The following is a 217,329-nucleotide window of genomic DNA, read 5'->3' as shown; positions in this document are numbered from 1 at the left end:
GTGGTGTGATAAATATCAACCTGACAATCACTCGCAAAGTTTGAAATTAGATTGGCAGTATAAGTATTCTTTGACGTTGCAGGGGTCGCTAACAAACCGATGTGTTTTCTTACGCTCGAAATAGCTGCGGGCTTGATTGCTGGTACTACTCCAACAATTGGCGTCGTCGTATATTGTCGCGCAGTATCCAAAGCGTATGTAGAAGCGGTATTACAAGCAATCACAATCACATCAACAGACTGGTTTGTATTATCAAGCCAAGCTAATAGTGATATTAATCTAGATTTTATGGTTTCTTGAGATTGCAGGCCATAAGGTAGCAATGCATTATCCATCACGTAACTATAGCGGGCGTACGGTATCCTTTTTTTAAGATGTGATAGAACACTTGTCCCACCAATCCCTGAATCAAAAACTAAAATATGTGGCAAACTTCAATCCCCCGCGTTCAAGACTCGAAGTTTGCCATGCTATAGAGCGAAAATAAACAACACTAAAGCGACTTAGCTATTTTGTGCATCATCTTTGCTATTCAAAGCACTAAAGTAACTTTGCGCGTAGTCTAAGAATTGATTAAGCCTTTGCTGACCTTCATTCATCCACGCCATGATATCAGGTAACTGTGCTTGTAGGCCCAGAGACTCCGCGTCACTATTCAACCCTTCCAGTCGCTTGTCTAATGGTGCAAATGCTTGTTCTAATTCCTTCATCGGGTTGCTTTGTTGATATTGTGCAATCGCTGCGGACGTTTTACTTTGCCTTAAGTCCATCGTAAAGTTAGTAATTTGCTCACTATCTAGACTCAGGCCTTTCGCCAGTTCAAAGGCATCATCGTATTCACCAGCAAAAAATGAGTCACTCACATCACGAATATCTTCCATCATTGCATTTATGGCTTCTTGTTCCTCCCCATTAAGTTCACCATTCACACTGATAGAAAAACTCACTTCTTGAGAAGAACTCTCGCCATAAGCAAAACCGACACTATCACCATTACGCTCGTAACTGGCACCACGTGACTGACTGTATGCATCACTGAACGAAATAACGACTTCGTCACCTTCCGCTGTCGTAAAAGCATACTCAGCTTTATTCGATAGACTGGCAAATTGCGCTGCACTGACAGACAAATGCTGAGGAGTTGGGTTAAACAGCTCCTTTTCAAACTCATCTAAGCCATTAAAGATCCCTTCTTTGGACTTTTCTATCCCCTCAGAGATTTCATCATCAAATAACCCCGAATCTTTTAGCTCACCTGTTGCTTCATCAATACCCGTTTGCACCCCTTTACGGGCTTGTTCTAACATGCTCTTTAAGGTGTCGTCATCCTGACCATCCGCTTTTGCTTTGTTGATAGCTCCCTGCACAAAGCCAAGCACATTCTTAACAATCTCTTCGTAATCGAAAAAAGGCTTGTCGGCCTCTTCTTTTTTTTCAATGCCCAGTGCCTGAGCCAACTTATCATCGAGCACTTTCGCAGCAACCTGAGACTTATTCCCCTGATAAACATCAGAATTTATTGAGATATTAGGAATGTTTGGCTTTGCTTTTGCTGCATTATGCTGCATTGCTGGGTTTAACAGCTGATTCAACTGTCCGATCTTCATGATTGCTCTCCGCTATACCCTATCAGTTAATTATCGGCCATATGTGACAAAGCTAAAGGTGATTTGTACAATAAAACTGCAATTTTAGCCCTAAGCACTGGACAAATGTTCCTCGCCCCCTAAAATAGCGCCTCCTTGCAATATACAAAGGTAGCCTCAGCATGGCCGTGATCAAAATCGATGCTTCGCAATACGAACAGCAGCTTGCAGAAAAACAACAGCGTATTAGTGCGCAATTTGCCCGCTTTAATGCCCCTGAATTAGAAGTTTATGACTCTGAAACCAGTCATTACAGACAACGCTGTGAATTTCGCGTATGGCACGATGGCGAAGATTTGTATCACATTATGTTTGACCAACAAAGTAAAGAAAAAATACGTGTCGACCATTTTGACCCTGGCGCACCTTTAGTCAATGAGCTGATGCAGGTGATGATGGAAAAGCTTCGTCACAATGAAATTTTAAGACGAAAGTTATTTCAAATTGACTACCTATCAACGCTAAGCGGTGAAATTTTAGTAAGTTTGCTTTATCACAAGCAGCTTGATGATAGCTGGCAAGAAGCGATGACTGCACTAAGATCAGAGCTCCAGAAAACTTATAAAATTGACTTTATCGGTAGAGCAAGAAAACAAAAAGTTGTCTTTGGTGATGATTTCGTCACAGAAAAACTGACTGTGGACGATACCGAATATACTTACCAGCAAGTCGAAAACAGCTTTACTCAACCTAATGCAAAAGTGAATGAAAAAATGCTGTCATGGGCTAAGTCTATAGCACGCCCGCTCTCGAATGACTTACTTGAGCTCTATTGTGGTAATGGTAACTTCTCTATCGCACTAGCAGAGCACTTTGACCGTGTTCTAGCTACTGAGATTTCAAAGTCGTCTGTACATTCCGCGCAATATAATATTGCAGCCAATAAGGTCTCCAATTTAGATATTATCCGTATGTCGAGTGAAGAGTTTACGGACGCAATGAAAGGAAAACGCAGCTTCTCTCGTCTCAATGGCATTGATCTACAGTCTTACAATTGCCAAACAATACTAGTTGACCCACCTCGTGCAGGTATGGATGAGCTGACCTGCCGATTAGTCAGTAACTATGACAATATTATATATATTTCTTGCAACCCAGACACATTAGAACGTGACCTTGATATTTTGAGTGAAACTCACAAAATCGAGCGCATTGCGATATTTGATCAGTTTCCATATACACATCATGTTGAATCCGGTGTATTTTTAACGCGTAAATAATACCGCTATCCCGAAATAAAAAACCCCGCAATTGCGGGGTTTTTTATTTATCTTGCGAGCTTACTTGCTAGCTAAATAGTTAATCAATTTCGCAATATCATCAGGGCTGGTGATGCCTGAATCTCTGCCAAGTACTAACTTATATTTACCGCTGACAATAAATGTCGGTACACTTGATAAAGCGCCTTTCTCTTGCAGCTGTTTTTGCTGTCTTGCCATTTTCGAAGCTTTAGTACGCACAGAGAAACTCTTGTACATTTTGTCAAACTTGGCACCATCAACGCCTTGTGCAACAAATACGTCTTTGATATCCGCAAGCTCGTTAAAGTTACCGCGCTTTGTGTGAATATGGTTGAACATCGCAGACACAATTTGCTTCTTCTGCGGTAAAACCTCAGCGGTTGCCAGAGCTGTAGCAATCATTTTTTGATGTTCAGGGTCGCGACTACCAATAAAATCAACATGGCTCTTTTTAAATTTAACACCGTCGTCTAATTTTGGTTTAAACTCTTCAATTAACCCTTCAAAGTTATTACACGCTGGGCAATAAAATGAAAAGTACTCTGTCACTTCAGGCTTTTTTGTTCCGCGCTCTGCAATCACTTCATAGTGTTTACCTTCTTCGAATGTGGCAGCATTTGCAGCCAAAGGTAACATCAACGCTAACAACGCAGCTTTTATCGATTTCAACATATTATTCTCCAACCATTATTTTTCTAATAAGTGTTTAACTAATTCGTTGAATTCAGCTTGGCTTCTCAAAGAATTTGTAATTACACGGTATTTATCGTTGACGATAAATGTAGGTACACCTTTAAGTGCACCAGCTTCACTAAATCGTTTTTGATCGTCCTGCATTGCCTTTTCAGCTGCAATAACAGGCATACTCGCCAATGTAGATTCAAACTTTTCAGCTGATACACCGTGCGCTTCTAGTAACTTCTGCACGTCTTTCATGCTAGCAAAACGGCCGTTTTGTTCATGGATGGTCTTGAAAATTTGATCAACCACTTGCGAATCAACACCAAATTGCTTGGCCACGATGTAACCATAACTTAGGTATTGCTGTGCTTCTGGAGGTATCCCCCCCATAAAATTAACGTGGATCTTTTCAAAAGGAACAGTTATTGGCAGGCTGGCATGCAACGCTCTTGCGGGGCCTTCAAACTTATAGCAATGAGGGCAATAAAATGAAAAGAATTCCACAACTCGTGGCGTTTTACTTTTCTGTAATGATAGTGTTTCGTAATGCACACTTTCTTTAAACTCAGCAGCCATTGCAGCAATTGGCATACATAGCGCCAGCAAAGCCACTTTAATCGATTTCAACATGTACTTTCTCTCTTAAATTTTATGGATAAATTGTTAGAGCTGGCTCATCAAGCGCAGCCAATTGTTCTTTTAATGCCAAGATCTGCTGTTCCCAATATTTGTCTGTCGAAAACCAAGAAAAGTTCCTTGGAAATGCAGGATCTTGCCAACGTTTTGCCAACCACCCCATATAGTGGATCATACGCATTGCCCGCAGCGGTTCAATTAGTTGTAATTGAGTCATGTCTAAGTCACTAAACTCCTCATAACCACCGAGTAAAGTGTCTAATTGCAATGCTTGGTTTTGACGGTCGCCATTTAACATCATCCATAGATCTTGGATAGCAGGTCCCTGGCGACAATCATCTAAGTCTACAATCATTAATTGTTCTTGAGACCACAGAATATTGCCAGCATGGCAATCTCCATGCAATCTGATCGTATCATTAACTGTGAATTTTTCTTCCGTTTTTTTAACAACTTGCTCTAAAACAGTAGAAAAAGCCAAATGTAGGGTTTGGGGTAAACACTCCCAAGCCAAAATATCTTGGCTTGCTTGTCTTAAAAAACTGTCAGTATCGACGCTGGGACGATGTTTAAAATCATACTTTTTAGACACACTGTGAAGCCGGCCTATATAACGCCCCAAGACTTCAAGTTGATCTAGATTATCCATCTCAAACTGCCTTCCGCCCACACTTGGGAATAACGCAAAGCGGTACCCATGATGTTCAAATAAACTGGTATTATCTTGTTTGATAGGACACACAACGGGTACTTCAGACTCAGCAAGTTCAAATGAGAATGCATGCTCTTCCTTAATCTGTTCATCACTCCAACGGTGAGGACGATAAAACTTTACAACATAGCGCTTGGCATCATCACTGCGAAACTGATATACGCGGTTTTCATAGCTGTTAAGAGGAAGAAGCCCAGATTCTGGGTAAACCCCAATACTTTCGATTGCATCGAGAATCAGATCTGGTGTGAGGTTTTGATAGCTAAAGTCGCTCATTGCTGCTGTCCATTAATCGTGTGAAAAGTGTTGGTATTGGCACATAAAGCCTTTAGACCACAGCACAATAGGATAAAGCCAAGTATGTTTTGAAGCAAAAATATATTATCGCTTGGGGAACATACTTAATGTATATCCCCCAAAATAAGCGCTCAACGTCCTTTGAAGAAGTTTGTTGGCTGGGAAATTTGAGACTCAGGTGCTGAGTCACTCGATAGTACAAAATGAAACTCAGTCACGGGTTTTGTTAGGTCATATGGATCCATCACCACAGAAACGGGGATATCTAATGTAGAACCAGCTGAAACTGTCGCAGATTGCTTACCCAAAAGTTCAAAATGCTCGAGGCCACTCACCGCAATATTAAAAGTTTGCATTGTCTGCGCTTTGTTTATCAATTTGAGGGTATAGGTATTCTCAACCATGCCATCATAATTAACTCGATATAATTGGTTTCTATCGCGGATAATATCCAACTCAAATGTTTTTCGCATCGCGATATTAACAAGCAAAGCGCCGCTTAAAATCAATAAAATAAGTACGTAGCCAATCAACTTAGGGCGCACTGGTTGAGTTACTCGTTTTGCATGTTCTAAATTACGCTCAGTAGTATATGAAATTAAACCTCGCGCATAGTGCATTTTATCCATCACACCATCACATGCATCAATGCAAGCCCCACAGTTTATGCACTCATATTGTAACCCATTGCGTATATCTATCCCTGTTGGGCAAACTTGGACACATAATTTGCAGTCAATACAATCGCCTAAGCCTAGTTCTTTCGGGTCTTGTTTACGGCCTCGCGGTCCCCTGCCTTCACCGCGTTTGTTATCATAGCTTACGGTAAAAGTGTCTTTATCAAACATGGCAGATTGGAACCGCGAATAAGGGCAAATATGCAAGCACATGATTTCCCGCATCCAACCCGCATTACCATATGTACACACCGCAAATACCACAACACTGACAGTGGCATAGCCGCTTGCTGAAAACATCATCAGATCAGGTAACAGTGTTCTTATTGGTGTGAAGTAACCAACAAACGTGACCGCCGTATAAAACGAAAAGGCGAGCCAACTAGCATGCTTTGCGCCTTTTCGAAGAAACTTATCTAAGTCCATAGGGCGTTGGTCGAGCTTTTTTCGCTGATTTGCAGAGCCCTCACATTTTTCTTCGAACCAGATAAAAATAAATGTCCAGACGGTTTGTGGACATGTATAGCCACACCAAACACGACCATAAAATGTAGTTACTAAAAAAAGGGCAAACGCCGCAATCATTAAAATAAATGCCAGAATCGTCAAATCTTGTGGCCACAAAGTCAGGCCAAAAATATTGAACTTCTGTTCAAACAAATCAAACAGCACTGCTTGTTGGCCATTAAAATTGAGCCAGGGCAAAAGCATAAAGGCAAGCATACCCAAAAAACCGATCCGCTGACGCAGCAATTGGTGCATACCTTTCACCGCGCGTACATAAATACGATTACGCGGGTTAAATCTATCCGGCTGAAGGTTCTCCGGTTTTTGAATCTCGACAGGGATATTCTTGGTTTTAATTTTATTGTCCATACAAGCTCCTTAAGTGCTTTGGACAGGTTACTCGCTACAGTGACCTTACTTTTACTAAGGATATTATATGCAACAGCTCGCTATTAGCGTAGCCATAAATCGCACGACGGTGGCAAAAACTACGAATATTTCCTGAGCAATTCGCTTGCTTTTGATTCTTGCATTTTATTACACTGTGACTTTGATTGAGTCGAATAGATCAAATTTGCGAGCTTTATGAAAAAATACCTGTTACTTGTACTCATTATACTGGCGTTGTTCACTATTGATCACCCTTTGATCAAGGAGCCTAGAGATAAACTGCTACAACAAGGTGTCGATACCCTTGGTGAAACCAGCAAAACTCAGTATAGCCTTGCTGCAAAACAAGCACGGCATGAAATTGCTAAAGAGATAGACCTCACAGCATCGGAAAAAGAATATCTGCAAGATGCACTTGCTACTGATGAAAAAGTAAAAGTTTTTCACGTACGCTTCTGCCAAGAACATGAACTCAATTTGTACTTCTTCGGACCAAAATTACAAACTATTTGTGATGTGACGACAAAAGCGATAAGAAAGGCAGAGCTTTAATGATAGACATAACGCAATTTAACAAACTTCGAGCGCGCTCATTTAACGACCAAAAAGCGTTACTCAAAAAATTGGCGAAGGGACAAACCGTCCTTTGCCAGACATGCGGTCAAGCAATCTCGTTAAATGTTGCGGTTAAAGAAGGAGAGAAGGCAACGGCACAATGCGCAAAAGGCTGCACTCATATCGAACTAGATGTAGCTTGAGTTGAATAACTCAAACTACATCTCAAAATTACTCGCTGTATAAGCCACTACTTAGAGCAACTTGCTCTATTAATTCAGCGTAGGCTGGTGCTACTTCTAAGGCCAGCTGGTATTGTTGTTCAATGAATGTCTCAATACCGACTTCAATTGATTTACAATATACCTCCACCTGATCGAACTGTAAGCTGAAAAAGCCCAGCAATTCTGTACTGGTTACAAGTGCCTGCTTGAGTTCATCTGAAAGACTGTCACTGTGATTCAGTTTATTCAAATAACTTTGGCAACCATGCAAAAATCCAGTGCTCCATAACTGCTTATCACTCCAGGGGGAAGACAAATCAAAAGGGAGTGCAAAACCGCTTGAAAAAACTTGCTCACTGATATGATGGTGTAGCGCTAAAAATGCAAAGACAACATCCTCAGACACCTGTTCGTCTGCACCGGTTACATGACTTAACCAAGCTTCTGGCTCAATGCCATCAGGGCTGCATATGGTTGCAAACAAAAAACCTTCTAACGATTTAAGCTCTAGTACGTCAGGGTATGTCTGAGCGCGCTGGCTCAGATAATTCACAAGTAAAGCCTCATGTGCAGGCTGATAACTAAAATCCATCATTACTACATACTCACTGGATATCGACCTTGAGAGTCAGGACGTCCCAAGAATTTAACGGCATCATGAACCTCTTTAGGCAATGACGCATCAGGTTTAATATTGCCAGCAACCTTAAATTGCATATTTTCCGCCAACGTTGCATCAGCACGCAAACCCAGTAAATTTTCAGGCTCTACCACAACGGCAATATCACCTGATTTACAGCTTAGTAGCCCACTTAAATCACCAATGCTGAACCAACCGGACATGCCTTTCACTTGGATTTCGGGGCTACTGATATCACCTTTTAAGCTCTCACAATAAGGCTGTCCACTATTATATTCGTCAAGCTCTAGAATAACTCTGCCTTTTGCATCGACTGGTAGCGGCAAGTTTACTTGGCGCATCGCTTGTTCAACGCTAAAACGTAGTGTTGTTCTGCCTAATTCAACACTGTTATCAAATAATGAAAAAGCAAAGTCACTTCGACCAGATAATTCATCTGAGCGACGCGCATTACCAAAATTCAGCTTGCCTTGAACCTGGCCGGTGAATAAGGCCCATCCATTTAACTGCCACTTAACATCATTAAAGCGCAGGTTCTGATATTGAACGCCACTAATTTGACCTTCCCAAAAAGAGCCGGTTACAGCACCCAAACGAACGTCTTTAGGAATATGAGACTTCACCAATTGCAAAGCGACTGGTGCTGGAATACTAACAATCGTAAAAACGATAAACGCAAATAAGAAAGCCAATACTACACTAACTGCATTTTTCATATTTAATTCTCTAACACCAAACGACTAACGCGCACATATCCTTGTTGTGGCTCTTCACCTAAATCAAGATTGGCAACTTTTACACCATGCTGATTGGTCAACACATCTAACCAACTAACCAGTTTATTAAACTCTACATTGTCAATATTAATGCGTAATGTATTGTCTCTTGGCTGCATCTTACTGATCTGGATCCCATGTCTGCCACGAGTACGGTTTACTAACTGAGTTAAATTTTGATTACGAGCAGTCGCTTGACCTGCACCGCTGGCCTTAAGCTCGGCCACACTTTTGGATACCCAAGCGTGCAAATTTTGCTGCTTTTGTAGATCCGCACGGGCTTTCTCTACCCCCGCATTAAGCGGTTTAATTACGCCCATAATCAGTACAAAAATCACGAATACAAAGCCAGCAACGATCAATAGCTTTTGCTCTTGCTCTTTTAGCGATTGCCAATAGTTAATCACTTGCTGCTTCATGCTGCACCTCTAATTCTGATCTCACCAATAACGTAATCGCCATCATTATTAAGTGCCCCTTGCTGAACTTCAATACCACGCTGTTCAAGGATAGACTTAACTTGACTAAATACTTGGAACCCTTTGGCCTTCGCCCTAATTCTCAGTTCATTGCGTTTACGGTCATATCTGAATGTCTCAGGACTGAAATCATTCACTTGTGAGTAGATAGATACAAAATGATCTGTCAGCTCTAAAAACCCACCTTGTTCGCCACCACTGAGCGCATCTAATTCATTTTGAATTTGCTTACGTAATAAGTGAGGACGAACTACTTTGTTTGGAAACGCTTGTTTATACACACTCATCGCCTGCGCTTTATACGCATCGGCTTCTTGTTGCAGCATGAATAACTGAGCAGATTTGACCGACACGAACGCTAATAATGCCACACCAGCAGCAATAACACCCGCCTTCCAATCACGCCACCATTGCGGCTGCTTTTTCTTCGCTGCAAATGGCCCTTGACGTAAATTAATAGGGGCCGTGTTCAAGCTCTGCGCAAAGATAGCCAAAGGCAAATCGTATTCAGCTTCTTTGGCGCTTAACACTTTGCTCGTTGAGAGTGTATCTGCAGGGCTGTAATGGACAATTTCTGACTCAGGTGACAGCATTAAATAATCGCTCACCCAATCTAACTCTACCGCACCGATATGCCAGCTATTGCCTTTAAATAACCACTGCTGCTGCAGCTGGATAGCACTGAGCGTATTCTCTTGTGCATCAGGCAACAGCAATGCGTCGGGAACAATAATATTTGGCTCAATATCAAAGTCGCTAAACACAGCAATCCACTCTTGTAACCAAGCCAGATCGCATATCGCAATGTTGATAAAATGCTTTTCTTCAATGGTTACGGGCTCACCAATCGCGATAAAGATGTCATCGATGTCACTGGCAACGTGCTCTTCCAACATAAACGGCAGCGCACGTTCTAATTTACGATTCCACTTTGTTGGCAGTGCAACTTGCTTAAGCTGTACACTTGATGCTGGCAACAGCAACGCAACACTGCGCCCTGATGCTTTTTCTGTTAACTCTCCAAGTAACCCACTGTGCTCTAACTCACCGCTGGCAATGATCTGTGAATCCGAATCAGACCACACTAACCAACTGACAGGTTCCTGCTGTGACTGGCCTACACGGACCAATAATTTTTCTGTCACTGAACGCCTCCAAACTTACGTGCCAAAACAGTTGCTCGACCCTCTTTTATTTCGAGTATTGAGGTCATTTTAAACAACCGCTCATCAAACGATGCCTTAGCACGCAACTTAAAATAATTGCTTGTTATTGTGAAAATTTTCTCAGCTTTTTTAGTATCCTGAGCACCTTGATTTTTTGCTTCCGTAAAGAAATCTTGTAAGTTATCAAACCCTTCTTCTGGGCGCGCTGCAATAACGGCTTCTGCCCCAGATAAGCTTAACCCCTCGAGCAATGCACTTAATAAAAGTGCTTGTTCAGGCAAAACGGTGTTTACATTAATGGCCAAATCAGTGCTACCTGGTATCACGCATACGTAGGGCAATAACTTTTCCATAACGAGCGGATTAAACCCTTTAATTACCCTTAGCTCACTTTCAGATGCCATTAAGTTATTTGCTGTCATATAAGGCATCTGTCTAGACATATACTCGTCTTCTTCTGCACCTGAGCGAAATGTAATGCTATCTTCATCGAGCCAGTCATAAACACTGTCAGCCATCGCTTCTTCGCTTTCTTGCGCAGGTAAATCCTCAATATTTTTCAATAACTCCAAAAGCGCTCTATGTGCTGGGTTGGTCGCGTTTGTGCTCCCACTCTGATCTTTAGGTGCCCGTAAGGCATTCAAATTTAAACATGCTTGTAGATCAGTAACTTTGCCACTTAAAGTGCCGTCATCTACTGGGTAAGGCACCTCATCAATCGCCCATGGCTGACCTAAATGGACCTTATCAGGGTCGTCTTTACGACTATCAAGCAATACTTTTTTAACTAACTCTTCAGTGCCGTAGCTATACCACTTGGCTTGTTGATGTGTTTGAGTGTTCGCGACTTTTTGCACTTGAACCATCAAGGATGATGACATTTCCGCCGCAAGGCTCGCTGCCAATGCAACAATAAAGAGCACGATTATCAACGCTGCACCTTGTTGTTTCTTCATGGCTTACCTCCCCTTTGGTTGGTATTCCCGCCGGAATTGTTATTACCACCTGCATTGTTGCCGTTGCGATTGAGCCCATCATCTAGCCCATTGTTGACACCATTACCATTGCTTTGCGCTGCTTTGGCTTGCTGCACTTTACCATCACCTGGGGTTAAAAAAATACGTCTTAGGGGCTCAGAGTCTTGTCGTTGAATGGTCACGGCAACTGCAAGTGGCAGTGCTTTTATTTGCCAATTATCTTGCCACTTTTGCTTATCGTCTAAAAACTCAAACTTGAGCTCTTCTACATCTTCTAGCAGTACTTGCACACGAGGTTCAGTACCATCGAGCTCATCAATATAAACGCGATAAATGCGCTCTAACTTATCCTCTTTAACGCGATAGCCAACACCTTGGAGCTCAGAGCGAGGTAATAAGCTGACAGGGTTTGTCCAACCATCACGAATAAATGCAATACCATCGTATTGACTTTCTAAAGAGTAGCGCCCATGAATAATGTAAGTTGGGCTAAAATCTCCCGCTTCATTACGCACTTCTCGCTTAGTCATTTGATTAAAATCTTGATCCATCAATCGGAAAGTTGTTTGCAGCCCTTCAAGCTCTGCTATGGTCTCATCTGAAGCCTCTTTGGCCATAATAGATGTGTCTAAAATCTGATGTGACGCAGTGACAATAAAGGCTAAAATGACCAGGGCAACCATAACCTCAATAAGAGTAAAACCGGCTTGTTTGCGCTTTGTATAAGCCATTACTTTTTGCCCTTATACATAAAAGTCGTCAAATCATAAACCGAGTTTTCTCTGTTTTCATCTTCAAATACTTCAATCGTCAATTTCACAAATTCAGCATCTGCGGTCTTTTCTACCTTTTGACTCCAATACCACTTGTGACCAGCAAGCTCTGCATCACCACTATCAGAGTTTTTGCCGTTCCATTTACCGCCACTGGCTTTGGTACGCGCCATCACCATCTGGTTTTCAGCAACCCAAGATGCGTAAGTTTGTTGCTCAATGATGCTCATATTATTGATATGGGCGCCTGTCGCTTGCAAAGCTGCGATCCCCGCAACCGCACAGATCCCCATTGCGACCATCACCTCAAGTAGGGTAAAGCCTTTTTGTTTAGTCATATGAAGGCTCCCTGCGTAACTTTACAGGTGCCATAAACTCACCTTCGACGTAATAAACAGGCTCTGGCTCTTTGCTCAATTCTAAAGAAAGTTGAAAAGCACTGACTTCTCCTGATGATAAAACAAGCACTTGAGGGATCTTTTTCTTCTTAAGCTCAAGCAGATTATCATTATCACCCGAGCCCATTATTTCCTGCCAATTCGACTGCTCAAGTAAATTATCTTGAGACCAAGACAAGTCTTCTAAAATCAACTCTATTTTATACTCTTCGCCGTACTCTATTGGCTTGTAAAGCTCTTCGGCTTCGAAAGTAGTCCACTGCTCACCGTCGAAGACCAAGAACTCTAAGGTACTTTTATCCAAGTGAAAACCCAACTCAACCTGATTCAACACTGCAAACTCTGATGCCATATTCACAATGCCATGTAATTTCAATGCTTCTTTTTCCAACAAGTCTTCAGCACTTTCACCAACGGTAAATGTGACGATTTTGATTGAAAAGCCAATGATCAGGATAACCACTAAGATCTCTAAAAGGCTAAAGCCTTGAGATTTTTTGGGTAATTGAGTTGAGTAATTCACAGGGTACGACATTAGCGATCTTCTTCATCTCTCCAGTTACCGATATCATCCTCGGTACCGACTTCACCATCTGGACCCATAGAGAAAATATCAATCTTACCAATTTCACCAGGGCTAACTAACTGATAAGGGTTATCCCATGGATCTAGAGGTAGCTCGTTAATGAAGCCGCCATCAGGGAAGCGCTTTGGCACTGGGTCAATCGTTGTTTTTTCAACTAACGCTTCCAAGCCTTGCTCAGTTGTTGGATAGCGTTTGTTTTGAAGCTTGTATATTTTCATCGCGCTTTCAATTTGCGTGATGTCTAAGCTCGCTTTATCAATAGCTGCTTGCTCTTGGTTACCCATAATATTGGGTGCGACAATTGACAAGATCATACCGATAATTACCAGTACTACCATTACCTCTAGTAATGAAAAACCAGACTGTTTCTTCACAATTTATACCTCTATGCTGTTGCATTGGCTACACGTGCGTGTAGTCCAGTGTGTTTATCTTTAAATATGTTGACTACAAACCAATTGCTTTGTTCATTGCCATAATAGGTTGGAGTATCGCCATAACGATGAAGAGTACAATTAATGCCATACTGGCAATCATCGCCGGCTCAAGTAATTTAAGTGAGACACTTACCATACTTTCAAACTCCCTGTCTTGGTTGTTGGCTGCACGCTCTAACATTTGCTCCAACTCTCCAGACTTTTCACCACTGGCAATCATATGTAGCATCATTGGCGGAAATAGTTTTGTTTGATGTAAAGCTGCTTTGAGGCTCGCCCCTTCACTAACATGGGTTGCAGCTTCTGCTACAGCGGCTTTAATCTTCTCGTTTTCTAGTACCTGACCAGAAATTTTCATCCCTTCTAATAACGGCACCGCACTTGAGGATAAAATACTCAGCGTTCTTGCAAATCGGGCAGTGTTAATACCACGAGTTATTTTACCAATGCCCGGTAACTGCAATAATTTGGTGTCGTACCAAAAGCGTGCTTTAGGACGCTTTAACGTTTGCTGAACACCGACAATTGCCCCACCCAAAGCAACCGTTGATTGCATCCAGTAATCTTGTACAAAGTTACTTGCTGCCAATACCCATTCGGTTGTCCAAGGTAAAACTTGATTCGACTTTTCAAATGTTTTTAAGATTTCAGGCACAACTGTGCCTAACAATACAGTCACAATCGCGATGGCAAAAACGACCAAAATTATTGGGTAAACCATGGCTTGTGTGATTTGGCTACGCATATGCTGGCGTTGCTCAGTATAATCCGCTAAGCGGTTCAATACTTCGTCAAGGTGACCTGACTTTTCACCAGCAGCAACCATAGAGCGGTATAAATTATCAAAAACATGTGGGAAGTCTGACATGCCATCTGCCAGCGTGTAACCTTCTACTACTTTTGAACGCACAGCCATTAGCATGCGCTTCAATCTTGGTTTTTCACACTGCTCAGCAACGGCCATGACTGCCGCTTCCACAGGTAATGACGACTGTATCAAAGTTGCAAGCTGGCGTGTTATCAGTGCAATATCACTGACAGAAGGCTTATACCCTCTCGATAAACTGAACCCGCCAGTAGATTGAGACTTTTCCTTTTCAGCTGCTGGCTCAACTTCAAGTGGCATCATTGCCTTTTCGCGCAGCATCTGCCTAACTTGTTTGGCAGTATCGGCCTCTAAAATGCCTTTCTTTTCCTTGCCTTTTGCATCCAAGGCACGATATTCAAACGCCGCCATTATCCTTCCTCACGTGTTACTCGCATCACTTCTTCCAGCGTTGTTTTCCCCGCTAGAACACGTGAACACCCATCTTGGCGAATACTAGGACTAAATTGGCGGATGTACTTCTCAACCGCCTGTTCACCCTTACCATTATGAATAAGCTCACGAATATGCTCATCAACAACAAGTAACTCATGAATACCGGTACGGCCTTTGTAGCCGTTAAAATTACATTCTTCACAGCCAACAGCACGATAAATCGTGGTTTGTGAGCCTTTTTCAACACCCAATAATTCACATTCTCTGTCATCTGCAAGATGCGGCTCTTTACAGCTAGGACATAAAGTACGGACGAGACGCTGAGATAACACGCCTAGTAGTGACGATGACAATAAGAATGGCTCGACACCCATATCTTCCATACGCGTAATAGCACCCGACGCTGTATTCGTGTGCAGTGTTGACATTACTAAGTGACCCGTCAATGAAGCTTGAACTGCAATTTGCCCAGTCTCTAAGTCTCGGATCTCACCGACCATAACAACATCCGGGTCTTGACGTAGAATTGCACGTAGTCCACGTGCAAATGTCATGTCCACTTTCGGGTTTACTTGAGTTTGACCAATGCCTGGGATTTCATATTCAATCGGATCTTCAACCGTAAGAATGTTACGGTCTTTCGAATTAATCTGTGTCATACCCGCATATAGGGTGGTACTTTTACCAGAACCGGTTGGGCCAGTAACTAAGATAATGCCATGCGGTTTAGCGATGATTTCAGAGAACAGCTCACGGTTACGCTCTGTCATCCCCAAGTCTTCTAGGTTTAGTCTCGCATTGTTCTTATCCAGTAGACGCAGTACAACACGCTCACCAAAGCTTGATGGCATAGTAGATACACGCACATCAACCGCACGGCCGGCAATTCTCAAGCTAATACGACCATCTTGTGGAACTCGCTTTTCAGCAATATCCAGTTTGGCCATAACTTTAATACGAGAAACCAGTAGCGAAGATAACTTTCTATTTGGTTTAAGTACTTCTTTGAGGACACCATCAACACGGAATCGAATAACTAAATCAGCTTCGAATGTTTCAATATGAATATCCGATGCACCTTCTTTGATTGCTTCACTGAGCATCGCATTAATCAACTTAATGATTGGTGCATCATCATCTGCAGCTAATAGGTCCTCGGTCTGAGGCATCTCCTCAGCAAGTGAGAACAAATCGACCTCATTTCCGATGTCTTCCATCATCTGTTGAGTTTCAGAGCTATCTCGCTGATAAGCGGCTTCTAACAATAATTCAAATTTATCTTCATCGATGATTTCTATATTGAAACCACCACCGGCGATACGACGTACTTCAAGCAACGCGTCTAACGACACATCCCCTTTATGAAAGACCTTAAGGCCTTTCGGGTCGTCACTTAGCAATACACCCTCTCGGCGCGCAAAAGAAAACGGCAAACGCAACTGAGCTTGCTGTTCTTCTAGCACCTCATCAGTCGCAGCCGAGGCCGCTTCTGTATCGATTGGCGCTTCAACAACACTCATACTTGCTTCAGTCATCTTTCTTCTCATTTTGCTGATCTAAGTACTGCTCATACGTTGGCGGCAAAATCATGGCATCATTCCATTCAGGTAACACCGGTGAGTCTTCAAATGGCATTAGTTCAATGCCGTCTTCCTGCTCTTTGATTTGCTCATTACGGATGAACTTATACTTGGCGTGACTAAGCTCATTCATACTGCGGCTATCACGTACAATCGTCGGACGAATAAATACCAAAAGATTGCGTTTACGTTTGGTGGTATTTGTTGACTTGAATAAGTGACCAAGAATTGGAATATCGCCAAGTAGTGGTACCTTAGAAACACTCTCCTGTACATCTTCGTCAATCAGACCGCCCAAAATAACCATGCCGCCATCATCCGCAATTACCGTTGTATTAATAGCACGCTTATTAACTGCAATGTCAACAGAAGTCGCGCCACTCACACTTGACACTTCTTGCTCAATTGTCAACTGTACGGCAGTACCGTCATTGATCTGAGGGGTAACTTTGAGCTTAATACCCACTTCTTGACGGTCAACTGTTTGGAAAGGGTTAGAGTTATTATCACCGGCCGCAGAGCCTGTAATAATCGGTACTTCTTGACCCACAATCATAGAAGCTTCTTCATTATCCATGGTTGTGACAGATGGCGTTGCTAGAATGTTTGAGTTAGTGTCGGTGGACACCGCCTGAATAATTGCGCCCCAGTCATTTTTAACTACACCTGCAGCAAGACCATTTACACCACCAAGTAACTTACCAAGTGCATTTAAATCACCTTCAACTGTTTCTTCGAAATCTCGAAGCTCTGCAGTTTGGTCTGCTTGAACAGTACGTTTGATTGTTTTATCACGCGCCTGCTCCGCAGCAACCGCTAATGAACCAACAGGTACCGTCGTACCATTATTGAACTGCAACATACCGCCTTGCTCTGTGATCCATTGCAGACCGAAATTGATGCCATCCCCTTCAAGAACTTCGACGACAATCGCTTCTACTAGTACTTGAGCTCTACGTACGTCTAGCTTCTCAATAACGTTTGCTAACGAGCGCATCGTGTCTGGTTGTGCAGTAATGACTAACGAGTTTGAATCATCATGCGCTTCAATACTCGTTTCGTTGCGATTTGAACTACGTGAACGCGTTGTTTTTCCAGCGCCTTGTGCTTCTTCTTGTAGCGTTTTGCTCACGCCCTGAAGTACTTTTACTAGTTCTTCTGCTTTTGCGTAATTGAGATAGAATACCTGAGTATTACCTTGGTTTTCTAATTCATCATCAAGGCGTTTAATTAGCTCAATTGCTTTGTTTCTTGCCTGACTTTCACCACTGACAACCACACTATTCGTTCTGCCATCAGCAACAATTTTAGGGATTAAAAACTCAGGAACACGACCTTTACCTGTGTCTTTATAAATTTTCTCAACGACTTGAACAACATCATCGGCAGTAGCATGTTTTAACCTTACAATATCAACACGCTGATCACCTGCTTGGTCAACTGATTGAATGATATTAACCAAACGGTTTACCGAAGCAGCGTGGCCAGTCAACATCATCACGTTAGCTGAGTTAAAGTTAGTAACATGACCGCCATCTTTTTGGTCACTAAATTGACGAATCAGAGGGCCTAATTCCTGTACCGATACATTTTTTACTTCAACGACACGGGTGATCATCACATCACCGTCGCCTTCACTATTATCGTTTACAAGTGGTACATTTGCCTTTTTGGCATCAGAACTACGCACTACTTTCATAATGCCATTAGGCATTTCAACGACTGAATAGCCGTATACTTCTAAGACACTTAAAAAGAACTGATAATATAGCTCTTCGTCCATTAACTCGAAGCTACGTACATTAATGTTGCCGCGTACATTCGGATCTATGATGATTGTTTTGTTGAGTGTCTTACCCACAATGAGAATAAACTCATTGATATCAGTTCCCTTAAAGTTGGCCGCATACTCAACCGCAGACACTGACAATGACAATCCAGCCGCAAACAACAGAGCTGCATACTTAGCTAACCCTTTTCTGATTCTTGTGAGGTGTAGCTTTCTACCCATTATTCTTAAACTCCAAAATTAGTGTCTTTTACAGGCTGAATTGCACGTCTAAAGTGCGGCCATCGCGTTCGATGGTTATGTTGGCATCGGTGCTCTCTCTGAGCTCGTTCATAGCCGTCATAGCCTGTTTCATATCCGTGAGTTGGTAGCCATTTATCGCAATGGCCAGGTCGTTATTTTTGAGACCCATCTTTTTGAAAAGTTCAGGATCTTTTCCAGGACGCAAACGATAGCCAACAAGTTGACCATTGCGACGCTCTGGTGAAATTCTAATATAGTCGAATAACTTGCCGGGTTCATTCAAAAGCTCTTGACGACGCTGTGCAAGTTCTGAGCGCGTTTGTTCACTTATGCGACTTTCTTTGGGCGCTGCGTTTTTCTTTGGCGCGGTAGGCATGGCAACTTGCTGTGTGAAGTCGAGTCCATCAAGCATTAAGGTCTCAAATCGGCCACTAACATCCAAAATCACGCGGTCTGGCAGTACTTGTGCAAGCTTTGCACGTGTACCTTTAATCACATCTTGCACTAAATACGTTTCTTGCCTGCCTTGCGAGTCAATAATCGCAAGGCCTGCGCTGTCGTTTTTACTGACCGCAACGATGCCTGTTAACTTCACATTTAAGCGCGTTTCAGGCGCATTAGAAATAACCGGCTTAGGCTTATCTGCGTCTTTAGGCTTTTCATTTGCTTTACCAAAAATGTGTTGGGCTAAAATAGATGCACTACTCACTGCCTGAGTGCTATTTTGAGTCTGGTTGGGTGCGAGATTAATCGATGCTGCTTCAGGTTTTGGAAAAAGTAGCCAAAAGAGCTGAGACAGTAGGAAGGCAATATATACAACAGCTAAGAACACCACTGCGCGACTAAGCTTAGCGTGGGGCAACCCTTGTAATATTTTCTGTAACTGTTGTATCTGTAATTCCATATAAAAATTCTTTAATGAGACTTTTTCTTATTCTATTGAACGCCTCAGTGTACCGTTTCGATCCCGATTCAACAAGCGTGCAAATGTGAAACTTAAAATTAAATCGGTACAAGATATGGCATGAACAAGCTGAACACAGTATTAACCATTTGTTCAAATCTTCATAATATGCCATTCCTTGACCTATCAAGCGCTATGCTTTTTTTGACGGTTAAAATATGATAAATTTCCCCGTAGAGCAAGACGCTAATGTAGTTAAAGAATTGTGACAAAACTCAATCCAGAAAACAACCAAGATGATGCAAAAGTCAGATTGGACAAATGGCTTTGGGCTGCGCGCTTTTATAAAACGCGCACAATTGCCCGGGAAATGATTCAAGGTGGTAAAGTCAGATATAACGGCCAAAGGTGCAAACCGAGCCGTCATGTCGATATTGGCGCGTCCATCGAAGTAGCCCAGGGTCATGATGAAAAACACATCACTGTTTTAAAGTTAATGGACAAACGTCAAGCCGCTCCAATTGCTCAAACGCTCTATGAAGAGTCAGCAGAAAGCATTGAAAAGCGGGCGCAAAATGCCATTGCTAGAAAAAACAATAGTTTCTTTGCACCACGCCCAGAGCACAAGCCAGATAAAAAGCAGCGCCGCGAGCTGCTTAAGTTAAAATCAAATTAGGGTCTTTATAGATGAAACAAGATTTACTTCATCGCTATCTTTTCGACGACCTCGATGTACGAGGCGAATTAGTACAGGTCGAGCATACGCTAAAAGACATTGTTGCAGGTCACAACTACCCAATAGAAGTACAAGCTTTATTAGGTGAACTACTCGTCGCATCCAGTCTACTCACGGCAACACTTAAGTTTGAAGGTGATATTGCCGTACAGCTTCAAGGCGACGGCCCTGTAAAATATGCCGTAATAAATGGTAATCACCAGCAAAACATGCGTGGTATCGCAAGAGTCGAAGGCCGGATCTCAGGTTCAAGCATCAGTGACTTAATTGGTAAAGGTCATATGATTATCACCATTTCTCCTGATAAAGGAGAGAGATACCAAGGCGTCGTGCCGTTGACATCTGACTCATTAGCAAAATGTTTGGAAGACTACTTCGAGCAGTCAGAGCAGCTGAGAACCAGATTGTGGTTCGCCACTAAAATTGATAAAGAGGCTGTCCAAGCTGCGGGTCTATTCTTACAAGTGCTGCCGGTCAACAAAGAGAAGTCGCAAAGTGACTTTGAACACTTAGAAGCACTCAGTGACACGATAAAAGAAGAAGAGCTACTAGAATTAGACGCTCAGACAGTGCTGACTCGTTTATATCACGAAGACAACCCTCAGCTGTTTGAACCACAAGCAGTGAACTTTGTGTGTGGGTGTAGCCGCGAAAAAACCATCAGTGCGCTAGTCAATGTTGGTCAACAAGCATTGTTAGAGGATATAGAGCAGCACGGTGAAGTAAAACTAAGCTGCCATTACTGTCTCACTGATTACCGTTTTAATGAGCAAGATATAAAGTCTATTTTTAATTAAATAAGGTACATCTAGTTCATCTAAACTCAAGCCGCCATTTTGGCGGCTTTTTGTTTGTAAAAAAATGATACCGGTGTCATAGAAACAGCAACTTTCATGACACCGGTATCATTGAAATTATTCACTTTTTTTGTCAAAAAATTGCAATTTCTGCACCCTTTAGGGCTCGAATATCTCAAATGCATCTGTTAGTATAAATTCAAGCTTTAGGTACTTAATAACCAGAGCTATCCCGTTCAATTCTCACATTTAGGTATAAACATGACTTCAAGCGCTACTCGTTTTGTCGATTTAACTGCAGCTGAACTTGTCGAACACGCTATCTCGCGTGGTGAAGGGACTTTAGCAGCGAATGGAGCTTTTGTAGCAAAAACAGGCCGCCGCACAGGTCGCTCTCCTAACGACCGTTTTATTGTTAAAGAGCCAAGTACAGAAAATGACATCCAATGGGGTAACGTCAACCGTCCATTCGATGCGGAAAAATTTGATGCTCTTTGGGCTCGTGTAGAAGCACACGTGCACAGCAATGACCACTTTGTCTCTCACTTAGAAGTCGGTTCAGATCCTGAGCACTATTTACCAGTAGTCGTAACTACTGAAACGGCTTGGCACCATATCTTTGCTAAAAACATGTTTATCGAACCTAGCAAATACAATGCAGCTGATTTACCCCAATGGCAGGTAATGAACGTTCCATCTTTTGTATGTGACCCTGAGCGTGATGGCACAAACAGCGATGGTACCGTTATTATCAACTTTGCAGAACGCAAAGTGCTAATCGCAGGTATGCATTACGCCGGTGAAATGAAAAAGTCGATGTTCTCTGTACAGAACTTCTTGCTACCAGCAAAAGGTGTTCTACCTATGCACTGTAGTGCAAACGTTGGTGAAGAAGGCGACACGACTTTATTCTTTGGTCTGTCTGGTACTGGTAAAACGACGCTTTCTGCGGATCCTAAGCGTTTCCTTATCGGTGATGATGAGCATGGTTGGGCCCCTGGTAGTGTATTTAATATTGAAGGCGGTTGTTACGCTAAATGTATCGACCTATCTCAAAAAAATGAACCAGTTATTTGGAATGCGATTAAATTCGGTACCATTCTAGAAAATGTTGTACTTGATGAAAACCGTGTACCAGATTTTGCAGATACTAGCTTAACGCAAAATACACGCGCAGCTTACCCGCTTGAGCATGTTGAAAAACGTAAAGTAGAAAACCGTGCAGGTGAACCTCGTGCAGTTGTATTCCTAACATGTGACGTAAGTGGTGTATTACCTCCAGTATCTATTTTATCTGAAGAAGCTGCTGCGTATCACTTCTTAAGTGGTTACACTGCAAAAGTTGGTTCAACTGAAATTGGTTCAACATCTGATATCGAATCTACATTCTCAACATGTTTTGGTGCACCATTCTTCCCACGTCCAGCGGGTGTTTATGCTGAATTACTAATGAAACGTGTACGTGAGTTTGGTGCAAAAGTATACCTAGTAAACACAGGCTGGACTGGTGGTCCTTACGGTGTAGGTAAGCGCTTCGACATTCCAACAACACGTGCCGTTATCGATGCTATCGTGAATGACACGCTAGAAGGCGTTGAAACTCAACATATTGAAGCATTAAACTTAGATATCCCAGTTGCAGTTGATGGCGTAGATGAAAAGCTACTTAACCCTGTCAACACTTGGGAAGATAAAGACAAGTATGCAGAGTATGCAGCTAAACTAGCGGCAGACTTTAAAGCAAACTTCGAGAAATACGACGTATCTGACGCAATCAAGTCAGCAGGTCCTCGCGGTTAAGCAATACCCTTTCCTTTATCAAAAGCGCCCCTCGTTGGGCGTTTTTTTATGTCTGAAAATCAAGAATTACTCATCTTGAACAATCTTCAATTGAACGATATTTACACAGACAGAGTTCCTATTTAAAGTAATTTAGTCAAATAAATTGACATAATATGATATTGATAAAGGAAATACAGATGAAATTACAACTTAAAAAGAAACACATCAAAGATCTCAACGCCAAAAACCTAGACGCACAGCAAACTAAGCAAATCGGTGCTGGCCGTGGTGCAACCTTCAACTCTAGAATTGATTGCAACAGTTACTACGTATGCGACACTCACCCGGCTATTTGCCAATCTATAGGCTTATGTCCTTCTATTGATATGTGCGTCTAGTTAAATACAGGTAAAGCTTAGTTTGACCAAGCTTTACTATTAAGCCAATTGAGTTATACAAATTTAAAGACCCTGACCGTAAATAACATATCGTTCAAAAGTGGATTGCGCTCATAAAGAAAGCTCCTCCTAATTTTGAGTATCTACAGTTTGACAATGTGAACAGGTTGAATATTGCTCAACTAAGAACGATTTACACTACCTACAGTTCTCGTTAAGTTAAGAGCTGAGGTGATGGTGATCTCGAGAATTAATACGTAATTAGAAAAGGATTAAACTATGAAACTAAATCTAAAGAAAAAAGCACTTAAAAGCTTACATAATAATCAAGTTGACTCAGCGCTAACCCATGAAGTCGCGGGTGCTCGTAAGACACGTGTTGCACCTCAACACAATAGCTGGCAGATCTGCCCAACTCACCCAGCAGTTTGCACATCAACTTGCACAACTTAGTCAGTAATAAAATAATAGCAGCTTGAATCGCCAAGCTGCTATTTGAACGGTTATTTATAGATTGGTAGCTGTACCTCTGCGCATAATCCACCTTGTGCCCTGTTTCTTAAAGATACTTTGCCACCGTGTGTTGCCACAATGCGCTTAATAATTGCCAAGCCTAGCCCACTTCCATCGGAGCCTCTCGCTTGGTCGCCCTGCTTAAATGGCTCAAATACGGACTCTAACTCAGATTCAGGGATCCCAGGTCCCCTGTCTTTCACTTGGACCACCACCGCGTTATTTTTAGGTTCTAGATGCGTTGATACATCTATTTCCCCCTCGGAGTACTTGATGGCATTTTCAATCATATTGGTCAAAACGCGTTTCAAAGCAACATGATTAGCCTGTACCCAAGGCGCTTTTTCAGTAAGGCTCACATTGATTGTTCGTTTATGCTGCTGCTCTGCATGCACCACTTCCTCTACGAGCGTATTTACATTCTCTTGATGCATTTCACCGCTACTGTGGTGACGAAGGTATTCAATGAACTGATCGATAATTGCGTTCATATCCTCAATGTCGTCAATGATCCCTTCTTTTAGATAGGCTTCTTCATCAGACATCATCTCGGTCGCCAAACGTATTCGTGTCAAAGGCGTTCTTAAATCATGAGAAACACCTGCCATCAACAGTCGGCGGTCACTTTCAAGTTCCGCTATGCCTTTGGACATTTGATTAAATGCCTTCGTCACTTCAATGACTTCCGTTGAGCCCTGCTCGACCAAGCGCGTCGAAAAGTCCCCGACACCGACTCGGCTTGCTGCGGTCTGTAATGCTTTTAATGGCCGATTCAAATGTCTTGCAAATAACCACCCGCCCAATACACTCAAAAAACCAATGCTCGACAAGTAAAAAACCAAAAACTCCAACTTAGTTTCTGAAAACCCAGTTAAAGGGACTCTTACCCAATACCCTGGAGCTTGCGGCGCTTCAACCCAATAGACTACAGGATCTCCTTGGCTGATCCTGACTCGCGCGGAACCATTGAGCTGCTCTGACATACTCCGAGAGAGCAAACTATATTCGCGGGCTTGACCCAAACCATTGATGTAAGCCTCCTTTTGCGTCATCACATCAATTCCCGTTATCTCAAAGAACTTACTTGATAACGCGGAGTCCACTTCAACTCCCTCTTCCCAGTCGATGAATACTGTTTTCACTTGTTTCGCGAGCATTAAATTTACTTGCTCAAATGTCGGTTTAAACACATATAAAGTGACTGTAATATACGAAACGATTTGGTTTATGAGCAGCAAAGCGGCAACAAAGAATACCGTCTGACCAAACGCACTACGAGGAAAGATCCCCATTATTTTTCGCCATCAGGCACAAACACATAACCTAATCCCCATACGGTTTGTATATATCTTGGGTTAGATGCATCTTCTTCTATCATTCTTCTCAAGCGAGAAACCTGTACATCAATGCTTCGCTCCAAAGCACTGTAATCGCGCCCTCGTGCTAAATTCATGAGCTTATCACGGCTCAAAGGCTCTCGTGGATGACTAACCAAGGCTTTAAGAACGGCGAACTCACCACTGGTCAGCGCGATAGTTTGATCGCCTTTTTGCATTTCGCGTGTCGCTAAATTAAGCTTAAATATGCCAAATTCCACTTCATTTTCTTCTGCAGCAGGGGCACCTGGCACTTCTTTGGTTTTTCTTCTCAAGACAGCTTTGATACGGGCAAGTAACTCTCTGGGATTAAATGGTTTAGGTAAATAATCATCAGCCCCAAGCTCCAGCCCAATAATGCGATCAACTTCATCGCCTTTGGCCGTTAACATCACGATTGGGATCTCATTTTCTTTCTGCCTTAAACGACGGCAAATTGATAAACCATCTTCTCCCGGCAACATCAGATCTAATACCATTAAATGGAAGTTTTCTCGCTCTAATAACCTATCCATTTGTTCCGCATTCGCGGCACTGCGCACAATAAAGCCTTGCTCAACGAGATAGCGCTCTAACAAGCTGCGTAATCTCATGTCATCATCTACGACCAATACTTTTGTTGTTTCATTTCCCATTGGATTCTTCTTGTTATCATTAAACTATTGGTTAAATATAATTGAAAATAAGCGCCTTAGACACCATAACTTACTGATAAGATTGTTACTGAACGTTACAGTATACTTAGCAAGCACGCCTTGAGCAGGTTTTTTAATATAGTACATTATGAAAACGAATTTAATTACACCCGAAGGATATCGCAAGTTACAGCAAGAGCACGATCATCTTTGGTTTGAAAAACGTCCAGAAATTACAAAAATTGTCAATTGGGCTGCAAGCCTTGGCGATCGCTCTGAAAACGCAGATTACACTTTTAACAAGCGTTTATTGCGACAAATAGACCGCCGAGTCAGATATTTACGAAAACGTCTACCTGATTTAAAAGTCATTGAGTATAACCCGCAGCAAGCTGGCAAAGTCTACTTTGGCGCTTGGGTCGAAATAGAAAATGACGATGGCGAAACAAAGTACTTCAGAATCGTCGGTCCAGATGAAATTTATGAACGTAATGACTATATTTCTATTGATTCTCCAATGGCTAGAGCATTGCTCGGTAAATCTGTTGATGATGATTTTATGGTAAAGACACCACAAGGTGACGCTCAGTGGTATATCAATAGAATTGAATATCAAGCCTGATAAAATGCTCACTAATATGGTATGATTCACTCCCACGCTTAATTGATTTGTTAGCGTAGCTAATTGAACTTTATAAGGATTTTGCATGAGCAACATCTCAGCTCGTTTAGCCCATGAGCTAAATGCCTCAGAACAGCAAGTGCTGGCAGCCACCACATTGTTAGATGAGGGCGCAACAGTTCCCTTTATCGCACGTTACCGTAAAGAAGTCACCGGTGGCCTAGATGACTCACAATTACGTTTATTGGAACAACGCCTTTCATATTTGAGAGAATTAGAAGAAAGACGTGCATTTATAATCAAAACAATTGAAGAGCAAGGTAAGCTGTCCTCTCAGCTGGCAAATGATATTGCTCAAGCGAGTAGCAAGACTGAGCTTGAAGATCTCTACTTGCCTTACAAGCCCAAACGACGTACTAAAGGTCAGATAGCGATCGAAGCCGGTATTGAACCTTTAGCAGATAAGCTATTTAAAGATCCTAACCTGTCCCCTGAATTGGTTGCTGAAGACTTTATTAATACAGATGCAGGCTTTGCTGATGTAAAAAGCGTACTCGATGGCGCCAAATTCATTTTGATGGAACGGTTTGCTGAGGATGCCAAGCTGCTCGCAAAGTTTAGAGCACACATCAGTGAGAGTGCTCAGCTACAAAGTCGTGTTATCAAGGGCCAAGAAGATAACGGTAGCAAATATAGAGACTATTTTGAGCACAATGAGTTACTTTCTAAAGTGCCCTCGCATCGTGCACTTGCTATGCTCAGAGCAAGAAACGAAGGTATTCTGCAACTCGCCATTAATCCAGAACCCCAAGCGGAAGATCACCAACAGTTTTGTGCACAAATGATTGCCGATCATTATGGCCTAGCTGTGCAAGGTGCGCCTGCCAGCGAGTGGCTTATGGTCGTTGTCCAATGGGCTTGGAAAGTTAAGGTTTCTTTACATCTAGAAAACGAATTCTTAGGCACGTTAAGAGAGAAAGCAGAAAACGGTGCCATCGATGTTTTTGCCAAAAACTTAAAAGATTTACTCATGGCGGCGCCCGCGGGGCCAAAAGTAACCATGGGCATTGACCCAGGTCTAAGAACAGGCTGTAAAATTGCCATCGTCGATGCCACAGGCAAACTACTTGCGACCACAACGATTTACCCTCATGCACCGCAAAATCATTGGGATAAGTCAATACGCACTATTGAGCAATTATCAAGACAACACAAAGTACAGCTGATTGCTATCGGTAATGGAACTGCATCTCGTGAAACAGACAAACTGGCTTCTGAAGTACAAAAAGCAGCATCCGATCTCAATTTAACTAAAATCATGGTCAGTGAAGCTGGCGCATCTGTCTATTCAGCATCAGAATTTGCCGCCAATGAATTTCCAGATTTAGATGTATCATTACGTGGCGCGGTATCCATTGCAAGACGTTTACAAGACCCACTTGCAGAGTTAGTTAAGATTGAGCCGAAATCGATTGGTGTAGGCCAATACCAGCATGATGTATCGCAAAGCCAATTAGGCCAAGCTTTAACAGCAGTCGTTGAAGACTGCGTAAACTCAGTGGGTGTTGACGTAAATACTGCTTCTGTTCCTTTGCTTACACGCGTTTCAGGATTAAATAAAACGCTGGCAAATAATATTGTCAAATATCGTGATAGCAATGGCTCATTCGCCAACCGAAAGCAGCTCAAAAAAGTCGAGCGCTTAGGCCCTAAAGCATTTGAGCAAGCTGCTGGATTTTTACGCATCAATGATGGCGACGATCCACTTGATGCTTCTGCGGTTCACCCTGAAGCTTACCCAGTTGTAAAGCAGATCTCAAAATCAAATGCACTTGATCTACAAAACTTAATCGGCAATAGCGATGTACTGAAAAAGCTCACTCCTAGTGATTATGTAGACGAAAAATTCGGTTTACCTACCGTAACAGATATCATTTCCGAGCTCGATAAACCAGGGCGAGATCCTCGTCCTGAGTTTAAAACAGCGCAATTTAAAGCGGGTGTTGAAAAAATATCTGATTTAAAAGTCGGTATGGTTTTAGAAGGTGTGGTATCAAATGTTGCCAACTTTGGCGCATTTGTTGATGTAGGCGTTCATCAAGATGGACTTGTACATATTTCAGCCATCACAGATAAATTTATCTCTGATCCAAGGGAGATTGTCAAAGCGGGCGACATCGTTAAAGTTAAGGTCATTGAGGTCGATGCAGACAGAAAACGCATTAGTTTTACAATGCGCTTAAATGATGCAATTCCTTCCAATACTGATACGCATAAAAATAAACCTCAGCAAAAATCAGGACAGAATCACGGCCGTAAACCTGAGCGCAGAGATAACCAAAAAGGTAATCGTCGCGACCAAGGAAATGCAGCTATGGGTAATGCTTTTGCGGAGGCTTTTGCTAAGTTGAAAAAATAATTTAGCCGCAAACTAAAAAAGGAAGGTTTCCCTTCCTTTTTTGATATCTATTGTTTTCATACTGATACTGATAACTGCGCGTCTTTTTCAGGTTTAGCAATCTGGCCATAAAACCCTTCGATTCTCAGCGCTCTGGATTCTATTTCTGGGTCTCGCTCAATGGGCAGTGCCACTGCAAATGGATCAGCTTCTTGTTTTAACCGAGCACGCTCCAGTACAGGCTGTTCAGATTGCGCAATACCTTCTTCAGTTAGCCGGCGGTTTTGAAATGTCTGAACCCCACTTGATGGACGATCATTTTCCGACCCACTAATAGACTGTTTTGCCAACTCTGCTTGCGCAGTTGCTATTTTCGAGGTGGCATCCGCAGCGATAGCTCGGTCAGCGCCCGATGGCTCAGCAGGTGCAAGTGCCGCTGCTCTTACCGTTTGCATTTTCTCTATGGTTTGTTGCGGATCCCCTTCAACAGGTGCCACATCAATCATCACCTGTCCACCTATCGCATAATTATTACCGTCTGGACCACGCTGATAATCGTAGCTTGGAGAGCCTGCATACTGACCCCCTACCCGAGCGTGCGCCTGCTCATGAAGCCTCACTTCTCTATCTCGGTCTTTGAGCTCTTTTAGCTGCTGCTCATCCTGCTCTTGCTGCGCCTGCTCACGTTCTGATGGTTCATCATCAGTTCCTGATTTACTTTGCTGCTCTTCTCCTTTTTCTTCACCGCGCTCTTGTATTGTCTTGCTGTCTTTGAGCTGCCCGCTTGCATCATAAGTCTTTTGAGACTCACCATCGTTTAAACGGGATTTATCGTTGTCTTGCAGCGATTTATTTTCGGTTGCTGGAGGGGGGACAGCTGCAGGCTTGGGGATCACTTCGCGCAGCTGGTTATCTCGTCTAGCTGTTTCTGTATAGACGTTTGCAGTGTTAAGAGTTACCGCCGGTTGTGGCGTGACGATGTTCATGTTTACACTTTAATATCAACCAAAGTTCCCAACACTTCGTCAGCAGTTTGTATTGTTTGTGTGTTCGCTTTTGCGTTAAACTCTTCTACCTTTAACGCAACCAGTGATTCATCAATCCTAGGTGGTTGAGAAACTGGTGCTGTCACCGCTTCTTCAGGGCGCGCGGCTTCTAACTGCCTTTGTTGCGCCAACTGCTCGTCACTTTGCTCGTCAAGTGTTGCACGATTGATATCAGCAGAAGCACGTTCTATATTCTGTTGAGCACGATTAAAACCTTCAACGCCTGCGTTTAGCACGTCACCAATAGGCATAATAGACTCCAAGTTACTTTTTCACTTACCTAATTATTGCTCATATTATGTTCAAAATAAAGAGTGGGCGGCAATTTTTTGCCGCCTATTAGCCTGTTCTATTTTAAAGGACTGATTTTAGGTAAGTAATAAATTCATCACGATGAGAAATAAATGGCGCGTGAGATGCTTTAGGCAAGATCTCGTAGCTAAAATTAGAGTTCAATTGTGCTAAAGCCTCTGCAACTTCTTTTGGCACTAACGCGTCCAAACGACCAAATATGCCATTTACAGGACATTTGAGCTGAGTGAATTCAGCAGCTAAATTTGTATTTTGTAAAATATCTAGCCCCGCACTCAAGGCAATATCTTGAGGTTCAGGCGCTTGCAGCAGTAAGGTTTTGATCTGCTTAATATCGGCTTTAGCATGCTCACTGCCCATGGCTTGAATCGCTAGAAAGCGCTCAATAGTTTTACGGCTGTCTTTCGCCAATTGTGTTTTAAACTGCTCTAACACTTGAGTTTTAATGCCTGGCCATACATCGTTTTCACAAAATTGAATGTTAGATGCCACCAAAATTAAATGGGCTACTTTTTCTGGGTAGCTTGCTGCCAGCTTAGTGGCTACCAAACCACCTAACGACCAGCCCACAATAATGCTGTTCGGTTGAACCTTCGCTGCGACAGACTCTGCAAGCGCTTCAAGATTATAATGCGCCATTTCCATGGGTTCGCCACCAAATCCTGCTAAGTTTAGTGCTGTCACAGGCATATTAAGGGCATCACTGAGCTGTGCCTCTATAAGCTGCCAGATTTCTTTATTCATTCCCCAACCATGTAACAGCACAATTTCTCTTTGCATATATTCACGCCTCAAGCCAAAATTAGCGCTATGATAGCGTTTCAAGGAATGAAAGCAATGTCACTTATTCACTCACTCAGAAAAAGCTTATTGCCTACCACATGTCCAACTTGCCAAGTCTATATCGAGCATACAGGTATTTGCCCTACGTGCTACAGCACACTGCCCCTGTTTAAGGAGGGCGATCAAAACTTGCTACTTCGCCCCGATATCAACAGAATGTTTAATCTGCCTGATTGTGACGGGCTCAGTGCTTGTGGTTGGTATCAAGGACATCTCGCGACTTGGTTAAAACAGATAAAATATCACCATAATCGTCATGCCATGATGACAATAAGACACATCATAAATAGACAATGGACACACCTGAATCTGAAGGAGCACATCAATGCAGACGCCTGCGTCATCGTGCCATTGGCTTCAACACGATTATTAAATAGAGGGTATAACCAAGTTTATCAAACTTGGGCGCATCAACTTTGCCACCAGCAACTACCAATACTCAACATCATTGCAAAAAAAGCGCGTCATTCACACGTACTCCTATCAAAAAGTGCCAGACAACATAATGCAAAAAATGCTTTCTATCTTACCGGGAATATTAAACACAAACGAATTTTACTCATTGATGATGTCATTACCAGTGGCGCAACGATGAACGCTGTAGCGGCACTGTGTAAATCAGCAGGGGCACAATCCGTCTGGGCTTGTGCCACCTGCCTGACTGAGCTTTAAAAACTACCACCAAAAAACAGTGCGTTACTTAGCAAACGGCTAGAGCCATACCAATAGCCGCGAAACACTGGGTTATCTGCCATGGCAATGACAGCTCCTTGCCCATAACGCTGCGCAATCAATGCGCTGCTCCCCGCTATTTGCGCGCGATTTCTTTCATCTGTGTATCCAGACAATAAGGGGGTGGGTGTGTATTTTGCCACATTCGTAAATGGCTTATTGTGCTGCTTCATCACCCAGGTACTATTTTTAAATACAGGTAAGCGATTGTCTTCAAAGCCAAACGCCAATGGGTGTGACAAATCAATCTGCGTATCATAAATCGCACCGGCAATGCGCTGCTTTGCAGCCAATGCTTCACGCTCCGAATACGGCAACCCATCCGATTTAAATAGTGATTTCATTTCTTTTGTCGATACGGTTTCCGTATGAAGTAATTGCTGTGCAACCAGCCATTTTGCACCGCGTTTGTGACCCCATATCACGCCGCCTTTCTTAACCCATGCGTGTATGGCACTTTTAGCTTGCTTATCAAGGATATCATAACGGCCATCAGTCAAAATCAGATGGGTATAACGAGAAAGATCAAGTTGCCCGACTCGACCTTGATCAACAATGGTTGGGGCAATACTCAGATGCCTGTCTAAGTGATACCACACTTCTCCAACTTCATATTGACTCGTTCCTTGCCCACCCACTAATAAAACCTTAGGTTGCTTGAGTGGGGTCATGAACCTTGAGCCTAAATCAATCCCTTGCGCAGTTAGTCCAGTACGTATAGAAAACAGCTGAATACCTAAACTATCTGCTAACGTATACAGTGTATTGCGCCAGTTTTGTACAGTTTGCAAGCCCGCGGGGATCACCACACTGCCAGCAGAAAAAGCATGCTCTCCTTGAGATGTTTGTGCAGAAAAAGGCTTAAGCGCGCCTCTGACTACAACGCCTTCTTTCAGTAATAGATTCACTAGCTTCGGTGCTAAATAATGGTGCCATTCAATACCATATGCATATGCGCCTTCAGAGCGCGGAGAATTTGTAAGATTAGGTGACAAAGACCAAGGCGTGTCGGTATATTTTAACCCCCAACTGCTTGTCACGGGCGTAAAGTCTAAATCAAAAGCATAGGGTAACGTCCAGCCTGAGACATCGTAAAATGTATTGTCTTCAAAATTGGTTTGCGTCGAGAATGCGGCTTGTATAAATCGTAGCTGTGGCTGTTTAAGTGGAATATATAAATCCCCTATTTGATAATTTAACTCCCCCACCTTCAGCGCTTTAATGAGCGGATATGCGTCTACTTGGTGACGTTTTAAAAGTTCGGAAAACTGCTCGAAACGGTAGCTATCTTGACCCTTAGCAACCACAAACCCTTTATATTTTTCCTTACTCGCAAGCTCAGGAATACTGTCAAAGAAGGTTCTCTGGTAGTGCATCAATTCAGTTCTATGGGCATTAACGCCTTGAAATGTTGATAGCGTGGTCAGCAATTGATTTTTGATCGTACGATGAAAGTACAGATCACCATTCATTGATTCTTGTACATGACCCCGACTACTGGCTTGTTCAAATAAAATGCCCACTGTGCCATTTACATCTGGATAAGTAGATCCTTTTCCAATATAAAAATCATCAAAGCTTTCTTGAGTAAAATATAGCTGTTTGTCGTTATCCAATATCTTTGCATGATAGGTCGCTAACTTATGTGTAAGCAGCTGATTTTGCTTAGGTGTAATTGGGTGCGTACGTGATGGGATCCCTGGTTGGAAGAAATAGCTACTATTGGTACCCATTTCATGAAAATCGGTTAATACCGTTGGTTTCCAGCGGTGAAATTGCTCAACGCGAGCGCGCGACTCTGGGTGTTGTAACAACAACCAATCTCGATTTAAATCAAACCAATAGTGATTTGTCCTCGCAGAAGGCCATGCTTCAACATGCTCCCGATGTGCAGGATCTGCTGATAATACTTGTCCACGGTGGCTATTCGCCCATTGTGCAAAACGGGCTAACCCGTCGGGATTCATCGCCGGATCAATCAGAATAATATTATTCTCTAATAGCGTTTCAATTTCCTCACCTTGCGCCGCAGCCAAGTAATAAGCGACTAACAACGCCGCATTGCTTCCCGATGACTCATTGCCATGTACGCTATACCCCATCCAGATCACATTAGGGCCATCATGTGAGCTGATATCGCCTTTTAGGTAGGCAAGGCGCGCCTGCCTAATCGACTCTAAAGACTTTTGTTGCTCAGTACTGGTTGCGCTTAAAAGCAATAAAGGTCTTTTTTCATGGCTGTAACCTATCGTTGTTATGCTCAATCTCGGGCTTTGCTCAGCTACTCGGTGCATGTAATTAACGAGCTGATCATGACGTACATGCCACTCTCCTACTTCATAGCCCAAAACTTCGCTCGGTTTACTGATGCGCTGATCAAACTCTATCTCAGGTGAGAAATAATAACTGATCGGCTTAGCCTGACTTTGAAATACTAAAAAAGTCAGTAATAACACAAATACTCTCATATCAATTCCATCTTTATAACGCAGGCGTATACGCTACCAAGTTGCATTAATTCACAGCAAATTTTTACGCCCAACACTAGCTACAACCGGATGAGGGGAGTATCATAGGAAGTAACCGAGTAAATTAGTCAAGTATAGCCAGATTATGATCACAATTTCTGAATCAGCCCAAACCCATTTTGCTAAGCTACTTAGCGATCAAGCCGATGGCACGAGTATCCGTGTATTTGTTGTAAATCCAGGCACAGCACAAGCTGAGTGTGGTGTATCTTACTGTCCTGCAGATGCTGTAGAAGAAAGCGATATGCGCTTCAACTTCAATGGTTTTGACGCCATTGTTGATGCAGAGAGTGCCCCTTTCTTAGAAGAAGCAGAAATCGATTTTGTCACTGACAAAATGGGCAGCCAACTCACCCTAAAAGCGCCTAACGCGAAAGCGAAAAAGCTTAAAGATGATGCATCACTGGCAGAGCGTGTTGAACATATGCTTGTCACTGACGTTAATCCGCAATTAGCAAACCATGGCGGTCAAGTGAGCTTAGTTGAGATCACAGAAGAAGGCATTGCTGTCCTGCAGTTTGGAGGCGGATGTAATGGCTGCTCGATGATCGATGTCACCTTAAAAGAAGGCATTGAAAAAGAAATGATTGCCAAGTTTGACGAAATCACAGGTGTGCGCGATATCACTGAGCACGCACGTGGTGATCACTCTTACTACTAATCACTAGCATGTTTACGCAGTATATTTACCGCTTGGGCTCCAACCCCAAGCGCAGTTTAAAATTCTTTTTTACGGGGATTGGTATTTTTGTGCTCGCGATGGGTCTGTTCGCATTGAGTTATTACCATGATCCAAGTTGGCGCATTGCGGGTCTTGCAGTGCTTTTCCCAGCGTTAGGTATCGCAGGTTATGGATACCTAGGGATCTTTGCAAATCGCTTCTCGCAAGTTATTTCAGCAAGGAATTCTGCGCGTCGAGCTTTCGATAACGGTAAATCAAAGTAATACCGCGCAGTGCCATAAAACAGGTCATGGCCAACCAAAGTGCATGGTTGCCATGATCTAGCAATAAAAACACCGGTAAGAAAAACCCAAATAGCGCTGAAAATATCATGCTATTGCGCATTTCACGTGCCCTAGTTAACCCGACAAAAACACCATCAAATAAGAAACAACTCATCGCTATCAATGGCAATATAATCAGCCAAGGTAAATAAACTAAGGCTGTGTCGACCACACTTGGGATTGTGGTAAGCATGCCAATAATGCTTGGTCCAAATAGCGCAAATACAAAACAATACAACAAAGCAAAAAGTCCGCCCCATAGCGTACTTACAGCGACCCAAGCTTTGAGCTTTTCAACATCTTTTGCTCCTTTGGCTTGGCCAACTTTCGCCTCTACCGCATACGCAATTCCATCCATTGCAAAGCTAACCAACATTAAAAAGTTGAGTAAGACAGCATTGGCGGCCAGTGTATTCTCTCCTAATCGCGCACCATAAAAAGTCATAAAGCTAAAACACAGCTGCAATACTAAAGAGCGAATGAAAATATCTTTGTTGAGTGTAAGTAAATGGAGCAAATGCGCCCGATTGGGCATGAGCCAAGCAAACGTCCACCCCTTTCTTTTGAGTAATGCAGCGGTCAAATAAAGCGCCAACATTAAAGCACTGTAATCTGCAATCACCGACGCCCAAGCAGCACCGGCGACACCCCATTCAAACCCAATGACAAACAGTAAATCTAAAATGATATTCACCAAGTTCGTGAATAACACAATATAAAAAGGCCCTTTGCCATATTGCAGCCCAAGCATAAAGCCCAACAAGACCAAATTCATCATGGCCGCTGGTGCACTGTATATACGAATTGAAAAGTATAATGATGCTTGCTCCATCACCTCCACACTCGGTTTTGCCAAATGCTCTATCATGTCGAGTAAAAATGGAGAGGATGCGACTAAGGTCAAAGCAAATAGCATTGCAATCGCCAAACTGGCCAATAAGGATTGATATGAACGCGCTTGATTTTGCTCACCAAAAGCCTGTGCGATTTCACCTGTGGTACTCATACGCAAAAAACTGGCTAACCAAAATAGTAAGGCAATGCTGCCCGAGCCCAACGCGATACCCGCTAAGTAATGAGCATGACTTAAATGCCCGATGACAGCCGTATCAACTAATCCTAACAGGGGCACCGAAATATTTGATAAGATCATCGGCGCTGCGAGAGTAAGTAGTGGAATATGATAAGGTGTACGCAGGTAATGAAAAAGCTTCATAATTTAATTCTATTTGTTGGTTTAGTCAGTGCTCAAGCACACAGTGCGACTATATTACAATATCATCATGTCAGTGAGAAACTGCCACCAGTGACGAGTGTCAGTGAGGACACATTCAAAACCCACTTAGAGTTTTTGAAAAAGGGCAATTACAACGTCATTGCTCTTGATAAGTTCATTGAGCATGTGCAACAAGGTAAGTCTCTGCCTGTGAATACGGTTGCAATCACTTTTGATGACGGCTATGACAACAATATCGAAGCCGCTGCACCATTATTAGAAGCCTACAACTTCCCCTATACTATCTTTGTCAATCCACAGTTAATTGACGAAGGGCAAAGCTATGTCATGACATGGGATGAATTAAGAACTCTATCAAAACGCGGCGCCATCATCGCGAATCACAGCGCCAAGCATGACTATCTGCATTTACGCAAAGACGGTGAAACTGAGCAGCAATGGGAAAAGCGTATAAGGCATGACCTTACTTGGTCTCAACAACGGATCAATGAAGAAATTGGACACAATTACCCATATATTGCTTATCCCTATGGTGAATTTGATAGTACATTGCAAACGCTTGTTCAAGAGTTAGGCCTCATTGGCATAGGTCAGCATTCCGGAGCTGTCGGCCCGACAACAGATTTTACCCGAGTACCTAGATTCCCCTCTTCTGGTATTTATAGCAATTTAAAAACCCTTAAAGTAAAAATTAACTCGATCCCATTCGACATTGACAAGCTGACTTACACCAACTCAGTCACAACAGAGCGAAAACCATCATTTACAATGTCGTTTAAGAGTATGGATTTTAGTCAAGGTCAATTAGCATGCTTTGTATCTGGCATTGGCAGAGCAACAGTAACCTGGACTGCAAAACACCAAGTCACTGTGACCACACCTGAACCTTTACCAAACGGGCGTTCTCGATATAACTGTACCGCTCCATCAAAAACGCACAAAGGGCGTTTTCATTGGTTTTCACAACCTTGGGTAGTGCAAGAGAAATAATATGCTAGCGGCTAGCAGAGTGGAGTAACGCTTTTGCCATGGCATCCAGTGATACCACTTTGCTCGCAGCATCTAATTCAACTGCCGCACGGGGCATACCCCATACTACACATGACGCCTCATCCTGTGCAAAAGTACTTGCTCCGGCATCTTTTAACCGTAAAAGACCCTGTGCACCATCAGATCCCATACCAGTTAATAGTGCAGCATGGACGTTTTTCGCAATCGGGATGAGCGAATCAAACAAGACATCAACGGCCGGTTTGTGACGATTTACTTTCTCGCCATCATTAAGCTGGCAAACTAACTTAGTACCCTTTTGAACGATCAATAAATGCTTATCACCTGGCGCAATAAATACTTTGCCTATACCTAGTTCATCACCATCTTGTGCTTCTTTCACGCTCACTTCACAACACTTATCCATGCGCATTGCAAAAGACGTGCTAAATACAGGTGGAATATGTTGGGTGATCACCACTGGCGGGCTGTTACTTGGTAACTTCGTTAAAACCTCTCGTAGCGCCTCAGTCCCCCCCGTTGAAGCACCAATAGCCATCACACTGCGTGCTTGATACTTTGCATCTGAGGCGATAACAGGCTTCGCCCCCAGTTGCTTATCTGCTTTAAATGGACGCACTCTAGCGCGACTGGCTGTGCGTATTTTTTGATAAAGTACATCCGCATAAGCTTCTAGCTGCTCAGCGACATTCGACATAGGTTTAGCGATAAAATCAACCGCACCAACTTCTAGAGCTTCAAGTGTCTCTGGGGAGCCTTTTTGGGTAAGCGTAGACAACATCACGACGGGCATTGGTCGCAACCGCATGAGATTTTTCAAAAAGCTCAAACCATTCATTTTCGGCATTTCTATATCCAGTGTCAGTACATCAGGTTGCAATGCCTTTATCATATCCCTCGCTTCATACGGATCTTTGGCAGCCCCTACAACCTCAATGTCTCCGGCTTGCTCTAGTACAGCCTTAAGGACAGCTCTGAGTAAAGGGGAGTCGTCTACTATCAAAACCTTTATCATGGCGTATTACTCTAAAATAACTCGATATCGGTTTTAGCATCTTGTGCCTCGATATCATGTAGGTATTTAACCTCACGTTTCTCAATCGTATCGTTGTGCACCTGTCTGAGTTTCTTGACCTTTGCGGTGCCTAATTGGGGATGAAAAACAACCTTTCTTGGCCACGGCCCGCCGACATCATGAGAGACTAACTCGAGGTTTTCTTCTTCTACATACGTCTGAGCAAAACGAATGTTACCTACACCTATGTCTGTCATGGCGCTGATAATTTTACCACCACCAAATAACTTCACCTTTAGGTTTGCGCGACTTGCACCATTTTTAAGTACTTCGTTAATTAAGAACTCCATGGCCCAATTGCCATAGCGACAGTTGAAATCATCTGAATGTACATTGGTTACGTCTTTCATCTTTTGAGCACCAGGCAGCATAAAGTGATTCATACCACCTATCCCCAGCTTTTCATCATATACACAGGCAGCTATGCAAGAGCCCAACACTGTGGAAATCAATTCATCATTTTTTGAGACATAAAACTCACCCGGCAAGACCTTGGCCACAACGGTATTGCGCCCAGCATCCCAAAAGCGCTTTACGTGCTCAAAACCGCTTATGACTGGCCTAAAGTGGTTCATGATGCATCTATCCTCTTATACATGGTTTTGCCTAAATTCTTAAAGTCGCTACGCTCCTTACTCATGGTTTCTGAATGACCAATAAATAAGTGACCGTGCGATGACTCTAGCATTCGATGGTAGCCGTCAAATAACGTATCTTTTGTCTCTTTATCAAAATAAATCAGTACATTTCTGCAAAATATCAAATCAAATGGGCCTCGCATTGGCCAGGGCTCAAGTAAATTTAGCCGCTTAAAATAGATAAAGCTTTTAAGCTGCTCTTTTACTCGAAACTGACTGCCGTCACTGCTTTTTAAAAACCACTTTCTCAGATGATTATCATCAAGTCCCGTAACAGACTGGCTGCTGTAAACCCCTTGCGCTGCTTTTTGTAGTACATTTGAATCAAGGTCAGTGGCTAACACCTTAACATCCCAATCAGATGGAAACTCACCAGCAACCGTCATCGCGATACTGTAAGGCTCCTCACCCGTTGAGCAACCTGCCGACCAAAAGCGCACCCTCTTCGTTAACCTATTGTCTTCTTTGATACGCGGGATCAGGCTATTTTTCAAATAGTCAAAATGATGTGACTCGCGAAAAAAAGAAGTGAGATTCGTTGTGATCGCATTAATGAAGTGACTAAACTCCTGCTCGCTGCTGTTATCTAAAAATGCCAAATAGTCTTCAAACGAGCTCAGACCATTTGCCCTTATCCGTCTCGCTAAGCGTGAGTAAACCATTTCTCTCTTATGTGGGCCTAATACAATGCCACATGCGCTATACACTTTTTCAGAGACCTTTTGAAAATCCGTATCAGTAAATGGGAACTCTTTCATATGCTCATTAAGCTTAAATAATGTGATTAACAACAGCCGAATAAATATCGCCGATTTTTGACTGCCTCGCAAAGCTTAGAGGCAGCTCTAATATACCTGCTGAGATTAAAACTCTTCCCACTCTTCTGAGTCATCAGCAAAACGGTTTGCAGGTTCAGGTGTTCTTTGGGAAATATCAGCCGTGACATTGGCAGTTGTATTATTCAACTGTCGACTTTGACCATTTTGCACCGTAGGCCTTGGCGATGTTGTCAGCCTTTCTGGCTGCACATTACTAAGCGGTGCTGGCGTGCTTGACGATGAAGAATCACCTACATTGAAAAAGTTCAATAACCTTCTCATATCGTTCGCTTGCTCAGCCATGGACTCTCCGGCTGCCGAAGCCTGTTCGACCAATGCTGCATTTTGCTGAGTCATTTCATCCATTTGCGATACAGCTTTATTAACTTGCTCAATGCCTGAACTCTGCTCTTCTGAGGCCTCTGCAATATCGGAAATCATTTCTGTAACCCGCTTCACCGCGGCAACAATCTCTTTCAAAGTCGCACCCGACTCATTCACCAGTAGTGTACCGTCTTCGACCTTGCCCACACTGTCTCTAATTAAATCTTTAATTTCTTTTGCAGCCCCTGCTGAACGCTGAGCTAAGTTTCTCACTTCACCAGCCACGACTGCGAAGCCACGCCCTTGCTCGCCAGCCCGAGCAGCTTCCACTGCGGCATTTAAAGCAAGTAAATTTGTTTGAAATGCAATTTCATCGATGACACTAATAATATCGGCAATCTTCTTACTCGACTCGTTAATTTCAGACATGCTCGCAACAGCGCGATTCACAACTTCACCACCAGTCGCGGCTTTTTCGCTAGTCTCCGCAGCCAGTTCGTTGGCCACTTTGGCGTTGTCTGCATTTTGTCTAACCGTGCTGGTCATCTCTTCCATACTTGAAGCGGTTTCTTCAAGCGATGAAGCTTGCTCTTCCGTTCTTTGACTTAAGTCCGCATTACCTTGAGAGATCTCTTCTGCGCCACTGGCAACCATAGCTGCAGATGAACTAATTCTATTGAGTACTTCAGTGAGCTTATCCGCCGTTGTATTCGCATCCTGCTTGAGCTTGTCGAATGCGCCGTTGTAATCCGCATTAATTCTTTGTGTTAAATCCCCATTTGCGAGCGCATCGAGCATATTCACTGTATCAGACACGGCATCATCCACTAGTGAAACTAAGCCATTCAGCCCTTGTGCTAACCTTAGATAAAACCCTTTTTTATTGTTTTCATTCAGTCGCACTGCCAAGTTACCTTCGCGAGCGGACTCTACAAGCTCATTCACTTCAGATTCGATGGCGACTTCGTCCGTTCTATCTTCCCACTCAACCACAGTGCCAATACGATCACCACCGTCGCCAATAATTGGGTTTGCCACCAAACCGAAGGTACGGCCACCCACTTTAATTTCAGTCTTATAAGTCTCCGTGAGGTTCGTCACCATACCGCGCTGATGAGCCGGGTTTTTATGGAATACATCAATGTTTGCGCCCATCAATTTTGCGCAATCAAAATTAGGTAAGTCCTGACGTATATCACGCTCTGCATTTTTCATCATTGAGGTCACAGCATCATTCATATAAACAATATTAAAATGACCATCAGCTATCATGGTGTTGGTTGCCACGTTATCCAATGCACGACGCACACGGAGGTTTTCATTGGCTGCCTGCCGATCCTCTCGCTCTCTCACTAAACGCTCAGTTTTATCTTCCCACTCAACTACCGTGCCAAGGCGCTTACCACTACTGTCTTGCACAGGTGTTGCTATCAAGCCAAAAGTAAAGCCTGCAACTTCAATGTCTGTCTCATAGGTCTCAGTCATATTACTCAGTAAATTTCTTTGATGACTGGGATTTACATGGAAGATGTCTATATTTTGACCTATCAATGTATCGACATTAAATCTAGGAAGCGCCTCTTGTAGCTGTGTCTGATTTTTTCTCAACATGCGGATCACAGAGTCGTTAGCGTATACAATGTTGCAATCATCATCAGCCAGCATCACATTAGCCTGACATACATCTAAGGCACTGGAGATACGCGCATTGTTAGCTGCTTCTCTTTGCTGTTTTTGCTCCAAAGCCAATTGCTCTGTTAAGTCTTTCCATTCCACTAAGGTCGCAATGCGCTCATTATTATTATTAAAAACAGGCGTTGCTATTAGATCAAAGGTAAGACCTGAGACGGTTATTTGCGTTTTATACACCTCACGTAAGTTGGCCAACAGATTCCGCTGATGACTTGGATTAGCGTGAAACATATCTATATTAGTGCCAATCGTCGTGGCGACATTAAAGTTAGGTAGATCTTTGCGAAGCTGATGCTCATTTTGTCTCAACATGGCAGTAACCGAATCATTCATATAAACGATGTTTAAATCGCCATCGGCCACCATGATATTCGCTTGGCAACCTTTCAAGGCACACAGCAAACTTTCAGTATGGTCGTCTTCATGTTCATCTTCGTGACTTTCAACTTTAGATAACAGTCTATAAAGCTGGGGGAAATCTGATAAATCAAGCTGCTCAAACTGTTCTCGGTTACTTACCGTCATGAAAGGAAGTGCAGAATAAACCACGGCAAACTTTCCAACCACTGACGACAGACCTAATTTTAAAAATATCAAAGCTGCCGCACTGCCCAGCAATGGAATAGTAAATGCTACCATCCTAATTTGCTCTGATTCAGCTTGTCCTAGCTGAGCACCAACAATGACACTAATAACCAGAATTACACCAGCTACCAAAATCTTGTTATTAATACTGCTTTGGATACTCTGTTCGCTCATTTCGACCCCCAATTAGCCTTTGAGTCCACTTTTATCACTCAAATCTAAAACCTTTTCTAGATTTAAAAGCACAACCATTTTTTGCCCTACATTGACTAAACCGTGCACAAAATAAGCATTATCTGAGTCCTGAAAATCAGGCACATCTTTGGCTTTTTCTTCTGCAATGCTGTACACATCAGATACAGCGTCCACGACTAGCCCCATAATTTTTTGTTGGTCTTTAATTTGCACAGAGACCACGATAACAACGGTAAGCGGCCCATACTCAATGGCGCTGATCCCAAAACGCATCCTTAAATCAATAATTGGTACAATCGTGCCGCGTAAATTCATCGCCCCTCTTACAAAGTTCGGTGAATTTGGAATTGTGGTAACAGGCTCCCAACCACGGATTTCCTGAACAGCTAAAATATCCATGCCGTATTCTTCATCGTGCATCATAAAGGTCAAAAACTGCTTTTCATCTGACTCACCATCAAACATGAGTTGCTGATTTACCTCAACTTGATCGATCATACTGGCTCTGCCTCCTCACCTTTCAAATCAACCAACAATTCCGTTGAGCCAGGTCGACGTAGCCCACTAAGCTTAATGAGCCCGCTAATATCAATAATTAGCGATACTGTGCCATCGCCTAAAATGGTCGCGCCTGAAATACCATCGACCTTTTGATAATTTGCTTCCAAACTCTTAATCACTACTTGCTGTTGAGCCAGTAAATCATCAACCAGAAGGCCAATTTTGTAGTTATCGCTTTCAACCACAACCAACAAAGTTTTATCTAACTCTTCACGGGCGCCTTGGTGACTAAAAATATCGTACAATCGTAAAATCGGAATATATTCATCACGCAGCCTCAACACCTCTAAGCCTTTACCTACTTTACTCACTTTAGAGATATCAATTTGCAATGACTCAACAATAGAAATAAGCGGAATGATGTAGGTATGGGTTGCAACTTGAACCAGTTGGCCATCTAAAATTGCCAAAGTCAGCGGCAATCTAATCGTAAATGTTGATCCCACTCCTTGCTTTGACGTGACCTCCACAGAGCCGTTCAACGCCTGAATATTTCTCCTCACCACATCCATACCGACGCCACGACCTGAAATATCGCTTACGCTATCGGCAGTGGAAAACCCTGGCATAAATATCAGCTCATTTACCTCTTCCACACTAAGCTCATCCGCCTCGCTGATCAGACCATTCGCAATGGCCTTACTGCGTATTTTTTCCGTATCCAAGCCTTTGCCATCATCCATGATTTCAATCACAATATTGCCGCCTTGATGAAACGCATTCAAAGTTACTGTCCCAACGGGATCTTTACCATTGGCAATACGCTCTTCTGGCGTCTCTAATCCATGATCTAATGAGTTTCGCACCAAGTGCACCATGGGATCTGACAGCTTCTCCATCACCGTTTTGTCTAGTTCTGTTTGCTCACCGACTAGCTTTAATTCGACTTGTTTATTGAGCTTTTGCGAGGTGTCTCGAACCAAACGAGGAAAACGGCTAAACACAAAACTGATAGGCAACATGCGAATACGCATGACGTTTTCTTGTAAATCGCGCGTATTATGCGCCAGCTGTGTTAACCCTTCTTGAAGCGCTGCAATGCTAGATTCAGTAATTTCTTGGTCGCCTATCTGACTTAGCATTGCTTGGGTTATAACCAGCTCCCCAACCATATTAATCAAAGAATCGACCTTATCGATACCAACACGAATAGAAGTCGCGGTAGAGTCCGCTGACTTTTTGGTGTTTTTTGCTGACTCAACCTTTTTCTGTACTGCCGCAATATTCTCGTCTGCTTTAGGCGCCGGTTCAGCCTTTATTTCAGGCGTAGATACTTCAGCGGCAGTACTTGGATCAGGCAAATCAGCAGCCTCAGGTGTATTTATTTCCGCTACCGTATTTGTATCATCTTCAAATAAGCCGCCGCATGCTTCAATTTTTATATCTGCATCATCTTCAACCCATTCAAAAATTTCTGAAATGGCTTGTTCAGGCTTACTGGTTGTTAAAAAGAACCGCCAGTGTAAAAAGCAGTCTTCAGGATCGAACTCCAAAAAGTCAGGGATCCCATCATGGAACGCTGTCACTTCCAGCTGGCCCAACTCAGCCAACTCAGAAAACATGTAAAGTGGCTCATTACCCGTTTTAAATAAATGTGGCTCTGGTTTAAAATCTATTTGGTAGGTCGTGCTTTGTAGCGCTTGTGTGGTATCTTCTTGTGGCTCTCCCTCGGCTTCCTCTGCCGATTCCCCACCGAGTATTGCTTCAAATCGTGCTTTTAGCTCATTTGACTCGCTTAAATCTGGTTCTTCTTCAGCTTGCAATGCGCCTAATAATCCACGAACACAGTCAACCGACTTTAAAAGTAAATTAACATGCTCTGCGGTCAGCGTCCTTTGCCCATCTCTGATTTGATCAAGTAACGTTTCGAGTACATGTGTGAAATCTGACACTGACACAAACCCAAATGTACCACTGCCACCTTTAATCGAATGCGCCGCCCTGAAGATGGTATTAATGGTCTCAGAATCTTCTTTTCCCGGTTCAAGATTGAGAAGCTCAGCTTCCATCGCATCAAGACCTTCGAAGCTCTCCTCAAAGAACACATCAAAAAACTGGCTTAAATCTATACTCATGCCTATACCTCGTTGGTACTAGCGAATGACTTTCTTCAATACAGCTAATAATTGATCCGGATTAAAAGGCTTCACAATCCAGCCAGTTGCACCAGCAGCTTTACCTTCACTTTTTTTATCAAGTCCTGATTCTGTCGTTAACATCAGTAGCGGAGTAAATTTATAGTTTGGTAAGCTGCGTAATTCCCGTATTAACGTGATCCCATCCATCACTGGCATGTTTACATCCGATATCACAGCATCAAAACCTTGCTGCTTTGCCAAATTTAATGCCTCGCTACCATCCTTTGCTTCTGTGACGTCAAACCCTGCTTTTTTAAGAGTAAAGCCAACCATTTGTCGCATTGAAGCAGAATCATCCACAGCTAAAATCTTTTTCATATTGACCTCTTAAATCTTACTGCTAAAGGATAAAATTTCGGTTAAACCAAGTTGTTCTACAGACTCAAACAAGATAGGACTATCACCGTGCCAAGTAATTTTTTGATCAAAGTTCATGAGCCTTTTTTGCAACGCACACAACATTTGGACCGAAGCTGTATCAACCTTAGAAACATCGTTAATATCAATGCATATGGGTTGCCCAGACTCTAATTCTTGAACGAACGACTGATAGAGTTCTTCGACTTTATTGATGGCTAACTCAGAAGGAAGTTTAATCATGTGCTTGGCACATTCCCTGTAAAAGTTATAGATAAGATTAGATTAGACGTTGATGATAAAATTGCCAAAATTTAGGCAAAAGAAATAAAAATATTATTAACTTAGAAACAAGTACACACCTCTATCGACGTGCTTTACTGGCATTGGAAATAATTTCAAAGTCTGCAATAATATACTCTGTATTCACTGTCGGCACATGACCTTTTTTGAATTCAGGTTTAAAAATTGCGGTCAATTCACCACGAGGGTTTATCAAGGCAATAGATGCACTGTGATCCACATAATATTCCGCCTCTTGTGCCTCATTGATGGCGTAAATTAAACCGATATCTCTGACAAAAGGAAATAAGTGCTGATGGTCATGTGTGACCGCTAAGAAGCTTTCATCAAAATATCCAATGTAGTCTTTGCGCTGTGTCGGTGTATCTCGATGTGGGTCAACGGACACAAACCACACCTGCGTATTTTCAAACTCCCTGATTTTTTTATTAATATGCGCCAGTTTTGCCAACGTCATAGGACAGATATCTGGGCAGCTGGTGTAACCCAAAAATAGTAAATTCCATTGTCCTTTTAGGTGCTCATTTGTCACAACCTGATTATTTTGATCTTTCAACTCAAAAGGCTTTAGTAATTTGGGGCTCGGATATACCACCGTCAATTCGGAAACCTGCTTGGGTTGCGAGCATGATAATAACGTACATGATAAAAAGACCAATAAAAGTAAACGCATCAGAACAGTAACTTATCAATAAACAATGCACAGAAGAGTAGCAATAAATAACTTATTGAAAAACGAAAAACTTGCATCGCCGACTCCGACTTTGATTCAAAATACAAAAGTGTCACTTTTTGCAAAAAACGGGCATTTAAAAAGCACGAAATTGTAAGATAAAATACTCCCGACATATTAATTAAATACGGCAATACACACACCAAGGTTAATAAAACGGTATAAACAAGCATGCATAGCTTTGTGAATAAAACACCGTGTGTTACTGGCAGCATGGGCACATTAGCCCGTTCGTAATCTTGCTTTCTGGCAATAGCAAGCGCCCAAAAATGGGGCGGTGTCCAAGTAAAAATGATCATCACCAATAGCCAAGGCTCAGCGCTCATCGCGCTTGTTTCACTCACCCAGCCAAGCAGCGGCGGCATGGCCCCCGCTAAACCGCCAATCACGATATTTTGGGGGGTGGAGCGTTTTAGAAAAACCGTATACACAACTGCGTAGCCAAACAACGCCAATACAGTTAAAAAAGTACATAACAAATTACTGTATTCCAATAGCAGCACACAGCCTACTATGCCAATGGCAAAAGCGAATATATACGCTTGCGGCACACTCAGCTGCTCCAGCACTAGAGGTCGATGCCGAGTACGTACCATATGTTTATCTCTTGCTCGATCTAAAATATGATTGATGGCCGCCGCAGAGGCAGACACCAAGCCGATCCCCACTAAAGCACCTAGCTGTAGCCATATACTGCGGCCAGACTCAGGGGCTAACATGATGCCAACCCACGCAGTAAGCACCAGCATTAAAACAACTTTAGGCTTACAGATATTCAGGTAGGGTTGAATATATTTTGATATGCCTTCGAATGCATGTGTATATTTTGCTAACTCTACATTCATACCCATATCTGCCTCGCTCGTGAGAGTAAAAAACAGGCTCTGACAAGTGCCAACAACAGTAGGGCAGCCATTAAATTATGAAATAACGTCAATAAAATTGGGAATTTGAAGTACACAATTATCCCCCCAACCGCAACCTGAAAAAGCACCAATATGGCAACTTGATTAGCCGCTTTGCGAATGATCGGCTGAGATATTTTAAAATGAACAAAGACCGCCATAGCAACCAAGGCTAACAACGTCACACTGGCCCATATACGATGCATCAAATGAATTGATAAACGCGTTTCAAATGGTAATACACCATATTCATAGGTGCTTGACGGCTTTGGCAACTCTAGTAAGCTTGACCACGAAAAGAGCTCGCTATTCGAGCAAAGCGGTAACCCTGTGCAATGGGGGGCGGCATAATTCGCAGCCAACCAACCACCTAACGCAATTTGTAATACCAAAATACCGGTACACACAATCCCCGCCTTTAAACAAGTATGCGCCTGAGCTTCATATTCAACGGATGGGGGGGCTGCTCGCAAATACAGCAAGGTCAACAGAGACAATACAGTGAAGCCCCCCAGCAAATGCCCCATCACAACAAATGGCTGTAAATTCATTGTGACTGTCCACATGCCTAGTAGGGCCTGCACACCAATCATTAGTACTAAAGCGCTTGCCAACACCTTTGGGGCATGTTGTGCCTTAGAACGTATAATGACTACAAACAGCAATAAAACCACTAAAGCTAAACTACCTGCGAAGTATCGATGGATCATTTCAATCCAAGCTTTGCGCGGTTCAATCTGACTACTTGGAAACTTTAGCTGCGCAGCAGTAATTTCATGTACTTCATTGGGCACGGTCAAAAAACCATAACAACCAGGCCAATCTGGACAACCTAGCCCTGCATTGCTCAAGCGCGTATAAGCACCGAGTACCACCACACAAATGGCAAGCATACACGCAAACGTGATAGTTCGTTGAAGTACAGTAGACATAGTGCCTCCTTACTGAGAACGAGCATAATTTAAGAGTTTCTTCATGTCCTTCAATAACCCTTTGAGAACCAATCTATTTGCTTCAGGATCAGGTTCATAGGGGTATTCCAAAATGACTAGGCCATGTTTATCCACCAAATAAAATGCGGCGGGCACCAGTTTTTCTTGTATGGTTTGAGCAACTGACTGCTCACCTTCACCAACAAGTAGGATAGCCACTTTGCTACGGTGCTTACCCAGTGCAACATCTAAGTTTTTCACATTGCCCTTTTGCACATCGCACGCAGTCGAACACCCTTTGGGCACATTTAAAACGATACTCCATACCTTGCCTTCGGGTATCACAGGCAGCCAAATTTCTTGCTTTAAAAAGCTGCCATTGTTCGTCGTTGAACTTGGCTTAAAATCTAATTTAAGTACGGTTATTGCCATGATCACAGGCAAAATAAAGCAGCCGATAAACATCCCAAGTGTTTTATTCATACGCTTAAATCCTTAGATTTTTTTCTGGTGGCAAAGTAAGCAATCACACCTGCAGATAAACCAATTAATAACCACTGCAATGCGTAGGCGCGATGTTTATCAGGGCTCATTACCACTGCTTTATAGTGCGGTGTTACACCTTGAATAACACCTTGCGTGGCTATCAATAACTGCGATGAAATCGACAACTTTGATTCCCGTTCAAAATACTGCCGCTCCAAATACTGCAAAACGTTATGATGATAGGCACTTTGATCAGGGGAATTTGCTAAAGTAAACCCCGACCAAGCGCCTATTTTGAACTGCACATTGACTTCAATTTCATTGAGCGGCAACGCAGTGACAGGTAACTGGCTTCGACTGTCTCCGGCTGGCACAAAGCCAAGATTAATAACAAACAGCGTGTCGGTATTTTCAGCCTCGAACAAAGCAATCAAATCATAACCCACTTGACCGTGCAGAATTTGATTGTCCAATAACCACCACAGGTCTGGCACCAGCTTTCCCTTTAAAAATATCTTTGCTCCCTGCCAGTTGTCAGAGCTTTCAAATTCTCCAAGCGCCTGATTATTAAAGCGCTCAGACAACATGGAGAGCTGTACTTGCTTGTCGCCTGCCCGCTGCCATTGCCAATAAGATAATCTGAAGCAAACAGACATCACGATAGTGACTGCAAAAATGACCATAACTGTACTAGTCTTTTTATTAAACACGTAAAGGCAGACTCCCTTATGCTTATAAAATGGATTATCACAGCTCTTCTTTTAGTTATTCTTTACCACCTTTTTTATGCCCTATTCTTGATGCTCCAAGGTGCTGACAAATCGAAAAACATGTCTCAAATACTGGGAAAACGAGTGATATTTTCACTTTTAGTTATGCTCTGTATTACGCTTTCTAGTCAGATGGGACTGTTTAACTTCAATCCCCAGCCGAGTGCTAAATCACATACACAAACACAAACAAGCATAACCAAACAACATCAACAAAATGCCAATACCAAGCAGCAGCCTGAAACGCAAAATGTTGATTAGAATCTAAATGCCCCTTTAAAACTCGCAGCCATACCACCAGTAACATCAACGCACCAAGCGTTACATGCATACCGTGAAAACCAGTCAGCATAAAAAACGTGTTGCCATAAATACCTGAATCGAGTTTCAATCCCAGTTCAGTGTATGCATGTATGTACTCTTCAACTTGTAAGCCTAAGAAAACAAACCCTAATATAATGGTCGCGCCCAAGAACACTTTTAATTTCAATCGTTCATTTTGTTCAATGGCTGTATGGGCAAAGTGTAAGGTGACGGAAGAGGTCAGCAGAATGATGGTGTTTATTAAAGGCAATCCTTGCCAGGGCATCGCTTGCGTAGCAGTGCCATCAGGCGTTGTTAAAAGCGGCCACAAAGCTTCAAATTGAGGCCATAGTACTTCATTGGTCATCGCATTGTTACTGCTACCACCTAACCAGGGTACTGCAAACATCCGAACGTAAAACAGAGCACCAAAAAATGCAGCAAAGAACATCACTTCGGAAAATATAAACCACCCCATGCCTTGGCGAAAAGACCTGTCCATTTGTGCGGAATAAAGACCACTCATAGATTCATCAATAACGTGACGGAACCAGCCAACTACCATGCCAATTAAAATGACAATACCCGCAAACAATGTCCAAGCACCTGAGCTGGCATCTTTGCCCAATTGCATCACAGTTAACCCAGCTCCGACAGCAATAAAAAACATCGCAACAGCCCCTACAATTGGCCAAGGACTTTGCTCCGGTACGTAATAGGGTTGGTAACTCTTATCCATTTTGAGGTCCTCTTACTGGGGTTGATTGTATTAAGTAATACTGCGAAACAAACTGGCTTTGTGTCTGCTCGTCACTGTATGCCGTTTCACTCTCAGTAATGTCGTATAAAGTATAAGAAAGGGTTAATTCCTGCACATCCTTAGGTAATTCAGTATCCACGTAAAACCGCAATATAAATTCCATTGACTGATTTGCGGCTAATGGCTGTTGTTCAAAGCAAAAGCAGGCTAACTTATGCAAATATTTAGCAGCTTGTCCCGGAGACACCGAAGGAATGGCTTGCATTACCCGGGCAGTATCACTCAAGTTTTGCGCAACAAAACGGACTTCTGATAGCTTGCCTGGTTGAACGCTTACAGAGTACTGCTGGGCTTTCACTTGAAACGGAGCACTACTTTTAGCATGCGTTGTAAAACTTACCTCTACTTGTCTTGTGTCATCGACACTTGTACTTTGCTCAGCTACAACGAGGTCGACTTTCCCATTTAGTCCAGTTATGTCACAAAAAACGTCGTACAACGGTACTAACGCAAATGCAAAAGCAAACATGCCCAGCACCGTCAGAACCAATTTTTGTATCAGTGCCGTATGCATTAGTCCACCTTTGGTGGTGTTGAGAAAGTGTGGTATGGTGCAGGTGATGCCACTTGCCATTCCAGCCCTTCAGCACCATCCCATACTTTGTCTTCGGCAGGCTTTCCGCCAGCGACACACTTAAACACAACAGCTACAAAGAGTAATTGGGATAATCCGAACGCAAATCCTCCCACACTAATAATCGCGTTAAAATCAGCAAACTGCAGGGCATAGTCTGGAATACGCCTCGGCATCCCCGCTAAACCAACAAAATGCATTGGAAAGAACAATACATTCACACTGACCAGTGACAACCAAAAATGCCATTGTGCTAAAGTTTCGTTGTACATATTTCCCGTCCATTTCGGCAACCAATAATAAGCGGCTGCCATGATGGAAAACACTGCCCCTGTGACTAATACATAATGGAAATGTGCGACCACAAAATAGGTATCATGATACTGGAAGTCTGCAGGCGTTATCGCCAACATCAACCCAGAGAACCCGCCCAAGGTGAACAGGACAATAAAGGCAATGGCAAACATCATGGGAATTTCAAAACTTATTGAGCCTCGCCACATCGTTGCAACCCAATTAAAGACTTTGACCCCCGTTGGGACAGAAATGAGCATGGTCGCATACATGAAAAACAGTTCGCCCGCTAATGGCATGCCCGTGGTAAACATATGATGCGCCCAAACGACAAACGACAATAGCGCAATCGACGAGGTGGCGTAGACCATAGAAGCGTAACCAAACAGCTTCTTGCGTGAAAATGTCGGCACTATGGTGGAGATAATGCCAAACGCAGGCAGTATCATAATGTATACTTCAGGATGTCCAAAGAACCAAAAAATATGTTGAAACATAACGGGATCTCCACCGCCCGCAGCATCAAAAAAGCTGGTGCCAAAATATTTATCGGTCAACACCATGGTCACTGCCCCTGCCAAAACGGGCATCACTGCGATAAGTAAAAAAGCAGTGATTAGCCAAGTCCAGACAAATAACGGGAGTTTCATCCACGTCATGCCAGGCGCTCTCATATTTACTATGGTTACAATCACGTTGATTGCACCCATAATAGAGCTGACCCCCATAATATGAACGGCAAAAACAAATAGCGCCGTATTGTCATTGCTATATGTGGTCGACAAAGGCGCATAAAATGTCCAACCAAACGCAGGACCGCCTCCTTCCATGAACAGAGATGCCAGCAAGATCGCAAATGCAAAAGGTAAGATCCAAAAACTCCAGTTATTCATTCTAGGCAGTGCCATATCCGGTGCCCCAATCATCATAGGGATCATCCAGTTAGCAAGGCCGGTAAAGGCGGGCATGACAGCACCAAACACCATGACTAATCCATGGACGGTTGTCATTTGATTGAAAAAATGTGGGTCGACAAGTTGCATACCCGGCTGAAATAGCTCAGCGCGGATCACCATTGCCATCGCGCCACCGGTTAGAAACATCAGCAGAGAAAACAGTAAATATAAAGACCCAATATCTTTGTGGTTAGTAGTAAAAAACCATCGCTTTAAACCCGTGGGTGCCCCATGATGATCATGAGATACAGCTTGCTCTTGCGCGGTAGTCGACATTACTCTTTCTCCTTAGTCTCATCAATGAAGGCCTGTATTTGCCCAGGCTGAACTACCTCTTGGGTATCATTCCCCCAGCTATTTCGCTTGTATGTGATCACGCCAGCTATTTCCGTCAGGGTTAATTGCTTTCCAAATGCTTGCATTGCTGTGCCGGGCCGACCATTAACCAATATATCAATGTGCGCTTTGAGCTCGCCATTGACAACAGGGCTGCCCTTCATGGCAGGAAAGACACCAGGTAAACCAAGCCCTGTTGGCTGATGACATGCAGCACAATATGCCATGTACACTTTTTCTCCCGTTGTCATCAGCTCATCTTTAGAGAGCGTAGCGCCAACTGATGCGGCTTCAGCCTGTTCGGCTTTGGCTTTAGCCTGCTTTGCATCGGCAAGCCACAAATCGAAATCATCGGGTGCGCGCGCGTCTACCACGACGGGCATAAAGCCATGATCTTTACCGCATAGCTCAGCGCATTGGCCTCGGTATATTCCAGTTTCATTTACTCGGGTCCAAGCTTCATTGATAAAGCCAGGGTTAGCGTCTTTTTTCACTGCAAAGTCAGGAACCCACCAAGAGTGGATCACATCATCTGATGTCAGTAAAAAACGCACTTTTCGATCGGTTGGGATAACCAGAGGTTTGTCGACTTCGAGTAAGTAGTGCTCTTCTTTTTCTTGCAAGTTAGCAATCTGATCTTTAGGCGTAGATAGCACAGAGAAAAAGTCCACATCGTGGCCCATATACTCGTAATGCCACTTCCACTGAGAGCCTGTAACCTTAATTGTTAAATCTGATTTGCTGGTGTCTTCCATGGCTATCAGCGTCTTTGTGGCGGGGATTGCCATCACAACCAAAATCACAAACGGAATAGCAGTCCAGATAATCTCAACTTTGGTACTCTCATGAAACTGAGCTGGCTTGGCACCTTTGGACTTACGGTGATGTATGAGCGCCCAAAACATCACTGAAAATACAATGACGCCGATCACACAACAAATGAGAAAGATCGTCATGTGTAGTTGATAAACTTCATTACTTACATCCGTTACCCCTTGGCGCATGTTGTAATCACTGGCAACGGTGTGAACGCTTACCAACATGAGTATTAAAAAATAGAACAACTGTGATTTAGCAAGATTCATGTGACGTCTCCGTTCCCTTATATTTTTGGACTCAAAGGGTTTTTATTATTGGATGACTGTCAATAGGCATTTGTTGCCCAAACTGCATGACTTCTTTAACGATTAGTAAAAAAACAATCAGCTTGCAAGTTTTGTCCGCGGAATTGTCATATCAGGTTTGAGTATTTACTTTATGACTGAAAGCAACTTTAAGACATTGAACAAAGTGAGAGATAAAGCATATAAAGAGTGGATATAACTAGCATAAACAGTGGGGTAAATAAGAGGCTATGACCTTGCTTGAAGAGCAACATAGACCATATGTTGCTCGGTCAAACTGCTAAACAATTAAATTAGCAAGTTTGGCTGCCTGTTTGATGATCCGTGCCTGTGATAACACATCTGTCTACTGTACGTCTGGCAGTATTACAGCCAAACGTATCGTAATCGTAAAAACCACCGCCAGCAACTTTTGGCGTTACATCTTGTGCAATTGATTGACTATTTTTAGTCAACGATTTTAGTTTTGATTTTTTAAGCGTAATATTCATTTTTATTCCTTTTAAAATTATGCAATTAATTGAAAACACAAACTAACAAAGCAGAAAAATGACATCAACAAAAAACCAGCAAAAAATGTAACAAAAAAATACCGTTTAAAATAAAATTATAAAGCCTTTATAATTATTAAAAAACTGATTTAATAAAATGACAGCAACAAAAATTAGCAGAGCAAGTTCTAAGAAATAAAAACGCTAAGATTAAAAAACGAAGAATAACTCAAGTAAAAAATCTAATGCGAAAACGCTATAGATGGCAGCAGCAAATACAACGCTACTGCCAACAAAATTGAAATCAAAATAGTAACATCTTGTGTTTTATATCTACAAGCGTAATCGCGTATTGTGTCTGTAGTTTAAGCAGTTCCTGTAATCACACAAAATTGTCCATTTTCAGGAAAAGTGTGACAGTCCGTTGAATCGTTATTGCATGCAGCTGTATCAGGCAAACATCTATAAGTTACATAGCTACTACCGCCAGCAATATTTGGCGTCATATTATCCGCAATTGAGTTACTGTTTTTGGTAAGTGATTTTAATTTGGTTTTTTTTATCTTCATATTCATAGTGTTATTCCTTCTTCTCAGTAAAAATTTATATAGTCGCTTCACTGTCATCGTAAATTTCGAAAGTGTAGTAAAGCCTGCGCTTGTCATGTCACAAAATTGATATTGGTTAGGTGCCATATTGCAGCTGTATCAGGCAAACACCTGTATATAACATAGCTTCAACCGCCAGCAATCATTGGCGTCACTTTTTACTCTATTGAACGACTATTTTTATTTAACGACTTCAATTTTGTTATTTCTGACTTATATATTCCGTTCCTTTTTATAGAACCAAAATTAACGTACCCAGAAAAAAACCAAAAATCAACAGCTCAAAAACAACAAATAAAATGGGAAAAAAATTAACATTAAGCACATGTGCTTATGAATAAAAAATAGAAAAATAAATTTCAAATTTGAAAAGGGAATCAACATTAAAAAAAGAAACATTAAATCAAAAAAGAACTTTACACTTACTAGAAATCACCAAAGAAAAGTTCAACCTAAGAAAATACTAGTTAAATAGAAAAATGATAGCAAAAGTAGAAGAATGGCTTAATGATGAGGATTTTAAAATAAACACTTAACAAGAATATTCAATATAAAACAGCAATAGAAGCACAAAAATTATAGCCCAGATAGTACCGAGCTATAAAAGATATAACCAGTGAGCAAACAAGTTGCTCACAACTTGGTTTATTAATAACGCATAGTACCTGTAATATTACATGCCATACCTGGCTCTGGAGCCGTGTGGCATAAATCAATTTCACAATTTGTAGGCTGCGTTGGCTCATAAGTACCACCGCCACCTGGACGACTGCTACCGCCAGCTATATGCGGGGTCATACCTTTACTGATTGAGTTATGGTTTTTAGTTAACGACTTAAGCTTTGTTGTTTTTAGTTTAATATTCATTTTCTTATTCCTCTTTTTTATAATATCCAATTTCAAAGTACCCATTAAAAAAACAAACCTCAACTAAATAAGCCTTATAAAAAACACAAACTTTCCTAAATAAAAAATAACCTTTCACAATAAGAAATTAGAAGAAACCATTTAGAAATTAGCTCTTAATAAAATTAATAAAAACAATGCATTTCTTCTAAATATTTCCTGATTGAAATACAGCTAAAAGGTGCATAGCAATCATTTTCATAGTTTGCTCTTCCTCTTCATGGCCAGTTGTCACTATCATTAAATCTAATTCATCTATCAAAACAACATATTGACCTCCTCCCCCCTGTGCAGAGCGAGTCAGATAGCGCTTATCATCAATCAGCATTTCGGCTTGCCACCAGTAATAGCCATAACTTGGCAGCTTAACTTTATCCCCTGTAAAGAAGATATCGCTTTCATTAAGTGCCACTATTTTGTTGGTTGCTTTAGCCAAATACTGTTTGGGGATCAATTGCTCCCCCAGCCACTGTCCGCCAGACTTAACTAACAAACCTAGCTTAACCATGTCCCTTGATGTCAACGCTGAACCATATGCACCAATAGGCAAACCGCCGTCTCCTTCATGCCATTGGTAATTGACAACCCCTAATTTGCTAAAAAGCGCCTTTTCGATAAAGGCTTTCGCCCCATTGGGCACCACCTTATTGAGCACAAGCATTACAAGTGCTGGATCTTCACTTTGGTAATTAAAAGTTTGCTTTAAGGGTTCAATTGGTGATGACGATGACAGCAACGCTTGCAACTGAGTATGAGTGCTTTTCCCGCCGATCTTTGTGCTTAACGCCGTATATAATTCGCGTTTAATACGTAACCCTGATTGCATCGTTAAAGCTTGATGCAAAGTAATGCGCTTAACCCCTGGTGAGAACTGTTCCAAATTCAAGTCATTGAAAAACGAGACAATGGGTTTGTCCAAATCCGCCATTGTTAAATGACCAAGGGCAATAGCCCGGCCCAGAGCTAAGCTCAGTATTGCTTTAGTAACAGACGCTTGGCGGTGAAGTTTATCAATTCGTCCCTGTAAGTAATAAGACTCAAAAATCAGTTTATCTCCCTGAACGACCAGCAAACTATCGTACTTACCAAACTTTTGCGTGTTTATGTCCTTCACAAATTCATTGAGCTTGGCTTTATTAGCATTGGTGCTATCAAATTTAGCAACTTGAATACCATCATTTAACTTCTCTGGTGCATAACTAATATAAGGTACCTCAGGCTGAGATAACTCTGAACGTGGCAGCACCTGAGCTTTTGCCTCGACCCTCGGTGTTTCTGACGTACTAGCCGAAGCCGACGCATTTGTCACAGCCAAAACAAAAATACCACTCAATATGATCAACCATTTATTAGTCAGTTTATTAACAAGTAATGTCATCGGACTCTCCCTCATACTCAAATTATTTCAATACACAAGCAAGTTTTTATAGATTTGATAGCCATGAAATACCTCTCGCTACCGTCATGGGCACCGCTTGTGTGTGATCTCCTTCCATCACTTCATGTGTTAGAGATAAATGACTTTGCTTGTGTGCATTTAATTTAGAAAGCAGAGCATCGACATGCGTTTTAAGCCGGGCTTCTTGATCGCCATATGAGATAAATACATTTGCTTTAAGCTGTTTCTGCTTACTTAGCAGTTCGCTTAAGTATCCCACGCTACCACCTAAAGCTGGGCTCCCTAATATATAGTGATTAAAAGTATCCGGTTGTGCCGCTAAAGCGTACACCCCAAATTGACCACCCAGTGAATAACCAAAGTAGGTGCGCTGTTGTGGTAATGTGCGATATAATTTCTCAACCTTTGGGATCACCTCATCGCGAATAAAGGCAAGGTGCAGCTTTGCCTGACCAAATTGATATTTGCTTTGACGCACTTTATCTTTAGAAGAAACCGCAGTGTAATCACGGAAACGGCTAGCATATTCACCAGATTCGGCCTTACTTGCTTTATCTATGTCTTTTTGCCACGAAATACCCACTAAGATCGCGTCTTCCATCAAAAACCGCGTAGCAGATGTTAATAAATCTATATGCCACACAGCATCAGTATAATAAATCACTGGGAAACGGCGTTTTGGATCTTTGTGATACTCATCTGGCAGTTTAATTAATAACTCATATTGCCCATGTTGATGATGATTTTTAATGGGCACCACCTGTGTATTTGGCATGGTGTATGGCTCAAATTCAGTGGCCTGTATGCTAAAAAAAGGGATAAACGCAAGCAGTAATATTAAATAGTTTTTCATCATTCTCTTCCTCAATTGCGCAAACTGCGCTGGTTCATATTCAGAATTTAAGCCTCAGCATAGCGAGCAGAAAATGATTTACATGGGGTATTGCTGACGTCTCGCTGACGTCTTATAGATATCCTAATGGAAAATTAATTAGTATTTTTTTCATGGTGTTATGTTTGAACTTCAAAAGACAAATCGGTATGTTTATTTGATTAACTGTGTATTCAAGCATTTTCCCTTTGATAAACCTGAGTAGGATAAATCATGCAGCAACAGTATTGGGTTGACGACTTTTATATTGATGTATCTCGAAATCAGATCACCTATCAAGATCACACCCAAACGCTGGCACCTAAGGCGCTGGCTGTCCTTACTGTATTGGCAAGGCATCAAGGTGAGGTATTAAGCCAAGACACTTTACTTGACGCTGTTTGGCCGGACGTAATCGTATCTCCCAATACCCTACAACGCAGCATTGCACAGCTTAGAAAAGCATTTGGGGACGATGGTAAAGCACAAGGATTCATCAAGACCCATGCTAAGCAAGGCTACAGCTTAGAAGCAAACGTGAAGTGGGATAGCAACAAATCCAAAGCAGCGTCCTTCACTAACACGGTATTATCAAGTGATGCACAGCTAGAACACGCTTTACCACCGCAGCAAAACACCCCACAGAATGATAAAAACAGTGCCTCTACATTAAAATTCGCATATGCTGCCGTTGGAGGTTTGCTTGCTATAGGTGCTCTAGCACTACTATACAAACCACAGCCACAGACTCTAAATATCACCAAACTCACGGCACTCACCGCAACTGATAATAGAGAAAATGCGGGGATCTACTCACCTGATGGCGACTATGTGGTGTTTCATCGCTATGAAGACCGCCTCTGTATCAACAATATGTGGGCCAAAAACACGCAAACTCAAGCCGAATTTCAGCTCACACAACAGCTCAAGTCAAACGGTACACATACCTTCTCTGCAGATGGCAAAACCCTATACTTTGTACAAGAGCAAGATTGTCGACAGCCCATCACACAAAAACAATGTTACCAGCTAATGAGCTTAGACTTTGCCAAATCTCTGATATCGCCCCAACAACCCACAACCCTCATGGAGTGTAAAAACTCTCGGCTGCGTGCACCTAACTGGATGAACGGCGGCAGCCTGGCGTTATTGCAGCAACATAATACAAGGTGGGAGTTGATCCGTTATGCAATAGATAGCAAAGAAAGTCAGATAATATATGGCTCAGAGGATGATAACGTCATTTCATATGCGTATTCTAAAAATGAAAACCTGATCGCTCTGACAACAGTTAATACCAATAACGAGTACCATCTCGTACTTGTTTCACCCCAAGGAAAAGTGCGCTCTAAAACGGCCATTCATTACCCGCCAGAAATCGCACAATACCGTTTTATTTATCCCAGCTTCTCACCGCTTGATGAAAAACTGGTATTCAGCACTGGACGGCAGTTATTCACGCTCTCCTATGATGGGCAGATTGAAAACGTCAGCTTGCCTTTAGACGAACCAATGGGGTCACCAAATTTTCATCCTGACGGCGACCGCATACTAGTGATTAAAGGCTTTTATGATCGAGATATCGCCTCTTTCTCATTCGCCCAACCAACCACGGTTACGGCACAGACAGACAATACTTATCCTCAAGCAAAATTCGATATAATTGAGCGCTCAATTTCATCAGAAGGGAGCGCAGTATTTCAACCAAATGGTGACAAGCTGGCTTTTCGCTCACAGCGCTCTGGCATTGATCAGGTATGGATAAGTGATGGGCAAAGCAGTCAACAGCTCTCAAATTTTGCTATGGACAGTTATATTGAGGGATTAGTTTGGTCCCAAGATGGCCAAAGCCTTATGGCTAATTCAGCGAAGGCGTTGCACCAACTTACATTAGATCGCAGCACTCAGCGCTTTGCTTTCCCCGTGCCCATTGAGCAACTTTTCGATTGGGATAGCGAACAACAAACCGCACTGGCGAATGTCCGTGTGGCGGGGCTGCTTCAATTTGCAAAACTCGATTTACGAGCATTAACCTATACGATACTCCAAGAAGCACCGGTTAATTGGGCACAGTACAGTGACAATAAACAGGTCATTTATACCGATCAGCTCGACAGGTTTTGGCAAACAGGCACCATAGAAGATACTTTAATCGACTCCCTCATCGCCCAAGGCAGTGATAAACGCTTTGTGGTTGAAAATAACACTCTATATGGAGTCAATGAGCAATTTCAATTTTGGCGCTATCACCTGACTAGCCAGAAACTCGAAGTACTCTCACACCTGCCGAAAACCCTCGACTACCTTACCGATATACGAGGCACAACGGCGTTAATATCATTGCGTATAAACGCTAAAAAAGAGCTCGCAGAATTGGCGCTTGAACACTAATTTAGTCACTTTTAAAAGCAAAAAACCCAAGCAATTGCTTGGGTTTTTCGTATTAGCTTATGAGCTAGGGGATGATGTCGGGTAAGGAGCAGCCATTACTGGCTACCCCTCCCCTAAGAACCGTACGTGCGAGTTTCCCCGCATACGGCTCAAGCCTTTATAAGTCAGTACCGAGTACAGACCAGCGACTGCTTTAACCACAAGTAACTTGAACGTTAGCACTAGCAAGTTTTATCTCGCTGTAAAGTTCAAACTCCTCGTCTTCCTTGTTATGTTTTTTGCATAACGGTACGATGTACCACTTTTTATCAACGGAGTTGACCTTGATTACATGAGCACCTACTTCAGGATCATTCATACAGGATTTTTCACCACAGTAACTTGGCAGTGACTTTTCTCCAGTATAAGTTTTCCAGTGTTCAAGCCAACTATCGCATTTACAAGTATTATTACTCGTTCCTTTCAAGTTCTTTAGTTTCATTTAGAACCTCTTTTTACAACAATCAAACTATAAGTTTCCCTGTATTTGCTGTAATGCTCGTACCAGCTTATCAGGTTGATATTATATGTGGGTACCAATCATTAAAAATCAACCTTTAGGCTTAGAAAAGAACATGCAATTGCCTATGACAATTAGGGTGCAACAACACCAAGTTATCCAACTCATCCGAACCGCCTTTTACCCTTTCCACAATATGATGGATATTCCATCCGGTTTCTTTGGTAATATTCTGGCGGCACAGTGGGCAGCGATGCTGCTGTCTGAGCCATAGCGTCAGCACTTTGCGCTGACCTTGCATTGAATCACGCCAAGCTCGCTCTAGGCGCTGCTCGAAGTATGTTTCAAATGCTAAGTTATACGGATTAGCGTCCGCTCTGATCTTAGTGTGTCGCTTTATCACGGTGTCATTGGTGTATACCAATCGCTTATCAAAACCGTCGATTGTTATATGTTATACCGGAAAATGTCCAATGGCGTTTATTAGTAATAAGTAATATTCATCCCCGATAATTAAATACAACCTTTCACCCAGACTTTTATCGTTTTAGAGTATATTAATTAATATTATTTAGCTGATTATTTATATGTTGCCAGCCTTTATACATTGCAATAAATTTACAAAAACAATACAGTAATACAACAGTGTAAACTAGGTAAATTTTAATTAAAAACAGGAATAAGGAACCGTGACTGTGAGGGACAGGCCACATATGATAACTGGAGACGATTTAAAAAATATGCGTCTTCTTGCAGGCAAAACACAAAAGCAAATGGCCGATTTAGTTGGTATTTCCAGAGACACTTATCTCAACTACGAAAAAGAAGTCAGTAAAATACCATTGGAATACTTTGTCGTCTGGAGTAAGGTATGTAAAATTGACTTTACGTCTATTTTTAAACAACTAACAGATTGTAAATTCAGCGTACAATCAAAGGGCATTTTAATCGCGAAGAGACGCATAAAGGGAACTGAGAATGAATAGTAAGCCTAATCTAAAAAAACGTAGCCTTAAGAAATTAACTCAGAAACAATCAATGTTTATTTCAGGTGGTACTGGAACCGCTAAGCCCACGGAACCACAGCGTGTTAACATTATCCTTTCTCACTCAATTGCCACTATAAAGTGTGATCTAGGGTGATGAAGTGAATGCATTCAACTTATTAGTTATTTCCGTGGCAGCAATCACATTCACTGCAATACAGTATGCCGATGCTGACGCTTATGTGTTGTCAATACTTGGCTTAACAGCTGCTGTTATGTTTATAAAAAGAAACAACATTAATGTTATTCATATTTGTGGCATAGTGTTTATAACAGCATTATTAGAATATTGCATCATATTGCTTACCTTTCATCAAAGGAATATTCCTACTATATATTGGGGCTCTTTAATATTCGGTATACAAATATTCATTTGCTATGTGACTATAAAGGCTTTAATTCTACGAACATATCTATCACGAAAGCTACTGGCTTTTACCAATAGTGACAAATTTAATGATGTCAATATGACTCATGCAGAAGGTATTCTAGCTGGATTGTATCGTATTATTACCCTAGTACTTTGGCTCGCACTCATAGAAAACTTACTGAGGCACTTAGAACAACTGGGCATTAGTAAAAATATTGCAAGTGTTTTTCAAGGTTTGACTTTAGTTTATGATAACTATGAAATTTTGATATACCCATTAAGAGCTATAATTTGTGGCGTTGTCCTATCGTTGCTCATAGTATCCAAAATTGACACTGATCGACTCGAAAGACAGCAAGCTATTTAATTAGTCTTCCTAGCCTTTAAAAACATAAGCGACTTAGGCTGTGTAATTATTTATAAGACCGGCCTAAGAATGAAAGATAAAAACACTCCAAAAATAAAAACACGGATAATAACCTCAAATAACTAACCAAAACTTACATATTGACATGCCCAGCAGGTTTGTCACCCAGCCACGCCGCTAAATCAGTAAAATAAAAAAACCCAAGCTATTGCTTGGGTTTTTCGTATTAGCTTATGAGCTAGGGGATGATGTCGGGTAAGGAGCAGCCATTGCTGGCTACCCCTCCCCTAAGAACCGTACGTGCGAGTTTCCCCGCATACGGCTCAAGCCTTTATAAGTCAGCACCTGAGTACAGACCGGCGAAAATAAGGTCGATGTATTTCAATAGAAGAAATACATCGAGAATGCTCTAAACCTTAGCTACATATGAGAACATTGATAATGTCATCATCATAGCTGTAGTTGGATCAACACCAAAGAACAACAAAAGTCCTAGTATCATTCCCGTAGCGATAAGACGCTGCGCTAGAGCATCTGAACCCACATTATTTGAATAGGCCATAGGCTTCCTCACAAATGTGCTGCTATGCGGCTCTTGAAGAGTCGGGACATAGCTGGCTCAGACCTTACTTCCAATTCAAGTTTATACAGTCGCTTGGTGGAAGTAACCCGACTGGTTACTTCATAATAGCTTGTATGCATAAACTTGCTACTAAAAACCAATCACATGCAATTGCCTATGACAATTGGGATGCAACAGCACTAAGTTACTTAGCTCATCCGAACCGCCTTTTACCCTTTCCACAATATGATGGATATTCCATCCTGTTTCTTTGGTAATTGTCTGGCGGCACAGTGGGCAGCGATGCTGCTGTCTGAGCCATAGCGTTAGCACTTTACGCTGACCTTGCATTGAATCACGCCAAGCTCGCTCTAAGCGCTGCTCGAAATATGTTTCAAATGCTAAGTCATACGGATTAGCGTCCGCTTTGATCTTAGTGTGTCGCTTTATCACAGTGTCATTGGTGTATATCAATCGCTTCTCAAAACCGTCGATTGTTATACCGGAAAATGTCCAATTGCGTTTGCCCACAGATTTAAAGTACTTAGACTTAATCCAGCGCTTGCGCCTGTTAGCATGACGCCTTCGACACCATTGCCACAACATTTTCCAAACCCGATAATCCACATAGTTAAAGGTTTCTTTCGCAACCACATGTCGATGATAGTTAGCCCAGCCCCGTAATACCGGATTGAGTTGTGCTATCAACATACTGGCAGTCACTGTTTTGTTACCCGTCACTATGCTTTTCACTTTATGAAGCAAATTACGCAAGTTCTTTCGGCTTGGCTTAATTAAAAGCTTACCTTGGTACTTTCGTAAGTTTTGCCCCAAAAAGTCAAACCCGTCTTCTATATGCGTGATCACCGTTTTTTCTGGCGATAACTGTAACCCTCGCTCGGCCATAAAGGCTGTTACGAGAGGTTTAACTTCATCTTCTAAAAGCTCTTTCGAGATCCCAGTAATGATGAAGTCATCAGCGTATCGCACGTAGTTGACCTTGGCCTTGTAGCTGGCTTTGGTATTTTTCTTCCCAAAATGAGATTCAAGTACCGCTTCCAGCCCATCAAGTGCCAAATTAGCCAACACAGGAGAGATAATCCCACCTTGTGGCGTGCCCGCTTCCGTCGGATTTAATTTACCGGATTCCATAAACCCCGCTTTTAGCCATTTTCTGAGCACTTGTTTATCCAATGGGACATTGGCAAGTAACCAGTCATGACTGATGTTATCGAAACACCCTTTAATATCACCCTCTAACACCCATTTAGCAGAATGCTTGCGACTGAGATTCACAAAACATTGTTCAATCGCATCTGCTGTAGAGCGCATCGGGCGAAAGCCATAGCTATTCCTATCTGCGGTGGTTTCCGATACAGGCTCTAGTGCCAGCAGGTATAACGCCTGCATGGCTCTGTCGAGCATGGTCGGTATCCCAAGCGGTCGACGCTTGCCGTTCGCTTTTGGAATATAAACCCGCCTCAACGGTTTGGGCTTATAACCTTTACGCGTTAATCGAAATAGCGCCAGCCATTTACTTTCAGGTGTACTCCATAACTCCCCATCGACACCGGCAGTCCGTTTGCCTCGATTTTCAGTTACCCGTTTAACTGCCAAAGCCTTGGCAGCAAACGAGCGCACCAACATGCGTTGCAGGGCTTTCACCTTGCGCCACTGTTGTTGCTTTGTCGCCTTTGCGATCCGTACTTGTAGCCCTCTCACCTTTTGCTCAATTGAATACCAATCAATGGTATGCCAGCTGTGCGCCTGGTGGGAGAACGCAGGTACATGGAACATACATTCCGCACTCATCTTGCTTTTCTCCTTTAACTAAAAAGTGTCAGGAAATCAGCAATTCACTTTCCTTTCGGGAAGCAAAATGCTTCCCGACAAGTTCAGTGATTGACGGCTTTACACGTCTTCACACAATTAAAGACCTGTTGAAAGTCTGCACTGTTTCCAGTTAGGGCAAAGTTTGAACCCCTATCCAACCCATTACAGATTGGCATTCGCTTTTTTCAACCTCCTGTATCCACTTAATCATCAGCTCACCTTGCGGTTCACCTGCCCGAGCCTAAAGCTATGTAGGGCGATTAATTGGACTTACCGAGTTCCATTGTAATTACAAGAACAACTTAGGCTCTGTCTGTCCACCGGTGACTCAACGACGACGTATTTCCAGATGTAAAAGAAATAGCCAGTCACATACCTTTTGGTTTGAGCGTATCAGCAATATTTCGCTCATTGCGGTTGACGGTGTTTATCAACAGTTCACATACGTTAGCCCTATTGCCCAGCCTAGCCTTCAGCCCGTGCATTGCTCACAGACTATGCCATCCTCACGAATTAAGGCATTGTTTTCACAGAAGTACATTGTCAGAAAGCTTCATACACATCCGTTACCAGATATGCATTATTCCTAGGCTACTGTTAGTCGCATAACAGGTCTCACTACCAAATAATATTGGTGAGACAATAATTACAACAGCTTACGTCTATAGAACGCTCGCAGTCAGAACTAAAATCAAAATTGTGAAACCATCGCCAGAGCGATGACCAACGTGACAATACGGTTATCAATAACACAATATACAAACACGCCTAAAAAGGACTTACTAAGATATTGAGAGACTGATAACGCTATGAGTCTGAAACAAACTCAACGTATTGCTTAATCATTAGTGTGGCTTTCACCCACTAAGGAAAGAATGGAATTAGCAACAAGGTTGCTAAATAAAGCCAATCCAGATATAAATTGACTGAAAAGTTTCCAATCGTTGAACGATTGCGCAGTGCATTCACTTAGTGAATGTTCTGGCATCGTTACACATTTCGATGCCAGAATACTGACTACTATTTTTGCAGGAAGGTGGAAGCGAGTAAGTTAATACTCGCTTACGGTGTAGCCTACTAGGTTAGCGACCTATACGACTCTCGTCGCACTACATCATGCCGCCCATGCCGCCCATACCGCCCATGCCGCCCATATCTGGTGCAGCTGCTGCTTCATCCTTTGGAATTTCAGCAACCATGGCTTCAGTTGTGATCATCAGACCCGCTACTGATGCTGCGAACTGTAGTGCAGAGCGCGTTACTTTAGTTGGGTCAAGGATCCCCATTTCGATCATGTCGTCGTACTGGCCATTTGCCGCGTTGTAACCGTAGTTACCTTCGCCTGCTTTTACAGCGTTAACAACAACTGACGCTTCGTCACCTGCGTTTGAAACGATTTGACGAAGTGGCGCTTCCATCGCACGTAGTGCAACGTTAACACCGTGGTTCTGATCTTCGTTGTCGCCTTCAAGGCCAGCGATCTTGCTAGCAACACGAACTAGTGCAACACCACCACCTGGTACCACACCTTCTTCAACCGCTGCGCGAGTTGCGTGTAATGCATCTTCAACGCGGTCTTTCTTCTCTTTCATTTCAACTTCAGTTGCTGCGCCAACTTTGATTACAGCAACACCGCCAGCAAGTTTTGCCATGCGCTCTTGAAGTTTTTCTTTGTCGTAGTCAGACGTCGCTTCTTCGATTTGTGCTTTGATTTGTGAAACGCGGCCGTCGATAGCAGCTTGCTCACCAACACCATCGATAATCGTTGTGTCGTCTTTAGTGATAACAACGCGCTTAGCTGTACCTAGGTCTTCTAGTGTTGCTTTCTCAAGCTCTAGACCGATTTCTTCCGAAATCACAGTACCGCCCGTTAGGATAGCGATGTCTTGCAGCATTGCCTTACGACGGTCACCGAAACCAGGCGCTTTAACCGCAGCTACTTTTACGATGCCACGCATGTTGTTCACAACTAGCGTTGCCAGAGCTTCACCTTCAAGGTCTTCAGCAATGATAAGTAGTGGCTTGCTTGTCTTAGCAACACCTTCTAGTGTAGGAAGTAGTTCACGGATGTTAGATACTTTTTTGTCTACAAGTAGAATGTGTGGGTTGTCTAGCTCAACTTGGCCTTTTTCAGCGTTGTTGATGAAATACGGAGATAGGTAACCGCGGTCAAACTGCATACCTTCTACAACGTCAAGTTCATTCTCAAGAGATTGACCTTCTTCAACCGTGATAACACCTGATTCACGGCCTACTTTTTCCATTGCTTCAGCAATGATATCACCAATTTCTTTATCAGAGTTTGCAGAGATAGTACCTACCTGTGCAATTGCTTTTGTATCAGCACATGGTGCAGAAAGTGCTTTTAGCTCTTCAACTGCTGCAACAACAGCTTTGTCGATACCGCGCTTAAGGTCCATTGGGTTCATACCCGCTGCAACAGACTTAAGGCCTTCGTTTACGATTGCTTGCGCAAGAACCGTTGCAGTCGTTGTACCGTCACCAGCTGCATCATTTGCTTTTGACGCAACTTCTTTAACCATCTGTGCGCCCATGTTCTCAAACTTGTCTTCAAGTTCAATTTCTTTCGCTACAGATACACCATCTTTAGTGATAGTTGGTGCGCCGAATGACTTATCAAGTACGACGTTACGACCTTTAGGACCCAGTGTTACCTTTACTGCGTCAGCTAATACGTTAACGCCCTGAAGCATTTTAGTGCGAGCGTCACCTGCAAAACGAACTTCTTTTGCTGCCATGTTTTTATTCCTCTAAATTCTTTTCGTTAAAAGCTACTGTGTTTTTCTTACAAGCTACTGCTTAGCCAACAATACCTAGGATATTGTCTTCACGCATGATCAGGTACTCTTGACCTTCGATCTTTTCAGTCTTTTCAACATATGAGCCGAAAAGTACTGTGTCACCTGCTTTAACTTCTAGTGCTCTTACTTCACCACTGTCCAAAACGCGGCCATTACCTACAGCAACAACTTCACCACGAGTTGATTTTTCAGCTGCTGAGCCAGTCAATACGATACCGCCAGCAGATTTAGTTTCTTCTTCTAGACGCTTAACAATAACGCGATCATGTAAAGGACGAATGTTCATTGATTTTGTTCTCCTAACTTTTCTGAACAAGGACAGAATAGACTGTTTACTCAGAGTGAGTCGCGGCCCGACTAACGGCGCTAACACGACTCTCTGGATTAATTTGTAACTTGCAATTCTAGATGGGGGTGGATATTTAAAACCCAAGAGAGAAAACTAAAAAATTTTAATCTTTTCTCTGATATTCACCTTCAATGGTGGTAGACGATTGCGATTCTGACTTTGGCGCTTTGCGCTCAAATGGGTCAAATTTCTGCTCTTCGAAAGGAGAGTATGCATCTTGATGCGCTTGAGACTGGCCAAAACCTTGCCCAAACATACTGCTCTGTGCAGAACTTTGCATTTTCACACTGGCTTGTTCAATCAGTGTTTTGGCTATTTTTTCGCGAATAACTGGCGTTAATAGCATAAAACCTATGGCATCTGTCATGATCCCCGGCGTCATCAAAAATACACCAGCGATTATCACGCACAGCCCTGTAAATAAATCTTGCCCAGGTAACTTACCTGACGCCATTTGTTGTTGCACGTTAGAGTACGCGCCTAAGCCCTGCTGCTTGACCAACTTTGCACCTAAAATTGCTGTGGCAATCACCAGCGCGATGGTCGCAAACCCACCAATTACATCACTGACTTGAATAAGCAGCGCAATTTCAACAATGGGTACGACAATAAATAACAAAAAAAGAACTTTAAACATAGATTCTCCAAATAAACTGAAATAGATGTATGGCTTGTCAGGTCTAATTTCAAGCTTACAGTCAGCATCTATTTGTACTCTGGTGATGACTTACTACGTCGGTTTAGCAGCAAAAGTCTTTGTTAGAACACAACCGAGTTTGAAAGTTCAGAGTATATAAATGCAACTCAACGAGCACACCTTGGGATCCGGGTTGTCATTCGTTACTATAAGGGCACCACTAACTTAGTCGGCAAAAACACGATGAGTACCCCGTATAGAATGGTCATGACGACTTGTGATAGTCAAGACAATGCCCGCCACATTGCGGCGCATTTAGTTTTAAATAAATTAGCCGCTTGTGTGAACATCTTGCCCAAAATAGAGTCAATCTACGTGTGGCAGGGAAAAGTCACCCAAGATGAAGAAGTTAAACTACTAGTCAAAACAACATCCGCACTGGTTAGTAACGTCATTGATGCGATCCAAGCTGAGCACAGCTACGACGTACCTGAAGTACAAGTGATTGAAATCACTGATGGCTCGCAGCAATATTTTAACTGGATGGAAGAGGTACTAAATTAATGCGACTGACGACGCTCCTATTTTCTTTTATAACGCTGCTATTTATAGGCAGCTTTCAAGCTGTGGCCAATAACTCGGTCTTAGACAGCTTATTAGAACCAAAACAGCAAACATTTTTACCCGTTGATCAAGCCTTTGAGTTTGATTTTGACCAGCAAGGTTCTGTGTTATTCACTGGCTGGGATATTGCGCCAGGTTACTATATCTACAAACATAAACTGGAGTTTGTTGCCAAGGGCGCTGACATCAAAGTACCTGAACTAAGCACAGGTAGAATGATTGAAGATGAGTTTTTTGGCCGCACCGAAGTATACTTTGACGAACTTTCCGTGGTCTCGAAGCTGAGCAATATTGGCCAAGATGCGGTAGTCAAAATTCGCTATCAAGGCTGCGCAGAAGCTGGACTGTGCTACCCACCAGAGATCATTGAGATCCCACTGACTGCACTGGCTGGTGCAACAAATACAGTCGCCAAACAAGCAGAAAGTGAAGCAAACACGCAGCAAACGGCGGCTAAACCGGCACCACAACCAAAAACAGTGAGCAGCAATGATGACGGCGAACTGTCTTTCAGTGATAAATTGGCGCAGCAAAGCTTTGTTACCAACTTAGGCGCGTTTTTCTTAGTGGGTGTTTTATTGGCATTCACGCCTTGTGTATTCCCAATGTTCCCTATCCTATCTAGCCTCATTGCTGGTCAGCAGAACCTGTCTACCAAAAAAGCATTTTCACTGTCATTTGTGTATGTACAAGGTATGGCGGTCACATATGCAGCTCTAGGTCTCGTTGTGGCTTATTTTGGTGGTCATATCCAAGGCTATATTCAACACCCTGCTGTACTGATTAGCTTCAGTATTTTGTTTGTCATTTTAGCCTTTGCCATGTTTGGTTGGTTTGAGCTAAAGCTGCCAAGCGGCATGATGAGCAAATTAACAGAGATCAGTAACCAGCAAAAAGGCGGCAATTATACCGGCGTCTTTATGATGGGTGTGCTATCTGGCTTAATCGCCAGTCCTTGTACGACCGCGCCGCTGTCTGCTGCACTATTATATGTTGCGCAAAGTGGTGACTACCTTGTTGGCGGCTTGACTTTATATGCGCTGAGCTTAGGTATGGGTCTACCGCTACTATTACTGGGCACCTCCGGCGGCAAGTTACTCCCCAAAGCAGGCGGCTGGATGGAGCAGGTGAAAACGCTGTTCGGTTTCTTAATGTTGTTTGTGCCACTGATTTTACTTGAGCGCATCTTAGACTTTGACATTATTGTAATGCTGGCTTCAGTATTGGCCATTGCCACCGCGCTATATCTACATTATTGGCAAAGTGCGCAATCACAAGGCAAAGGCAAAACCTTCTTATGGGCGCTGTCGATGACCTTATTTGTCAGTGCCTTCTTTATGGCAAAGTCTGTGCTTTTCCCAGCACCTCAACCACAAGTTAGTGTTGCTGCCGGTGTGATGGAAGAGAAAAAATTCCGTCTTATCGAGGGACTAGAAGGACTGCACAGCGAAGTCGCCAAAGCCAATCAACAAGGCAAGATTGCCGTCGTCGACTTATACGCTGATTGGTGTGTGGCCTGTAAAGAGTTTGAGAAGTACACCTTCCCAGAGGCGCAAGTACAGGCTGAGTTCCAACACTTTGAGTTATTAAAGCTCGACTTAACTGAAAGTAATGACACCACGTTTGAAATCATGGAGTTCTTCACCGTATTCGGCTTACCAAGCATGCTGTTCTTCGACGAACAAGGCAACGAAATCCCCGAACTGCGCGTAACTGGCTTTATGAATGCAGAAGACTTTGCAGATCACCTACGTAAAGTACGCAATTACCAGTAAATCCTTCCCTCTTCCAACAGCCTATTTAAGCAACAGACTTAAATAGGCTGTGCTTTATCTCTGATTAGACCAGTATTTTGCTGCTATTTACCTCGAACACTCTATAATAGTTCACGAACGTGAGAAATATTTGCTATTTATCGCGCAAGCGCTTAAGTTAGACACAGCAAGAGACAAAAAGTCTCGTTATTTCCCATTTAAAGGAATTTCACGCATTATGTCAGCAAATTTTAAGGTTTTAGTACTTAATGGTCCAAATTTGAACATGTTGGGCCGTCGCGAGCCAGACAAATATGGCACACAGACCTTAGCTGAGATAATGCAGTCACTGACAAAGTGCGCAGAACAACACAATGTGGTGCTGACTCATTTTCAGAGCAACAGTGAAGCAGAGCTTATCGATACCATCCATGACCATTATGGCAAAGTGGATTGTATTATTATCAATCCAGCGGCTTTCACACACACCAGTATCGCCATACGCGATGCGTTGCTCAGTATCAGCGTCCCATTTTATGAAGTGCATATTTCAAATGTGCACGCACGTGAGCCGTTTCGACATACCTCCTACTTCTCGGATGTAGCGAAAGGCGTCATATGTGGATTAGGTACAATTGGCTATCAAGCTGCATTAACGGCAGCGATTGACCAGTTGTGCAAACAAGATAACTCAAATTAACTAACAGGCGGGCCAAGTTATGGATATTCGCAAGATTAAAAAACTAATCGAACTAGTAGAAGAATCAGGTATTGCAGAGCTAGAGATCACCGAAGGTGAAGAATCAGTACGTATTAACCGTCACAGCAGTGCACCGGTTATGGCTCAGCCTCAGCAATTCGCAGTACCTGCACCTGCAGCGGCACCAGTAGCAGCCCCTGCGGCGGCGCCAGCAGCTGACGCCCCAGCAGAAGCAGCAACACCTGCGGGTCATCAAGTTAAGTCTCCAATGGTTGGTACTTTCTACTCTGCGTCTTCTCCAACCGCTGCGGCATACGTTGAAGTTGGTACAAAAGTAAACGTTGGCGACACGCTATGCATCGTTGAAGCGATGAAGATGATGAACCAGATCGAATCTGACAAGGCAGGTACTGTTAAAGCTATCTTAGTTGAAAACGGCGAGCCAGTAGAATTTGATCAGCCACTATTCATCATCGAATAACTCCCAAGAAGGCAAACACTATGTTAGATAAAGTAGTCATTGCGAACCGAGGTGAAATTGCACTTCGCGTATTGCGTGCCTGCAAGGAGCTTGGGATTAAAACGGTTGCAGTACACTCAACTGCCGACCGTGACCTTAAACACGTTCTACTTGCAGACGAAACAATTTGTATCGGTAAACCAGCTGCGTCTGAGAGTTACCTAGATATTCCTCGCATTATCGCTGCGGCAGAAGTAACAGACGCTGTTGCTATCCACCCAGGATACGGTTTCTTATCAGAAAATGCTGACTTTGCTGACCAAGTTGAGCAAAGTGGCTTTATCTTTATCGGTCCAAAGGGCGACACAATTCGTCTAATGGGTGATAAAGTTTCTGCAATCGAAGCAATGCGTAAAGCTGGCGTACCGTGTGTACCTGGTTCAGACGGCCCACTGACAGAAGATAACGAGCGCAACGTGCAAATCGCTAAGCGCATCGGTTACCCTGTTATCATCAAAGCTGCAGGCGGCGGCGGTGGTCGTGGTATGCGTGTTGTTCGCTCAGAAGAAGAGTTACTAGACTCAATCGCACTGACGCAAACTGAAGCACAGCAGTTCTTCGGCAACGGCATGGTTTACATGGAAAAATTCCTAGAAAACCCACGTCACATCGAAGTACAGGTACTAGCTGACGGTCAAGGCAATGCAATTCACCTAGGTGAGCGTGACTGTTCAATGCAGCGTCGTCACCAAAAAGTAGTTGAAGAAGCGCCAGCACCGGGTATCACAGCAGAAATGCGTAAGTTCATCGGTGACCGTTGTACACGTGCATGTATCGAAATCGGTTATCGCGGTGCAGGTACATTCGAATTCCTATACGAGAATGGCGAATTCTACTTCATCGAAATGAATACACGTATTCAGGTAGAGCACCCAGTAACTGAAATGGTTACAGGCGTTGACCTAATCAAAGAGCAGCTAAAAATTGCTGCTGGTCAGCCTCTATCAATCACACAAGATGACGTTGTGATCAAAGGTCACGCTATCGAGTGTCGTATTAACGCTGAAGATCCAGAGTCGTTCATTCCGTCTCCAGGTAAAATCACGCGTTTCCACCCTGCAGGTGGCTTAGGTATTCGTTGGGACAGCCACATTTACGCTGACTACACAGTACCGCCGCACTACGATTCAATGATCGGTAAATTAATCACTTATGGTGAAAACCGTGACGTTGCAATCGCCCGTGCTCGCAATGCATTAAACGAACTTGTGATTGACGGTATCAAAACAAATACACCGTTACACAAGAAGATCTTAGCAGACGAAAACTTCCAAAATGGTGGTACAAACATCCACTACCTAGAGAAGAAACTCGGTTTGTAATAGATGTTTTCGTAAAAAAAGCCGGTTTATACCGGCTTTTTTGTTTTTCACAACCACACTTTTCTGCTTTTTTATTAATCAATTGAACAAGATAAGTTATATTTTTCCACTTTAGCTAGTGACAAGCGGCGCAAAAATTCATATACTGCCAGCGCTTCAAAAGATTGTTTTCATACAATCGCTGAAAATGGCCCTATAGCTCAGTTGGTTAGAGCACCCGACTCATAATCGGTAGGTCCCTGGTTCGAGTCCAGGTGGGGCCACCATTTTCACCAAAGTACTCCATTAAAATCAAACCCTTATAGTACAAAAACTAACCATTTCATATTTAATTTACAGAGTGTCAAAGTCGTGACAAACGCCCTTAAAGTGTCACATTAGTGTCTAAACGAACACAAAAAAGCCCATATTTGACTCTTTCAATAATGTTTTTATAAGAGCTCTCTATTCCAACAATGAGACTGATCCAACGAAAAAAACGCCCCTGTTTTACCAGAGGCGCTTTAGTCTCTACTTTAAATATTCCATGGGTTCGCCGGTTTGCAATGATCTATCCGTTAGGGTTTTATCGGGTTGACGAAGATCCGGTTTTAACTTGTGGCCATACTTATCGACGCTATTTAAATAGTCGTCTTTATCGCGTATTTCCCCTGAGGCCTCGAGCTCTGCTTTTAGCTCGCCTGGCTTATGCGTCTCTTTAAAGCTGCTGTTTTTTGGCGTCAGGCTACTCTCTGTATTTAAAATCAGTGGTAGGCCATCTTTACCACTGCCAATCACCACCACTTTGGCATTGTTTGATTTTGCCAGCTCAATGGTGGCTTCAATACCACGCCACTTTAAATAGGCCTCAGAAATACCGTCACTGACCATTTCTTGGAAAAGCGCAATCCCTTTGGCTTCTTCCTCTTTACGTAGCGCTTCTTTTTTCGCGACTTCAACACGCATTTTGTACTCTTCCAAAATGTAGTTTTGATTCACTTTGGAAATGATCGCACTGTGTACTTTGTCAGGTAAATCAACGCGCTTGATCAGCACATCATCCAAGTTCACTAAGTGGTGGCCCGCCATTTTTTGCGCTTCTTGGCGCAACATCGACTTTTCTTTTAGTTCCAGCTCATTGAGCACTTGTCCAAGCAACTCTTCTTGCACTTCTTTGCGCTGATTGCCGTACACCTGCTCAGCATCATATTGCGATACAATCATACGCACCCCGGAGCTCACCTCTGGGAGAATGATTTCATCGACATAATCTGGCCCGACTAACTTGTGCAAATAGGGAATAAAGTCCACTTCAGGGCGATAACGAACCGTGATATCTAAGGTGATCCGCAAGCCTTCATTGGTGATGGCATACACATTGGTATGTGCTGTTTGATAGCGGCTAGAGTAAATGGTGAGCGTATCCCATGGAAACACCAATACTGTGCCTTCATGTAGTGGCGCATCCAAATAGGTACCGCCACCGAACCGCTTCCAAAGTACCCCCACTTCACCCGAATCAACCTTGATAAAAATGACTGGAATAAGCGCTATCACCAAAAATATCGCAATCAATAAGGTTAACCCTGCTCGAAAGCGCCAAGATAAAATGCGTCGTCTCAATTTAGGTTGATAACGCTTGAGCAAGCGCATCAAAATATTCGATATTATTATCGCCAAGATGGCGCTAATAATAATCGTCAGCGTTATATCAGAAGGGAGAATGATGTTCATGATGTTACTCCTTTACCCTCAACTTCATGGTGTTCCATTAACTGTCCTTCGACCATTTTTAAGTGCACATCGGCCAAATGGAAATACGCATCATCATGGGTGATGGCAATGACGGTGTTACCGCGAGCTTTAAGTTTTGGCAGTACTTGCTCATAAAACTTACGCCTAAAAATAGGGTCCTGATCCGCCGCCCACTCATCAAATATATAAATGGGCCGGTTTTCTAAAATGGTGCTCAAAAGCGCCAATCGCTTGCGCTGACCTGAGGATAGGTCAATGCTGCTGAACTCCCCATCCACTACTTTGACCTTGGTGTTCATCTCTAAAAACGCCAACCAATCATCGATTTCTTCTTGGCTGGTATTGTGAATGCCATAAAGCTGCTTGAATAAATGAAAGTCTGCGAACACCGCTGTAAATAAGCTGCGATACGCCTCTTTGAGGTTATCTGTGATAGGTTGGCCATCTACTAATATTTGCCCGCCTTGCAGCTCGTACAACCCAGTTAACATACGGATAAATGTGGTTTTACCGCTGCCATTACCACCTGTGATAAAGGTGACCTGCCCGCGCTTCAAGCTTAAATCCACGGGGCCAACAAAAAACGGCCTATCTCCGCCTTTTTGGCCATGCTGGTAATAAGCCCCTTCCAATTTCAACTCATCAAAATTATGTACATAGGAAAAGTGCTCGGTATCTAAGTTTGAATTATCTACTTTGGCACGTTTGAGATCTTCTTCCAAAGTCAGTACGTTTTGCGCCGCTTCCGTTGCTGTGGTGTAAATTGGGATCCCGCCCACAATACTGGTAATGGGACCAATTAAAAACAGTGACGCCGTGGTGACTTTAATCACCACATCCGTGTATACATGAGACAGGCTCGGCACAATAAATACCATGGCCCCCGTGGCGGCAAAGAAGGTGATTTGCGAGAGCACAAAGTCAGTGGCGAATAAGGTTTGTGTGGTGGTTTTGGCTTTTTTAGCCCGCGCAGAGTCCATAACAAACTCGTGTTCTAAGTCATCGGCTCGCGGTACGCTCAGCTTCACTTCTTTAAAGCCATCCAATAAGTCAGATAAGCGTTGGATCAGCTTATTTTCGCTCTCGAATGACAGCTGCATATTGCGTTGGATTTCATTAGCGCGCAGCCGGTGAATGCTGGCGCCCATTAAAATTAAAATGGAGATAACCAAAAATGCCACAAACGAGTGCCACGCAATATATAAAGAAGTAAAAAACACTAGGCTGATCGACTGGCCAATAATCACAAACAGCTGTGCCGACTGTGAAATGGTTTGCAGCTCTTTACTGAGCGTATTAAAAATGCGCTCTTTACCTATGGTTTCAAGGGTGGATAACTCGGTATGACGCACACATTCAAATAACTCGACACGCAGCCTATCAATGGCTTTTTCGACCATTTTAGCGGCTTTGGTCATCAGCCTTTGCTGCGTCAGGCCATAAATTGAAATGGTCAGAATAAACAACACCAGATAGTAAAGAATATGGTTCTCTTTGTGGATATCTGAAATGTTTTCCGACACGTTATTTATCAAGGCAAGGACTAACGCATTAGCAAGGCCAGAGATACAGCCCAACATCACGAAAGTCCTTTTCTTTATTTTTATATTCCGACTGATTAAATCGTATAATACCATTTTGATTTTCTTATCATTTTTGTTATCGGCTAAATAGCCTTACAGCGATAATTATCGCCAAGCGCACTTAATCTAAATTAAAGCTAGTCTTCCTCACTTTCTTGCTGTGGGTTACGATCTTGGGTGAGCAGCAACATCAGCAAGCTCACTATCGGCGTCAAAAATAATGAAATCAGAAAAAACCCCACCGGCCCTGCAAACGTATTGCGTCCCCAATAGCCGGATAAAATACATAACACCAAATACAATGCCACTATCATAATGACCTCCTCAAAAGCCCAATGCTGCGAAATAAACCAACAGTTAGCCTGTTGGTTTATCAAGGTTCAGCCACTGTGATTACACAGTGGCATCGCTCGGTTGTGTGCTGGCATTACCTTTATTTTTACGATACTTCGCTGCAATATCAGCAATATCGCCCTTAATGCTAGAAAGATTAAGGTCAATCAAAGTGCCACCATTTTCAAAATGACGAATAAACGTGCTGCCTACTGCATGCGTAGATGCGGCAGACACTACAGGCATAAATGCGATTGCACTCAATGTTCCAATTACCGGCACTGCTTTTAAGAAGCTACTTAAACCTGCTCCCCCAAGCGTTTGCGGAAATGAACCACCGATCACAGCACTGACCGTGCCACGCAGTTTATTGTCGCTGTATGATTGGCCATACACGTTGGCAATTTCACCAATCATCTTCATTTGGATACCCGTCAAAGCCACTAAATCAACCGCTGGAATTGGGATTAACCCAGAACCAAACGACCATTTAGAGTACTTATCGACAATGATCTGCGCCACGGCTGCTCGGTCTTCTGCCTGAACTACAGTGCTTTGCGGCTCCGTAGCAGAAGCATTCGCTTCATTTGCCTTGTCGTCCTTTGCTGTTTTTGTCGCTGTCATAATTCATCCTCTATGATGTAGATTTAAACAGTTGTGAACCCACCAAGTTCATGCGAAGTGTTTAAACATCATTAAACTTTGCATTTACTTGCCCTTATCACTGCAATTCCACGGGAAATTGCAGAAATTCCTTATTAAGGCCGACAAAAGTACAGAGACACACTTCACCCAACACTCTAATGCAGGCAGCCTTTAACTCATCTTGTTACTGGTATTAATTCACCGTGCCATCGAGCACACCTTGGCACTGCTCAGTACGGTGTCTATCGTTATAAAAAATAATGTTACGCAACTCTTCTGCGATACAATCAGACTCATAACCGGTTTTGTGGTAATTACTAAACGCCATCACGGTTTGGTCACGTTCTAGCAGCCTTGAAAAACTGGTCACCCATGAATACGGGTAGCTGCCTGAGTACTGTAAAAACTTCTCGTATTTGTTCAAATTGGTGCTGTTAGGGTCATCGGGGCAATCGGCGACTTTGCCATACTGATTTGGGTCGATATAAGTTACAAACCAACCGTAGCCAAAGTACTCACATTCATCATCACTCTGAGTATTTTGGTATGGCGAAAACGCCATTTCTTTTTGCTCGGCATTTAAGATTAAATCACCATATAAGCCCTGATCCCACTTGTGCATGTCTTTCACTGTTGAATACATATCACCAGCGGAATACAGCACTAACGGGTTGCTATACGGATTTTTGAAGATGTTCTCATAAGGTGCTGGTCCCCCTGTTTCAGGCGGGCGACCCGTTGTCAGTGGCAAATATTGGTTTTCGTCAAAGACATAACCTGTGGTCATATTTTCATAAATGCCAATGGCATTAAACGCACCGCTGTCTTGCATATTGAGCGGGTCTAATATTTGCTCTTTAACGATATTTCTGAAATAGAAGCTTGGGTCTATTTGACCTTGCTTACCTGCGGCTAACTGTTCAATAATGTTACCAATGAGGTAGTAATTGCAATTGCTGTAGGTAAACTTGGAACCCGGCTCAAAACTCGGTTTGTTATCTTGCTCTGTACAGGTACAAAAGCGATTACCAAAACCTTCAGGACCATTTAAATCTAACGAGTCATCGTATAAATACGGTCGCCAGCCCCAATCCAGATATACATCAGGATTATCACTGTAGTTATCTATGCCTGAGGACATGCTCAACAGGTTATGCAATGAGACATCCGCGCATTGATTTTTCGGATACCAAGGCAGGTAATCACCTACGGTTTTGGTTTTTAAGTCCTCGCCTGCCAACATGCGTAATAAAATGGCCGCGGCAAACTCTTTGGTATTCGAGCCAATTCGATATTTTGAATCTGATGTATTGGCGACATCATATTGAATATTTTGTGGGCCACAATTGGCCTTGTACACCACATCCTCACCGGAGGTGACGTAAATACTGCCAAAAAAGACCATCTTATCGCAGTAGTCTTTGACAGTGACTTCGAACATTTCTATCTGTTCGGCAGTAATGGTGTGGTCTTTTGCCACCCCATTTTTAAAACAAGAGGTCAGAAGTAAACTCATACAGCATAGGCTTAAAACCCTGAGTTGTTGCTGATAAAGCCCGTTCATTGTGTGTTTCCCTAGCGTTGCTCAGTTACTTTGCTAACTTCTTTACTACTAACAAAACTCATATTTAGCACGACAATTGCGTCTATATTAGTACGCCGCTTTTGCCATACCCACCAGCACCTTTCTGGTGCCCGTATACGCTTCTCGACCATGGGTGTATAACATGTTGTCGAGCAGCATAATGTCATTGCGCTGCCACTGATAAGCAAATGTCAGCGAGCGATACACCTCATTAATAAAGGCAATATCACTGGCTGCTATTTCACTGCCATCTCCGTAGTAGGCATTGCGCGGTAAATTCTCTAGCCCAATACTCTCTCGCATTGACTCAGGTAACTGGTTGTCGATGCTTGAGCAGTGAAATAAATGCGCCTGATTAAACCACACCTTTTCACCTGTTTGTGGGTGGGTCGCAACCGCAGGACGAATTTGCTTGGTCTGCAAGTGGTTATCAGACTTCCACTCAAAAATAATGTCGTTTTTCCAGCAATACGCTTCAACTTCCTCTTTATTTTGAGTTTGAAATACTTCCTGCCATGGCAAATCAATATCGCCATAGTTGCGCACATACATGACGCCCAACTTTTCAAACTTTTCCCGCAGCACCGCAGGTAATTGCTGATACACTAAACGGCTGTCAGCGAGCGGTGTATTACCACCTGTTTTTGCAGGGACCACACAGAAAAACCCCATACGCATTGGCCAACAGTTGGAGTAGGCATTTTCGTTGTGCTGCAAAATAACCTGATCAGCGTGATACTCCGTGGTCGTATAAATGTTGTTTCTCAGTGCAGTGCGTGGTGAGGAGCGATAAATATACTGGCTGAGTTGCTCGCCAAAAATTGCTTCCAAAATCGTACTGAACTGATTGGTGCTCGCAATATTCAAGCCGCGCAGCAAAGCCACACCATCTCTATCTACCCACTCATTAATTTCTTTAATATGGCTTTTAACCCAAGCCAAACCACTTTGCTTTTGCGCTGAAAGGTCATGCACAAAACTATCCAGCTCGGTCCTCGTGTCCTCTTTGTCGAGCGCTAGTAACTGATCCATTCTATTCCCATCCTTAACTAGGTAAGATAAAATTACAACATAATATTTACATTTAACTGTGCAGTATGTAGTATTTTTCTATCTGCGTAACAAGCGCTTGCATGTCCGCCTTGTTTTGTAAAATTGATAGGTGGTCTCCTGCTACTTCCAGTGCAGTAAGGTTCGCCACCACACGCTGCCAGCCCATGTCTAATTTCACTGCTCGCCCCTCAAACTCTTTGGTGTCTGCCGCTTTGATGACTTTGACTTTCACATCCAACAACGGCGTATCAATCACCACATTCGACAGCAATTGGGCCTTATATACTTGATAAAATGTTGCTAATTGCTGTGCTGACATATGTACGTCAACGTGTGAGAGCCAATCTGACAAAAGCGCAAACTTTGCCATTCCAGCCATTTGACTATAGTGCTCAATTTCATTTTGTCGCGGCGAAAGACCGAAAAATTCACATAAGTCATGTAACACAAACGTGTCAATTTGCCGTTCATCAACAGATGCGTTGGGCTGACTAGGCAGCGGGGTATCTAAAATGGTCAACGAGGCACACGTCAATTCACTGTACTTCGAAAGAAGACACAGCTCATAACCAATGAATGCACCAAATGAATGTGTCACGACATGGACTTGCTCAAAATCGCGCTCCAGTGCTTGCAGATAATGTTTCGCTGTCTGATGAATATCCCCTATTACATCAGGTTTGTCGGCAATTAAATCTGGTTGCAAACCATAAACAGGAATACGTGCATCAAGTCTATCCACCAACTGCACAAATGAGATGAGCAAGCCACCCGCCCCCGCTATCAGCACCACAGGCGTAAAGCCTACTTCCCCTTGCTGTAAACACATGATGCTTGTCGGTGATGTATCCTGCTGAGACAGCGTGGTACACTGGGTGTCAATAAAAGCCGCCAACGACCGCACTGTGCTATGTTGCATCACAGCAGCTAAAGGCACTGTGATTGCTAATTGAGATTGGATCTCGGCCACTAACTGCATGACCAACAAGGAGTGACCACCGAGCACAAAAAAGTCATCGTCTAGCCCGACATGGTCAACTTTAAGCAGCTGAGAAAATCGCGCTGCAATGCCAATCTCAAGGCGACTTTGTGGCTTTGTCTTAGCGTGAGTTGGCAAGCTGAGCCCTTTTGCACGGGCAACTAATGCTTTGCGGTCTAGCTTACCGCTACTGGTATGCGGCAGCGCATCGATTGAGGTGATAAGTTGCGGGACCATATAACTTGGTAGCTTAGTGCTGAGTCTCTCGCGCAGCGCTGATTTATCCACCTGTAGACGTGCCGATTCGATATACGCCACCAACTGCTCATTGCCACTGCTATCTTGGCGCACCACGACCGCGCAATTGCCAATGCCTTCAATGGCCATCAACTGACTTTCAATATCCGCAAGTTCAATACGATACCCTCGTACCTTTACTTGACCATCTCGGCGACCTAAAAAGATAACTTCGTTGCGTGCATTCACCTTCACCAAGTCACCGGTTTTATACAGTCTCAAACCGGTATGAGGGTCAATGACAAATGCCTCAGCCGTTTTTTTCGTATCTCCTAAATAGCCCCTCGCAAGACCGACACCACTAATGTACAGCTCACCAGTCACATACTGAGGCAGCGACCTAAGCTGTGCATCTAAAACATGTAATTGCAATCCGTTTACAGGACGGCCTATGGCAATGTCTTCATCTTGCCAATTCGTCACTTCTTGCAAGGTAGCTGAAATGGTGGTCTCAGTTGGCCCGTAAGCATTGATCAATCGTATCTGAGTACCTTGATTTTTTTGCCATGATTTGAGTGCCGCGAGCTGCATTTGCTCACCCCCTATGGTGATCAATCGCAACGATGGGCCAAAAGCTTGAGGCGCAGCACACAGTTGGTGCCAATATGCTGTGGGCAAACTCATTAAGCTAATATCCGCATTGTGCGTTAACTCACTGAGCCTTGCAGTATCGAGCAACTGAGACGGCTCAGCCATCACTAAAGTCGCGCCACTAAGCAAGGCGCAAAACACTTCTTCAGCAAATACATCAAAGCTAAAGCTGGCAAATTGCAGGTAGTTATCAGTGCGATTTATCTCATATTGCGCTGACAAGCTGCGCACATAATTAAGAATACTACGCTGCTCCACCATCACCCCTTTTGGCACGCCAGTGGTGCCTGAGGTATAAATCACATAGCCCAGTTCAGACCCTAAACCTGCTGTTTTTAAAGCGTCACCTGAATAGCAATCTAATTGCGCATTAACGTCATCAACTTGATAAGTGGGGCATGGTGCATCTTGGTCATGCCAAATCGCGCTATCCGTTAATACTAATGCGGCTTGGCACGATGCCACTATCAGCTGTTTTCTTTGCAGCGGCAGTGCCGATGTCATCGGTACATATGCCGCACCCGCCTTTAATACCGCCAAAACGGCAATGATAAGATCAGATCCGGGCTCAATAGCAATTCCGACAATCGGCTGCGAGTCACTGTGTCCCACCTGCTCCACCAGCCAGTGGGCGAGTCGATTACTCTGCCCGTCCAGCTCTGCATAGCTCAAGCACGCGCTGGGGCTGATATCTCCGTTATCAAAATAGACCAAAGCAGTTTCACTGCTGTGTTCAGACGCTGTTTGCATAAATGCATCTGCGAGCGTCTCAGCTTTTAGCGTGTACTCGTCAACCGTATGTCCTTTATTGGCTAATTCAAAGTGGGTAAATTCGCTCTCAACTTGCCCATGTAAGGTATTTGATAGGTCGCACAGCTTTTGTGTCGGTTGCTCACAGACTTGTTTGAGCAACTGGGCCAACATTGCGACAAAGTGCTGGCTGTGTGCTTCATTTAATACACTGGTTTGATAACACAGAGTCAAAGACAGCTGCTTATTTCCGCCTACTACAAGAGAGAGCGGATAGTGGGTCTGATCTTGATAGTCACTGCTGATGATTTCAAACGGCAGGCTCGGCCCTTGGGACAAAGGATCTGTTGGATAGTTCTCAAACACATACAGCACATCAAACAAATCCTGCTGATTGTCTATCTGGCTCCACGTTTGCACATCGCTTAAGCTGCTATGCGGAAATTGACTCAGTGCAGTCACATTGGCTTTGAATCCCTGCAAATAGTCGGTGACACACATCTGCATATCAATCTGGGTATACACAGCTTGGGTGTTAATGTAAGGACCAACACGGCTAGCCATATTACTCAGTGCAGTCGGGCGCCCCGCAACCGTTTGACCAAACATCACCTCACTGCGACCCAAACAAACACTCAACCAATAAGCGAAGACAGCTTGGATAAGTTGATTGGCAGTTAGCCCAAGTTCTGAGGCTGTTTGAGCTATCCCTTGGCACTGTGCTTCGCTCAGTACCTGATGATACTCCTGATAATGTAAAGGCTCATTGATAGTGGTTTTGAGACAGTCACTGATCAAAGTCGGTGAGTCGATATCGCTAAGATATGCTTGCCAAAACGCAGCTTCTTCAGCGCGATCACGCTGTTGTGTATACGCAATATACTCTGCAAAGTTATCTGAGTGTAACGTCGCGGTTTGGCCGTCGGTGCGCGCAGCATAAAAGCGCAGCAGCTCACTGAATAATACCGGCAATGACCAGCCATCCATGATCATATGATGATAGGTCCAGATAAAGCCAACGCGCTGCTCAGACATTAACACCAGTTGCAATCGCATACAGGGCGCTTGGTTCAGCACTATACCTTGCTGATACGCTTGTTGAGCTAACTGTTCAAAACAGCCCCCTTGCTCCTCCTGCCCTTGACCATCCACCAACTCAACAGGAACTTCTGCATGCTCTAGCACCACCTGCACTGGCTGGCCGTCAAGCGTTGTAAACGCGCTGCGCAAAATACTGTGCTGCTTGATGACTTGTTGCCACGCATAGATAAACGCCTCGCAATCAAAGTCGCCAGCAAACGTAAAGCAACATTGCTCAAGGTAAGGGCGCGCTGATTGGCTTTTTGCATCTGCTAACTGAGTTTGAAACCACATCCCTTGCTGCAATGGACTGAGCGGGTAAATATCTGCGACAGCCTGCTCAGGGTATTGGGCGATTAGCTGAGCGAGCCCTCGATTAGAACAGGTGGGGAGTAACTTAAAATCACTTTGCGTGTAATGACGCCTTGTTTGCTGTGAGCAGTGAGTAAGTACTTCATCTATCGCGCTTTGTAATTGAGCGACAAATACCTCAGCCGTGGCGTAAGAGACCTGCTTTGCATCAAAGTCACAGTGCATGCGCAAGCACTCAGCTTGAATCGAAGATGTAAGCTGCATCGCGTAAAAACAATGATTGTCTGGTGCTATCAAGTCCCCACAGGACTCATTCACATCACTAAGTAAACCCTCACTCTGGATCACGCTATCAAGTTGACCAAGGTAGTTAAAAAACACCAATTTGCTGGTGTCTATCGCCAATGCCTCTCTCACCTTTGAATCTAAATGCAAGTAACGCAGCGTACCGTAATCACTGGCTTTGTCTTGCACCGCAGCCAGAGCCTCTTTGACCGCGCAGATCATATCTCCCACTGTCGTCGCATTTACAAAAAGATGCAGTGGATACATGGCGGTCATCCACCCCAGAGTTTCACTGCCATCAACTTGCCCCTGTAATGCCTCTCGACCATGCCCTTCCATCATCAACACATGAGATTGCGCATCAGTTAACTTAAACAATGTCAGGTGCACTGCGGCCAACAATAAGGTTTGAATTTGCGTGCCGTAAGCATTATTGGCAACTGTCAGTAAGGCTTGCGTCTGCGATGTGGTGAGTTTTAATTGCAGGCTGTGAATTGATGCCTGCGTGGTTGTTTGTTCATGTATGTCAAAATATGTTTGTTTACTGGCGGCTTGTACTGCTGGCAACCAATCATCCATATTGGCATGATGTTCGGCATGATCTCGCAGCGCCTGCGACACCTGTTGAATACTGACTTTAGGTGGTGTTAAAGATATTACGTCATCTGTAACACTCATTTGCAGGGCATGATATAGGTCTTCCAATATAAGACGCCAAGAAACCCCATCAATGATCAGATGATGGGCAATGATACACAAGCGGTTTTTGTCGTCTTGCTGGCCCGTATTAGCCATGATAAAGCGTACTAAAGGCGAGCCATTAAATTGCAAACTCCGCTGCCATTGCTGACAGGTATTTTGCCACGCATCCTGCCAGCCATCTGATGCGCTAAGGTCACATTTATGGACAATGGCAGATGCACAAAGCCCATCAAAAAAATGCAGTGTGTTGTTTGCCGCCACCGTCAACCTTAAACTATCATGACGTGCGATAAGTGCTGTAACGGCTGCTTCTAATTGACCTGCTGAGACATTCTTATCTAGCCCCAACATCACCGCTTGGTTCCAGTGCGTAGGTAGTGCAAATTGCTGCTCAAAAAACCAGTACTGTGTAGGTAATAGACTGGCTTTTCCACGACTTGGAATATAAGCCACTTGATTGCTCGAAGCGCTATCTGTGTTGATAGAGGCCTGTGCGATATGTGCACTCAACTGCGCAACGCTTGAATAAGTCAACACATCAGAGACGGCTAAATCAAAGCCCAATCCCCGTGCCCGAGTAGCAATTTGTATACTTAAAATTGAATCCCCACCCATGGCAAAAAAATCATCAGCAGGCTGTAAATCAGGCCGTTTCAATAACGTACGATAAACCTGTAATAACGCACGGCTCGACTCTGTCAGCCCTTCTTCGGTATCGGTAGAACTGGCCGTTGGCACACTAACCTTGTGCTTTAATTGCATGTGCAGTGCAGGCTTATCCACCTTGCCATGGGACGTCAGCGGCATCTCAGTCAACAATACATACTTACTGGGCAGCATATGCGCTGGCAACTCATCACGAAGTTGCACTTCTAACTGCTTAGAAAGTGTTTGCTCATCCAAAGCAGCAGTTTGGCAAATAAAGGCCACTAAACAGGCGCCCGCCTCACCTGAATCACACAACAATACAATTGCTTGCTCTACTTCAGGTAGGACAATCAGTTGGCTCTCAATTTCATCCAGCTCAATGCGATAACCGCGCAGTTTGATTTGATCATCATTACGACCAATGTAAGCTAAACGCCCATTTGCAAGCTGTCTAACCAAATCCCCTGTGCGATATACCCGCATTGACTCACCAGTGGGTGCACACCAGTTGATAAAGCGCTCATTGGTAAGCGCAATGCGCCCCAAGTAGCCACTTGCCAAACTGGCGCCTACAATGCAAAGCTCGCCGATCGCACCGATGGGTTGCAATTGTTGCTGCGCGTTTAAAATGAGTAGCTGAGTATTATCAATAGGCAGGCCAATATCTGGCGTTGTTACACCCGAGTCAACGAGACCAGAAGTGGCAACCACGGCGCTTTCCGTCGGCCCATAATTATTAATGAGTGCAAATGGGTGCCCTGAAGTATCCACTGGTGCAAGCTTATCACCACCGACCAACAAATAACGCAATGACTGCGGGTTAAACTCGCTGTCAGCTAAAACCGCCTGCGCAACCGGTGTGGCTAAAAAGCTATGGGTGACTTGGTGCGAATGCATTGCTTGCATCAAAAGCCGTGCATCACTAAAGGTAGTTTTTGGTAAAAATACCAATTGCGCACCCGCCACCAAATAAGGCCACACTTCCCATGCCGCAGCATCAAATGCCACACTGGCAGTCTGTGTCGCTACAGAGTAGCTATCTACAGCAAAGGCGCGCTGGTGCCACTGGCACAAGTTCATTAATCCTTGATGGGTATTCATCACCCCTTTTGGTTGGCCTGTGGTGCCGGAGGTGTAGATCACATAAGCGAGCTGCGCTGCATTTGCAGGGAGCGACGGCAACGCCCTCCTTTGAGTAGACATCACATCAAGGGCTTCAACATCAATCAGTTGAGTCGAGTTCGCTTCCTCATTATCAAACAAATCAAAACCCAAAGAGTTTGTTAGTACAAACTTACAACCACTATCTTTGGCAATAAAGTGGATCCGAGACTGTGGATAGCTAGGGTCAACTGGCACATAACATGCGCCAACTCGCATCACCGCAAGCAGTGCAGTGATCCACCGACTCCCAGCTGGTAGGCAGACCATAACTCGGTCGTCATTTTGTAGCCCTTGTTCAGTTAAATACACAGCAAACTGTTCGGCAGCTGATAGCAGCTCGCCATAAGTCATGCATGTGCCATCTATGTCTACAAGTGCCGTTTGATTGGCAGACTCGGTATTCTGATGAGCCCAAATAGGCTGCAGTACGCTCGGCGAGTACAGCGCGTGTTGCTCACCACATAATATCTGTTTTTGCCATGTTGCAGTTTTTACTAATGGCAGTTCAGTTACCCGCTGATCTAGGTTTGTCACCGCAGCTTTCACCATGGCCTCAAACGCGTCAGCCAATCCCGCGATTGCATGATGAGAAAATAGGGTTTTGTCATAAACCCAATTGAGCCGTATGCCATCAGACTGCTCACTACAAGTTAGGTCGAGCTCAAACTTTGCCTGACTATTAGGCTCATCCAATGCAGTGACTTGTATGTCGCCTAATGTCAACTCAGTGTGCTCTTTTGGGTCAAACGCAAAGCTGATTTGAAATAAGCTGTGATGGCTCAGGTCTGTTCGCGGCTCACAGAGCGCTGATATTTGCTCAAAAGGCATCGCTTGATGCTCATGTGCAGCTAAGATCTGCGTTTTTTGCGCAGCCAATAACGATTCGAGGGTCATCTCTGGTGTAAACTGCACGCGGATGGGGAGTACATTAACAAAAAAGCCAACAATGTCTTTGAGCTGAGCATGGTGACGCCCAGAAAATGGTGAACCTACCACCACATCAGATACTTGACTGCAACGGGCAATACACACAGAAAATAACGTGTGTAGCCACATAAAATGGCTCATCCCTAAACGCTGACATTGCAAAGTAATGTGTTCAGACAAAGCGCTGTCAAAATGGCTAATGTATGTTGCACCGAGTTGCTGAGACTGGTTGCTACGCACCCCATCTAAAGCCAGCTCATGGACCTGAGGCGCCCCTGCCAAATAGTCTTGCCAAAATGCCAAATGTGCTGCGCCTTGCAACTGTGCTTGCTGCCATATTGCATAATCAAGATAGGTAACTTGTTCCGCAGCCTCACAGCCCACGTCAGCTTTAGTGCCATCGCACGCGCGCTGATATGCCACAGCCAGGTCATCAACGATAAGCCGTAAAGAGTGCGCATCACAGGCAATATGATGCACATTGATGCGTAACTTAAACTCTCTTTGCGATAACTTCAGTAAGTGCACTCTGAGCATTAAGTCTCGCTCAAGGTCGAATGCCTGCTGGTCATCATCGCGTTGTAGTTTGCGCCAAGCAAGGTCACTCTGCTGAGCAGACTTATCAGAGATATCCACCACCTGCAAAGGCACAGAAAAATCGGGGAGAATACGCTGTTTCGGTGCACCAGATTGATCTGTATCGATCACTGTTCTTAAAATAGCATGGCGCTGAATAACCTGCTGCCAAGCGGCTTCAAAAGCACTTAAATTCAATTCCCCTTTAAGTAAAAATGACATGGGAACGTGATAAACAGCGACAGCTTGCTCAGCGCTTTGAATGTTATCTAACGCCCACAACCGCTGCTGAGCAAACGAAACAGGGCCCTGTGTTTGCTTTGTACACTGTAATGCTGGAACTACCGACGCCTCACTTACAGAGGCTTTATCAGCCAGCCGCTGCGCCAGCGCTTTAACACTGGAATATTGGAATAGCTCAAAAAGTACAGCATCTAAGCCAAAGTGTGCTTTTAAGTAATAACACAGCTCGACTGCAAGCAATGAATGCCCGCCCAGAGTAAAAAAGTCATCCTGCAAGCCAACTTCATGGGGGCATTGCAATACAGACTTGAACGCATCCGCGACTTGTATTTCAACAGAGGTGGTGGGCGCTTCAAAAGGTGCTTTATCGTTATCTATTTCAATTAAAGATAACAATGCTTTTTTATCTACCTTGCCATTCACTGTCAGTGGCATCTTAGACACAGAGCGTGCAAAACTTGGCAGCATAAAATCAGGTAGAGTGGCTTTTAAAAAGGTGTTTAGCTGGGCACTTAAATCAGTAAATGTCGCATCATCACCTTCGGTAATAAATGCCGCGATGTAAGCGCCTTTAACTGGATGCTGGTTGAGTATTACTACCGCTTCATCAACCCAAGGGTGCATCCTGAGCTGATTTTCTATTTCACCCAACTCAATACGGTATCCACGCACTTTAACTTGGTCGTCAATACGACCGATGTACGTCATTTCTCCATCCGGCAGCAGTCGCACTAAATCTCCTGAACGATACAGCCTTTCGCTATGTCCCTTTGCTAAACTCAGTTCAACAAATCGTTGCTGGTTTAGCTCAGGGCGTTGCCAATAGCCCCGTGCGACACCTTCACCGCCAACATATAACTCGCCAATGGCACCTTGCGGCAGCAGGCGCTGTTGGTTGTCTAACACATAACTAGATGTCGTTTGGATGGGTTTACCTATGTTACTTTGGCCAACGGCAAGATCCTCATCACTGAGGCGCTTAAAAGTGACATGCACCGTGGTTTCTGTGATCCCATACATATTGATCAACTGACATGCCGGTACTAGCTTGCGCCATGGTTTGATTTTGCTCGGTTGCAGCGCTTCGCCACCAAAAATAACATATCGAATGGTTGGCTGCTGATGGGTTTCTTCCACCAGCCGCTGCATACAACTTTGCAGCACATAAAACGCACTGGGCGTTTGGTTTAATACTGTCACACCTTCGCGAAGTAGTAGCTTAGCAAACGACTCGGTATCTTTTGCCGTATGACTATCAACCACCACAAGCTTGCCGCCAAACAAGAGTGCGCCGTACATTTCCCAGACCGAAAAATCAAAGCAAAACGAGTGAAATAAACTCCATACATCTTGCTCATCAAAATCAAATAAGTTCGGCTCTGTGAACAACAAACGTACGACATGACGATGCTCTATTTGCACTCCTTTGGGCTTGCCTGTGGTACCTGAGGTATAAATCACATAGGCAAGGTGATCCGGCTGTATCTTTGGCACTACAAATTGTCGGCCACTGTGCGCGTCAATCGCTCTTTCTGCCATAATGCACCGCACTGCAAGCTGAGAAAACAATGCAGCACTTTGCTCATCACACACCAACAAATCACTGTTGATATCCGATAGAATGTACTCAATTCGTTCTTGTGGGTAACTTGGGTCGATAGGGACATAAGCACCGCCCGCTTTTAAAATCGCCAGCAATGCGACCACCATGTCGGTGCTGCGCGTCATGCTCACAGGTACCAACTGCTGAGGTTTGACGCCTTCAGCAATTAACGTGCAAGCAAGGGCATCAATGCGCACTCCAAGCTCGGTGTACGTAAGCGAAGATGTTCCATCGGTCACCGCAGTGCGCGAGCCAACATTAATGATCTGCTGTTCAAATAACGAGACGATGCTGTGTTGCTCTGGCCAATTCGCTTGGCACTGCGGCTGAGATAGCAGTTGATTGGCATGTGACTCATCCAATAAGGGCACATCCCCCACTGCCATAGTCGGGTGATTGACTATGCCTTCGAGCATCACGGCAAAGCTGCTTGCCCAATTTTGAATCGTTTCCCTGTGGTAAAGATCACTGTCATACTTCCAATGAACCACCAAAGCCTCACCATCAAACTGGGCATGTAGTTCTAGGTCACACTTAACCGCAACGCTCTGATTATCTAATGCTTTACACTCTTCCACCTCAAGCCCATTTAACGTCAGAGTTTGTTCATCCGGTTGGGTTAATGAAAATAAGATTTGTACTACAGGATGATGGCTTAAATCTCGCGTCTGGCCTAAGTGTTCAACCAATTTATCAAAAGGCAATGCTCGATATTCCAGCGCTGCTAAATTACGCGCTTTTTGCGCTGCAAACCATTGCTCACAAGAAAGCTGCTCATCGACTTCGGCATGCATCACTAAAGTGTTCACGAACAAACCAATCAAGTGTTCTAATTGAGGGTTATCACGTCCAAGTACTGGTGTGCCAATTACCGCACGAGATTGCTGGTTCAAACGTGCAATGAACAGCATGACACTGCTACTTAGCCACATAAAAAGTGAGCTTTGCTGCGCAGAAGATAAAGAAACTATGCGCTTAGTGAGATCACGAGACAGGGATTGCACATAGCGCGCCCCCTGATCTGTTTGCACGGCCATTCTTGGCCTATCACTCGGCAATGATTGTAGTGGATCCAAGCCCGCTAATTGCGATTTAAAATACGCCAGGTGGGCCGCAAAGTGCTCATCACACAGTTGTGCTCGCTGCCACGCCGCATAGTCAACATACTGTAGTGCTAAAGTCGGTAATTGTGCCTGTGTCTTGCTCAGATCGGCGTTGTAAATGGTCGCTACTTCGTCCACTAAATTCGCCATAGATGCACCATCTGAGACGATATGGTGCATATTAAAAAATAACCGGTGCTGATGCGTATCAGACAGCACTAAAACACGGATTAAACAGCCGCTTTCAAGGTTAAATTCTCGTGTGCAAAAATGCTTAATATGGCTGTCGATTTGCTCGGCTTTCTCATCAATTGATAACTGGCTGACATCAAGCCACTCAAACGGTGTTTCAAAGTCTCGCATGATGCGTGTATAGGGCTTACCATTTGACTCATCCCCAGCAAGAAACTGGCAGCGCAAACTTTCATGACGCTCAATCACTTGTCCAATGGCATATTTCAAGGCATCAACATCAAGCTCTCCAGTTAAACGAAACGAGGCTGGCATGTAATACTGCTGGCCACCATGCAGCTGCTCAATAAACCACAAACTCTCTTGTGCAAAACTCAGCGGGAGCTGTTCGGTACGCGCTATTGGACGAATAGTCCCATCGTGCGCTAACACTGTGTGGGTTCGCTGTTGTTGAAAATAGCTTACTAAGTCTGCTTTATTGGCGATGACCTTGCTTTTAAGTGCTTCAGGAAAAGCACCTTTTTGACGAAATGCCAAGCGGCCGTCTTTTTCGTATAACGTGACCCCTGCATCTAGCGCCTCAGCAATCAGCGATTCAAGTTCTAGTGTCTGACTCGTTATCACAGGAACATCTCCTCTGATGAATCACTATCACTAAGCTGCGCTTGTTCATAAGTAGTGTTGATCCGGATCCACTTCACCAATGCGGTTATAGTGGGTCGCTCAAACAATACCCGCATCGGCACAGCTATATTCAACTGCTCTTGAATTAATCCAGCACATTGAATTGCCAGCAAAGAGTGCCCGCCCAGAGTAAAGAAATTATCTGTGATCCCAAATTCATCTACTGCCAGCACAGTAGCAAAAATTTGATGCAGCGCTTTTTCAAGATCAGAGCTTGGCACAACCACCTCAGCCTTGCTTTGACACTGATGTGCCCAGCTTTTCAAGGAATGAGTATCTAGCTTGCCATTATTAGTCAAAGGCAAATGCGTCACTTGAATAAAGCGATGTGGCAACATATAAGTTGGTAACTGTAATGCAAGCTGCTCACAATATTGGATGCCACGTATCTCATCAACTAACTGGGGCAATGACACTGTTTGGCCGTCATTTTCGAGCACAACAAATGCCTCGATATTGTCTCCCTTATCGTTCAACAACACCTGAGCTTCTTTAATCTCTGCTTGCTGCACTAAATAGTGTGCAATTTCGTCCAATTCGATACGATATCCGCGCAATTTCACTTGTTGGTCAATGCGCCCGGCAAACCTTAATTGCATGGCATTTGACGCTTCATCGAATTGCCACTTTGCTTTATCACCGGTGCGATAAAAACGTACCGCTTGCGCTGTTGACTGTAATGACAGGGTGATAAATTTCTCACCGGTCTGTTCCGACTTGCCTAAATAGCCACCGCTGATGGCGTCGCCAGACACATACAGCTCCCCCAATACGCCATTTGGCACAAATTGCTGTAGCTCATCTAGCACCACACAATGACTGTATGGCATCGCTTGGCCAATTGGCACATCATACTGACCGCTTGCAATAAGCTGCTCAATCGTTTGACTGTCACAGCGGTAAATACTGGTGCCGACTGTCGCCTCCGTTGGTCCATATTCATTGACCCACTGAGTATTCGGTAAAAACACATCCAGTGCTTTTAGCAACTGACATGACAACGTTTCTCCGCCAATAACCACACAATGCCGCCCGCTAAATTGGCGGGTCAAAGACAACTGGTTAGCCACTTCCAATGCGCCTTTAAGGTGTGCTGGGGTTACTTTTAACATGTAGGATTCATGACTAAACAAGCGCTTAGCTAGTTCAGCTAACAAGGTGTCATTGTCATCGATGAGTTCGATACCTAACCCTGCCAGCAAGCCGCCCCACAAGGTGGTGACTGTGGCATCGAACGCAACGGGGGTGCTTACTATCGCGCATGAAAGGGTGCTGTTGGTATACTCTCTAATGGCAAATGACACATAATGGTGTAAGTTCTGGTGGCTGATTTGCACGCCCTTGGGCTGACCCGTCGTCCCCGAGGTGTAGATAACATAGGCCAAGGCATCAACATGGGGTTTAGGCAGTGCACCTTGATCGCACGATGCTGGCCAATTGGCTGAGTCGTTGATTGAAAATAAAGTCAGCGGCGACTGCGCAATCGAGTCTGATAAATTTGCCAGCCCGCGTATCAAATCATCACTGCTGATCACACCCGCAGAACCACTGTCTTGCAAAATATATTGAATGCGTGCGGCGGGCAATTTAGGGTCAATTGGTACATAGGCACACCCAGCACGTAATACGGCAAGTAATGCAACCACCATATCCGCACTCGGCGATAAGCACACCGCCAACTTATCATCAGCATTTACGCCATTTGCCAATAAGTGACTTGCCAGAGATCCCGCTCGTTGCCACAGCGCTTCATAGCTCAACGAGCGCCCCTCTGCATCAGTGACAGCCACCTTATCCTTGTGCATATACACCACGTTTTCAAAACGCTCATGTAAACACACAGGCATATCATGCTCACAGATATGGCCTGCAGCTTTAGCAAGTGCTTGTTGCTGCTCAGGGGATAAAATTGCCAAGCGACTAATCGGCCAATCAGGACCGTTTAAAGCGGCATCAATCATAACATTGAACGCTTCTGCCATAGCCGCTATGGTGCTTTGTTTGAACAACGCGCTGCTAAAGCGCCACTCTAATTCAATTTCCGCCCCCTGCTCTATGGCATTGACCTCTAAATCAAACTTGAGGTTAAGTGACTCTAAAGGCGCCTCTTCAATGTGCAGATCAGGTAAGGCGATATCAACAACTTCGTTGTTTTGAAGCGCAAATAAAATCTGAAATAATGGCTGGTGGCTTAAGCTACGCTCAGGATTCAAGGCTTCAACCACCTGCTCAAATGGCAGCGATTGGTGCTTAAACGCATCTAAAATCACGGCTTTTTGCTGAGCAAGATACTGATTAAACGTGAGGTGCTTCTCAGCCTGAGCTCGGATCACCACCGTATTTACGAAAAAGCCAATTAACTCATTAAGTTGTTTTTGAGTTCGCCCCGCAACTGGCGAGCCAACCGCGACATCATCAACACCACTCATGCGCATCATCAACAGCGAAAATGCACTGTGTAACCACATAAATAAGGTCACAGACTCAGTCTGACACTGGTTTTTTATGGCAGCGGTGGTCGCCTCATTGAGCTTCACTTTGAATTGCTTCGCTGCCAACGCTTGCACTTTGGGCCGTGCAAAGTCCAATGGTAATTGATGAATTGGCGGGCTGCCAGCAAGTTGCTGGCGCCAGTAATCAATTGCAACTTGCTGCTTGTCTGGTGTGAAATGTGCCCTTTGCCAATGTGCAAAGTCCGCATATTGCACCGCCAATGGCTGACTCAGTACATGCGGGAGTTGGTAATCTGCTTCACCTTTATGATGGCGATAAAATGCGATAAATTCTTTGACTAAAATGGCCATTGACCAACCATCACTGGCAATGTGATGCATATTGAAATGCACCCAATAGCACTGCGATTCGCGTTTTATCACAGTAACGCGCAGCATCACATCTTGACTCAAATCGAAGGCTTTTTGACAAAACTGCGCCTTAAGCTGAGCTTCTCTGTGGCACTTGTCGCTTTCATCTAACATCGAAATGTCTTCATAGATCAGCGGCACTTCTACCTGATCTTTGATCAGCTGTTCAGGTGACTCACTGCTTGCACCCGGCAATATGATGCTTCGCAGCACTTCGTGTCGTGTAATAATGCTCTCAAGTGCAGCATTAAATGCAAAAAGGTCAAGCTCTCCAGTAAAGACAAAGCTGGCAGGCATATGATATTGGCTACTGCCACTTTGTAGCTGATCAATAAGCCACAAACGTTGCTGGGAGAACGACAGCGGTAACGAATGAGTGCGCTCAACCATTGGGATTTCATCCCCTGTCGCTAACCGCTCAAAACTCGGTAGTGCATCAGCCAAGGCCTGTACACTCGGGGTTTTAAATAATTGCGGTAGGGTAATATCAACTTGCATTTCTTGACGAATTTGGCTGATAAGCTTGATCGCCAATAAAGAGTGGCCACCTAGCTCAAAAAAGCTGTCCTCTAGGCCAATACTCGCTGTTGGCAATATCGCCTGATACAACCCCATCAGCGTTTTTTGCTGTTCGGTCAATTGAGTATGCTGAGCGACCACATTGCTTTGCGCAGTATCTTGCTTTGTTGTTTCATAATCTGCGATTAAGGCCGCTTTATCCACTTTGCCGTTGGCAGTTAAAGGCATTACAGCAACAGTATGAAATGCCGCGGGGATCATATAGCTTGGCAACACCTCAGAGAGTTGCTGGCGCAATTGACGCGCAGACAATTTAGATTCAGTTTGCCATAGCACATGTGCTATCAGAGTTTGCGCATTGTCATCTACTGTCAGCGCGCAATCAACAATGCCCTGTATCGCCAAAATAAATTGCGATATAGCGTCTAAATCAATACGGTAACCACGCAGTTTAACTTGCTCATCTGTACGCCCCAAGTAACGAAGGTATTTAGGTGCACCGTGCGCGTCGAGTTGCCATTTCACCACATCACCAGAGCGATAAACAGACTGCATATGGTTTGCTGTGATGGTTCGCAATGTGAACTTTTTCGCTGTTAACTCTGCTTGATTAACATACCCTTGGCTCACCATACTACCCGCAATCAAAAGCTCACCGGCCATATTTCGTGCTACTGGTTGGTCAAATTCATCGACAACGAGCAAGGTGGCTCCCTCAATCGCAGAGCCAATGGGTATATCTGGCGCAGCTGCCAGTTCCGCCTGTGACATGGTTGTCGGAATATCAAACACACTGACACCCACAGTACTTTCAGTCGGGCCATACTCATTCACGATGTGACAGTTAGGCAACTTCTCTCTGAATTTAACCACCAGATCAGACTGAAGCGCTTCTCCGCCAACAATTAATCGGTGCAGGGTTTCACAAATTGGCTTGTCGTCCGTCAGAGATAAAACCGCACGTAAATGGGCGGGGGTTAATTTAAATAATGCGGCTTGTTTTGCCCAGAGCTTATCAATTAATTCAGGGATGAGCGCCACACCCTGCGGCAAAATAGTCAGTGAGCCCCCGCTCATTAATGTCGGCACAATCGCCGTTACTGTGGCATCAAATGCCGCAGGCGTGCTCATCACACTGTGCTGTAGCTCTAGCATCATATAACTGCTCATGGCATGGTGAAGATAGCCTTGCAAATTACTGTGATTAATGGGCACCCCTTTAGGTTGCCCCGTTGAACCTGAGGTATAAATGATATAGCAATCTCTTGCTGCCAGTGGTAACTCACAAGCAGGCAAGTCATTAATGTCTGCTGCTGTATCAGGGTATGAAGACAGTATTGACTCTTCGCTCAATGCATCATCTAGCAGTAAAAAGTCACTGCCAGCTTCTATCAGTTTGTCCGCGCTCTCACTGAATGCCAGTGTCAACATCACGTCCGCATCTGAGATGACATGCTCGAGTGTTTTTACTGGTGTGTCATGGTGCAAAGGCACATAAACATGCTCTGCTTTTAGCACCCCTAACATGGCAATCACGGTCAGCGGCCCTTCTGGCAACAATAGCGCAATACGCGTTTGTGGTTCGAAAGCCATCTCCAGCAAGCAATGCGCCAGCTGATTCGTAATGCGATCAACCTCTTCATAGCACCAGCTTTGCGCTGCAAAACTCAACGCCGTTCGCTGGGGGTGCTTGTGTGCAACTTGGCTAAATTGCATCGCCCATGAAGTCACCTCCGAATTAACCACTTCGATTGACTGACTTGCACGAATAAAAGCCTGCGAAACAGCGGGACGCCACAGGGTTAACTGAGACAAGGCTATATCTGGGTTATCGAGACATTGCTCCAATACCCACAGATATTGCGCATGAAAGTCTGCCATACTCTGCGGATCCCAAAGTGCAGTATCAAAGAGCCATTCAATGCAACATGTCTTGGCATCATCGATGACACATACTTCCAGATCAAGCTTGGCACTGCGTGCAGTTTGCGGTATCAGTTGCACCTCTAAATCTTGAAGCTGTAGAGTTTCGTTGACTTCGGTATTCACCCTAAATACGATCTGTGCCAACGGGTGTATCGCCAAGTTACGTGGCACGTCAAGTGCCTCTACCAACACATCAAATGGCACCACTTGATGGGCTTGTGCTGCCAAAAACTGCGCCTGACTGTCCTGTAAAGCCTCGTTAAACTGTGTACCTGTGGTAAATTTATCTCTCAAGACCAAGGTATTAATAAAGTTACCAATGACGGGCTCAAAAGCCTGCATTTCGCGCCCTGATACCGGCGTGGCAATCACGATATCTCGTTGCTGCTGTGCACGGCTCATCCACATACTAAACGCCGTTTTTAGCACTTGAAAGCGCGTGCATCCATGATGCTTGCAAAATACATGCATCGCACCTCTAAGCGAGTTCGGCAGCTCAAAGCAAGCAAGCTCCCCGCCTTTAACCGCTTCATTGGATCTGGCTCTGTCTGTGGGCAACATATGTACTTGCGGTATCTCTGCCAGCGCTTCACGCCAGTATTCTAGGCTTACTTGCCAATTTTCAGTGTCAGATACTCTGCGCTGCCAATCGATGAAGTCTAAATAGGTAAACTGCGGTGCTTCAATGGCATAATTTTGCTGCTCACTCGCTTGATACGCACGACTTAATGCATCGGCTAAGACTGCAATTGACCACCCATCTGAAATAATGTGATGCATGGTGATAAGCAGCATATGACTGGTTTGAGTGCATTTTACAAGTGTGGCTCGGAGCATCAGATCTGTGCTTAAATCAAAACCACGCTTGGTATCCGCCGTCACAATATCATCAATAAGACGCTGTTGATGACTGCCTTCATACGCTGATAAATCATCGTAATTCAGGGCAAAAACCTTGTCCGCATTGTCTTTTTGATAGGCCGTGCCCTGCGTATCTTGATGGAAGGTAAAACGCAGCATGGGGTGAGCTTGGACCACAGAACAAAATGCTCGATCTAAGCGCTCACAATCCAACTTACCCGTTATGTAATACGCACCTTGCAAATGGTATTGCTCACTGTGCCCTTGCATCTGGTCTATAAACCAAATTCGCTGCTGAGCAAAAGACAGCGAGTAGCTATCCTGCTTTGCAATTGACCTCACAGGAAGCTGTTCAATCTGCATATCCTGAGACTCTATACACAATGCCAATTCCGCTATGCAGGGGTTCGCAAAAATATGCTTTAAATTCAGAGATACGCCACATTGCACCTTAACCTCATTGAGTAGACGCATGGCCAATAATGAGTGTCCGCCAATAGCAAAAAAGCTATGATCAATGCCAATCCCTGAACAGCCTGTTAAAGTCGCAAACATATCCAAGAGCTGATGATGAAGTGCCGTTTGCGGTGCACGCGTTGCATCTGATATTTCTATGCTCAGCGATGCAAGGGCCCTGCGGTCTATTTTTCCATTATTCAGCTTGGGCAGTGAGGCTTGTTTGATCAAATATGCGGGGATCATGTGCGCAGGTAATTGCTGCTTTAACTGCTGTCGAATTACAGATTCACACTGCGTCCGTTCAGTGCGTTTTCCATCTGGTACAAAGTAGCCCACCAGCATGTTTTGCTGTGCAACTTGGCGGCAGATCACCGCGACTTCTTGCACTTGCTCCAGCGCTTGTAGCTTGCTTTCAACTTCAGCAATATCAACTCTAAAGCCATTGATTTTAAGTTGCTTATCCAGTCTGCCTAAAAACTCGACTTGACCGTCAAAATTACACTTAACTTGGTCGCCTGTACGATAATAACGGGCTGAATCGCCATCACCGACTTTAAGTGATACAAAGGCTTCGTCAGTCACTTTTGCGGCATTAATATAGCCATTTGCAAGACTCTCACCACCAATGTAAAGCTCTCCGGGTACACCCGCACACACGGGTTGTTGCTGCGCATCTAATATCGCGAATCTAATATGATTAAATGGCGCACCGATGGGGATGGACTCCAAATCATGCTCAGTTGGGATCTCAAAGGTGCACACTCCGATACACGCCTCAGTTGGCCCATAGTGATTAAACAGTCGTGCATCAGCGTTTAAGTTTCGAAGCTGCTGCACTAAGGTCAAACTAAGCGCCTCACCACCGAGTATCCACTGCTCGACATGTAAAGTGGATTGCTGCAACCAAGGCAATAACACCTGTGCAAAAGAAGGAGTGAGCTTTATCAGATTTACGTCGTGCTGATGACATGTTTTCACCAGCAATTCAGGTTCCGTGCTATCGCATAGCAGTACAGAGCCAGCCCCCATTAGCACTGGAAATATCCCTGTAAGCCCTAAATCAGTCGCAAGCCCAGTGACGATCGCCGAACGTGTCTCTTGAGTGAATGTCACACGCTCAGATACGCCCGCGACATACCTTGCCAGCGCATGGTGCGATATCACCGCACCTTTTGGTTTACCTGTACTGCCAGAAGTAAACATCACATAAGCAATGTCTTCACCTAATGGCATATTGGGCAAGCTTTGCTGTACACTTTGCGCATATAGACGGCTTATATCGAGCACATCTATACCATCCTCTTGCAGCTTTTCTATCTGCGCCAAGTGCTCACTCGCACATAACACACGCTGACTGCCTGCTTGTGACATGATTTCCAAGATACGCTCTGCTGGCGTCGCTGCATCGATAGGCAAATACGCGATACCCGCACGCATCGCCCCAAGCATCCAAATTAAGCTTTGAATATCACGCTGAACTAATAACGTGATCGGTGATGATGGAGGCTGATGCAGTGCATATAGGCGCAGAGCCACGCCTTCTAATTGCGTGATTAACGCATCATAGCTCATCACCGAAGGGGCTTGCCCACTCTCTGCGTTTTCTTGGATCAACGCTGTGCGCTCTGGGTAGCGCTGAGCGCTGTGATAAAGCCCTTCAATGACACTCACTGGTGCATCATTCAGCTGTGCAGCTCCCAAGATTGGTAGCGACGAAGGCAGTGAAATTTGACCGATAACTTGCTCTGTAGAGTGACAGGCCATATCAATCAAGGCAGTATAATCATCTGTAAATTGCTGCACAAATCGGGCATCAAACAGCTGCTTTGCATAATCTAGGCTCAGCTGTATGCCATCATGATCATCTGTGATACTCAAGGTCAGATCGTACTTGGCAGTGTGATTATCCAAATCAAAAAGCTCAGCACTGAGCTCATCGTTACGCACCACTCTTTGAGCAATACCATTGTAGTTAAACAATATTTGGAACAGCGCCGAATGCGCGGTGGATTTTGCCAAATCCAATGCATCTATGATCTCTTCCACCGCAACACTTTGGTGTTCAAGACCGGCTTTTACTAATTGGTGAGTTTGGGTCAAAATTTGCGCTAACGACTGCTGACCATGCAATCGTGCTCGCATCGGCAGCGTGTTAATAAAGCAGCCGACTACCTGCTCAAACTCAGCTTGAGTGCGATTTAAAACCGGCACACCTACAGTAATATCTTCAGCATGCCCATAGCGATGTAAAAGGGCATAAAATACCCCTAAAAAGCCTGCAAATGGGGTAACACCTAACTGCTGGCACAATGCAGAAAAGCGCTGTGCCTGAGACTGTGAAATAGACGCCTTTAGTTTGGCACCTTGATATTGCTTGTGTGCTTCACGTGGCACACTGGTCGGCAACTCAAAAACTGATAGATCTGCCAGTTGTTGCTGCCAGTAACTCAACTGCTGTTGATACGCGCTGCTTTGCTGGTATTTGTTTTCCCAGTGCACAAAGTCCAAATATTGAAGCGTTTTTTGCGCTTCAGCTTGTCCCGCTAATTCATCAATCAGTGACTGCGTAAACAGTCGAATTGACCAACCATCGGCGACAATATGGTGCATACACACATATAGCCATTGACCTTGCTCCTGCGCCACCAACAAGCGCGCTCTTACTAAGAGCTCTGACTCTAAATCAAATTGATAAGTTAACTCATTCTGTACCTTCTTCGCGGCGGCTTCACTGTCTATGCTGCCTGCCACAGATTGCACTTGTAAGGTCAGTTTTGCATCACGATTAACACTCTGGACAACCTCACCATCTTGCTCCTTGAATTGACTACGCAGTACATCATAACGCTGTAACACCGCATTTAGTGCGCTTTCTATTTGTGCCGGGCTATATGCTTTTGATAAGCGTAACAACCCCGCCATATTGTATGCATTGAGCTGTGTTTCGTACTGCTCGATAAACCAAATACGCTGCTGCGCGCGCGACAGCTTACCCACCTTTTGATGATGTCGCTGCATATATGCAATAAGTGCTTGCTTATGCTCCCTTATCAGCGCTAACTTTTGCGGCGGTATCTCGCTTTGCCGACTTCTGAGCTTTAAACGTCCATCTTGCACATATACAAAGATCCCTTGGCCATCTAACTCGGCCAATAAAGTTTCAATCGCTGAATTTTCCATTCTTACAAGTCCATCTCTGTCATGGATTTATCATCAAAAGCTGCGCTGATATCGCGCCCGCTAACTATGTCACTGATAACTTCTACTTGGGTCGCACCGTGCATTGCCTGCTCAGGATCTGCCTTCAGCACACCAATGCGCTGAGCAAGTAAAACGACACTGCTAAAATCAAACACATCAGCCACGGTGCAACGCACTGCAAAATGTCGGTTAATCCGGGATATCAACTGCATTGCCATTACCGAGTTACCACCACAGTCAAAAAAGCTACTGTCTGTGCTCATCTGCTCTATGGGTAATAAGTCGATAAAATATCCAAGTAAAGTCTGCTCTATCTGGTTATCTGGAGCGCGATGGCGCGCTACATGGCCAGTTTCAAGCACTGGCAATGCAAGCGACTTAGTATCAATTTTGCCATTCGGTGTGCGAGGCCACTGAGCAAGCCAACTGACAAATTCTGGTACCATATAGCTGGGTAACTTCATCATTAAATGCTGACGAATGGCACTATACTCCCACTGCACACCTTGCTGTGGACAAGAAAGGCAAAACGCGCATAAATGGGCTGTGCCTGACTGGGCTGTTTTGACTAAGACACGCACATCATCATGACCGAGTAACTTGCGCAATTGATATTCAACCTCGGCCAACTCGATGCGATGCCCATGCAACTTCACTTGGTTGTCTAACCGCCCTTGCAACTCAAATCGGCCATCGGGTAAACATCTTGCTTTATCACCTGTTTTATATAGTCGTAAAGGCTGATGATTAACGGTGTGCGTTACGAAACACTGAGCAGTCAACTCTGCGCGATTAAGATAACCTTTTGCCAAGCCCGCACCACTTATCCAAAGCTCACCCCAAACACCAATGGGCAACGGCCCGCTTTGCTCGTTGGCCTGCTCAGACATGACAAACAATCCCGTATTCGCAATGCCATGACCTATGGTAATGTCATGTGCATCGGTAATGTGCGCAACGCTTGACCAAATGGTGGTTTCTGTGGGCCCATACATATTCCAAAGCTGAATATTTTGGTTCAACAACTTTTCTGCCAGACTTACAGTCAATGGCTCACCGCCACACAGTACTGTGAGTCCTGCAATACAATTAGGAGCAGCTTGAATAATAAGTTGCCAAAGCGTCGGAGTGGCTTGCATAAAGGAGATCTGCTGTCGCTCAATCAATTCTGAAATCGCCAACGGATCGCTACACGCGGCTTCACTGGCAATCACTAAGGTCGACCCAGAAATAATGGGTAAGAATAACTCCAATGCCGCAATATCAAATGCCATCGTTGTAATGGCTAACACATGGTCTTGCTGGGAAATACCGGGCTTCTCTTGCATGGAAAGTAAAAAGTTGACCAAAGCACCATGGCTAATTTCAACCCCTTTTGGACGACCGCTTGAGCCCGAGGTATAAATCACATAAGCACGCTGCTCACTGACAACCGCGCTTTTTGGTAATGTGCTTTGGTACGCTGCAATTTCACTGACTTCGAGATCAATATCGACACACATCATGCCCGTATCAACCATGGTTTTAATTTCCGCGCATGGCGCATCGCACAGCAGCAAATCAGCGTGCGCATCTGACAGCACTTCCCGTATTCGCGCTTGCGGGTAAGTAACATCAATGGGCAAATAAGCCGATCCCGCTTTTAACACGGCGAGCAAAGCGACCAACAGTTTACTGGTGCGTGATAAAGCAACCGCCACTAAACTACCCGCCCCTACACCTTGCGCCATGAGGTAGTGTGCTAATTGATTCGATTGCGCTTCCAACGCTTGGTAACTGAGCTCAGTAATATCATCTTTCACCGCTATTTTTTGCGGTGTGTTGAATGCCTGTTGCGACACCATTTCAATCAATGAATCACACTCAAACCCCAGAGAAGAATTGGCCAGTTGTGCAGATAACATCTGGTTATAGTCATCATCTTTTAGCAACTCAAACAAGTCGCTGTGCATAGTCTGCTCAGCACAGATGTTAGCCGCCATGAATAGCCAAGACTGCGCAAAACGCGCGAACATGTCATCATCATATCTATCACGTTGATAATCGAGTTCAAACCACCACTGCTCACCAATATTCAAGATATTGCAAGACACTTCAAACTGACCAAAACAGTTGTTATTTGCGACCGAGGTCGATTGCAAACCACTGAATTCAGGTAACCCTTGTACACGGTCAAAATTAAATACCGTACTTGGCATGATCCAATCTTGCTCACACAAATGGGCATAGGGAAGATGCTGATGTTCAAACCCAGTGAGCAATCTGTCTTGCACCTGTGCGACCAATTCACCAAACGTCATCGTCGCTGAGACATCCAGTTGCAACGGTAGCATATTGGTGCAATAGCCAAGTAAATGCGCGTCTAATATGTCGGCGTCTACATCAGGGGAGAGCAGTTGGCGATCTGAGACTGGTACATTGACAGCAATGCGCGTTTGCTCAGACAATTTATGTAACCAAGCCACATAACAGGCCAATAGTGTTGCAAACAATCCGCAACCTTGCGCTTTTGCAACAGATTGTAGGTTTTGCACCGCTTGCGTGCTCACTGGATACCTCAGTTGTTGCACTTGATAGTTAGGCTGAGCTTTCGCATCTCGCTTTAGTGGCAAAGCTAACTGCTCACTACCTGCTAGCTGAGCTTGCCAATATTGCGTATCTTCCCCATAAATATTTGTCTGGGTGTAATTTGACAACGCTTGGGCATATTCACCAAAGCTTGGCGCACTTGGGCAAGCAACTTGCTCATCTGAACTGTAGTTTTGAGCTATTTTTGCCAATACCAACTGTAGAGAAATACCATCACATACAATGTGATGGGCTACCACACTCAAGTAATGGTTATGCGTATTGTCACTCAGTAAATAGAAGCGGCACAGACCCCCTTGCTCAAAATCAAATGACTGATAACGCAGCTCAGACAAACGCTGCTCAACTTCACAAAGGGACTCCTCAGGCGCAATAGAGAGACACATGAGTTCGGGGGCTGCACGAGTGATATGTTTAAGTTCAGCCACATCGACGCCACAACTTAGTAAAGGAAAGCTGCTCACCACATGCGCTACAGCGCGTTTAAGTTTGTCCACATCCAGTGCACCAGCCAAGCCAATACTGGCCTGCAAATGATATGCAAGTGCTCCACTTGAACTGCGTAGCGCCAGTGCCAGCAGTTGACTTTGTCCTTGGGTAAGCTGACCCGCATTACTGTCACTGCGTACAGAATGAACTTGCTTTGCAACATCACCAAAATAACCCGCTTGCTGCAACGTGAGTGCACTGTCTTTGACAGCGCGAATGACAAACTCAATATCCTCATCACTGTGTGCGGCACTGATAAAGCAATTGCGCCCTTCCCAAATGAATACCCCACGATTCAATAACTCATAAAAGAACACGTCTAGATTCTGGCTAAATTGAAAGCGAAACAGTGATGAGAATGCATTGATAGCAATCGGAATAGCATGCGCTTGAAAAAATGCATTCAGCTGCTCTTTTAAGTAGGTGGTTTTGCGCGCAAGTTCAATTTGCAACTCAGGGCCCTGACGTTTGATCTCCTTGAGTACCGCAACCGCACTTGCCATGCTCAAAGGGTGCTTACAAAACGTGCCTGCAAAAAAGGTGGTATCCGCTTGCGGAAACGACTGATCGCCGTATTGCCACACACCGCCATCAATGCCATCAAGATATTCTTTACTACCTGCAACCACACCAATGGGCAAGCCACCACCGACAATTTTCCCGTAAGTGGCCATATCTGCTTGAATGTCGAGTAATCCTTGTACGCCACTTGGGTGAGCGCGAAAGCCTGTGATCATTTCATCAAAAATTAAAGCGATGCCCAAGCGCTTCGTTAACGCTCTAAGCTGCTTTAAAAACTCGAATGGTTGAAGCTCAGGGTGGCGACTTTGCACAGGTTCAACTAACACGGCCGCTATCTCATGGCCATGTTGCTTTATCTGTTCAAGCGCAGAAAAGTCACCGTATTTAAGCACTAAGTTATCGGCAACGGTTTCGTGGCGTACCCCCGAACACATTGGCTCCACACGCTCACCACCCGGCGCGACAGCCGCCAATGTGCCATCAAAATGGCCATGATAAGCGCCTTCAAATTGAACAATGCGTGGTCGTTTAGTTTTATTTCTGGCAAGCCTCAATGCCGTCATCACCGCTTCAGTGCCCGAGTTGCAAAATGAGACTCGCGCCAAGCCTGTCAACTCACTGATAAGTGAAGCCGCCTCACAAGCTTGCGGGCTTGCAAGCCCTAACTGAATGCCACGTTCTAATTGCTGAGCAATTGCCGCATTGATAAATGAGGGCTTATGACCAAATAAATTCACCCCAAAGTCCATGGTAATATCGATATATTCATTGTCATCAATATCCCAAATTCGAGCACCCTCGCAGCGTTTGGCAAAAATGGGGTAAAGCATTTCTTTGCTCGATAACCTAAACCCAGCTGATGCGCGGCAATCGGCAAGATGCGACCTGTGCTGAGAGACCAGCCGCTTAGAGGCTGCTGTCTTTTGGCAGTACTGCGTGCTGAGCGCCTCACTGTGCTGACGTATTTCCTCAGTACCTGCTTGCCGCTGCAGCTGCTTGGCTTGAAAACCAGGCAGTACAGATGCCACCGATTGATGAGTCGACTCACTTGTTAAAGGCGTGACTTTTGAGTCTGCACAATGTGCTTGAGCGGCCGTTGAAAGCGTTGATTTATCTCCAACTTCTCCCCTTGGTTGCTGCCCAAGCCATGCCAACTGCTGTGCGGTGACATCGGATACACTGAGCTGTGCAGCATCACTGTTGACGCTCGCGGCAGCTTGCAGCTGTGCAGTACAAATACGCTCAATCAGGTGGCTATTATCAGATGCATTGATAGGGAAGCTTTCTAATCGTGGACTTGCAGCCTGTGGCGGCGTATTTTCCTCAACAGCATCTATTTCAGGCGTCAAATAATCACTATGTTGCGCTACATAGGCGACTAAGTTGGCTACTGTGCTCAACTCTTCATAAAACTGCCGCACACTGAACTCTAAATCGAACTGTTTTTCGAAAATGCGTACAGCCCGCATTATCATCAAAGAATCCACGCCCATTTCTAGCAGCGCCAAGTGCGGATCGATTTGCACAGCATCCATCCCCAGCTCTTTTGCCAAAGTAGATAAAATAAATTCTTCAATGGCTTGCGCCCTGTGAAGTTCATCTGTCACAGGCTGGGGTTGTATGGTGTTAGAAACAGTTGTTGATGATGGCTCTATTGCACTCATCCAGTGCGTATGTTTATCAAATGGATACTGAGGTAACGGCAAGCGCTGGGGATTAGACTCAGATAAAGATGTGTAAAAATCCTGCCACTTAATGTCAAAACCAAGCTCATATAGATTGGCAATACACTCACCCAAGCGCTCGCGCTCATCACCCTTATCACGCAACACGGATAGGTAAGTCGCTTCGATACGTGGCAAATTCTCTTGGATCAAGCCACTTAAAATCGGTTTGGGGCCAAGCTCAATCAAACACATCGATGTCAGCTCATGCAACGACTGCAAGCTGGCATCAAATCGCACTGGTTGCGTAATTTGCTCACACCAATAATTGGCGTCAGTGATTCTGTCTTGCTCTACTTTGCCTGTCACTGAAGAAACAAACTCCAGTGTCGGCTTATGCAAAGTGACCGAGCCGACCACCTTGGCAAATGCCTCTAACATGGGCGCCATGAGTGGCGAGTGGAACGCTGCCCCCGTATTCAGGGCTTTGTAGCGGACTTCCATAGCCGTTAACTGTTGACTAATGTGTGTGATCGCATCCATGCTGCCAGAAAAGACCACGCCCGCTTCCCCATGATAGGCAGAAATAGCAGCTGTATGTGTATGCTCAGCAATAACAGACTGCGCTTGATCAAGAGTGCACCTAGCAGCAATCATTTGGCCACCGGCATCTAATTCATGCATTAGGGTCGCCCGCGCGCTCACCAACTTAAGTGCATCAGCCAAAGACATCACACCGGCAATGCAGGCTGCTGCATATTCACCAACACTGTGACTGATCAATAAATCAGGGAAAATACCTAATGAATTAAGTCGTTTTGCCATCGCATACTCAACAGCAAAAATGGCGACTTGGGTCCAGCGAATGTGATTTAATTTTTCATGATGTGCCTCAGCGTAGAGCACGTCAGTTAAACGCTCATCATAATGCGCAAGCAACAGAGACTCACATTCATCTATTGCCGCTTTAAACACAGCATCAGATTGATACAGTGCTTTGCCCATATTCGGGTATTGGGCGCCCTGCCCGGTGAATAAAAACACCACTTTTGACGGGCTGACGCTCTGATCCACTGGCATCATAGACACGTCAGCAACATTCAGTTGCTGCACGAGCGCTTGCTTATCTATGCCATAAAACGCTTTTTTAACCCCTTTTAAGGCAGGTGATACCGATACTTGCGCAATCAAATCAGCACTTGCTTTATCACCGAGGTTTGCCAACTGGCGTGCAAACTGTTTTGCCCAGCTTGATAGTGCCTGTGACGATTTTGCAGCCAGTGGCAATACGTAGCAGCTAGGCTGTTTCACCGCTTGATTATGCACAGCTTTTCCCTTTGGAGGCGGCGCCATAATGACATGCGCATTGGTCCCGCCAAAACCAAATGAACTCACCGCAGCTAAACCCAGTGTGCCCTCATTGGTTGGCCAAGGCGTATCTCCGGTTGGGATCGAAATAGCGTATTTTGACCACGGAATATGGCTATTAAGCGTCTCGCTATAACGCTGCGCAGGGATCTGCTGATGTTTAAAGCACAGCAAGGTTTTGATAAGCCCTGCCAAACCTGCTGCCGACTCTAAATGACCAATATTGGCCTTGATTGACCCCACCAACAATGTGTTGCTGCGCTGCTGACCGTATACCTGTTGCAGAGCTGACACCTCAATAGGGTCGCCTAATTTTGTCCCAGTGCCATGTGCTTCCACATATTCAATATCTTGTGCAGTAACACCAGCATGCGCAAGCGCAGATTGGATCACTTGCTGCTGTGCCCGGCCATTGGGCGCAGTGATCCCATTACTGCGCCCGTCTTGATTGACTGCACTCCCTTTGATCACGCCATAAATCGGGTCATTGTCTTCGATGGCTTGCGATAAAGGTTTTAGTAAAATAGAACCAACGCCTTCGCTGCGCACATACCCATTGGCACTGTCAGAAAACGTCTTGCATCGCCCATCGGCTGCCAGCATCTGCGCGTTATCACATGCTTGCGATACATCATCACTCAAAATCAGGTTAACACCCGCTACCAATGCCTGAGGTATATCGCCGCTTCTCATTGCCTGTATAGCATGATGCAGTGCCACCAGCGACGAGGAACATGCCGTATCAATCGCAAGGCTAGGGCCGGTAAAGTTGTAAAAATACGATAGTCGATTTGCAGCGATACTCAGCGCATTACCCGTACCGAGATAGGCGGTACTTTTTTGCACTTGCTGTGAGAGTGAAAAGTAGTCACTTTGTGAAATACCAACATACACCCCCACCTTTAAGCCAACCAATTGCGCTGGCATATACCCTGCGGATTGAATTGCATGAAACGTGTTTTCCAACAGCAGACGTTGCTGAGGGTCAATGTGTTTCGCTTCACTTGGGGAAATACCAAAAACCGTGTGGTCAAATTCAGCAATGTCATCTAGATACCCGCCTAAACGCTGTGCATTCACATCAGCACACAATTGTTGGCGGTGCTCACTTGGGGTACTAATGGCCTCCTGCTCAGTGCTTAATAACTGCCATAGTTCATCTAGGTTATTGGCTCCTGGGTATCGGCACGCCATGCCAATGACAGCAATATCTGTCTCTTGCTCCTCAGCACTGGAGGTAGCTTTATTTTGTGACTCGTCACGCGATTGCGCTTGCTTACTTTTTGATTCTATATATAGATTTTCTTTACTAGATTGAGTCAGCGCGGCTTTTACTTCGTCAAATTGACAAAGATATTGAGCAAGCTCACTAATGCTTGGGTACTCATACAAAATGGTCGACTCAAGCTCGATGCCATGTAGTTCAATCAACTCCCCAGAAATGCGCACAGCCTTCATTGAGTCCACCCCCAAGGATAAAAAGGAGGCATCCACATCTAACTCTGTGTGTTCTACACCGACTTCTATGGCGATGATAGTTTGTAGTAGCTGGCACGCACTGCGATATAAAGCTTGATCTGATTTAAGCTGTGTATTTTTAGCAGCTAAGGGCGCGGTTTGCTTGTCTGGTTGTCCTGATTTATACGCTGCTAAAACCTCAAAACGCCCTTGTTCATAGTGTGCTTTATTTTCTTGGCGTTGCACCTTGCCGCTGGAGGTTTTGCACAAACGGCCAGGCTTGATCAAAACCACATCATAAGGCGCTATGCCATGCTGTTCGACAATGGCACTGATTATTTTGTCTATCACTTGTTTGTGATCTAACTTGCGAATAGCGGTGCGTTTAACTTGCTGTACAACAACCAATTTATCTTCATTATCAGCATGCACATAAAAAGCTGCGCCGCCATTGCTCTCAAGTGCACTATCACTTTCACTGACCGTAAGCTCAATATCTTGCGGATAATAATTTTTGCCACGGAAAATCAATACATCTTTAGAACGCCCTGTAACAAAGAGTTCATGCTGCTGTAAAAAGCCCAAATCACCCGTACGTAAGTAAGATCCGCTTTCTTCACCTGCGATAGTCGCTTGGAAAATGGCTTTTGTTTGCTCAGGCTTATTCCAGTAACCTTTAGCGACACTCGCCCCTTTCACCCAGATCTCGCCAACTTCCCCTTCTTTGCAGCGCTTTAGTGTGCTTGGCGACACGATAGCAACTTCATGCTCACACCATGTATGGCCACTAGACACAGCTTGATAAGCTGACGACTCAGCATTGTTCCCATTTTCGATGATGTGTTCCTGTATTTTAGCCACACCATCCAGCATTTTGTCATTATCGAGAGTCAAAATTATCGGCTCGCTAAGCAAGGAGCCACCCGTTGCAAAAAGTGTTGTTTCAGCCATGCCGTAGCATGGAGACAAACTCTCTTTACGTAATCCACATTGCTTAAATTTTTCGTAAAAACGCTTGAGAGTGCTGGCGCGAACAGGCTCTGCACCATTTAGAGCTGATTGCCAATGGGATAAATCAAGCTCTGCTAATTCTTCTTCTTTGATGGTATCAACACACAAGTCGTAGGCAAAATTAGGCGCACTGGATGTCACCCCTTTAAACTCAGTCAGTAATTTGAGCCAACGCAGTGGTTTTTGTAAAAAGTAGGTAGGATTCATTAAGCACGCTGGCGCACCAACATAAATTGGCTGCAATATGCCAAAAATTAATCCCATATCATGAAAGTGAGGCAACCAGCTGACGATTGGCGTCTGGCTACTGTGGCCAAAGGCCACCTTCATCATTTCTTCGTTATCGATAATATTATCGTGGGTGACCATAACCCCCTTTGGTGCCCCAGTAGAGCCAGATGTATATTGTAAAAATGCTAAATCTTGACCCTTTACTGAAATGGCTTGCCAATCACGCTTAACGTCACACGTTATGGTATCCGTTGTAAACAATGCCAAGTCATTGAGACTGGCTTCTGACTCAAACAATGGACGTGCGATTTCATTCACTTTCTCAGAGGTCAACACACCTTTAGCGCCAGCATCCTCAATAATGCTTCGTAGCCGTGTAATATTTTGATTCTTTTTTGGCGGGTACACAGGGACAGCAATAATCCCTGCGTATAGACACGCAAAAAACGCTTCGATAAACGCAAAGCCTGAGTTATATAGCAAAAGCGCGCGATCACCTTGTTCAAAATGTGCACTTAGGTGTTGTGCTATTTGTCTAGCCCGTTGATCTAGCTGCTGATAAGTCAATGATTGACTGGGAAGGTCGTCGGAGAAAAAATATTGGTACGCAGTGTCACCACCACGAGTATTCGCTAATGTAACTAACGCAGTCACTAAGTCTGTTTTCATGCCATGCCCACAAAAAGAGTGATTAAGTGATCTCTGTGCTAGGATCTGGCCGCTCGACAGGCTTTGTGTTCTATGCAATGAAGGCTGTTACCGCAATCCTAGCTCTAACCACAAAATTGAAAAAAATTAATCAATTTAAAATTTACAACGAACTAACAACCGCGAGACATATAGCTTATCACTGCTATGCATACGCTTGTAGACGCGCAAAAAAAGAAGGTTAATTAACTTCTAAACACTGCAAGTTAAGTTAATAGACTACACCTTTTACCACTTCCTAAAAACCAATAAAACATTGATTAAAAAGGATTATAAATAAAAGAAAATGCTACTCATGCAGGCAAGACAACTAGACAACAATACCCATTACCTAAAAATCAGAATATTCTTTATTAATTCAATACTGCCATTAAGATGCTATCACACAAAATGAAAAAATAAATCAAAATTACCAAAAATTAACAATTGGATAAGATATAACCTTTGGTAAAGTTTAAACTTTGTGGAACAGTGCTGCCCAAGTTAGCACTTTTTGCATGTTGTTCCAGACTTTGTTTTTAAACACATTACGTTATATCAAACAGCTATCATTTTTAGTTTCACACCCCATCCAGTGATTAGCCTAGCAATGCTACATGAAGGCTATTTGACATAAAGAGACACAACACAAAAATTCATCTTAGTAATGAATAGATACCAGCGCTGTCAAATATTTATACTTAAATCAGCCATTGCTATCTGTTTAATTAAACTATACTGAAGCTAGGATAGCCGCAGTCTGAAAGGGTAACTGCTTAATTTAACAGTGAGTACTTTAATGGCCTTAACAGATTGCAACCCATCGTCATTAACGGATTAAACAATGTATAGCGACGTTTTTGCTGCCGAGATAGGCAAACGGCAGTAAAGGAATGAAAATGGATAAAGTATATTCAATCAACCTCAAGGTTTGGTTAACGCTCCTTTCCACGCTCTCGGCAGCTATATTTGCATTCGTGCTTATCATTTTTAGTTTTGGCGTTAAAAAAGATTTTATTGTTGAGCAGACAATCTCCACTTCGACGCAATTTTCAATGAATATGGTGTCGACTTTGCAAAATGGTAGCCCTGATGCTGTTCGTGCAAAAATAAGCGCTCCCACTTTTATTTCTCCACCGCCTGTTACGCTGGTAACAGATAAAGCGCTTAATATTTTATATAGCTCAGAGAAAAAGCATGTTGGTTTAAACGCTCAGGCCTTATTTCCACTTATCGACAAGGTAAAAATTGTCCAAGATAACACAGCGTTATCATATTACTTTGATGAAGGCACAAACATTTTAGCGACCTCGCAAATTGTTCCATTCACGGACACGCCAAGCAATGATGCCAATTCATCCCAATTCATTTATAGCCAATATGATCTCACTGATACGTTTGCACAACTGTTACAGCACTACAACCACAATGCTTGGTTTATCGTTTTTGCAATTGTATTTGTCTCATTATTAGCATTACTGGTGACCTATTGCTTTATTCATCGCCCCATTTCAGCCCTAGTGCAATATAGTAACCAATTAGGGGATTTTAAATTCATTCGAGAGCACAGCATTGATGGACACGGAGAACTAAAACTATTAGCAAACAATATTGCACGCGCTTCGTATGCGCTGGAACTCGGTTTTAAACAGCAAAAATACGCAGAGCAAACAGCCATAGAACAACACAGTATGCTGGAAGGTATTTTTTCTGCACTGCCGGATATCTTTTTTATCATTGATAAACAAGGCAAAATCTTAGAATGCCATTACAGTAATAGTGAAAACCTTCCCATGCCCGAAGTGCAATTTGTCGGTCAAAAGCTGGTAGATATACTCCCTTCGCATGCAGCCAAACACTTTATCAAAGCCATCTCAACCATTGAGCAAAGCGGTCAGCTAACGCAAATAGATTACAAACTAGAAAGCACAAAAAACAGTAAACATTTTGAAGCGCGCTTAAATGCGATCCCCAATTCACATAAATTAGTTATTGCAGTCAGAGATATCACCGATCAGAAGCGCCAAGAAGAAGTCATTCTCAAGCATGCTTTTTACGATACGCTCACCAACCTACCCAATCGCTTTTTAGCACTCGACCGCCTTCAGCAAATGATCCACGAAGCTAAACGTAACCACCAACTCATAGCAGTCGGATTTATTGATTTAGATGACTTTAAAAAAGTAAACGACTCGATGGGCCATGAGGTAGGAGATAAAGTACTTATCCACTCGGCAAGCGTGTTAAAAAGTGCGTTGCGAAAACACGATACCGTTGCGCGCCTTGGCGGCGACGAATTTATATTATTACTTGGGGATATTCACACTCACCATGATATCACCGCAATCGCAACTAAGCTGGTACAACTATTTCGTTCCCCTTTCGAAATAGATGAACGTGCGTTCACTATCTCTTTAAGTCTTGGTATTACAGTATTTCCTGACGATGCAGATTCTCCGAATGAGCTATTAAGAAAGGCTGATTCAGCCATGTATAGTGCAAAACAAATGGGCAGAAATACCTTTTCATTTTTCACAGAGAGTATGAGCCAAGATCTCAATCGTCGATTAAAATTAGAAGATCAAATGCGTGGCGCGCTAGAAAAGGGAGAGTTTTCAGTCTATTTTCAACCACAATATGATTTATCTAATGGCTTTGTCGTTGGCGCCGAAGCGCTACTACGCTGGCATAATGAAGAACTAGGCTGGATCTCTCCAGCAGAATTTATTCCGCTTGCAGAGCAAACCGGGTACATCATCGAGCTTGGTGAATTTGTGCTAGAGCAAGCGATTCTGCAAATTGCGCATTTACAAACAGTATACCCTCACCCATATCGTATTGCCGTCAATTTATCTCCACGACAATTCAAAGATCCTAACCTAGTCAATACCATTAGTGCTCTGATCCACAGGCATAAAATCGACACTCAGTATCTTGAGTTAGAGATCACTGAAGGCGTGCTGCTTACCGGTGATGCGCTGGTTAAAGATGCCCTATTTGAATTTCATCAACTAGGTGTCATTGTCTCTATGGATGATTTTGGCACTGGGTACTCGTCTTTAAACTATTTGCGTTTATACCCATTTGACGTAGTGAAAATAGACCAGAGCTTTATCTTTGACATGCACACCAGCGAACAGGTAGAGCAACTTGTCAAAACCATCATCACCATGGCCCATAATTTAGGTATAAAAGTAATCGCCGAAGGCATAGAAACCCAGCTACAATTAGATACTTTAGCCGCACTTGGTTGTGACTTGGGCCAAGGTTACTTTTTAGGTAAACCTATGTCAAAAATTGATTTTGAAGCGTGGTTAGCGCAATATGCACAACAACCTTTGAATATTGAGAATAAATCCTTGTCGATACAAGACTATTAAATTGAATATGTTAGTATTGAGAAGTAGTGTAAGGATTTAGAATATGAATATAGAACTACTCGTTACAAAAGCTAAGCAAGTCTGCGACAATCGCGGTGCGCGCTTCACACCTATCAGAGAGAAAGTGTTTCGCTTGCTCGCGACAAAACAAGGTGGTGTTGGTGCATATGATTTGCTCGAAGAGTTAAAAATAACAGAAAGCAGCGCCAAACCTGCTACAGTGTATCGCGCATTAGACTTTTTGTCTGAGCTAGGTTTCATCCATAAAATCGAGAGCACAAACTCATTTATGTTGTGTCACCACTTTGATCATATCCACCCTGTCCAACTCCTGATTTGTGATAGTTGTGGGCATGTTCAAGAGTTGCATTCTGGTGCCATCTCTCATGAGTTAAATAATTTATCAGCTGAAAAAGGCTTTAAAGTAAAAGCACAGACAATCGAAGCCCATGGGCTATGTGAAAAGTGCCAAGAGTAGTGCAGCTAACAAAAAAGCCACTACACTTAAACTAATGTCTGTTATAACGAATAAAACAAGGGACCTAAAATATGAATGTTGAGTTCATCAACCCTTTTTTATCTTCACTAATAAATGTATTAGCGACCATGGCGCAAACAGAGTTGACGCCTGGTAAGCCAAAGATAAAAAAAGATGAAGTCGCCCGTGGGGACGTATCTGGATTAATTGGTATGGTTGGCCCACAAACCAAAGGCTCTTTTTCAATTACGTTTGATGAAAGCCTCGCGCTTGCCATCATGGAAAGAATGCTTGGTGAACGACCGGAAAAAATCAATGAAGAAGTCACAGATATGGTTGGTGAAATAACCAACATGGTTACCGGTGGCGCTAAGAATTTACTCGGCGAAAAAGGTTATGACTTTGATATGGCAACACCGCTTGTTGTATCTGGACCTGGTCATACGATTACGCATAAATGTGAAGGGGCAAAAATTATTATGCCATTCACCTCAGAAGATGGTAACGCAAATATAGAGGTCAGCTTCGACAAGCTATGAGTTGGCACCAATCTGTGATCACACTGAAGCCTCGAGCACGAGGCTTTCATCTTATTGATGACGAATTACTTACCCAAATTCCCCAACTGAGCTATTACAAAGTTGGTTTACTTCATTTATTTATTCAGCATACATCAGCTAGTCTTACTGTGAATGAAAATGCGGACCCAACTGTACGCATGGATATGGAAAGTCATTTCAATCATTTTGTTCCACAAAACCAACACTATTACCGTCATGACTATGAGGGTGATGATGATATGCCAGCCCATATAAAGTCCAGCACACTCGGTTGTGAAGTGACTATCCCTATTTATCAAGGACAGCTTAATTTAGGCACTTGGCAAGGGGTGTATTTAGGTGAGCACAGAGATCATGGCGGACCGAGGCGCGTTGTTGCAACGCTGCAAGGTCAATTGCTAGAGTGAGCGCAGCTCACTCATCACAGTATTCATAGCTCACACGAGGTGTAACGTTACAAAGCAGCTCGTATGGGATCGTATCCGCACATACGGCAACCTCTTCAACGGGGAGTGTTGGCCCCCACATTTCTACTTCGTCACCCACTGCTATCTGCGCTTCATTACTGCCGATATCGACACTTATCATGTCCATAGATACGCTGCCAACGATGCCATAGCGTTGACCTTTTATTACCACAGGTGTGCCTTGCTTTGCGTGACGAGGATAGCCATCACCATAACCCATAGCAACGACCGCAAGCGTTGTCGATTGCGCACATTGCCAACGTCCACCATAACCAACACGATCGCCCTGAACGACATGCTTTATCGCAATAACACGGGTTTTCAGACGCATGACAGGTTTTAACTTATGATCTGTACCTACTTTTTCTAACATAGGTGATACACCGTACAACATCAGTCCAGATCTCACCCAATCAAAATGCGCATCAGGCCAACCAATTACCCCTGCAGAATTTGCCAAACATAGCGCTTCGTTCGTCCCAGATACAATTTCAGCAAATAAATCTATCTGCGTTTGAGTAAAGTCATTGCCCACATCATCCGCACACGGAAAATGCGTCATTAAATTCACCGCAGGTTTAACATTATCGCACTGCTTTAAACGCCGATAAAAGTTGTCAAATTGCTCAGGCTCCACACCCAAGCGGTGCATGCCTGTATCAACTTTCAACCAAACTGACAATGGCATATCCAGATCGCTTTGCTCAATCGCTACTAGCTGGCTCTCATCGTGCACAACGGTCTCAAAGTTATTGGCAAGGAGAATGGGTAAATCGCTCGGATCGAAGAAGCCTTCAAGTAAAATAATTGGCTTGGTTAAGCCGCCAGCACGCAGTGCCAATGCTTCATCGATCCGTGCCACGGCAAAGGCATCTGCATCAGACAAGCACTGAGCAATTTTAACTAAACCATGCCCATAGGCATTGGCCTTTAGCACCGCCATCACTTTTGAATGAGGCGCGATTTTTTTTACGCGCGCCAAATTGTAACGCAGTGCAGGTATATTTATTTCAGCTGTGGCTAAACGCATTGCCAGTAACCCTCATTACTTCTGGGCTTAATACTCATCATCCATGGCAGGCCCAGCATAATTATCAAAACGAGAGTATTGACCTTGGAAGGTTAACCTAACCTTACCAATTGGACCGTTACGCTGTTTACCTATGATAATTTCAGCAGTGCCTTTGTCTGGACTGTCATCGTTATATACTTCATCACGATAAATAAACATGATTAAGTCGGCATCCTGCTCGATTGACCCTGATTCCCTCAAATCTGAGTTAACTGGGCGTTTATCTGCACGTTGCTCTAGGGTACGGTTAAGCTGAGAAAGGGCAATAACAGGACACTCAAGTTCTTTTGCTAATGCTTTTAATGAACGAGATATTTCTGCGATTTCCAAAGTACGGTTATCAGATAAGCTAGGTACACGCATAAGCTGCAAGTAGTCCACCATGATCATACTGATCCCGCCATGATCTCGGGCGATACGACGTGCTCTAGAACGCACATCAGTAGGCGTCAAACCCGATGCATCATCAATATACATTTGCCCTTTTTCCATTAAAAGGCCCATAGTAGACGATAAACGCGCCCAATCATCATCATCTAATTGACCTGTTCTCACCTTAGTTTGGTTAATACGGCCAAGTGATGCCAACATCCTCATCATGATCTGTTCCGAGGGCATCTCTAGTGAATAGATGAGTACAGGTTTATCCTGCGTCATTGCGGCGTGCTCAGCTAAGTTCATCGCAAATGTGGTTTTACCCATCGATGGACGCGCTGCAACAATAATCAGATCTGACGGCTGTAAACCCGCGGTCATCTGATCTAAGTCTGAGTAGCCAGAGCTCACCCCAGTTACACCATCTTGTGGAGACTGATAAAGCTCTTCGATTTTGTCTATGGTCTTTTCCAAAATACTGTGAATATTTTGCGGACCTTCAGTACTCTTACTGCGCTGCTCTGCAATTTTGAAAACTTTACTTTCAGCCAAATCCAGTAAATCGTGACTTGTTCGCCCTTCAGGGTTAAAGCCCGCTTCTGCAATTTCATTGGCAACTGAGATCATCTCTCGAACAACGGCACGTTCACGCACAATACTGGCATAAGCATCAATATTGGCGGCACTTGGCGTGTTTTTGGCAATTTCAGCCAAATAAGCGAATCCACCAATCGAGTCTAATTGGTTGTTCTTTTCCAAGTTCTCAGAAATGGTAATCAGATCTATCGGCTGACCAAGCTCAACGAGTTTAGTCATGGCTTCGAAGATCAGTTTATGCGTGCGTGTGTAAAAGTCTTGTGCAACAACTAGTTCCGCAACGCGGTCAAATGCTTGGTTATCAAGCATTAAGCCCCCTAAAACAGACTGCTCTGCTTCGATGGAGTGCGGTGGAACTTTTAGTGTATCGACTTGTTGATCAGGTTTGGCCATAGTACGACAAAAACAAATGAGTGGATTTGTTATTGTAACCTTAAAACAGATAAAACTGAATGCTGATGAGCTCAGTGATGGGGCTAATCGTCAAAAAGTACTGGCCCAACAGAGTTGGGCCGAAGTCCTTAGCGATGTTTTTTCAGCTCGATGCGACCACTAACTGTGTCTATTTCAATATCAGCATCACCTGAGCCGATTGTGAATTCGAGCTCTCTGGATGGGCCATACTTTGCTTTGTGTACTTTATCATTACTCAGCTCATTTGAGATTTTACCACCCGCATGCGCATCAATATCAAACTTGGCAGAAATATCTGATGGGAAATATAACTCAGCATCTCCACTGACTGACTCGAGGTTCACTCTGGCATTAGGTAGTAATTTAGCAACTTTAACTTCAATTTCGCCGTTAACAGTATTCAGCCTTAGCTCTTGCAACTGCGCAATCTCAAAATCGACCTCTCCATTGACATTTTCTAGTCTAATTTCTGTTGCCTGCGTTTTACTTTCAATAGAACCATTTACCGCATTGAAGCGCACCTTGCCCTTTGAGCCGATGTCTTCGATGTCGCCATTGACCGTTTCATAACGAATACGACCGTCTAAATCTTTACTAACAATGTCACCATTGACCGTTTCAAGGCGCACTTTGCCACTGATCTGAGCTGCTTTAATGTCACCATTAACCGTTTTTATATAAGCACCCGCCATTAACTGAGCGGCTTCAACATCAACTTGTACACCTTCAAACACCAATTCACTTTGCTTTGGCATGAAAACTTTAAGTTCAGAGCCATCATGTTGACGTCCCCAATTTCTTGAGCTCGAGGGCATCTTCACAATAAACTTTGTCTTGCTGCCCTGACTCTCAAGTTTATAGCCTTTAGCATCTTCATCTAGCTCACCCACCACTTTAAATGCGGGCTTGTCCCATGTCTTTATTTCTACATGGCCACGTTGATTTTCAATGTAAACCTTGCCATCTAATGGAATTTCAATCTCTTTATCAATCTTCTCACCCGCCAACGTCGCCAAAGGGAACATGGCTAAACTCAACATCAATGCTTTCATCCTACTTCTCCTAAATTTCTTGCCAACGAGGTTGATGAACTCGCTCTATTAAATCTAATTGTTGCTGATAAACCTGAGCTAACATCTGCAATAAAGCGGCATTTTGCGTATCATTCTCAAGCGCAAGCTTAATCGCTTGCTCAGCTTCTTCTAATTCTTGTAACTGTACTTGCCAATCATTTGTCAATGCTGGTTGGTTGCCATACTGAACCAGTAAAATTTGCTTTTGTTGCTCAAAATACTGGCTCATTTGCACCATATTGTTTTGTTCGGGCATACTCAGACTAAAGTACATCACACACATACCAATACAGGTTGCAGCAGCAAGCGCTGACATTTGACGCCAAACCCCACTCCCCTTAGCCGCTTCGTTAATATGCACCGTATCTGGTTGTGCATTGATAGCTTTATCAATACCTTGCCAAAGTGGTCGCTGAGGTTCAGGCAAATCTTGTTGCTGCTGTGCTTTGCTCACTTCTTGAGACAAAAACTCATCAAATGTTGGCTTAGTCATTTTCATACCACTCCTGTAACAACTTTTTTGCCCTGTGGTACTGAGATTTACTCGACCCCACAGCCATACCTAGCATCTCGGCGATTTCTTCATGACGATAGCCTTCCACACCATGTAGTACGAATACCAGTCTGGCTCTTTCTGGAAGCCTAAGCACTAGCTTATCCAAGCCGTTTAAATCACCGCACAAAGCAATCCCCGCTTCATCCATACCACTGTTTTCAAAGCTAACCACTTTTTGTAACCAGTTTTTATGCTTACGCAAATAACTAATCGCAATGTTTGATGTGACACTGTGCAGCCACGTCGTAAATTTAGACTTGCCATCAAATTGCGAAATCTTATGCCATAGCTGAACGAACACTTCCTGGCTGGCATCTTCAGCGTGAGCCTGATCAGCAAGTAACCTTAAGCACAAGGCATAAACGCGCCGGTGACATTGCTCATATAAAGCCGCAAATGCCGCTTGGTCGCCCTGCTGAGTGCGCTTAACCAACTGTTCAAGCTCATCACAAGGATGTATGGCGTCAACTAACATATTTTAATTCCTTTACCGCAAGGCAATGATAATGACATAACGAAGCAAAAAAAGAAGTGTTTAAATCCAGTTTTAACATACGCTTATCTGGCCTATCGTCTAAAATCACATCAGGCCCCCGCAGTGCCTTTCATAATTGGTAAGACGCAGCGTAATGAGAAAAGGTTTAAATTAAATTGAAATGTTTTTAATAAGATAAGCACAGCAGGTGCTGAGAGCGCTATTTGGGTGTGAATAAACCTCTCACCGATGAATTACTCACTCTTACTGGTTTCTTCTGTATCATCAGTAAACTCTTCAGGGTGTTTATAGCGCCACCCTTTAAACTCCAATTTTGCGGGCTCTTTCACCGTACCGCCATTGCCAAGCTTAAGATCTTTCAACGCTTCATCAAAATGAATACCGCTACCGCCATTCGCTTCAATCGTCGCACCGCGCACAGTACCAAAAAACTGTCCACTGCCGTTCATAGAAATTGAGGTCAGTGGTGCGTAGATCACCGCATATAAAGATGACGTGCCACTGACAATAATGCCATTTTTGTTATCTGCACTATTGTCATTGGGGTCAGGCTTATAGGATGAGAAAATATTGAATGTGCCAAGTCCGCTTGCTGTTATACCTGGATCTTCTGTGATAACTTGGGCACTGGCGCCTAACCTCACTTTACCCGTCACAAAAATGGTCAAACTAGCGCCAGCCGCAATATTTAAACGACTATTACCTGTCATGACAAAATCACCGTCAATCAACCAAATAACATCCCCACCAATCACATTTGGTTCCCCAACAGGTTTAATATCCACGACACCATCACCGCCAATGGTCAAGTTTTTCATGCCATAAACATATTCCCTGTTTTCATCAATCCTGCCATGAACTTGTTTGTTGACCCCAAATAAATAGATGTCAGTTTCGGTTGAGTCTTGCTGTTTAACTACCTCGACACCATTGTATTTAATGTGCTCTAACTTGCTTGATTGAGGTCTAAACGTATAAATATGCTTAGATTTAACTTCAACATTCTCATAGCCGTTATTATCAATGATGATATCAGGCATATTGCTAGGCAGCGCAAGTGGGTCGCATTCATCAACCGTTGTTTCGTCATGATTCGGGGAGTTCGGGTCATACACACGCACAGCTTCTACATTGGGATTAACTTTAAATTTTTCTGCGGTGTAATATACGCCATCTTGAGAATGCTCCGTGGCTAACTCAAACTTACCTGTGCCGCCATACTGGATATCAAAAGGGTCATTGAACTCGTTGAGAATATCAGCCCCCCAAAGCATTTCTACATTCCCATTAGCACGCACAACACCGGTAATGTCACCGCCTCGATGAATGATGAAACCTTGCGTCAATGCATCCCCTTGAACTCGAACACCACTACCATGTGAGATATCAATGCCCGTGTTGGATTGCACATTACCAATAACAGGCGATGAGCCCTTGAGGTACAAGACGCCTGAAGCTTTAACATCTCCTCGAATCGGCGAGTGTCCAGAGAGCACCACATCTGAGTCGCCAATCACGGTATTCACATCACCGTTATCGCTTTTGGTATCCTCGTAGCTACCAGATTTGGAGTCATAGCTATCCACCAAGCCACTACCAGATAAATTCACCCCTTTACAGCCTGTTACCGGGTTATTAAAAACCGGCTCAACAACAGCATCTGTAAATTCAAAAACCGCCACCATATTATTAGCTGCGTCGTCACCATATTTGTTACCCAGGCTACCTACTTCAATGATACCTGCCTCAGGTGAGGTGATCGTTGTTGAAAATTGGCCATCTCCAGTCGCTTGATTATTTATACCTGTAACATTCCCTAATACATCAGCCAATGTCGCTGAGGGGTTGATCGTGGTCGCATAATCGTTCAAATCGTCGGCAGTCGCAAACACGCCTTTTTCAGCTTGCAAGCGCGCATTCAAATCTTTTTGGAAGTTACCGCTCAATCGTTCTTGTACTATGGTGTCTTTCATAGACGTAAACACCACCACACTGGCCATGGTGCTTAATAACATGACCTTAATGAGTGTAAATCCCGATTGTCGCGAAAAACGTTTCATTAGCCCTAGCCTTATGGGTTCGTAAATACGGCTTTATCAAGCACGAGACGATTTGCCGCAATATCAATTTGAATGCCATTCTCAAATTGCTTTGGCATATCTGTTGGCTTGACGGTTATACTGGTTAATATGCCATTCTGTACAAAACTCAATGCCTCTACGCCTCGTAACAGCTGTACCGCACCGTCACCTATATCACAGGTTAAATAGCCGTTAGACAATGTGTATAACTCAGAATAATCTGCCGCTGGTACGCTGCCATCACATGCAAGCTGCAAGGCTTTTTGATGGACTCGTAAAGCCGCACCAACTGCTTCAACCTCTGGATTCTGGTGAGTCTGTTTAATGCTTCGCGTCATCACTTGACTGGTATAGCGGATCACCTCTTGCGCATGCGATAGCTCTTTACTTGCCACTACGGTACTTTTAATCGCCGTGTATGACATGGCAACCCCTGAAAGCAAAAACAACCCTGCTGCCATCGCAACAAGGAGCTCAATTAACGTATAACCACACCCTTTAAATTTAGTTACAAGGGCTTGCTGGCGTTGGCGCTGGTACATATACATAACTGGCTACTAGTGTAATTTGATTCAAGAGATTATTCTGGTTGTCATTTTGTACTCGACTATCATCCCAACTAACCGTAAATGTAACGTCCCGTTGATCGGGTGAGTTACTAATTAAAGCCGGATCATTGTATCTAGCAGGCGAGATACCGAGTGTAAACCGAGTATCCGCAGGATGTAATCTGGAAACGTTTACTTTACTCATCGTCACTAAGTCTTGATCAACATGCTGAAAATGACAGAGGTCTGTCCACATTCGTTCAATTGCATTTTGTCCATGCACCAGTGCCAAGGTATAGTTAAAACTATTATTAGCAAATTGCAGTGACTTCAACTGCGCCCCTGCCAATCCCAATAAAGCCACACCGGCGATCACAATGGATACCATTACTTCAATTAATGAAAAACCCTTTTCTAAACGCAATTTTCAGCAGCCTCACCAATCCAACTCTGACCGCTTCTTAATATACATAAACGGTAATCAAGCGTGCTATTGTCATTATCACTCACTAAGATATTACTCACTTGGTTAATCTCACCTGTCGATCTTATCTCACGATCGACTAACTCTACCTGAATAGATTCGTGTCCAATTGTAAACGTGCGTAATGTTTTTTCTTCTCCATCCACCAAGGTGTTCACCAGCCACTGTGAATTTTGCTTGACCAATCTAACTGACTGCTCTCTTTTTACCGCTTCACTGCGCGCATATTGATATACGCTGTTTAATTGATGAATATTTGAATCAACACGGTCTTGCTTAATGTAGTTAACAACCGAGGGCATCGCCAAACTTGCAAGCACAGCAACCAGCGCAACACAGACAAGCAACTCGATTAAAGTAACGCCGCGCTGTTTTGACTTACCAACACTCATCAGCTGGCCCATCTGAGAGCCCTTTACCCTGCTCATCTAATCTTAACGTACCGCATATATCTGATACCTGAGTAGTGTCCGTCTTAGGCGTAGCACTGATACTAAATCGTAAATTTCTATATGTGCCTACTGCACCAGCGGGTTTACCAAGTGGCGTATAACGTAAATCATAATGTGGATGCACTTTGGTTATGGTGTATTCACTTCTATCAGGGTAGCCACCATTTCTCGAATAAATACGCTCCAATTTTACTGCTTCTTGATACATTAACTGTTGTACATCAGCTCGATTGCCCTTTCGTAAGTAATCTAAATAGCTGGGTAACGCAATACTCGCAAGGACAGCAATCAGCGCAACCACCATCAGTAATTCAATTAACGTAAAGCCACGCACACTACGACGATTAAACATTATTCTCCAAATTCAAATGATAACGCTGTCATATTTTTCAAAATACCACTGTATGATATTTGGACAGCAAAAAAAAGTATCTAATAAAAAAGAGTTAACTAAATTATCACAAATCAACTTTATATAAAATGGGTACGATATTACATGACATTACTAATGTGTACCTATCATTTTAATATATAGGCGCCATTTTGCCGTATTTGTGATTTAGATTAATTTTTCAACTTGTATGCATGAATCTTCCGTAATCAATCACGATATTCATCGCTTTTTTATACTGAAAATTTATGTCGTTGTAATTTTTTCAGGGGAGGGATAAAACCGCACACTGGGTGTGCGGTTTACGCTTAATAAATTAAGCTTCTGCGATAACGATAACTTTGATAGTTGCCGTTACGTCAGAGTGTACTTGGATAGCTACGTCGAACTCACCAGTCTCACGGATAGTACCTAGAGGTAGGCGAACTTCAGCTTTAGCTACTTCAACACCAACTGCAGAAATCGCGTCAGCGATGTCACGAGTACCGATAGAGCCAAATAGCTTACCTTCGTCACCCGCTTTAGAAACTAGAGTAACTTCAGCTAGTGCTTCAAGTTTTTCAGCACGAGCTTGAGAAGCTGTTAGTTCTTCTGCGATTTTTGCTTCTAGCTCAGCACGGCGAGCTTCGAAAGTTTCGATGTTAGCTTTGTTTGCAGGAACTGCTTTACCCTTAGGGAATAAGAAGTTACGTGCGAAGCCAGATTTAACAGAAACCTGGTCACCTAGGTTACCTAGGTTAGCGATCTTGTCTAGTAGAATAACTTGCATGTCTCTACACCTTTTAAAAACTATTAATCAGCCGGCTTACTTGTGTAAGTCAGTGTACGGAAGAAGGGCTAGGTAGCGAGCACGCTTGATAGCTGCTGCTAGCTGACGCTGGTACTTAGCGCTTGTACCTGTGATACGGCTAGGTACGATTTTGCCACTTTCAGTTACATAGTTTTTAAGAGTAGCTAGATCTTTGTAATCGATTTGTTGTACGCCTTCTGCTTTGAAACGGCAGAACTTACGACGTCTGAAATAACGTGCCATGAGTAATTTCCTCAATTAATTCTTTCAATATGTTGTGCATGAAGTACAAGCTGACTCAAGCCATTTCGGCTCTCGTGGCGATTTAAAAATCCCCTCACTTGCAACCCTTGCCCAACGTATAAATGCTCTAGTTGATTTCGAAATTTATCACCGCTAGCAACAACTTGAATTCGCACATAACTATTACGGTTAAGGTCGGCTTCAATTTGCATCGACTTATGTTCTAAAACAAAAATACAATGCGCAATGCCAGCAGGACTTTGACTATATTTTGGTGTTTTGCAAACAATCCCAGATAAAACGAACTGGTTTGTATAAGGGTCTGCCTGAGTTTGCACCAATTACCTCTGGAGGTGAGTCAAATCCGAATCAATAACGATTAAGCAGATGCTGCTTCTTTTTTCTCTTCTTTAGCAAGAGGAGAAGCTTCTGTTACAGCGTTCTTAGTACGCATAACTAGGTTACGTAGCACTGCATCGTTGTAGCGGAAAGAAGTTTCAAGTTCGTTGATTACTTCAGTTGGCGCTTCAACGTTCAAAAGAACATAGTGTGCTTTGTGAAGCTTTTCGATTGGGTAAGCCAGTTGACGACGACCCCAGTCTTCTAAACGGTGGATAGTACCGCCAGCTTCAGTGATAGAACCAGTATAACGCTCGATCATACCTGGAACTTGCTCACTTTGGTCTGGGTGAACCATGAATACGATTTCGTAATGACGCATGGATATTCCTTACGGTTAGTATAGCCTCGTCCCGTTTCGGCCGGCCGGGTTAAGGCAAGGAACGACTAATATGGCCGAAAGAGCGCGTATTTTACGCATAGTGCTAAAAATAAGCAATCTTTTTATGCAAGAAATCAGGATTAATAGAGAAAAAAGTTATAAGAATTTGAAAAATAGAAAATAGTAGGGAGAGAGTTGGAGCGGCACACGAGGTTCGAACTCGTGACCTCGACCTTGGCAAGGTCGCGCTCTACCAGCTGAGCTAGTGCCGCTTCATAGGTTGCTCTAAATTGTCCGCTGGAGCGCGACAGGTCGCGTCTAACGTTTTAGCAGCTGAGCTAATGCCGCTTCATAGGTCTATTCTTTATTTTAACAGTCGAATAAAAACTGAAAATTTGGAGCGGCACACGAGGTTCGAACTCGTGACCTCGACCTTGGCAAGGTCGCGCTCTACCAGCTGAGCTAGTGCCGCTTCATAGTTTGCTCTAAATTGTCCGCTGGAGCGCGACAGGTCGCGTCTAACGTTTTAGCAGCTGAGCTAATGCCGCATCATAGGTCTATTCTTTATTTCAACAGTCGAATAAAAACTGAAAATTTGGAGCGGCACACGAGGTTCGAACTCGTGACCTCGACCTTGGCAAGGTCGCGCTCTACCAGCTGAGCTAGTGCCGCTTCATTGGTCTATTCTTTATTTTAACAGTCGAATAAAAACTGAAAATTTGGAGCGGCACACGAGGTTCGAACTCGTGACCTCGACCTTGGCAAGGTCGCGCTCTACCAGCTGAGCTAGTGCCGCTTCATTGGTCTATTCTTTGTTTTAACAGTCGAATAAAAACTGAAAATTTGGAGCGGCACACGAGGTTCGAACTCGTGACCTCGACCTTGGCAAGGTCGCGCTCTACCAGCTGAGCTAGTGCCGCTTCATTGGTCTATTCTTTATTTTAACAGTCGAATAAAAACTGAAAAATTGGAGCGGCACACGAGGTTCGAACTCGTGACCTCGACCTTGGCAAGGTCGCGCTCTACCAGCTGAGCTAGTGCCGCTTCATAGTTTGCTCTAAATTGTTCGCTGGAGCGCGACGGGTCGCGTCTAACGTTTTAGCAGCTGAGCCAATGCTTGCTTCATAGTTTTGTCTTAACAAAACCCGCTCAAAAAAATTCACTCTTAGCCTTAAGAGCTTGTCGTTTCAAGCGGGGCAGGATTCTACAAGATACAAAATGCTTTGCAAGCTTTTTTTATAAATTGAAGAATTTTTCTTGATAAACCTTCAACTCCATAATGGAGTCTTTGATATCGTCCAATGCTAAATGCGAGCTTTTCTTCTTGATATCATTTAAAAGTTCAGGTCGCCAACGCCTTGCAAGCTCTTTAATCGTGCTCACGTCAAGGTTGCGATAATGGAAGTATGCTTCAAGTTCTGGCATATACTTGTGAAGAAAACGACGGTCCTGCCCGATGGAATTACCACACATAGGTGATTTACCCGGTGGCACCCACTGCTTCAAGAAGTCGAGTGTTTGTGCTATCGCGTCTGCTTCGCTAAACGTACTTGATTTACAGCGCGCTGTTAGCCCTGAGCGGCCATGTTGGTTCGTACACCACTCATCCATATTATCAAGCAACTCATCACTTTGATGAATGGCAATAACTGGACCTTCAGCAAGCACATTTAAATCGCAATCTGTTATCACAGTTGCAATTTCGAGAATTTTATCTGTTTTAGGTTCTAGCCCTGTCATCTCTAGGTCGAGCCAGACCAAGTTTGATTCATGAAAAGACATACACTACCTTAACGGTACTTTCCTTTAGATCCAATGCAATTAGATATATCATATTAGCTTCATCACTCGACCAAAAGCTTTTTTTTACAAAGCGGGGCATTTTTATTGAGTTATAGCCTATGAATGGCTTATACACCAATCATTCGCAATAATTCGTCTCGTGAGTTTACAGATATGGCAAAACGAAAAAAACTCAGTCATGGCCAATCCAGACGGATTAAAGCCAACCAACAGAAGCGTTTGGCTAAAGCCAAACATAATGAAACCGCTGAATTACAGTGGCAATCAGACAACCTCGGCCCCACCGAGCCGGCTATCGTTGTAAGCCGTTTTGGTCAGCATGCAGATATTGAGGTAGAAGATGGCGAAGTGCTGCGCTGTAATATCCGCCGTACCGTAAACAGTTTAGTCTGCGGTGACAACGTCATTTTTCGCCGCGCGAAAGTCAGTGAAGGCGATTTAGCTGGCGTAATTGAAGCCGTTGAAGAAAGGCGCACGCAGCTCACGCGTCCAGATTTTTATGACGGTGTCAAAGTTGTGGCCGCCAATATCGACCAAATTCTAATGGTCTCCGCGGTAGTGCCAGAATTCACGCCACAGATCATAGACAGATATCTAGTGGCCTGTGAAGATATGGGCATTGAGCCTATTTTATTGCTCAATAAAATTGACCTACTTGACCCTGAAGGTCTCGAATATGTCGATGAGGTGCTCGATATCTATCGTGAGTTGGGTTACCGCGTCTTGCTGGTCAGCAATAAATCAGGTGAGGGCATCAACGAACTCAAAGAGTTATTAAAGGACAAAAACAACATATTTGTTGGTCAATCAGGTGTCGGCAAATCTACGCTGGTCAACACGGTTTTGCCTGATGCAGATATATTAACTCAAGAAGTATCAGAAAACAGTGGCTTAGGACAGCACACAACCACGGTATCTAAACTTCATCACTTACCAAGCGGGGGGAACCTCATAGACAGCCCGGGGATCCGTGAGTTTGGCCTGTGGCACTTGGAAGTAGAACGCGTGACTTGGTGCTTTAAAGAGTTCAGAGAGTTCATCGGTGGTTGTCGATTTAGAGACTGTAAGCACCTTAACGACCCTGGTTGTTTGATCACCGAAGCTGTTGAGCAAGGTAAAATCAGTGAACTGCGCTTTGATAGCTATCACCGCATTTTAGAGTCAATGGCCGATGGCCGTGCAGGTGCGCGCGCGCCAAGAGTTTGATACTATCCGTTACCGGTTTTAGATAATTTAAGTAAATAACGCCAATGGCAGCGACGGTGCACTTGGCAGAGACTTCAGGAAAATAATGTGAATTTGGATAAAATTAAAATTGCTCTGCAATATGCGCTTCCTAAACATGCAGTATCACGTTTAGTGGGTAAGCTCGCTGCAGCCCAAGCTGGCGCACTGACAACTCAGTTGATCAAGCTATTCATTAAGCAATATAAAATTGATATGACCGAGGCATTGCACGAAGATCCTGCGCATTATAAGACGTTTAATGAGTTTTTTACTCGCCCGCTGAAACCTGGTATTCGTCCGTTAGCCGCTGAAGAGCATATCATTGCCCACCCTGTTGACGGTGCAATCAGTCAACTTGGCGATGTAGTCGATGGTCAAATCATCCAAGCAAAAGGTCATGATTACAGCTTGCAAACGCTATTAGGTGGTAACGAGCAAGATGTTGCACCTTTCCTAGGTGGTAAGTTTGCTACGATTTATTTGGCACCAAAAGATTATCACCGCATTCATATGCCAGTAGATGGCGTATTAAAAAAGATGATCTATGTGCCCGGTGACCTATTTTCGGTTAATCCTCTAACGGCACAAAATGTACCCAACTTATTTGCACGCAACGAACGAGTAGTCGCCATTTTTGATACCGACATTGGTCCATTGTCAATGGTGTTAGTGGGTGCAACCATCGTAGCAAGCATTGAAACTGTATGGGCAGGAACTGTCACGCCACCAGCTGGTAAAGATGTATTTAGTTGGGATTACCCAACGACAGGGCCGCAAGCCATTAAATTGAAAAAAGGCGATGAAATGGGCCGCTTTAAGCTGGGCTCAACCGTCATTCTATCGTGGGGTGCAGACACTGCTGAATTCCTGGCGGATCAACAGCCAGAAACAGTAACAAGAATGGGCACGCCATTTGCGACCATCAATCAATAGCAAATAAAAAGGCCCGCTCTGGGCCTTTTTATTATCTTCACCTGTACTTTGCACAAATAAGTTTAATTACATACCTTACATGCTGGGTCTTTCGCTAACGCAAACCGTCTTTGCATCAGCGTTAACGCGTCAATGCTGACAAAAAAGCTCTCTCCTTTTTGCAAGCCTAATATCGCATTACACACAGCTTGTGCCTGCATTGAGCCAACCATGCCCAGTAACGGGCTCATTACTCCTGCATTTTGGCAGTTAAGCCCTTCACTGCTCTGTTCCGGCTCAGGAAATAAACATGCATAACAGGCACTCTGTTCGCGATAATCAAAAAAGCCAAATTGACCACTGGTGGCTTGTGCTGCGCCCGAGATCAAAACTTTGCCATTATCAAAACAATATTGATTAAGTAAATAGCGTGTGGTGAAGTTATCACTACAATCCACCACCAAATCAACACCTTTTAATTGCGCTTCAATGTTGTCTTTAGAGAGGCGAAGATTATGCGGGTTAAGTTGAATATCATTATTCAAACTGGCCAACACCTTTTTAGCAGCAAGACTTTTATCCTGCCCCAAGTGATTAACCTTATATAGTATCTGGCGTTGAAGATTCGACAGCTCAACCTTATCATCATCATAGAATGACAAGGTGCCAACGCCGCTGGCCGCCAAATAAAATAACACCGGGCTACCGAGCCCTCCACAGCCAATGACTGCTACATGCGCCGATTTGAGCTGTTTTTGGCCCGTTTCTGACACTTTGTCTAACAAGATGTGGCGACTGTATCTCAGCCGCTCTCTATCGCTTAATTCTTCGCTCATTGCTCGCCTATGGCCTGCTTAAGGTCGATAATCGCTTGCTCAGGTGACTGCGCCTCGGTAATGGCACGAACCACAGCAACACTGCCAACGCCCGTCGCGGCAACTTCGCTGGAGCGAGCCAAATCAATACCACCAATGGCAACTGTCGGATATTCAGCACGCATCAAAGGCACAAAGTGACGCAGTTTTTCCAAGCCTTGGATCTGGCCTGTCATATCTTTTGTGGTTGTTGGATAAATTGCGCCAAAGGCTAGGTAACTAGGGCGATAATTATGCGCACGTAGCATTTCATAAAAACCATGCGTCGATAGGCCTAATCGTAGCCCAGCTTGTTTGATAGCATTTAAATCCGCAACATTTAAGTCTTCTTGACCCAAATGCACACCGTATGCACCATGTTTTATCGCCAGTTCCCAGTGATCATTAATAAACACACGACCGCCATAGGTGTTGCCAAGCTCAATTGCTTTGGCAATATCCTGCTCAAGGGTTGGAGAGTCAGCATCTTTTATGCGTAACTGAACTGTTTTAACGTTATTCTTTAAGCACAGTTCAATCCAATCAACGGTATCCACCACCGCATATAGGCCTAACTCGCCTTCAATGGGTGCAAACCCAGCGGCGTAGTTGTACTCATCAGGTACTAAAAATTCAAGCTCATCACCCAACCAGCTGCCAGGCTCAATCACTTGAGGGTAATCCGCAATAGACTCTGGGAAATGAGTATGTGCAACAGGCCCAATCCCCTCACCATAGCGTTTAGCCGCTTTCAGCCCTGCATTGATATAGGCTTTACCCAAAATAAAGGCATCTTTGAGCGGGTAACCTTTTGCCAAACAAGCCGCAATAACCGATGACAAGCTACATCCCGTACCATGTGTATGCGGTGTATTGACAGACTCATTACCCAGCCAATATTCTTCTTGATGCCAGCAGTAATCAATGCAATATCCTTTCGGGTAATCCCAGTGGCCACCCTTAATCACCACTGACTTCACACCAAATGACAGTAGCTTTTGTGCCGCCTCTCGTACCGCATCTGGTCCGATTAAATAGACGCCCGTCAATAACTGCGTTTCATGGGTATTTGGCGTGATCACATCCACCAAAGGCAGTAAATGAGTTTTTAATGCATCAACAGTGTCTTCTTCTGTCAACGAATCACCACTGGTTGCTATTGCCACGGGGTCGTACACAATCACAGGCGGCGTTTCCCAACGCGCCTTGTAGCGTGTCAAATGCTCAGCAATCAATTGAATTTGCTGTACATTGGCCAACATACCAATTTTTATAACCGCAGCCGGCATATCCGACTCAAGCGCTAATAACTGCGCTTCTATAACCTCGGTTGATACCGCATTTAAAGACTCTACACCCAGGCTATTTTGTGCGGTCAAGGCCGTAATAGCTGTGCAACCATGTACGCCGAAGCTATGCATCGCTTTTAAATCTGCTTGCACACCTGCACCACCACCGGAATCAGAACCTGCAATACTCCATACAACTTTTGACACTTGGACTCCTAACTTTCTTAATTTTGATGCCAAAAAGGCATGCCCATAGTAGGCGTTGACGGCGCTGCGACCTCTTTTTCTGGCATTGCTTGCGCAACATAGCCCATACGACCCGCTTCCACAGCATGAGAAAATGCCGCGGCCATCTTGACCGGATCACCAGCACCTGCAACAGCACTATTTAATAGCACGGCATCGTAACCTAGTTCGAGTGCTTGGCAAGCATGTGAAGGCAACCCAAGGCCAGCGTCCACAATCAAGGTTTGCTCAGGTAATCGTTCACGAATGGTCTTTAAATTATAGGTATTAATGAGCCCTTTACCTGTCCCTATCGGTGCCCCCCACGGCATGAGCACTTCACAACCAAGATCCGCTAAACGCTGACATAACACTAAATCATCAGTGCAGTAGGGTAATACTTTAAAGCCTTCTTTGAGCAAGATATCCGTCGCTTCTAACAAACCAAAAGGATCCGGCTGTAAATTATATTCATCACCAATCAGTTCTAGTTTTATCCAATCAGTATCAAATACTTCTCGACACATCTGCGCTAGGGTAACGACTTCTTGCACACTATGGCAGCCTGCGGTATTTGGTAGCACTTTAAGTCCAGTCTCTTTTATCAGCTGCCAAAAGTCTTCACCTGCTGAAACCGAGTTTTGTCTGCGCAATGAAACAGTCACAATTTCTGCCCCAGAGCTTTGTATCGCTTGCTGCATAATTTGCGGCGAAGGGTATAGCGCCGAGCCTATCAATAATCGACTGTTAAAATACTCACCATAAATATTAAGCTGTTCAGAATGTGGGTTAATCATCTAACCCCCTTGAATAGGTGAGAGCACCTCAATGCTGTCTCCCTCACTCGGGATTGTATCGCCAAGTCTTGCTGAAGGTACAAACTGCCCATTGAATGCCACTGCAAATGGCGGCTTTGCCCCTTTACTGACGATAATTTGCTGCAAAGACTGCGCGCTTTCAACACGGATAGTCTCGCCATTGTAAGTTAGATTCATAGTAGCCCCTTTGAAAGTGCTTGTTGTACAACAACTGGCGCAAGTAAATATCCATGCCGATATAAACCATTAATTGAAATAACATTATGCTTAACTTCGATATGCGGGTGATTATCGACAAACGCAGGCCGTAAACCCGCATTTAAGGACATGACTCTGCCCTCAGCAAAACCACTGTGTACCGTATAAGCCGCTGATAACAACTCCAGTGTAGAGCGCACGGTAATGTCATTTGCATCTTGAGATTCTATCTCAGTTGCACCAATCACATATTGATGATTTGGTTTGGGCGCAATATAAATAGGATAACGCGGATGCATCAAACGTACAGGCCGCTGTAAATTCACTTCAGGAGCAAATATACGAGCCACCTCACCACGCACACCACGTAGACCCGGTTTATCCTGCTTAGCCCCCACTCCTCGACAATCAATGATCCAATCGAATGCTTGACCATTAACTTTACCTTCTCTAATAACGGCAGCTTGAGTAAATTGAAAATCGATGCCGCGACTGTACAACGTCTCATAACTGCTTGTAAAGAAAGCGAGGTTATCTAATTGCCCTTCACAGGGTAAATATAGCCCTTGGTTAAATTTGCTGCCAAGTTCAGGCTCTAAGGTAGCAATATCACGTTGGCTTACCCGTTTTGCTTGGTGCTCTCCCAAAGGTTTTAAACGCTGTTCAAAGCTTTGTAGATCGCCTCTATCTTGTTGATGAGCAACAATCAAGCTCCCTTGTTGCTGAAAGAACACTGAGGTATCTAACTTTTTGAGTAAACTTGGCCACAGAGCAATGCTTTTCAAGCCTTGCTCAGCAAGTGTTCGGTCACAAATCACAGACTCAGCCAAAGGCGCTAGCATAGCAGCGGCCAAAGTGCCGGCACCTGTTTGCGCATCTTGTGGATCTTTTTCAAAAATGGTGAGTTGATAACGATCCATCAACTCCAATGCTGCGACCCTGCCAACTAAGCCAAACCCAACGATAGCAACGGATGGTTTTGCTCCGTACTCTGTCATGAGAATTCCAGTTGTTGTGCGCTACAGCACTAGACTGCAGCGCTATAAAGTTAAATAGCTTTGTGATAGATCTCAGAGCCAGTGCTCTTGAACTCTTCTGATTTCGCTTTCATTTCAGCTTCAACATCAACCATTTTGATTTCAATCGCATCACCCACATTATTCGGGTCAATACCACGCGCTTCTAGCTCTTTGGCATAGTCACGAACATCTTGGGTAATTTTCATTGAACAGAACTTAGGTCCACACATTGAACAGAAATGTGCGACCTTGCCTGACTCTTGTGGCAGTGTTTCATCGTGGTAAGACAGGGCTCTTTCCGGGTCAAGACTCAAGTTGAATTGATCGTGCCAGCGGAATTCAAAGCGCGCTTTAGATAACGCATTATCACGGATCTGTGCACCACGGTGACCTTTTGCCAAATCAGCAGCATGTGCAGCAATCTTATAAGTAATTAACCCCTCTTTCACATCCTCTTTGTTCGGTAAGCCCAAGTGCTCTTTTGGTGTTACATAACACAGCATCGCTGTACCGTACCAAGCGATCTGCGCAGCACCGATACCCGAAGTGAAATGATCATAACCTGGGGCAATATCCGTTGTCAGTGGGCCAAGTGTATAGAAAGGCGCTTCATGACAGTGCTTTAATTGCTCATCCATATTCTCTTTTATCATGTGCATTGGCACGTGACCTGGGCCTTCAATAAAGACCTGTACGTCATGCTCCCACGCGATTTTTGTCAGCTCACCCAATGTGCGTAACTCAGATAACTGTGCGTCATCATTGGCATCTGCAATGGAACCTGGACGCAGACCATCACCTAATGAGAAACAGACGTCATACTGTTTCATAATTTCACAGATGTCTTCGAAGTGCGTATAGAGGAAGTTTTCTTTATGATGTGCAAGACACCACTTCGCCATAATTGAACCACCACGTGACACAATACCGGTGACACGTTTTGCCGTCATAGGTACATAACGTAGAAGCACGCCAGCATGGATGGTGAAGTAGTCAACGCCCTGCTCCGCTTGCTCAATTAAGGTGTCGCGGAAAATTTCCCATGTAAGATCTTCTGCAACCCCATTTACCTTTTCAAGCGCTTGATAGATAGGCACGGTACCGATTGGCACTGGCGAGTTACGTACTACCCACTCACGGGTTTCATGGATGTAACGACCTGTAGAAAGATCCATCACGGTATCAGCGCCCCAGCGCGTTGACCATACTAGCTTTTCTACTTCTTCTTCAATTGATGAGGTGACAGACGAGTTACCAATATTGGCATTCACCTTTACCAAAAAATTGCGACCCACAATCATAGGTTCAGATTCTGGATGATTGATATTATTTGGAATTATTGCTCGACCGCGCGCCACTTCTGAACGTACAAATTCAGGTGTGATAAAGTCTGGGATCTCCGCTCCAAAAGACTGACCTTCATGCTGCTCTGCCAATAGCTCTTCACGAATTTTTGCACGGCCCATGTTTTCACGGATCGCAACAAATTCCATTTCTGGTGTAATAATCCCCTGACGTGCATAGTGCATTTGCGTCACGTTTTTGCCCGGCTTTGCACAGCGTATCTTAGGTAGGTTTTCAAAGCGGATATGATCTAAACCTTCATCCGCCATGCGTTGCTGAGAAAACTTCGAGGTTACTGAGTCTAGCAGCTCCGTATCGTCACGGTTAACGATCCAATTCTCTCTATACTTTGGCAAACCTTCACGCACGTTTAACGTAAACTCAGGATCTGTATAGGGACCAGATGTATCATACACTCGAACTGGCTCATTTTTTTCATAGATAGGTTCTTCTTCTGTGCCCCCAACAAAAGAGTCATTCAATGAGATCTCTCTCATTCCAACACGAACACCATCTTGCTCCCCATCTACATAGATTTTCTTTGAATTAGGGAAGGGTTGACCTTTAAGGTTATAGATAAATTCCGAAGCCGCTTCGCGTGACTCGCGACGTGACAACTTGCTACTGTTATTTGACATGACATGCCTCATTGTTAGTTAAGGTGTCTTGTCAGAATTCCGAAAGGAAGAGATAGGGTTCACTTATCTACCCGTATAAAAAGCATAGCTAGACAGTGATGTTGGTGGAAAAATTTATTAGCACGACACTAACAAACTTGGCAGCCTTAACATCCATACACTTTGGTACAACCATCAAGGCAGCTTGTTCCCTACGCAGGCATTAACCTGATCAGGTCCACGGATCCCGCAATACAGCGATCTCAGCCCAAAAGGGCACTCCGACAAGTAACGAATAGAGACAAAGTCTACTGAATGTCATCCCATTAGTCAAAGCGACCTTCAACCAATTTAAAACGCCATTCAAGGTCCGAACTTAAAACCAACTCACTTTGTGTATATTGCATGGGCGCCCCAATTTGGAGCATGTTTAAAAATGCATCCTCTCGCTCGTTGGTCGCTGCATCACATAGCTTTCTAGTCATACCAATATTAGATACAAATAATTGTCCATCTTTGATTTCAGCTTGGCCAAAAAAGCGATTGCAACCAGCAAAACCATTAACACGAAAAGCATCTAAAAATTCGATACGGATGGGGTCATTTTTAACGTTCATATCATCAGATATAAACTGCCAGCTTGAATATTTGAGTGTGTCTGCGTTTACCGTCCCTGTACTTGAGCATCCCATCAAAACCACACTCAACAAGCATAATAAAAAGGAATATTTCATGGTAAACCAATCGTTTGATAATCAGTGCTAATTATAACGCTTGGCAGCACAGAATAGGCAGTAAAAATATGTAATAAATTGCCTATCCTGTTAAAAATTACAAAAATAGTTGCTCAATTTCCTGAGGTAGGAACGGACGGCCGCGCTCATTGACTGATGTACCTGTTACGATCGCATCCAACATCAACTTATCATCTCGGCTTCTTAATACTTTTTGATGAAATGCAAACTTCAGTTTACTGACTTTCTCCACTTCAACTTCAACATAAAATGCATCACCTGGGCGAAGGGAATCTTTGTAATTCATCTCAGAGCGGATCACAACCAAGTTTACTTTTTGCTCAGCCAACGCTGCAAAATCGATATTTTTATGCGCTAAAAATTCATGTCGCGCATGCTCTAAATAGTTAAAATATACACTATTGTTCACGATCCCTTGCAGGTCACACTCATAATCTCTTACTTTAAAGTCAACTTTAAACGTCATCATTCGTCCTCAAATTAGATTGCAAAAGTTTATAACACAATTTTTCAGTCATCTGGTCGGGCTTTTGCTAAACTAGTGCGCAACTAACACGGGACATATATAAACGAATGAAATTAAAACTCTCTTTACTCACCATGGGTCTGATGGTGGCATTTTCTAGCTCAGCGAATGAGACAAACTCTACAGCAACAAATAATATTGAAACCATTGAAGTTAATGGAGACTTTCAGCAAGAATCACTACAAACATTAAGTGCCAGTGCCTCTGTCTTTAGTGAAACGCAAATTACTACACGTGGCGCTAGCTACTTAGATGAAATCCTCAACAGCGCAGCCAATGTAAACTTTACAGCGGGTGCTTCTCGTGGCCGCTTTGTGCAAATTCGCGGGGTTGGCCTACGCTCACAATTTGTTGATCCAATCACACCCAGTGTGGGCGTTTTAATCGACAACATTAACTATTCTGGCCTAGGTGGCAGTGCGTTGCTATTCGATGCGGATCAAGTCGCCATTTATCGAGGCCCTCAAGGCACTAAATTTGGTGCAGACGCCATGGGTGGGATCATTGATATTCACTCAAATTCACCCACCCAAGAGCCCAGCCTCAACCTTAAATTAGGCGCTGCAAATTACGGCACACACGAAGCAGGCGTTGCGGTCGGTGCAGGCCTGACTGACACGATTGCCGCACGTGCCAGTATTTATCAAAAGCAATCTGATGGCTTTGTTGAAAACGTGTATTTAAATGAAGACACTCAGGATTTAGATGAAAGTATCGCAAGATTCAAACTCAACTATGCTGCGAGCGACGATTTAAACCTAGGCTTTGCCTATCACCACATTGATATTGAGAATGGCTATGATGGCTTTACTTTAGACAATACACGCCAAAGTGTTGCAAGCCAGCCTGGTCAAGATACACAACAAAGTGATGCATTCTCTTTAACCGCTGACTACACAGGTTTATCTACTGTCGACATTGAAGTACTTACCAGTGGTCTGCAAGCTGATACCGTATACAGCTATGATGAAGACTGGGTTTGTGCAGACTTAGCACAACCGTCACTGTGTGAAGCTGGCCTTCACCCAGATCATATCGCTTACTATGGTCAGTACTTTGACAAGTATGCGAGAGACCATGAGAGAGGCTCGGCCGAAGTAAGAATTAAAAGTAAAGATAAATCTTGGGTCGTTGGTATTGTGAGTCGCAGACATGATGTCGATTTAGACCGTAACAGAGGTAAACATGGTGACCTACCAGCACAGTTTAAATCTAACTTTGAAACACAAAACCATGCCTTATTTGCACACAAGGTCACAGAGCTACAAGATGATGTCAGGCTCATTACAGGTATTCGCGTTGAGTCATATTCAAGTGATTACATGGACAGCAATGCATTCGATCTAGATACAGATGATACTATGGTCGGCGGCAAGGTTGCGCTTGAGTACCAAGTTGTACCACAAACGATGATCTATACCAGCTTAAATCGCGGTTACAAAGTGGGCGGTGTGAACGGTGAAGCACTTGCTAAAGCCAAAGATGATGGCATCACAATCCCACAATCAGGCTTCACATTCGACCCTGAGTACCTCTGGAACCTTGAGTTTGGTGTCAAAGGCCAATCTGAAAACAAGCGCCATACTTTAAACCTCAGCGCATTTTATATGCACAGAGAAGACATGCAGTTAAAGCAATGGCAATTAGAAGGCGTGCAATTTGCCGGATTTATTAGCAATGCTGGTAAGGGCACAAATTATGGCCTTGAAATCGAGGGGAGCAGCCAACTGCTTGATGCGCTGTCACTGCAATATAGTGTTGGCTATTTAGATACCAAGATTGAGGACTTCATTACTGTGAATGGCGACGATTTTAATGGCCGAGAACAAGCACAGTCACCAAAGTATCAATATGCCTTTAGCTTTGTCTATGACGTTACCAACAACATCAGTGCACAATTAGGGTTTGAAGGTAAAGATGACTACTTCTTCTCTGATAGTCATGATGCTCAAGCACCAAACCAGAACCTAATCAATGCCAGTGTTTCATACTACAGTGAAAGCTGGAGCTTAACAGCATGGGGTCGTAACTTAGCAGATAGAGACGTACCTGTACGTGGCTTCCAATTTGGTAATGATCCGAGGAATGGCTGGGCAACGAATACGTATGTGCAGTATGCAGAGCCTCGTGTATATGGCTTAACGTTTAACTATACACTGTAATAAAAAACGGCGCTTTAAGCGCCGTTTTTACTGTTATCTTTGACTTTACTCTGGATCTGGTAAATTTCTACCGTAAAAGACTTCTTGAATTTCACGATTTAATTTATTGCGGATCTCTTCTTCTTCCTCGTCAGTGAGCTCATCCGTTGTAATACCGAATAGATAGGTATTCAAATCGGTTTCTTTAAGCATCATTTTAGTGTGGAACAAGTTCTCTTGATACACGTTCACGTCGACCATTTGGTAAGCGTCTTTTGTGTCTTCAGTCATAAAGTTCTGAATTGAGTGAATTGGGTGATCAATATAGTGTTTTACACCATTCACATCACGGGTAAAGCCACGAACTCGGTAGTCAATGGTCACCACATCTGACTCAAGCGAGTGAATTAAGAAATTCAGCGCTTTAAGTGGAGAAATAATACCACAGGTAGAGACTTCAATGTCCGCTCTAAACGTACAGATCCCATCGTGAGGATGCGCTTCAGGATAAGTATGAACACAAATATGACTTTTATCCAAATGGGCCACAACTGAATCAGGTAAAGGTCCAGGTGTTTCCTGAGAGTGCGGCATTGTCCCCTCTACCGGCTCCTCAGATACCAAGATAGTCACACTGGCGCCCTGCGGGTCATAATCTTGACGAGCAATGTTCAAGACATTCGCACCAATAATATCGACAACTTCCTTAAGAATATCCGTTAAACGCTCAGCACTATACTGCTCGTCAATATATTCGATATATTCTTTTCGCTGTTGCTCAGTTTTGGCGTAGCAAATATCGTAGATACTAAAGCTTAAACTCTTTGTTAAGTTGTTAAAGCCATGGAGTTTAATTTTATTAAAGGGCTTGTTCACGATAGACCCACCTTAAAACAAGAAAATCTGCGCTGCAGAACTAAAAGTTCGCGGATTTTATACGAAAAGTAACAGCTTAAAAAGCGTTATTTTTCTTCGCTTTGTACAACCTCGTGGGTATGCGTAATTTCCACTGCTTTTTCAAGCATTAAGGCAACTGAGCAGTACTTTTCGGCAGACAAATTAACGGCGCGAGCAAGGTGCTTTTCAGACACATTGTCACCCGTAACTACAAAGTGTAGATTGATTTTGGTGAATACTCTAGGCGCAGACTCTGCACGCTCTGCAGAAAGTTTGACTTCCACACTCTCAACAGATTGCTTTGCCTTCTTAAGAATGCTGACGACATCCACTGATGCGCAACTGCCCGCCGACATTAATACCATTTCCATCGGACTAGGCGCTGCACTGTCAGCCCCTGCATCAAATACCACATTATGACCAGAGTGAGAACGGCCTAAAAATGTATCACCACCTACCCATTTTACACTTGCTTGCATAGTACACCTTCTAAAACCAATAACACCGCCATAAGGCGGTGCTATTAAAAATATAAATCTATTCCAGTTTACTGAATGGCAGAATCAAATAAATTTTTAACCAAACCAGCAAACTCTTCGATAAACTCTTGTTGTTCTTCTGTTACACGTTGATCAACAACACTTGATAACACTTCCTGCAGGTCGTACACAATGCCATCAACTTCACGTACGATCAAGCCGCGCTGCTCAGTTGATAAGCCCGTGTGCTGTTCACACAAACGGATCACATGTTCAGCGATAACGTCTTCAATTAATTCAACGACCTTAGGTGCATTCGGCTTTACCACACCCGGCTTTTCAAACAAGGCTAAATTTTGTGTCAGATACATGACTAACTCATCATATCCTTGTTTATCTAAAACCATATATTGCCCACCTGAGTTTACCAATGACATCTCCTATTGATTTAAGCAGAAACTCGATCTGATTGCTACTTTTGAGCGACCCTGAAAAATAAAAAAAGCAGCAAATGCTGCTTTTTAAGAATAAAGCGTGAGACTTAATCTCCGCATCACAACATTGCATTTAGCCATGTTGTGAATTACCTAATGCAGGTAATTTTAATCTAATGATAGGCCTGGACTCAAGCTTCCTGGTAATGTAACTTTTTCAAGTTCAACAGAAGCAACTGGGTATGCACAGTAATCTGCTGCATAATATGCACTTGCTCTGTGATTACCAGATGCGCCAATACCACCAAATGGTGCGGCACTTGATGCACCCGTGATTGGGCGGTTCCAGTTAACAATACCCGCACGAATACGACGTAAGAAATGGTCATAATCTGCTTCATTGTCACTTAATAGACCTGCTGATAAACCAAAGCTGGTATCATTCGCAAGCTCAATAGCCGCGTCAAAGTCAGTGTAACGGAATACTTTCAGTAGCGGACCGAAGTGTTCATCATCAGGGAAGTCAGCAACCTTAGTACATTCGATGATGCCAGGTGTAACAAAGCCAGTACCCGCTGTATGCGTCAGCTCAAGTAAGCTTTCTGCGCCAAGGTCGATAAGTTGCTGCTGTGCTGCAACCATACCAGCCGCCGCCGCTTCAGAAATCATAGAGCCCATGAAAGGCTGATCAGCATCGTCAAAGTTACCAATCTTAATCGCTTTCGTTGCACGTAATAGCTGCGCTAGAATTGCATCGCCCTGCTCACCGTGAGGCAAAAACAGTTTACGTGCACAGGTACAGCGCTGACCGCTTGAGATAAATGCAGACTGGATAATATCGTGCACAACGGCTTTAGTGTCTGTCACGTCTGTAACGATTAATGGGTTATTACCACCCATCTCAAGCGCTAAGATTTTGCCAGGTTGGCCGGCAAATTGCTCATGCAGGAAGTGACCTGTGCGAGATGAACCCGTAAAGAATAGACCATCGATACCTCTGTGTGATGCAAGTGCTTTACCTGTATCCACTTCACCTTGTACTAGGTTAATAACACCAGCTGGTAGGCCTGCTTTTTCCCAAAGCTTTAATGTCAGCTCAGCGACATATGGCGTTAATTCAGACGGCTTAAATACCACAGTGTTACCAGCAATAAGCGCAGGTACAATGTGACCATTAGGCAAGTGGCCAGGGAAGTTATAAGGGCCAAATACCGCAACAACCCCATGTGCTTTATGGCGAATAACAGCACGACCTACAGGCATTGCATTTTCTACTACACCGGTACGCTCATTATAAGCTTTTTCTGAAATGGCAATCTTACCAACCATTGCACCTGCTTCAGTACGCGTTTCCCAAAGTGGCTTACCTGTTTCTTTGGCAATTGCGATTGCAAGCTCTTCGCTGTGCTCTTTCAAAACCTCAGCAAAACGTTTAACGACATCTAAACGTGCTTCAACGCTCAAGTCGCTCCACAGGTAATAAGCTTCGCGTGCTGATTTTACTGCACTATCAACCTGGTCAGCAGTTGCTGCGTTTGCTGACCAGATCTGTTCATTGTTTGCTGGGTTTACAGATGCAAACTCTGCACCTTCACCCGCTGACCATTTACCATTGATAAATTGTGCTGCATGTGTTGTCATAATTCTTTCCCAATTAAAGAGTTGCGATGCTTACAGTGTCGCCTTCAGTCACCTGAAGCGCATTTGCCAATTCAGCCGAAATGGTGATTTCTTCACCACTTTGCGGCACATCAAGCTCAACTGCCGTAGCACGATAGCCTGCTAGTTTATCATTAGCAATAAGCACTGGGGAACCATTTGTCTGCGCTGGTACATTTTCAGCAACACGCACCTTAAAGAACTGCGTTGCACGAATAGTACGAATATTATCGACTTTCGCCTCTACCGTTGGACCCGCATCAAAAATATCAACATACCCGTTAAACGTGAAGCCTTCGCTTTTCAGCAATTCGATAGCAGGGCGTGTATTGTCATGTACTTCACCAACCACAGCCTGCGCTTCTTCACTTAGCAAGTTTACATAGATCGGGTATTTTGGCATCAGCTCTGCAATAAATACTTTCTGGCCAATACCCGTTAAGTAATCTGCTGTTGGGAAATCCATTGAGAAGAAGTGCTCTTCCAACCACTTCCAAAATGGGCTGCTGCCATTTTCATCAGATACACCACGCATTTCTGCAATGACAGTTTCTGCAAAGCGTGATTTATGTTGATTGATAAACATAAAACGAGATTTAGATAAAAGCTTGCCATTGAAGCCTTTACGGTACTTATCTTTTAAGAATAAAGTACATAGTTCAGTCGCACCGGTATAGTCATTACACAGCGTCAGAATATCCACTGCTTTGTAAACATTTAAAGTGCGAGAAGAATGGATAACTTTACTTAAATGATAGTGATAAAACGCGTCATCTAATCCCACTGCTGCTTCAATCGCACTGGTTCCGACAACTTCGCCCGTCTCTGAGTCTTCAAGCACAAACAGGTAACCTTCATCAAAAGGCACATCAGTTTCTTTGGCAAAAGACGTCATAGAACGTTCAATTTTGTTTTGTAACAACTCTTCATTTAGAGGTAATGAAGTAAAACCATGCCCCGACTCTTGGGCAATGTTCAAAAGCGCTGGATAATCGCTTTTTTGGATTGGGCGAAGGATCATCATGAGCCCGCTTACTCCTCAGTAAACCTTTAGACAGGTGACGCTCTATCGAGCGTCACGTTGGTTATCGCTTGGTTTGTGCGACAACTTATGCGTTATTTTCTACAACGCGAGCAACTGCTTTTTCAAAGCGTGCCATACCTTCGCGGATGTCCGCATCAGTAATAACAAGCGATGGTGTAAAGCGCACTACGTTAGCACCAGCAACCAGTGACATAACGCCTTCTTTAACACCTTCAGTTAAGAACTCTTTTGCTTTACCAGCGTATTGCTCAGTGACAACACCACCGATCAATAAGCCTTTACCACGAATTTCAGAGAATACGTTGTACTTGTCATTGATTGCAGTTAGTAACTCACGGAAAAGCGCTTCTTTTTCTTTTACGCCATTTAATACTTCAGGTGTATTAACTGTATCGAATGCCGCTTCTGCAACAGCACAAGCCAGTGGGTTACCACCGTATGTTGAACCATGAGTACCAATTTTAAGGTGCTGTGCAATTTCAGTTGTCGTGATCATGCCACCGATAGGGAAACCGCCACCAAGCGCTTTTGCTGTCGTTAAGATGTCAGGTGTCACACCTAGACCTTGGTATGCATATAGCTCACCTGTACGACCAACACCCGTTTGCACTTCATCAAAAATAAGCAGTGCATTGTGCTTGTCACACAACTCACGAACGCCCTTAGCAAATTCATTCTCAGGTGAAACGATACCACCTTCACCTTGTAAAGGTTCCATCATTACAGCACAGGTCTTGTCAGAGATAAGCGCTTCGAATGCAGCTAGGTCATTATAGTCACAGTGAACAACATCGCCTGGCTTTGGACCAAAGCCATCAGAGTATGCAGCTTGACCACCTACAGTAACCGTAAAGAAAGTACGGCCATGGAAACCTTTGTTAAATGCAATAATTTGTGATTTTTCAGCGCCAAACTTATCTAGTGCCCAACGACGAGCAAGTTTAAGTGCCGCTTCATTCGCTTCTGCACCAGAGTTTGCAAAGTAAACTTTATCTGCAAATGTTGCATCAGTGAGTTTTTTAGCCAATCTAAGTGCTGGTTCATTGGTCATGACATTTGATAAGTGCCAGATTTTTTCGCCTTGCTCTTTTAATGCAGCAACAAGCGCAGGGTGACAATGACCCAAACAGTTTACAGCGATACCACCTGCGAAATCGATGTATTCACGACCTTCTTGGTCCCAAACGCGAGAACCTTCACCTTTTACAGGGATAACAGCAGAAGGTGAATAGTTAGGTACCATTACTTGATCGAATAATTCACGATTAATAGTCATTTTAAATCCTCATTTTAGCGAGTTCAGCACTGACACATGGGCGATCGGAATTACAAAGAATTACCTTCAGCAACACTGTAAAAGATCCGAAATTACCCAAATCGGCGCAAATTTCATACGCACATTATTCCAAAAAAATACCGGAATGTCTCATATAAAACACTCCTGTAACCCTTGATATTCAAGGCTTTAATATATTCTTTCAAGAACAGTGAATAACTATTAACGTCGTGATTGGATACGCCCCCATCATACAAGGATTTTAGTCGATCCTTGGCAATGGGGCGAATGAATGAATAAGCGTGAAAAAATTTCCAGTTTTTTTACAAAATTGTCAGTTGGAGGCTTTGTAATGATGTTTTGGCCAACAATTTTTCTTCTTGAGCGGTTAGACCCAGATAGGTAAACCAATCTTTAGCCTCATCCTGCTCAATTAAATGACTGTCTTTTAAAAGCTGATATTGTGCATAGCCATACGCTTTTTTCAGTACCTGTGTTAATGGTAGTAACTCGGCTGGGTTATTATTCACATTTGGCAGATAACTTTGCGCGAATTCCGACATAGCGGCATTAAATGGCAAGTACTTAAATGACATCTGCTCGATGAGGCGCTGGGAAACCACTGGTGCATGCTCAAGTAACAAGTTACGTAAAAATAGCGGATCTGGCCCTAACTCTAACAACGCAGTATGTAAGTCTTTTTGGCTTTTATCTCTGGCAATTTTAACTTTCCCTTGCCAAACACGCTCATAAGTTCGCAAATATAAACGTGTCAGGGCAATTTTACCCAAATCAAGTAACATACCCAGCGTAAAAGCATGTTGCTCTTTGACGTCATATAGAGGTGCCAATGCTTTTGCTGCTATGGCACTGGCCATACTCACATCTCTGAGCTTTCTTTTTAGGAGTGGAAACGGCTCCGTTGAATGTGGCATCCAATGACGTACGGCAAATGTTGGGATCACCATCTGTAAATTTTCCAGACCGAGATAACGCAGCGCCAATGCTGGCGTATCCACTTTTACAGACGTCCCTTTACTGTTTACTTTGCGGTACTGAGGTAAGTTCACCAGAGAAACCAAGTCCCGACCAAGCCATGATAAGTCATTAACTAATGGCTCCAAACGCCCTACTGAGGCAGATTTAACGGCTAAAATATCTAAAACGGTTGGCACGGCATCTTGTATGCCAACCACATCAGCATAAATCGAGTCTAGGTCACTTAATTGAGTTTCTATACCACTTTCAATCACTTGATGCAGGTGGTTACTCGCCTTAGCGATATATTTATGATGACTGGTGCTTTTTTCTTGACGTTTAGCAGCCGCTGCCAACTCAACTTCGAGCATAGTACGTTGGGGGATAGATTCCCCAAAGTTCATGTCAAATGTATGGATATAACCTATCTGCTGCTGTGCAAAGTTATGGCTAATTAGAACGTCATGTGCACGCTGAGCGATGGCTTGAGCAATGTGCGACTGCCTAATATTTTGTGTCATCAATTATAATCTTTTTCGGTATATTAAAAGAAAGCTCTTTAAAGGTTAGAAGCGAGCAATAAAGTTATCAAGTAGTCTTAAGCCATACTCGGTTAAGATTGCTTCAGGGTGAAATTGCACGCCTTCCAATGCGAGGTCAGTATGACACAAGCCCATTATTTCATCTAGTTCATTAGAGTCGCTTTGCGTCCAAGCAGTAATCTCTAAATTGTTTGGTAACGTCTCTGCATCCACGGCCAAAGAGTGATATCGACAGACATTAAACTGACGTGGTAGCCCCTTAAACATCCCGTGATCTGAGTGGTGGATCTGTGACACTTTACCGTGCATTACAGACTTTGCCTTGTGCACTCCAGCTCCCATTGCTTGTGCAATAGTTTGATGACCCAGACACACACCTAAAATCGGAAACTGTCCTTTTAACTGTTGTACAACTTGCAAAGATATCCCGGCTTCATTCGGGCTACAAGGGCCTGGGGAAATCACGATATGTGCCGGGTTTAGCTGCTTTATCTGGGCAATAGACACTTCGTCATTGCGCTTAACAAGCACATCTTGATCTAACTTTTGAAAATACTGGACTAGGTTAAACGTGAACGAATCATAGTTGTCTATCATTAATATCATTCCGTCTTTACCTCTAAACTTTTAAGACTCACCATTTTACTTACTACATCAAATTCAAAGTACTACTTCACTGCCACCATGGTAACAATGGCCCACGCTCTGCGATTGGCCGTGCATGATAACACAATTTGTAAAGTCACTGGCATAACCTCTCCAACGACAAAAAATCTGCTTAGAGAGCTTTGCACATACGCTGTTACATATAACACTAGACAACTGAAGGAAAAGGAAAATAGTATAGAGGAGCTTTAAAACAATAAGGAAGAAAAATGAAATTCACAATCAAAAAGAAACGCATCAAGAATTTATCTACTGAGCACGCTATCAATACACAAAAAACCAAACAAATTGCTGGCGGTGCAGTTTTCCAATCACCTGATACCGATTTCTCAGTCGGTCAGCAAAATACTTGCAAAACAGCATAAGCGCCAAACTCAGCTGGGCGCAGTTAGCCCAGCTGTTATGTGTAATTATTGAAACACTACGTTTTCGCTACCAGGTAAAGCTTTAAACTCTTCTAGTAGTTTGTCGCAATCTCTCAATATTTGTGCCTCAAGTCGCTCTTCAGCGCGCCAACGCTGAGTATCCATTTTGAAGATTTCCTTTTTTGAATACTTTTTGCGAGCATCGTGCGTCGGCATTTCTTTGACTTCATCATACATTTCAAAAACACCTGGATAGGTCTTTTCTAAAGCAACTTCTGAATCAAAACTGTACTGAGAGATCAACACCCAGACACGTAAACACCCTTCGGAGTACTCACACTGCTTTTGCTTCATCGCTTTTGCAATCAAATTTATGCTATCTGCCAATTTGCCATTGCGCTCTTGTCTGGATTTTTCCAGCTTCTTCGCCTGCTCTTCTTTCAATTTAGCAATCGTGTCCTTTTGAACTTTTAGCTGCCACAGTAATTTACCTGCATAAAAAGCCAGACCTGCGACAATTAAAGCACCAACGACTAATGCGACCACCCAAATCGTGCTCATCGCTCATCCTCGTCATCATCTAACCACTCATCCGCCAGATCATTACTGACAAAATCAGCTAATGGATCAGCTTCAATCATATCTTCTTCTTCAAACTCATCATCTATACCAAGAATTTCGCATAACTCTTGGTGACGAGCGATCGCGCGATTAAAGAACTTAGCATCTTTACCTGTCAATAGTTCTCCACGTTCATGGCGCTCTAAGAGCTTCATTAAGCGCTCATCATTTTCTAACTGCTGCAGCTCTTGCTCTAGCGTTAGCTCTGGCTCATTCGCCTTGCTGAGTGTCGCTTGTGGCGTCAGATGACGTTTCATCTGCGGCTCAGCCTTAGGTGTTTGCACTTCAGGCGTCAGTGCGATTTTCTTCTTACTGCCTGCACGCGGATCTGTTTGCGTTCCAGTTTGAGATTTCACCTCAATCTTGGCTTCTTGGGCATTTCGAGATCCCGCTTTATTCCCTTTATTCTTTTTTGTGCGTTGCTCTTTCATAGCACGCAATTCACGAAGCTTTTCCTTACTTAATCTCGGTGTGCCGTTTTCACCTAATTTGCGTGATTTCTTCTTTCTAGTCATGCTTCTCTACCATCTACTTTAACCGACTATTGTTTACTTAGAATGATCACGTCATTCCCAATAAACTCTAGCTTGGTGCCAAATTGCTTTGCTACATACTCAAACGTTTCGCGACTAAAAAATGAAATATGTGTTTGGTCATTTTTATAATGCCAAGATGCAAAACGTGTTGGATCTATGACAAGCTTGGTCATCATTGCAAGGGGAGCTTGAGGCTTCAGCATCGCCACTAGCTGTTCAAATACCGCTTTAGGCTGCGCTATATGCTCAATCACTTCTGTGCATGTGATGAAATCATATTGCGCATTTAAAACCGCTGGGGTATTTGCATAATATAAATCATATAAGGCGACTGAGTGCCCCGCTTCTTGAAACATCTTGGCCAATAAAGGCCCTGGACCACAACCAAAATCAAGCCCTTGTTGATGATTTTGCAAACGCGCGTTAATCGGTTCGAATACCCGCGAAAGAAAGCGACGATAACCCATATCATGTAGATCATTTTCATGACTATCATAAATGGCTTTTTCTTCTTGCGGAGATAACCTGTCGCATGGCGCGACACTGACTAACTTACAGTGCGGACACTGCCAATAATCACGAAATTTGTCCCGATGATAGTGTTCTAGCGACTCTGATTCACAGAGGCCACATTGAAGCGTTTGTGGATTTTGCAAAGATGATGAACCAAACCTGCTTAAAAGGAGTATTGTAACAGCAATTAAAAAGTGTACAAATAAAAAGACGGCAGAGATTACTCTCTACCGCCTGCTAATCTGAGCGTCTCAATCCGGACACTTCTCCCTTCGACTTTTAGTCTTTATTTTTCTTATTATTTATCATCCATTTTGTTTTTATTGTTACTTCCGTGGTGCTATCCATATTGTTTTTGTTATCAAACTTCCATTGCTTTTTTTATTTTCGGTCTTCCTGACGCTTTTGTATTCATCCTTGTTTAATTGTATTCAAATGAATACTTAATCTTGCCGTCTACGCTTCCGTTACGAATTGTCCCTGTTTTTATGTTGTCTTGACGACAGGGATTAATCTACGCTTATTTTAAACAGTTACAACTAATCAATAACAAAATTATTACCTAAGTAACAGAAGATAAATTAAAAACAAAATAAATACATAGACTTACAAAAAAACACATATTTAATTTGCGTTAAGTCCTACAAATTAGGAACGCTACTATCTCACAATAAAAGTAAGATATATCTTACAAGGTACAGATCAAAAAAAGGCAACGATCGCGTTGCCTTTTTCAATAATAAAAGTTTACGTTATATCACGTAAAACCAAATACGACTTTAGTGCAAACCGCCCAAATACTTTGACAAAATTTCAATATCTTTGTCTGTCAATTTTGCGGCGATATCTCTCATCATGCCATTTGCATCGTTGCCCCGAGTGCCATCACGGAACTTAATAAGCTGTGCCTTAATATATTCAGGGTGTTGAAACGAAATTTTCGGGAATTGCGCTAACGATGTTCCATTACCTCTTGGACCATGGCATGCCATACACGAAGGGATCCCTCGCTCAGCATCACCCGCTCGATATAGCTTTTGACCAGTCTGAACTACATCTTCAGGGGTTGTACCTGCACTCATCGGCATACTTGCAAAGTAGGCTGACAAATCCTTCATATCTTGATCAGACAGTGGCATGGCCATGCCACTCATCACCGGATCCATACGGCCTTTAGCACCACCTGATGTCATACCCAATTTAAACTCTTTGAGCTGTTTATACATGTAATCAGCATGCTGACCTGCAATTTTTGGATACATGGTTACAGGGGCGTTGCCATTTGGTCCATGACATGCTGCACACGTTGCCGCTTTAGCCTTACCAGCTTCGGCGTCCCCATCGAATGCTACTGCGCTGTTGAATGACAGCGTGCCAAGCAGCATAGTTAAAGATAATGCTATTTTTTTCATGGTAAATTCTCTGTTCCGACCCTGTAACTATCTGCTTAAATGAAATACGCTAAATTTCACCGACATAAACAGATACTAATCTGTGCACATTGACTTAAATTTATTAAGTGACGCTCAATGTTTGTTGCTTTACCTTGTAATATTTAGATACTACACGATAAAAAAAGCCCCGCCATGCTTAGTGGCTATTATAAAACTGCTAATTTATAGGTAATTGACATAGATTAAACTTAGTCCAGAAATTCTCTTGACGCTGCTAAAAATTGTCGACTTTCTCAGCTTTTGCATTGTGTGCCAGATGTAATAAAATAGGTATGAATTAAAGAATCAAGCAATCCGCCTAGGAGTTAGAGTGTTAAAATCTCGTATGCCATATAACCGCGCTACTTTCATCACCAGCGCACCTGATATTACCCGCCTACCTGCAGACAGTGGCATAGAGGTCGCATTTGCCGGGCGTTCTAACGCTGGCAAGTCTAGTGCTTTGAATACATTGACAGATCAAAAATTGGCACGCACCAGTAAAACCCCTGGCCGTACTCAGTTGATCAATACCTTTGCTCTGGATGAAGACAAGCGCCTAATTGACTTACCTGGTTACGGTTTTGCTAAAGTCCCCATTGAGATGAAGAAAAAATGGCAGAAATCTCTGGGCGAATATTTGCAAAAAAGACAGAGCCTAAAAGGTATTGTGGTTTTAATGGATATCCGCCACCCTATGAAAGATTTAGATATGGATCTCATCAATTGGGCTGTAGGAAGTAATATTCCGGTACTTGCACTGCTGACAAAAGCGGACAAATTAAAGCAAGGCAAACGCAAAGCCGAAGTTTTACAAGTACGAAAAGCCCTTTCTGAACTAGACGGCGATATCACTGTGCATGCCTTTTCATCGCTAAAAGGACTTGGACTAAAAGAGCTTGCATGGCAGCTCGATGATTGGTTCCTAGGACCTTATATAAAAGAAGAAGCGGACGATAACGCGCCAAACGACTAGGTTAGCTCATACGCCTGTCCTGCGGAGTCCAATGTCATCGACTGTCGTTGCTCATTGTACTTCGCAATCTCTGCCCATTGATAATAGACATTGCGCTCAATTCGCGCGCACAACCCATAATTTAGCTGTAAATGCGGGACTTGCAGGCCTTTATAATCTGCCATGTACAAGGGAAATGCCTTACAAATAGGCCACAGCCTACCCAAATTATCTTCGCAGATAATCGTTGGCTCAAGGTCATATTGCTGAGCAACCTCAGACACATGCCAAGCGACAATAATAAATGGGCTTTCCTCTACAGTGACTGTACATGTTTCAGACGGCGTTTTCAGAGTATATTCACCCTGCTCACAACTGAGCACACTGGCAAATAAGCGCACCAATGCAAGGCGTTTGATCTCATCCCCTTGATGAAACCAACGTCCTGCGCCATCAATTAAAAATGTGCCTACACCGCACTCACCAGCTTGCCAATGCTCAGTCGGTGAATGTGCAGACACATAGTGCGCTATTAACTGTTCCAGTTTATCTATCATGAAAAACCAAATTAAATGTCACAGGGACAGTTTGTGCGATGCTAGTTAAACCTGCCAATTTGCGTAAAGCCTCAACCCCATCTGCCAGGTCAAAATCACGGCTGTTAATCAGTACTGCACGCAGTGGTGATACTTGCAATGTTTTAGTCTGTTTGTTCACCATAAGATCCAGCTTTAACACCAAGCTTTTACCATGCAAATTAAGCGTAACTGGCACTGCTTTGAGCACTTGAGGACCCGTATTGAGCTGGGATAACCATGGCTTGATGTCAGCCTTAATGGTCGCTGTTTGATATTGAGAAACATCAAAAAGCACTTTTTTCATGCGCTCATTTCTGATTGGGATCAAAGACTCAATACTGCTTAAATCAATTTCTATACTCAACTGGCCTGACTCAGTGATCTCGCCAGATAATGATGTGAAATGATGATTTTCAGCGACGCTATTTAATTTTATAGAGGTGAAGCTCAGATCACTCAGCTCATTATTTAGCTGCCAAGCGGACACCGCTTGAGACATTAAGCATAAGCTACCAACAAGAAAAGGCTTAAGCATGACATATTCCTATTTGTAAAGTTTTTCACATCTTAACAAATAAATATGGAGAGAGTTAGATTTACACCCGTTGTTCAATATTTGATATGGCGAACTTTTAAAAGGCTGTCAGATATTATTACGAAGAGAAAAACCGGCTCGTATAAACCTTTTACGAGCCGTTATAGCAATCTGGGGAGAAGCTATCAATACACAGTATCCTCTTTCGAGAGATACATCATCAACAGGATGTCCTACAGGATGAGGACGCCGCGAACTTTAGCAAATAGCCATCTAGAAATAAACAGCACAAAGCAAATAACGAGCCAATTTGATAAATATTAAACAAAGAGGTGATATTTTTTACGTTAGCTTTACACCAAGCCAGCTAATTCGGGACACAGAGCGTGTTTGATGCAAGGAAAATAAAAAAGCATGGCTAGGCCATGCTTTTATGTATAAACGCCAAAAAGCAGTTAATTAATGAGCTTGTTCCCAGTTTTCACCGTGATCGGCTTCCACCACAAGCGGCACATCTAATTGCGCAGCTTCGCTCATTAAACTACAAATTTTCTCGCTAAATTCATCAACCTTATCGGCATTGATCTCAAAAACCAATTCATCGTGTACTTGCATTAATAGCTTAATTTCATCTTGGCTATGTGTTTGCAACCACTGATGTACTTTGATCATGGCTTTTTTAATGATATCAGCAGCGGTTCCCTGCATTGGAGCATTGATTGCCGCACGTTCAGCCGCTTTACGACGCGCACCATTACGCGCCTTAATATCAGGTAAATAAAGACGACGACCAAACAACGTCTCAACATACCCTTGCTCAGCCGCCTTTTCACGCGTGCTCTCCATATACTCTAAAACACCCGGGAAACGCTCAAAGTATTTATCCATGTAATGCTGAGCTTCATTACGTGGAATATCTAGCTGGCGCGCAAGGCCAAATGCACTCATACCATAGATCAAGCCAAAGTTTACCGCTTTGGCTTTGCGACGCATATCCGAAGTCACTTCTTCAAGTGGCACTGAAAATACTTCTGAAGCCGTTGCACTATGTACATCTTTGCCTTGCGCAAATGCGCTTAACAAACCTTTATCCTGAGATAAATGCGCCATAATTCTCAGCTCAATTTGGCTGTAGTCGGCTGCTAAAATCACATGCCCTTGATCTGCAACAAATGCTTGGCGGATCCGGCGCCCTGCTTCATTACGAATTGGAATGTTTTGCAAGTTCGGATCGCTGGAGCTTAAACGACCTGTTGCAGTCACAGCTTGATGATATGAAGTGTGTACACGTTGCGTATCCGCGTTAACCAGCTTTGGTAATTTGTCTGTATAGGTCGACTTCAACTTTGCCAAGCCGCGATGTTCGATGATGAGCTTTGGCAAAGGATAATCATGTGCTAATTCCTGTAGCACTTCCTCAGCGGTAGAAGGTGCACCTTTTGGTGTTTTCTTCAAAATTGGCAGACCAAGCTTTTCAAACAAAATCGCTTGTAACTGCTTTGTGGAGCTTAAGTTAAACTCTTCTTCAGCCAAGGTATATGCTTCTTGTTCTAGCTCTACTAAGCGCTTTTCAATTTCTAAGCTTTGTTCACCTAGCATGGTGCTGTTAATTTGAACGCCCGTTCGCTCCATATCAGAAAGAACATTAATTAATGGCAATTCAATATCCTTAAACACACCCACTAGACTCGACTCTTTTTCTAGTAACGGCCATAAATGCTGATGCAAACGAAGCGTAATATCGGCATCTTCAGCTGCATAAGGTGCCGCTTTATCAAGCTCTATTTGGTTGAATGTAAGCTGCTTTTTACCCTTGCCGGCAATATCTTCAAAACTGATATTTTTGTGGCCTAAATACTTCAGTGCCAATGAGTCCATATCATGTCTGGTACCCACACTGTTAAAGACATAAGACTCAAGCATAGTATCAAATGCGATGCCATTTAATATAATACCCGCACGGGCCAGTACGCTTTTATCATACTTTAAATTTTGCCCTACTTTTTTAATGCTTTCATCTTCTAAGATCGGCTGTAAATGTTCAAACACCAAGCCTTTATCTAACTGTTCAGGCGCCCCCATATAGTCGTGCGTTAAAGGTAAATACGCCGCTTCACCAGCTTCAACCGCGAAGCTCATACCCACCAAGTCAGCCTGCATGTAATCTAGACTGGTCGTTTCAGTGTCAAAGGCAAAAACATCGGCGCTCTTGAGCTTTTCCACCCAAACGTTTAACTGTTCAACCGTTAAAATTGTTTCATAGTTGCCTTTGATCTCGGGCTGTTGCGCTTCGACAGCAGCTGGCGCTTTGCTATCCGCTGCTGACTTACCATCGAGCAGTTCACTCAACCAACGCTTGAACTCACATTGACCATATAACTCAACCAATCGATCTTTGTCCATCGGTTGGATCTTGAATGTATCGAGATCTTCTTCAACATCACAATCAAGTTTGATGGTCGCCAGCTCATATGAAAGCTCAAGCTGAGCTTTATGCTCTTCTAGCTTTTTCGCCATGCTTTTTGAACCACGAAAACCAAGTGGTGCTATTTCATCTAGGTTATCGTAAAGCGTGGTAATTGAGCCTAGGCCCTGTAACATTGCCAACGCCGTTTTTTCACCAACGCCCGGCACGCCTGGAATGTTATCGACCTTGTCACCCATCAAGGCAAGGAAGTCAATGATCAACTCAGGACCGATACCAAACTTATCCACCACGCCTGCCGGATCTAAAACCGTATCCGTCATCGTATTGATTAACGTCACATGCTCATTAACTAACTGAGCCATGTCTTTATCGCCAGTACTGATCAAAACATGGCGCTTTTGTTCAGAAGCAATACGAGAGAAAGTACCAATTACGTCATCCGCTTCGACCCCAGCAATACTCACCAGTGGCAGGCCCATTGCTTTTATGATCTCATGAATTGGCTCAATCTGCGTGCGCAAGTCATCGGGCATCGGCGGGCGATTAGCCTTGTACTCAGAATACATGTCATTTCTGAACGTTGGCCCTTTAGCATCAAATATCACCACCATGTGGCTAGGATCAAATTGCTTAAGCAAGCTCTTAAGCATATTGATTACCCCATAGATTGCGCCAGTGGCTTCCCCCTGAGAATTTGTTAAATGCGGTGGCGCATGATAAGCGCGGAATAAATAGGAAGAACCATCCACCAAAATTAAAGGGTTTTCTGGGATCTGAGGCATAATATTTTTGGATCCTAATAAATGAAATTGAATAACTTGCTAAGGATGCCACAAGGCATAGCATAAAACGAGAGGAGTGCAATGAAACTTAACAAGGAAAAACTGTGGATAACTTTGTAGATAAACATAAGAAAAGCACCAGCGATAAAATAAAGCTAGTGTTCTAATACATACAACACACTGATAAATATAGTAAAATACACAAACTAAATTTCATATAATAAAATATGAATTTGTGGAAATGTATTAACTCATGTATTTTTCACCATAGAGAACTGGTGATAAAACGACCCGTTAATTCGAGCGGACGCGTATACTAACATAAATGATCAAAGATCAAAGCAGATCCTTTATATTTTTTTTCACAGTTGGTCGTCTTACATTGAATATAGCAGGCACAATAAGCCTTAGGAGATAAGAAATGAAACAAGTAGCAATCATTTTTAGTGGTTGTGGAGTATTTGATGGTGCAGAGATCCATGAATCTGTATTGACCATGCTTCATCTAGCACAGCAAGGCATTGCATACCGCTGCTTTGCCCCGAATATTGAACAACATCATGTTATTAACCATATAACGGGTGAAGAGCAAGCGGAATCTCGCAATGTATTAACTGAAGCTGCACGTATTGCACGCGGAGAAATTCAAGATTTAGCAGAGCTTAACGTGGATGATTTTGCTGCCTTAGTGATCCCAGGTGGATTTGGCGTTGCTAAAAACTTATCTGATTTTGCGTTCAAAGGCGCACAATCACAAGTGCTAGAGTCACTTAAATCAATATGTCAGCAATTCAACAGCAAAGAGAAGCCGATCACGTATCTATGTATCGCACCAGCTCTGATCGGTCATATTCATCAACCTGGTACAAAAGCAACCATTGGCACAGATGCTGACACTGCTGCGGCTGTGAATGCACTCGGCGCAGAACACGTAGAATGTGCGGTTACAGACATTGTTGTCGACGAGCAGCAAAAAGTAATTAGTACGCCTGCGTATATGCTGGCAAGTAACATCGTTGAAGCATCAGCTGGCATAGAAAAAGCAATAAAACGCCTCGCACAACTGATCGATTAAACACACAATTACTTGCTCACAAAAAATTTGCTTGGTTTTAAGCATAAACGACCAAATCTTTGCCCTAACGCAATAAAAGATGTTTTTTATACGCTTAAGATCAAGTTTAAATTTTAACTAATTTGGTGGTGACGTTATACTCAATTAGGAACCGTCATCCGTCGTGCTTCGTGATCGAAGACATTAAATTTGAAGTGAGCAAGGTAAATGAAGAAACTGTCAGCAGCACTCTTAATGCTATCCACGGCCGCCGTCGCCCAGCCGTATGATAATTCTCTAACCGAAGAAGCCATCAAAAAGCGATTAGCGCCGATAGGTTCAGTCTATTTAGCGGGTGCACAAGACACTGCAGCCGCAGCACCATCGGGCCCACGCTCTGGTGAGCAAATCTACCAAGCCTCTTGTTTTGCCTGCCATGGTACAGGTGCACTGGGTGCGCCAAAAACAGCGGATGATTGGGCTGCGCGTTTAAATAAAGGTCCTGACGTACTGCTTGACCACGCCATCAATGGATTCAATGCAATGCCACCAAAAGGCACTTGTATGGATTGTAGCGACGAAGAAATCCAAGCCGCTATCGACTTCATGCTAAAATAAAACCGTTTAAAAAATAGAGACAAATCCTCGCATATTTGTCTCTATTAGGGCAAAATGTTTGTCTAGTAACTGAATTAACATTTTGCACTTGACCCCTCAAGTCAAAAGTGAAAATATAAAGTTTAATAAATAAACAATAATAGCCTTTGGTTTTATCATTGGAAGATCCAAACGACGTTGCAATTCGCAAGCTGACTCGTAAGAATCGACGCTTAGAGTCCTTGTTGAAAAAATACAAACAAAACTATCACTTGCAACATGCCTTGATACAGCTTTCTGAGCAGGCTAGTACAGTTGCCGAGCTAACCCTTTTATACCCCGCAATTCATAGTATCTTAGAGCAACACCTGCCCAGTAAAAGCTTCTATGTTGTGCTGCAAAACCAGTTTACCCAGACACTTGAGCTCTCTTATTTTGTTGATGAAAAAGATGGTATTTCTGTGCCGTTACATGAGTCACATCATTTTGATCAAGGGGTTACTGGCTATGTCTTTAATACAAAAAAGGTACTGTATCTAACCAAAGATGAAATGCAGCACATGATCGATGACTGCAAATTTAAAGCCCTAGGCAGCCCAGCTGAACATTGGGTAGGCGTACCGATATTCCGAGATAAAAACATCATTGGTGTGATGGTATCCCAGAGCTATCAACCTCAACAAGCTTACAGCGAACATCAGATTGAGCTTCTTGAGGTGATGTCTTTATACCTAGCTACGGCGATTGAGCGCGTCAAAAAACGTGAGTTACTCGAATCAGAAGTCAAGATCCGCACACGTGCGCTGATGCAGAGTAATGACGCACTCAATAAAGAGATTGAGCAACGTAAGCGCGCCCTAGAGCGACAGCAAATCTTATTTAAGATTTCTGAACTAGCAACCCAGTTTAGCGACATTGATGATGTGTACAAGCAAGTACATAAAATCATTCGCTCTATTACCTTTGCTAACAACCTCTATATCGCTTTGCATGATACGGGTTCAAATTGGCTGAGTTTCCCCTACTGTGTTGATGAAGTCACTGAATATCGCCCACGGCCCTTTGCTAAAGGATACAGTGAGCTTGTCATCACCACCGAGCGCAGTCAGCTTATCGATACCAAGCGTGCAGCAATTTTAATTGAAGGCGGAGTTGTCAAACGGCCACCGGATTACAACGACTTAGAAACGGCCACAAGTTGGCTAGGGGCACCGCTCAAAACGGCCAAAGGAGTGATCGGTTTAATTGCTTGCCAAGCTTATAACCATGAATACGAATACAATCATGAAGATGTTGAGCTGATCTCTTTTGTATCAAACCAAATCGCTTCAGTACTGCAAACTCACTTGGCTAATCAAGCACTTAAGGCCAGCAACCAAGAGCTTGAACATCGCGTTGCTGAGAAGACAAAAGCGCTTAGACAAACCAATTTGCACCTACAAATGCAAATTGAAGAGCGTAAAAAAATTGAACAGCAACTCTATCATGACGCCCATCACGATCCGCTCACATCATTGCCAAATCGCAGTTTGTTTTTAACTCAGCTTGAAAAAACACTGCAAAAATATCAACGTTATCCTGAGCATAACTTTGCCGTATTGTTTATCGATTTAGACAAGTTTAAAGTGATCAATGATGAGCTGGGGCACCAAGCCGGCGATCAGTTTTTAATCTGGGTCAGCACCGCATTTGCAGAATGTATTCGTGAACACGATTTACTTGCACGTCTTGCAGGTGATGAATTTGTCATTTTATTAGACCACCTAACTGATAAACAACAAGCCGAAGATGTGGCTAAGCGCCTTATTCGCGTGATGCAGCAACCCTTTTGTATGAAAGGTGTGTGCATGCAAAGCGGTGCCAGTATCGGCATTACCTATAGTAATAAAAAATACAAAAATACCGACGAGATCATTCGTGATGCGGATGCAGCCATGTACTACGCGAAAAATGCGGGGCGCGGCCGATATGAGTTTTATCATCCGTTATTAACAGCGTCTACAAGCAACAATAATAAACCTGAAGAACAACATCATTTAACAGCGCTACCGACGCACTTTAGAAGTACAGAGGTGGTTGATTTTACCAATCACTCGACACAGATCATTACTTTAGAAGCATTTGGCGAGCATCCAGTACTCGGCAGTACCAGCTTTGATGTGCTGAAAAAATTTGCGGCTGCGAAAGATGAGCATTTAGACATTGAATTGGGCTTACTAGAAAAGGCGCTCAAAATTGCGCAAAACTATGATCAAGACGTGTTATTCGCATGTTCAACCATCATTCTAGAGTCATCCTCCTTTGCGACGCTCAAGCAAATGCTTGCACACAACACAACCCAGCTTTGCCTCATGTTTGATGAAAGTGAAGTCCGTTATGCCTCTAGTGTCCAACTAGAAAACCTCAAAGAACTGCCACAGTTAGGGGTAAACATTGGTCTCAATGATTTTGCCAAAGAGCGCTGCGATCTCGCCTTTTTAAGCAGTATTGATTTTAAATATGTCTTATTGAGTTCAGTATTTAGTAAACGTGTTTTACAGCAAAACAGCTATGATATTCAGCTACAAGGAATATTGGCGATCACCAAATTAAAATCTATACAAGTGATTGCTAAGGGACCGGCCATCTTAAACTTCAGAAGCTTATTGGAAAAACATGGCCTAAAACTGTTTTTTGGCAAGCAACAAAACTTAAAGAGTGCTCGCCAAAACAGCACAGGCATTGACGAGCAAGAGACACTAACGTTTTAACATCGCGCGTAAGTTAGCAACACGCGCTTGACCTTTTTCCATTCTCTCAGACTGAGATACCACCGCTTTTTTGCCTTCAAATTGCAAATCATCTTGTGGCAGCTCTTGTACAAAACGGCTCAGCTCTGGGGTGATCTGCTCACCAAATTGACGGCGGCTTTTGGCATAGGTCATAGTCAACGTTTGCTGCGCTCGGGTGATCCCCACGTACGCTAAACGCCTTTCTTCTTCGACATTATCCTCATCAATGCTGGTTTGATGCGGTAATAACCCCTCTTCCATACCCACCATGAAGACATGCGGATATTCCAGACCTTTTGAAGCATGCAAGGTCAGCAGTTGTACAGCATCACTTTCATCTTCTTCTTCATTGCGCTCTAGCATATCTCTAAGGGTTAACTTTGTTACTACTTCAGATAAGGTCATCGGCGGATTATCTGCATCCCCTGTCAGCATGTCACTGATCCAACGATACAATTCAGAGATATTCTTCATGCGCATCTCCGCCGCTTTTGCGCTGGTTGAAGACTCATATAAATAGGTCTCATAATTGATCTCACGGATCATATCCTTCACCGCTTCGAGCGTATCACCTCTTACGGCACGATCACTTAGCTCCACGATCCAGCGTGCAAAGCCTGCCAAGGCGTTAAACCCTTTGCCAGTTAAGCGTTGTGTCAATTCAGGGTCAAAACACGCCTCAAACAAACTAATATGTTTGTCATTGGCTAAGCTGCCTAACTTTTCGAGCGTCACAGGTCCAATTTCACGTCTCGGGGTGTTAACTATGCGCAAAAATGCATTGTCATCATCCTGATTTACCAATAGTCGTAGATACGCCATGATGTCTTTAATTTCACTGCGAGCGAAAAATGACATGCCACCGCTAATCTTGTAAGGAATGCGGTTGGCCATCAGGGCTTTTTCAAACACACGCGCTTGGTGGTTGCCGCGATATAGGATGGCGTAATCTTTATAGCTAGTGCGCTTCATGAATTTATGCGAAATGATCTCAGCCACCACCCGCTCAGCCTCATGCTCCTCATCACGAGTCGCGATCACACGCAGTGGGTCACCATAACCCAATTCACTGAATAGTTTTTTATCAAATTCATGGGGGTTATTGGCAATCAAGATGTTAGCAGATTTCAATATGCGCCCAGCACTTCGGTAATTTTGCTCTAGCTTAATTAACCTCAGACCCGGGTAGTCCTTGCTCAATAACACCAAGTTCTGCGGCTTGGCACCACGCCATGAATAGATAGACTGATCATCATCACCAACTACGGTGAAGCGAGCGCGCTCACCCACCAGCAATTTCACCAGCTGATATTGACTGGTATTGGTATCTTGATATTCGTCCACCAGCAAGTATCTAAACTGGTTCTGCCAGCGTTCTCTCACCTCTGCGGAGCTGCCAAGGAGCAAGGTTGGGATCATGATCAGATCATCAAAATCCAGGGCATTGTATGCGCGAAGCTGAGTTTGATAACGTGCGTATAGTTGTGCAAACAACGCTTTTTGCGGTTCACGCGCTTCCCTAATGGCGCGCTCAGGCAAGATCAGATCATTTTTCCAGTTGCCAATTTGCATCTTCAATAGGTTGAGTAAATCTTTATCTTTTTCGAGTTCTTTTTCCGTTAACTCTGATAGTAATTGGTTGGTATCTTGATCATCAAACAGTGAAAAGCCGGGTTTAAATCCCAGTGTTTTAACTTCTTTTTTGATGATATTTAAACCCAAGGTATGAAACGTTGAAATCCAAAGCCCTTTTGCGTCTTGCTTCCCAAGTGTTTGAGATACGCGCTCACGCATCTCTTTGGCCGCTTTATTGGTGAAGGTTACCGCCGCAATATTGCGTGCTTTATATTCACACTGCTGTACCAAATACGCTATTTTATTTGTGATTACGCGGGTTTTCCCCGAGCCAGCCCCTGCTAATACGAGGCATGGACCACTAATATATTTAACGGCTTCATCTTGTTTGGGATTGAGTTTCATAAAAGGCGTGTACCCTGAGCAACTGGAGCCGCTTAGTTTATCTTATTCATGCCACAATACCAATTTGCAATGTTTTGATTATGATTGAACGTAGACACATTTAGATACGTAACAGAGATTAAAATGCATTTATCGATATTCTAGTTTACGGTAAGATATTGCGTATCAACTAGCTATAAGGCACTGACATGATAAACCCAGCAAAAATCGAAGAGATCGCAAAGCAGATCTCAAGCAACATGCCACAAGGTGTGCGTAATTTAGCAGAAACTTTCGAAGCAAAAACCAAGCAAGCAATTCAAACAAAATTGACCGAAATGGATTTTGTTAGCCGTGAAGAGTTTGATATTCAAAGTAAAGTGTTGATCAGAACACGTGAAAAGCTTACTGAGCTAGAAGCCAAAGTAGCAGAATTAGAAGCAAAACTAGAAAAGCAAAGCGACGCTGAATAAGACTTTAAGTTTTGAAAAATACATCAAGCACGTTGTTTAGCGTGCTTGTGTTATTGCACCTGTATTATCCAGTTTGCTCAGCCGCCTTATCTAAATGACGCGTGACTAACGAGAGCAAGGATTGTTCATAACTCATTGCCAAACAAGATTGAGAGCTCACGCCTGGTACCAACTCGTTAAGTAGGCCATCTGCCAGCCCATACACCCAACCATGCACTTTTAGCTGTTGTCCGCGCTGCCATGCGTCTTGCACTATACTCGTGCGACAAACATTGCGTACTTGTTCGATGACATTCAGCTCGCATAATACATCGCTGCGCTCAGCCTCAGTGACTTCGCGTAACAACGCTTGATGCTTTTCTTTGATATCAACAACATGCCTCAACCAATTGTCTATCAAACCAAATTTAGCTTCCTCTAACGCCGCCTTAACACCACCACAGCCGTAATGACCCACCACCATAATATGGCTCACTTTTAGTACCTCGACCGCATATTGCATCACTGACAAACAATTATGATCCGTGTGTACCACAACATTAGCCACATTGCGGTGAACAAACAGCTCACCAGGCATTAGGTCAACAATTTCATTGGCGGGCACTCGCGAGTCAGAGCAGCCAATCCACAAATAATCTGGATTTTGCTGCATCGATAAAGTCTTAAAAAACTCAGGATCGCGGATCCGCGTGCGCTCTGCCCACTGGCGGTTATTTTCCAATAAGTGTGCTAAGTGACTGTTATGTTTTTGGCACATTGTTTTTCCTCGCGCTACTGGCGTTTGGTTGCCTGTATCAATAAATTCCTTGGTGTTAGTGACTTTTCACAAAACTGCTCTAGCGTCACGTCATACCCCTTTGCATGCAAATATAACACTCTATCTAGTACAAGCCACAATTCAATCGCACGCCGAAAACCATGGCGAACTAGCTCAATGCGCTCAGTCACTTTTTGCCTTGTTTGTGCCTGTAATAAATAGCGCTGATAGTCGACCTGCTCAGGCAAGTCGATGCCTTTTTTGTTTGCTGCCCATACACAAAAATCAGCAAATTCACCAGAAAAAATGGCCTTATTCACAGAGGGTACACTGACATAATGATCTGTCTGTGTGATGTCTCGTCGCAGCGCATCAAAGGCCAATCGCCACAGTACTTCTTTTTTACGCACCTTGGCCACTCTACTTGGTGCGGTCACTGTCTCCTGTAACGCTAACTTCATGTCATTATGTGTTAAGCGCAGCGCACTTTGTTGGCCCTCTTCACTCATTGGTTGATATTCATCACTGGTAAACAAGTGATAACAACAAGGCGATAAGCTAATTTTCTCACAGCCCACCTTAGCTGCTTCACGCATAAAATTCTGATGTAACTTACCGCAAGCATGCAGAGCCACCGCATGTTGTGTCACTTTAAAATGATGGCTCACAGGATCGCTCAGCACATCAGCGCAGTGAAACGTCATATCGAGATTTTGATGCGCAGCACTCTGCGCTCCTTGCTCACATAAGTGTGCTTGCAATTCAATACTGTCTACATGCGGTATGCCCGTATAAGCTAAGATCCGTCCCAGATGCCCTTTCCCCGCACACCACTCCAATACCGGAAGTTGTTGCTCATTGAGTGCAGAAACAAAATCTTGCAACTGACCAACTTTACGACCCTTGATGCCATTACTTAACCAAAAAGGCAGCTCTGTGCGCGGACGCTCAGTTAATGTGACTTGTGTTAATTCGCTTATCTCGGTTAGCTGCGGAATGTACTTTACCAAAGCTTGCTGCAAAGCACCTTGATCCATATCCAGTGCAGTGACAGTTTGCTCATCTAATGTCGATAAATATTCGTCTAACTCGGGCCAAGGCGTTACCAAATGATCAAAGGCTAATAATTGCCAATACTGACGTGTTTCATGGAGCAGTCTATCAAGTGACTGAAAGTGTGTGATGTAAGACGAGATCATAAAATTTTATAGTTACTGCATGTAGCCTTATTGTAATCCATCATCATGATGATAGAAAACCTCTACTAAAGCTTCTAATCAATCCATCAAACTATAGCTTTTTCTTTGCAGTACCAAACCGACATACATAGGAATGCAGAGTATACTCATCACGATAGCCAAAATGAGCATCCACGACCAATTGATGTCATTTGCGCTCTCTTCAGAGTATAAAAACGCATTTTTATGTTCATGAAAAGCCACAATATCTAAATGATATAGTTGCGCTATCCACTGCCATCTGGCCAGAGACATATTGCCAATTGGGATCCCCGGCGCTTTTATAAAAGGGACTAATTTATCAGCTTCATTCGCCAGCTCTTCAAAGCTTTTTTGCGTCGCGTAGAGCTTTGTGATTTGCAAGGCTTCCTCTAAATTCGCCAGTGCATAGCGCCACCCTCGTAAACTTGCGCTGCGAAATTTAGCGACCATTTCAGGCCGATACTTATAAACATCTTCAGAGGTAAATAAAATATCAGCATAAACATTGATGCCATAGTGCTTTGGACAGATCTGCCGTGTTGCTATGCCTTGCTGTGCCATTTTGAATGGTTCATTAGACACATATACTTGCAGTGCATCAAACTGACCCGCTTTAAAGTCTTGCAAAGGGGACAAGCCCGAATAAATTGGCAACTGACTGACATCGATACCCGCACGTTCTAATATCAAGACTAACTCGGCCCCCTCAGTGCGCCCCAAGTGACTAATTTTTTTACCTTGAAAATCTTTTGGGGAATAAATATCACTGTCCGCACGTACCATCCAACAATAAGGCGAAGACTGAAACACCGAGGCCAGAGCAATTAAAGGCTTACCTTTCATTCGCTGCTCTAACAGACCTGAATGCGTGACACCGAATTGAGCTTGGCCTGAAAGTACTTTGAACTGTTCATCAGGCTGGTGTTTCTGTGCAGGGACAATATTCACGTCTAAACCTGCTTGTCGATAAAAGCCTTTTTGCTTAGCAACATAATAACCAGCAAATTGAAATTGGTGGACCCACTTAAGTTGAAGTGTGACAGGCTCTAGTACAGATGCATGGACACTGGTGCAAATGAAGGCAAATAAATAAAAGCAACGAAGCATAGGCTGTCCTTAGAAAATCTATCAATGAATATAGAAGTCAAAGGACAGAAAGAACAGGAGTTGTGATTAATTCATCCCACTTTACGTGCAAGATCTTGTTCAGATTTAAGGTATTGAGAAAAACACGGATTATTTGTTTCATCCCTATAGTCATATCCCAAGCGCCCTAAGTGCTCTTCAAATTTGGCATACTCTTGCGGTAGCATTTCAAACCCAGCCAACACATGACCTTTCGCAGCACCATGATTGCGATAGTGGAACAAGGTGATATTCCATTCACAGCCTAAAGTCTCTAAAAACCTAAGTAATGCACCGGGGTACTCTGGAAACTCAAATCGTAATAATCGCTCTTGGATCTCAACAGGCGGCTTGCCTCCGACCATATAACGAATATGCAATTTGGCCAGCTCGTTATCTGACAAATCGGTAAATTCATACCCATTTTCAAAGAGACTTGATGTCAATTCTTGTAACTCTTGCTCAGCGTCTCGTAGCCCAACCCCAACAAATATTTGTGCCTTTGTGCCACCAGCAAAGCGGTAGTTAAACTCCGTGATCGCACGCCCCCCCAAAGTCTGGCAGAACTGCTTGAAACTGCCTTTTTGCTCTTCAATGGTCACACCAAATAACGCTTCACTTTTTGCCCCCAGCGCTGTGCGCTCAGCAATATATCGTAACCGATCAAAATTGAGATTTGCCCCTGAAAGCACAGCTGCTAAAGAAAGCTCAGAATCGCTATGGGCCATGCTCCACTTTTTTAGTCCAGCCAATGCAACTGCACCTGATGGTTCCGCGATTGCCCGTGTTTCAACAAAGATATCTTGTACTGCTGCGCAGATTTCGTCGGTTGAGACCAATATCACTTCATCGCAATAGGTCTGCGCAAGTCGAAATGTTTCTTCACCGATCCGCTTCACCGCGATCCCGTCAGCAAAACAGCCTACTTGATCCAACTCTACCGGTTGACCCTGCTGCATTGCGGCATGCAAACATGCGCTTTCCGTCGCTTCGACACCAATCACACGTATATCTGGACGCAAAGATTTAATATATACCGCCATGCCGGCTAGCAGCCCGCCGCCGCCAACTGGGATAAACACCACATCTAACTTGTCTAATTGCTGCATCATTTCACGCGCAACCGTTCCCTGACCAACAATCACATCTTTATCATCAAATGGCGGTACAAACACACCCCCTTCTTGCTGACATAAAGATTGCGCGTACGTATTCGCTGCATCAAAGTGATGACCATGTAATACAACATGCCCGCCTAAATTACGCACTGCATTCACTTTTATTTCTGGGGTCGTCACAGGCATAACAATGGTTGCCTGATGACCTAGGTGGGCAGCACTCAATGCCACCCCTTGCGCATGATTACCTGCTGACGCCGTGATCACATGAGAATGCGCAGGCAGTTGGCGCAACTTATTGAATGCGCCTCTGAGTTTGAAAGAATAAACAGGTTGTTGATCTTCCCGCTTAAGCCAAACTTGGTGCTTGAGCCGTTCTGATAACCCTTTTAAGTGACTCACATCCGTTTGCTTCACCAGAGGGGCCATATTCGCTTGGATAATAGCCCGAAAGTAATCTAGCTCTTGTGCCACCATCGCTAACTGAGCTCCTCTAATTTCTCTAAATCACGCACAGCCCCTTTGTCTGCGCTGGTTGCCAGCAATGCGTATGCTTTTAATGCAGGCGTCACGACTCGTTCGCGATCAACTGGCTTATACGCCTCTTTACCGCGCGCAAGTTGCTTCTCTCGACGCAGAGCAAGCTCAGTGTCATCGAGCAACACATCAATGCCACGTGTATGTATGTTAATCGCTATCAAATCACCATTTTCAATCAATGCCAATGTACCTTCGCTCGCAGCTTCCGGAGAAACATGACCAATTGATAAACCTGAGGTGCCCCCAGAAAAACGGCCGTCGGTAAGTAACGCACAGTCTTTATCAAGGCCCATAGATTTTAAGTAACTGGTTGGATAAAGCATTTCTTGCATGCCAGGACCGCCTTTTGGCCCCTCATAGCGGATCACCACGACATCGCCTTTTTTCACCTGACCACCTAAGATCCCCTCAACCGCATCATCTTGTGATTCATATACCACCGCTGGGCCTGTGAACTCTAACATTTCATCCACCACCCCAGCGCTTTTAACGATACAGCCATCAGGTGCAAGGTTGCCGGTTAAGACCGCAAGGCCACCGTCTTGACGAAATGCATGCTCAGCACTGCGAATACACCCGCCTTCTCGGTCCAAATCTAATGTATCCCAACGGTATTCTTGGCTCATTGCTTGCGTTGTACGGATCCCCGCAGGGCCTGCACGGTAAAATTTTTGTGCTCTTTCATTGCTGCTATCATTGGCATCCCAACGTGCCAATACATCACCCAATGTGCCACCCGCCACATGGCCCACACCTAAGTCTAACTTACCTGCTTTTGCCAACTCATTTAATATCGCCATGATGCCACCAGCACGGTGCACATCTTCAATGTGATACTGCTGCGTAGCTGGTGCGACTTTACATAAGAACGGCGTATTTCTTGATAACTGGTCAATGTCCGCCATATCAAAATCAACTCCCGCCTCTTGCGCAGCAGCCAAAATATGTAATACCGTATTTGATGAGCCGCCCATCGCGATGTCGAGTGTCATCGCGTTATTAAACGCCGCTTGATTGACGATATTACGCGGTAAAACCGCCTCATTATCTTGACGGTAATATTCATCACACAGCGCAACAATGCGCTTTGCTGCCCCGTTATATAACTGTCCTCTGTCTTTATGCGTTGCGAGAGTCGTGCCATTGCCTGGTAATGCCAGACCTAGAGATTCAAGCAGACAGTTCATCGAGTTGGCAGTAAACATGCCCGAACACGAACCACATGTTGGGCAAGCTGAACGCTCAACCTGTTCAGAGTCTTCATCACTGACCGTCGGATCTGCGCCTTTTACCATGGCATCAACTAAGTCCAATTTTAAGTCGATGTCTGCAAGACGGGTTTTACCCGCTTCCATTGGTCCACCCGATACAAAGATAACTGGAATATTTAGCCTTAAAGCGGCTAACAACATCCCCGGTGTTATCTTGTCACAGTTTGAAATACATACCATGGCATCCGCACAATGCGCATTGACCATATATTCCACTGAGTCCGCGATAAGATCCCTTGATGGCAGAGAGTACAACATCCCACCATGACCCATGGCGATGCCATCATCAATCGCGATGGTATTAAATTCACGAGGTACGCCACCAGCTTCACGGATGGCATCTGCCATCAAATCGCTCAGTTGGTTGAGGTGAACATGACCGGGTACAAATTGTGTATACGAATTGACGACCGCGATCATCGGTTTGTGAAAATCTTCATCCGTCATTCCTGTCGCACGCCAAAGCGCTCTTGCGCCTGCTCGTTTGCGTCCTTCAGTCGTTGTTTTACTACGTAACTTAGCCATGTTGACCCCTTTTTATTTAAATACCGATGCTCGGTAAACCCTCATTCCCAAAAAATAAATACTCTCAGTACTAGCTGTTTACGTAATCTAACCAGCCCTGAGGATCGCTTGATTGCCCTTTCACTAAATCAAAATAAGCTTGCTGTAATTCTGCTGTGATTGGGCCGCGTTGGCCTTCACCCACTTGAATTTGGTCAACACTGCGCACAGGTACCACCTCTGCAGCAGTCCCTACCATGAAAAATTCATCAGCAAGATACAGTGCTTCACGGGCAATCGGCTCTTCACGCACTTCATAACCGCGCTCTTTGGCTAAATGAATAATCGTGTCGCGCGTCAGACCTGGTAAAATACAAGCGGTTGTGGGCGGCGTATAAAGCACGCCTTTTTTAACCACAAATAAGTTCTCGCCCGCGCCTTCGCTCAAATAGCCATTCACATCTAGCGCAATACCTTCTACATAACCGTTGCGCTTTGCTTCACCTGAAATCAGCTGAGATGATAGATAGTTACCGCCGGCTTTTGCTGCTGTCGGCATCGTATTTGGGGCAAGTCGACTCCATGAAGACACACAGACATCAACACCTTGTGCCAAACTATCTTCACCTAGATAAGCACCCCACTCCATTGCCGCGACCGTGACATCCGCCCGATGCGATTTTGGATTAAGCCCTAAACCAACATGTCCTAAAAAAGCAAACGGTCTTAAATACGCGTTGCTAAAACCATTTTCTTTTACTGCCTGCTTGCACGCGGTTTTGATCTCTTCTTTTGTGAAAGGGATCTCCATGCGATAAATTTTTGCTGAATCAAATAAACGTTGGATATGATCATCTAAGCGAAAAATAGCCGGACCATTAGGCGTTTCATATGCGCGGATCCCTTCAAAAACCGAACTGCCATAGTGCAGTGCGTGGCTCAATACGTGCGTTGTTGCTTCTTGATAAGGGATCATTTCGCCGTTGTGCCAAATTAATTCAGATGTTTGTGTCATTCTTATAAACCTTAATTTTGTTATATTGCCTGCTGCTGTAATGTATGCAAATCAACCGATTGCACATCCACTAGCTTATTTAATTGTGACGTTAATAGATAGATAGGCTTGTCACTATCTACCGTCATTTTGACGTGAAACAGTTCGTCCTGACCCTCTAATTGAAGCTGCATCAAACGAAACCCACGGTGACGTGCCACACGCAAGAAACGCTCAACAGCCACGCTTTGATTTTTTACAGCTACAGTTAATTGATGTTTCATTGTGTATTCTCCGTTAACATTTCATCGTTTGCCGCACCCGGCGGAACCAGTGGCCATACATTTTCTTTATCATCAATACACGCGTGTAAGATGTATGGCCCTTCACTATTTACAAGTTGTTCAATTGCACCATCGACTTCTGAGGCATGCGTTATGGTTTGCCCTGGAATGCCAAATACAGCAGCAAGTTGCACAAAATCAGGATTGTCAGATAAATTGGTTTCACTGTATCGCGCTGAGAAGAATAGCTCTTGCCACTGTCTCACCATACCCAACCTCTGGTTATCTAAAATCACAATCTTAACCGCAAGGTTATTTCTTCTGATGGTGGCCAGTTCCTGAATATTCATCATGATTGAACCATCGCCAGATACGGTGATCACCATGTTCTCTGGGCGTGCTATTTTTGCGCCAATGGCCGCTGGCAATCCAAATCCCATGGTGCCAGCGCCACCGCTACTAAGGTGATTACTCGGATGGGCAAACTTCATATGCTGCGCGACCCACATTTGGTGCTGCCCGACATCACAGCAAACCACAGTATCGTGTGGGACATCCTGACTGAGCTTATTCAGCAAATACGGTGCAAATACTTTCTCCCCTGGGTAATCATATCGCCACGCATGTTCTTGCTTCATGCGGCTGATATGTGCTCGCCATGCTGCTGGGGCCAATACGCCTTTGAGCAAAGGCAAAGAGGTATTCAAATCCGCAACCAATGACGCTGCCGCTGGCTTGCGTTTTCCGATTTCTGCCGCATCGATGTCGAGGTGTATCACTTTTGCTTTCGAAGCAAATTTAGCCAAGTTACCGGTTACGCGGTCGTCAAAACGCGCGCCTATACACACTAATAAATCACACTCTTGTACAGCTAAGTTTGCCGCTTTAGTGCCGTGCATGCCAAGCATGCCTAAATCATATTCATACTCAGGTAATACACTGCCAAGGGCTTTTAAAGTCGATACTGCAGGCATATTGGTGTGTGCCAAAAATGCCATCAATGCGGGCTGAGCATCTGCGCTATGAACACCACCGCCAACATAAGCCACAGGTTTTTGTGCTTGTTGCAACAACTCATTGGCTAAGCCCAATTCATGCAAATCAGCCTCATCTTGTGTCTGTACTTGCGCAGTCCATGGCGAAAATGGCACCAAGGCTTGTTGTATATCTTTTGGAATATCAACCAACACTGGGCCTGGTCGTCCAGAGACAGCCAAGTGCATCGCTTGCTGAAGCACTTCAGCAAGATCTTCGGGGCGCTCGACCATAAAGCTATGCTTGGTACAAGACAACGACATGCCTAGCACATCCACTTCTTGAAACGCGTCTGAGCCAATCGCCGCTGTGGGTACTTGGCCTGTGATAGCTAACAGAGGCACAGAGTCCATCATGGCATCTGCCAATGCGGTCACTAAATTTGTAGCTCCTGGTCCTGAGGTCGCAAAACACACCCCTAACTTACCTGTACTGCGTGCATAACCGACCGCAGCAAATCCAGCCCCCTGCTCATGGCGTGTTAAATAATGCTTCAGTGGTGCACCATAAAGCGCATCATAAATCGGCATAATTGCCCCACCGGGGTAACCGAATACGTCTGAAATCCCCTGTTTAACAAGGATATCAATCACCATTTGTGCGCCTGTCATTGTTTTGCTCATTGCCCTTTGCTCTGTTTTTTTGCCCTAAAACGAAAAAGCCCCCCGAACTTTTCAGTGCGGGGGGCTCTTAGCTGATTCTTTTCTTACAGCACTACGAAGCCCCCGCGGTAATAATAATCACCACGTTGATAATCACGACTAGTAGCGTTGCTGTTAGTAACATAAATCTTAATCCAAAATTAAACTGTGCTTGATGCCATTTTTCGGCAGAATTATTCTGACTGCCTGTGCTTTATTCTATTAGTAACCCGCGATAGCCGACAAGTCAACCATAAAAACTATGCTAAATAAATGTCACAAAACTACAATAAAGAAAAATAAATCCCAATAAATAGCTTTTTAAGGATTAAATATTCAAATCAATTAAGATAACTTTGGAAATGACAAATCGTCTCAAAAATATCGAAGACAATTATGCACATCATGTTTTTGTATTAAATTTTTATGATTTACATCAACAATTGATTATGATGTTAACTCCAAGATTAAAAAGGACCGCTGCAGTGAAACATATTTTGCCTTTCAAATTACTTATCTCATTTTGCTTATTCGTGCTTTTTAGTACTATGAGTTACGCCTCTCCTGCGCTTTGGAGTGTCGAAAAAAATGGCGTAACATCTTATCTATTCGGCACGGTACATGTCGGGGACCCAAGTATGAAGGGTCTACCTGATAAGGTTAAAAACGCAATAAAGCAATCAGAGCGTACTGTAGTTGAACTGAATATCAATGCGCTCTCCCCGTTTGAAATCCAAAATAGAACAGCTGCATTTATTGCCAACTCGAACAGCCGCCCGTTGCCACAAGCGCTTTCTAAAGAGGTCTATCAGCAGCTAAAAACTTATTTCTCCAAACGCGATATCAATATCGCGCTATTTGATAGCATGCCCGCATGGACTGTTATCTTGACTATGGTTCAACTTGAATATCAAAAGTCTGGATTTAGTGACACATATGGTATTGATAAGCAGGTTATTGCCTATGCCAATCAACATAATAAACAGATTAAAGAATTGGAAGTATTTGAACAACAACTAGAAATGTTCAGCCATGTCGCCATCTTCAGTGATGAAATGGTCACGCAAACTCTATCGCAAATGCAGGATTCCGATGGCTTTATTAAAGAAATGATTAACGCATGGAAAACAGGTAACGATAACAAATTAGCCAGCTACTATGATTTAAGCTTTGATGACTCAAAATATGCACGCCTTGCCGAGCAAATCTTAGTGATCGATCGCAATCATACTTGGGTGCGCACACTCGTCCCTGACATGAAGAAGAGCTCACATTTTATTGCTGTAGGTGCACTGCATTTACCAAAAAAAGACGGGCTCATTGCACTTTTAAAAAAACAGGGCTTTACTGTTAAGCGAATTTAGAACATAAAAATGGGTGTATCCACCTTGCACCCATCACTATGTTTTAAAAAGCAGCTTTACAGTGTATTACTGGCCATTGAAGGCATAATCAAAATTTCAACTTTCTCTTGTAAAGCTTGTAAATCCACAGGTTTAAACAAATGTGTATTCGCACCGAGTTCATAGACTCGGCTAACCGCTTGCTCTGAAGTATTTGCCGTAAGCACTAATATCGGCACTTCAAGCCCAAGATTATGCCTGATCATTTTTATCGCCGTAAAACCATCCATGATCGGCATATTTAAATCCATCAGCACTAGGCTAAAGTCTTGCTTTTGCAGCTCAGACAACGCCTCTTGCCCATTGACGACATGCACAACTGATAACCCCAACTTTTCAAGCAAAGTCACCACAACGCGGGCATTGAGTAAATTATCCTCCACCAGCAATACAGGCACTTCACGCCTCTCTTCAATTGAACTAGGCGGTGACTGTTTGACAATATCAACAGGTAGCTCTAACAGTACTTGCGTGCCATGTGGCAAATTATCAGAAAAAACAATTTTTCCGCCAAGCATAGTGACAATCAATTGCGCACGCGTTAGGCCTAATTGCATACCCTGAAAGTTTTCCTCTTCTTCAATTTTAGCTTGAGACTGCGCAATACCCGGGCCAGTGTCACAGATAATGCATCTAAAAATACCTTCACCACTTTTTGTTACAATGCAGTCTGCTTCTAAACTCACTTCGCCATATTCCGTATATTTCACGGCATTATCTAAAATTTGCCCAACCAGCCAAGCGGTGCGATTATGATCGCACGCCACAGCTTTAGAAAGCCCTTCCCCTAAATCAATATTAAACAAGACGGACTTCTGTTGTAGTAATGGCTTATAAATTGCCACAGCGTGAGAAATTGTCTCACATAGACTGGCAACTTTGCTCTCTAGCTTGATGTCTTTGTGCTCCGAAAGCACGTTATAATCATCTATAGACGATAATAAAATATTAAGCTGCTTAGCGGCATGCTCTACAACTTCTAAATGCGCAGCTTTCGCCGATTCTTTAAACAAAGTTAAATAGCCCATAATCGCTTGCAATGGCGTGCGCATTTCATGACTCGCTCTGGCCAAAAACTCACTTTTACTGCGCTTTAAACGGTTTGCTTCTAAGCGTAACTTTTGTAAATGCGCAATCTTTTTTTGAATGCTTTGCTCCATAGGATAAAAAATCCAGCGAGCTTCTAATATCAAGATTAATAAACCAAAAATCCAAATAAAGAGCTCAACATTTTGTAATTTTTTAACCTTATCGGTCGCAACCAGTTCATGCAGAGTCACCGCTTGATCTAAATATACCAAGAGCTCACTGGCACGAGTTTGCACCTGTATTAGCCGCTCTACTTTTAACTGGCCTAATAAAGCTTGTTTATGTGCTGATTCGACCAATACAATAAACTGATCTACGCGCGTTGCTAAAGCAACGGGTTGCTGAAAATAAAACGCCTGTAAATCAGCTGATAAATGGACATATCTTTGCTCAGATTGCTGCAGTAAAAAAGCTTGATTCTCGGCCATCGTACTCAATGTATCACGCAGCATTTGCTGCTCATCAAATGTGCCTGGGTGCTGTCTGATGTATTCTGCACCTAGTAGCAATGCAGCCTTTTGCGATAACATCCTCTGCATCCCAGCAGTATTAATTACCCGAGCACTGGCCGCTTGCTGAGATAACAGCACTTGCATCGTCGCCATTGCGGTTGTGATCACTATCATCATGATAGAAATGGCAAGTATGTATCTAAAGCGAAAGGTTTTCAGTATTTTAAGCAACCGATTGCCTCCTTGTTGGATGCAAAAAACAATGGTGAAGCACATAGCTTTTATATCCAAGTGTAGCTTAATTTTCATCTTTTACAGATTGATACTTGACACCTAGATGGCCAAAATGTTTCAATTTGCGCTGACCCTAATATCGCAAAATAGCTGTATAAGCTATTTTGAGGGCTGGAAGAGGTGCGTTATTCAGGTAACTAGGTTGAGGAGAGCAAACTCCGTCGACATCTAGTGAGGGGAATTAACGCCGAGAAGAAATCATTTTTGCTGAGTGATTTTTTCGGGCGCATGGGCTGAATCCCTGCGACTGTCACCAACATATTTGGTGGAGAGCTTCTGGTCTTAGAAAGATTAAGGCCGAGCCTTATTCTATTTTAAGTCCATTGCTCTTCGAATTTTAATTGTTCGGAAGCTGGACTTCATATCTTATGTCCCACGTCTCCGAGCAGCATTTAAGTTCGGTAGAGATGAAATCTAAATACAACTTATCTGACTACCCGTTATGGACTGCGCTTGTTACGCCATTCGACGAGAATAATCACGTTGATTTTGCAACATTAACGCAGCTGGTACATGCGCAGCAAGATGCTGGCAACGGCATCTTATTACTTGGCAGTACAGGAGAAGGTCTCGCGCTTTCTGTACAAGAGCAACGCGATATCGTTCGCTTTGTCTGCGATCTGTCACCCAGCGTACCTTTGATGGTGGCCATCGGCGGATATGATCTCGCACTCCAATTAGACTGGGTTGAGTTTTGTAATACGCAACCCGTCGATGCATTTTTAGTTGGCTCACCTTTGTACGCCAAGCCCGGCAACGTCGGCCTGACTCACTGGTTTAAAACATTGCTAGATGCGAGTAACCACCCTTGCATGTTATACAACGTACCGAGTCGAAGCGCGGTTTCAATTAGCCCAAGTGTAATCGAGAATTTATCTTCACATCCAAACCTATGGGCGCTTAAAGAAGCAAGTGGCGACATTGCCACATTTGAATCATTCCGCAAAGCCTCTCCAAAGCTTGCAATTTATAGCGGTGATGACGGCTTGATGCCTTATTTCGCGCAAGCTGGAGCTGCAGGCCTTGTGTCTGTTGCTGCCAACGCGTGGCCACAGCAAACTGCGGAGTTTGTAAAACGCTCTTTGGCAGGCACCTTTCCAAATTTATTTACTACCTGGACAGATGCTGTAAACAGCCTATTTAGCGTTGCTAACCCAATCCCAGTCAAAGTGTTAATGCACTTACAGGGCCAGTTAGAAACACCACGTCTGCGCCCACCACTGACACATTTGGAACTCAGTGACACCACATTTATTAAAACCGCAAATTCAACAATTTTATCTTGGAGTTAAGGAAGTATCATGAGCTGGTTAACCCTATTAAACAATCTAGAAAACGGCACTGTTCGCGCAGCAACACAGGATGAGCGAGGCAATTGGCACGCAAATGTCGAAGTCAAAGAAGGGATCTTAGAAGCGTTTAGAAATGGCACAAATATCGAATACCCAGGTGGTTTTGTAGATAAAGACAACCTAGCGCCACAAGGCTTTGCAGCTGAAGCTGGCGTGCGTATGGTGCCAGGTGGTAGCAGTGTTCGTCGCGGTGCATACGTCGCAGCGGGTACCATCATCATGCCGCCAGCCTATGTCAATATTGGCGCGTATATCGATGAAGGTACTATGGTAGACAGTCATGCTCTGGTTGGTTCTTGTGCGCAAATCGGTAAAAATGTTCACCTTAGCGCAGCAGTGCAAGTAGGCGGTGTATTGGAGCCAGTTGGTGCCAGCCCTGTTGTTGTCGAAGACAATGCGTTCATTGGCGCAGGCTGTATACTTGTTGAGGGCGTAGTCGTCAAAAAAGGGGCTGTACTCGCACCAGGTGTTCGTCTTTCTGCCAGCATCCCTGTGTATGACTGTGTGAACGAACGTACACTAGATAAAGGCGAAGCCATTCCTGAAAACGCCATCGTCATCCCGGGCTCTCGTCCTGCAAAAGGCGAATGGGCTCAGCAACAAGGTCTCAGCTTATCGTGTGCATTGATTGTTAAATATCGCGATGACCAAAGTGACGCAGCACTTGAGCTAGAAGAGGTACTTCGCTAATGCCAGCTTTGAGTACGCCAGTAAAAAATGCCATTACCGCTCTGACACAGAGCCAACATGAGCCATTTTATCTTTACGACCTAGATGCATTGCGCGCGCACTTGCAACAATTAACCGACCAATCCGTAGTGAAACTATGGTATGCAGTTAAAGCAAACCCGTTATCAAGTGTTATCCAAACACTCGATCAGGCTGGATTTAACTTTGACGTTGCAAGCAGCGGAGAATTACAACAAGTGCTCGCACAAGGTATCGACCCAAAACGCGTACTCAACACTGGACCTGCTAAGTCCAAACGTCAAATTGAGGCCTTCTTAAAACAAGGTGTAGACACCTTTGTCGCGGAAAGCCTCAATCAAGTGGCTTGGTTGCAAGAAGCAGCCAAGCGACACAATACAACATTGCGTATTTTACTGCGCGTTCAACTGCGCTGGCCTGATAACGAAAAGAACCCGTTAGGTGGAGATAGCTTGACGCCCTTCGGTCTAGGCGCGCAAGAGTGGTCTTCACTTGTCGTGACTGACTTTCCTAATTTAGATGTTGTTGGTTTACACATTTTCCAATGGGGAAATATGCTTGACGCAGATAAATTATCCTCGCTTTGGCAGCAAATGGTTGACCCATTACTGACGCTTGCGCAGCAACTCAACATTCATTTGCGTGTGCTCGATCTCGGTGGCGGCCTAGGTATCCCGTATGGTGAAGGTCAGTCTGACATTAATTGGAAAACCGTTTTAACCAGCTTAGAACGCATAAAAACACAAACGAACATTGATGAGCTATGGATGGAACTTGGCCGCTACGCAGTCGGTGAATGTGGCTACTATGTCAATCCAGTCGTCGAACAAAAACAGAACTACAGCAGTAATCAGTTAATTTTGGCTGGGGGGATCAACCATATTTTACGCCCAGCGGTTACTGCACAGGCGTTTCCAGCCAAACTATTGCGTGACAGTAAGCACGACTCAGTACCCTTTACTTTACATGGCCCTCTTTGTACGGCACTAGATCACCTCGGTGAACATGCATTGCCAGAAGATATCAATGAGCATGACTGGATTGTATTTAGCCAATGTGGCGCCTACGGCTTCACTGAAAGTATGCCTTATTTTTTATGCCACACGCTACCCAGTGAATACGTTTATCAATCGGGTCAAACTCGATGCATTAGACCGCCATTAACGCCTGAAAATTACTTGAGGTAACCATGAATCAGATCAATCAAACATCCATTCAAGTTGCCGAGCTTGCAAATGGTCAAGCCATGTCTATCCCTGTGTTTACAGTTGGCGATAAAAGTACTGGCCCTCATGTCTATATACAAGCCAATATGCATGGCGCAGAAGTGCAAGGCAATGCCGTGATCTATGCACTTTTAGAAAAGCTCAAAACAGTTCGGCTGTCAGGCTCTATCACCTTGGTTCCCTATGCTAACCCAATTGGCTGCAATCAAAAGTCAGGAGAGTTTACCTTAGGTCGCTTTGACCCAATCACAGGTGAAAACTGGAACCGCATGTATCATGACCATACGCATCTGGTAGAAGAGTTTGCGAAACATCATACTGCATCATCTGAGCAAGAGATCCGCAGTGAATTTAAGAAACTGTTGATTGAAAAAACGGATGAACTGCTTAATCAGCCTTTTCACACAATGAAAACAGGCAAGCGGATCGCGGTTAATTTACAACGTCTCGCACACGAAGCGGATTTTGTATTGGATTTACACACTGGCCCCATTTCTTCAAAACACCTATATTGTCCTGAGTACGCGCAAACTAGTGCGAACCATTTCAATATTCCACATACATTGCTGATCCCCAACGAATTTGATGGCGCAATGGACGAAGCCTGTTTCTGCCCTTGGTGGACACTAAGTGAAACCCTCAAAAAACACGGTAAGCAATTCGATGTGAGCAATGAAGCGTTTACAGTGGAACTCGGCTCTCAAGAGCATATTGACCTATCAGAAGCACAGCTAGATGCTGACAGTATCCTCAGCTATCTGAGCCACAAAGAGGTGATCCTTGAAGGTGGCTACCAACCAAACTCAATCAAACGCTATGCCTGTTACTTAAAAGATTATACAGCCTTTTATGCGCCAATGGGTGGCATGGTAGAGTATGTTGCGCCGCTGGGCGGACACATTAAAGCAGGCGAGACATTAGTGAATATTTTGCGCATGGACAAATATGTGCAAGGTGAAGCTTTAAACCCGATTAAGTTTGAACATGATGCAATTGCTATCTTGCACTTTGCCTCGGCAAGCGTCAATCAAGGCACAGAGTTATATAAATTATTTACTAACTATTTTGAGCTATAAAAAATTGCGTGAGAGTAGGTAGGTCTGAGACTTACTTGCTAAAGAGTGGTGAAGTCTCATCACTCTTTTTTCCTCTGATCACACTCCTATTTGTCCCTCTTCATTATTTAACTTCTTTTGAATTTTTATCATTTTACTTTCGATTAAAATTCAATCAACCTGGTGTTCTTTTGATACAGCTAAATAAAGGAAATAATGATGAAGCTAAATAAAAAGCACCTAAAGGCACTTTCACAAGATAAACGATTGCTCCCTAATGAAAACACGCCACATATTGCGGGTGGCACAGGTTCTTGGCCTACTCCTGCAACAACCACATTTAGAAATAGAACATGCCCTACAGGAGATGCATGTAAAACTAATCAAGGTATCTACTGCGTAACGCGCTAATTAACGCCTAAAACAAAAAAGCCAAAGTGCGTCTTACACACTTTGGCTTTTCGATCTCGATTACATTTCGTTTTATGGGCGTGGAATAAATCCAACTGCGTCATAAACGGCTTTTAACGTTTTTTCAGCACGCTCGCCTGCTCTTTCTGCACCACTGCGCATGATATTATCGAGTAATGTCTGATCAGCTCGGATCTCACGAAAACGTGATTGAATAGGCTCTAGCATTTCAACAACCGCTGCTGCTGTATCCTTTTTCAAGTGCCCATACATTTTATCTTCGTATTCTGGTACCAATGCATCGACCGGACGACCTGTTGCAACAGACAACAAGGTCAACAAGTTTGATACACCTGGCTTTTCTTGGCGATCAAAATAAATGCGTGCCTGCTCGTCAGAGTCCGTTACTGCTTTTTTCAGTTTCTTCTCAATTTTTTTCGGTTCATCGAGTAAAAGCACAAATGCATTTGGGTTTTCATCTGACTTAGACATTTTCTTTAACGGGTCTTGTAGACTCATTACACGTGCACCTAATTCAGGAATATACGGCTCAGGCACTTTAAATACATCGCCATAAATATTGTTAAAGCGAGTCGCAATATCACGCGTAAGCTCAAGGTGTTGCTTTTGATCTTCACCGACGGGGACTTGATCAGCTTGATAAATTAGAATGTCTGCCGCTTGCAAAACAGGGTATGAAAATAAGCCCACGTTAACGTTATTAGCATGCTTTGAAGACTTATCTTTAAACTGTGTCATGCGGTTCAATTCACCCATCTGCGCATAGCAGTTAAGTACCCAACTTAACTGTGCATGCTCAGGTACCTGCGACTGAACAAACAACGCTGACTTCTCAGGGTCAATACCACACGCTGTATACATTGCGATACCATCAAGAACACGCTCGCGCATCAGTGCAGGATCTTGACGTACCGTAATGGCGTGAAGATCTACTAGCATAAAGAAACAATCGTGATCTTCTTGTAGCTTAAGCCACTGGTTTATGGCACCTACATAATTGCCTATTGTCATACCACCGGTTGGCTGAATGCCACTTAATACTACTGGTTTTGTCATCTTGTTCCTTTATATCAATTTTGGTTCGTTAAAATAGGAATTATATCTGAGAACTGCTCACAGAGGTACTGTGGATTAAACTGTGATAAAGCTTCACCTTGATTATACCCATAATTTACTGCAATCACTGATATCTCCGTACTTTGCGCAGCTAAAATATCATTTTTGGAGTCGCCTATCATAACAGCCTCTGCTGTTGAAATGCCTAGCTGCTCGCAGGCAAGTTGCAAAAGATCAGGTGCTGGCTTTTTGTTTCCATCATCTCCACATACAATAACATCAAAATGCTTTTCAATGTTAAGTTTTTGCAACAACTGTAATGTAAATGCTCTACTTTTATTCGTCACTATGGCTTTTGGCAACTCGCCCAATTCATACAAGCCAATTTCAACACCTGGGTAAAGTTCAGCATGTTCACCAACTAGCGCCTGATAATGTACCTTGAAGCGCTCAGTCGCCTGCTCAATAAGCGTATCTGATAAAGTAGGATTGATTTCAATATGACAGCTCAAACCGCGCTGAACTAACACCTCTATGCCATTACCAACCCATTGCTGCACCTGACCTGGCGAAACGACCGGGAAAGCCACATCTGATAACGCTAAGTTCAATGCTAAGTGCATCTCTTTAATGCTATCCACTAACGTACCATCTAAATCAAATAATATGCCTGGTAATTTCATTAGCGCACCTTCGCCAATTCTTGACGCATTGCATCAATGACTGTTTTATAATCTGGTTGATTGAAAATGGCTGAGCCTGCAACGAACATATCTGCGCCAGCTGCTGCAATTTCAGCAATGTTGTCAACTTTAACGCCACCATCTACTTCTAAACGAATTTTTCTGCCTGATGCATCAATGCGCTCTCGTACTTGTTTTAACTTATCAAGCGTATTGGGAATAAAGCTTTGTCCCCCAAAACCAGGATTCACAGACATTAATAAGATTTGGTCTACTTTGTCCATGACATAATCTAAGCAGTGTAGTGGCGTGGCAGGGTTTAACACCAAACCAGCTTCACAACCATGCTCTTTGATTAATGCAAGACTGCGGTCAACGTGCTCGCTTGCTTCGGGATGAAACGTGATGATATCCGCACCCGCTTTAGCAAAACTAGGGATAAGGGCATCTACGGGCTTAATCATCAAGTGCACATCAATCGGCGCTGTAATGCCATAATTTCTGAGCGCTTCACAAATCATCGGACCGAATGTTAAGTTCGGGACATAGTGATTATCCATGACGTCGAAATGCACAACATCTGCGCCTGCCTCAATGACTTTCTCTACATCGCTGCCCAAACGCGCAAAATCAGCGGATAGAATAGATGGTGCGATTAAAAATTCTGATTGTACATTTTTTGATAAAGACATGAGATCCCCTAATTATTAGTTGCGTCGCTACTTTACCCCAATTTATCCAAGAAATACACGCACGCGCAGTTGGCCAATTGCGAGTAAGCAACATAGAAAAGAGATAAATCGATTGTTTAATAAATATCCATAGTGTACTATTAATGAATAGCTAATCGCTGAGGGGATGGTTATGGTAACATGGCTAAAAACACGGACAGTATTGTTGGCATCCGCAGCCGTAATTTCAATTGGTGTTTTCTCTTTTGGGAATGACGACATTGAACTGGCACAAGCTAACTCATGTGAATGCGTCGACGTATCTTATAATTATAATAATCAACATTGTAAACGCGAAGCTCACACAAGTTGGTATGCTTGGTTAACCGGTGGAAGTAGCAATGCTCAGTTTCACTATCTAGATTTATTAGAGCTGTTAATTGGCTCTGATGAAAATCAAGATAGTTCTAGTATTTCTGACATTTAACGAGCTGGCTGGACGCGTTATGATGACTTTCTTCAGCATCTTTCAAAGCGTCCTCGCCGCTATGTTCGGTGTTCAGAGCAGTAAAAAATATCAGCACGACTTCACACACACGCCCTTCTGGCCTTATGCCCTCATTGGTACTCTTTTTGTCATATTGTTTGTTGTGGGACTCATCTTGCTCGTAAACGGGATAGTGCTCGCCGATCAGAGTGGCGGTTAGTTGCGAGACAGAGGCTTATTATACAAGGCCATTAATTCATTGACTTTATTTCGAGCGTTGCCCTTTGGACTAATGGTTCTTTTAACCTGTATCACGTCCAAATTAGCTTCACTGTAGATTTTTCTCGTCCACACCGTATCATGATTTGAAATTAAAACAGGCTTGTCACCTTTAAAAGCCGCGCGTTCAGCAAGATTAGCCAGCTGAGCTTGATCGTCTAAATTGAAGCCGCCTTTTGCGTAGCTGGTAAAGGAGGCTGTCTTGCTAAGAGGCACATATGGGGGATCGCAATATATCACCGAATTCTCAGGTAGACGTTTGAACACTTGCTCATAACCTAAGCAAGTGAATGTCGCATTCTGAGCTTTTTCAGCAAAGTGATATAACTCATTTTCAGGAAAATAAGGTTTTTTATACTTACCAAAAGGCACATTGAAAATGCCTTTGAGATTATATCGGCATAAGCCATTATAGCCATGTCGATTCATGTATAAAAAAAGAATTGCTCGCTCATAGACATCGACACATTCGTTGAACTGTTTTCGATACTCGTAATATGCGTCAGCACAATTATTCTGTTCAACAAATAGTTTTCTTGCGTCACTGATAAATTCATCGGGCGCGCGCTGGATTTCTTTGTATAGATTGATCAGATCAGCGTTAATATCATTCAAAATATAACGCTTGAAGTTGCTATTTAAAAACACAGAGCCAGCACCAACAAAAGGCTCTACCAAAGTATCAGCCTCACTGTTTGCACTGCGCAATCGTTTAGTGATCTCTTCCACTAAACTATATTTTCCACCTGCCCATTTAAGAAAGGCTCTGGTCTTTTTTTGCATGATCGATCTAATTACCCAAAAGTAGCGGGATTTTACACTATTTTTTTTACTGTGACTGTTGGATTTGCTGCTTTATTTGAGAGATCTGTTTAAAAAAAGGCTTAGCAGCTAATAAATCCGTCGTTAACTTAGCCCGTGCCAATTTCGCATCTTCTAAACTCGCATACGGTGCCAAAGTCACAAACCACCATGTTCGACCGTTTCTGAGCACTTCAGCAACCTTGAAATTCGCTAACCCATGCTGATTGATGAATTCACTCGCCACCTTTTTATCCGTCACAGCAAGCAGCTGTATCGTCCACTCAGAATCGGAGCGAGATAAAAACCATGTATTATCATGCGCTGCTGTAGAGATCTGTTCACTCTGAATCTCAGGGATAGGCTGAGCGACTTCCAGAGACGCATCTTCCGCTGTATCAGGCTGATAAACGTCTTGTCTAACTTCTGGTATTAATGAAGATTTCCCTTCGTTGTCAGCAAGGCTGTTTGCATCGATAAATTCAGCTTCTGAGCCTTCAATTTCTACGACTTTATCTTCAGCTATGGCAACAGAGTCAGCCGGTGAAGTAAGCAACGCACCCAATATCGCGGTGACAGCTTGAGTATCTGTTGCGTTATTTTTAGGGCTTTCCTTGTTTGCGGCTTCTATTTGGGCTGTTTGCACAGCGCTCACTTGCTCATCAAGTACTGCTTGTGCTTCTAATACCGTGGGTTCTGGGAGTAACTCTGATGGCTGCTCAGCCACGTCTTGCTTGATATACAACATATCGAGTAATTGTTTGTTATAAAGTGCGGCGATTAGGCAAAGGGTAATAATCAAAGAAAATGCACCAATAAAAAAGTGCTTTTGTTTGCCTTTTGAGGGCATATTGTACCTTAAGTCCAACTGCTGATGGGCCTGTTGCCAATCGAGTAATACGCTCGGGTTTCCCCTCGCTTCACTGATAAAAGTTGCAAAAATAGGATCGTCATCGGGAGGCAACTCAGAAAAAAACATTCTCATTAGCTGCTTAGATTCAGCATGAGATAATGGCTCTAAATGGATATCTAATGCATTGGGTAGCAGATTAGGTGCTTGTGCTGTAACCAATATGTAGAGTGTATTTGGCGCACGAGTCGCTAAATTTTGCAGTTCAGCTATTAGCTCATCACTGAGATGCCTTGCACCATCGAGCACCCATAAGCATGGCTCCGCTGGTTGCTCACTATTGAGTACAAAAAAATTTTCAGTTAAAGAAAGTTTTTGATCCACTAATGGTGCACGGAAAGTATGCTCCATGAGTTGACGTATAATATCTACATCTTTTGAGTGTGTACTAAGTTGGATAAACGCTTTAGAAAAGTCACTATATTTGTCGGTAATAAAGCTCTCTGCTAAATAGCTTTTCCCCAAGCCCGAATTACCGACCAAACAAATTAAGCTCTGCCCATATTCGAATTGCATTGCAATTCTGTCTACCAAGGCAGCGCGACTTGGCAATATTTGAGACTGCATTACCGCCCTATTAAATGACCTACATTATCATCAGATACATCATCAACTAATGCACATTCACCCATCGAGGTTGGCAAAATAAATCTGATTTTGCCTTTTTTATTCTTCTTATCCTTGCGCATATGGTGGATAAACTGCTCAGACGTCATTTCTTTAGGCGGAGCTATTGGTAGATCATACTGTTCAAGCAAGTTACATATACGTGTAACCTCGTGCTCAGTCATATCGCCACGCTGCTGTCCAAGCTGCATCGCTAGCATAATACCAGCTGCGACGGCTTCTCCATGCAGCCAATTGCCATAACCCATTTGTGCTTCTATCGCATGACCAAATGTATGCCCAAGATTCAACAGTGCGCGCAGCCCTGCCTCTTTTTCATCTTTAGCAACTATCTCTGCTTTAATTTCACAGCAGCGATAGATGATTTGATTTAAGCTCTGCGTATCAAGTGCTTTTAGCTGAGCCGCATTGTCTTCTAACAGCGTTAAAAAATCAGCATCATAGATCAATCCGTATTTAACCACTTCAGCCATACCAGCTGCGAATTCTCTCGCAGGTAAGGTTTTAAGTGAATTGGTATCGATAAATACCGCTTTAGGTTGATAAAAAGCACCAATCATATTTTTGCCAAGAGGGTGATTGACCGCAGTCTTACCACCAACGGATGAATCAACTTGGGATAGCAAAGTCGTTGGTATTTGAATGAACGGCACACCACGCTGGTACGCAGAAGCAACAAAACCAGTAAGATCGCCAATCACTCCACCACCTAAGGCAATTAGGCAAGTGTCTCTACCGCAATTATGTTCAAGTAAAAATGCACAGATCTTCTCAAACCACTCAAGCGATTTGTACTGTTCACCATCAGGAATGATAAAGTGCAGCGGGGATAAATCTCTAAGCTGTGACTCAATGACTTCGAGATATAGAGGTGCAATGGTTTCATTGCTGATGATAACTGGGCGACTGTGACCAATGTGCTCAACCAATCGCCCTTTATCGGATAGTAAGTTTTGCCCAATATAGATGGGATAGCTCCGCTCGTTTAAATCCACATTCAATTCAAGCATCACTACACCCTCCTTTTTATATTGGCAATTAAAAATCTAACTTATCTATAATTTGATTTGCGACTACTTTCGCACTTTGCTCATCAGTGCGTACAACGATATCAGCAACTTCGCTGTATAAGTGGTTTCGTTGCTCAGCTAAATCTTCTAAAATTTTTCTTGAGTCTTCACCAGTCTGTAATAAAGGACGGCGCTTATCTCGCTGTGTTCGAGCCACTTGTTTTTCAATGGGTGTTTCTAAATATACTACAATCCCACGAGCTGACAGTTTGTTACGCACTTCCTTACTGATCACTGAGCCACCGCCTGTTGCCAGAACGATGCCCTGCTTTTCAGTCAAATCTGAAATTACAGTCTCTTCACGCTTACGAAAACCTTCTTCTCCTTCGATATCAAAGACCCAAGCAATATCAGCACCAGTACGGCGCTCAATTTCCTGATCTGAATCAAAAAACTCAAGGTGTAATTGGTCAGCAATGTGACGACCAATCGTGCTTTTACCAGCCCCCATAGGGCCTACTAGAAATATATTACGTTTCTCAGCCATATCTTTTTAGTACAAACGAACTCTAAAATTTGAAATAAAACCCCGCCTAACGACCTGGCCCCAAAATTAAGGAGGGGATTATCTCAGTAATCTATTCAACATTTCAAGTCAAAAGGCGTAAATTCCACCTTTATTTGTTAATTTATCGCCATTACAAATTATCATTCATAATTCTGGGCGTGACAAAAATCAACAACTCTTTCTTTTCATTAATCTCTTTGGTGTTTCTAAATAGCACACCAAGGTAGGGAACATCCCCAAGAAGTGGTACTTTACTCACTGCGTTTGTCGTTTCTTGTTGGTAAATACCACCAAGAACGACAGTTTGGCCATTATCAACTAATACTTGTGTTTGGATCTGCTGGGTATTAATCGCCACAGCTGGGCCATTTGCGGTCTGTACTGTATCACCTCGTGTATCTTGAGTGATAATTAAATCTAAAATAATTTTATTATCGGGCGTAATTTGCGGTGTCACTTCTAAACTCAATACCGCTTTTTTAAACTCAACGGCCGTCGCACCACTGGAAGACGCTTCAACAAACGGGATCTCAGTACCTTGCTCAATACGCGCTGTTTTTTGGTTCGCCGTTGTAATACTCGGAGTCGCGATGATCTCCCCTTTGTTTTCCTGCTCTAGTGCGGATAACTCAAGATCTATCAAAGTGCCATCTGAAAGTTTCGCGATATGCATGCCAATACTTGCAGCCGTTGCCGGTGCTGGTAAGTTTACATTTAACCTGTCTTCTAAACCCGGTATCGTGCCACCTGAAAGCAAATCAGCTGCTGTAAGGTTGCCTGATACAGCATCACTGCCTTGCTGATCACTAAATCCCCAGCGGATCCCCAAATCCTCCTGGATGTTGTCAGTCACAGTGACCATACGAGACTCAATCCGTACTTGTTTGACTGGCACATCCAGTTTTTCAACCATGCGTCGTATGCTTTCAATACTGCGCGCAGTGTCTTTAATCAATAGTGTGTTGGTTCGTGTATCAACAGACACACTACCTCGCAAACTGATTATAGAGTTAACGTCCGTTTTTAATAAATCCGAGAACTCTTGCGCTTTTGCATAGTTTAATTGGATATATTCCGTATATAATGGCTCTAGTTCTTCAACTTGCTTTCTTGCCTGCAACTCTTTCGCTTCACGTGCACTCAGCTCTTCAGAAGGCGCCACCATTAAAATAGACCCTTCCATCCGTTTATCAAGGCCTTTCACACGCAGTACTACATCGAGAGCTTGGTCCCACGGTACACCATCGAGTCGTAAGGTGATATTGCCAGATACAGAATCACTCGTAACTAAGTTAAAGTTATTCGTATCTGCAATTATTTGCAGTACAGAACGGATCGGAATGTCTTGAAAGTTCAAGGTAATTGGCTGACCTTGATATGACTTGTTTTCACCAAAGTTAAACTCAGTCGTGTCTTTTTCAACCGTCAGAGTAAATATGTTGTCTAGTTGTTGATAATTAAATTTAAACGCAGAATTCGGCTCAATAACCATGCGCGTTTTAGTATTTTCTCTAAACGTTTCTATTTTACTTACAACCGTACCAAAATCAGTGACATCTAGCTCATATAAATGTTCATCAGGAATACTAATATGATGAAAATCTGCGATGATTTTATCACCAACCTGCTGTACATCTATTGCACTTTGCGCTGATTGCAAAAATGCCAACACTTGCGCTGCACCTTCGCTCGTACGTTTGAAATCAATACTTTGAATGCCGTTAATATATTGACTTGTTTTTTCCGCAGTACTTGGGTCAGGGATAGGTTTATCGGAAACCTGCAAATAAACCAAGTTATTTTTCACCGTGGTTTTATACAGCTTGAGCTCTTCAAGCAAAATAGAAATTCGAAAACCATCAGCTTCCATATTGCTTTGAATTGCACGGATCCCTGCTTTACCAATGGCCATCTGCTTTAAGCTTTCTTCAAACTCAGCATCTTTGAAAAACAATTCCAAGCGCGCCGGGTCATTCAAAACTTGAACTTGAGGCTCTCCTTCAAGCTGCTCATCAAATACCAACTGTAATTCTGTTTCACCAGAAGCAATCGGATTGTAGCGCACATCATAAAGCATGGGGATCGCATAAGAGCACATTGAAGCTCCTAAAAATACTCCACCTATCAGTGTTTTCGCAAAACTCTTCGCTAGGTTGCGCGTCATAGTCGTATCACCTTTTTATTATTCACTCGCGCCCATTTCACCAGCTTCTGGCATCTCAACTGTTGTGAGTCGCTCTTTCCAACAACCAGAGCCATCAGGGATAAGCTCCATTAACTCAATTCTATCATTGTGCACACCAACCACTTCACCATGATAAAGCCCCATATATTGCCCTTCCTTTATCCGATATAACCCCTGATCAGCGGCCTTTATCAATGCCCACGTCGTCACATTGGTTGCAATTATGCCTTTCATAACAAGGTTATCCAATGGGAATTTTTCAAGTGGATCACGCATTCTCTCAGGATCTGGGTGCAAACAATTTTTTATTTGTACGAGCCGATTTTCAATAACTTCAGGCTGAGGCGCCACAAACGGACTGCGCAATTCAGACGCTTGATATGGAAAGTGCTCAAAACTCATCATTTCAGGAATAGGGTCAATATAAGGTGTCGCACTGGCTTGTACCCTATCTATATACTCCTTTTGCTCCGCGGTATCATCATTACACCCCGATAACAGCAGTATTAGGAGCATCAAAGGAGCCAGCCGCATCATCGGCTTTCCCCTTGCTCATAACGGTAAGTTTTCGCCACCACACCAAAAACTAATGAGTTATTACCTGCATTTTCTATTCTAAAATCATGCAAACTCACTATCCTCGGCAACTGAGCTACTTTACTAACAAACTCACCAAACTCATGGTAACTACCCACAACTTCTAGATTAATAGGTAACTCCGTATAAAACTCTTTTTTCACTTCGGGTAACCAGCCAATTTTCAAAAACGTTAAGCCGCTAGAAGTGCCAACATACGTTAAGTCATCTAACAATCCTGGCGTTTCGTTCGACGTTGGTAATTTTCTCAACAATTGTGAAAACTGCTCTTCCATATCAAGCATTTGCTGTCGGTATAGCTCTAAGTTATTTGCGCGCCCATATTTTATGCGGTAACTCTTACGGAGCTCTTCTTCTTTATTTACGGCCGATTCGTAGCGGTCGATAGATGAAGACACAAGCATGGTATAACCAACAATAAGCATAATTAGCACCACCATGGTGCAGCATAGTATCTTAACGGGTAAAGGCCATTCGCCTATGTTATCTAGCTCAACTTCATTCCAATCAATTTCTTGTAATGCTTTGATATCAAATTTCACGACTCTGGTACTCCTACCTCTGCATTACCAGCCTGCTGACGCTCCTGCTCCATTTGTTCAAATGACTTAACATAAAAGTGCATCATAAAATCACTGAGTAATCTATCATCATTGCTTCCTGCAACAATGCCTTGGATCACAGGTTTTTCGAGCAAATAGGACGACTCTACCGCTCTGAGCATTTGCGACAAACGGTTATTTGACTCACTGCGCCCCACCACTTTTATCATATTCTCAGAGCGCTCCAAACTCGTTAAATACACACCAGCAGGAACAACTCTCGCCACTTCATCAATAATTTGAGTCCCCAAATTACGGTTACTTTGCAGTACCTCAATGAGCCGTATCCGACGCTGAAGATTTTCTTTTTGCTTATTCAACCCTTCGATTTCACCAATGCGCTTATCTAATTTGGCTATTTCACCTTGCAAGTAGCGATTTTTAATTTCCTGGCCTTGTCTTAATCCGTCATAAAATGTGCCCATTAAATACATAATGGCCAAACTTGTCGCGACTATAACCGCTAAGATAGACAAAAACTTTTGCTGAGATGCCTGTCTCTGTTGCTCTCGCCATGGAAGTAAATTTATATGTGGCATGCAGAAAAGCTCCTCAAAGCCAGTCCCGTTGCTATCGAGAATTGCGCACTGTGACGGTTAAGCACACTTCTATCAACTTTAGGAGCTATTTCCATATTCGCAAATGGATCGCCAATGATGCTATGTACACCTAATTCGTCGACCAAAAGTCGATCTAACCCTTCGACGAGCGCTGTACCGCCAGTCAAAATAATGTAATCCACTTGATCATGCCCACTGGTTGTCATAAACATTTGCAATGCTCTGCGTATTTGCTGCAAAAGTGAGGTTTGAAAAGGAGCAAGTACCTCAAAGGTATAATTAGGTGGTAAGTCCCCTGTTGTCTTTGCCAATTCAGCCTCATCAAAAGTCTTGTTGTAATATGCAACAATACTATTAGTGTATTGCTCACCACCAAAGACTTGATCTCTTGTGTAAAGTGTTTTTCCCGACTGTACCACACTGATCAAGGTGACGACCGCACCAATATCAATAATGGCGACGACTTTGTCATAAGAATCTGACGGTAATTGCTCGTACAACACATCTACAGACCGTGCCAATGCATAACTTTCCACATCAACCACTTTTGCCTTTAACCCTGACTCTTCCAACGCGCCGACTCGTGCTTGCACGCTTTCCGTGCGCGCAGCAGACAATAGAACATTAACTTTGGAGGGATCCGCTTCATTCACTGATAATTTTTCAAAGTCCAAACTGACTTCATCAAGTGGGTATGGGATTAAACTGTCTGCCTCAATGGCGATTTGTGACTCTAATTCAGCGTCTGTTAAAGACACATCCATAAAAATCATTTTTGTGATAACGGTTTGCCCAGAAACGGCAACCGATGCAAACTGAGTACCTTTTGGCAACCTTTTTTTCAGTTTAGAGATAACACGACCAATCGCCTCGATATCTTGGATTGCGCGTTCTTTCATCGCACCTTTTGGCAGCGGTTCAATGGCAACCGCTTCCACTCGATAGCCTGCACTTGATTCAGCAAGCAACACAGCTTTTACACAGTGCGAGCCAATATCTATTCCAACCATCAAAGGGGCGTGCTTTTTAAATATTTGATCGAACATGCAATTTACCCAAGTATTAGTTCTAGTCGTTATCTTGGCGTGCTCAATTAGGAATTAACATTTGATACGCCTTAAGTATTATGCATTATACTTACCAAACAACAACAGTGCATTATTTGACACCTGTTCGGGCAGAAGAATTTACGCAAAAGTTATTAATCGTTTTTTAATCAGGATATACTAACAGCGTCCACTTGTAATTGGGAGTCTCACTAGAGATAAATTCGTGAATTTATTAAAAAGATTACTACAGACTATTTTCGTTTTTGGCCTTTTTGGCTTACTGATCCTGGTCGGCTTATATTTCTATGTAAAATCCGATATTCCCAGCGTCAAAGTCCTTAAAGACGTCCAGTTACAAACCCCTATGCAGGTATTTACCCGTGACGGGAAGCTGATCAACCAGTTCGGTGAGAAGCGCCGTATACCGGTAAAAATCGCCGACGTACCCGAGCCTATGGTCAATGCCTTCTTAGCGACAGAGGATAACCGCTTCTATGAACATTTTGGCATTGACCCCATAGGTATTGTGCGCTCTTTTATTGTGCTAGTCAGCACGGGTCAAAAAAAGCAAGGCGCAAGTACCATCACAATGCAATTGGCAAGAAACTTTTTCTTAACTCGAGAAAAAGCCTATATTCGTAAAGTCAAAGAAATCTTCATTGCCTTACATATTGAGCGCTTACTGAGTAAAGACGAAATTTTTGAGCTATACCTCAATAAGATTGAATTAGGGCATCGCTCATTTGGTATCGGCGCTGCTGCACAAGTGTATTATGGAAAAGAGCTTAACGAGCTAACATTACCTCAAATGGCGATGATTGCAGGCTTACCTAAAGCGCCTTCTGCACTCAACCCGATACGTAATCCAACCCGCGCAAAAGCAAGACGTAATGTCGTCTTAGGCCGTATGCTTGCTGAAAAGTATATTACGCAAGCACAGTACCAAGATGCCATCAATGCACCAATCACAGCAAAGCGCCATGGTGCTGAAATTGAGTTATACGCCCCATATATTTCTGAAATGGTGCGCGCTTACATGGTTGAAACCTATGGCGCAGATACAGCTTACAACTCAGGTTTTCGCGTTTACACGACAGTCGATGCAAGTACACAGGCGGCTGCACAACAAGCACTTATCAATAACTTACATAATTATGATATGCGACATGGTTTCAGAGGACCCAGTGCTCGTTACTGGCAGGAAGATGATACCCCATGGACCGTAACACAAATCACCGAACGACTTAAAAAAGTCAAAGCAATTGACCCACTTCATGCTGCAGTCGTCACCGAGATTGAAGACCAATCCGCTGAAGTTATCCTCAAATCAGGTGAAACCATTACATTAGAATGGCCAGCCATAAACTGGGCGCGTGCTTATATCACTGAGCGTCGTCAAGGTCACGCGCCAAAATCTGCGGCAGATATTTTAGCCCCAGGCATGCAAGTCTGGGTTCGACGTGTTGATCAAACATGGATGTTAAGCCAATTGCCACAACCTGCCAGTGCACTGGTTTCACTCGATCCACAAAACGGTCAAATTAAAGCGCTTGTGGGTGGCTATAGCTTTAAGCAAAGCCAGTACAATCGAGCGGTTCAAGCCAAACGTCAGGTTGGCTCAAACATTAAGCCGTTTATCTATTCAGCAGCTTTAGAAGGTGATTACACACTTGCAACCATCATTAATGATGCCCCAATCAACCATTGGGACAAAAGCCTAGGCGTTGCTTGGCGACCCAAAAATAGCCCAGATGTGTACAGTGGTCCAATTCGTATTCGCAGAGCCCTTGCCCAATCAAAAAACGTCGTCTCTGTGCGGCTGATGCGTGGTGTCGGATTAAATAATACTGCAGATCATATTCTTAAATTTGGCTTTGATGATGCAGATGTCGTGCGCAGTGAATCTCTTGCGCTGGGCAGTGCAGCCATGACCCCGCTGGAAATGGCAAGAGGTATGAGTGCTTTTGCCAATGGTGGTCACCTGATTGAACCCTACTTTATCGATCGACTTACCGATGCGTTTGGTAAAGAGCTGGGTACTGCTAGCCCACTACGAGTTTGCAACGAAGATGAATTAGAGGTAGACCCCTATACATGTGCACCAAGAATTATCTCCGAGAAAAATGCCTTCTTGGTGGCTGATGCACTGAAAAGTGCAATTTGGGGCGGAGGCAGTTGGCGACACAAAACAGGTTGGACAGGCACAGGTTGGCGTGCACAAACGCTAAAACGAAAAGATTTAGCGGGTAAAACGGGCACCACCAACAATGCTGTCGATACCTGGTTTACCGGCTTTAACCGTAACCTATTGACCACAGTGTGGGTAGGCTTTGATGATGCCAGTAAACCCTTGGGCAGAGCAGCCTACAATAGCAACCTAGGTAAAAAGCAAATCGTCGGCGCCGAAGCGGGCGCCACTACGGCACAACCTGCATGGGTAAGCTTTATGCGACATGCACTCAAAGAAGTACCACTGGCACCAATAGAGCCTCCACCGGGACTGGTTTCGATCCGAATTGATTTAAAAACAGGACTATTAAGTGAAAAAAATGACTACACCAGTCGTTTTGAGTACTTTGAACGCGGCACTGCACCAACCAAATATGTTTTAGACTCTGGTAGTAGCACCCCATTTGAAGATGCACTACCAGCCACAGAAGAACTATTCTGAAGATAATAAAAAAGGCCATGCTAAGCATGGCCTTTTAGTTATTCAATCTCTTGGCAAAAAAGAACTATTACTTGAGCTTTTGAGTTAACCAGTACAAATCTGAATGTATGCCTGCTGCTGTCACTTCTTTACCCGCACCAGGGCCTTGGATAACCAATGGATTACTTTCATACCATTGGCTGGTGATCACAAATATATTGTCACCAGGCGTTAGATTTGCGATTGCACTACCGGCTTCTGCAAAAGCAATACCGACTTTCGCACTGACTTTACCTTGGGAGTCGACCTCTAATGCACCAGTATAGCGCAATGCTTTACCTTCAGATTGTGCTTTCTCATAACGAGATTGGTAAAACTCATCTAGCGCTTCACGCTTGGCCAAAAACGAATCCCAGTCACCGTCAGCCAGGTGCGCAGGCATCAAAGGTTCTAGAGCGATGTCGTCAACATCAAGCTGTAAACCTAGGTCTCTGGCTAAAATAAGCAGTTTACGCTGCATATCTCGTCCTGATAAATCCTCTCGAGGATCAGGCTCTGTATAGCCCATGGACTGTGCTTCTAACACCAGATCAGAAAACGCTTTACTGCCATCAAAGCTGCTACATAACCACGAAAGCGTACCGGAGAATACACCCTCAATGCGCGTCACTGTATCGCCACTATTTTGTAAATCCGCGAGGGCAAAATTAATCGGTAATCCAGCACCAACACTGGTGTTATATCGCCAATGCAAGTTACGCTCTTGTAGCTGCTCAAGCAGCTTACCATACCAAGCTTGCTCTGCTGTACCTGCATATTTATTGGCACTGATCAGGTGACAATCATGTGCGACAAAACTAGGGTACATATTGCTAAAGGCATCGCTGGCAGTGATGTCTATCACGACCTTATTTTCATAATCAAGCTCACCAATGCGCTCTAGTAAATCTGCTGGCTGATAGCCTTGTGCTTCACTACGCCACTGCTGCTGCCAGTTTTCAATATTAATACCACTTGGGCAAAACAACATTTCTTTTGAGCGAACCAATGCAACAACTTTAAGATCGAAGGTCGCTTGGAGCTTTTCAACTTGTTTTTGGCATTGCTCAACAAATACCTCACCGACATTGCCAAGTCCGGCGATGATCACAGCAAGTTCTCGGCCTTTGTTCACCAATTTATCATGCAAAATAGCCAGTACATCACTGTCTATTGATTGATCGGTTAAGAACAAGGCATAGCTACCATCGCTGTGAGTAAAGCGTACAACCACATCTTGCTGCTCTAACACAGTAGCAGCCTGCTGAGTTAAATGCGCCGTTTCATGACTTGGCGCAACAATTGCCAATCCTCTGAGGTGTGACTCAACAATGTTACCCCGCCCTGCTAAATGACTCGCAACAGCATGCGTGTCCTTACTTGGCACAAGTAAATAATCATCACCCCCTTTATTAAAGTGATGAATACTATGCTGTATGAGCTGACTCAAAGTACGAACTTCGCCAACAGCTAGTCCTTCAACACGGATCAAATCTAGCTCATCAAAAGTGGTGATAAAACGTTTGTCTTTGCTATAGCCTTGCTTAACGATTTCCGTACCAACGACCTCTGGGTCATAGCTACTACGAACTTGTAATTTTATATTGGTATCTTTTAATGGAGAAAGTGTTTTCGCATGCAGTACAGGGTTGCCAAGGCGAGCTAATAGGTTGGCTTGAACACGGCACACTTTTGGATATTTTATTGCAGAACTCACTTTACGAGGGTCCGTGCTAAATACGCCCTGCGTATCAGTCCAAATTGAAACCGCTTTAGCATCAATATAGTTAGCAAGTAAAGTTGCGCTATAGTCACTGCCATTACGTCCAAGTGTAATTGTTTTTGCGTCGCAATCTGAGGCAATAAAGCCAGTCACAACGTAAATCTTATCCGCTTTAATTTGCGCAAGACAAGCTTGCTTATTTTGAGCGTGTAATAATTGTCCCTGATGCTGTGTGAACAGCGTTCTTGCATCAACATCCAACGATTCCACATTTAACGTGCAAAGCAAACGCGCTAATAATCTTGCTGACCAAATCTCACCATGAGCCAGCAATGTCGCCTCGTGCAACACGCCACCCTTGGCCGCTTTAGCAATGCTCTGCAATTCATCTTTTAGTTGGCTTGATAATGCACTCACCTGTTGACTATCAAATAGCTCGCTTAGAAGCTGATTTTGATGATTTTCTACCTGCAATAAGATGTCGTTAAATCCATTGTCATCTTTTTGCACATAGCTTTGCCATAGCTTGACCAAAGTATTGGTCGTTTTACCGGCTGCAGAAACGACTACACAATCACCCGCTTGGCATTGGCCCAAAATAATATTTGCAACCGCTTGATAACGTGCTGCTGAGCTCAGGCTTGAGCCACCAAATTTATGTACTACTTTTGTCATGTGCTTACCATAAAACCGTATGTGCTGGTGATAACTTAAAATCTTTAGCACTGTCTGAACTGCCAGATTCAGGGCTATTTACTTTTTGAAAAGCCAGCTCTAAATCAGCAAGTAAATCTTCTACATCTTCGATACCAACTGAAATACGGATCAAAGTATCTCCAACGCCTGCTTCAAGGCGAGCCTGTGGTTCCATGCCCGCATGAGTCATAGTCGCTGGGTGGCAAATTAAACTTTCCACACCGCCTAAAGATTCTGCCAAAGAGAACTGAGAAAGTGAGGTTAAAAATGTCGCAGAGTCTTTCAGAGTCCCTTTAATATCAAAACTCACCATGCCACCAAATCCATGCTGCTGCTTTTTCGCAAGTTCGTGCTGAGGGTGTGATTCAAGACCCGGGTAATATACCTGCTCGACAAAGGGTGAGGCTTCTAAATACTGCGCAATCGCTAATGCATTTTGCTCATGCTGCTTTAGGCGTACTTTTAATGTTCTTAAACCGCGCAGTGTTAAGTAACTATCAAACGGAGAGCCCGTGATCCCGATATTATTTGCCCACCAAGCAAGCTCATCGCCGAGCTCTTGAGTGCGTGCAATAACGGCACCACCAACAACATCTGAGTGGCCATTAATAAATTTAGTGGTTGAATGCACCACGATGTCTACACCGAACGCAATTGGATTTTGCAATGCCGGTGATAAAAATGTATTGTCCGCAGCAACCAAAGCACCACACCCATGTGCAGCATTCACCACGGCCTCAATATCCGTTAAACGTAAAATAGGGTTACTCGGTGTTTCTATCCAAACAATCTTAGGTGCAATCTCTGCAATTTGCGCAAGGCTGTCAGGCTGAGTCAAATCAAGCACTTTTACTTTCAGTAAGCCACGCTTCTCCAACGATGTAAATAAGCGGTAGCTTCCACCATAACAGTCATGTGGAATAACCAGCGTATCATCATGATTTAACAGCTGTGTGACTAGGTGAACTGCTGCCATGCCAGTTGCCGTGATAATGCCTTTTTCACCACCCTCTAGTTGCGTCAGGGTGTCGGCTAATATATCGCGATTTGGATTACCACTGCGACCGTAATCATAGTCTCGCTTCTTATCAAAATCAGCAAAAGAATAGGTCGTAGATAAATAAAGAGGAGGCACAACTGCACCGTGATGCTTGTCAGCATCGATGCCATTTCTTACGGCAATCGTTGACTTTTTACTTTGGCTCATAGGTCACCTAGATACTTGGATGTTTAGACGTCTAAAAGGTTAGATGAACAATTAAAAGATGTCAAAGCATTTATCCTTCTATATGGCTAAATAACTAGTATTTGACTATCTTATTCAAACCGATAAAATTTCGCCACGAAAGCGATAAAGGATGTCAATAAGACTGGATCTTTGACCAAATATGGCAAAAGACCGAGTATTCTGCCAATTTCCTGTACAATGCACACACATAAATTTTGTGCGAAGTACACACCGTCTGCAGTTCACTCAGCACGCAAAATACAGTCTTATTTGCATTCAAGGTAAACACTGAGGCAAGTACACAATTATGGCTAAATGGAACGGTGAATATGTTCACCCTTATGCAGAACACGGTAAAAAATCAGAACAAGTGAAAAAGATCACGGTTTCAATTCCTCTGAATGTACTTAAAGTACTGACGGATGAAAGGACTCGTCGACAGGTGAATAACCTGCGCCATGCAACAAACAGTGAATTATTGTGTGAAGCTTTTCTTCATGCCTTTACAGGGCAACCTTTGCCAAACGATGAAGATTTAAGAAAAGATAATCCTGAAAAGATCCCTGCGGAAGTTCGTGAAATCATGGAAAAAATGGGCTTAGAAATCCCAGAGATCAACGAAGATTAAGTCTTTGTTCAAGCCAAAAAAAGCCTCACAAATATGTGAGGCTTTTTTGTATCTGGTGATTAGGCCATGTAATTTTCTGGCATATCAATTTGCGCCACACCTGAGTCAATTGCAGCTTGTGCAACCGCTTTCGCTATGCGAGGAAGTAAGCGCGGATCCATTGGTTTTGGAATAATATACTCTGAGCCAAACTCCAATGTATCTACTTCCGCTGCAACCAATACTTCTTGAGGTACAGGCTCTTTAGCAATACTACGGATCGCTTCCACTGCTGCAATCTTCATTTCATCGTTAATAGCGGTTGCACGCACATCAAGCGCACCACGGAAAATGAATGGGAAACACAGTACGTTATTAACCTGATTAGGATAATCAGAGCGGCCTGTCGCCATGATTAAATCATCACGCGCGCCATGAGCCACTTCTGGACTGATCTCTGGATCTGGGTTAGAACATGCAAATACCACTGGCTTATCAGCCATCAACTTCAAGTCTTCCGGTGATAATAAGTCAGGACCAGATACACCTACAAACACATCAGCCTCAGCAATGACATCTTGCAAAGTACGCTTGTCCGTATTGTTGGCAAACAGCGTTTTGTATTCATTTAAGTCATCGCGACGTGTATGGATAACACCTTTGCGGTCTAGCATATAAATGTGTTCGCGTTGTGCACCACATTTAATCAATAGCTCCATACATGCGATAGCTGCAGCACCTGCGCCTAAGCAAACAATGATGGCTTCTTTGATGTCTTTACCTTGAATTTCAAGCGCATTCAACATACCCGCAGCTGTAACAATCGCTGTACCGTGTTGATCATCATGGAAAACCGGTACATCACAACGCTCAATCAACGCTTTTTCGATCTCGAAACACTCAGGTGCTTTGATATCTTCTAAGTTAATACCACCAAATGTGTCTGCAATGTTTGCAACCGTATTGATAAAGTCTTCAGTTGTGTTGTGCTTCACTTCAATATCAATTGAGTCCAATCCAGCAAAACGCTTAAATAAAAGAGCTTTACCTTCCATCACAGGCTTAGACGCCAATGGGCCTAAATTACCTAGGCCTAAAATAGCAGTACCATTACTGATAACAGCGACCATATTGCCTTTGCCGGTATAACGATATGCATTGGCTGGATCGGCTGCAATTTCACGTACAGGTTCTGCAACACCTGGACTATAAGCTAGGGCAAGATCTTTGACTGATTCAGCTGGCTTTGTCAGCTCAACACTGATTTTACCTGGGACGGGGTGTGCGTGGTAATGTAATGCTTTTTCACGTAAATCTGACATGACGCGATTTTTTCCTACGAGAAGTTAAAAGTGAGAGTGAGATAAAAATTCGCTAACTGCCTTAAACAATACCTTTTTTGAAAATTAATTCAAGCACTATCAGGTCTATCCTGTTAGCAGATATTTTTTGTAATTTAGCGACTTTTAAGCCACTTTTCATCAATATTTACTGCAACAATTTAACGCTTACACAAACTAAACAGGGCGACAATAGATTAATTTATATGCAAAATAGACAATAAAATCATCTTAGAACAACAATCACAGCATTAATCCAACTTTAAAGAAAGATAACTACATTTAGTGACATTTAGATGACTTTAATAACAAATTTAACCCGCATAACTATTCATAACTAAGGCGAATTTAAACACTCAACACCAACCTATTAATCATAAAAACGAGGTCACAGATGCGATGGTTTATTATGCTAACAATCTATTGTTTTAACTATGTTATAGAACAAATATGGCAACTTTTTAATACAATACCAAGTTGAGAGTGATTTTTATTGCGAGAGAAAGAGAAGAAAGTAATTTTAATAGGGAATAATTGATTTGCTCACAAACGAAAAAAGCACCCGTAGGTGCTTTCTCTTGCTGACTAAGTCGTGATTAACGCTTAGCAGATAGCGCACCGAAGCGCTTGTTGAAGCGATCAACACGACCACCTGTGTCAAGGATCTTCTGCTTACCAGTGTAGAATGGGTGACATGCAGAACATACGTCTAGGTGAATGTCTTTACAAAGTGTTGAACGCGTCTCGAATTTGTTACCACAAGAACAAGTTGCTGAGATCGTCTCGTACTTAGGATGAATACCGTCTTTCATAGGAAACCTCTAGTTTAAGGCCGTATCGCTCTCCAAACCCGAAGTTTGGCACCATACGTCGTTATACAAATAAATTGGACACGTATTTTAGGACTTTCATGTACAAACTACAAGCAATAAATTAGTTATTATGGGGATTTTTATTATTCCTGTTCACTATCCATAATTTAGCCTCACAAGCATAGGGCGATAAGGTATAATCAGCCCAATTCACTTTCATACTTTACGCAATCGGCGGATCACTTGGAGAGCACATGCCATTTGCAGCAGTCGCAATAAAAGTCCCTTTACACAAAACATTTGATTACACCTATCAAAGCACGATGACCCCCTGTGTTGGTGGTCGCGTATGGGTCAAGTTTGCAAATCGACGCTGCGTAGCGGTAGTGACCGAGCTCAAAACGCACAGTGATGTTCCTGAAGATAAAATAAAACCGATTGAATCTGTTATAGATAGCACGCCAATTTTAGATACCGCACATTTAAACTTTTTAGAATTTATTAGTCACTATTACTGCTACCCTTTCGGAGAAACCTTATTTACCGCTTTGCCGGGTGCACTGCGTGATGGTCAAGATGTCGATAAAACGCAAGTTCCCATGCTGACATTGACAGATGAGGGGCGCGAAGTAGTAAACCTGAGAGCCAAAAAGCAACAAGCACTGCTTGAACAAATGCGTACCGCTGGAGATGCGACACACACGGAACTCAAAACACTGGGCTTTACTCAAGCACAAATCAAGGGCTTGCTAGAAAAGCAACTGATCCGCGAAGAGTTGCGCACAGATACGTCATGGCAAAACACGGCACTGTCTGTTGGTAGCAAGCCCCTACTTAATGAAGAACAAGCAACTGCTTGCAGTGCCATCAATCATACAGATGGTTTTCGTACTTTCTTAATCGAAGGGGTCACAGGCAGTGGTAAGACTGAAGTCTATTTACAGTGCTTGGAAAAGGTTCTCAGTGCTGGCAAGCAAGCCTTGGTACTGGTGCCTGAAATTGGTTTAACCCCGCAAACAGTCAACCGATTTAAACGCCGCTTCAAAGGACTGCCTATTGATTTGTGGCACTCCAACCTAACTGATAATGAACGCTTACATACTTGGCGTCGCGCACAGCAAGAGACAGCAGCACTTGTCATTGGTACTCGTTCTAGTATCTTTTTACCCTTTAAATCGCTTGCCATGATAGTCGTCGATGAAGAACACGATCATTCATTTAAACAACAAGATAGCTTGCGATATCACGCCCGAGACTTGGCAGCATATCGAGCGCACCAAGCGCAATGTCCATTGCTCCTAGGCACCGCAACCCCTGCGCTTGAGACATTAAAAAAAGCGTTAGATAACAAGTTTCAACTGCTCACACTCAGTAAGCGCGCACAAACAAGTCAAGATAATCAGTTTTTATTAGTGGATATGAAAGCACAACAAACCCAAGGCGGGTTTGCCAATACCAGCTTAAAAGCCATTGAACGCACCTTATCAATGGGTAAGCAAGCCATGGTGTTTCTTAACCGCCGAGGTTTTGCGCCTACGCTTATCTGCCATGAGTGTGGCTGGTTAAGCGATTGCCATCATTGCAGCACCAGTGCAACGTACCATAAGACCATGCAACGCCTCGTCTGCCATCACTGTGGTGAACAACAGTATGTCCCTCATCAATGTCCTGATTGCGGTAGCACACAGATCATGCCAACCGGCCTTGGCACCGAACAACTTGAAGAGTTTGTAACTGCACAGTTTCCAGACGTGCCCGTCAGTCGCATTGATAGAGATTCAACTCGGCGTAAAGGCAGCTTAGAAAGCGCACTTGAAAAAATACATCAAGGAGGCGCACAAATTTTGATTGGCACGCAAATGCTAGCCAAAGGTCATCATTTTCCCGATGTCGCCTTGGTCATTATTTTAGATGTAGACAGTGGATTGTACTCAAGTGATTTTAGAGCCACAGAACACATGGCACAACTGATAACACAAGTGTCAGGCCGCGCAGGAAGAAGTGGCGAACCTGGCACTGTGGTATTGCAAACACACTTTCCAGAACACCCCCTGCTACAAGATTTAGTCAACAATGGCTATCAGGACTTTGCGCGTTACGCGTTAACAGAGCGCCAAGAAGCCATGTTGCCTCCGTATACACACCTAGCGTTAATAAGAGCAGAAGCAACATCGGCACACTTAGTCATGACATTTTTATCTGATCTGGTTCCTGCTCAGCCATTCTCTGGTATACAATTGCTGGGGCCGATCCCTGCGCCTATGGAACGTCTCGCAGGAAAGTATCGCTATCAATTACATATACAAGCATCACAACGTAATGTTTTGCATCAATATCTCATGCAATTGAAGGAATATATCAGCAGCCACAAGCTTGCAACACGCGTGCGTTGGAATATTGATGTTGATCCTATGGATACCTATTAACTGTTATGGCACAACACGATTACATAAATAAAACGCCCAAAAAAAAGGGCCAAAAGAAACCACAGCCAAAAGCACAAAAACCATTCCCTAAAGTCCTTGCCGCTTTTGCATTGTTACTGATAGGTGGCTTTGGTTATGGTCTGTGGTTTATCAAAGAGCATGCAGATCCTGCCAAAGTACAACAGGCACAAAAACCGGCTGCTCCTATCGCTGTAGTAGAAGAGAAAAAAGAGCTGCCACGCCCCCCCTCTTTTATCGATGACATGAAAACAGCCGAAGTTGAAGCTGAGGTGAAAGTCATCAAATCAAGAGGCCCTTTTCAAATGCAATGTGGTTCATTTCGAACCTACGAGCAAGCAGAAAAACGTAAGGCCCGCATCGCCTTTGCTGGATTATTATCTGAAATACGCCGCACCGAAGGCAGCAATGGCGTTTGGTACCGTGTTCGCCTAGGCCCTTATGATAAAAAGCGTGATGCTGAAAGCGACAAGAACAGACTGCAACGTATTAAAATCGTTGACTGCGGAATTTGGGGCTGGACTTGAATTTAGCCCAACAGCCCTCATCTATGCATTTATTGATATAATTATCCGAGGCAAAGGCCTCTTTAAGGAATACTATGACTACTATCGTAAGCGTTCGTCGCGATGACAAAGTTGTTATCGGCGGTGACGGCCAAGTGTCTCTTGGCAATACGGTGATGAAAGGCAATGCAAAGAAAGTGCGTCGCCTTTACAACGGTAAAGTACTGGCTGGTTTTGCTGGCGGTACAGCCGATGCGTTTACATTATTTGAGCGTTTCGAAACTAAATTAGAAATGCACCAAGGACACCTAACACGTGCGGCTGTGGAAATGGCCAAAGATTGGCGTACAGATCGCGCACTGAGAAAGCTAGAAGCGCTCCTTGCTGTTGCGGATGAAACCGCGTCATTGATCATCACAGGCAATGGTGATGTGGTGCAGCCAGAGCATGACCTGATCGCTATCGGCAGCGGGGGTAACTTTGCCCAAGCAGCAGCCACTGCTCTAATTGAAAATACTGATTTAAGTGCACGCGAAATCGTTGAGAAAAGCTTGAAGATTGCCGGTGACATTTGTGTATTCACTAACAACTTCCAGACCATCGAAGAATTGTAATAGGAAAATCCATGACAGCAATGACACCTAGAGAAATCGTTCATGAGCTAGACCAGCACATCATTGGTCAAGACAAGGCTAAAAAAGCAGTTGCTATCGCACTTCGTAACCGCTGGCGTCGCATGCAACTTAATGACGATCTTCGCGCTGAGGTCACCCCAAAAAACATTCTGATGATTGGTCCAACTGGTGTAGGTAAAACCGAGATCGCACGTCGCCTAGCCAAGCTTGCCAACGCGCCTTTTATCAAGGTTGAAGCGACTAAGTTCACCGAAGTTGGTTACGTGGGTAAAGAAGTTGAAACCATTATCCGCGACTTGGTCGAAGTGTCATTCAAGATGACCCGCGAGCAGCAAACTAAAAAACACAAGCATCGTGCAGAAGAAGCGGCAGAAGAACGCATTCTTGATGCGTTATTGCCACCAGCAAAAGACGCATGGGGCGAAGCACAGCCAGCTGAAAATAGCTCAACACGTCAGGTTTTCCGCAAGAAACTACGCGAAGGCCAGTTAGACGATAAAGAAATCGACATCGATATTGCTGAAACATCGCCGCAAGTTGAGATCATGGCACCTCCTGGTATGGAAGAAATGACCAACCAACTGCAAGGCATGTTCCAAAACTTATCAGGCGATAAGAAAAAGAATCGCAAGCTGAAAATCAAAGAAGCATTCAAACTGCTTATTGAAGAAGAAGCTGCCAAGTTGGTTAACCCTGAAGAGCTAAAAGAACAAGCAATCTTTGCTGTTGAGCAAAACGGCATCGTATTTGTGGATGAAATCGACAAAATCTGTAAGCGTGGTGAAGCATCTGGACCTGATGTCAGCCGTGAAGGTGTGCAGCGTGATTTACTGCCGTTAATTGAAGGCTCAACAGTTAGTACCAAGCACGGTATGGTAAAAACTGACCATATCTTGTTTATTGCTTCTGGTGCTTTCCAAATGGCGAAACCTTCAGACCTTATTCCTGAGCTACAAGGCCGCTTACCTATTCGTGTTGAACTAGAAGCGCTGACAGCCAAAGACTTTAAACGCATTCTAACAGAGCCTCATGCTTCACTGACTGAGCAACAACAAGCGCTGTTAAAAACAGAGCAAGTGTCTGTCGACTTTACTGATGATGCGATTGAACGTATTGCTGAAGCTGCATGGCAAGTCAATGAGAAAACAGAAAACATCGGTGCACGACGTCTTCACACCGTGATGGAAAAACTGATGGAAGAAATCTCTTTTGACGCGTCAGAGCAATCAGGTCAAGCACTGACCATTGATGCTAAATATGTTGAGCAGCACCTAGACATACTCGTCCAAGATGAAGACTTAAGCCGCTTCATCCTATAAATTGGAGACAAGGCCAGCCAAGCTGGCCTCATTTTTATGTATCAAGTCACTAAACTCCACTACCACCGTCAGAGCAAACTGCTCGACATTACCTTCGACGATGATCTACACGCCTCTGTGAGTGCTGAATACTTACGTACCCACTCCCCTTCAGCCGAAGTACAAGGTCATAGTCCTGAGCAAGCGCAATTGGTGTTAAATAAACACGCGGTCACCATAGTCAAGATTGAACCAGTCGGTCACTACGCAGTGAGGCTGTGCTTTGATGATGGACATAACTCAGGGCTGTTTAGCTGGCAGTATTTACGTAAATTATGTAACAACCGCGAGCAACTCTGGCAGCAATATCAAGATAAAGTAGCAGCACACCTACAAAGTAAAGACAGTGTACCCATCAAGTTTATACCTTAGGGTAACAGCATAAAAAGCAACGTCATCATCAACCTGAAACTTTAAAGACTGTCAGAGGTAGGCGATGCGCCTAAATCCACTTTAGGCGCTTTAGAGGTTATACTTTATATTTGTCGATAGCGTCGTGCAGTGCACGCGCCTGTTCAGATAGCTCTTCACTGCTTTGCGCATTCGAAGCAGCATGCTCAGAAGCACCTTGTGCGATGTCTCTTATCTTCACAACGTTCTTATTTACTTCTGATGCGACCAGGTTTTGCTCATCAATTGCCGTCGCAATATGCGTGCTCATATCCATGATGTTTTGTACATCTTCAGTAATAAGCCCTAGCAATTCACCGGCACGCTCTGCCTGCTCGACACTTTCATTACTCTGTCCACGACACTCTTCCATAATACTCACGACATCTTGAGTACGCTGTTGTAGTGTTGAAATAATGCTTTCAATTTCTTGCGTTGAGTCTTGTGTGCGCTGCGCAAGGGAACGAACTTCATCCGCAACCACGGCAAAACCTCGGCCTTGCTCACCGGCTCGCGCCGCTTCAATTGCCGCATTGAGTGCCAATAAGTTTGTTTGCTCTGCGATACCGCGAATAACATCCAGTACAGAGCCAATAGTTTCCCCATCTCGCTCTAGCTGACCGACCACTTCCGATGCACCACTGAGTGAATGAGACAGTGCCATGATATGGTCAATAGTTGAGGTGACTTCACTGCGACCTTGCTGCGCATTTTTATTGGTCGACTCCGCTTTTTGCGCCGCCGCTTCCGTATTATGTGAGATATCTTGAATGGTAGCCTGCATTTCGGTTGCCGCGGTCGCAACCATATCCGCTTCATGTAACTGCTCATTCATACCGGCACTGGTTTGCGCCGTTGTTGCAGATAAATGCTCTGTTGCATCATTAATCGTCACTAATGCACGGTTTACATCAGAAATTAGGTTTTTAAAGTCTTCGATTAAGCTATTGAAGTCACGCGTCATAATGGTAATTTCATCATTACCACTTTGGTCTATTAATATACCTAGATTATTCTCGCGTCGAATACGCTCAATGGTTTGATATACACGCTCTACCGGGCGAATAATAGAACGGCTCGTTGACCACACTAAAATCATCACGATTGCAGCAGCAGCAACGAAAATAAGAATAGCGACCGTTTTAGCAAATTCAGCATTGTCAGCGATTTCTTGCTTAGTTTGCTCAACAATAGCGACAACAACAGCATCGCTTTCTTTAACCACTTTGCGCATATCGCCCAGTGCACCGCTGTTCAAATCAACCCCAAGCTCAACTTGTGCATCAATCAGCCCTTTAAACTTCGTTTGATATACACCCAGTAATCTAATTAGCTCCTGCTGATAGGCCCTATCATGACTAGATTCTCTGATTTGAGATTCGAAAGTGTCTATATGTTTATTGAATTTTCCTAGATACTTAGTATCTAATCGCAGCATAAAATCTTTTTCGGCGCGTCTTAGCTGCAGCATGGTAGTCAAAAGCTTATAGTCTTCTTTTTGCTTTAACAATGTCTCTACCCCATGTACCGCTTTTCTCAGCTCGCCGTACAGCGCATCTTTTGGATGCAGGCCAATGGTCTTTTGTAACTCAACGACGCGATTAAATTCTTTATGATATTGCGTCACCAGTCCCTCAAACTGATCAAGCTGCCCTAAATCAATATTAAAATTGATAAACACAGCTTCAAGCTTGGCTTTTTTCTCTTTAAGTAAACGATATTCTTTTTCGTATTTATCCAGCGCTGCTACGTCTTTATAAAACAGAAAGTTTTTTTCATACTTGCGCATGGATAACTCATGAACATCCAGTTCTTCTGCATATTGAATAGTCTCATTCAATTGGCGCATTGTATTAGCTTCAGTGATGATCACCGCTAACATCACCAGTAATGCCACACCAACAACTACAGCGTTGAGTTGCAAACGCCTTTTAATGGTTAGATTTTCAAGTAGAGCCATACAGTTACCTAATTATTACAGAACCTGCAATACAGTATAGCCAAACTCATCTTGCGCCGAAATCGAATCTACATGTTTAAGCAAAAATATTTCAAAGAATTTACATATTATGCAACTTTGTTCCTGTTATAGAGGATTGGCTGCCATAAATTATCGTGTAAACTCCCGTAATCTTGCCATTGACCATTAGCTAGCCACTGAGCTAATGGGGTCGCATCGGAGGGAAAATCAATTTTTTGGCCTTCTGGATGTTCAAGCCATTCGCCTAACGCTTCCGAATTTAGGTAATTCATCACTTCCGCTAATCCAAGAGACTGCAATGTCATCGCATTACTCAGCTGCTCAAATTGTCCCTGCAATGGTTTTAATAGCAGTTTTTTACCGAACTTGAGCGCCTCACTAGATAATTCAAAACCGGCATTAGCAACAACCCCTGACGCACTGGCTAAATCATCTAAAAATCTTGTCCGTGAAGGGGCCCGTAAATGAATATGATTTAATGATTTGTCTGTTGCATCCGGGTGATAACAATAAAACTCCCTATCTGGGAAGTCACCCAGTAATTCAACGATGCTATTTAAGTCTTCAAACGGTAAGTATACCAACACCTTATTAGCAACAGATGCCCTATGACAGTCATGGAATGAAATAAAAGGCGGCAAAATATTTTTCGCAAAAGGCTGCCAGTGCACACCTAAATGCACATCGGCAGGGGCAAACCAGCGTATCAACGCGCGCTCCATATGTCCCGCACCAAATAAAGGTACCTCAGGAGATAAAAAAGCAGCCTGATGACTCATCGCCACCACAGGCACTTTAGCTAATTTAGCCGCCCACGCAGACACCGGCTCAAAATCATTAAAAACCAGATCGTACTGTTTAACATCCAGTTGCCTTACATCACGAATGAATGTCATGGGACTGAGCTGTTTTGCCGTTTCACGATAATTCAATTTGCCATTTTTTGTGACAAAACTTAAGCCTCGACGCACCTGAAATTGGCCAAATACGTCCATGTCAAAGTAATTACTTTCATCTCGTCCAGAAAATAAATAGTCAACATCAATACCGAGTTTAGTAAAACACTCAGCCATCACACGTGCGCGTGTAATATGACCATTACCAGTCCCCTGGATCCCATATAGTATTCTCATAAATCTCCTAACATACCAATGGCCAACATGGCGCATCCACTGCCCATCAACGCTCCAAGTATCACATCTATTGGATAGTGCACCCCGACCAACACCCGAGACAGGGAGACACCCGCAGCCCAAACACATAATGGAATAGTGAGCACAGGGTAGACTTCCATCAAACACGTGGCGTACAGCCAAGCACCGGCACTATGCCCCGACGGCATACTAAATTTATCACTCGGTGTAAGCATGGCTTTGACTGCCAAGCAATCACAAGGCCTCACTCTGGCAAAGTATTTTTTCAATAAAAAATATAAAGGCCGCTCTACGGCGAATGCTAGCAATACAGTCTGCACAAAAGTATTGCCAACCTTACCCATAAAATAGGCATTTAATAACGCTAAAATGACATACAGCCCGCCATTGCCACTTTTAGATAGCATTAACATCAACCAGTTAAACCACTTGCGCCGTTTTGGCTTATACAGCGCAAAATATAAGGCTGTATCTAGTTTAATTATTTGTGCTTTCATCTTAGTTGCTTACATTTGTTCACAATTTCAGCTTAGAAGAGCTTAATAACAATAACGCGACATTTTTGTGACACAATTATGTAAGTTGATTCAAAGCATTGCGCAGCTTCTTAATGGGAGTATACTGACAACAGTTTAGCCATTCTCTGAGGATACTATGATGGATTACAGCACGTCTGATCTATGTGATCACTTCGCCGACGCCGTTGACGTACTTGAGCCAATGTTTATTAACTTTGGTGGCCAGCACGCTTTTTGTGGTCGAATTAAAACGGTTAAGTGTTTCGAAAACAATGAAATGATAGCTGAGGTACTGCAACAAGATGGAACTGGGCAAGTACTATTGATTGATGGGGGGGGGTCAACACGCCGCGCATTAATCGATATTGATCTTGCTGAATTGGCCTTAGAGAACAATTGGCAAGGCATTGTTGTATATGGTGCAGTCCGTCATGTAGAAGAGCTAGAAGAATGTGAAATCGGTATACAAGCCATTGCATCCATTCCAGTTGGGGCAGATAGCGAAGGTGCTGGAGTGCAAGGTATACCTGTTAACTTTGCTGGCGTATCTTTCTTTGATGACGACTTTCTTTATGCTGACTCAACAGGCATCGTTATCTCTGCCGAAGAGCTCTTACTCGAAGTAGACGAAGACGACGCTTAACTTCAACTTTACCCATCATCAAAAGGGGGCCTATTTAGTGCACCCTTTTGGCGCTTTAACCTAACCTGCTTTAACACTCGAAATACCATGACTGCACATAATTGGATTAAGATTTACAACGAATCAAATATCAACCACTACACCGCAACCAGAGAGAATGAAACGCGATTTTGGCAATCACTGTCTTTTTTAAAGTCACAGTCCCCTCTACCAGAAGCCTTAAAAGATGCCTCAGAGTTTGGCATTAAATATGTGCTGGTCGCCGTCAACGAAGATATCGGTCCTCGCGGCAATTGTGGTAATGGTGGTGCGACGGATGGCTGGCAGGCATTTTTAAAGCGCTTCCTTAATTTACCCTGCAATCAATTCCTTACGCCAAATAATGTATTATTGCTCGGCGAAATCATAACCCATGACTTACAAACACAAAGCGGATCAGCAGATAACACCACACCTGAGGGTCTGGCTCACTTAAGAGCGCTCTGCGAAACGTTAGATGAACGTGTGAGTGCAGTCCTTCAAGCCATTTTTGATGCAGGCCTAGAACCGATATTAATTGGCGGCGGCCACAATAACAGCTTCGGATTACTCAAAGCTTTATCCACCAGTTCACAAGGCCCATGCCAAGCAATTAACTTCGATCCCCATGCCGATTTTAGAGCCATTGAAGGCAGGCACTCAGGTAACGGATTTAGCTATGCATACCAAGCAGGATACCTTGGAGACTATCATGTCGTAGGCATGCATGAGCAAAAAAACAATGACACCATCATCGCATCACTGCAAAAAGCAGGGTTTACTTACACCACATACCAAGACATTCTAGTCACTCGGGAAACTTCATTAACGGATGCAATAAAGATCGCAACAAGCCGCTTCAAACAAAGCTTACCTCTAGGTATTGAAGTAGACGTTGACGCAATTTCAGGTATGCCGGTCAGTGCTTACACCAACTGTGGATTCAGCGTGAATGATGCCGAGCACTTTGTTTATCAAAGTGCCAAGCAAACAAATACACGCTATTTACACTTATGTGAAGCGGCCCCAAAAAATCACCCTCAAGGTGAGCAACAAGGCATTATTGAAGCGGGACAAGTGCTATCTGGACTGGTCTGCAGCTACCTCAAAGCAAGACAAAGCTAATTGGTATCAAAGGTGCTGGGCTTATCTTCTACAGGATGCTCCCAGCGCCATTGCTTCAACCAACTGATCATCCCTATACTACTCAAAGGGCGAGTAAATAAATAACCTTGTGCAGCGAATGCATTTAAGTTTTGCGCGAATTGCAGCTGCTCCTGTGACTCAACGCCTTCGCAGATCACCTTACACTCTTGAACATTTTGCATTTCAACAATACCTCGCACAACGGCTTTAAAATTCCCTTGGTTTTGATTTGGCGTCGTTAATGAGCGCCCAAGTTTCACATAATCCACTTCTAATTTAGGTAATTTTGCCAGCAGCAAAGGCGATTCGCCGAAGCCGTCCACACACAACCTCACACCCATAGTGCGTAGCCTCGCCACCATGGCAACGCCTTGTTGATCTAGTGTGGTAAACATTTGCGATGGACACTCAATAATAATATCGCTTGGCATTAATTGGTGTTCCACTAAAATCCTGTCGACAAACTCGATGAACTCTTCATGTAGCATTTCAGGGCCAAATAAGTTAATGCCTAGTGGCATCTGGATCCCTTCAACTCGCAGTGCCAACGCAATTTCAGCAGCACGCTCAATCACATACTGTGCTAGAGGAAGCGCAAGCCCCGCAATACGAATATCCTCAATGAACTTGCTTGCCGCTAATATCCCCTGCTTAGGGTGCTGCCATCGCAAGAGTAGTTCCACATATTCAATATCACCATCACCGTTTCGCACGACAGGTTGAAAATACAATTCCAACTCATTTTTGAAATCGATATGGGCCAACTCTGCCAGCCTTGCTTGCTGCTCAAGACGGTCTATTTGCATTTTTTGCTGGTACGGGGCGATGGTATTTTCCGGACTACTATCTAATGCCAAGAACACACAGGTCAATAAATCATCAAATTGCCCGAGTTCTTCATCGCAATTGACATAACTTGCTCTGGCACTGACTTCAATAATACAGTTACCAACATTGAATGGCTTAAGCGTGCTTTCAATAATTTCTGCACATAAATGCTCATGGAGATGCTGCTGATGTGCCAAACTGCACACAAATACAAAATGCAAACCGCCTAAATGCGCCAAACGCTCTACGTCATTGCCCATAGCAATGGGCATAACGTCATGACTTTGCAAATGCTGCTTCATGCGATTTGCTGATTGCGCAAGTAACAAATCCCCAAACTCGCGACCAAGATGGAAGTTGACCTGCTGAAACCCTTCTAATCTCACCATCACCAGCATGGCTGTACCTGCCTCTCTGGCGCGATATTCATTGAATGCCTCTCGAATGCCTGCGCGGTCTGGCAATCCTAATATATCTGTATTAGCCACATTATTGGGCTCAATAGGCGCACTATCATGACTTTGAGGCGCATCAATAAAGAGTTCACTGATGAAAATGGGTAACAGAGCAAACACCACATAGAAGCTAGAAGAATGCCACCAAAAGTGACTCACAGTTAGCAGGGTTGCTGCAACCGCGCACAAGGCGCAAATGACAATATGTCTTCCTTGCCCAATTCGGTCGCTTTGCCAAATGTTCACTAACAATACAAACACAAGGAAATAAAGCGCGCCATCTCCCACCGCAGCCAGTACACCTAATCCGCCGGCGCCCAGCAAGGCGAGCAGTATTCGATTAATAGCGAAATAAGAACGTGCAATCGCCACCAAGCTCAAACTCACCACAATACCTGCAAAAAATGCCACAGACAGAGGTGAGTTTAAAAGGTAACCTATGGAAAAATCGGCTAGCGTTGTTGCACTCAATGCGGGGAGTACCCAGCATATGTTCGATATAAAAATAAGCGAATTTAACAACAAAAATCTAGCCATCACACGACCACTACAGACCATTAATATTGAATAAGTCTACCCGATATCCACAGATTTAACAGATCGTTTACGCCAAACTGATAACTTAATTCTGACGGAT

Annotated in this window: 185 protein-coding genes, 7 tRNA genes and 2 riboswitches (2 of these 194 running past the window's edge); of the genes, 54 read left to right on the top strand and 138 right to left on the bottom strand. The window is 43.7% G+C overall.

The window, feature by feature from the left end; genetic code table 11:
* Both murI and AC2CZC_RS08650 read right to left on the bottom strand, forming a co-directional pair.
* Nucleotides 1-431: the 5' portion of a glutamate racemase gene (gene murI, locus AC2CZC_RS08655; RefSeq protein WP_484584508.1), read on the bottom strand. 376 nt of this gene lie to the left of the window's left edge; only the first 431 of its 807 coding nucleotides appear in the window; its start codon is at nt 429-431; the stop codon falls past the left edge of the window.
* A gap of 72 nt (nt 432-503) precedes the next feature.
* Nucleotides 504-1,607 carry a DUF5610 domain-containing protein gene (locus tag AC2CZC_RS08650; RefSeq protein WP_484584507.1) on the bottom strand — a complete coding sequence of 368 codons (1,104 nt, stop codon included), beginning with the start codon at nt 1,605-1,607 and terminating at the stop codon, nt 504-506.
* 161 nt (nt 1,608-1,768) lie between these two features.
* Between AC2CZC_RS08650 and trmA the strand changes: the two genes are divergently transcribed.
* Nucleotides 1,769-2,866, top strand: coding sequence for a tRNA (uridine(54)-C5)-methyltransferase TrmA (gene trmA, locus AC2CZC_RS08645; RefSeq protein ID WP_484584506.1), 1,098 nt, complete (start codon nt 1,769-1,771; stop codon nt 2,864-2,866).
* Between the two features lie 60 nt (nt 2,867-2,926).
* Here trmA and AC2CZC_RS08640 read toward each other — a convergent pair whose 3' ends face one another.
* From AC2CZC_RS08640 to ccoG, 4 genes are all read right to left on the bottom strand, one after another.
* Nucleotides 2,927-3,559 carry a thiol:disulfide interchange protein DsbA/DsbL gene (locus AC2CZC_RS08640; protein WP_484584505.1) on the bottom strand — a complete coding sequence of 211 codons (633 nt, stop codon included), beginning with the start codon at nt 3,557-3,559 and terminating at the stop codon, nt 2,927-2,929.
* Between the two features lie 15 nt (nt 3,560-3,574).
* Nucleotides 3,575-4,198, bottom strand: a complete 624-nt coding sequence (locus tag AC2CZC_RS08635) for a thiol:disulfide interchange protein DsbA/DsbL (protein ID WP_063361210.1) — start codon at nt 4,196-4,198, stop codon at nt 3,575-3,577.
* A gap of 19 nt (nt 4,199-4,217) precedes the next feature.
* Nucleotides 4,218-5,192, bottom strand: coding sequence for a serine/threonine protein kinase (locus AC2CZC_RS08630; protein ID WP_484584504.1), 975 nt, complete (start codon nt 5,190-5,192; stop codon nt 4,218-4,220).
* Between the two features lie 152 nt (nt 5,193-5,344).
* The gene (gene ccoG / locus AC2CZC_RS08625) at nt 5,345-6,766 is read right to left on the bottom strand and encodes a cytochrome c oxidase accessory protein CcoG (RefSeq protein WP_484584503.1); all 1,422 of its coding nucleotides are present in this window, start codon (nt 6,764-6,766) and stop codon (nt 5,345-5,347) included.
* A gap of 216 nt (nt 6,767-6,982) precedes the next feature.
* On the opposite strand from ccoG, the gene AC2CZC_RS08620 reads away from it, so the two are divergent.
* Nucleotides 6,983-7,339, top strand: coding sequence for a hypothetical protein (locus AC2CZC_RS08620; protein ID WP_484584502.1), 357 nt, complete (start codon nt 6,983-6,985; stop codon nt 7,337-7,339).
* Nucleotides 7,339-7,545 carry a hypothetical protein gene (locus AC2CZC_RS08615; RefSeq protein WP_237135515.1) on the top strand — a complete coding sequence of 69 codons (207 nt, stop codon included), beginning with the start codon at nt 7,339-7,341 and terminating at the stop codon, nt 7,543-7,545. The genes AC2CZC_RS08620 and AC2CZC_RS08615 overlap by 1 nt, the downstream gene beginning before the upstream one ends.
* Before the next feature lie 28 nt (nt 7,546-7,573).
* Here AC2CZC_RS08615 and AC2CZC_RS08610 read toward each other — a convergent pair whose 3' ends face one another.
* From AC2CZC_RS08610 to gspC, 13 genes are all read right to left on the bottom strand, one after another.
* Nucleotides 7,574-8,161 carry a UPF0149 family protein gene (locus AC2CZC_RS08610; RefSeq protein WP_484584501.1) on the bottom strand — a complete coding sequence of 196 codons (588 nt, stop codon included), beginning with the start codon at nt 8,159-8,161 and terminating at the stop codon, nt 7,574-7,576.
* Nucleotides 8,162-8,163: 2 nt separating this feature from the next.
* A complete protein-coding gene (locus AC2CZC_RS08605) occupies nt 8,164-8,922 on the bottom strand; it encodes a type II secretion system protein N (RefSeq protein WP_484584500.1) in 759 nt (252 codons plus the stop codon).
* Between the two features lie 2 nt (nt 8,923-8,924).
* Nucleotides 8,925-9,401, bottom strand: a complete 477-nt coding sequence (gene gspM, locus AC2CZC_RS08600; protein ID WP_484584499.1) for a type II secretion system protein GspM — start codon at nt 9,399-9,401, stop codon at nt 8,925-8,927.
* Complete coding sequence (gene gspL, locus AC2CZC_RS08595; RefSeq protein ID WP_484584498.1) at nt 9,398-10,606, bottom strand: type II secretion system protein GspL; 1,209 nt, start codon at nt 10,604-10,606, stop codon at nt 9,398-9,400. Before gspL ends, gspM begins: the two co-directional genes overlap by 4 nt.
* Nucleotides 10,603-11,583, bottom strand: a complete 981-nt coding sequence (gene gspK, locus AC2CZC_RS08590; protein WP_484584497.1) for a type II secretion system minor pseudopilin GspK — start codon at nt 11,581-11,583, stop codon at nt 10,603-10,605. The genes gspL and gspK overlap by 4 nt, the downstream gene beginning before the upstream one ends.
* Nucleotides 11,580-12,335 carry a type II secretion system minor pseudopilin GspJ gene (gene gspJ, locus AC2CZC_RS08585; RefSeq protein WP_484584496.1) on the bottom strand — a complete coding sequence of 252 codons (756 nt, stop codon included), beginning with the start codon at nt 12,333-12,335 and terminating at the stop codon, nt 11,580-11,582. Before gspJ ends, gspK begins: the two co-directional genes overlap by 4 nt.
* Nucleotides 12,335-12,715: a type II secretion system minor pseudopilin GspI gene (gene gspI / locus AC2CZC_RS08580; RefSeq protein ID WP_484584495.1), complete on the bottom strand. Its 381-nt coding sequence runs from the start codon at nt 12,713-12,715 to the stop codon at nt 12,335-12,337. Before gspI ends, gspJ begins: the two co-directional genes overlap by 1 nt.
* Complete coding sequence (locus AC2CZC_RS08575; RefSeq protein ID WP_484584494.1) at nt 12,708-13,310, bottom strand: prepilin-type N-terminal cleavage/methylation domain-containing protein; 603 nt, start codon at nt 13,308-13,310, stop codon at nt 12,708-12,710. Before AC2CZC_RS08575 ends, gspI begins: the two co-directional genes overlap by 8 nt.
* Nucleotides 13,310-13,735, bottom strand: coding sequence for a type II secretion system major pseudopilin GspG (gspG, locus tag AC2CZC_RS08570; RefSeq protein ID WP_484584493.1), 426 nt, complete (start codon nt 13,733-13,735; stop codon nt 13,310-13,312). Before gspG ends, AC2CZC_RS08575 begins: the two co-directional genes overlap by 1 nt.
* Before the next feature lie 73 nt (nt 13,736-13,808).
* Nucleotides 13,809-15,035, bottom strand: a complete 1,227-nt coding sequence (gene gspF, locus AC2CZC_RS08565; RefSeq protein WP_484584492.1) for a type II secretion system inner membrane protein GspF — start codon at nt 15,033-15,035, stop codon at nt 13,809-13,811.
* The gene (gspE, locus tag AC2CZC_RS08560) at nt 15,035-16,594 is read right to left on the bottom strand and encodes a type II secretion system ATPase GspE (protein ID WP_063361223.1); all 1,560 of its coding nucleotides are present in this window, start codon (nt 16,592-16,594) and stop codon (nt 15,035-15,037) included. The genes gspF and gspE overlap by 1 nt, the downstream gene beginning before the upstream one ends.
* A complete protein-coding gene (gene gspD, locus AC2CZC_RS08555; RefSeq protein WP_484584491.1) occupies nt 16,587-18,650 on the bottom strand; it encodes a type II secretion system secretin GspD in 2,064 nt (687 codons plus the stop codon). The genes gspE and gspD overlap by 8 nt, the downstream gene beginning before the upstream one ends.
* Nucleotides 18,651-18,678: 28 nt before the next feature.
* A complete protein-coding gene (gene gspC / locus AC2CZC_RS08550) occupies nt 18,679-19,575 on the bottom strand; it encodes a type II secretion system protein GspC (RefSeq protein WP_063361225.1) in 897 nt (298 codons plus the stop codon).
* A 265-nt stretch (nt 19,576-19,840) separates the two neighbouring features.
* Here gspC and hslR point away from each other — a divergent pair, with 265 nt between their 5' ends.
* From hslR to AC2CZC_RS08525, 5 genes are all read left to right on the top strand, one after another.
* A complete protein-coding gene (gene hslR / locus AC2CZC_RS08545; RefSeq protein ID WP_063361226.1) occupies nt 19,841-20,251 on the top strand; it encodes a ribosome-associated heat shock protein Hsp15 in 411 nt (136 codons plus the stop codon).
* A gap of 11 nt (nt 20,252-20,262) precedes the next feature.
* Nucleotides 20,263-21,108 (top strand): Hsp33 family molecular chaperone HslO, encoded by an 846-nt coding sequence (gene hslO / locus AC2CZC_RS08540; protein ID WP_484584490.1) that lies wholly within the window; start codon nt 20,263-20,265, stop codon nt 21,106-21,108.
* 261 nt (nt 21,109-21,369) lie between these two features.
* Entirely contained in the window at nt 21,370-22,908 is a 1,539-nt protein-coding gene (locus tag AC2CZC_RS08535; RefSeq protein ID WP_063361228.1) for a phosphoenolpyruvate carboxykinase, read from the top strand.
* 179 nt (nt 22,909-23,087) lie between these two features.
* Nucleotides 23,088-23,288 (top strand): hypothetical protein, encoded by a 201-nt coding sequence (locus AC2CZC_RS08530; protein ID WP_063361229.1) that lies wholly within the window; start codon nt 23,088-23,090, stop codon nt 23,286-23,288.
* Nucleotides 23,289-23,567: 279 nt separating this feature from the next.
* Nucleotides 23,568-23,741 carry a hypothetical protein gene (locus AC2CZC_RS08525; RefSeq protein ID WP_484584489.1) on the top strand — a complete coding sequence of 58 codons (174 nt, stop codon included), beginning with the start codon at nt 23,568-23,570 and terminating at the stop codon, nt 23,739-23,741.
* A 50-nt stretch (nt 23,742-23,791) separates the two neighbouring features.
* On the opposite strand, the gene envZ is transcribed toward AC2CZC_RS08525, so the two are convergent.
* Both envZ and ompR read right to left on the bottom strand, forming a co-directional pair.
* The gene (gene envZ, locus AC2CZC_RS08520; protein WP_484584488.1) at nt 23,792-25,093 is read right to left on the bottom strand and encodes a two-component system sensor histidine kinase EnvZ; all 1,302 of its coding nucleotides are present in this window, start codon (nt 25,091-25,093) and stop codon (nt 23,792-23,794) included.
* Nucleotides 25,093-25,812, bottom strand: a complete 720-nt coding sequence (gene ompR, locus AC2CZC_RS08515) for an osmolarity response regulator transcription factor OmpR (protein WP_063361231.1) — start codon at nt 25,810-25,812, stop codon at nt 25,093-25,095. The genes envZ and ompR overlap by 1 nt, the downstream gene beginning before the upstream one ends.
* Before the next feature lie 148 nt (nt 25,813-25,960).
* Here ompR and greB point away from each other — a divergent pair, with 148 nt between their 5' ends.
* Nucleotides 25,961-26,434: a transcription elongation factor GreB gene (gene greB, locus AC2CZC_RS08510; RefSeq protein ID WP_237135532.1), complete on the top strand. Its 474-nt coding sequence runs from the start codon at nt 25,961-25,963 to the stop codon at nt 26,432-26,434.
* An 85-nt stretch (nt 26,435-26,519) separates the two neighbouring features.
* On the top strand, nt 26,520-28,853 hold the full coding sequence (locus tag AC2CZC_RS08505; RefSeq protein WP_484584487.1) for a Tex family protein: 2,334 nt from the start codon (nt 26,520-26,522) through the stop codon (nt 28,851-28,853).
* A 56-nt stretch (nt 28,854-28,909) separates the two neighbouring features.
* Here the strand turns inward: AC2CZC_RS08505 and AC2CZC_RS08500 are convergent, their stop codons facing one another.
* The 3 genes from AC2CZC_RS08500 to bioH all read right to left on the bottom strand — a co-directional run bounded on the left by AC2CZC_RS08500 (nt 28,910) and on the right by bioH (nt 30,970).
* Nucleotides 28,910-29,818 (bottom strand): putative metalloprotease CJM1_0395 family protein, encoded by a 909-nt coding sequence (locus AC2CZC_RS08500; protein ID WP_484584486.1) that lies wholly within the window; start codon nt 29,816-29,818, stop codon nt 28,910-28,912.
* Between the two features lie 2 nt (nt 29,819-29,820).
* The gene (locus AC2CZC_RS08495; RefSeq protein ID WP_484584485.1) at nt 29,821-30,129 is read right to left on the bottom strand and encodes a hypothetical protein; all 309 of its coding nucleotides are present in this window, start codon (nt 30,127-30,129) and stop codon (nt 29,821-29,823) included.
* A gap of 103 nt (nt 30,130-30,232) precedes the next feature.
* Nucleotides 30,233-30,970: a pimeloyl-ACP methyl ester esterase BioH gene (bioH, locus tag AC2CZC_RS08490; RefSeq protein WP_484584484.1), complete on the bottom strand. Its 738-nt coding sequence runs from the start codon at nt 30,968-30,970 to the stop codon at nt 30,233-30,235.
* A 57-nt stretch (nt 30,971-31,027) separates the two neighbouring features.
* Here bioH and AC2CZC_RS08485 point away from each other — a divergent pair, with 57 nt between their 5' ends.
* A complete protein-coding gene (locus AC2CZC_RS08485) occupies nt 31,028-31,705 on the top strand; it encodes a ComF family protein (protein ID WP_484584483.1) in 678 nt (225 codons plus the stop codon).
* Here AC2CZC_RS08485 and AC2CZC_RS08480 read toward each other — a convergent pair.
* Nucleotides 31,702-34,233, bottom strand: coding sequence for a M14 family metallopeptidase (locus AC2CZC_RS08480; protein WP_484584482.1), 2,532 nt, complete (start codon nt 34,231-34,233; stop codon nt 31,702-31,704). The genes AC2CZC_RS08485 and AC2CZC_RS08480 overlap by 4 nt on opposite strands.
* A gap of 145 nt (nt 34,234-34,378) precedes the next feature.
* On the opposite strand from AC2CZC_RS08480, the gene nfuA reads away from it, so the two are divergent.
* Nucleotides 34,379-34,954 (top strand): Fe-S biogenesis protein NfuA, encoded by a 576-nt coding sequence (nfuA, locus tag AC2CZC_RS08475; protein ID WP_063361239.1) that lies wholly within the window; start codon nt 34,379-34,381, stop codon nt 34,952-34,954.
* 8 nt (nt 34,955-34,962) lie between these two features.
* Nucleotides 34,963-35,238, top strand: a complete 276-nt coding sequence (locus tag AC2CZC_RS08470) for a hypothetical protein (protein WP_484584481.1) — start codon at nt 34,963-34,965, stop codon at nt 35,236-35,238.
* On the opposite strand, the gene dinF is transcribed toward AC2CZC_RS08470, so the two are convergent.
* Nucleotides 35,183-36,514, bottom strand: coding sequence for an MATE family efflux transporter DinF (gene dinF / locus AC2CZC_RS08465; protein ID WP_484584480.1), 1,332 nt, complete (start codon nt 36,512-36,514; stop codon nt 35,183-35,185). The two genes, AC2CZC_RS08470 and dinF, sit on opposite strands and share 56 nt — an antisense overlap.
* Here dinF and AC2CZC_RS08460 point away from each other — a divergent pair.
* Nucleotides 36,479-37,525: a polysaccharide deacetylase family protein gene (locus tag AC2CZC_RS08460; protein ID WP_484584479.1), complete on the top strand. Its 1,047-nt coding sequence runs from the start codon at nt 36,479-36,481 to the stop codon at nt 37,523-37,525. The genes dinF and AC2CZC_RS08460 overlap by 36 nt on opposite strands.
* Before the next feature lie 4 nt (nt 37,526-37,529).
* Here AC2CZC_RS08460 and AC2CZC_RS08455 read toward each other — a convergent pair whose 3' ends face one another.
* From AC2CZC_RS08455 to AC2CZC_RS08395, 13 genes are all read right to left on the bottom strand, one after another.
* Entirely contained in the window at nt 37,530-38,561 is a 1,032-nt protein-coding gene (locus AC2CZC_RS08455; protein WP_484584478.1) for a protein-glutamate methylesterase/protein-glutamine glutaminase, read from the bottom strand.
* Between the two features lie 11 nt (nt 38,562-38,572).
* Nucleotides 38,573-39,196, bottom strand: a complete 624-nt coding sequence (gene cheD, locus AC2CZC_RS08450; RefSeq protein WP_484584477.1) for a chemoreceptor glutamine deamidase CheD — start codon at nt 39,194-39,196, stop codon at nt 38,573-38,575.
* The gene (locus AC2CZC_RS08445) at nt 39,193-40,017 is read right to left on the bottom strand and encodes a CheR family methyltransferase (RefSeq protein ID WP_484584476.1); all 825 of its coding nucleotides are present in this window, start codon (nt 40,015-40,017) and stop codon (nt 39,193-39,195) included. Before AC2CZC_RS08445 ends, cheD begins: the two co-directional genes overlap by 4 nt.
* Nucleotides 40,018-40,122: 105 nt before the next feature.
* Nucleotides 40,123-42,852 carry a methyl-accepting chemotaxis protein gene (locus AC2CZC_RS08440; RefSeq protein ID WP_484584475.1) on the bottom strand — a complete coding sequence of 910 codons (2,730 nt, stop codon included), beginning with the start codon at nt 42,850-42,852 and terminating at the stop codon, nt 40,123-40,125.
* A 12-nt stretch (nt 42,853-42,864) separates the two neighbouring features.
* Complete coding sequence (locus AC2CZC_RS08435) at nt 42,865-43,371, bottom strand: chemotaxis protein CheW (protein ID WP_237135545.1); 507 nt, start codon at nt 43,369-43,371, stop codon at nt 42,865-42,867.
* Nucleotides 43,368-45,509, bottom strand: a complete 2,142-nt coding sequence (locus tag AC2CZC_RS08430) for a chemotaxis protein CheA (RefSeq protein WP_484584474.1) — start codon at nt 45,507-45,509, stop codon at nt 43,368-43,370. The genes AC2CZC_RS08435 and AC2CZC_RS08430 overlap by 4 nt, the downstream gene beginning before the upstream one ends.
* 18 nt (nt 45,510-45,527) lie before the next feature.
* On the bottom strand, nt 45,528-45,890 hold the full coding sequence (locus AC2CZC_RS08425; protein ID WP_046355948.1) for a response regulator: 363 nt from the start codon (nt 45,888-45,890) through the stop codon (nt 45,528-45,530).
* A 9-nt stretch (nt 45,891-45,899) separates the two neighbouring features.
* Nucleotides 45,900-46,172 carry an STAS domain-containing protein gene (locus AC2CZC_RS08420; RefSeq protein ID WP_063361247.1) on the bottom strand — a complete coding sequence of 91 codons (273 nt, stop codon included), beginning with the start codon at nt 46,170-46,172 and terminating at the stop codon, nt 45,900-45,902.
* Nucleotides 46,173-46,293: 121 nt separating this feature from the next.
* Entirely contained in the window at nt 46,294-46,905 is a 612-nt protein-coding gene (locus AC2CZC_RS08415; RefSeq protein ID WP_484584473.1) for an SCO family protein, read from the bottom strand.
* Complete coding sequence (gene cyoE, locus AC2CZC_RS08410; protein ID WP_484584472.1) at nt 46,905-47,810, bottom strand: heme o synthase; 906 nt, start codon at nt 47,808-47,810, stop codon at nt 46,905-46,907. The genes AC2CZC_RS08415 and cyoE overlap by 1 nt, the downstream gene beginning before the upstream one ends.
* Complete coding sequence (locus AC2CZC_RS08405; protein ID WP_484584471.1) at nt 47,807-48,802, bottom strand: COX15/CtaA family protein; 996 nt, start codon at nt 48,800-48,802, stop codon at nt 47,807-47,809. Before AC2CZC_RS08405 ends, cyoE begins: the two co-directional genes overlap by 4 nt.
* A 9-nt stretch (nt 48,803-48,811) precedes the next feature.
* On the bottom strand, nt 48,812-49,285 hold the full coding sequence (locus AC2CZC_RS08400; RefSeq protein ID WP_484584470.1) for a transmembrane cytochrome oxidase associated protein: 474 nt from the start codon (nt 49,283-49,285) through the stop codon (nt 48,812-48,814).
* Entirely contained in the window at nt 49,282-49,998 is a 717-nt protein-coding gene (locus AC2CZC_RS08395) for an SURF1 family protein (RefSeq protein ID WP_484584469.1), read from the bottom strand. Before AC2CZC_RS08395 ends, AC2CZC_RS08400 begins: the two co-directional genes overlap by 4 nt.
* 18 nt (nt 49,999-50,016) lie before the next feature.
* On the opposite strand from AC2CZC_RS08395, the gene AC2CZC_RS08390 reads away from it, so the two are divergent.
* Nucleotides 50,017-50,319, top strand: a complete 303-nt coding sequence (locus tag AC2CZC_RS08390; RefSeq protein WP_484584468.1) for a DUF2909 domain-containing protein — start codon at nt 50,017-50,019, stop codon at nt 50,317-50,319.
* On the opposite strand, the gene AC2CZC_RS08385 is transcribed toward AC2CZC_RS08390, so the two are convergent.
* From AC2CZC_RS08385 to AC2CZC_RS08345, 9 genes are all read right to left on the bottom strand, one after another.
* Complete coding sequence (locus AC2CZC_RS08385; protein WP_484584467.1) at nt 50,225-51,100, bottom strand: cytochrome c oxidase subunit 3; 876 nt, start codon at nt 51,098-51,100, stop codon at nt 50,225-50,227. The genes AC2CZC_RS08390 and AC2CZC_RS08385 overlap by 95 nt on opposite strands.
* Nucleotides 51,093-51,695 carry a cytochrome c oxidase assembly protein gene (locus AC2CZC_RS08380; RefSeq protein WP_484584466.1) on the bottom strand — a complete coding sequence of 201 codons (603 nt, stop codon included), beginning with the start codon at nt 51,693-51,695 and terminating at the stop codon, nt 51,093-51,095. The genes AC2CZC_RS08385 and AC2CZC_RS08380 overlap by 8 nt, the downstream gene beginning before the upstream one ends.
* The gene (gene ctaD / locus AC2CZC_RS08375) at nt 51,695-53,281 is read right to left on the bottom strand and encodes a cytochrome c oxidase subunit I (protein ID WP_484584465.1); all 1,587 of its coding nucleotides are present in this window, start codon (nt 53,279-53,281) and stop codon (nt 51,695-51,697) included. The genes AC2CZC_RS08380 and ctaD overlap by 1 nt, the downstream gene beginning before the upstream one ends.
* On the bottom strand, nt 53,281-54,384 hold the full coding sequence (gene coxB, locus AC2CZC_RS08370) for a cytochrome c oxidase subunit II (RefSeq protein ID WP_484584865.1): 1,104 nt from the start codon (nt 54,382-54,384) through the stop codon (nt 53,281-53,283). The genes ctaD and coxB overlap by 1 nt, the downstream gene beginning before the upstream one ends.
* Nucleotides 54,385-54,758: 374 nt before the next feature.
* Nucleotides 54,759-54,956, bottom strand: coding sequence for a hypothetical protein (locus tag AC2CZC_RS08365; RefSeq protein WP_211036680.1), 198 nt, complete (start codon nt 54,954-54,956; stop codon nt 54,759-54,761).
* 365 nt (nt 54,957-55,321) lie between these two features.
* Entirely contained in the window at nt 55,322-55,531 is a 210-nt protein-coding gene (locus AC2CZC_RS08360) for a hypothetical protein (RefSeq protein WP_063361258.1), read from the bottom strand.
* A gap of 681 nt (nt 55,532-56,212) precedes the next feature.
* The gene (locus AC2CZC_RS08355; protein WP_484584464.1) at nt 56,213-56,431 is read right to left on the bottom strand and encodes a hypothetical protein; all 219 of its coding nucleotides are present in this window, start codon (nt 56,429-56,431) and stop codon (nt 56,213-56,215) included.
* 187 nt (nt 56,432-56,618) lie between these two features.
* Nucleotides 56,619-57,848, bottom strand: a complete 1,230-nt coding sequence (locus AC2CZC_RS08350) for a serine hydrolase domain-containing protein (RefSeq protein ID WP_484584463.1) — start codon at nt 57,846-57,848, stop codon at nt 56,619-56,621.
* 46 nt (nt 57,849-57,894) lie between these two features.
* Complete coding sequence (locus AC2CZC_RS08345; RefSeq protein WP_484584462.1) at nt 57,895-58,725, bottom strand: alpha/beta hydrolase; 831 nt, start codon at nt 58,723-58,725, stop codon at nt 57,895-57,897.
* Between the two features lie 249 nt (nt 58,726-58,974).
* Between AC2CZC_RS08345 and AC2CZC_RS08340 the strand changes: the two genes are divergently transcribed.
* Nucleotides 58,975-61,131 carry a winged helix-turn-helix domain-containing protein gene (locus AC2CZC_RS08340; protein WP_484584461.1) on the top strand — a complete coding sequence of 719 codons (2,157 nt, stop codon included), beginning with the start codon at nt 58,975-58,977 and terminating at the stop codon, nt 61,129-61,131.
* Between the two features lie 193 nt (nt 61,132-61,324).
* Here AC2CZC_RS08340 and AC2CZC_RS08335 read toward each other — a convergent pair whose 3' ends face one another.
* A complete protein-coding gene (locus AC2CZC_RS08335) occupies nt 61,325-61,612 on the bottom strand; it encodes a hypothetical protein (protein ID WP_484584460.1) in 288 nt (95 codons plus the stop codon).
* A 121-nt stretch (nt 61,613-61,733) separates the two neighbouring features.
* Nucleotides 61,734-62,033, bottom strand: a complete 300-nt coding sequence (locus AC2CZC_RS08330; protein ID WP_484584459.1) for an HNH endonuclease — start codon at nt 62,031-62,033, stop codon at nt 61,734-61,736.
* A gap of 310 nt (nt 62,034-62,343) precedes the next feature.
* Between AC2CZC_RS08330 and AC2CZC_RS08325 the strand changes: the two genes are divergently transcribed.
* Nucleotides 62,344-62,616: a helix-turn-helix domain-containing protein gene (locus AC2CZC_RS08325; protein ID WP_211036686.1), complete on the top strand. Its 273-nt coding sequence runs from the start codon at nt 62,344-62,346 to the stop codon at nt 62,614-62,616.
* A 161-nt stretch (nt 62,617-62,777) separates the two neighbouring features.
* Nucleotides 62,778-63,413, top strand: a complete 636-nt coding sequence (locus AC2CZC_RS08320) for a hypothetical protein (RefSeq protein ID WP_484584458.1) — start codon at nt 62,778-62,780, stop codon at nt 63,411-63,413.
* Between the two features lie 712 nt (nt 63,414-64,125).
* Here the strand turns inward: AC2CZC_RS08320 and ltrA are convergent.
* From ltrA to AC2CZC_RS08300, 4 genes are all read right to left on the bottom strand, one after another.
* Nucleotides 64,126-65,787 (bottom strand): group II intron reverse transcriptase/maturase, encoded by a 1,662-nt coding sequence (gene ltrA / locus AC2CZC_RS08315; RefSeq protein ID WP_484584457.1) that lies wholly within the window; start codon nt 65,785-65,787, stop codon nt 64,126-64,128.
* 1,130 nt (nt 65,788-66,917) lie between these two features.
* Complete coding sequence (gene groL, locus AC2CZC_RS08310) at nt 66,918-68,567, bottom strand: chaperonin GroEL (RefSeq protein WP_063361262.1); 1,650 nt, start codon at nt 68,565-68,567, stop codon at nt 66,918-66,920.
* Nucleotides 68,568-68,628: 61 nt separating this feature from the next.
* Nucleotides 68,629-68,916 carry a co-chaperone GroES gene (locus AC2CZC_RS08305; RefSeq protein WP_023400700.1) on the bottom strand — a complete coding sequence of 96 codons (288 nt, stop codon included), beginning with the start codon at nt 68,914-68,916 and terminating at the stop codon, nt 68,629-68,631.
* A gap of 166 nt (nt 68,917-69,082) precedes the next feature.
* The gene (locus tag AC2CZC_RS08300) at nt 69,083-69,616 is read right to left on the bottom strand and encodes an FxsA family protein (RefSeq protein WP_484584456.1); all 534 of its coding nucleotides are present in this window, start codon (nt 69,614-69,616) and stop codon (nt 69,083-69,085) included.
* 243 nt (nt 69,617-69,859) lie between these two features.
* Between AC2CZC_RS08300 and cutA the strand changes: the two genes are divergently transcribed.
* From cutA to AC2CZC_RS08270, 6 genes are all read left to right on the top strand, one after another.
* Nucleotides 69,860-70,180: a divalent-cation tolerance protein CutA gene (gene cutA / locus AC2CZC_RS08295; protein WP_063361264.1), complete on the top strand. Its 321-nt coding sequence runs from the start codon at nt 69,860-69,862 to the stop codon at nt 70,178-70,180.
* Nucleotides 70,180-72,015 carry a protein-disulfide reductase DsbD gene (locus AC2CZC_RS08290; protein WP_484584455.1) on the top strand — a complete coding sequence of 612 codons (1,836 nt, stop codon included), beginning with the start codon at nt 70,180-70,182 and terminating at the stop codon, nt 72,013-72,015. The genes cutA and AC2CZC_RS08290 overlap by 1 nt, the downstream gene beginning before the upstream one ends.
* 217 nt (nt 72,016-72,232) lie before the next feature.
* Nucleotides 72,233-72,694, top strand: coding sequence for a type II 3-dehydroquinate dehydratase (gene aroQ / locus AC2CZC_RS08285; protein ID WP_484584454.1), 462 nt, complete (start codon nt 72,233-72,235; stop codon nt 72,692-72,694).
* A 19-nt stretch (nt 72,695-72,713) separates the two neighbouring features.
* A complete protein-coding gene (accB, locus tag AC2CZC_RS08280; RefSeq protein ID WP_023400705.1) occupies nt 72,714-73,175 on the top strand; it encodes an acetyl-CoA carboxylase biotin carboxyl carrier protein in 462 nt (153 codons plus the stop codon).
* Nucleotides 73,176-73,195: 20 nt separating this feature from the next.
* Nucleotides 73,196-74,536, top strand: a complete 1,341-nt coding sequence (gene accC / locus AC2CZC_RS08275) for an acetyl-CoA carboxylase biotin carboxylase subunit (RefSeq protein ID WP_063361268.1) — start codon at nt 73,196-73,198, stop codon at nt 74,534-74,536.
* Nucleotides 74,537-74,725: 189 nt separating this feature from the next.
* A tRNA-Ile gene (locus AC2CZC_RS08270) sits at nt 74,726-74,802 on the top strand.
* 244 nt (nt 74,803-75,046) lie between these two features.
* Here the strand turns inward: AC2CZC_RS08270 and AC2CZC_RS08265 are convergent.
* The 9 genes from AC2CZC_RS08265 to AC2CZC_RS08225 all read right to left on the bottom strand — a co-directional run bounded on the left by AC2CZC_RS08265 (nt 75,047) and on the right by AC2CZC_RS08225 (nt 113,436).
* The gene (locus AC2CZC_RS08265) at nt 75,047-76,249 is read right to left on the bottom strand and encodes a prohibitin family protein (RefSeq protein WP_484584453.1); all 1,203 of its coding nucleotides are present in this window, start codon (nt 76,247-76,249) and stop codon (nt 75,047-75,049) included.
* Complete coding sequence (locus tag AC2CZC_RS08260) at nt 76,246-77,850, bottom strand: cyclic peptide export ABC transporter (protein WP_237135592.1); 1,605 nt, start codon at nt 77,848-77,850, stop codon at nt 76,246-76,248. Before AC2CZC_RS08260 ends, AC2CZC_RS08265 begins: the two co-directional genes overlap by 4 nt.
* A 140-nt stretch (nt 77,851-77,990) precedes the next feature.
* The gene (locus tag AC2CZC_RS08255) at nt 77,991-78,167 is read right to left on the bottom strand and encodes a hypothetical protein (RefSeq protein ID WP_284021700.1); all 177 of its coding nucleotides are present in this window, start codon (nt 78,165-78,167) and stop codon (nt 77,991-77,993) included.
* Nucleotides 78,168-78,246: 79 nt separating this feature from the next.
* Complete coding sequence (locus tag AC2CZC_RS08250; RefSeq protein WP_237135593.1) at nt 78,247-78,810, bottom strand: YcjF family protein; 564 nt, start codon at nt 78,808-78,810, stop codon at nt 78,247-78,249.
* Between the two features lie 214 nt (nt 78,811-79,024).
* Nucleotides 79,025-80,395: a serine hydrolase domain-containing protein gene (locus tag AC2CZC_RS08245; RefSeq protein ID WP_484584452.1), complete on the bottom strand. Its 1,371-nt coding sequence runs from the start codon at nt 80,393-80,395 to the stop codon at nt 79,025-79,027.
* A gap of 87 nt (nt 80,396-80,482) precedes the next feature.
* Nucleotides 80,483-81,448, bottom strand: a complete 966-nt coding sequence (locus AC2CZC_RS08240) for a TauD/TfdA family dioxygenase (protein WP_484584451.1) — start codon at nt 81,446-81,448, stop codon at nt 80,483-80,485.
* A 52-nt stretch (nt 81,449-81,500) separates the two neighbouring features.
* Nucleotides 81,501-93,545, bottom strand: coding sequence for an amino acid adenylation domain-containing protein (locus AC2CZC_RS08235; protein WP_484584450.1), 12,045 nt, complete (start codon nt 93,543-93,545; stop codon nt 81,501-81,503).
* On the bottom strand, nt 93,542-103,414 hold the full coding sequence (locus AC2CZC_RS08230) for an amino acid adenylation domain-containing protein (RefSeq protein WP_484584449.1): 9,873 nt from the start codon (nt 103,412-103,414) through the stop codon (nt 93,542-93,544). The genes AC2CZC_RS08235 and AC2CZC_RS08230 overlap by 4 nt, the downstream gene beginning before the upstream one ends.
* 2 nt (nt 103,415-103,416) lie before the next feature.
* A complete protein-coding gene (locus tag AC2CZC_RS08225; RefSeq protein WP_484584448.1) occupies nt 103,417-113,436 on the bottom strand; it encodes an amino acid adenylation domain-containing protein in 10,020 nt (3,339 codons plus the stop codon).
* Nucleotides 113,437-114,353: 917 nt separating this feature from the next.
* Here AC2CZC_RS08225 and AC2CZC_RS08220 point away from each other — a divergent pair.
* The 4 genes from AC2CZC_RS08220 (at nt 114,354) to AC2CZC_RS08205 (ending at nt 118,279) form a co-directional block, all read left to right on the top strand.
* Complete coding sequence (locus tag AC2CZC_RS08220) at nt 114,354-116,834, top strand: putative bifunctional diguanylate cyclase/phosphodiesterase (protein ID WP_484584447.1); 2,481 nt, start codon at nt 114,354-114,356, stop codon at nt 116,832-116,834.
* A gap of 43 nt (nt 116,835-116,877) precedes the next feature.
* Nucleotides 116,878-117,312: a zinc uptake transcriptional repressor Zur gene (gene zur, locus AC2CZC_RS08215; RefSeq protein WP_046355917.1), complete on the top strand. Its 435-nt coding sequence runs from the start codon at nt 116,878-116,880 to the stop codon at nt 117,310-117,312.
* 71 nt (nt 117,313-117,383) lie between these two features.
* The gene (locus tag AC2CZC_RS08210) at nt 117,384-117,851 is read left to right on the top strand and encodes a chemotaxis protein CheX (RefSeq protein ID WP_023400721.1); all 468 of its coding nucleotides are present in this window, start codon (nt 117,384-117,386) and stop codon (nt 117,849-117,851) included.
* Nucleotides 117,848-118,279, top strand: a complete 432-nt coding sequence (locus tag AC2CZC_RS08205) for a secondary thiamine-phosphate synthase enzyme YjbQ (protein WP_237135600.1) — start codon at nt 117,848-117,850, stop codon at nt 118,277-118,279. The genes AC2CZC_RS08210 and AC2CZC_RS08205 overlap by 4 nt, the downstream gene beginning before the upstream one ends.
* Before the next feature lie 7 nt (nt 118,280-118,286).
* Here AC2CZC_RS08205 and alr read toward each other — a convergent pair whose 3' ends face one another.
* The 21 genes from alr to orn form a co-directional block, all read right to left on the bottom strand.
* Entirely contained in the window at nt 118,287-119,369 is a 1,083-nt protein-coding gene (gene alr, locus AC2CZC_RS08200; protein ID WP_484584446.1) for an alanine racemase, read from the bottom strand.
* Between the two features lie 27 nt (nt 119,370-119,396).
* Entirely contained in the window at nt 119,397-120,776 is a 1,380-nt protein-coding gene (gene dnaB, locus AC2CZC_RS08195) for a replicative DNA helicase (RefSeq protein WP_039607625.1), read from the bottom strand.
* Between the two features lie 128 nt (nt 120,777-120,904).
* Nucleotides 120,905-121,849, bottom strand: a complete 945-nt coding sequence (locus AC2CZC_RS08190) for a DUF4097 family beta strand repeat-containing protein (protein ID WP_484584445.1) — start codon at nt 121,847-121,849, stop codon at nt 120,905-120,907.
* A gap of 10 nt (nt 121,850-121,859) precedes the next feature.
* Entirely contained in the window at nt 121,860-122,363 is a 504-nt protein-coding gene (locus AC2CZC_RS08185) for a hypothetical protein (RefSeq protein WP_484584864.1), read from the bottom strand.
* Complete coding sequence (locus AC2CZC_RS08180) at nt 122,356-122,901, bottom strand: RNA polymerase sigma factor (RefSeq protein ID WP_063361299.1); 546 nt, start codon at nt 122,899-122,901, stop codon at nt 122,356-122,358. The genes AC2CZC_RS08185 and AC2CZC_RS08180 overlap by 8 nt, the downstream gene beginning before the upstream one ends.
* Before the next feature lie 254 nt (nt 122,902-123,155).
* The gene (locus AC2CZC_RS08175; protein ID WP_484584444.1) at nt 123,156-124,982 is read right to left on the bottom strand and encodes a DUF7305 domain-containing protein; all 1,827 of its coding nucleotides are present in this window, start codon (nt 124,980-124,982) and stop codon (nt 123,156-123,158) included.
* A gap of 11 nt (nt 124,983-124,993) precedes the next feature.
* Nucleotides 124,994-125,551 (bottom strand): PilW family protein, encoded by a 558-nt coding sequence (locus tag AC2CZC_RS08170; RefSeq protein ID WP_484584443.1) that lies wholly within the window; start codon nt 125,549-125,551, stop codon nt 124,994-124,996.
* Nucleotides 125,508-125,975 carry a type IV pilus modification PilV family protein gene (locus AC2CZC_RS08165; protein ID WP_484584442.1) on the bottom strand — a complete coding sequence of 156 codons (468 nt, stop codon included), beginning with the start codon at nt 125,973-125,975 and terminating at the stop codon, nt 125,508-125,510. Before AC2CZC_RS08165 ends, AC2CZC_RS08170 begins: the two co-directional genes overlap by 44 nt.
* Nucleotides 125,966-126,427, bottom strand: a complete 462-nt coding sequence (locus tag AC2CZC_RS08160) for a GspH/FimT family pseudopilin (protein WP_484584441.1) — start codon at nt 126,425-126,427, stop codon at nt 125,966-125,968. Before AC2CZC_RS08160 ends, AC2CZC_RS08165 begins: the two co-directional genes overlap by 10 nt.
* Nucleotides 126,414-126,839 (bottom strand): type IV pilin protein, encoded by a 426-nt coding sequence (locus tag AC2CZC_RS08155; RefSeq protein ID WP_484584440.1) that lies wholly within the window; start codon nt 126,837-126,839, stop codon nt 126,414-126,416. The genes AC2CZC_RS08160 and AC2CZC_RS08155 overlap by 14 nt, the downstream gene beginning before the upstream one ends.
* A gap of 355 nt (nt 126,840-127,194) precedes the next feature.
* Entirely contained in the window at nt 127,195-127,647 is a 453-nt protein-coding gene (rplI, locus tag AC2CZC_RS08150) for a 50S ribosomal protein L9 (RefSeq protein WP_039607618.1), read from the bottom strand.
* Nucleotides 127,648-127,683: 36 nt separating this feature from the next.
* Entirely contained in the window at nt 127,684-127,911 is a 228-nt protein-coding gene (gene rpsR, locus AC2CZC_RS08145) for a 30S ribosomal protein S18 (RefSeq protein WP_005493466.1), read from the bottom strand.
* Between the two features lie 11 nt (nt 127,912-127,922).
* Nucleotides 127,923-128,252: a primosomal replication protein N gene (gene priB, locus AC2CZC_RS08140; RefSeq protein ID WP_039607617.1), complete on the bottom strand. Its 330-nt coding sequence runs from the start codon at nt 128,250-128,252 to the stop codon at nt 127,923-127,925.
* A gap of 38 nt (nt 128,253-128,290) precedes the next feature.
* Entirely contained in the window at nt 128,291-128,632 is a 342-nt protein-coding gene (gene rpsF / locus AC2CZC_RS08135) for a 30S ribosomal protein S6 (RefSeq protein ID WP_023400735.1), read from the bottom strand.
* Nucleotides 128,633-128,828: 196 nt separating this feature from the next.
* Nucleotides 128,829-128,904, bottom strand: a tRNA-Gly gene (locus tag AC2CZC_RS08130).
* Between the two features lie 124 nt (nt 128,905-129,028).
* Nucleotides 129,029-129,104: transfer RNA gene (locus AC2CZC_RS08125), tRNA-Gly, on the bottom strand.
* A 124-nt stretch (nt 129,105-129,228) separates the two neighbouring features.
* Nucleotides 129,229-129,304 (bottom strand) — tRNA-Gly (locus AC2CZC_RS08120).
* Nucleotides 129,305-129,352: 48 nt separating this feature from the next.
* Nucleotides 129,353-129,428, bottom strand: a tRNA-Gly gene (locus AC2CZC_RS08115).
* Nucleotides 129,429-129,476: 48 nt separating this feature from the next.
* Nucleotides 129,477-129,552, bottom strand: a tRNA-Gly gene (locus AC2CZC_RS08110).
* A 48-nt stretch (nt 129,553-129,600) separates the two neighbouring features.
* Nucleotides 129,601-129,676 (bottom strand) — tRNA-Gly (locus AC2CZC_RS08105).
* A gap of 192 nt (nt 129,677-129,868) precedes the next feature.
* Nucleotides 129,869-130,414, bottom strand: a complete 546-nt coding sequence (gene orn, locus AC2CZC_RS08100) for an oligoribonuclease (protein WP_484584439.1) — start codon at nt 130,412-130,414, stop codon at nt 129,869-129,871.
* A 174-nt stretch (nt 130,415-130,588) separates the two neighbouring features.
* Here orn and rsgA point away from each other — a divergent pair, with 174 nt between their 5' ends.
* Together rsgA and asd are read left to right on the top strand one after the other, a co-directional pair.
* The gene (rsgA, locus tag AC2CZC_RS08095) at nt 130,589-131,641 is read left to right on the top strand and encodes a small ribosomal subunit biogenesis GTPase RsgA (protein ID WP_039607729.1); all 1,053 of its coding nucleotides are present in this window, start codon (nt 130,589-130,591) and stop codon (nt 131,639-131,641) included.
* An 87-nt stretch (nt 131,642-131,728) separates the two neighbouring features.
* Nucleotides 131,729-132,595 (top strand): archaetidylserine decarboxylase, encoded by an 867-nt coding sequence (gene asd / locus AC2CZC_RS08090; RefSeq protein ID WP_484584438.1) that lies wholly within the window; start codon nt 131,729-131,731, stop codon nt 132,593-132,595.
* A 62-nt stretch (nt 132,596-132,657) separates the two neighbouring features.
* Here the strand turns inward: asd and AC2CZC_RS08085 are convergent, their stop codons facing one another.
* The 8 genes from AC2CZC_RS08085 to AC2CZC_RS08050 form a co-directional block, all read right to left on the bottom strand.
* Nucleotides 132,658-133,410 carry a HesA/MoeB/ThiF family protein gene (locus AC2CZC_RS08085; protein WP_484584437.1) on the bottom strand — a complete coding sequence of 251 codons (753 nt, stop codon included), beginning with the start codon at nt 133,408-133,410 and terminating at the stop codon, nt 132,658-132,660.
* Nucleotides 133,407-134,924, bottom strand: coding sequence for a thiamine phosphate synthase (thiE, locus tag AC2CZC_RS08080; RefSeq protein WP_484584436.1), 1,518 nt, complete (start codon nt 134,922-134,924; stop codon nt 133,407-133,409). The genes AC2CZC_RS08085 and thiE overlap by 4 nt, the downstream gene beginning before the upstream one ends.
* Before the next feature lie 17 nt (nt 134,925-134,941).
* Entirely contained in the window at nt 134,942-135,739 is a 798-nt protein-coding gene (locus AC2CZC_RS08075; RefSeq protein ID WP_484584435.1) for a thiazole synthase, read from the bottom strand.
* Complete coding sequence (gene thiS, locus AC2CZC_RS08070; RefSeq protein ID WP_484584434.1) at nt 135,740-135,937, bottom strand: sulfur carrier protein ThiS; 198 nt, start codon at nt 135,935-135,937, stop codon at nt 135,740-135,742. It abuts the gene before it with no gap.
* Nucleotides 135,934-136,956, bottom strand: a complete 1,023-nt coding sequence (locus tag AC2CZC_RS08065) for an FAD-dependent oxidoreductase (RefSeq protein ID WP_484584433.1) — start codon at nt 136,954-136,956, stop codon at nt 135,934-135,936. Before AC2CZC_RS08065 ends, thiS begins: the two co-directional genes overlap by 4 nt.
* A gap of 50 nt (nt 136,957-137,006) precedes the next feature.
* The gene (thiC, locus tag AC2CZC_RS08060; RefSeq protein WP_484584432.1) at nt 137,007-138,959 is read right to left on the bottom strand and encodes a phosphomethylpyrimidine synthase ThiC; all 1,953 of its coding nucleotides are present in this window, start codon (nt 138,957-138,959) and stop codon (nt 137,007-137,009) included.
* Nucleotides 138,960-139,130: 171 nt separating this feature from the next.
* A riboswitch (TPP riboswitch) is annotated at nt 139,131-139,232 on the bottom strand.
* 32 nt (nt 139,233-139,264) lie between these two features.
* Nucleotides 139,265-139,672 carry an META domain-containing protein gene (locus tag AC2CZC_RS08055; protein WP_484584431.1) on the bottom strand — a complete coding sequence of 136 codons (408 nt, stop codon included), beginning with the start codon at nt 139,670-139,672 and terminating at the stop codon, nt 139,265-139,267.
* A gap of 97 nt (nt 139,673-139,769) precedes the next feature.
* Complete coding sequence (locus AC2CZC_RS08050) at nt 139,770-140,159, bottom strand: acyl-CoA thioesterase (RefSeq protein ID WP_484584863.1); 390 nt, start codon at nt 140,157-140,159, stop codon at nt 139,770-139,772.
* 107 nt (nt 140,160-140,266) lie between these two features.
* Between AC2CZC_RS08050 and AC2CZC_RS08045 the strand changes: the two genes are divergently transcribed.
* On the top strand, nt 140,267-142,381 hold the full coding sequence (locus AC2CZC_RS08045; protein ID WP_484584430.1) for a TonB-dependent receptor: 2,115 nt from the start codon (nt 140,267-140,269) through the stop codon (nt 142,379-142,381).
* A 45-nt stretch (nt 142,382-142,426) separates the two neighbouring features.
* Here AC2CZC_RS08045 and speD read toward each other — a convergent pair whose 3' ends face one another.
* The 8 genes from speD to AC2CZC_RS08005 form a co-directional block, all read right to left on the bottom strand.
* Nucleotides 142,427-143,236: an adenosylmethionine decarboxylase gene (speD, locus tag AC2CZC_RS08040; protein ID WP_039607607.1), complete on the bottom strand. Its 810-nt coding sequence runs from the start codon at nt 143,234-143,236 to the stop codon at nt 142,427-142,429.
* Between the two features lie 86 nt (nt 143,237-143,322).
* A complete protein-coding gene (locus AC2CZC_RS08035; protein ID WP_063368107.1) occupies nt 143,323-143,736 on the bottom strand; it encodes an OsmC family protein in 414 nt (137 codons plus the stop codon).
* 68 nt (nt 143,737-143,804) lie between these two features.
* Nucleotides 143,805-144,143: a DUF3802 family protein gene (locus AC2CZC_RS08030; RefSeq protein WP_187301397.1), complete on the bottom strand. Its 339-nt coding sequence runs from the start codon at nt 144,141-144,143 to the stop codon at nt 143,805-143,807.
* Nucleotides 144,144-144,338: 195 nt separating this feature from the next.
* Nucleotides 144,339-145,811, bottom strand: coding sequence for a succinylglutamate-semialdehyde dehydrogenase (astD, locus tag AC2CZC_RS08025; protein WP_484584429.1), 1,473 nt, complete (start codon nt 145,809-145,811; stop codon nt 144,339-144,341).
* Between the two features lie 13 nt (nt 145,812-145,824).
* On the bottom strand, nt 145,825-146,853 hold the full coding sequence (astA, locus tag AC2CZC_RS08020; protein ID WP_484584428.1) for an arginine N-succinyltransferase: 1,029 nt from the start codon (nt 146,851-146,853) through the stop codon (nt 145,825-145,827).
* Between the two features lie 85 nt (nt 146,854-146,938).
* Nucleotides 146,939-148,150 (bottom strand): aspartate aminotransferase family protein, encoded by a 1,212-nt coding sequence (locus AC2CZC_RS08015; protein ID WP_484584427.1) that lies wholly within the window; start codon nt 148,148-148,150, stop codon nt 146,939-146,941.
* Nucleotides 148,151-148,473: 323 nt separating this feature from the next.
* Complete coding sequence (locus AC2CZC_RS08010) at nt 148,474-149,649, bottom strand: HDOD domain-containing protein (protein ID WP_484584426.1); 1,176 nt, start codon at nt 149,647-149,649, stop codon at nt 148,474-148,476.
* Nucleotides 149,650-149,694: 45 nt separating this feature from the next.
* Entirely contained in the window at nt 149,695-150,276 is a 582-nt protein-coding gene (locus AC2CZC_RS08005; protein ID WP_484584425.1) for an anthranilate synthase component II, read from the bottom strand.
* Between the two features lie 269 nt (nt 150,277-150,545).
* Here AC2CZC_RS08005 and AC2CZC_RS08000 point away from each other — a divergent pair, with 269 nt between their 5' ends.
* Nucleotides 150,546-150,701 (top strand): hypothetical protein, encoded by a 156-nt coding sequence (locus tag AC2CZC_RS08000; protein WP_484584424.1) that lies wholly within the window; start codon nt 150,546-150,548, stop codon nt 150,699-150,701.
* Between the two features lie 45 nt (nt 150,702-150,746).
* Here the strand turns inward: AC2CZC_RS08000 and AC2CZC_RS07995 are convergent, their stop codons facing one another.
* From AC2CZC_RS07995 to AC2CZC_RS07980, 4 genes are all read right to left on the bottom strand, one after another.
* Complete coding sequence (locus AC2CZC_RS07995; RefSeq protein WP_484584423.1) at nt 150,747-151,262, bottom strand: DUF2489 domain-containing protein; 516 nt, start codon at nt 151,260-151,262, stop codon at nt 150,747-150,749.
* On the bottom strand, nt 151,259-151,837 hold the full coding sequence (gene yihI, locus AC2CZC_RS07990) for a Der GTPase-activating protein YihI (RefSeq protein WP_484584422.1): 579 nt from the start codon (nt 151,835-151,837) through the stop codon (nt 151,259-151,261). The genes AC2CZC_RS07995 and yihI overlap by 4 nt, the downstream gene beginning before the upstream one ends.
* Before the next feature lie 26 nt (nt 151,838-151,863).
* On the bottom strand, nt 151,864-152,514 hold the full coding sequence (locus AC2CZC_RS07985) for a class I SAM-dependent methyltransferase (RefSeq protein WP_484584421.1): 651 nt from the start codon (nt 152,512-152,514) through the stop codon (nt 151,864-151,866).
* 636 nt (nt 152,515-153,150) lie between these two features.
* The gene (locus AC2CZC_RS07980; RefSeq protein ID WP_237135626.1) at nt 153,151-153,783 is read right to left on the bottom strand and encodes a c-type cytochrome; all 633 of its coding nucleotides are present in this window, start codon (nt 153,781-153,783) and stop codon (nt 153,151-153,153) included.
* 352 nt (nt 153,784-154,135) lie between these two features.
* On the opposite strand from AC2CZC_RS07980, the gene yihA reads away from it, so the two are divergent.
* Nucleotides 154,136-154,780, top strand: coding sequence for a ribosome biogenesis GTP-binding protein YihA/YsxC (gene yihA, locus AC2CZC_RS07975; RefSeq protein ID WP_484584420.1), 645 nt, complete (start codon nt 154,136-154,138; stop codon nt 154,778-154,780).
* On the opposite strand, the gene AC2CZC_RS07970 is transcribed toward yihA, so the two are convergent.
* From AC2CZC_RS07970 to polA, 3 genes are all read right to left on the bottom strand, one after another.
* Nucleotides 154,777-155,316 (bottom strand): DUF1285 domain-containing protein, encoded by a 540-nt coding sequence (locus AC2CZC_RS07970; protein ID WP_484584419.1) that lies wholly within the window; start codon nt 155,314-155,316, stop codon nt 154,777-154,779. The genes yihA and AC2CZC_RS07970 overlap by 4 nt on opposite strands.
* Complete coding sequence (locus AC2CZC_RS07965) at nt 155,306-155,872, bottom strand: YceI family protein (RefSeq protein ID WP_484584418.1); 567 nt, start codon at nt 155,870-155,872, stop codon at nt 155,306-155,308. Before AC2CZC_RS07965 ends, AC2CZC_RS07970 begins: the two co-directional genes overlap by 11 nt.
* 459 nt (nt 155,873-156,331) lie before the next feature.
* Nucleotides 156,332-159,082 carry a DNA polymerase I gene (polA, locus tag AC2CZC_RS07960; RefSeq protein ID WP_484584417.1) on the bottom strand — a complete coding sequence of 917 codons (2,751 nt, stop codon included), beginning with the start codon at nt 159,080-159,082 and terminating at the stop codon, nt 156,332-156,334.
* Between the two features lie 421 nt (nt 159,083-159,503).
* Here polA and elbB point away from each other — a divergent pair, with 421 nt between their 5' ends.
* From elbB to AC2CZC_RS07945, 3 genes are all read left to right on the top strand, one after another.
* Nucleotides 159,504-160,157, top strand: a complete 654-nt coding sequence (elbB, locus tag AC2CZC_RS07955; protein WP_484584416.1) for an isoprenoid biosynthesis glyoxalase ElbB — start codon at nt 159,504-159,506, stop codon at nt 160,155-160,157.
* 207 nt (nt 160,158-160,364) lie between these two features.
* Entirely contained in the window at nt 160,365-160,754 is a 390-nt protein-coding gene (locus AC2CZC_RS07950) for a c-type cytochrome (protein ID WP_484584415.1), read from the top strand.
* A 158-nt stretch (nt 160,755-160,912) separates the two neighbouring features.
* Nucleotides 160,913-163,483 (top strand): diguanylate cyclase domain-containing protein, encoded by a 2,571-nt coding sequence (locus AC2CZC_RS07945; RefSeq protein WP_484584414.1) that lies wholly within the window; start codon nt 160,913-160,915, stop codon nt 163,481-163,483.
* On the opposite strand, the gene rep is transcribed toward AC2CZC_RS07945, so the two are convergent.
* Entirely contained in the window at nt 163,472-165,484 is a 2,013-nt protein-coding gene (gene rep / locus AC2CZC_RS07940; RefSeq protein WP_484584413.1) for a DNA helicase Rep, read from the bottom strand. The two genes, AC2CZC_RS07945 and rep, sit on opposite strands and share 12 nt — an antisense overlap.
* Nucleotides 165,485-165,672: 188 nt before the next feature.
* Here rep and ubiK point away from each other — a divergent pair, with 188 nt between their 5' ends.
* Nucleotides 165,673-165,936: a ubiquinone biosynthesis accessory factor UbiK gene (gene ubiK / locus AC2CZC_RS07935; protein ID WP_039607588.1), complete on the top strand. Its 264-nt coding sequence runs from the start codon at nt 165,673-165,675 to the stop codon at nt 165,934-165,936.
* 64 nt (nt 165,937-166,000) lie between these two features.
* Here ubiK and can read toward each other — a convergent pair whose 3' ends face one another.
* From can to ilvG, 8 genes are all read right to left on the bottom strand, one after another.
* On the bottom strand, nt 166,001-166,693 hold the full coding sequence (gene can, locus AC2CZC_RS07930; protein WP_484584412.1) for a carbonate dehydratase: 693 nt from the start codon (nt 166,691-166,693) through the stop codon (nt 166,001-166,003).
* Between the two features lie 14 nt (nt 166,694-166,707).
* On the bottom strand, nt 166,708-167,892 hold the full coding sequence (locus AC2CZC_RS07925; protein ID WP_484584411.1) for a methyltransferase: 1,185 nt from the start codon (nt 167,890-167,892) through the stop codon (nt 166,708-166,710).
* A 78-nt stretch (nt 167,893-167,970) separates the two neighbouring features.
* A complete protein-coding gene (locus AC2CZC_RS07920; RefSeq protein WP_484584410.1) occupies nt 167,971-169,020 on the bottom strand; it encodes an ABC transporter substrate-binding protein in 1,050 nt (349 codons plus the stop codon).
* 71 nt (nt 169,021-169,091) lie between these two features.
* Entirely contained in the window at nt 169,092-170,633 is a 1,542-nt protein-coding gene (gene ilvA, locus AC2CZC_RS07915; RefSeq protein ID WP_484584409.1) for a threonine ammonia-lyase, biosynthetic, read from the bottom strand.
* A 2-nt stretch (nt 170,634-170,635) separates the two neighbouring features.
* Nucleotides 170,636-172,492: a dihydroxy-acid dehydratase gene (ilvD, locus tag AC2CZC_RS07910; protein ID WP_484584408.1), complete on the bottom strand. Its 1,857-nt coding sequence runs from the start codon at nt 172,490-172,492 to the stop codon at nt 170,636-170,638.
* Nucleotides 172,493-172,562: 70 nt separating this feature from the next.
* Complete coding sequence (locus AC2CZC_RS07905) at nt 172,563-173,486, bottom strand: branched-chain amino acid transaminase (RefSeq protein ID WP_039607581.1); 924 nt, start codon at nt 173,484-173,486, stop codon at nt 172,563-172,565.
* A gap of 20 nt (nt 173,487-173,506) precedes the next feature.
* The gene (gene ilvM, locus AC2CZC_RS07900) at nt 173,507-173,749 is read right to left on the bottom strand and encodes an acetolactate synthase 2 small subunit (RefSeq protein WP_063356859.1); all 243 of its coding nucleotides are present in this window, start codon (nt 173,747-173,749) and stop codon (nt 173,507-173,509) included.
* Entirely contained in the window at nt 173,746-175,395 is a 1,650-nt protein-coding gene (gene ilvG, locus AC2CZC_RS07895) for an acetolactate synthase 2 catalytic subunit (RefSeq protein ID WP_484584862.1), read from the bottom strand. Before ilvG ends, ilvM begins: the two co-directional genes overlap by 4 nt.
* A gap of 515 nt (nt 175,396-175,910) precedes the next feature.
* On the opposite strand from ilvG, the gene AC2CZC_RS07890 reads away from it, so the two are divergent.
* On the top strand, nt 175,911-176,789 hold the full coding sequence (locus AC2CZC_RS07890) for a TraB/GumN family protein (protein WP_484584407.1): 879 nt from the start codon (nt 175,911-175,913) through the stop codon (nt 176,787-176,789).
* A 56-nt stretch (nt 176,790-176,845) separates the two neighbouring features.
* Here AC2CZC_RS07890 and AC2CZC_RS07885 read toward each other — a convergent pair whose 3' ends face one another.
* Nucleotides 176,846-178,600: a response regulator gene (locus AC2CZC_RS07885; RefSeq protein WP_484584406.1), complete on the bottom strand. Its 1,755-nt coding sequence runs from the start codon at nt 178,598-178,600 to the stop codon at nt 176,846-176,848.
* A gap of 170 nt (nt 178,601-178,770) precedes the next feature.
* Nucleotides 178,771-178,947, top strand: a riboswitch (Lysine riboswitch).
* 123 nt (nt 178,948-179,070) lie between these two features.
* On the opposite strand from AC2CZC_RS07885, the gene dapA reads away from it, so the two are divergent.
* The 5 genes from dapA (at nt 179,071) to AC2CZC_RS07860 (ending at nt 183,415) form a co-directional block, all read left to right on the top strand.
* Nucleotides 179,071-179,955 carry a 4-hydroxy-tetrahydrodipicolinate synthase gene (gene dapA / locus AC2CZC_RS07880; protein ID WP_484584861.1) on the top strand — a complete coding sequence of 295 codons (885 nt, stop codon included), beginning with the start codon at nt 179,071-179,073 and terminating at the stop codon, nt 179,953-179,955.
* Between the two features lie 9 nt (nt 179,956-179,964).
* Nucleotides 179,965-180,705, top strand: a complete 741-nt coding sequence (locus AC2CZC_RS07875; protein WP_484584405.1) for a 2,3,4,5-tetrahydropyridine-2,6-dicarboxylate N-succinyltransferase — start codon at nt 179,965-179,967, stop codon at nt 180,703-180,705.
* Nucleotides 180,705-181,910 (top strand): PLP-dependent decarboxylase, encoded by a 1,206-nt coding sequence (locus AC2CZC_RS07870; RefSeq protein WP_484584404.1) that lies wholly within the window; start codon nt 180,705-180,707, stop codon nt 181,908-181,910. The genes AC2CZC_RS07875 and AC2CZC_RS07870 overlap by 1 nt, the downstream gene beginning before the upstream one ends.
* Before the next feature lie 2 nt (nt 181,911-181,912).
* A complete protein-coding gene (locus AC2CZC_RS07865) occupies nt 181,913-183,025 on the top strand; it encodes a succinylglutamate desuccinylase/aspartoacylase family protein (protein ID WP_484584403.1) in 1,113 nt (370 codons plus the stop codon).
* Nucleotides 183,026-183,220: 195 nt separating this feature from the next.
* Complete coding sequence (locus AC2CZC_RS07860) at nt 183,221-183,415, top strand: hypothetical protein (RefSeq protein ID WP_237135646.1); 195 nt, start codon at nt 183,221-183,223, stop codon at nt 183,413-183,415.
* A 72-nt stretch (nt 183,416-183,487) separates the two neighbouring features.
* Here the strand turns inward: AC2CZC_RS07860 and trpS are convergent, their stop codons facing one another.
* From trpS to rpe, 3 genes are read right to left on the bottom strand one after another with little or no spacing between them, the layout of a single operon-like run.
* Nucleotides 183,488-184,492 (bottom strand): tryptophan--tRNA ligase, encoded by a 1,005-nt coding sequence (gene trpS, locus AC2CZC_RS07855; protein WP_237135647.1) that lies wholly within the window; start codon nt 184,490-184,492, stop codon nt 183,488-183,490.
* 14 nt (nt 184,493-184,506) lie between these two features.
* The gene (locus AC2CZC_RS07850) at nt 184,507-185,175 is read right to left on the bottom strand and encodes an HAD family hydrolase (protein ID WP_484584402.1); all 669 of its coding nucleotides are present in this window, start codon (nt 185,173-185,175) and stop codon (nt 184,507-184,509) included.
* Entirely contained in the window at nt 185,175-185,867 is a 693-nt protein-coding gene (rpe, locus tag AC2CZC_RS07845; RefSeq protein ID WP_484584401.1) for a ribulose-phosphate 3-epimerase, read from the bottom strand. Before rpe ends, AC2CZC_RS07850 begins: the two co-directional genes overlap by 1 nt.
* A gap of 172 nt (nt 185,868-186,039) precedes the next feature.
* Here rpe and AC2CZC_RS07840 point away from each other — a divergent pair, with 172 nt between their 5' ends.
* Both AC2CZC_RS07840 and AC2CZC_RS07835 read left to right on the top strand, forming a co-directional pair.
* Nucleotides 186,040-186,333, top strand: coding sequence for a hypothetical protein (locus AC2CZC_RS07840; protein WP_484584400.1), 294 nt, complete (start codon nt 186,040-186,042; stop codon nt 186,331-186,333).
* Complete coding sequence (locus AC2CZC_RS07835; protein WP_484584399.1) at nt 186,296-186,553, top strand: DUF2970 domain-containing protein; 258 nt, start codon at nt 186,296-186,298, stop codon at nt 186,551-186,553. The genes AC2CZC_RS07840 and AC2CZC_RS07835 overlap by 38 nt, the downstream gene beginning before the upstream one ends.
* On the opposite strand, the gene AC2CZC_RS07830 is transcribed toward AC2CZC_RS07835, so the two are convergent.
* The 9 genes from AC2CZC_RS07830 to AC2CZC_RS07790 all read right to left on the bottom strand — a co-directional run bounded on the left by AC2CZC_RS07830 (nt 186,550) and on the right by AC2CZC_RS07790 (nt 195,518).
* On the bottom strand, nt 186,550-187,395 hold the full coding sequence (locus AC2CZC_RS07830) for a Dam family site-specific DNA-(adenine-N6)-methyltransferase (protein ID WP_484584398.1): 846 nt from the start codon (nt 187,393-187,395) through the stop codon (nt 186,550-186,552). The genes AC2CZC_RS07835 and AC2CZC_RS07830 overlap by 4 nt on opposite strands.
* A 46-nt stretch (nt 187,396-187,441) precedes the next feature.
* Nucleotides 187,442-188,890, bottom strand: a complete 1,449-nt coding sequence (locus AC2CZC_RS07825; RefSeq protein WP_484584397.1) for an SPOR domain-containing protein — start codon at nt 188,888-188,890, stop codon at nt 187,442-187,444.
* Complete coding sequence (gene aroB / locus AC2CZC_RS07820) at nt 188,890-189,960, bottom strand: 3-dehydroquinate synthase (protein ID WP_484584860.1); 1,071 nt, start codon at nt 189,958-189,960, stop codon at nt 188,890-188,892. Before aroB ends, AC2CZC_RS07825 begins: the two co-directional genes overlap by 1 nt.
* 28 nt (nt 189,961-189,988) lie before the next feature.
* The gene (aroK, locus tag AC2CZC_RS07815) at nt 189,989-190,507 is read right to left on the bottom strand and encodes a shikimate kinase AroK (RefSeq protein WP_036975093.1); all 519 of its coding nucleotides are present in this window, start codon (nt 190,505-190,507) and stop codon (nt 189,989-189,991) included.
* Nucleotides 190,508-190,658: 151 nt separating this feature from the next.
* Nucleotides 190,659-192,692: a type IV pilus secretin PilQ gene (locus AC2CZC_RS07810; protein WP_484584396.1), complete on the bottom strand. Its 2,034-nt coding sequence runs from the start codon at nt 192,690-192,692 to the stop codon at nt 190,659-190,661.
* 18 nt (nt 192,693-192,710) lie between these two features.
* Nucleotides 192,711-193,250: a pilus assembly protein PilP gene (locus AC2CZC_RS07805; RefSeq protein WP_484584395.1), complete on the bottom strand. Its 540-nt coding sequence runs from the start codon at nt 193,248-193,250 to the stop codon at nt 192,711-192,713.
* Nucleotides 193,247-193,852, bottom strand: a complete 606-nt coding sequence (locus AC2CZC_RS07800; protein ID WP_484584394.1) for a type IV pilus inner membrane component PilO — start codon at nt 193,850-193,852, stop codon at nt 193,247-193,249. Before AC2CZC_RS07800 ends, AC2CZC_RS07805 begins: the two co-directional genes overlap by 4 nt.
* Entirely contained in the window at nt 193,849-194,451 is a 603-nt protein-coding gene (locus AC2CZC_RS07795; RefSeq protein WP_484584393.1) for a PilN domain-containing protein, read from the bottom strand. Before AC2CZC_RS07795 ends, AC2CZC_RS07800 begins: the two co-directional genes overlap by 4 nt.
* Nucleotides 194,439-195,518, bottom strand: a complete 1,080-nt coding sequence (locus tag AC2CZC_RS07790) for a pilus assembly protein PilM (protein WP_237135656.1) — start codon at nt 195,516-195,518, stop codon at nt 194,439-194,441. The genes AC2CZC_RS07795 and AC2CZC_RS07790 overlap by 13 nt, the downstream gene beginning before the upstream one ends.
* 226 nt (nt 195,519-195,744) lie before the next feature.
* Here AC2CZC_RS07790 and AC2CZC_RS07785 point away from each other — a divergent pair, with 226 nt between their 5' ends.
* Nucleotides 195,745-198,192 (top strand): penicillin-binding protein 1A, encoded by a 2,448-nt coding sequence (locus tag AC2CZC_RS07785; protein WP_484584392.1) that lies wholly within the window; start codon nt 195,745-195,747, stop codon nt 198,190-198,192.
* A 67-nt stretch (nt 198,193-198,259) separates the two neighbouring features.
* Here AC2CZC_RS07785 and metL read toward each other — a convergent pair whose 3' ends face one another.
* Both metL and metB read right to left on the bottom strand, forming a co-directional pair.
* The gene (gene metL, locus AC2CZC_RS07780) at nt 198,260-200,608 is read right to left on the bottom strand and encodes a bifunctional aspartate kinase/homoserine dehydrogenase II (protein WP_484584391.1); all 2,349 of its coding nucleotides are present in this window, start codon (nt 200,606-200,608) and stop codon (nt 198,260-198,262) included.
* Between the two features lie 4 nt (nt 200,609-200,612).
* Nucleotides 200,613-201,836: a cystathionine gamma-synthase gene (gene metB / locus AC2CZC_RS07775; RefSeq protein WP_484584390.1), complete on the bottom strand. Its 1,224-nt coding sequence runs from the start codon at nt 201,834-201,836 to the stop codon at nt 200,613-200,615.
* Nucleotides 201,837-202,164: 328 nt separating this feature from the next.
* Here metB and metJ point away from each other — a divergent pair, with 328 nt between their 5' ends.
* A complete protein-coding gene (gene metJ, locus AC2CZC_RS07770) occupies nt 202,165-202,485 on the top strand; it encodes a met regulon transcriptional regulator MetJ (protein ID WP_063362813.1) in 321 nt (106 codons plus the stop codon).
* Nucleotides 202,486-202,544: 59 nt separating this feature from the next.
* Here metJ and AC2CZC_RS07765 read toward each other — a convergent pair whose 3' ends face one another.
* Together AC2CZC_RS07765 and rpmE are read right to left on the bottom strand one after the other, a co-directional pair.
* Complete coding sequence (locus tag AC2CZC_RS07765) at nt 202,545-203,786, bottom strand: malic enzyme-like NAD(P)-binding protein (RefSeq protein ID WP_063362812.1); 1,242 nt, start codon at nt 203,784-203,786, stop codon at nt 202,545-202,547.
* 614 nt (nt 203,787-204,400) lie between these two features.
* Complete coding sequence (gene rpmE, locus AC2CZC_RS07760; RefSeq protein WP_081216524.1) at nt 204,401-204,616, bottom strand: 50S ribosomal protein L31; 216 nt, start codon at nt 204,614-204,616, stop codon at nt 204,401-204,403.
* Nucleotides 204,617-204,870: 254 nt separating this feature from the next.
* Between rpmE and priA the strand changes: the two genes are divergently transcribed.
* The 5 genes from priA (at nt 204,871) to AC2CZC_RS07735 (ending at nt 209,931) form a co-directional block, all read left to right on the top strand.
* Nucleotides 204,871-207,042 (top strand): primosomal protein N', encoded by a 2,172-nt coding sequence (priA, locus tag AC2CZC_RS07755; RefSeq protein WP_484584389.1) that lies wholly within the window; start codon nt 204,871-204,873, stop codon nt 207,040-207,042.
* A gap of 5 nt (nt 207,043-207,047) precedes the next feature.
* Nucleotides 207,048-207,587 carry an SPOR domain-containing protein gene (locus AC2CZC_RS07750; protein WP_484584388.1) on the top strand — a complete coding sequence of 180 codons (540 nt, stop codon included), beginning with the start codon at nt 207,048-207,050 and terminating at the stop codon, nt 207,585-207,587.
* A gap of 74 nt (nt 207,588-207,661) precedes the next feature.
* Nucleotides 207,662-208,180 (top strand): ATP-dependent protease subunit HslV, encoded by a 519-nt coding sequence (gene hslV / locus AC2CZC_RS07745; protein ID WP_023398436.1) that lies wholly within the window; start codon nt 207,662-207,664, stop codon nt 208,178-208,180.
* Nucleotides 208,181-208,191: 11 nt separating this feature from the next.
* On the top strand, nt 208,192-209,520 hold the full coding sequence (gene hslU, locus AC2CZC_RS07740) for an ATP-dependent protease ATPase subunit HslU (RefSeq protein WP_237135662.1): 1,329 nt from the start codon (nt 208,192-208,194) through the stop codon (nt 209,518-209,520).
* Between the two features lie 36 nt (nt 209,521-209,556).
* Nucleotides 209,557-209,931, top strand: coding sequence for a gamma-butyrobetaine hydroxylase family protein (locus AC2CZC_RS07735; protein WP_484584387.1), 375 nt, complete (start codon nt 209,557-209,559; stop codon nt 209,929-209,931).
* A gap of 97 nt (nt 209,932-210,028) precedes the next feature.
* Here the strand turns inward: AC2CZC_RS07735 and AC2CZC_RS07730 are convergent, their stop codons facing one another.
* The 3 genes from AC2CZC_RS07730 to AC2CZC_RS07720 form a co-directional block, all read right to left on the bottom strand.
* Nucleotides 210,029-211,909, bottom strand: coding sequence for a methyl-accepting chemotaxis protein (locus tag AC2CZC_RS07730; RefSeq protein WP_484584386.1), 1,881 nt, complete (start codon nt 211,907-211,909; stop codon nt 210,029-210,031).
* 107 nt (nt 211,910-212,016) lie between these two features.
* Nucleotides 212,017-213,063 (bottom strand): MJ1255/VC2487 family glycosyltransferase, encoded by a 1,047-nt coding sequence (locus AC2CZC_RS07725; RefSeq protein ID WP_484584385.1) that lies wholly within the window; start codon nt 213,061-213,063, stop codon nt 212,017-212,019.
* Nucleotides 213,060-213,581, bottom strand: coding sequence for a phosphatase PAP2 family protein (locus AC2CZC_RS07720; RefSeq protein WP_484584384.1), 522 nt, complete (start codon nt 213,579-213,581; stop codon nt 213,060-213,062). Before AC2CZC_RS07720 ends, AC2CZC_RS07725 begins: the two co-directional genes overlap by 4 nt.
* A 160-nt stretch (nt 213,582-213,741) precedes the next feature.
* On the opposite strand from AC2CZC_RS07720, the gene rraA reads away from it, so the two are divergent.
* Nucleotides 213,742-214,245, top strand: a complete 504-nt coding sequence (rraA, locus tag AC2CZC_RS07715) for a ribonuclease E activity regulator RraA (RefSeq protein ID WP_063362804.1) — start codon at nt 213,742-213,744, stop codon at nt 214,243-214,245.
* Nucleotides 214,246-214,332: 87 nt separating this feature from the next.
* Nucleotides 214,333-215,388, top strand: coding sequence for a formimidoylglutamase (locus AC2CZC_RS07710; RefSeq protein ID WP_484584383.1), 1,056 nt, complete (start codon nt 214,333-214,335; stop codon nt 215,386-215,388).
* On the opposite strand, the gene AC2CZC_RS07705 is transcribed toward AC2CZC_RS07710, so the two are convergent.
* Together AC2CZC_RS07705 and hutI are read right to left on the bottom strand one after the other, a co-directional pair.
* Nucleotides 215,385-217,163 carry an EAL domain-containing protein gene (locus AC2CZC_RS07705; RefSeq protein WP_484584382.1) on the bottom strand — a complete coding sequence of 593 codons (1,779 nt, stop codon included), beginning with the start codon at nt 217,161-217,163 and terminating at the stop codon, nt 215,385-215,387. The genes AC2CZC_RS07710 and AC2CZC_RS07705 overlap by 4 nt on opposite strands.
* 86 nt (nt 217,164-217,249) lie before the next feature.
* A protein-coding gene (gene hutI, locus AC2CZC_RS07700; RefSeq protein ID WP_484584859.1) for an imidazolonepropionase crosses the window boundary here: on the bottom strand, nt 217,250-217,329 show its 3' portion. The gene runs 1,102 nt beyond the window's last position; 80 of the gene's 1,182 nt are visible here — the last part of the coding sequence; its start codon lies off the right edge, out of view; it ends in the stop codon at nt 217,250-217,252.

Source organism: Pseudoalteromonas sp. MMG033 (assembly GCF_057197785.1).
Note: the sequence above shows the minus strand (reverse complement) of the source record. Positions and strands in the feature narration are given on the sequence as shown.

Excerpts from the sequence above, each read along its gene's own strand:
- AC2CZC_RS08650 (WP_484584507.1), bottom strand. The coding sequence starts at position 1,607 with ATGAAGATCGGACAGTTGAATCAGCTGTTAAACCCAGCAATGCAGCAT.
- trmA (WP_484584506.1), top strand. The coding sequence starts at position 1,769 with ATGGCCGTGATCAAAATCGATGCTTCGCAATACGAACAGCAGCTTGCA.
- AC2CZC_RS08640 (WP_484584505.1), bottom strand. The coding sequence starts at position 3,559 with ATGTTGAAATCGATAAAAGCTGCGTTGTTAGCGTTGATGTTACCTTTG.
- AC2CZC_RS08635 (WP_063361210.1), bottom strand. The coding sequence starts at position 4,198 with ATGTTGAAATCGATTAAAGTGGCTTTGCTGGCGCTATGTATGCCAATT.
- AC2CZC_RS08630 (WP_484584504.1), bottom strand. The coding sequence starts at position 5,192 with ATGAGCGACTTTAGCTATCAAAACCTCACACCAGATCTGATTCTCGAT.
- ccoG (WP_484584503.1), bottom strand. The coding sequence starts at position 6,766 with ATGGACAATAAAATTAAAACCAAGAATATCCCTGTCGAGATTCAAAAA.
- AC2CZC_RS08620 (WP_484584502.1), top strand. The coding sequence starts at position 6,983 with ATGAAAAAATACCTGTTACTTGTACTCATTATACTGGCGTTGTTCACT.
- AC2CZC_RS08615 (WP_237135515.1), top strand. The coding sequence starts at position 7,339 with ATGATAGACATAACGCAATTTAACAAACTTCGAGCGCGCTCATTTAAC.
- AC2CZC_RS08610 (WP_484584501.1), bottom strand. The coding sequence starts at position 8,161 with ATGATGGATTTTAGTTATCAGCCTGCACATGAGGCTTTACTTGTGAAT.
- AC2CZC_RS08605 (WP_484584500.1), bottom strand. The coding sequence starts at position 8,922 with ATGAAAAATGCAGTTAGTGTAGTATTGGCTTTCTTATTTGCGTTTATC.
- gspM (WP_484584499.1), bottom strand. The coding sequence starts at position 9,401 with ATGAAGCAGCAAGTGATTAACTATTGGCAATCGCTAAAAGAGCAAGAG.
- gspK (WP_484584497.1), bottom strand. The coding sequence starts at position 11,583 with ATGAAGAAACAACAAGGTGCAGCGTTGATAATCGTGCTCTTTATTGTT.
- gspJ (WP_484584496.1), bottom strand. The coding sequence starts at position 12,335 with ATGGCTTATACAAAGCGCAAACAAGCCGGTTTTACTCTTATTGAGGTT.
- gspI (WP_484584495.1), bottom strand. The coding sequence starts at position 12,715 with ATGACTAAACAAAAAGGCTTTACCCTACTTGAGGTGATGGTCGCAATG.
- AC2CZC_RS08575 (WP_484584494.1), bottom strand. The coding sequence starts at position 13,310 with ATGTCGTACCCTGTGAATTACTCAACTCAATTACCCAAAAAATCTCAA.
- gspF (WP_484584492.1), bottom strand. The coding sequence starts at position 15,035 with ATGGCGGCGTTTGAATATCGTGCCTTGGATGCAAAAGGCAAGGAAAAG.
- gspE (WP_063361223.1), bottom strand. The coding sequence starts at position 16,594 with ATGACTGAAGCAAGTATGAGTGTTGTTGAAGCGCCAATCGATACAGAA.
- gspD (WP_484584491.1), bottom strand. The coding sequence starts at position 18,650 with ATGGGTAGAAAGCTACACCTCACAAGAATCAGAAAAGGGTTAGCTAAG.
- gspC (WP_063361225.1), bottom strand. The coding sequence starts at position 19,575 with ATGGAATTACAGATACAACAGTTACAGAAAATATTACAAGGGTTGCCC.
- hslO (WP_484584490.1), top strand. The coding sequence starts at position 20,263 with ATGAAACAAGATTTACTTCATCGCTATCTTTTCGACGACCTCGATGTA.
- AC2CZC_RS08535 (WP_063361228.1), top strand. The coding sequence starts at position 21,370 with ATGACTTCAAGCGCTACTCGTTTTGTCGATTTAACTGCAGCTGAACTT.
- AC2CZC_RS08530 (WP_063361229.1), top strand. The coding sequence starts at position 23,088 with ATGAAATTACAACTTAAAAAGAAACACATCAAAGATCTCAACGCCAAA.
- AC2CZC_RS08525 (WP_484584489.1), top strand. The coding sequence starts at position 23,568 with ATGAAACTAAATCTAAAGAAAAAAGCACTTAAAAGCTTACATAATAAT.
- envZ (WP_484584488.1), bottom strand. The coding sequence starts at position 25,093 with ATGGGGATCTTTCCTCGTAGTGCGTTTGGTCAGACGGTATTCTTTGTT.
- ompR (WP_063361231.1), bottom strand. The coding sequence starts at position 25,812 with ATGGGAAATGAAACAACAAAAGTATTGGTCGTAGATGATGACATGAGA.
- greB (WP_237135532.1), top strand. The coding sequence starts at position 25,961 with ATGAAAACGAATTTAATTACACCCGAAGGATATCGCAAGTTACAGCAA.
- AC2CZC_RS08505 (WP_484584487.1), top strand. The coding sequence starts at position 26,520 with ATGAGCAACATCTCAGCTCGTTTAGCCCATGAGCTAAATGCCTCAGAA.
- AC2CZC_RS08500 (WP_484584486.1), bottom strand. The coding sequence starts at position 29,818 with ATGAACATCGTCACGCCACAACCGGCGGTAACTCTTAACACTGCAAAC.
- AC2CZC_RS08495 (WP_484584485.1), bottom strand. The coding sequence starts at position 30,129 with ATGCCTATTGGTGACGTGCTAAACGCAGGCGTTGAAGGTTTTAATCGT.
- bioH (WP_484584484.1), bottom strand. The coding sequence starts at position 30,970 with ATGCAAAGAGAAATTGTGCTGTTACATGGTTGGGGAATGAATAAAGAA.
- AC2CZC_RS08485 (WP_484584483.1), top strand. The coding sequence starts at position 31,028 with ATGTCACTTATTCACTCACTCAGAAAAAGCTTATTGCCTACCACATGT.
- AC2CZC_RS08480 (WP_484584482.1), bottom strand. The coding sequence starts at position 34,233 with ATGAGAGTATTTGTGTTATTACTGACTTTTTTAGTATTTCAAAGTCAG.
- nfuA (WP_063361239.1), top strand. The coding sequence starts at position 34,379 with ATGATCACAATTTCTGAATCAGCCCAAACCCATTTTGCTAAGCTACTT.
- AC2CZC_RS08470 (WP_484584481.1), top strand. The coding sequence starts at position 34,963 with ATGTTTACGCAGTATATTTACCGCTTGGGCTCCAACCCCAAGCGCAGT.
- AC2CZC_RS08460 (WP_484584479.1), top strand. The coding sequence starts at position 36,479 with ATGATAAGGTGTACGCAGGTAATGAAAAAGCTTCATAATTTAATTCTA.
- dinF (WP_484584480.1), bottom strand. The coding sequence starts at position 36,514 with ATGAAGCTTTTTCATTACCTGCGTACACCTTATCATATTCCACTACTT.
- AC2CZC_RS08455 (WP_484584478.1), bottom strand. The coding sequence starts at position 38,561 with ATGATAAAGGTTTTGATAGTAGACGACTCCCCTTTACTCAGAGCTGTC.
- cheD (WP_484584477.1), bottom strand. The coding sequence starts at position 39,196 with ATGAACCACTTTAGGCCAGTCATAAGCGGTTTTGAGCACGTAAAGCGC.
- AC2CZC_RS08445 (WP_484584476.1), bottom strand. The coding sequence starts at position 40,017 with ATGAAAGAGTTCCCATTTACTGATACGGATTTTCAAAAGGTCTCTGAA.
- AC2CZC_RS08440 (WP_484584475.1), bottom strand. The coding sequence starts at position 42,852 with ATGAGCGAACAGAGTATCCAAAGCAGTATTAATAACAAGATTTTGGTA.
- AC2CZC_RS08435 (WP_237135545.1), bottom strand. The coding sequence starts at position 43,371 with ATGATCGATCAAGTTGAGGTAAATCAGCAACTCATGTTTGATGGTGAG.
- AC2CZC_RS08430 (WP_484584474.1), bottom strand. The coding sequence starts at position 45,509 with ATGAGTATAGATTTAAGCCAGTTTTTTGATGTGTTCTTTGAGGAGAGC.
- AC2CZC_RS08425 (WP_046355948.1), bottom strand. The coding sequence starts at position 45,890 with ATGAAAAAGATTTTAGCTGTGGATGATTCTGCTTCAATGCGACAAATG.
- AC2CZC_RS08420 (WP_063361247.1), bottom strand. The coding sequence starts at position 46,172 with ATGATTAAACTTCCTTCTGAGTTAGCCATCAATAAAGTCGAAGAACTC.
- AC2CZC_RS08415 (WP_484584473.1), bottom strand. The coding sequence starts at position 46,905 with ATGCGTTTACTTTTATTGGTCTTTTTATCATGTACGTTATTATCATGC.
- cyoE (WP_484584472.1), bottom strand. The coding sequence starts at position 47,810 with ATGAATGTAGAGTTAGCAAAATATACACATGCATTCGAAGGCATATCA.
- AC2CZC_RS08405 (WP_484584471.1), bottom strand. The coding sequence starts at position 48,802 with ATGTCTACTGTACTTCAACGAACTATCACGTTTGCGTGTATGCTTGCC.
- AC2CZC_RS08400 (WP_484584470.1), bottom strand. The coding sequence starts at position 49,285 with ATGAATAAAACACTTGGGATGTTTATCGGCTGCTTTATTTTGCCTGTG.
- AC2CZC_RS08390 (WP_484584468.1), top strand. The coding sequence starts at position 50,017 with ATGCTTATAAAATGGATTATCACAGCTCTTCTTTTAGTTATTCTTTAC.
- AC2CZC_RS08385 (WP_484584467.1), bottom strand. The coding sequence starts at position 51,100 with ATGGATAAGAGTTACCAACCCTATTACGTACCGGAGCAAAGTCCTTGG.
- AC2CZC_RS08380 (WP_484584466.1), bottom strand. The coding sequence starts at position 51,695 with ATGCATACGGCACTGATACAAAAATTGGTTCTGACGGTGCTGGGCATG.
- ctaD (WP_484584465.1), bottom strand. The coding sequence starts at position 53,281 with ATGTCGACTACCGCGCAAGAGCAAGCTGTATCTCATGATCATCATGGG.
- coxB (WP_484584865.1), bottom strand. The coding sequence starts at position 54,384 with ATGTTGGTAAGCGTTCACACCGTTGCCAGTGATTACAACATGCGCCAA.
- AC2CZC_RS08365 (WP_211036680.1), bottom strand. The coding sequence starts at position 54,956 with ATGAATATTACGCTTAAAAAATCAAAACTAAAATCGTTGACTAAAAAT.
- AC2CZC_RS08360 (WP_063361258.1), bottom strand. The coding sequence starts at position 55,531 with ATGAATATGAAGATAAAAAAAACCAAATTAAAATCACTTACCAAAAAC.
- AC2CZC_RS08355 (WP_484584464.1), bottom strand. The coding sequence starts at position 56,431 with ATGAATATTAAACTAAAAACAACAAAGCTTAAGTCGTTAACTAAAAAC.
- AC2CZC_RS08350 (WP_484584463.1), bottom strand. The coding sequence starts at position 57,848 with ATGACATTACTTGTTAATAAACTGACTAATAAATGGTTGATCATATTG.
- AC2CZC_RS08345 (WP_484584462.1), bottom strand. The coding sequence starts at position 58,725 with ATGATGAAAAACTATTTAATATTACTGCTTGCGTTTATCCCTTTTTTT.
- AC2CZC_RS08340 (WP_484584461.1), top strand. The coding sequence starts at position 58,975 with ATGCAGCAACAGTATTGGGTTGACGACTTTTATATTGATGTATCTCGA.
- AC2CZC_RS08335 (WP_484584460.1), bottom strand. The coding sequence starts at position 61,612 with ATGAAACTAAAGAACTTGAAAGGAACGAGTAATAATACTTGTAAATGC.
- AC2CZC_RS08325 (WP_211036686.1), top strand. The coding sequence starts at position 62,344 with ATGATAACTGGAGACGATTTAAAAAATATGCGTCTTCTTGCAGGCAAA.
- ltrA (WP_484584457.1), bottom strand. The coding sequence starts at position 65,787 with ATGAGTGCGGAATGTATGTTCCATGTACCTGCGTTCTCCCACCAGGCG.
- groL (WP_063361262.1), bottom strand. The coding sequence starts at position 68,567 with ATGGCAGCAAAAGAAGTTCGTTTTGCAGGTGACGCTCGCACTAAAATG.
- AC2CZC_RS08305 (WP_023400700.1), bottom strand. The coding sequence starts at position 68,916 with ATGAACATTCGTCCTTTACATGATCGCGTTATTGTTAAGCGTCTAGAA.
- AC2CZC_RS08300 (WP_484584456.1), bottom strand. The coding sequence starts at position 69,616 with ATGTTTAAAGTTCTTTTTTTGTTATTTATTGTCGTACCCATTGTTGAA.
- cutA (WP_063361264.1), top strand. The coding sequence starts at position 69,860 with ATGAGTACCCCGTATAGAATGGTCATGACGACTTGTGATAGTCAAGAC.
- AC2CZC_RS08290 (WP_484584455.1), top strand. The coding sequence starts at position 70,180 with ATGCGACTGACGACGCTCCTATTTTCTTTTATAACGCTGCTATTTATA.
- aroQ (WP_484584454.1), top strand. The coding sequence starts at position 72,233 with ATGTCAGCAAATTTTAAGGTTTTAGTACTTAATGGTCCAAATTTGAAC.
- accB (WP_023400705.1), top strand. The coding sequence starts at position 72,714 with ATGGATATTCGCAAGATTAAAAAACTAATCGAACTAGTAGAAGAATCA.
- accC (WP_063361268.1), top strand. The coding sequence starts at position 73,196 with ATGTTAGATAAAGTAGTCATTGCGAACCGAGGTGAAATTGCACTTCGC.
- AC2CZC_RS08265 (WP_484584453.1), bottom strand. The coding sequence starts at position 76,249 with ATGAACATCATTCTCCCTTCTGATATAACGCTGACGATTATTATTAGC.
- AC2CZC_RS08260 (WP_237135592.1), bottom strand. The coding sequence starts at position 77,850 with ATGTTGGGCTGTATCTCTGGCCTTGCTAATGCGTTAGTCCTTGCCTTG.
- AC2CZC_RS08255 (WP_284021700.1), bottom strand. The coding sequence starts at position 78,167 with ATGATAGTGGCATTGTATTTGGTGTTATGTATTTTATCCGGCTATTGG.
- AC2CZC_RS08250 (WP_237135593.1), bottom strand. The coding sequence starts at position 78,810 with ATGACAGCGACAAAAACAGCAAAGGACGACAAGGCAAATGAAGCGAAT.
- AC2CZC_RS08245 (WP_484584452.1), bottom strand. The coding sequence starts at position 80,395 with ATGAACGGGCTTTATCAGCAACAACTCAGGGTTTTAAGCCTATGCTGT.
- AC2CZC_RS08240 (WP_484584451.1), bottom strand. The coding sequence starts at position 81,448 with ATGGATCAGTTACTAGCGCTCGACAAAGAGGACACGAGGACCGAGCTG.
- AC2CZC_RS08230 (WP_484584449.1), bottom strand. The coding sequence starts at position 103,414 with ATGGAAAATTCAGCGATTGAAACTTTATTGGCCGAGTTAGATGGCCAA.
- AC2CZC_RS08225 (WP_484584448.1), bottom strand. The coding sequence starts at position 113,436 with ATGAAAACAGACTTAGTGACTGCGTTAGTTACATTAGCGAATACTCGT.
- AC2CZC_RS08220 (WP_484584447.1), top strand. The coding sequence starts at position 114,354 with ATGGATAAAGTATATTCAATCAACCTCAAGGTTTGGTTAACGCTCCTT.
- zur (WP_046355917.1), top strand. The coding sequence starts at position 116,878 with ATGAATATAGAACTACTCGTTACAAAAGCTAAGCAAGTCTGCGACAAT.
- AC2CZC_RS08210 (WP_023400721.1), top strand. The coding sequence starts at position 117,384 with ATGAATGTTGAGTTCATCAACCCTTTTTTATCTTCACTAATAAATGTA.
- AC2CZC_RS08205 (WP_237135600.1), top strand. The coding sequence starts at position 117,848 with ATGAGTTGGCACCAATCTGTGATCACACTGAAGCCTCGAGCACGAGGC.
- alr (WP_484584446.1), bottom strand. The coding sequence starts at position 119,369 with ATGCGTTTAGCCACAGCTGAAATAAATATACCTGCACTGCGTTACAAT.
- dnaB (WP_039607625.1), bottom strand. The coding sequence starts at position 120,776 with ATGGCCAAACCTGATCAACAAGTCGATACACTAAAAGTTCCACCGCAC.
- AC2CZC_RS08190 (WP_484584445.1), bottom strand. The coding sequence starts at position 121,849 with ATGAAAGCATTGATGTTGAGTTTAGCCATGTTCCCTTTGGCGACGTTG.
- AC2CZC_RS08185 (WP_484584864.1), bottom strand. The coding sequence starts at position 122,363 with ATGACTAAGCCAACATTTGATGAGTTTTTGTCTCAAGAAGTGAGCAAA.
- AC2CZC_RS08180 (WP_063361299.1), bottom strand. The coding sequence starts at position 122,901 with ATGTTAGTTGACGCCATACATCCTTGTGATGAGCTTGAACAGTTGGTT.
- AC2CZC_RS08175 (WP_484584444.1), bottom strand. The coding sequence starts at position 124,982 with ATGAAACGTTTTTCGCGACAATCGGGATTTACACTCATTAAGGTCATG.
- AC2CZC_RS08170 (WP_484584443.1), bottom strand. The coding sequence starts at position 125,551 with ATGTATATGTACCAGCGCCAACGCCAGCAAGCCCTTGTAACTAAATTT.
- AC2CZC_RS08160 (WP_484584441.1), bottom strand. The coding sequence starts at position 126,427 with ATGAGTGTTGGTAAGTCAAAACAGCGCGGCGTTACTTTAATCGAGTTG.
- AC2CZC_RS08155 (WP_484584440.1), bottom strand. The coding sequence starts at position 126,839 with ATGTTTAATCGTCGTAGTGTGCGTGGCTTTACGTTAATTGAATTACTG.
- rplI (WP_039607618.1), bottom strand. The coding sequence starts at position 127,647 with ATGCAAGTTATTCTACTAGACAAGATCGCTAACCTAGGTAACCTAGGT.
- rpsR (WP_005493466.1), bottom strand. The coding sequence starts at position 127,911 with ATGGCACGTTATTTCAGACGTCGTAAGTTCTGCCGTTTCAAAGCAGAA.
- rpsF (WP_023400735.1), bottom strand. The coding sequence starts at position 128,632 with ATGCGTCATTACGAAATCGTATTCATGGTTCACCCAGACCAAAGTGAG.
- orn (WP_484584439.1), bottom strand. The coding sequence starts at position 130,414 with ATGTCTTTTCATGAATCAAACTTGGTCTGGCTCGACCTAGAGATGACA.
- rsgA (WP_039607729.1), top strand. The coding sequence starts at position 130,589 with ATGGCAAAACGAAAAAAACTCAGTCATGGCCAATCCAGACGGATTAAA.
- AC2CZC_RS08085 (WP_484584437.1), bottom strand. The coding sequence starts at position 133,410 with ATGAGCGAAGAATTAAGCGATAGAGAGCGGCTGAGATACAGTCGCCAC.
- AC2CZC_RS08075 (WP_484584435.1), bottom strand. The coding sequence starts at position 135,739 with ATGATTAACCCACATTCTGAACAGCTTAATATTTATGGTGAGTATTTT.
- thiS (WP_484584434.1), bottom strand. The coding sequence starts at position 135,937 with ATGAATCTAACTTACAATGGCGAGACTATCCGTGTTGAAAGCGCGCAG.
- AC2CZC_RS08065 (WP_484584433.1), bottom strand. The coding sequence starts at position 136,956 with ATGACAGAGTACGGAGCAAAACCATCCGTTGCTATCGTTGGGTTTGGC.
- thiC (WP_484584432.1), bottom strand. The coding sequence starts at position 138,959 with ATGTCAAATAACAGTAGCAAGTTGTCACGTCGCGAGTCACGCGAAGCG.
- AC2CZC_RS08055 (WP_484584431.1), bottom strand. The coding sequence starts at position 139,672 with ATGAAATATTCCTTTTTATTATGCTTGTTGAGTGTGGTTTTGATGGGA.
- AC2CZC_RS08050 (WP_484584863.1), bottom strand. The coding sequence starts at position 140,159 with ATGACGTTTAAAGTTGACTTTAAAGTAAGAGATTATGAGTGTGACCTG.
- AC2CZC_RS08045 (WP_484584430.1), top strand. The coding sequence starts at position 140,267 with ATGAAATTAAAACTCTCTTTACTCACCATGGGTCTGATGGTGGCATTT.
- AC2CZC_RS08035 (WP_063368107.1), bottom strand. The coding sequence starts at position 143,736 with ATGCAAGCAAGTGTAAAATGGGTAGGTGGTGATACATTTTTAGGCCGT.
- AC2CZC_RS08030 (WP_187301397.1), bottom strand. The coding sequence starts at position 144,143 with ATGGTTTTAGATAAACAAGGATATGATGAGTTAGTCATGTATCTGACA.
- astD (WP_484584429.1), bottom strand. The coding sequence starts at position 145,811 with ATGACAACACATGCAGCACAATTTATCAATGGTAAATGGTCAGCGGGT.
- astA (WP_484584428.1), bottom strand. The coding sequence starts at position 146,853 with ATGATGATCCTTCGCCCAATCCAAAAAAGCGATTATCCAGCGCTTTTG.
- AC2CZC_RS08015 (WP_484584427.1), bottom strand. The coding sequence starts at position 148,150 with ATGACTATTAATCGTGAATTATTCGATCAAGTAATGGTACCTAACTAT.
- AC2CZC_RS08010 (WP_484584426.1), bottom strand. The coding sequence starts at position 149,649 with ATGACACAAAATATTAGGCAGTCGCACATTGCTCAAGCCATCGCTCAG.
- AC2CZC_RS08005 (WP_484584425.1), bottom strand. The coding sequence starts at position 150,276 with ATGATATTAATGATAGACAACTATGATTCGTTCACGTTTAACCTAGTC.
- AC2CZC_RS08000 (WP_484584424.1), top strand. The coding sequence starts at position 150,546 with ATGAAATTCACAATCAAAAAGAAACGCATCAAGAATTTATCTACTGAG.
- AC2CZC_RS07995 (WP_484584423.1), bottom strand. The coding sequence starts at position 151,262 with ATGAGCACGATTTGGGTGGTCGCATTAGTCGTTGGTGCTTTAATTGTC.
- yihI (WP_484584422.1), bottom strand. The coding sequence starts at position 151,837 with ATGACTAGAAAGAAGAAATCACGCAAATTAGGTGAAAACGGCACACCG.
- AC2CZC_RS07980 (WP_237135626.1), bottom strand. The coding sequence starts at position 153,783 with ATGAAAAAAATAGCATTATCTTTAACTATGCTGCTTGGCACGCTGTCA.
- AC2CZC_RS07970 (WP_484584419.1), bottom strand. The coding sequence starts at position 155,316 with ATGATAGATAAACTGGAACAGTTAATAGCGCACTATGTGTCTGCACAT.
- AC2CZC_RS07965 (WP_484584418.1), bottom strand. The coding sequence starts at position 155,872 with ATGCTTAAGCCTTTTCTTGTTGGTAGCTTATGCTTAATGTCTCAAGCG.
- polA (WP_484584417.1), bottom strand. The coding sequence starts at position 159,082 with ATGCCTCAGATCCCAGAAAACCCTTTAATTTTGGTGGATGGTTCTTCC.
- elbB (WP_484584416.1), top strand. The coding sequence starts at position 159,504 with ATGAAACAAGTAGCAATCATTTTTAGTGGTTGTGGAGTATTTGATGGT.
- AC2CZC_RS07950 (WP_484584415.1), top strand. The coding sequence starts at position 160,365 with ATGAAGAAACTGTCAGCAGCACTCTTAATGCTATCCACGGCCGCCGTC.
- rep (WP_484584413.1), bottom strand. The coding sequence starts at position 165,484 with ATGAAACTCAATCCCAAACAAGATGAAGCCGTTAAATATATTAGTGGT.
- ubiK (WP_039607588.1), top strand. The coding sequence starts at position 165,673 with ATGATAAACCCAGCAAAAATCGAAGAGATCGCAAAGCAGATCTCAAGC.
- can (WP_484584412.1), bottom strand. The coding sequence starts at position 166,693 with ATGTGCCAAAAACATAACAGTCACTTAGCACACTTATTGGAAAATAAC.
- AC2CZC_RS07925 (WP_484584411.1), bottom strand. The coding sequence starts at position 167,892 with ATGATCTCGTCTTACATCACACACTTTCAGTCACTTGATAGACTGCTC.
- AC2CZC_RS07920 (WP_484584410.1), bottom strand. The coding sequence starts at position 169,020 with ATGCTTCGTTGCTTTTATTTATTTGCCTTCATTTGCACCAGTGTCCAT.
- ilvA (WP_484584409.1), bottom strand. The coding sequence starts at position 170,633 with ATGGTGGCACAAGAGCTAGATTACTTTCGGGCTATTATCCAAGCGAAT.
- ilvD (WP_484584408.1), bottom strand. The coding sequence starts at position 172,492 with ATGGCTAAGTTACGTAGTAAAACAACGACTGAAGGACGCAAACGAGCA.
- AC2CZC_RS07905 (WP_039607581.1), bottom strand. The coding sequence starts at position 173,486 with ATGACACAAACATCTGAATTAATTTGGCACAACGGCGAAATGATCCCT.
- ilvM (WP_063356859.1), bottom strand. The coding sequence starts at position 173,749 with ATGAAACATCAATTAACTGTAGCTGTAAAAAATCAAAGCGTGGCTGTT.
- ilvG (WP_484584862.1), bottom strand. The coding sequence starts at position 175,395 with ATGACAGGCGCACAAATGGTGATTGATATCCTTGTTAAACAGGGGATT.
- dapA (WP_484584861.1), top strand. The coding sequence starts at position 179,071 with ATGAAATCTAAATACAACTTATCTGACTACCCGTTATGGACTGCGCTT.
- AC2CZC_RS07875 (WP_484584405.1), top strand. The coding sequence starts at position 179,965 with ATGAGCTGGTTAACCCTATTAAACAATCTAGAAAACGGCACTGTTCGC.
- AC2CZC_RS07870 (WP_484584404.1), top strand. The coding sequence starts at position 180,705 with ATGCCAGCTTTGAGTACGCCAGTAAAAAATGCCATTACCGCTCTGACA.
- AC2CZC_RS07865 (WP_484584403.1), top strand. The coding sequence starts at position 181,913 with ATGAATCAGATCAATCAAACATCCATTCAAGTTGCCGAGCTTGCAAAT.
- AC2CZC_RS07860 (WP_237135646.1), top strand. The coding sequence starts at position 183,221 with ATGATGAAGCTAAATAAAAAGCACCTAAAGGCACTTTCACAAGATAAA.
- trpS (WP_237135647.1), bottom strand. The coding sequence starts at position 184,492 with ATGACAAAACCAGTAGTATTAAGTGGCATTCAGCCAACCGGTGGTATG.
- AC2CZC_RS07850 (WP_484584402.1), bottom strand. The coding sequence starts at position 185,175 with ATGAAATTACCAGGCATATTATTTGATTTAGATGGTACGTTAGTGGAT.
- rpe (WP_484584401.1), bottom strand. The coding sequence starts at position 185,867 with ATGTCTTTATCAAAAAATGTACAATCAGAATTTTTAATCGCACCATCT.
- AC2CZC_RS07840 (WP_484584400.1), top strand. The coding sequence starts at position 186,040 with ATGGTAACATGGCTAAAAACACGGACAGTATTGTTGGCATCCGCAGCC.
- AC2CZC_RS07835 (WP_484584399.1), top strand. The coding sequence starts at position 186,296 with ATGAAAATCAAGATAGTTCTAGTATTTCTGACATTTAACGAGCTGGCT.
- AC2CZC_RS07830 (WP_484584398.1), bottom strand. The coding sequence starts at position 187,395 with ATGCAAAAAAAGACCAGAGCCTTTCTTAAATGGGCAGGTGGAAAATAT.
- AC2CZC_RS07825 (WP_484584397.1), bottom strand. The coding sequence starts at position 188,890 with ATGCAGTCTCAAATATTGCCAAGTCGCGCTGCCTTGGTAGACAGAATT.
- aroB (WP_484584860.1), bottom strand. The coding sequence starts at position 189,960 with ATGCTTGAATTGAATGTGGATTTAAACGAGCGGAGCTATCCCATCTAT.
- aroK (WP_036975093.1), bottom strand. The coding sequence starts at position 190,507 with ATGGCTGAGAAACGTAATATATTTCTAGTAGGCCCTATGGGGGCTGGT.
- AC2CZC_RS07810 (WP_484584396.1), bottom strand. The coding sequence starts at position 192,692 with ATGACGCGCAACCTAGCGAAGAGTTTTGCGAAAACACTGATAGGTGGA.
- AC2CZC_RS07805 (WP_484584395.1), bottom strand. The coding sequence starts at position 193,250 with ATGATGCGGCTGGCTCCTTTGATGCTCCTAATACTGCTGTTATCGGGG.
- AC2CZC_RS07795 (WP_484584393.1), bottom strand. The coding sequence starts at position 194,451 with ATGCCACATATAAATTTACTTCCATGGCGAGAGCAACAGAGACAGGCA.
- AC2CZC_RS07790 (WP_237135656.1), bottom strand. The coding sequence starts at position 195,518 with ATGTTCGATCAAATATTTAAAAAGCACGCCCCTTTGATGGTTGGAATA.
- metL (WP_484584391.1), bottom strand. The coding sequence starts at position 200,608 with ATGACAAAAGTAGTACATAAATTTGGTGGCTCAAGCCTGAGCTCAGCA.
- metB (WP_484584390.1), bottom strand. The coding sequence starts at position 201,836 with ATGAGCCAAAGTAAAAAGTCAACGATTGCCGTAAGAAATGGCATCGAT.
- metJ (WP_063362813.1), top strand. The coding sequence starts at position 202,165 with ATGGCTAAATGGAACGGTGAATATGTTCACCCTTATGCAGAACACGGT.
- AC2CZC_RS07765 (WP_063362812.1), bottom strand. The coding sequence starts at position 203,786 with ATGTCAGATTTACGTGAAAAAGCATTACATTACCACGCACACCCCGTC.
- rpmE (WP_081216524.1), bottom strand. The coding sequence starts at position 204,616 with ATGAAAGACGGTATTCATCCTAAGTACGAGACGATCTCAGCAACTTGT.
- priA (WP_484584389.1), top strand. The coding sequence starts at position 204,871 with ATGCCATTTGCAGCAGTCGCAATAAAAGTCCCTTTACACAAAACATTT.
- AC2CZC_RS07750 (WP_484584388.1), top strand. The coding sequence starts at position 207,048 with ATGGCACAACACGATTACATAAATAAAACGCCCAAAAAAAAGGGCCAA.
- hslV (WP_023398436.1), top strand. The coding sequence starts at position 207,662 with ATGACTACTATCGTAAGCGTTCGTCGCGATGACAAAGTTGTTATCGGC.
- hslU (WP_237135662.1), top strand. The coding sequence starts at position 208,192 with ATGACAGCAATGACACCTAGAGAAATCGTTCATGAGCTAGACCAGCAC.
- AC2CZC_RS07735 (WP_484584387.1), top strand. The coding sequence starts at position 209,557 with ATGTATCAAGTCACTAAACTCCACTACCACCGTCAGAGCAAACTGCTC.
- AC2CZC_RS07730 (WP_484584386.1), bottom strand. The coding sequence starts at position 211,909 with ATGGCTCTACTTGAAAATCTAACCATTAAAAGGCGTTTGCAACTCAAC.
- AC2CZC_RS07725 (WP_484584385.1), bottom strand. The coding sequence starts at position 213,063 with ATGAGAATACTATATGGGATCCAGGGGACTGGTAATGGTCATATTACA.
- AC2CZC_RS07720 (WP_484584384.1), bottom strand. The coding sequence starts at position 213,581 with ATGAAAGCACAAATAATTAAACTAGATACAGCCTTATATTTTGCGCTG.
- rraA (WP_063362804.1), top strand. The coding sequence starts at position 213,742 with ATGGATTACAGCACGTCTGATCTATGTGATCACTTCGCCGACGCCGTT.
- AC2CZC_RS07710 (WP_484584383.1), top strand. The coding sequence starts at position 214,333 with ATGACTGCACATAATTGGATTAAGATTTACAACGAATCAAATATCAAC.